The organism is Bradyrhizobium cedriense (assembly GCF_054602315.1).
Map to the genome: position 1 here is coordinate 170,644 of NZ_JBTSWB010000007.1, position 229,818 is coordinate 400,461.

A 229,818-nucleotide genomic window follows, 5' to 3' on the forward strand; every position below is an offset into this window, starting at 1 on the left:
AATGTCGCAGTCGCGGCGTGAATGCCACAGCAGCAACTTCCTTGGAGATGAGCATGGAAGGCGAGACCTTCCTCTGGCTGATACGGCATGCGCCCGTCGACGGCGTCAAAGGGACGATCCATGCGGCCGACGCGCCGGCCGATCTCGGCGATCGCGCGCAACTGGAGAGGCTGCGGCAGTGCCTGCCGACAGGCGCTGCGAGCTATGCCAGCCCATCGCGGCGCACGGTCGAGACCGCGCAGGCGCTGGGACTGGCGCCAGAGCTAATGACTGAATTCAGCGAGCAGAATTTTGGCGACTGGACAGGCCATCGGCACGACGAACTCGCCGCGACTGAGGGTGACGCTTATACTCAGTTCTGGAGCGGCCCGGCGCATGGACGGCCGCCGGGCGGCGAGAGCTTTGAAGATCAGATCGCACGCGTCCGGCTGGGGCTCGCGCGGGTCGGCGCCGGCTCCGCAACGCTCGTCGTGCATTCCGGCACCATCCGCGCGGCGCTGTGCATTGCGCTGGATCTCACATCCGATGCGGCGCTGCGCTTCGTGATCGATCCGCTGTCGCTGACACGGATCGACCGGCTCGCCACTGGCTGGCGCGTCGTGTCGGTCAATCAGCGGCTGGCCTGAGCCGCATCAGGCTGGTCGGTCCGGCACATTGGCCTGCGCAAACGTCGCCATGCCGTTGTGGAGGCTGCACGCCGACCGCACCAGCGGCAGCGCAATCGCGGCGCCCGATCCCTCCCCGAGCCTGAGATCGAGGCTGATCAGCGGCTGCGCGTTCAGCGCGCGCAACACCAGCCGATGCCCCTGCTCTGCCGATTGATGCGAGGCGAGCTGGAACGGCCGGCAGGACTGATTGAGATGTGCCGCCGCCAGCGCCGCGACGGATACGATGAAGCCATCGATCAACACGGGAATGCGGGCTTGCGCGGCCGCGATGATCGCGCCTGACATCGCCGCGATCTCGAGGCCGCCGACGGCGCACAGGATGTTTTCCGGCGATGCGCCCGCAACGCCATGGCGCACAATCGCGTCGTCGATCACGCGCGCCTTGTGCGTACGCCCAGCGGTGTCGACGCCGGTGCCGCTGCCGGCGATTTCCTCTGCGCTCATGCCGAGCAGGCTGGCGGCGATCGCCGCCGAGGTCGTGGTGTTGCCGATGCCCATCTCGCCGAAGATCAAAAGATCGGGCCGACCCGGTTCCGCGCGAGCGACTGCGCGTTGCCCGGCCTCGAACGCAAAAGCCAACTCCGTCGGCGTGAGCGCAGGCTCGATGCTGAAATCACGCGTGCCGCTGCGCGGCTTGTCGGTGACGACGCCCGGCATCTCCTCCTGCGCCAGCGTGCCGGCGTCGACCACCTCGAGGCTGGAGCCAAGCTCGCGCGCCAGCACCGAAATCGCGGCGCCGCCGGCGGCAAAATTCACCATCATCGCGATGGTGACGGCTTGCGGATAGGCCGACACGCCTTGCGCGACGATGCCGTGATCGCCGGCGAAGACGATGATCGGCACCCGCGCGGCGCGGGGCTGCTCCGTCGCTTGCAGGCCCGCAAGCTCGATGGCCAGCTGTTCCAGCCGGCCGAGCGCGCCGGTCGGTTTGGTGAGTTGTGCCTGCCGCGCGATCGCCGCATCACGATGGTGCTCGGATATCTCAGGGCATTTCTGGTAGACCCATTCGGGGAGCATGCTGCCTCGCTTAACGCGCGCGCTTGAGAATGTAGCTGTCCATGATCCAGCCATGCCGCGCGCGCGCCTCCTGTCGCAGCGCGACGATGCGCGGCCCCACTTCGGCCAGCGCGCCGGACATGATGATCTGTTCGGGCATGCCGAGATAGGCGCCCCACCAGATGTAAATACCAGCCGGATCGAGCGACTGGAACGCCGTGCCGCCATCGAGCATCACCGCCACGGTATCGACACCCCGCGGCCAGCCGCCTTCGCGCAAGCGACGGCCTGTCGTGACCAAAAACGGCTCGCCGATATCGTTGAGCGGCAGCGCATGCGCCGCGCACAGCGCCTGGATCGAGGTGACGCCGGGCACGACTTCGATGGTCGGCAACGGATTCAGCCGGCGTGCAATGCGCAGCGAGGAATCGTAGAGCGAGGGATCGCCCCAGATCAAGAGCGCAACCTTCCCGTCGCCTTCGAGGTGATCTGCGATCGTTTGCGACCAGGCCTCGGCCACGGCGTCGTGCCAATCGTCCACGCCCTTGAGGTAGTCCGCCTCACCTGCGTCACGCACCGGCAAGTCGAACTCGGCGATGCGCGTGCTCGCGCTGGTGAGCACGTCCGCGCAGATCGTTCGCCTGAGATCGGCAAGATCGGACTTCGCCGCCCCCTTGCGCGGGATCAGGACGAGATCGGCCGCGTTGATGGCACCGATCGCGGCGCGCGTGAGCTGCTCGGGATCGCCGCAACCGATGCCTATCAGGGAGAGCGTGAGCATCGTGAGCGCGAAGGGCGGCGGCAACGGCCGCCCTTTCGCCTGTCTCTCAGGCCGCGTTGTGCAGGCGCGGGGTGACGAGGCCGGGCGCGGTGGCGCCGCGCAGCGACTTCGCCAGAGCCAGCACGCCAAGATCGGCCAGCGGCTCGATCACGATGACCAGCGCGTAGGAGGCCGCGAACGCCGCGATGCTGGCGAGGTTGGTCATGGCAAAACCGGAGCCGTAGAGCGCCCAGAACGCCACCCAGGCGACAACACCCGCTTGATAAGTCGTCGAAAGCGCCAGCGCCTGACCGTACTTCAGATCGACATAGGCCGTGTTACGCGAAATGATGCGCGTGGCGATCGCCTGGATCGCGAACAGCGGCACCAGCAGCGTGGTGACGTTCATGCCGTATTGCGGCAGGTCAGCCGGCTCGAACAACACACCCTGAAGCAACAGGCCGAACGCGAGGCCGAAGGCGGCGGGCGCAGCACCAAAGAGCAGGAACAAGGTCGAGCCGAGGATGAAGTGCACTTCGGAGACGCCGACCGGGAAATGCGGCAAGACCTGGAAGAAGATGAAGACGAGGCCCGTGGTGGCCAAGGTGCGCGCCGCGAACGAGCCGACGCCCTGCTCCCGGACGGTTTCGGCGGCAAGCTTCAGCGCGACGCCGCCTGCGGCGATGCCGGTTGCGTAACTCAGCACGAGCTTGGCGCCCGTCACGATTCCGGGTTCGATATGCATGGCTCAATCCCTTCCTGCCGTCACACCCGACGGCCTTGGCCTCAAAACGTGCAGGGCCGGTCTCCTGGCTCGCGGCTCACTGGGATTCTCCGGCCTTCCCGAGCCTTGCGGCTCAGTGGCTGATCGGAGTCCCTCACCGCTTACAGTCGCGGGGGCGGCTGGAGTTTTGAGCGCCGCAACTGGGTCCGCCCATCCCCATTCCCGATTATGCTCCGGCGCTTTGCGCCGTGTCGAGCACCATGCCTCTCCTGTGTGCCCCTTTCGCGGAGCCGGCGTCAAGGGGCGAAGGGCTGCCGCGGCCATCATCACGGATAATCCCCCGCCAGCGCGCCGAACAGGATCACGGCCGCGGTCGAAGCGGCGCCGCCCCGGGCAAGCTGTTCGGCGAGCTCGGCAATGGTGGTGCGGACCAGCCGCTCGTCGGCACGGCCGAGAGATTCGGCGAGCAGCGCGGGGGTGCTCGGGGCAAGGCCGTGCGCGATCAATTTTGCGGCAAGCGCCGGAAAGGTGCGCCGGCCCATATAAACCACAGTGGTCGCCTCCGGGTCGGCCAGCGCCACCCAATTCAGGTTGGGCGGCAGCTCGCCGGTGGCATCAGCACCGGTGATGAACTGCACCCGGCGCGAGGTATGCCGGCGGGTCAGGGGAATGCCGGCTTGCGCCGCCGCAACGCAGGCCGCGGTGACCCCGGGAACGATCTCGTAGCCGATGCCGGCTTCGCGCAGCGTCTCCAGCTCCTCTTCGAGCCGGCCGAAAATGCCGGCATCGCCCGACTTGAGCCGCACCACGCGGGCACCCGTAACGGCATAGTCGACCAGAAGACGATTGACGTGGTGCTGCTTGGTCGAGGGGCGCCCTGCCCGCTTCCCAACCGCGACGAGATTGGCGCCGGGACGGGCGAGATCGAGGATCGCGCCGGAGGCGAGATCGTCATAGAGCACGACGTCGGCCTCTCGCAGGCGTGCAGCGCCCTTCACCGTGAGCAGTTCGGGATCGCCGGGGCCGGCGGAGATGAAGGAGACGAACCCGCTCACCGGTCCTCCGCGATCAGATGAAAGAACGTGCCGGTGGCATTGCCACGCCGCGAGCCGGTCTCGGCGATGACGGCGCTCGTCGCGTCCTGCACGACCGCCAGCGGCGCATCGGGCTGCGCGACGATCGTGGAATAGTGGAACTCGTGGCCGCGCAGGCGTGCGCCAACACGATGTCCCGGCATCGGTGCAGCGAGCTCGGCGAGACGATAGCCCAGATGCATGCGACGCTTGGCAAAGCTCGTCTCGAGCCCAAGCAGCCCCGTCATCTCGTGGCTGACGCCGTCGGCGTCGGTCAAAGCGGTTCCCAGTACCATATAGCCTCCGCACTCGCCGTGGACCGGACGTGTCTCGGCGAAGGCACGCAGGCCGCTTCGAAAGCGCGCATTGGCCGCGATCTTGCCGGCATGCAGCTCGGGATAGCCGCCGGGAAGCCAGCAGACGTCGGCGCTCGCGTCGGGCGCTTCATCGGCAAGCGGCGAAAATGTCGAGATCTCGGCGCCCGCCGCGCGCCAGGCCTCCAGCATGTGTGGATAGACGAACGAGAACGCCGCATCGCGGGCGAGCGCAATGCGTTGCCCGGGTGGTGCCACGTTCAGGCCGTTCGCGGCAGGTTGCGAGGACCAGCGAGCCGCCGACCGCAGCACGGCATCGAGATCGACATGCTCGGCGACGAAGCGTGCGGCCTCGTCGATCAGCTTGCCGATCTCGGCCCGCTCCTCGGCCTGCACCAGGCCGAGGTGCCGCTTCGGCAGGCTGATCTCGGCATGACGCGGCAGCGCGCCGAACACCGTGATCCCGATCTCGTTGAGCGCACGCCGCACGAGATCTTCATGACGCGGACTGGCGACGCGGTTGAGCACGACGCCAGCAAGGCGCACGCCGGTGCGATAATCGCGAAGGCCTGCGGCGATTGCCGCCGCAGTCTGCGCCTGGCCCGATGGATCGATCACCAGAACCACTGGCCAGCCCAGCATCTCCGCAATGTCAGCGGTGGCACCGGTGCCGCAGACACCGCGTGCGGCGACGCCGTCGAACAGGCCCATCGAGCCCTCCGCGAGCACGACGTCGGCGTCCGCGCCGCGGCTGACGAGATGCGCGATTGCTCCGCGATCCATCGCCCAGCTATCGACGTTGACGGAGGCGCGCCCCGTGGCGGCGGCGTGGAACGCGGGATCGATATAGTCCGGCCCGCTCTTGAGGCACTGCACGTTCAGGCCGCGATTGCGCCAGGCGCGGGCGAGCGCCAGCGTCAGCGTGGTCTTGCCGACGCCGGAAGCGGGCGCAGAGATGACGAGCGCTGCGGCCATCACGATCCCTCCGGAAAGCGCGGCTCGGCGCCGACCGGCCGATAGCGGCGGTCGTAATCGGCGGCATAGAGACGGCTCTCGTCGAAATCCGCCGAGCCAAGCGTCCTGCCGACCAGGATCAACGCGGAGCGTTCCATCTTGCTGCCGACGGCCGCATCGAGCGTGCCGAGCGTCGCGCGGACGATGCGCTGGTCCGGCCAGCTCGCACGCCAGACGATTGCGACCGCGCAATCCGCACCGTAGTGAGGCGTCAGCTCGGCGACGACCTTGTCGAGCAGATGGATCGACAGATGGATCGCGAGCACCGCGCCGGTGGCCGCAAATGCTGCGAGCTTCTCGCCCTCGGGCATCGCGCTGGCACGTCCCGGCGTGCGGGTCAGCACCACCGTCTGGGCGAGACCCGGCAGCGTCAGCTCGGTCTCCAGTGCCGCTGCAGCAGCCGAGAAAGAAGGCACGCCCGGCGTCACCGAACAGGGAATGCCAAGCGCGCGCAGGCGGCGGAGCTGCTCGCCCATCGCCGACCAGATCGAGAGGTCGCCGGAATGCAACCGCGCGACATCCTTGCCTTCCGCATGCGCGGCGGCGATCTCCGCGATGATCTCGTCGAGCGAGAGCGGCGCGGTGTTGACGATGCGCGCACCCGGCGGGCAATGCGCCAGCACGCCCTCCGGCACCAGCGAGCCTGCATAGAGGCAGACCGGAGAGGCCGCGATCAGGTCGCGGCCGCGCAGAGTCAGCAAATCGGCAGCGCCCGGGCCGGCACCGATGAAATGCACCGTCATGCGCCGTCTCCTTCCGCGATCGCGGCGGTCGCGGTGCGATCCTGCGAGACGACACGTGGCGCAATCAGCCGCGCGCGGAGACCGGCCGCAGCGAGAGCCGCGGCCTCGGCAAGCGATCCCGTCCCGAACTTTTCCACGACGAGTTTTGACTGCGTCGCCGTGTCGATGCCGGCCAGCCTCTCGGCCGGAATGGCCTTGATCGGCAGACCGCATTCATGCGCGAGCTGCTTCAGCGCCTCCGCGTCGGCCTTGTCGCTGATGGTCGCAAATGCCGCAAGTCCTTCGGGGCCGCCGGCTGCCGCCAGCGCCTCGCGTAACGAGGCGAGTGTCACATCCTTTTTGAATCCGAGCCCGGCGACCTTCATCGGACCGCACTCCATTGCACCACCGGTCGCGTTGCCTCCCAGGAGCGATAGCGGCCGAGTGGGGCCGCATGCGCGATGTCGACCCGCATCAGCTCGCCACCATGGCTCTGGTGCAACTCGCCGAGCAGCGCCTCCGTCTCCAGCGTGACTGAATGTGCAACGAGCCGCGCTCCAGGCGAGAGGCGCGCCCAGATGGCATAGAACATCGCGCTATCAAGGCCGCCGCCGATGAAGACGGCATCCGGCGGATCCAGCGCAGCAAGCGCTTCGGGCGCCTTCCCGGTAACGATGGCGATCCGATGAGCCAATCCGAACGCGGCTGCATTGCTGTGGATGTTGGCAACGCGATCCTCGCGCAGCTCGATGGCCGTGGCCGTCCCACCGCACAGCCCCCATTCCACCGAGATCGAACCCGAACCGGCGCCGACGTCCCACAACCGTTCGCCGGGACGCGGCGCCAGCGCCGAGAGGGCGAGCGCGCGCACCGGCCGCTTGGTGATCTGGCCGTCATGGACGAAGAGCTCGTCCGACAACCCCGAACTGCGGGGAATGCCCTGGCCTCCCCGCGCCTGCACCGCTACCGCCACCAGATTGCCAGCAATATTCCCAGCAAAGAGATCGGCACGATGCTCGTCGATACGTTCGCGCGGGCCGCCAAGCGCAGCCAGAGTCCACACGAGTGAGGCGCCCCATCCGCGTTGCGTCAGCCACGTGGTGAGATCTCCGACCGCCGCTGCGTCGCGCACCAGGCATAGGATGCGTGCACCTTGCGCCAAATGCGGTATGAGACGTTCGAATGGCACCGCATGAAGGCCGAGGCACGTCACGCATTCGAGGCGCCAGCCCAGCCGCGCGGCCGCGAGCGAGAATGTCGACGGCGCGGGGTGCGCGATCCACTCGCCGCCATCAAGCATCTCGGCGAGACTCGCGCCGGCGCCATGCCAGAACGGATCGCCGGAGGCGAGCACCGCCGTCGGTCGGCCACGGCAGCTCAGCACGATCGTTGCGTCGAACGGCACCGGCCACGGGCGGCCGCGGCTGCCAACCGCCGCAAGCGCGAGATGGCGTTCACCGCCGAAGACGGTTTCAGCCTTGGCAAGCGCCTTTCGACTTGCCTCGGACAGGCCAGCGAGGCCATCTTCGCCGATACCGATGATGGTCAGCCAGGGATCAGACATGACGCGCGCCCTCATTCTGGGCGGAACGAGCGATGCAAGCCTGCTCGCAGCGGAGATCGCGCGCGCCGGCATCGACGCCGTCTATTCCTACGGCGGCCGCACCCGCGCGCCGGCCGACCAGCCGCTGCCGACCCGCATCGGCGGCTTCGGCGGCGTGACCGGGCTGGCCGATTACATTCGCCGCGAAAATATCACCCATGTGATCGACGCGACGCATCCGTTCGCGGCCGAGATGAGCCGGAACGCGATCGCGGCATGCGCGGAGACCGGCGCGCCGTTGATTGCACTGGAACGCGCGCCTTGGGCAAGAGCGACCGGTGATAACTGGATCGAGGTGGCCGACGTCAACGGGTCCGTCGCCGCGCTGCCCGAGACGCCGGCACACGTGTTCCTCGCCATCGGCCGCCAGCACATCGCGCCGTTCGCGAGCAAGCCACAGCATGCCTACACGTTGAGGTTCGTCGATCCGCCAGAGGCGCCCCTGCCCTTCGCCGCTGATGTGATCGTGTCGCGCGGACCGTTCACGCTTCAAAGCGAGCTGGAGATGCTGCGCGCGCGCGGTATCGCCTGGATCGTTGCCCGCAATTCCGGCGGCGATGGCGCACGCGCCAAGATCGACGCGGCTCGCATGCTCGGCCTGCCCGTGATCATGATCTCGCGACCGCAACTGCCGGGGCGACTGCGGGTCGAGAGCGTGGCCGAGATCATGCAGTGGCTCGGTCATCGCACCTGCCTCGGCGCATAGACCCAGCGTCCGACGCGGCGCGTCTGCGAATTGCCGACGATCACGAGCGTGCGCATGTCGGCCATTTCAGGCGTCGCTTCGTTCAGCGTGACGGTCTCGATCCCTTCGTCAGCCGCGCTGACCGCGCGCGCGAAGATCACGAGGCGCTCGCCGCAACCGGCCTTGCGAAGCACCGCAAGCGCGCGGCCAAATCCTTCCGGCCGGCTCGCCGAGCGCGGATTGTACATCGCGATGGCGAAATCGGCTTCCGCCGCGAGGCGAAGGCGTTTCTCGATCACCGTCCACGGCTTGAGATTGTCGGAGAGATTGATCGCGCAGAAATCATGTCCGAGCGGCGCGCCGGCACGCGCGGCCGCCGCCAGCATCGCGGTGATACCAGGCAGCACGCGGATCGGCAGCTCGCGCCATTGCGGCGCCTGTTCCAGCGCCTCGAACACGGCCGACGCCATCGCGAACACGCCGGGATCGCCCGAGGAGACGACGACGACCTGACCGCCTTCCGCGGCGAGCCGCAAAGCCTCGCTCGCGCGTTGCAGCTCCTCGCGATTATCGGATGGATGGAGGGTAAGCCCGGCCCGCGGCGGCACGCGGGCGACATAGGGCGCATAGCCCAGAATGTCGGTTGCTGCGGCCAGCGCCGCCGAGACTTCCGGCGTCACCAGCGCATCGCTGCCCGGGCCGAGACCCGCGATGATCAGCGTGCCCGTCATTCGGCGGCATCCAGATGCCGGCCCTTGCCGTGTACGAGTACGATCGCGAAGTACGGACAGTCAGCGGCATCGATCCCGGCGAGCCGCGCGACGCGCTCGCCCGGCATGGTGCCGCGCTCGACCAGCCAGGCATCGTCCAGCCGTCCGGCGGCCGCGAGCGCGCGGCGCACCTTCGCCAGGTTGCGCCCGGTCTTCATGATCACGAGCGCATCGGAATCGTGCATGCGCCGCTCGAGCTCGTCTTCGCCAAGCGTGCCCATCAGCACCGTGGTCACGTCGTCGCCGAGCGCGATCGGCCGTCCGACGCCATTCCAGCAGCCGACCATCCCTGGAATGCCCGCGATGACCTCGATCTCGACGCGGCCTTGCAGGCGCGTGTGCAGATGCATGAACGAGCCATAGAAGTAAGGGTCGCCCTCGCAGAGCACGATGACATCCACCGCACGCGAAAGGCGCGCCAGGCGCTCGGCCCATTCGTCGTAGAAGCCGGCGAGCAACTGCACGTAGTCGGGACTGTCGAAGGCGATCTCGGTCGTCACAGGATATTCCATCGGATATTCGGTGACGTCGGAAGCCAGCATGCCTTCGACGATGCGCCGCGCCTGGCCCGGCCGGCCCTTCTTTCGGAAATAGGCGACGTGCTTGGCGCCGCGCACCGTACGGTCGGCGCGCACGCTCATCAGATCAGGGGCGCCGGGGCCGAGACCGCAGCAGATGATGCGTCCCATGACTATTCGCTCCGGCTCGCCAGCGCATTCACGGCCGCGACCGTGATCGCGGAGCCGCCGAGACGGCCTTCGACCGTCAGCGCCGGCGCGGGGGGATCGGCCATCAGCGCGGCCTTGGACTCGGCGGCACCGACGAAGCCGACCGGACAGCCGATGATCGCCGCCGGACGCGGGCAGTCGCTATCCTCCAGCATGTTGAGCAGATGAAACAGCGCGGTCGGCGCGTTGCCGATTGCAACGATCGCACCATCGAGATGCGGCCGCCACAGCTCCAGCGCCGCGGCCGATCGCGTGTTGCGCATGGATTGCGCGAGCGCAGGAACAGCGGAGTCTCCGAGCGTGCAGATGACGGCATTGGCCGCCGGAAGTCTCGCGCGCGTGATGCCTTCCGAGACCATGCGCGCGTCGCACAGGATCGGTGCTCCCTTCTGCAGGGCCGCGCGCGCGAGGGTCGCCATGCCGGATGTGAAGCGGATATGCGCCTCCAGGCCGACCATGCCGGCGGCGTGGATCATCCGCACCACCACCGGCTCCTCGTCGGGAGCAAAACGCGCAAGATCGGCCTCGGCCCGGATGGTCGCAAAGGATTGCCGGTAGATCTCCGCGCCGTCGGTCTCGTAAGTGTGCGGCATCAGTGTCCCCCGACCAGGATGGAGGGATCGCTGACGATGTCGGCGCCGTTGAGCCCGCGCAGCGCCGGTTCGTCGCGCGCAGAGCCGTCGCGAACGAGGTCGAATCCGGCGTGCGTCGCCACCAGCGTGACCGCAGCCGCACCGGAATGCGCACAGCCCTTGCCGCAGCCGGAGACGTGGAGCCGCGCATCGGGGGCAATGCGCGGCGCGAGCGCCGCCGCGAGCGCGCGCGTATCGGCATGGGCTTCGCGGCAGCGCGGCGCGCCGCTACAGGCGATGACGCGCAGCGCCGGATCGTACGGCTCGGTGATGAGGCCCGCACCACGCGGCATCTCGCGCTTGCCCTCGCTGAGCACCATCCGCCATGGCGTCATGCGCAGCGGATGCCCGCAGCCTGAGAACTGATGCAGCGTCGAGTGCAGCATCTGTCCGAACGCGACGCCGACCATCGCGCCTTGCGGATAGTGCCCGGGCCGCGACGCGGCCATCACGGGCGCGGGCTCGGTCTCGCCGCGCAGCGATTGAGGCAACGCCGCGCCGGATGCGATATAGGCTGCCATGCGCCCTCGCCCGCCGCTCGCGCCGCCGGAGATGATGAACCAGCTTGCAAGCGCCAGCGCCGTGCTAACAGCCTGTCCGCGTGCGACGGAGCGGCCGAGCCTTTCGCCGTCGGCCCGTACCAGGAGGCGGCCCGAGCGATCGCGCTCGATGCGTATGTCGGCGGAATCGCCGGCCAGCACGCGCGACCTTCCATCATCGATGGCGAAGCCGAACTTGGTGGGAAGCGCAAGCTCGCTATCGGCGAGCGCTTCCTCGAGCTCCGCGGCGAGCGACTGCGTTTCGTCGCCACGGCTCCAGAACGGTGTCACCAGGATGTTGCGCCTGGCTTCGACATCGGCGTCGGGGTCGAGCAGCGCCAGCCGTGCAAGGCCGTCGAGCAACGGCCCATGGCTCTCCTCCTTGACGCCCCTGATCTGGAGATTGGCCCGGCTAGTGACGTCGATCAGGCCATTGCCGAAGCGTTCGGCCAGTTCAGCAAGCCCGGAGATCTGTGGTGCTTCAAGTCGCCCGCCAAACGGACGCACGCGCACGACGAACCCGTCGCCCGAAAGCATCGGGCGCAGCGCGCCGGGACACCAGCCCTTGACCGTCGCCGCGCTCATGAGGCCTCCCGCAGCGCCGCCGCGATCGAATTGCGGCGGGTTCGCCAGAGTGAGGCCTCGTGCAGGCGTGTGAAGCAGGTCTCCATCGCGGCGAGCGCGGACGGATTTTCACGGGCCATGAAGGCGCGGACGTCCTCGCTGCCGAGCGTCGCATCGTAATAGAGGTCGAACAGATGCGGCGGCACGGCGCCCGCGAGATGCGCGAAGGCGGCCATGTGCTCCAGTGTCGCGGTGACCTCGGCGGCGCCGCGAAAACCGTGGCGCATCATCCCGGCGATCCAGGCCGGATTGGCCGCGCGTGCCCGCACGACACGCGAAATCTCCTCCGGCAGCGTGCGCGCATGCGGCTTGCCGGGCCGTGTCGCATCGAGATGATACAGTGACGGCGGGCCTGCACCAAGGTGAGTTGCAGCCGCAGCGACGCCTGCTTCATGAGCGGCATAGTCGGCGGCGAGCAACAGATCGGTTTCGGGCAAGTCCTGCACATGGACGAAGGCGTCGGCAGACGCGAGTCGCTGTTCGATGCCGGCGCGATCCGGCTGCATCGCGCCATCTGCCGAGAAGGCCCAGGACGATGCGGATAGCCAGGCTTCGCCTGCGGCATCGCGCGTCTCGGGCGTGAAGGCGTCCGGGTTAGCCGACAATCCGACGCCATAGTGTCCTGGGCGCGGCGCGAAGACGCGGGAGGCCCGATGACGATACGGGTTCTCCTCGCCCTCCTCCGCGCGGCCCGCGAGCGCCTCGGCGGCAGCTTCGAACAATTGCGCGAGACCCGCGAAGACGTCGCGGAACAGGCCCGACACGCGCAGCGTGACGTCGATGCGCGGCCGGCCGAGTTCGGCCGGCGCGACGATGTCGTAGCCGGTGACGCGGCCGGAGGCGTGATCCCAGCGAGGCGCGAGGCCGGCCAGGTGCAGCGCCATCGCGAACTCCTCGCCGGCCGTGCGCATCGTCGCGGAGCCCCAGAGATCGACGATGAGGCCCTTCGGCCAGTCGCCGTGATCCTGCAAATGGCGGCGTAGCAGTTCCTCGGCAAGCTTGATGCCTTGCGCATGCGCCGACGGCGTCGGCACCGCGCGCGGATCGACGGCGAAGAGGTTGCGCCCGGTCGGCAGCACGTCCTGGCGCCCGCGATAGGGGGAGCCCGATGGGCCCGGCGCAACACGCCGGCCTGCGATCGCGACGCGGAGCGCATCGCGCTCCGCTTCGCCGCAAGCACCACGGCCGAACACGTGCAGGCCGTCGCCGAACTGGCTCTCCTTGAGATCGCAGACGAAGCGATCGATCCGCGGGATCGCCTCGGCGGGCGTTGCCGATGCGTCGAGACCGAGATCCTCTTCGAGGCCGGCGGCACGGGCCTCGTCGCGGATCGCCGCGATCAGGCGCCGGCGGCGGGCGGGATCGAGACCGTCGGCGGTCGAATATTCGTCCAGTAGCCGTTCGAGCCGGCGCAGGCCTTCCGGCACCGCGGACGTTTCCAGCGGCGGAGGCAAATGGCCGATCGTGACCGCGCCGATGCGCCGCTTGGCCTGCGCGGCCTCGCCGGGATCGTTGACGATGAATGGATAGATGACGGGAAGGTCGCCGGCCAGGGCTTCCGGCCAGCAGCTCGATGACAGCGCCACCGATTTGCCGGGCAGCCACTCCAGCGTGCCATGCGCGCCCATGTGCAGGACGGCGTCACAACCCTGCTGTCTGAGCCAAAGATAAAAGGCGACGTAAGCATGGCGCGGGGTACGGGCGAGATCGTGATAGTCGGCATCGCGCGAAGCCGCTTCGCCGCGCTCGGGCTGGACCACGATGATCGACCGGCCGCACTGGATCGCGGCAAAATGGAACGCACCGTCGCGGCAGCTCGGATCGTCTTCCGGCGCGCCCCAGGCTTGCGCAAGATCGTTCCGCAATGATTGCGGCAGGCGCGAGAGCGCGGCGCAGTAACCGGCGACGCTCCAGGTCAAATTCTGCTTCAGCAGCGTCTCACCGAGCGCATGGACTGGCGCAACATCTAAGCCGACCTCCGCGAGATCGGACAGCAGGGCCTCGACCGATGCCAGCGCATCGAGACCAACGGCATGCGCGATCTGGTGCGGCCGGCCCGGGTAGTTCGAGAGCACGAGCGCCAGCCGCTTCTGGCCGGCCGGTTTCTCCGCAAGACGCCGCCAGGCCTCGACGCGTGCGGCGACAGCCGCCACACGCTCCTCGTCAGGCCTGTGCGCCAGATGCGAGAATTGCAAATCGGCATCGCGCATCGCAGCGGACTTGAAGCTCACCACGCCCGCGAACAGGCGGCCGTCGACCTCGGGCAACACCACATGCATCGCCAGATCGCCGGGCGACAGGCCGCGCAGCGAGCTCGCCCAGTCCTCGCGCCGGGCCGTGGAGAGCGCGACCTGAAACACGGGGCACGGCGCGGCGTCGAACGGCGTCGTGCCATCGTCGCCGATCGCCGAGAACGCCGTCGCATTGACGATCGCCGCCGCAGGATTTTGCGCGAGATGCCCGCGTAGCCAATCGGCGACGCCCGGGGCTTTCAGGGAGGTGACGAACGCGCCATAGGCGTCAAACCCCTTCTCGCGCAGCGCTGCGATCAGGCCGTCAACCGGGCCCGTGTCCGCGGCAGTGAGATAGGAGCGATAGAAGGTCACGAGTGCGCGCGGCTTGTTCTCGCAGGCCTGCGGCGGAGCAATGACGCCCCGCGCGGGGTCGTAAAACCCCATCTCGGGCACGGTCATCTCGCCGACGACCGGTCCCGCGTAAAGCCCCGAGGCCAGCGCGAGCTGCGCGATCGCCGCTTGCGCCGCGACGGGACCACCGGTATCGCATAGCACCTTCAGCCGCCGCAGCGTCGAGACCGGCAAGGTCGAGTACGCATCGAGCCGCGTGTCGTCGCGGCCATCGGCCGGAAGCACGGCCAGCACGATGTTGCGATCCTTCGCCAATTGCTGGAGGGCCGCGAGCCCGTAGGGCCAATAGGACTCACCGCCGATCAGCCGCACCAGGATGCCGCGCGCCTGCGACAGCGTCCGCTCGACATAGGTGTCGACCGACAGCGGATGACGAAGCTCGGCGAGATTGGCGAGCCGCAGCGATGGCAAACTAGCGCGGCCGCGCCGCCAGCCGGCGGCGAAGGCGGCCAGATCGGAATCCGAATACGAGAGCACCACGAGATCGGCCGGGTCCTGGCCGATATCCCTTGGCGTCGCGGTCTCCTCGAGACCGCGGCTCTCGCGGAAGACGACGTGCATCAGATGCCAGATCCTGAAAGACCAAGTCCCGCCTTGATTGCGGCCTCTTCGATATCACCGTGCTCGCCGATCACGACGAGCTTGGACTGCCTCACACCTGTGCCCCAGGGCTTGTCGAACTGGTGGCGCACGCGCTCGCCGACGGCCTGCAGCAGGAGGCGCATCGGCTTGCCCGCAACCGCGATGTAGCCCTTGGCACGCAGCACGTTCTGCTCGCGCGCCAGACGCTGGACCGACGCGACCAGCGCATCGAGATCCGTCACCTCCGGCAGATCGATCACGACGGAGGCGAAATCGTCGTGCTCGTGCTCCTCCTCGCCGTCGTGATGCGACGGGCGCGCGGCGAGATCGTTCTCGGCGGCGGCGCCAAGGCCGAGAATGACGCGCGCATCGATCGCACCGTCGGTGACGGGAAGCATCGGCACGCGGCGCGGCATCTCGGCGGCGATCGCCGCCTTGGCCGCTTCGATTCCCGCCGCGCCCGCGAGATCCGCCTTGGTCAGCAGCACGATGTCGGCGCAAGCGATCTGGTCCTCGAACACCTCCGACAGCGGCGTCTCGTGATCGAGACTTTCATCCGCCGCGCGTTGCGCTTCGACAGCAATCGGATCCGGGGCGAAGCGGCCGGCGGCGACGGCCTCGGCATCGGCCAGCGCGATCACGCCATCCACCGTGATGCGCGAACGGATCTGCGGCCAGTCGAATGCTTTCAGCAGCGGCTTCGGCAACGCCAGCCCCGAGGTCTCGATCAGGATGTGATCGGGCCTCACGGGGCGCGCCAGCAACTTCTCCATGGTCGGAATAAAATCGTCGGCGACTGTGCAGCAGATGCAGCCATTGGCGAGCTCGACGATGTTCTCCTCCGGACAGTTCGCATCGGCGCACGACTTCAATATCTCGCCGTCGACGCCCTCGCTGCCGAACTCGTTGACGAGCACGGCGAGTTTCTTGCCATTCGCGTTGGCGAGCAGATGCTGGATCAACGTGGTCTTGCCGGACCCGAGAAAACCGGTGACCACCGTGACCGGAACTTTGGCGAGCGGGTTCATTCGGCGGCCTCCGGCACGACGGAAATGGGGGGAATGCGGGCAAGCGACTGCTTGCGGAAGATTTCCGGGCGGCTGCGCCAGGGCACGAGGCCATCCGGGGCGGCCGCATAGGCTGCGGCGCCCGCGACCACGTCACTCGCATTCGCCTCTGACAGCCGGCCATAGACATAGGACCAGCGGCCCGGCGCGCTGAGCGCGACGGAACAGCCCTGGCTGCACGCCGACAGGCATTCGACGGGAACCACAGTTACGCCCTCGGGTACGCCGGCCTCGAGGATCGCACCATGCAAGCGCTTGCCGGGCGGGACTTCGCCCTCACCAGGCGTCTGGCCGGCACGGCAGGTAATGCAGACGTGAAGTGTGACCGTCATCGCCTCTTCCAGAATAAACAGCGGGAGGCGAAGAGGCACACGGATCCTGTTCAAAGGCCCGCTTCCCCGTCGCGGAACACCCCGTCCGCCGGTCCAAAATCGTCCGCGCTGGCAGGTCTCCCGGCTTGCGGAGCAGGGTTTTGCCCTTCGATCCCCGCCTTCCCGATTCCCTTTCGGGAGTCAGTGGCTTTGGGCATCTCTCCGGTCACGGTCGCGGGGGCGGCTGCATTTTGGATCCAAATCTCGCCGATTCGGACCCTATCGCATTCCCTCTTCGCCTGTCATAGGACAGGAACCAACGCCGGGCCACCATTTGCCGGTGGCCGCCACTTGTCAAGCCGAAGGACCGGGACCGATGACGCCTGAACCGGATACCCAAACAGCTGAGGAAACCGACGCCCGGCACGCCGCAAAAATGGCGAAGAAGAAAGCCGCCCGCGACAAGATCATGGCGACCAAGAGCGGCGAAAAGGGTCTGATCATCGTCCACACCGGCAGCGGCAAGGGCAAGTCGTCCTCCGCTTTCGGCATGATCGTCCGCTGCGTCGCCCATGGCTTTCCCTGCGCGGTGGTGCAATTCATCAAGGGCGCCTGGGACACCGGCGAGCGGCGCCTGCTCACCGGCCATTTCGGCGACCTCTGCCAGTTCCACGCCATGGGCGAGGGATTCACCTGGGAGACGCAGGACCGCGGCCGTGACATCGCCGCGGCACGCGCGGGCTGGGAGAAGGCCAAGGAGCTGATCCTCGACACGAACTTGCGCATGGTCGTGCTCGACGAGATCAATATCGCGCTGCGCTACGACTATCTCGACATCGCCGAAGTGGTTGAATTCCTTTCGACGCAAAAGCCGCCGATGACGCATGTCGTTCTCACCGGCCGCAACGCCAAGGACGAGTTGATCGAGATCGCCGACCTCGTCACCGAGATGACGCTGGTCAAGCACCCGTTCCGCTCCGGCATCAAGGCGCAAGCCGGCGTCGAGTTCTGAGACGATCTCGCCATGGTGCGCGCGCTGATGATCCAGGGGGCCGGCTCGGACGTGGGCAAGTCGCTCATCGTCGCCGGCCTCGCGCGCGCCTTCACGCGACGCGGGCTCCGCGTTCTCCCGTTCAAGCCGCAGAACATGTCGAACAACGCGGCCGTCACCGTCGACGGCGGCGAGATCGGCCGCGCCCAGGCGCTCCAGGCGCTCGCCGCCGGCGTCGAGCCGCACACCGACATGAACCCCGTGCTGCTGAAGCCCGAGACCGATGTCGGCGCGCAGGTCGTCGTGCAGGGAAGGCGCATCGCGACGGCACGGGCGCGCGACTACGCGGCGATGAAACCATCATTGATGGGCGCGGTGCTGGAGAGCTTCGAGCGGCTGAAGGCGCGCGCCGATCTCGTGCTGGTGGAAGGCGCCGGCAGTCCGGCCGAAGTGAACCTGCGCAAAGCCGACATCGCCAATATGGGCTTTGCGCGAAAGGCCGACGTGCCGGTCGTGCTGGTCGGCGACATCGACCGTGGCGGGGTCATCGCACAGTTGGTCGGCATCAAGACGGTGATCGATCCCGACGATGCCGCCATGATCCGCGGATTTGTCATCAACAAGTTCCGCGGTGATCCCACGCTGTTCGACGACGGCTACAGGCTGATCGAAGACAAGACGTCCTGGCTCGGCTTCGGTGTGCTGCCCTGGTTCGCGCGTGCCGGCGAACTGCCGGCCGAGGATGCGCTGGGCCTGAGTGACGCTCGAAAGCCAGGCCGATGCAAGTTCGCCTGCCTCGCACTGTCGCGCATTGCCAATTTCGACGATCTCGATCCGCTCAAGCTCGAGCCGGACGTCGATCTCGTCATGGTCCGCCCCGGCGAAGCTATTCCCGGCGATGTGAAACTCGTCATCATCCCGGGCTCCAAATCCACCCGCGGCGATCTCGCCTTCCTGCGCGCGCAGGGCTGGGACATCGATCTCCTCGCGCATCACCGCAGGGGCGGCCATGTGCTCGGCCTCTGCGGCGGCTACCAGATGCTGGGGCACAGCGTCGCCGATCCCGACGGCATCGAGGGCCCCCCGGGCGAGACACCGGGCCTCGGACTTCTGGACGTGACGACGGTGATGAGTCCGCAGAAGACGCTGACGCGCGTTGCGGCCGTGCATGCGGCGACCGAGCAGCCGATCGAGGCCTACGAAATCCACATCGGCCGCACCGACGGCCCCGATCGCGCCCGCCCGTTCGCGACGCTGAACGGCGAGCCGGAAGGGGCGATCTCGCGCGATGGCCGCGTACAGGGCAGCTATCTGCACGGCCTGTTCACCTCGGACGATTTCCGCAAGGCTTATCTCGCAGGGCTCGACATTCGCGCCGGCGACGCGCCCTATCACGCCAGGGTCGAAAGCACGCTCGAGGCCCTCGCCGATCACATCGAAAAGCATCTCGACGTCGAAGGCCTGCTTGCGCTAGCGCGCTAGAACCTCGGCAAGGCGCGTCCATTCGGCTTCGCTGCCGGGAAACCCGAGGCGTAGCCATTTCGGCTCTCGCGCGAACACGCGCGACCAGATGTGGCGGCGCGCAAGCTTCTCCTGTGCATCAACCGCGTCGGGCGTCTCGTAGAGACGGAACAGCGGCGTGCCGCCGACGAGCGGCCAGCCTCGCGCTTGCGCCATCTCGTCGAGCCGAACACAGTCGCGCGCAAGCCGCGCGGACGTGGCCTCGGCCCAGGCATCGTCACGCAAGGCCCGGCTGCCGATTGCGATCGCCGCGCCCGATATCGGCCATGGCCCCGACAACGCTGCCAGCTTGCCGATATCAGCAGCATTGCCGATCGCAAACCCGAGCCGCAGGCCGGCCAGGCCATAGAACTTTCCGAACGACCGCAATATCAAAAGTCCCGGCCGATCCGCTTCGGGCGCGAGCGACAATTGCGGAACGGCATCGGCAAAGCTCTCGTCGATCACGAGACGGCCGACGCGCGGCAGCAATGTCAGTGCGTCCTTCGGCGTGTGACGCCGACCATCGGGATTGTTGGGATTGACGACGACGGCAAGGTCCGCGCCCGCCAGCGCGTCGAGGTTGTCAACTTCCTGAACATCCCAGTTTGCGGCCGACAGGACCCCGGCATATTCATTGTAGGTCGGCGCGAGGATACGGGCGCGGCCGGGTGGCGCAAGTTGCGGCAGCAATTGAATCACGGCTTGCGCACCACCCATCGCAGCAATCGGCGCGTCGGTGCGGTAGGCGTGCTGCGCCGCCTGATGCAAGGCATCGATCTCGGCGCGCGAGGGCAACGCACTCCACGCGCGCGAGCTTATCTCGCCCACGGGATAAGGCAGCCGGTTGATTCCGGTCGACAGATCGATCCAGTCCTCGGCGCGTCCGCCAAAACGCTGCTGGGCCTGATCCAGATTTCCACCGTGCTCGCGCATGCCCCGTTGTTTCACGCGAAAGCCAGGATCGCAAGGACGCCGGCGAGCAGCAGCATGCTGCGGCGGTACAGCGTCAGTGCCTCGCCGATGTCGGCGGCGCGCGGATCGCGCGCGCCTTCGTTCAGCCAGGGCTCGTTGGTGACGCTGCCGTGATAGATGCGGGGACCGCTGAGCCGGACACCGAGACCGCCGGCCATGGCCGCTTCCGGCCAGCCGGCATTGGGCGAGCGATGGCGGCGCGCATCCCGCGTCATGCACGACAGCGCTTCCGACCGGTGCGGCGCCAGCAGCACGAAGAGAAATCCCGTCACGCGCGCCGGAATGAAATTGGCGACATCGTCGATGCGCGCCGCCGCCCAGCCGAAGGCTTCGTGCCGTTCGCTACGATGGCCGATCATGGAGTCCAGCGTGTTGATCGCCTTGTAGCCGAGGATTCCGGGCAGGCCGAGCAGCGCGCCCCAGAACACCGGCGCCACGATGCCGTCGGAGGCGTTCTCGGCGAGGCTCTCGATCGCCGCGCGCGCAATGCCGGCCTCATCGAGCGCCGCGGGATCGCGGCCGACGATGCGCGAGACGGCCTCGCGCGCGGCGGTGATGTCGCCGGCCCGCAACGGCTCTGCGACGGCAGCCACATGATCATACAGCGAGCGCAGCGCGACCATGGGCCAAGCCAGGATGCCGATCAGCGCGATCTCGAGCCAGCCCCCGGGGAGGAACGACTGAAGCAACCAGCCGAGGGCGACCGAGAGCGCGATCACCACGAGTGCGCCGGCAACGCCGGCAGTTCGACGCAATGCCGGCGGATCGGACGCCCGATTCCAGGCGGAGTCGATGACGACAATCAGCCGGCCGAGCCACGTGACCGGATGCCCGATCCGCGCGAACAGCGACGACGGCCAGCCCAGAAGGGCATCCACCGCCATCGCCACTGCCATGGCCCCCGCAAAACTCACGCAAATCTCCCGTCTCGCTCCGCCCCTGTTGCGCAAGACGGCGGCCGAGCGCAAGCCCCTCGCGGCCTGATTTCGGCTTTGTCTTTGGCCGCGTTTGGTGATTAGTGCTGCCCGACAGGAGACCTCATGGCCGTCATTTTGATCACCGGCGGAGCGCGATCCGGCAAGAGCAAACGTGCGGAAGCGCGCGCGAAGGCCTTTTCCAGCCGGCCCGTCTACATCGCGACGGCCGAGGCGCTCGACGCCGAAATGAAGGAACGCATTGCAAGACACCGCGCGCGCCGCGGAACCGACTGGATCGAGCGCGAGGTGCCGCTCGATCTCGTGGCCGCGCTGGCCGCGACCGACGGCGGCGGCGCAAGGCTCGTGGATTGCCTGACGCTGTGGCTCTCCAACCTGATGCACGCAGCGCGCGACTGGGAGCAGGAGGTGAATGCGCTTGTCGGCGCCCTGATCAACCTCAAGAGCCCGGTCGTGCTCGTCACCAACGAGGTCGGCCTCGGCATCGTGCCCGACAACGCGCTGGCACGCAGCTTTCGCGACGCCGCCGGGATCATGAACCAGACCATCGCCGCGGCTGCCGACGAGGTCGAATTCATCGTTGCCGGCCTGCCGATGAAATTGAAATGATGCCGCGGGGCGAATTCTTGAAAGAGGTCATCGCCGATCTCAGGATGGCGGCATCTTTCGTCACGATTCTCCCCGTCGCATCGTCGAAGCCCGCAAGCGATGGCGCCGTCGCCCGCGCGACCTGGGCCCTTCCCATCGCCGGACTGCTGGTCGGCCTTGCCGGCGCGTTGGTCTACAAGATCGCCAGCCGGTTCGGACTGACGCCGAACCTCGCGGCCCTGCTCGCGCTGGCCGCGACCACCCTCATCACCGGCGCGCTGCACGAGGACGGGCTTGCCGATACCGCCGACGGACTCGGCGGCGGCCGCACCCGCGAGCGCAAGCTCGAGATCATGCGCGACAGCCGGATCGGGACCTATGGCGTCTGCGCGCTGATCCTGTCGTTCGGCCTGCGCTGGAGCGCGCTTGCGACGATTGCGAATCCATGGGGCGTCGCGCTCGCGCTGTGTGCCGCGCACACTGCTGCCCGCGCGGGCGTGCCGGCCTTCATGTCTCTGGTCGCCCCGGCGCGGCCTGACGGGCTGTCGGCCAGCGCCGGATCCCCGCCGGGCCGCAGCGTCGCCCTCGCCTTCGCTGTTGGAACCCTTGCGCTCGCCCTGGCGTTGGGGCCGGGCAAGGCGCTCGCCGGCCTGGTCCTGCTGTCGCTCGCCGGATACATGCTGGCGCGGCTTGCCATTCGCCAGATCGGAGGGCAGACCGGCGATATCCTCGGGGCGTTCGAGCAGCTGGGCGAGATCCTGATCCTGCTGGTTGCAGCGTCCTTCCAATTGGGACATTGACGTCATGGTCGAGTTCGATGACGCCTTCCGCCGGCACTTGCGCGAGCTGTTCGTGTGGCGGCGCGACGTGCGCCGCTTCCGCAGCGATCCTTTGCCGGACGGCGCCATCGATCGCCTGATCGAGACGGCCTGTCTCTCGCCTTCGGTCGGCCTCAGCCAGCCCTGGCGCTTCGTCACCGTCGATGACGACGCGCGGCGCCGCGCCGTGATCGACGATTTCAAGGCGTGCAACGCCGATGCGCTGAGTACCTATTCCGGCGAGCGCGCGGCGCGCTATGCCACACTGAAGCTGTCGGGCCTCGAACAGGCGCCCGGTCACCTCGCCGTGTTCGCGGACAGGGCCGGCGACATCGGCCACGGGCTCGGCCGCGCCACCATGCCGGAGACGACCGAATATTCCGTGGTCGCGGCGATCACCGCGATGTGGCTGGCCGCGCGCGCCGAGGGCATCGGCCTCGGCTGGGTGTCGATCCTCAATCCGGATCGCATTCACGCTATCCTAGATGTGCCGGAGTCCTGGAAGTTCATCGCCTATCTCTGCATCGGTTGTCCGGAAGCCGAATGCGACCGGCCCGAGCTCGAGCAGGCGCACTGGGAGCATCGGCGCGGGGCGGAGGAGTTCACGCTGCGGCGCTAAACAAGGATCCGCCGTCATTGCGAGCGCAGCGAAGCAATCCAGGAATGTATCCGCGGAAGGACTCTGGATTGCTTCGTCGCAAGAGCTCCTCGCAATGACGGCGGAGAGTGCGGAGCGACCCGCGGCTACGACTTGCTCCTGCCGGCCACCGCCGCCACGGGCGCCGGGCTTTCCTTCTGGAACATCAGCAATGGCCGCAAGATGATGCGGCCATAGGCCTCGTAATGGTTCTGGGTCGAGACCGCCATCTTCAGCGGCGTCGCGTAATTTGCCTCGAACGTCATGAAAGGCGCGTAGGTCCAGGAGAAGCCAACGCCGAGCGAAGCGAGCTCAGTCACCCCGGGGAAGGTCGAATACACCGCGCCCCAATCGGTGAAGATGTAGGTGTCGAAACCCTTCAGCCATTGCGACCAGTTGTAGTGCAGTTCGGCGTTGAAATAATAGCCGCTGTCGCCGGAGGCCGAGTTGGAGGGATAGCCGCGCACGGTGGTGGGGCCGCCGATCGAGAATATCTGGTCGCCGGGCAGCAGCTTTTCCTGGGTGTACTGCCAGCTCGCCAGCACGTTGGCGCTGAAATTCGTCGGTCCCGCGGCGCTGGTTGCGATCAACGAGCCGGTGTAGGTGTTGAACGTGCGGTTGTTGCCCAGCACGTGGTCTTTCCATTCGATGTAGTTCACGGCGGGCGAGACCGTGATCGAATAGGTGTTGCCCGATTTCGTCGCCGAGACGCCGGCGGTGGCCCTGTCATAATGATCGTCGGTGACGGCGACCGTGGCGAAGCGGCTGACCGTCTTGCCCTCGGTCAGGGCGGCGTTGAGCAGCACCAGCCAGTCCTGCGTCACCCAGACCGGCTGGCTGAAATTGACCGCGGCCTGGCTCGAGCGTCCGGTGACGTCGAGGGCGACGAACGGGCCCTGGATGATCTTGATCTTGCCCTCGGTGTAGCTGACGCCGACGCGGCCGCCCCAGGGATTGACCGGAATGCTGTAGGCGACGTTGCCGTTGAGGTTACCGTCGGAACGGACACCGTAGAGGGTCAAGCGGTCGTCGACGCCGAGCAGGCCGTGGCGCTTGTAGAAGGTGCCGCCCTCCCAGCGGCCGGTGCTCTCCACGCCCTGGTTGTCGACGAAGACCTGCCAGGTGTCGACCGGCGGCTCGATCACGGCGAACTGGAGGTCGGTCAGGCCGAAGCTCGTGCCGGGCTGGAGCAACGCCTTGATCTGCACGTCGTTGGTGCGGTTGAACCAGATGACGTCGCGATTGAGCTTGGGAACGTCCAGAACCTCGCCCTCGGGCTTCTGCACGCGCTGGAGGATGTAGTCGGTGCGGGTCTGCTTGTTGCCCTCGATCGTCGTCTTCTGGAGCCGTCCTTCGGTCAGCTTGACCTTCACCACCCCGCCCTTGGCGTCCTGCTCCGGCAGCGTCGCGATGCCCGTGACGATGCCGCGCGCGGCATAGATGGCGTTGATGTCGGCGACGAGCTGCAACAGCGCGGCGATGTCGACATCCTTGCCGACATACCTCTTCGCGATCTCGTCCAGCTCCGCCGGCGTGATGAATTTGGATTCGTCGAACGTGATCTTGCGCAGGCGGAATTTCGGCCCGCCCGGTTTCAGCAGCTGGGACTTTTCCCGCTCGCCGCCGATCACCGCCGGCCCGGTGAGCTTGGGGGGCGCGCTCTGCTGCTCGAGCCGCCGTCGCTGCCGGTCGACGTCGTTCTGGATCACGCCGGGATTGATGGACTGCGCGCTCGCGGAAGCGATGCAGGACGCTGCCAGCCCGACCGCCAATGCTGCCCCCAGAATCCGCATCCGATCACCAAGCCTGTGCGATACGGCCAACAGCCGGCGTCGCTGTCCCGATCGCCGCGTCCTTCCAGCCCGTGCGTCCCGCACGTTGCCCCTTCTGGCGAAGCTTGCGCACGTCGCCGAGCCCCTCGATGTTGACGGCGGGGCCCGCCCCGATGGTCTCGACCGGACGCGGCGTCATCAGCGCGTCGAGCCGCGCCTGGCCGGAGAGGCCGAGCAGGTAGAACGTCCCGCCGTCCTTCTTCGCGAGCCAGGTCTCGATGCTCTCATTGCCCGCGCCGTCGACCGAGATGTTGCGCACCATGCTGGCGCCGGTGAAGTCGTAGCAGCAGGTGTGGGTCGGCCCGTAATTGGTGACGGTCGCCGAGATGTGGCCGGTGTAGAACACCACATAGGCGTTGCTGACATTGGCATTGCCGATCTGGCTCATCGTGAACACGCCGCCCGGCTGGTAGAGCTGGAGCGCGGGCCAGCTGGACGGCGCCGGCGTGCGGTTGTCGAGCAGCACCTGCGCGTTCGCGGTGGTCAGCATCAGCTGGCCTGGAACGTAGCCGTTGATGATCGAGACGGCAGGCGCATCGGTCCAGAAGGTCGCATCCACCACCCTGAACTGGTTGATGATGATGTGCTCAGGATCAATCGCAACGTTAGCCGAGGTCGCGACGCCGCCGTTGTAACCGGTGACGTTCATGATCAGCGGGATCTGCGGCGTCGAGCGGACCTGCTCGCCCCTGACGTTGATCGTATCGGCCGCGAGGTCGAGCTGCTTGACCACGCTGACGAAGCCGATCGTGAGGTCGCCCGGCGAGGTCAGCTTGACGATATTGCCCCTGATGCGGTCGAGCGAGACCGAGCCCGCCGACGCGAAGTGGGTGTCGCCATTGGCGGAGATCGATCCGCCGCGGATCGCACCCGCATCGGACCGCAAGTCGATGTCGCCGGCATCGCCCGGCATGCCCGTGGTCGTGAGCTGGGTGAAGACGATGTCGTTCACCGCGTGCAGCGTCTGCGTGCCGCCGCTGACGGCGGTGCCGAGCGTGATCGCCCCGGTCGTCGCTGTGATGCCGAGCGAGCCGCCGGCGTTGAGATTGTCCCAATGAATGACGGTGCCCTGCAGCACGGCGTTGCCGGTCGACGCCGTGAGATCGCGGCCGGAATTGGTCCCCGCCGCGATCAGCCTCGCCGAGCCGTTGGCCGAGACCGAGCCGAGCGTGGTCGCGCCGCCTGACGTCACCGTCTGCGCCAGGATGAAGCCGCCATCGGCGGTGACGTCGATGTTGCCGGCGTCGCCTGTGTTACCGGTGGTCGCCAGCGAGTTGAACGTCACGTTCCGGGTGGCATGGACCGTCTGCGAGCCGCTGCTGTCGGCGGTGCCGATGATGATGCTGCCATTGTTCGCGACCGCGCTGAAGCTGCCGCTCGCACCGGTCCCCGTGCCCGCCAGCACCTGGCGCAGCGTCAAGCCGCCGATACCGATGATGTCGACGCTGCCCTTCACCGCCGACAACAGGCTCGCCTCGGTGTCGGTCAGGACATTGACGTAGATGTCGCCGGCGCTCGTGCTCGCCGACAGCCGCGCCGCGCTGAGGACGAACCGGCTCGCCGCGCTGCCGATGCCGTTCGAGGCGTTCAAGGCCACTTCGGCGCCCACGCCAGCGGCGACGATCTTGGTCTGACCGTCGCCATTGTCGACGATCGCTCCGAGCGAGGCGACGCCGCCGGCGGTGACGACGATCGACGAGACGTTCGAGGCCGCCGCGTAGGATTGCGACGAACTCAGCTGGCCGATCGTTGCATCGCCCGTGGTGGTCACCGAGATCAATCCGGCTGCGTTGATGGCGGAATAAGCTCCCATCGACAGCGTCGCGGCGACCAGCGTGACACCATTGAAGCTGCTGGTCGCAGTCACCGGTGCCGCGCTGGTGCCCGCCGCGAAGGTCATGCCGCGGTCGGCGAGCAACTGCATCAGGCCGCCGCTGCCGATGTCGGCATTGACGGTGAGCGCGCCACGCGCAACGTTCAGCGTCAGCGCACCGCCGGCCGTCAGCGTCCCATAGGTGCCGCTGGTGCCGACCGCGAGGTCGCCGGTGACGGCGAGGATGCTGAGGTCGCCGGCCGCCGAGCCCGTCATCGTGCCGGAGATATTCAGCTGCAGCGGCTGGAAGGCGGAGCCGTTGAAGCCGATATTGCCGCCGGCGCGCAGATCGAGATCGGTGCCGAGGATGTGGATCGCCGTGCGGTCCGTGAAGCCGGCTTCGGCGTAGATGCTGCCGGTGGCGGCGAGCTGGATCGCATTTCCGGCGGAGATGTTGCCGAGGATGAGATCGCCGGTGGTCTGCTTCACGTAGATGCCCTGCGCGGACGAGACCTGGTCGAGCTGGTCGTTGGCGGGGTCGGCGAAGGCGATCTGGATCGCGTTCGCGTTGGACGCGGGATCGCTTCCGGCAGCGCCTGGGGCACCGATGTTGCCGTGCTCGGCGATCAGGGTCAGGTTGCCGATGTCGCCGGAGATCACGGGCACACCGGTCACGCCGGCGGCGGCGGAGATGCTGGTGACGGCGTCGAGCTTGACGTCGCCGCGGCCGGTCACCTCGATGCCGTTTGCCTGCGCCGCGGTGATCGGGCCGTAATTCGCGGTGATGCCGCCGAGCGCGAGGCTGTTCTTGCTGCCGAGGTAAATATTCGTCAGCGCCTTGGCCGAAATCGCGATCGGGTTGTCGACGACGACGAGGTTCTGCTGCGACAGGCTGACCGTATAGGTCGTGACGTGGGTCGTCGGGTCCGTGACCGCACCGACGGTGAGCTGGCCAGGGCCGGCCGTGGCGAGCAAGCCCCTCTGCTCCGGCGTCAGCGACGAGGAATCGACGCTGGTGAAGGTGAAGGTCTGGGGCGCCGCCGAATTGCCGACCGAGCCGCGCGGCGCGTAGAGCATGATCTGGTTGGCGCTGACATTGGCCACGACGTTCTCGTCGATCGGCGGCGGCGCCGCGCCGACGGCAGACGACGAAACCGTGTAGGCGAGTTGGCTCTGCGTCCACTGCGCGCCCGCGGTGATGATGCCGTAGACCCGCTCGGTCGATGCGAGCGTGTAGCTGTAGTTCGCATTGTAGGCGTTCAGCGCCGTCTGCAGCGCCGCGTTGCTCGGCAAGCGCTGGTTGGCCGTCGAAACGCCGTCGAACAGCTTCGTGAACAAAGTCGTCGACAGCGAACTGCCGAACAGGGTCCCTAGCGGATCTGCCGGCGCGGTGCCGAGCAATGTCGTCAGCGAGCTCTTGAGTTCGTCGGTGGTGATCTTGCCGAGCAGGAACTGGTCCCGCAGGAACCGCGTCGTGGCCTCGGCCTTCATCTGCGTCGTCGTGACATTTGCGGGATCGATGCCGAGCTTGGCCGCCACTTGTGCCCGCAGCACCGTCAGCCCCACCGAGGTCGGATTGTAGGTGCTGCCGTCCTGGAACGCGATGTTCTTGAGCTGGAAATAGTCGTTGTAGGCCGAGGTCACCATCGACTGGTAGCTGTTGACGGCGTTGGTGGCGGCATTGCCGCTGAGCAGGTCGAGGCTGGCCCAGACGTCCTGGAGATGCTGGCTCTGCGCCTGGGTGAGACCAACCGCCGGCCGGCCGTTCAGGATGCTGGCCTGGTTGCCGTCGGAGCCGGCCGCCTCGAGGAACACCGGCCCGCTGGTCGACTGGACCGTGCCGAGGCGCAGATCACCCTTCGACTGGACGATGTAGGTGCCGGTGGCCGAGGCGCTGTCGAGAACGCCGCCTTCGACGCTGCCGCCGGCCTGAACCGTTCCCGTCGCCTGGATCACCAGCGGATTGATGTTGGTCAGGGTGGACGCGCCGTTGACGACGGCACTCGTCGCGCCGATCGCGCCGGCAGTGGAATTGATCTCGACGTTCTTGCCGATCACGACGGGCGTGGCGACGTCGTAAGCGGCCGCCGAGTTGATGTCGCCATTGGCCGAGAGGAAGACGCTGCCCTGTGGGGCGTTGCCCGTGACGGTCGGGCTCACCCTCACGTGGTCGATCGACAGCGAGCCGACGGCCGCGATTGCGATGTCGTGGTCGATCGAATCGGCCTTCAAGCTGCCGCCATAGACCTGCACCTGGACGGGAACACCGTTCGCGCCGCGCGTGCCGATGCCGCCGTCCGCCGACAGCGTCACGTTCTTGCCCGAGATCATTGGATTATTGGTGCTCGGACCGGACGTAATCGCCGAATTGACGCCGGTGGCCGTGACCGTCGTGTCACCCGAAAGGTTGTTGATCGGACCGTTGACGACGATACCGGAGTTCGAGCTGACATTGACGGTGCTGCTGCCGCCGCCGCTGAACTGGATGTTGATCGGGTTCGACGCCTTGACCGTATTGGTCAGCGTCAGGGTCAGGTGATCGTAGATCTGCTGATACCAGTTGAATTGGGCATCGGCGCCGCAGCACTTCTCCGGATGGGTGTTGCCGCCGGCACTGTGATACGAACCGGTCGCGGTGATGACTTCCTGGAAGTTGGCGGTCTGGAGATTGCCGGTATTGCCGCCACCGCCGGTGGCCTCCATCACGTTCGAAACGAGGCTGATGGTGCGGGTCCAGTTCTCCCCGGTCGCCGGATTCGGCGTGTAGTGCCAGCCATAGTCGAACTGCGTGCTGGTCACCGGGCGATCGAGCGTCGCCGTGTCGACCCACTGGTAATACATGTTCGCCTGCGGCGCGTACTGGATGTTTGCTGTGCCGCTGAGGCCGCTCAGCATCGAGGCAGTGTACGCGCTCGCATTGACGCCACTCGTCTGATACGTCGAGACCTGCTGCCCGCCCGCAGCGGAGGGATTGTAGACGTACCACGTCGTCTGCTGTTTGAGCTGATCGACGATCTGGATCACGCTGGGCGCGCTGACGCCGGTATTGATGGTGTTGGTGACGAGCTGGAGCCCGGTCGTGTTGTTGACGGTGATCGTGCCGGCGCCGCCTTTGACCGCGATGGTGCCCTGGGAGACACCGTTCTCGGTCGAGGTCGAGATGATCTTGCCGTTCAGATAGACGTAGCCGCCGGAGCCCTGCACCACGCCATTCACGATGATCTGGTCGGTGAGCGCGTTGTACTTCACCCCGATCTTGAGATCGCTGGCGACCTGCGTCGTCGCAGCGGCCGTGATGTCGTAATAGCTGCCGTTCCGCGCATTGGTCTGGGCCTGGGCGAAGGCCGTGCTGTTGCCCTTGAGATCGTTGATGGCGGACAACGCCCCGTTGCCGATGTCGACCGAGTAATTGCTGCTCGTACCGCTCTGAATGAGGCCGTTGACGTTGATGACCCCCGCCGAGATGATGATCGCCTGGCCGAGGATGAAGGGCGCGTTCGCGGGCGTTTGGTACCCGGAGGGCGTGGTCGAGCTCCAGTTCGACGACGAGTTCGAGGCCGCGGTTCTCGGCGTGATCACGTCATTCTGGATATTGACGACCTGGAAGTAGGCCGAGCATCCCGAGCAATTGAACGGCGAGTAATAGGTGTCCGTGCGGGTCGAGGTTGAGCCGTCAGGGTTCGTTACGACCGAGTCGTGCGTCGTGTTGCTGAAGACGCCCTGGTCGGTATAGGTATTCCGCTCCCACGGCGCAGTCGAGATGGTCTGGACCGTCGGTCCCTCCATCGCGGAGAGCGTGGCCACGCTACCCACGCTGCCGGCGTTGGGATTGCCGCTGCCGGGAGCACCGGATCCCATCGGCAGGAAGATCGCCGAATAGAGCGACAGGCCGTCGTAGTACGTCATCAGCATGCGCGCGGTGAAGATCGTGCTGTTGGCGGCCGTTTGCTGAACGCCGGTATTACCGTCGACGCAGCAGTAATAGAAATACGGGTGATTGCCGCCTGCTCCGATATGCGGGCTGGTCGCATAGTCGCCATAGGCGCCGAGATAGGTCGCCGCCGCCATCACCGCCGTCAGCGTGTCGTTGTCGGCCGGCTTGTACTGGACACCCGCCCATTGCGAGACGACGTCGTGGTTGGAGGTGTAGAAGCTGCCGATACCGCCGAGGAAGACGAACGAGCCGTTGGGCGCCACCATCTGGACGGTCGCGGCGTTGAGCGACTGCGACGCGACGATGCTGCCGAGCTGATTGGTGATCTTGAGCAGACCGTTCTCGTTGGTGACGATGCCGTCGAAATAGATGTCCGGCGTGCGGGTCAGCTGGTTGCCGTTCCCGTCGACGCCCAGGCCACTGCCGGGATCCACGCGGTTGTAGGTGGCCGAGATGTCGATGATCGGCGTCGCGCTCGGCGTTGCCGTGAACGTCACATTGGAGTGCGAGTCCGGGTCGACATGATCGATCTGGCGGTAGTTGACGTTTCCACCGGTCACGTTGGTGACCGTGAGGTTCGCAAAGTCGGTGAAGTCGAGGCCCCGGTTCTCGACCTTGATCATCGGCGAACCGCGCGCGATCACGGCCGGTGCCGCGTGACCGGCGTCGCTGTTTCCGCTCAGCTTCTGCGCAAGGATCGAGACATTGCCGGCTGACACCAGCATATCGCCGAACGCGAAGGCGTTGCCGGCGGCGTCGGACGTATATGGCGCCTGCTGGATCAGCGCATTGATCTGACGCTGGATGTCGCCGGTCGGATCGGCGCCGGACGGCGACATCGTGGGCGTCGGCGTCCGCACCGCGAGCGCGGTCCGGACTTGCGTCTCGGTCAGGCCGGTGAGCGTGACGAGCTGGTTGACGACGTTCTGGTAGGGATTGAAGCCGCCGACGACGGTGTACTGGACCGTTTGGTGGTTCCAGCTCTTCACCGGGCTGAAGTGATCGACGTCCGAGACGTATTCGAGGGTGGATGACAGTGAGGAGTAAGGGCTCGTCGTGCTCAAGGTCGGCGCGCTTGCACCGAGATCGATCGTGATGATCAGGTCGTTGTTGATGCCCGCCACCACCAGGCCGTTGAGCGCGACATCGCCGGTACCGCTGGTGTGGCTGTGGTTGTCGCTGTTCTTGGCGCTGAAGATGTCCAGATACGGATTGTAATTGCTGCCGTTGCCGGAGGCGGTGACCTGCCCCTGGGTTGCACCCAGATAGATGTCTCTTACACCGAGCACCCGCGAGCCGTCGGCGAGCGTCAGGCTGGTGGTGTCGCCGGCATTGGCCGTGCCGCGGTAGAGAGTCGAGATCGGAATGACTGTGTTGTTGTAGACGACCGTGGTCGCGGTCGCCTGCACGCTGCTGAAGGTGATGGTATCGCCCGACATGCCGGCAAAGATGTTGATGTCGCGCCAGGCCTCGATTGTCGTGCCGCTGCCGACATTGACGGACTGGTCCGCGTGGACCCAGCTGTTGGTGCTGGCACCGACGCCGGCGATCGCGCCATAGAGGCTGGCGTTGGCATTGTTGGAGGCCGCCATCGTCGCCGCCGTGCCGATATAGATCTTGCCTGCGCTGAACAGCTCGCGTGCATTGATGTTCACCGCGAGCGTGGCGTTCGCCGTCATGTTGGATTCGGCGCCGCCGCCGGCGAAGAAGCTGGCCGTGGCGAGACTCGCCGTGTCCCTGGTGTTCAACGTGTTGTAGGCCTCGATGTTGATCACCCCCGTCGACGTCCGCGGGTCGGCGTTGAGGCTCAGGATCGTGCCGGCGCCGATATTCGTGGTGACGGTCTGGGTGACATCGGAGTCGCTGAGCGCGGCGGCACCCGAGAACGAGCCACCGGAGCCCGAACGCGCGCCGCCGCCGGCCTGGTTCACGATGTCGTTGGAGATGACGACCATGTCGCCACCAGCCGAATTGATGATCAGATGCGTCCCGATCTCGGCCGTGGTGGTCGAGTTGACGTCGTTCTTTGCCTTGCCGGCAGAGACACCGGCCGTCGACGCCTGATAGGCGTCGCCGCTCGCGGCATAATTGGTGGTGTGCTTTGCTTCTATTTTGAGGCCGCCGAAATAAAGCGTGTCGCCCGTCGTGCCGCCGTCGAACCGCGCATTGGTCACGGCGGTGGAGTCGGTCGTGGCAACCGCCGCCGCGCCGGCATAGGTGCCGCCCGCGCCGACCGTCGCATTGGAAACATTGGCATCCGTACCGGTCGCCGTGATCTCGAGGATGCCGGTGTAGTTGGTGTGATTGAGAGTATCCATGTCCGCGGGCGCACCCAGATAGGCGTAGGTGTGCGCACTCGACGAGGTCTCCGCGACGGTCGCACCCAGGGCCAGGAAACCGGTCGAAAGGCCGGTCGCCTCGGCGTATTGGGCGCTGTCGTTCTGGGCCGCGATAACCACATCGGCGTTCGGAAGCTCGATCCCCGTTCCGCCATAGGCGCTGACGGTCGCGTTCTGGGAAGCCTTGGCGTAGCTGCCCTGCGCGCCGATCAGCGAGCCGCCGCCGCCGGCGAGCGCCTTGGCCCAAGTCGTCGTGCCGCCGCTCGGAACCAGCGCCATGGCGGTCACGGCCAACGCCCCGCCCGAAAAGGTGACGTCGTTGCCGACATCTGCCGTGACCGTGGCTCCGACCGTGGACTTCGCGATGGCGACGCCGACCGCGCCACCGCCGACCGAGACGCCGATCGCTTCGCTCGAGAGATTGGGCATGACCGACGCAGTCACCAGCGTGCCGACACCGGTCGCGGAGGTGGCGATCGAGGAACCGGAGCCGATCTCGGCGGTCACGTTCGAATTCTCGTGAGCCTCCGCATCCGCACCGATGCCGGCGAGGATACCGCCGCCGAGCGCCGTCGCCGTCGTGGACAATCCGCCGGCGCCGGACGCGCCGACCGCCAGCGTCGAGACGTTGACCGTGGCGTCGTCCAGAACCTTCGCCGCGACCGAACTCGACCGTCCCGCCGTCGCGACCGAAGCGCCGACCGCCGCGGCACCGGCGGTGACGCCGCCCGTGAAGACGACCTGGGTAGAGGAGTCCTGTGCCATGACGGCGACACCGGTACCGCCCGTGCCGTTGATCTGGCCGCCGAGCTGGGCCGTCACGGTATTGGCGACATTGCCGACCGCAACGGCGGCCTGCGCGCCGAAGTAAAGCGCCGCGCCGCCAGCGATCGCCTCGGTGTCGATCGTCTTGCCGCCATAAGGTCCGGTGCTGGCATCCTTGACGACCGCCGCAACGGTCACGGATGGCGCGGACACAATCGCGCTCAGATTGGCCAGCACGCTGCTGTTGACGCTGGTGTAGCCGATCCCCGCACCGATACCGACATTCTTCGCGAAGCCGGCGCCGAGCAGGTACATCTTGGCCGCATTGGCGCTGGTGGCACCGACATTGACCTGCGTGCCCGTGACATTTCCACCGGCGATCTGCGCCGTGACGCCGTCATTGCCGCCGGTGAGAACGTCGCTGACGTTGTAGGTCGATGTCACGTTGGCATTGTTGGGATTGCCGGCGGTGCCGCTGGCGACCGCGTCGCTGCCATGCGAGGAATTGGTACCGCTGTTCACCGCCGCAATGGTGCCGTTGCCGCCCTGATTGAGCTGGCCGGTCTGCTGCCCCTGCGTATCCGGATCGGCGGTGTTGGTGCCGATGATGATGACGCCGACGGTCGCACCGATGCCGACGCTGCCACCGATGCCGGCGGTCACCGCGTAGGACAGCACTTCCTTTGTGCTGAGCGCGTTGACGTTGATCGCACCTGACGAGTTCAGATTGCTGTTGCGGCTTTCCGCGATGGTCTGGCTCTTGAACGCGATGATGTTGGCGGCGGCGCCGACGCCGACCCCTGCCCCGCTGGCGCCGACCGCGAGCGCGCCGGCGATTTCCTTGATTGCCACGTCCTCGTTGGCGTTGATGGTGACTTCGCCGGCCGCGCCGCCCGTCACCGATTGCAGCGTCGTGTCGTAGACGCCGGCGATCGTGGTGTTGTTGGCGATCTCGATATTTGCCATGCCGGCGATCGCGGCCGTTCCGGTCGAGAGCGCGCCGCCGATCGCATAGGCCTCAAAACGGTTCTTGGTCCTGGCCTCGACGTCGAGCGCGCCGCTCAGATTGAGCGCGGTCGTGTGCGCGGCGCCGTTGCCCTGATAGTGGAACTCGTCGCCGACATAGGCCAGGGTCCGGTTCGAAGAGACCTGCACCAGGAATGCCGCGCCGATCGCGGCCTGGCTGCCATAGGCGCCGGAGCCGTTCGCGGAGAAGATGCCGGTGTTGTTATTGGCGTTCACCGTCAGCGACGCGGCCGTCAGCGCGCCGCCATCGACATAGGCTTCCGTCGTCGCCTGGAAGACGTTCAGCCCGACCGAGCCGGTGTTGAAGCCCACGGCGATCGAGGACGCATCCTGCTCGGCATTGGCCTTCACGGTGACGGCGCCGACAATCGGGCTCGACGATTGCACGCCGCCGACCGTGGCATTGGTGATGTAGGCGAACGTGCCGCGCTGCATCGTGGTGCTGATGACGGTGGCACCGCCGCCGCCGTTGCCCGTGGGCGGCACGATACCCGCACCGAACGCGCCGGAATAGGAGAAGCTCGAGGCGGCTACTTCGATCTGCGGCTGAAGCGTCGACGAGGTCAGGCGCGTGTCAATGGCCGCGCTGTCGATATAGGCCCGCGTCGCCCCGCTCATCACATTGGTGATCGGATTGATCATGATCGCGATGCCGCTGCTCGCCGCCACCGAGGCGACGTTGGTCACAACCGCCTGGTGCGAGCTGGCCACCACGGCAAGGCCGCGCACGGTGTCCTGGTTCTCGGAGAGATCCGGCGTAGCGTCGCTCGGCGCGTGGGCGGTGCCGAGATCGAAGGCATGCACCAGCGTGCCGTTGTTGACCGACAGCGTATTGGTCGAGCTGGTTCCGAGCGCATCGACCTTGGTGTTCACGCCGCTGATATAGGCGGCCGTGGTCCCGGTGATCCGGTTCGTCACCAGCGAGCCGGCGCCGCCCGCCGCGCCCTTGCTGATCGACACCGCACCCGCGAACACCGCCGCCTTGTCGTTGTTGCCGGCGATCACGCCGACATTGTTGGTGGCGGTGACGTCCGCGCCGTTGATGCCGTTGGTGCCGGCAGAGGTTATGCTGGCGGTGACGTTGGTTCCCATCAGATTGGTTGCGACGGAACCGGCCAGTCCGACCTGCGACGACATCGCGATCCCGACGGCGACGGTGGAGATGCTGGCGTTCGAGTTCGCGCCGACCGCAACGTTGCCGGAAGCGGTCAGCCTGGAGCCGGTGACGCCCGCGCTGACATTGTTGGCGATGCTGCTGTAGACCAGCGCCAGGCCCGCGGCGCTTCCTTGCGTCGATGCGCCCGCGACCGCGGCCGTTCCGGTGATGCTGGAATTGTCGGTCGCATTCACCGAAATGTTGTTGGCTGTGACCGACGATTGCGACGCGCTGGACTGGTTGTTGCCGATGGCAGCCGAAACGGTGTTGGAGATGCTGCTGATCGTGGTGCCGCCGACGCCGGCGAACTGTCCGGTCGCAAGCCCGAAGCCGATCGTCACCGACTGGATCTTCGAGGAATCGACTGCGCTCACACTGACATTGCCGCTGCTGCCCGCCGACATCAGGACGTTGGCGATATAGGCCGAACGCGTCGTTGCGATCGTGTTGTAGACGATCGAGGCGCCGACGTTGTTCTTGCCGGCCTGGATGAGCCCCGCAACGGAGATGATGCTGGCGCCCGGACCGTTGCCAGTGCCGCCGTTGAGCGCAGCCGCGCCGAAATCGATGCAGTTCTGCCCGCCCGTGCCGCCGGCGACCGTGCACGTGTCCGAGGCGAGATGATTGTTGTTGGATTTCTTGACGAGGTTGCCGAGCGCAGTGTCCAGCGCCGACACGGCGCCGCTGTCCGCCAGCACCGTCACCCGGCCAACGTTGATGTTCACCGTTGCGCCGCTGCTGATATAGGCCGTCGTGGTCGGCGTGATCTCGCTGACGACGATCGCGCCGGCGAGACCGTTGGACCCCGCCCCGCCCGAGGCCGCACCGGCCGCAATCACGCTGGCGCTGTCGGACATCACCAGCAGAGTGTCGTAGTTCGAAATCGACGTGCTGCGGATATGCGCGTCGGTCGCGTTGCCGGCCGTGGGATCGGCGACCGATGCATATGTCAACCCGATGCCGACGCCGGCCTGGCCACCCGATACGTAGAGCGAACCACCGCCGATCGCGATGTTCGTCGTCTGGTAGGCATCGACCTCCAGCGCGCGATTGACGCCCGCGGACTGGCCCGCGATCGTAGAGCTCTCGATATAGGCGTTGGCGCTGTCGGTGATGATGCCCACGGAGGCCGACAAAGACGCAGCATTGGATCTCGATCCTGCCACGCCGATGGCGACGACCGTCTCCGAGCCGCCGTTGAGCGCCTGCACGGTCACCGAACTCTGATTGTTCATGGTGGTGCCGTAGATGTAGGCGAGTGTCGCGTTGTTGGACATCGCCGCCGCGATCGCGCCGCCGATCGCAGCGCCCTGGGCGGACGCTCCGGCCAGGTTGAACGCCGCGGAGCCGGAACCATTGCTGAGGATGGTGTCGTTGAGCGCTTGAACGAGCGTGCTCGTGAGCACGGCGCCCGTCGTGGTGTACTTGTTGACCGTCGTGTTCCTGATATAGGCGCTGGTGCCTAGCGAGACGTCGCTCACGGACGAGCTTCCGGCAAGATCGATGCTGAAGCCGCTGGTGCTCGATCCCGAGGTCGAACCGATCTTGCTCGCGGCCGTCACCACCCCGGCGGTCCCACCGGTCGAGGCCGCGCCGGCAGCGTCCGCCTTGTCGGAGAAACTCGACGACGCCGGCTCGGAGACCGATGCCGCGACGGCCGCCGCGGTGATACGTCCGGAGGTGGTCGCGCTGATCGCGAGATTGTCGACGTTGACCGCCCCGCTTCCGCCGCTGTTGCCGGCAAACGGATCGTTGGAGCTGAATATGCCGGGCTGGATATCGGAGTGGTTGTCGCCGATATAGGCGGAGGTATCGGTATTCGCGCCGAGATAGACGACGGACAATCCAACCGCTGAACCGCCGCTTCCATTGTAGTTCATCGCGCCGGACAGCGTCACGACCGACAGATCCTGCTGGGCCAGGATATTGACGGTCGGAGCATAGACGGTGGCCTGACTCGAGATCGACGCGTGCGTCGTGTTGTTCAGGAATCCGAGCGAAGTGATGCCGTTCAGCGCCAGCGCGCCGGCGGCCTTGCCGGACGACGGGGCGACCGCGACGAACTGATCGGAGGTGGTCGCCGTGACGGCGATGTCGTCCGCCGCCCGCACCGTCGCGCGGTCGGAAATGCCGGCGATGGTGCTGGTGTTGAACTGGACGAGATTGAGCGCACCGCCGACCGAGGAGCCGCCCGACGTATTGCCGGGCAGGAAGCCGAGCGTGCCGACGTTGCCGGCGGCGTCGATCGACGCCGTGGTCGTGGTGGCCACGACCTCGAGGCTGGCGTTGTAGGTGTGGAGGTCGCCATTGTCCATCCCCGCCGACCAGCTGCTGCCGCACGTCGCGGTCGTGCAGGTCGTCGTCAGGTTCGCATTGCCGGCAACCCACGCGGTCGTGTTGTTGTTGACGACGAAATGGTTCAGCGCGCCGGAGATGCCGATCGTGTCGCCGGCGTCGGCAGTGGCATTGGCGTAGCTGGTCAAGATGTTGCCGCCGACGCCCAGATTGCCGTTGAGGTGGCTCAGCACCGCGCCCAGCCCATCCCATTTCAGCCAGGAGTTGGTGATCGGCAATTCGGTGGTCGCATCGACGGCGATATTTGCAGCGTTGATCAGGGCCCCGCCGCCGACATAGGCGTTCGAATTGTGGGTGAAGTTACCCCAGGCGACGGCCGCGCTGATCGCCGTTCCCTCGCCGGACACCCTGTCCTTCGTGATCGCGCTGGACGTCGCATTGCTGCGGACGCCGCGATCGATGACGTTGCTGGCGACGGCGACGTTGCCGCTGGCATAGATGCTGGGTGCGCCGCCGCTCGGGTTCTGCGCGATCGCCGCGGTCGCGCTCTGGGTGCTGTTGGCAAGGGAGAGCGCACCTGCGACCTTGAAATCGAAGCTCAGCGGCACCAGCGAGGACATGTGGTCCCTGATGATCGAGGTCGGCGAGCTGACGGCGACCAGTCCTCTTTCGATCGCCGCGATCAGCGCCGGCAGGCCGGCGATGGACGAAGCCATCGTGGAATTGCTCGTCGTGTCTGACGTCGCTTCGACCAGAACGGAGCCGTTCATCCGGTTCGCGGCGTCGGTTCCGAGCGAAGCGCCGAGCGTCGCAGTCGCGGATGTCGTGATGTCGCTGATGGCGAACGCCCCGCCGACGGCGCCGCTTGCACCCGTCCCGCTCGCGGCAACCGACGTTGCACTGGTCGAGAACGAGTTGTTGTTGATCGCACGCACCTTCAGGGTGCTGCCGCTCGTGTTCACCGTGCCCGCCGCAATATGCGCGCCCGTCTCGACGTTGGCGGTCGTCGTCACCGATCCCTTGGAGTAAGCTACCGTCGGGACGATCTGCGCGCTCGTCGAAGCCGCGACGGCGGAGACGGCGATGGTCGCATCGTTGAGCGCCTTGATCTCGAGGTTGCCGCCGGCGCTGATCGTCGCGCCCGAAGCCACATTGGTCGTGACGTTGCCGTCGAGCTTGCCGACCACCACACCGGCCGCCACCGGCGTGAGGCTACCGAGCAAGGTGGTGGCGACCGCCGGATCCGACGCGATCTCCGTGGCATGCGCGGAAATGGAGACATCGCCGCGGCCGTTGATGTCGGCATGGCTGTTGATGTTGACGGTCGCCGTCGCGCTCGCCGCGACATAGCCGCCATTGAGCCCGAGCAGCGAGGCGGCAAGCGTCGAGCCGACGAGCGCGAAAGCACCGGCCGCCGAACCCTCGAGAAAGTTCGATACCGCCGTCGAAGTCGCCGTGATCGAGACATTGCCCCCAGTGATCTTCCCGTCGACCGTGATCGCCGTCGCGGCGGTGGCCTGGCCCGACAGCTTGGTGTCGCTCGCCGTCGCCGTCAGCGTGACATTGCCGTCGGTGTAGCTGGTCCCGCCGAAATTGACCGCCTGGGCCAGGATCTGCGCACCGTTCTTGATGTCGATGTTCGGCGCGTCGATGATGACGTTGTTGGCATTGCCGGTCGAATGGCCAGAGCCATCGAGACGGCGCGCGTCGATCACCGCATGTGCGGCCAGCGTGATGGAATTATCAGCCTGGATGAGGTAGTTGGCGCCCGCGCTGAGCCCTGCGAGCGCAGCCGCGACAGAACTGTTCGAAAGCGTCACGCCGGTATCGCCCTGGGCCGCATCACCGACCACCAGGTCGGTGGGATCGATCAGCAGCGTCCCCGCCTTGCCGTTTGCTGCGCTGAGGTTAACTTTGGTGCCTAGCCCGACGTCGATGATGCCGTTCGCGCTGAAATCGACGAGACCCGCATTGCCGGTCTTCGAGCTCGCGTTGAACGTCGCCCCGCCCGCCACGGTCAGATTCTGGGCCGCCTTCAGGCGGATCTCGCCGGCATCGCCGGTCTTGCTCGCGATGTTGAGCCTGGCGCTCTTGCCGATCTCGATGTTGTTGCCGGCCTGCACCGTGATGTTGCTCGGCGTCGCGGTCTGGCTGCGCGCGGTCAGATGTCCGTTGACCCGGGCATTGTTGACCGCGCCGATGTGGATCGAGCCGTTGCGCACGGTGATGGCGCTGGCACTACGCAGGCCCTTGGAGTTGACGGAGGCTGCGAATTTCGCGGCATGATCGAGATTGGCGATGTCGCGCTGGCTGGCGCCGCCGACATAGACGTTCTGCCCGGTCAGGCGCACGCCGTCCTGGGCGTTGACCCGGCCGTAGATGCGGATGTTGCCGTCAGGCGAGACCGGGAACGAGCCCGCCATCAGGTTACCGACCGCCGTGCCGTTGATCGCCCCACCGGGGCCGATCAGGCTGTCGGTGAACTCGCGCGTCGGCGTCGAGACGTTGAGGCTGCCGACATTGACCACGCCGCTGCGGCCGACCACGAACCCCTTGGGATCGGCAAAATAGACGTTGCCGCCGATCGCGCCGTTCATGTACGAGTTCAGCGTGCCGTTGACGTAGACCGGGGCATCGCGAACGATGTTGACGAGGTTTTGCGTGCCGGTCGGCAGTTGCAGATTGACGGTGTTGCCCTGCCCGACGCTGAACTGCGAGAACGAGTTGAAGGCGTTGTTGCCTGAAACCGTCGAGGTCGTGACGTTGGTGACGCTGCCGGAGGTCTGCAACGAGGTCCCGGTGCGGCCGTCCGGAACGATGACGTTCGCCGTCTGTGCCTGAACGCGGACGCTGTAAACCGGCAGGAAGACCATCTGCATCGCGCAGAGCAGCGACATCGAACGGAAATGCGCAAGTCCGCGCAAGCCGCGTTCGCCATTGTCTCGCTTCGCAGATGGTCCGCGCATTTCAGATCCTCTTCATCGGCATTGGCGCCGATCCACGACCGGGTGGGAGAATGTCGCGATCGCCCGGCATCAGAACTGGCCGGGCGGAAGCTTGAAGATGTCGGGGCTCTTGGCGTCGGCGACGTAGAACAGCAGAAGGCTGGTCGGGGTCAGCACGCGGTTGTTCTCCTTGGTCTCGAATGTGCCCTGGAGGAGCAGGATCACCGAGCGATCCTTGGCGTCGCTGCCGCGGAACATCACGATGCCGCCGTTGACCGGCATGTTGACCGCGATGGAGTCGGGCTTGAAGCCTTCGCTGAGGAAATGGGCGCGCAGGATGTTGGCGTTTGAGAACAGCTTCTCCGGCGTCATCGCCGCGTCGGTCCCCTTCGACCAGACGGCGCCGACCTGGATCAGCGACTTGGACTTGTAGCCGAACACGTAGGAGAGCTCGGCGGAGCCGCCGTTCGGCAGCAGGTCCGGAACGGACAGCAGGATGCTGCGTGTCAACTCGGACGCATTGTCCTGCGCCTTGATGGCGTCGGGCTTTGCGTTGAAATCCCTGGCCATCGCCGCGCGCACGTCGGCCTCGTTCATGCCGAATTTGGCGGAGCGGAAGCCGTCGATCGCCTTGCTCTTGTCGTCTGCGGCCGGTGCCTCGGCCGCGGCGGCCGATGTCGCGCCGGCGGCGGCCGGTGTACCCGCCGAGCCGGCCTTGGCCGCCGGCGCAGCCTTCTGCTTGGGCACGGCACCCTGGGCTGCGAGCGGCCCGACTGCAACGGCGGTGAGCAGGCCGACGAGGGCCGGAACGAGATAGATTTTGCGCATCGAGAACCTTCGAAACAACCTGAAACAACGCTTTAAAAATCAGCAGCACGAAATCGGCGTCCCCGACCGTCAGCTCAACCGGACTGAAATTATTGCAACGCCACAAGGCGTTACAAAGCGGCAGGAGAAGACGAAGCTCGAAACAGCGACTCTTTGGCAGCAAAGGCATACGGTATCGGGCTGCCAAACGCTGCGAATGAGCATTCACAAGCGCATTTTTTGATCAATTGTGGTCACCAGCCTTTCGCGTTATGCAACCGCTTGGGGAACGTTTTGCGAAGCATTGCATGATCGAGCGGCCCGCTCCTGCCCACACTGTGCCGGCGGTTGCCCGCCGCGATGTCCTTCGCCTTGCGAGTGCAGCCGCCGCAGGATGGATTGCGCTCGGCGCAACGTCGGATCGCATGCGGATCGTCGCGTCGCTGACTGCATTGCCACTCGACGACGAGCTGACCAGGCGCAGCATGATTGACACCGCGACCTCTCGCCTCGGCGGTCTCATCGTCGGCTTGAGGCAGCGTGGCTGGGTCGAAGGCGTCAACTTCCGCCTCGAGCTCCGTTCGGCCCACGGCGGACCGGACAGATTGAAGACGGCCGTTCAGGAATTGCTCGACCTCAGGCCGGACGTGATCCTGACGGGGTCGACCGTCGAAACCGCGGCCGTCCTTGCCGCCACCAGGACCATCCCGGTGGTGTTTGCGACCGCGAACGATCCCGTGGGCAACGGCTTCGTCGAAAGCCTCGCGCACCCCGGCGGCAACGTCACCGGCTTCACCAACAGCACGGCGGAGATGGGCGGCAAATGGCTTCAGCTGATCCGCGAGGCCGTGCCTGACGTCGCGCGTGTCGGCGTGCTGTTCAACCCGGCGACCACGCCCCGCGGCGGGCGCTTCTTTCTCGAATCGATCGAGCAGGAGGCCGCGGCGTCCGGCGTGTCCGCGATCCCCGCGCCCGTCCATGCGCCCACGGAGATCGACGAGGCCTTCAGGCGCTTTTCCGAACCGCCCAAGGCGGCGATGCTTGCGTTGGTCGACAGCTTTCTGGTGGTCAACCGGCAGCAGGTCGTCGCGGCAGCCGCCAAATGCCGCGTCCCGACGATCTATCCGTTCCATTACTTCATGGATGCCGGCGGGCTGATGAGCTACGGACCGACGCTCGAGGTGCGCTCGGCCGATTATGTCGATCTCATCCTGCGCGGCACCAAGGCCGGGGATCTGCCGGTGCAATCGCCGCGGAAATACGAGCTGCTGATCAACCGCACCGTCGCCCGCACGCTCGGCTTGACGATCCCGTTCATGCTGCTCGCGCGCGCCGACGAGATCCGCGAGTGAACGAAGCGGCCGACCAGGCACATCTGCGGACGCCTCCCGGCCGGCTGTTCAGGAAATATCTCTACTCGATCGTCACCCTTGCCTTTGCCGCGCTTGCGATCAACACCGCCTTCGACGTCTGGTTCTCCTATCGCGAGCAGAAGCAGCTGCTGGCAGCGACACAGCGCGAGCAGGCGGCGTCCGCGGCCATTCAGATCGGCCAGTTCATCGGCCAGATCGAAAACCAGATCAGATGGCTCGCGCGCCTGCCGCCCGAGCTATCGACCAACGAGGACGAGCGTCTGAATGCGATCCGCCTCCTGCGCCTTTCGCCTGCGATCGCGGAGATCGCCAAGCTCGACGCGCAAGGCCGCGAGCAGGTGCGCGTGTCGCGCCGCGTCGCCGACAGGGTCGGCAGCAAGGCCGATCTTTCCGCCTCGCCCGCCTTCCGCGGAGCCAATGACAGCCGGGGCTATTACGGTCCCGTCTATTTCTTCGGCGACACCGAACCGTTCATGACGCTTGCCACGCGCGGCGCCGGCCACGCGCCCGATGTGATCGTCGCCGAGGTCAATCTGCGCTTCATTTGGGATCTGGTGGCCGGAATCCGGGTCGGCAACACCGGCAAGGCCTATGTGGTCGATCGCATGGGGGTCTTGATCGCGCATCCCGATCTGTGGCGGGCACTGCAGCGGAGCGACCTTTCCGGACATGCTGACGTTCGCGCCGCGCTCGACGGCATCGGGCCGCCCTCGGGCGGTCTGGTCAAGGAGGATCTGTCCGGCCAGCGCGTGCTGTCGACCTATGCGACCGTGCCCTCGCTCGGCTGGCTTGTGTTCGTCGAGCTGCCGCTGGCCGAAGCCTACGCGCCGATCTATGCATCGATCGGCCGCTCGACGTTTCTTCTCGTCATCCTGCTGGCCTGCGCGGTGCTGGTCTCCCTCTTCCTTAGCCGGCGCATGACCGTGCCGATTCAGATCCTGACGCAGGGGGCGCGGCGGATCGGCAGCGGCGATCTCAGCTCGCGGCTCGCGATCAAGACCGGTGACGAGCTGGAGGCGCTTGGTGACCAGTTCAACCGGATGGCTGCTCACTTGCGCGAGTCCTACGCGACGCTCGAGCGCAAGGTGATCGAGCGCACCTCGGAGCTGGAAAAGGCGCGCGATCACGCCCTTGCCGAGCACGAGGCCGCCGAGCGCGCGCGCAACGTCGCCGTGCAGGCCAACGAAACCAAGTCGCGCTTCCTCGCGGTCGTCAGCCACGAGCTGCGCACGCCCCTGAACGGCGTCATGGGCGTGTTGCAATTGCTGGACGACGGCAGCCTCAGCGAGGCCCAGCACCGCCACCTCGCCACCGCCGCGGCATCGGGAGAAACGCTGATCGCACTGGTCGATGCGGTGCTGGAATATGCCCGTCTGGAAGCCAGCAAGGAGGTGCTGGAGACGCGCGACTTTCGTCTCGACCAGCTCATCGGAGCCGCTGCCGACCTGATGCGGCCGCAGGCGGTCGACAAGGGATTGACCTTCGATCTCGCCTGCGATGCGACGGTCGACACCACCGTGCATGGCGATCCGGTGCGCCTCAATCGCATCCTGCTCAATCTGATCGGCAACGCGATCAAGTTCACGGCCAGCGGCGGCATCGGCTTGAGCGCGGCGGCCGAGCGGCGCGATGATCAGATCCTGCTGCGCATCATTGTTCGCGACACCGGCATCGGCATCGCGCCCGAGCTGCACGAGCGGATCTTCGAGGACTTCGTCCAGGCCGACGACAGCATTGCGCGGCGGTTCGGAGGCACCGGACTCGGCCTCGCGATCGCGCGCCGTCTCACCCGCCTGATGCGCGGCGAGCTGACGGTTGCCAGCATGCCGGGCGCGGGCAGCACATTCACGCTCGAAGTGCCGCTTGGCCTTGCCCGGAGCGGCATCGCGCAAGGTGTGCTGCCGCCACCCCAGCGCCAGCTCCGCGTGCTGCTGGTCGACGACGACCCCGTCAATTGCGAGGTCGGCGAAGCGATCCTGAAGCGGCTCGGCCATCGCGTCGCGATCGCCAGGGACGGCGGATCGGCCGTTTCGCTGGCGCGGGATCAGGCGTTCGACGTCATCCTGATGGATCTGCACATGCCGGACATGGACGGCGTGGAGGCGGCCTCGCGGATCGGCAAGCTCGGCCTTCGCAAGATGCCGCGCATTATTGCCGTGACCGCCGACGTATCGCGCAGCGCCCGCGAGCGGCTCGCCGGCGCAGGCATCGCCATGGTCGTCAGCAAGCCGATCCTGATCAACGCGCTGCGCAAGGCGATCGAGGACGATCCCGGCGAACAGCCGGCAGCAGTGCAACTCGCGACTGGCGGACTGATCGACCGGCACTTTCTCGACGATCAACGGGAGCTGCTCGGCGCCGTGCAGATTGCAAAGCTCCACCATCTGCTCGAAGAGACCGGCGCAAGATTGATCGACGCCATCGCCAAGGCTGCGGCGATCGGCGATCACGTGCAGCTTGCGCGATCCGCGCACCAGCTCGGCAGCGCGGCAAGCGCGCTTGGGCTCGTCCGCCTGTTCGATCGCTGCCGCGAGGTCGAGCTGGCGGCGCCCGGGATGTCGGCGCCCGAATGCCAGAGCGCCGCGCGTGAACTCGCCGAGCTTCAACGCGCCTCGATGCGGGCGCTGGACGAGCTGCTTCTTGCTGAACAGGGTCAATCGATTAGAACGTGCACATCCTGACCTCCGGGGCAGAAATCGGCGCCGAATACGACTAGGTTTGTTCCATAGGCCGATTTTGATCGCGCAACAGGAGAAGTCCGTCTGGAAAGCGAACCCACGCGAGCTTTGACTCGCACCAAGCCGCCACCTGCGGCGCAGGAAAGCTTGTGTCCGCGAAGCAGCCGACGGGAATTCCGATGATGCCGGGCAGGAGTTCGAGACTTGTGCTCACCGTCGATCCACATATGGGGCAAAACAGAAATTCGACGTTCTTACCTGAAGTACCCTTCCGGGCAAAAGTAACCCCATTGCCGGAGCGTACCCTCACCTGCTCAGCGCTCCACCTCGACGAAAGCGCAAACGCGCTGCCTGAACGTTTCTGGCATCGCGTACAGTTGCAAGCCGACACAAAGGCAGGCTCGCCTTCCACGGTTAGATTCAGCTGTTCGCATTGGCAGCTCGCGGTTCGTATCATGCCGTTAGCCTCCGTCCGGAGCGATCGAGAGTAATACGATAGGCTCGCTTTTCAACTGAAGATTGTGAATTGGGCTATCAGCGAGCTCGGATCAACGTCCTCGTTTAGTCATGATTGTGTAGTTCATAGGCGCTTCCATTTTTTGTCCGCGTGCATCAGCGTGCGTCACAGCCCGCCAAACCGCTCCACCAGAAAATCAATAAACAGCCGCACCTTCACCGACAGATGCCGCGTCGGCGGATAGACCGCGTAAAGCGCGAGCGGCGGCGCGGCATACTCATCCAGCACCGTACGCAGATCGCCTTTCCGCAACGCATCAGCCGCGATGAACTCCGGCAGCAGAGCCAGCCCCCTGCCCTTGATCGCGACGTCGCGCAGCACCTCGGCATTGTTGACGCAGAGCGACCAGGCCGGCTGGATCCAGTGATCGCCGTCGGCACCGGTCAGCTTCCACTGGTTGCCGGTGAGCAGGAAGCCGTAGGTCAGCGAGGCGTGCTCGCGCAGATCTTGCGGATGCTTTGGCGTGCCGTGACGCGCGAGATAATCCGGCGAAGCGCAGATCATGCGCGCCACCGGCATGATCTTGCGGGCGATCAGGCTCGAGGATTCCAATTCCGCGATGCGTAGCGTGACGTCGAAACCGTCCTGGACGGGATCGAGCAGATCGTCGCTGAGCACGATCTGGAGTTGAAGCTCGCCATAGCGCGCCATGAAATCGGCGAGTACCGGCCCGAGCCGCATCGTGCCGAACGACATCGGCGCGTTGACCCGCAACAGGCCGCGCGGCGCCGACTGCGCCTGCGCCACCGCCTGATCCGCGGCCTCGATTTCCGAGAGGATCACGACCGCGCGCTCGAAATAGCGCTGGCCGCCCTCGGTCGGGCTGGCGTGCCGCGTGGTCCGGTTCAACAGCTGGACGCCGAGGCTCTCCTCGAGGTCGGCGATGTATTTGCTGATCGCCGAGCGCGACAGCCGCAGCTGGCGGCCGGCTTCAGCAAAGCTGCCGCTTTCGACCACCTTCACGAAAGCCCGGAGGCTGCCGAGCTTATCCACGGGCTCGCCCCAACGATTGTTTCCAAATCATAGACATAGCGGTCATATTTGCATGGATTGTCTCCAATCCAAAGCGGAACGATATTTCCGGCCAGAGCAAGACCGCTCCCCGAATCTTGGAGGACGACAATGTCTGGACTGCACCATGTCACCGCGATCGCCGGCGATCCCATCAAGAATTTCGGCTTCTACACCAGGGATCTCGGCCTGCGCTTCGTCAAGAAGACGGTCAATTTCGACGATCCCGGCACCTATCATTTCTATTACGGCGACGAGACCGGCCGTCCCGGCACCATCCTGACCTTCTTCCCCTGGGCGGGCGTCCCCGCCGGACGCCGCGGCGTCGGCGAGACCCATCAGACGGCCTTCCGCGTGCCGCAGCGCTCGCTCGGCTACTGGACGCAGCGCTTCACCGAGAAGGGCATCGCGTACGAGGCGCTGGAGAAGCGTTTCGGCGAATCCGTGCTGCCGTTCACTGATCCGGATGGCATGGCGCTGGCGCTGGTCGGCGTTCCCGGTGCCGAGAACGAACCCGGCTGGAGCAACGGCGACGTCCCGACCGAGCATGCGATCCGCGGCTTCCACGGCGTGACCCTGCTGCTCGACAGCGCAGCGAAGACGGCTTCCGTCCTCACCGACGTGTTTGGCTTCAAGGAGACCGGACGCGAGGGGTCCGTGATCCGCTTCAAGGCACCGGGCGATGCCGAAGGCAGCGTCGTCGACATCTACGAGGCCAAGGGCTTTCTGCGCGGACATCAGGGCGGCGGCTCGGTGCACCACATCGCCTTCCGCGCGACCGACGATGCCGAGCAGGGCAAGATGGCGCAGAAGCTCGTCAACAATCACGGACTGCACCCGACCGAGCAGAGGGACCGCAACTACTTCCGCTCTATCTACTTCCGCGAACCCGGCGGCGTGCTGTTCGAGATCGCGACCGACATCCCCGGCTTTGCCGTCGATGAGCCCGTCGCGACGCTGGGGCGTGAGCTGAAGCTGCCGAGTTTCCTCGAAGCGCAGCGCAAGCAGATCGAGGACGTGCTGCCGAGCCTGGAGGAGACCGTGTCATGACCGCAAGTGCATTCATCCATCGTTTCGAGCCCGCGACCAGCGCGGGCTCCCCTCCTCTGCTGCTGTTGCACGGCACCGGCGGCGACGAGAACGACCTGCTCGGGCTTGGCAGGATGATCTCGGCCGAGTCCGCCCTGCTCTCGCCGCGCGGCCGCGTGCTCGAGCACGGCATGCCGCGTTTCTTCCGCCGTCTCGCCGAAGGCATATTCGACGAGGAGGATGTGCGCCGGCGCGCGCACGAGCTTGGCGACTTCGTCGCCGAGGCGAGGCAACAATACGGCCTCGCCGCGCCGGTCGCGGTCGGCTTCTCCAACGGTGCCAACATCGCCGCGGCGGTGTTGCTGCTGAAGCCGGAGGCGCTTGCGGGTGCGATCCTGCTGCGGGCCATGGTGCCGCTGTCGGACCCGCCCAAGGCCGAACTCGGCGGCAAGCCGGTGTTGCTGCTGTCCGGGCAGGCCGACCCGATCGTGCCGGCGAGCAATTCCGCAAAGCTTGCGGCGCTGTTGTCGCAAGCCGGGGCGCGTGTCGAGCACAAGGTGCTGCCCGCAGGCCATCAATTGTCGCAAGCCGACGTCACGCTGGCCCGCAACTGGATCGGCAACGTCGACGCGGAAGCGGCTTGATCTCAAGGCCGCCTGATCTAACGAGCGACGCATCGTTCCCAAACGATGCGCCGCTTCGGATCTCCAGACCGGCGCATTGCGGCCAGAAAACTTGCGATCGTCATTGGCGAGTGGCCGACAACGGCGACGAATGGTGGTGGACAATCATCCATCGCCCCTCTCGTTTTGCGAGCACCATGGTAAAGCGCGATGGCCGGGGAGCATCGTTTTCTGCAGCCCGAGCAAAATTGTAGAATCCGGTCCCCACGACGGACGCCTCGTCGAGAACGATTGTCCGTCGCTCGACAATCGTGTTTTTGCGACCGCTCCCCGGCAGATCCTGGAAATATTTCCGGATTCCTTCCGCGCCTTCGGACATCACCGGGCTCGTCGTACCGAGAAGGATCGCGTCGGGAGCGTACAGAGCCACGAGCGCATCACGATCGTTTGCAGTGTACGTCGCTGACCATTGGTCGATGACCGCATTGGCCTCATCCGCAGGTCCCGCAAGCGCGACGGTTGAGAAAGTCCCGAGCCAAAGACATACCGCTGCCGCCAGACTTTTCATCATAGCCTCCCAGTGCAAGCGTCACGATCGATGACGGTCACAGCGTAAGCAGCGCTCAGGTCATTACTGCTTGCTTGAACGCGAACTCCAGCGTGAGGCCGGCCGCAGTACGTGGATTGGCAAACTTCAATTCATCGTCGGTAGTCGGCGTCACGATCCGACGCTCCGCACTTCATTCGGAATTACCGATAAGACATCATGTCAGTGTTTTGCCCGACGGGTCAAGGGCACTCGCCGGCTTGGGCAAGTATTTCAGACCAGCTGTGCAAGCCATTGAAATAACTAACCCCGTCTACTGTGCATGGGGTTGTTTTCAGATTTTGTTCTTGCGCTCTTCCTCCCCCCTTGTGGGAGAAGGTGGCGCGAAGCGCCGGATGAGGATCTCTATCCGCGGATAAAGCTGCCCAAGAGTCAGAGAGGGTACGCGGAGGCATACCCCTCACCCGAGCGAGTCCGTGTCTATTAGCGGAGCCGCCCTCTCCAACGGAGCAGTCGCTACTCCCAATACCATGTCGAGAAATCGTTCTCGTATTGCGGCACGTCCTTCCAGACGCCCTTGAGCTTCTTGTTGGTGATCGTGATCAGCTGCGGCTGGTAGAGGTAGGCGGAGACGGCGTCGGTCGCGAGCATGCGCTGCGCGTCGCCGAGCAGTTTTGCGCGGGCAGCCTCGTCCGGCGTCGAGACGATCTGCTTGTAGAGCGCGTTGAACCTCTCGTTGTTGTAGCCGAGATAGTAGTCCGGCTCGGTGACCTTGACGAGATCGAACGGCTCGACATGGCTGACGATGGTGAGATCGAAATTGTGCGGACCGTTGGGCGCGAACACCTGCGAGAGCCATTGCGCCCATTCGACGTTCTCGATCTTGGCGACGATGCCGACCTTGGCGAGCTGGGCTGCGACGATCTCGCCGCCCTGCCGCGCATAGGACGGCGGCGGCAGCTTGAGCGAGAGCTCGAGCGGCGTGGTCACGCCGGCCTCGGCGAGCAGCTTCTTGGCCTTCTCGGGATCGTAGGGGTTGATGCCGGTGGTGTCGACAAAGCCCAGCGCGCCCGGCACGTAGAAGCTGCCGATCGGCGTGCCGAAACCGTCGACCGCCCCCTCGATGATCGCCTTGCGGTCGATCGCGGCAAGGATGGCGCGGCGGACGCGAACGTCGTCCAGCGGCTTCTTCCGGTGGTTGATGCCGACGATCGTCTTGGCCCTGGAGCCGCCGACCTGGACGTTGAAGCGCGGATCGGCCCTGAACTGCGCGAGCGCGCGCTGTGCGGCGACACGCGGGAACGCATCGACGTCACCCGACAGCAGCGCGGCGGTCTGCGCCGCCGGTTCGGAGATGAAGCGGATCGTCACCTTGGACAGCTTGACCGCAGCGGCGTTACGGTAGTCGGCCCATTTGGACAGCGTGATCGAAGAGCCCTTGGCCCAAGCTCCCAACTGATAGGGCCCGGTGCCGACCGGCTGCGTGACATTGGTGCCCGCGCTCTTCGGCTCCACGATCGAGCCGCTCGCCTGCCCGAGCAGGAACGGCAGGTTCGGCTCGCCATGCTTCAAGGTGATCACGATGGTGTCGGCGTCGGACGCATCGACCTTCTCGAAGGCCTGGAACAGGCTCTTGTCCTTGTTGGTGCTGGTCGGCGCGGCGTTGCGCTCGAACGAGAACTTCACCGCCGCGGAATTGAACGGCTCGCCGTTGTGGAATTTGACGCCCTTGCGCAGCTTGAACGTATAGGTCTTCAGGTCGGGCGATGCAGTCCAGCTCTCGGCCAGCAGCGGCGAGACCGAGCCGTCCTCGTTGATCTTGGTCAGCGTCTCATAGATGTTGTAGAGCGTGACTTCGGCGATCGCGGCGGCGGCGGCATTGGTGGGATCGAGGCCCGGCGGCTCCAGTGCCATCGCCATGACGACACTGTCCTTCTTGGACTGCGCCGATGCCGGCAAAGGCGCTGCGACGAGGGCGGCGGCGAAGGCGATGATCGATAGTTTCCTCAACATGCATAACTCCCCGGCCTGCTGACTTTCCGGCCTATGCCAATTCACGGTGGACACTAACCTTCCATGACCGCCTGCGGCAACGCCATCACGGCTTCGGCCTTGTGGCAGGCGGCAAGGTGCCCCTCGCCGACCTTGCGTAACTCAGGCGGAACCTCGCGGCAATGCTGGTCGGCGAGCGGACAGCGCGCGGCATAGGGGCATCCGGTCGCCGCCGCCGAATGCGAGGCGACCGGCTGGGCCCCGCGCCGCCGCCGGCCACTGACGGGGCGCGCCCGCGGCACCGCATCCAGCAGCGCCCGCGTGTAAGGGTGGGCGCAGCGCTCGAACAGATCCTCGGGGCAGCCCTGCTCGACGATGCGACCGAGATACATCACCGCGACCTCGTCGCAGAGATAGTCGACGACGGCGAGGTCGTGGCTGACCAGGATGTAGCTGAGGCCGAACTGCTCCTGGAGGTCCTGCATCAGGTTCAGCACTTGCGCCTGCACGGATACGTCGAGCGCGGAGACCGGCTCGTCGGCGACGATCAGCTTCGGTTGCGTGATCAGGGCGCGCGCAATGGCGATGCGCTGGCGCTGACCGCCGGAGAACTCGTGCGGATATTTCTCCATGTCCGCATCGCGCAAGCCGACCTGGCGCAGCACCGCCGCGACGCGTTCGCGGAACGTCGTGCGGTCGGCGCCATCCAGCACGGTCAACGGCTCGGCGACGATGCGGGCGATGGTCTGGCGCGGATCGAGCGAGCCATAGGGGTCCTGGAACACCATCTGGAAATCGCGCCGGGCGCGGCGCAGCTCGTCGGCCGGGATATGGTTGAGATCGCGGCCAAGCAGCGCGACCTTTCCCGAAGTCGGCCGCTCCAGCGCCATCACCACCCGCGCAAAAGTCGACTTGCCCGATCCGGACTCGCCGACGACGCCGAGGCTCTTGCCGGCCTGGACCTGCACGCTCACGCCGTTCAGCGCGCGCACCTGTCCAGGCGACCGGAACAGGCTTTCGCGGGGCAGCCTGTAGCGCTGCTCGAGATCCCTGACGTCGAGAAGCGGCGCGGCGGTCATGCGGTCAGCGCTCCGACGCGTTCTGCCATCGAGACATCCGTCCTGATACAGCGCACGCCATGGCCAGGTCCGACCTCCACCACCTGCGGCAGCGCGGCGCGGCACTGATCGATCACGAGTGGGCAGCGATCGGAGAAGGTGCAGCCGAAAGGCAGATCGGCGAGCTCCGGCACCGTGCCTGGGATGGTCATCAGCCGCGTTCCCTTGCGCGCACCGAGCTTCGGCCGGGCACGGAACAGGCCCTGCGTGTAGGGATGCCCCATGCGCCGGAACACCTCGTCGGTCGGCCCGTTCTCGACGACGGCGCCGCCATACATGACCATCATCCGCTGCACGTTCTCGGCGATGACGCCGAGATCGTGCGAGATCAGGATCATCGACATGCCGCGCTCCTCGACGAGATCGGCGATGAGGTCGAGGATCTGGCCCTGGATGGTGACGTCGAGCGCGGTGGTCGGCTCGTCCGCGATCAACAGGTCGGGCTCACAGGCGAGCGCCATGGCTATCGTGATGCGCTGGCGCTGGCCGCCGGAGAACTGGTGCGGGTAGGCATCGACGCGCCGCGCCGGATCAGGCAACCCGACGCGGTCGAGCAACGCGATCGTCTCGCGCCGGGCCTGCGAGGCCGAATAATTCTTGTGACGCCGCAGCGGCTCGGCCACCTGATGGCCGATCGTGTGCATCGGATTGAGCGAGGTCATCGGTTCCTGGAAGATCATGCTGACGCGGTTGCCGCGCAGGCGGCAATAGTCGGCGTCCGAAAGTCCGACGAGCTCATCGCCATCCAGCCTGATGCTGCCGCTGACGACCGCGCTGTCCGGCAAGAGGCCCATCAGCGAGAGTGCCGTGACCGATTTGCCGCAGCCGGATTCACCGACGAGCCCCAGCGTCTCGCCGCGCTTCAAGGTAAAGCTGACGCCGCGCGCGGCCTGTGCCGGCCCGCGGCTGGTGTTGAGGCGGATGCCGAGATTGCTGACTTCGATCAGCGGCATGGTCGGGCGCTCGCCCATGATCACCGCTCCCGCGCCAGTCTGGGATCGAGCAGGTCGCGCAATCCGTCACCGAGAAGATTGAGGCCGAGCACCGCGATCGCGATCGCAACGCCGGGATAGACCGCAAGCATCGGGGACTGGAACAGCAGCGTCTGCGCATCGTTCAGCATCCGGCCCCAGGACGGTTGCGGCGGCTGCGTGCCGAGGCCGAGATAGGACAAGGCAGCCTCGGCGAGAATGGCGAGCGCGAACTGGATCGTGACCTGCACGATCAGGATCGACAGGATGTTGGGCAGGACGTGCTCGATCGTGATGCGGAAGCGTCCCTTGCCAGCAGCACGTGCCGCCAGCACGAACTCGCGCGCCCAGATCGCGTTGGCGGAGCCGCGCGTCAGCCGTGTCAGCGTCGGGATCTGGAAGATGCCGATTGCGACGATCGAGGTCACCATGCCCGGCCCCGCCACCGCTGCGAGCATGATCGCGGAGAGCACCGCCGGAAAGGCGAAGCTGAAATCGGCGAAGCGCATGATGATCTCCTCGGTCCAGCCGCGCCTGGCCGAGGCCGTCAGGCCGAGGCAGACGCCGAAGGTCAGACCGATGCTCACCGCGATGATGCCGACCATGATGGTGGAGCGCGCCCCCGCAAGCAGCAGCGAGACGACGTCCCGGCCGAAGGAGTCGGTGCCGAGCCAATGCGACGAAGACGGCGGCCGGAGTTTCGAGGCGATGTCGATTTCGTAGGGCGACCACGGAGTCCACACCAGCGACAGCAGCGCCGAGGCGACCACCAGCAGCGTCAGCGCGCCGCCGAGCACGAAGCTGCGATGGCGCAGCGCGCGGCGCCAGAACGTCCGGGCCGGGAGCGGCCGCGTTGCGATCGGCGCGTCAATTGTCAGGGGCGCGCTCACAGGTCGTGGACCTTGATACGGGGATCGATGACGGCATAGAGCACATCGACCGCGAAATTGACGATGACGACCATGGCGGCGAGCAGCATCACGCAATTGCGCACCACGATCAGGTCGCGGTTGGCAATCGACTGGAAGATCAGCCGGCCGAGGCCCGGCAGGTAGAACACGTTCTCGATCACAATGGTGCCGGCCAGAAGGTTGGCGAATTGCAGCCCCATCACCGTCATGACCGGGATCATGGCGTTGCGCAGCACGTGGCGCCACAGCACCTCGCGCTTGCCGAGCCCTTTTGCACGCGCGGTGCGGACGAAGTCTTCGCGCAACACCTCCAGCACCGCCGAGCGTGTGACGCGCGCGAGGATGGCGGCCTGCACCACCGCAAGCGAAATCGCCGGCAACAGCAGCGACTTGATTCCCGGCCAGATGCCGTCCTCCCATCCGGCAAAACCGCCCGCCGAGAGCCATTGCAGCCGCACCGAGAACAACAGCACCAGGAGGATCGCGAACCAGAAGTTCGGCAACGCGATGCCCACCTGGGTCAACGACATCACGCCGACATCGCCGAGCCTGTTGTGATTGGCGGCGGTGTAGATGCCGGCGGAGAGCGCCAGCGTCACCGTGATGGTCATCGCCATGATCGCAAGCGGAATGGTCAGCACCAGCCGCTCCGCGATCAGGCTGGCGACCGGCGTGCCGTAGACGTAGCTGTTGCCGAGATCGCCGGAGAGAAGTCCCTTGATCCATTGCAGGTAGCGGACCGCCAACGGCTGGTCGAGCCCGAGCTTGACGGTGAGCGCGCGGACCGCATCCGCCGAGGCATCGGCGCCCATCAGCATCTGCGCGGCGTTGCCGGGAAGCGCGTCGAGCACCAGGAAGATGATCAGCGAGGCGCCGACCAGCGTCGCCAGCAGGGTCAACAGACGTCGGAGGAGAAAGACGCTCATGCGCGCTCGGCTTCGGGGCTCAACCCAAGCACGATCAACATGTCCGGACGCCTGAGGCAAGCTCTTTGCTGCATGCTCCTCTCCTCACGCGGGCCAACGCGAGAGAAGATCGTGCGAGGCCTCGACCAGCGCGCTCGCACGCAGCAGTTCCGCGTCGGCGCGGAAGCGGCCGACGAGCTGAAGCCCGATCGGCAGACCGTCGCGGCCGAAACCGCTGGGTAGGCTCACGGCCGGATGGCCGGTCATGTTGAACGGCATGGTCCATGGGAACCAGTGCGGCCGGACACTGTCGAAATGCTTGCCGTCGATCTCGATGGTGCCGAACAGGTCCTGCTCGATCGGCAATGCGGTGCGCGTCAGTGTCGGCATCGCCAACAGGTGCCCGCGCGCAAGCAGCGATTGCACCCGCCTGAACAGCGCGGTGCGCGCGAACATCGCTTCCTGGTAGTCGACGCCGCTGACCTCGGTGGCGAGCGCAAGCTGCTTGAGGAACGCCTCGCTCAGCTCGTCCTTGTGCTCGGTCGCCAGCTTTGCGAAGCGCGTGCGCCAGACCGTGTGGTTGATGGCACGCCAGATCGGCTCAACGTCGAAACCGTCGCCGGAGAATTCCTCCAGCTCTGCGCCAAGGCTCGCCAGCCTGTCGAGGCTCGCCTTGAAATTGGCGGCGACGTCAGTGGACACCGGACGGCCCGGCGGCGTCAGGCAGTATAGGATCCTCTGCCCGCGCAGATCGCCGCGCGGGGCGGCGGTGCCGACAAAATCGGGCGCGGGAACGCCAATCGACCAAGGATCGCTGGCATCCTCGCCCGACATCGCCTGCATCATCAACGCGGTGTCGGCGACGGTGCGGGTGGTCGGCGTGACATAGGTCTGGTTGCCGAACGCATCCAGCGCCTGGCTGTGCGGGATGACGCCGTTGCTCTGCTTCAAGCCCACCACGCCGTTGCAGGCGGCCGGAATTCGCGTAGAGCCGCCACCGTCGGTCGCGATGGCAAGCGGCGCGATGCCGCTAGCAACGGCGACCGCGGCGCCGCCGCTGGAGCCGCCGGAGGACCGGCGTGCGTCCCACGCATTGCGGGTGCGACCGAACAGGGGCGAGTCAGTGAGGCACTTGCTGCCGAATTCCGGCGTCGTGGTCTTGCCGATCAGGATCGCGCCCTCGCTGCGCAGTCGCGCCACCGCCACGGCATCCTCGTTAGGGACATTATTCTTGTAGGGAACGGCCCCGAAGGTGGTCTTGACGCCCTTGGTCTTGACGATGTCCTTGACGGTGAAAGGGATGCCGTGCAGCAGGCCGAGCGGTTCGCCGGCCGTCACCTTGCGCTCGGCCTCGCGCGCCGCTGCCATCGCCTCATCGCCGCACAGGGTTATGAAGCAGTTGAGCTCAGGCTGCAGCGCCTCGGCGCGCGCAAGAACGGCTCGGACGATCTCGACCGGCGAAATCCGCTTTCCGGCGATGAGGCCGCGCAGCTCGGTTGCCGACAAGCGACAGGGATCGCCATTCATGGTCACATCGCGCTCCGAAGCGGGCCGCCATTGGCCCGAAGACATTGACAGCAAGAATGACAGCCTTGTTAACTCGCCGTCCAATACAATTTTGGTCGTCGTCCCATATGTTTTCGGTATGCCAATGGATCTTCGCCGGCTCCGCTATTTCGTCGCCGTCGCCGAGGCGCGCAGCGTCGGCAAGGCCGCCGAGCGGCTGCGGATGGCGCAGCCACCGCTCTCGGTGCAGATCCGCAAGCTCGAGGCCGAAGTCGGCGCGCCGCTGTTCCGCCGCGGCACGCGCGGCATGGACCTGACCGAGGCCGGCCAGGCCCTGCTAACGCGTGCCGGAGAAGCGCTGGCGTTGGCGGCCGACGGCGTCGAAGCCGCGCGCGCGGTCGCAGCCGGAAAGCGCGGACGGATCTCTGTCGGATACATGTTCGCACTGGCGAATGCGATGCTGCCGCGCCTGATCCCGGAGTTGCGACGGTCCATTCCCGGCGTCGACCTCGACTTCGCCGAGCTCAGTGCATCGACGCGCGAGGCACGGCTGCTCGACCGCAGCGTCACGGTCGCGCTGTGCATGCCGGCGATCAACCATCCCGAGATCCAGGTGGCGCGGATCGGCGCGCAACCTCTCATGCTGGCGATGCCGGTCCGCTCGCCGCTCTCTCGGCGCGGTGCCGATGGCGAAATTGCACGGCCGACCGCTGATCGCGCTGCCGCGGCCGGACCAGGATGCCGCCTCCTCTGCGGTGACGGCGTTGCTGCGGCGACATCAGGTGGTGATGCCGATCGCCAGCCGGGTGGAGACCGTGCACTCGGCGATGAGCCTCGTGCTGGCCGGCGAGGGGTTTGCGATCCTGCCCGCCTGCGCCAAGCTCGGCGCGCCGCGAGGCATCGTGTTCCGGCCGCTGCGGGATGCAACCGACTCCATCGACATTGCGGTGTGCTGGCGGCGGGACTCACACAGCCCGCTGATCCGAACCTTTCTCAAATGCGCCGAGAAAGTGGTCGCCCGGCTGTGAGCCAGCACTCCCCTACGGACTCCATGTGATCTCATGGCTCCACGGTGGATCGGCGCCCGGGCGGGTGCAGGTCAAGCCGGCGCAATTGGCGGCAAAGGACAGTGCGCGGCGGAGTTCGTCCGCTCCGATGTCCTTTAGTCGCGGCCGAGCGATGCGCCCCTGCTTGCTCAGGGCGAAGAGCAGCGCCGCCTGAAAACTGTCGCCGGCGCCGATGGTGTCGGCGACCTCGACCTTTAGCGCGGGGACTTCGATCTGCCCTGCCCTGGCGTGCCACGCAATCGCGCCATCGTTGCCACGGGTGATGACGATTAGGCTTGTGCCCTGTGCGAGCAGCGTGTTCGCACGCCGATGATACGACTCGTCGCCGAAAAGATAGGCGAAATCGACGTCCGACATCTTGATGAGATCGGCGCTTCGCGCGAACTCGCTCATGCGCGTGACATAGGCCGGCTTGTCGCTGACGAGGTTCGGACGGCAGTTCGGATCGAAGCAGATCGTGGCCGAAGCGCGCGCGTCTGCGATCAGCGCCTTGGTCTCGGCCGCGCCGTGGTCGTTGATTAGCGTGGTCGAGCCGACATGGACGGCTTCGACACTTGCGAATGGAATGGACCCGCGCCGATAGGTCCAATTCCGCGCCGCGGTCTCGGCATCATAGAACGCGTAGTGCGACTCACCCGCGACGGTGCGGATGAAGGCGAGCGTTGTCTGGTGATCGCTGCGCGTGGCGAAACCCAGCTCGACCTGCGAGGCCGCGGCATGATCGGCGATCATCCGTCCGAACAGGTCGGTCGAGATGCCGCCGACGAAGCCGGCCGGCGCGCCCAGCCGCGCCATGCCGATCGCGACGTTGAAGCAGGAGCCGCCGACGGCGGGCATCAGAGCCTCGCGTCCCTCCGTGTTTCGCGTCGGCACGAAATCGATCAGCGCATCGCCGCAGGTGATCAGCATCCGCTACAACCTCTCACGACGTCGCGCATCGCCGCGCGGCTGCCGCGATCGACTCACGCAGCAGCTTGTAGACCCCACACGTCCGGACATGAGACTTGGCCAGATGACGCTTCAGCCACAACAAATTTGGCGTCTCCATCTCGGGCCAGATCGAGCCCCCGATATGGCGTAGCACGCCCCGGTCTCGTTGATCAGTCGCACCTCGGTCGCGGTGCGATGGTCCATCCATAGGATGATGCCGCGTTGGGGATCGTCGGGCGCGTTGACGATGATCGGCTCGCCGCCCGGTGATGAGCGCGGTCTTGTCGCTCGACAGCTCCCTCATCTCCGCTGATTGTACACGTCGATGCACACCGCCCCCAGCAGCACCAGGCCCTTGATGACCTGCTGGTAGTCGATGCCGATGCCCAGGATGGACATGCCGTTGTTCATCACGCCCATGATCATGGCGCCGACCACGGCGCCGCCGACGCGCCCCACGCCGCCATAGGCCGAGGCGCCGCCGATGAAGCAGGCGGCGATGACGTCGAGCTCGAAGCCGAGGCCGGCCTTCGGGGTCGCGGTGTTGAGGCGCGCGGCGAAGACGAGGCCGGCGAGCGCGGCGAGCACGCCCATGTTGACGAAGGTCAGGAACGTCAACCGCTCGGTCTTGATGCCCGACAGGCTCGCCGCCTTGGCGTTGCCGCCGACCGCATAGATCTGCCGCCCGATCACGGTGCGCCGGGTCACGAAGCCGTAGAGCGCGATCAGCGCGCCCATGATCACCAGCACGTTCGGCAGGCCGCGGTGCGAGGCGATCAGATAGGTGAAGTAGAGCACCGCGCAGGCCAGCAGGATGCTCTTGCCGAGGAAGAACGCATAGGGCTCGACCTCGATTCCGTGCGATTGCTCGCGCGACCTCCCCTTGGCGCTGGCATAAACCAGGCCGAGCGCGAGCACGGCGCCGATCAGCATGGATGTCGGATGCAACGTGCCGGCCTCGGGCAACAATTCCGGAATGAAGCCGGAGGACAATTTCTGGAACGTCGCCGGGAACGGCCCGAGCGACTGGCCCTGCAGCACCGCGAGCGCAAGGCCCTTGAACACCAGCATCCCCGCCAAGGTGACGATGAAGGACGGGATCTTGAAATAGGCCACCCAATAGCCCTGCGCCGCGCCGATGGCGGCACCGACCAAAAGGCAGGCGATGAAGGCGAGCGTGTAGTCGACTTTGTAAGTCACCATCAGCACCGCGGCCACGGCGCCGATGAAGCCTGCGACCGAACCGACCGAGAGGTCGATATGGCCGGTGACGATCACCAAGAGCATGCCGAGCGCCATGATGACGATGTAGCTGTTCTGCAGCACCAGGTTGGTGAGGTTGAGCGGCTGCAGCAGCGTGCCGCCGGTCACGACCTGGAAGAACAGCATGATCGCGATCAGCGACATCAGCATGCCGTAATTGCGCAGATTGTTCTTGATGAAGCTGCCGTGCCGGCGCTCCTCGGGCAGCGACACCGTCTTGTCGGTCATGGCTGCGTTCCTCCCATCTCCACGGCCTCGGGCGCGCCGTTTCCATTGCTTCGTTCATTGCGCATGATGGCGCGCATGATCTTTTCCTGCGTCGCCTCTGAGCCCTTGAACTCCCCGACGAAGGCGCCGTCGTTCATGACGCAGATGCGGTCGCAGATGCCGAGCAGCTCGGGCATCTCCGAGGAGATCACCACGACGCCGCGGCCGGCCTCCGCCAATTCGTTGATGATACAGTAAATCTCATACTTGGCACCGACGTCGATGCCCCTTGTCGGCTCGTCCAGGATCAGCACCTTGGGGTCCGTCATCAGCCATTTCGACAGCACGACTTTCTGCTGGTTGCCGCCGGAGAGCTGGCCGGTCTCCTGGTAGACGTCGGAGCAGCGGATGCGCATGCGGTTGCGGTAATCGCTGGCGACTTTCAGCTCGGCGATGTCGTCGATCACCCGCCGCGGCGCGACCTGGTCGAGGCTGGCGAGCGTGATGTTCTTGCGGACGTCGTCGGCGAGGATCAAACCGAGCTGCTTGCGATCCTCGGTGACATAGGCGAGGCCGGCGTCGATCGCGGCCGCGACGCTCGGCAGCACCATCTCCCTGCCTTCGAGCCGGAGAGAGCCGCTGATCGTCGTGCCCCAGGAGCGGCCGAACAGGCTCATGGCGAATTCGGTTCGGCCGGCGCCCATGAGGCCGGCGATGCCCACGACCTCGCCACGCCTGACGCTGAAATTGACGTTCTTGATCACCTGCCGCTCGGGATGAATGGGGTGATAGACCGACCAATTATCGACGGTGAGGACGGGTTCGCCGATCTTCGCGCTGCGCTCCGGGAAGCGGTGCGCGAGATCGCGATTCACCATGCTGCGGATGATGCGGTCCTCCTGGATCGGCTCGGCGTGGCAATCGATGCTGTCGACGGTGCGGCCGTCGCGCAGCACCGTGATGTGGTCGGCGACCTTGGCGACCTCGTTCAGCTTGTGCGAGATCAGGATCGAGCCGATGCCCTGCTCGCGAAACTTCATGAGGCGCTCGAGCAGCGCGGCGCTGTCGGCCTCGTTGAGGCTCGCGGTCGGCTCGTCCAGGATCAGCATGCGCACCCGCTTGGACAGCGCCTTTGCGATCTCGACCAGCTGTTGTTTCCCGACCCCGAGATCCGTGATCAGTGTATCCGGCGATTCCTTCAAGCCGACCTGCGCCAGGAGTTCCCGCGTGCGCCGGTAGACCTCATCGCGGTCGATCACCCCGAGCTTCGACGGCGGATGCGACAGGAAGATGTTCTCGGCGATCGACATCAGCGGGATCAGCGCCAGCTCCTGGTGGATGATGATGATGCCGAGCGCCTCGGAATCATTGATGTCGCGGAAGCGCCGCTCCTCGCCCTCGAAGACGATGGTGCCCTCGTAGCTGCCATGCGGATAGACCCCGCTCAGCACCTTCATCAGCGTCGATTTGCCGGCGCCGTTCTCACCGACCAGCGCGTGGATCTGCCCGGCCTCGACCTTAAAGTTGACATCGCGCAGTGCCTGCACACCGGCAAAGCTCTTGCTGACGTTGCGCATCTCCAGCATTGCGGTCATTGGATCGTGTCCCTGGAATGTTCGCCGTCGTTCCGGGGCGCCCCATGGGCGAACCCGGAACCTCGAGATTCCGGGTTCGATGCTTCGCATCGCCCGGAATGACTGGGCAAAGCAGAGTCTTACTGGAATTGCGACTTCTTGTAGTAGCCGCTGTCGACCAGGACCTTCTCCCAATTGTCCTTGTAGACCACCACCGGCTTGAGCAGATAGGACGGCACGGTCTTGACGCCGTTCTCGTAGGTCTTGGTGTCGTTGACGGCGACCTCTTTGCCGGCGAGCGCCGCGTCGACCATGTCGGCCGTGACCTTGGCGAGGTCGCGGGTGTCCTTGAAGATGGTCGAGTACTGATCGCCGCGCAGCATCGCTTTGATCGATGGCACTTCGGCATCCTGGCCCGAGATGATCGGCATCGGCTGGCCGGCACTGCCGTAGCCGACGCCCTTCAGCGAGGAGATGATGCCGATCGAGATGCCATCATAGGGCGACAGTACGGCATTGATCTTCTTGTTGCCGTAGTAGGCGCTGAGCAGGTTGTCCATGCGGGCCTGGGCGGTTGCGCCGTCCCAGCGGAGCGTCGCGACCTTGTCCATACCCATCTGGCCCGAGGCGACGACGAGCTTGCCGCTGTCGATGTAGGACTTCAGCACGCTCATCGCGCCGTTGTAGAAGAAGTAGGCGTTGTTGTCGTCGGGGGAGCCGCCGAACAGCTCGATGTTGAACGGACCCTTGCCCTCCTTCAGCCCGAGCCCCTGCTCGATCGACTGCGCTTGCAAGACGCCGACCTGGAAATTGTCGAAAGTCGCGTAGTAGTCGACGTTCGGCGTGCCGCGGATCAGGCGGTCGTAGGCGATCACAGTGATGCCCTTTGCCTTCGCCTGCTTGAGCACATCGGACAGCGTGGTGCCGTCGATCGCGGCGATCACCAGCGCTTTAGCGCCCTTGGTGACCATGTTCTCGACCTGCGAGAGCTGGTTCGGAATGTCGTCCTCGGCATACTGCAGGTCGGTGTTGTAGCCGCGTTCCTTCAGCACCTTGACCATGTTGTTGCCGTCGTCGATCCACCGCGCCGACGACTTCGTCGGCATGGCGATGCCAACTGTCGCCTTCTGGGCAAAGGCCGTGACGCCCGTGGCCATCGTCGCAGCGCCGGCCAGCGCCAGCGCGAAAAATGTCGTCTTCAGTTTCAACATGTTTCACTCCCTTGGATGTCAGACTGTTTTCTTGGTGGCGAGAACGTGGTCGTGGGTTTCTGGTCTCCTATGCGAGCTTGGCGTCGGGTTCCGCGCGGCCGCGGGCGGATGCCTCCAACAAAAAAGTGCAACCGGCTTGCGGATCGGCGGCGCGCGCGCGCGCGTCCATGTCCTGCCAGGCAGAGGTGACGAGGAGGCGCGACAGATCGGGACCGACGAAGGCCGGACAACTCGCCTGCCTTGCCGGCACGCTCAGCGAACGCAGACGCTCACCTTGCGGAGAATAGACATCGATACGGCTCGCGCCCCAGCAGGCATTCCAGATCCGTCCATCGGCGTCGCACACCGAGCCGTCGAACCCGCCGATGCCGGTGTGGCGCAGCAGCACCTCGGGCTCGGCGCGCGGCAGGCCGGTCGCTGGATTGAGCGGAACGGCGTAGAGCACGGCGCGCGCGCTATCGGCGAAGTAGCCGATCGCACCATCCGGCGAGAAGCAGATCGAGTTGGGAATACTGATGCGGGGGAACAGCAGCGAGATCTTGCCGCGGTGAAAGGCGTAGATCGCGCCTGCCCCCGGCTCCGCCTTGCGTCCCATGGTGCCGATCCAGAACGTGCCGGACTGATGCACCCGCGCATCGTTGGAGCGGGTCACGGTATTGTCGGCTTCGAGCGGGCAGAACAGCGTCATCGCGCCATCAGCGAGCTTGCGGATGTAGAGACCGTCCTCCGCGACGATCAGTTGGCGCTCCGCATCGATGCGTCCGAGCGCGCTCGCCATCCGGCCGAGCGCGTGGACGCAAATGCTGCCGTTGCCGAGTTGCGCCTCGAACAGCAGCCCTTCACGGATGTCGAACCACCAGGCAGTATCGGTGGTCACGTCATAGGTCGGCCCTTCGCCGAGATGGCAAGGATGGTCCGAGAGCACAGTCGTGGGCACCTGTTCCATCATGGTGACCTCGCTGAAAGGCGATAGACCGTATGATGGCGATAGACTTCGCCGGGGTCGAGGCGCGGGCTCGGGAAGTCCGGCCGGTTCGGCGCGTCCGGCCAGATGTGAGGCTCCAGGCACATGGCGTCCGATTGACGAATGAGCCTGCCGCCCTTCCCCGAGGTCGTGCCATCGAGATAATTGCCGGAATAGACCTGGAGCCCGGGCTGATCGGTGAACAGCTCCAGGATGCGTCCCGAGCGCGGGGCCTCCAGCCGGGCGGCGAACGCGAGCTTGCCGTCGCAGGCGAGGCAGTAGGTGTGGTCGTAGCCCCTGCCGTTCTGCAATTGCTGATCGCTCTCACGGATCCGCTCGCCGACCGCCCGCGGCTCACGGAAGTCGAACGGCGTGCCGGCAACGCTGCGCGGCGGCTCCGGCAGCGGAATGGCGGTCGCATCGATCGCCAGGAGATGGTCTGCGGCGACGGTCAGCTTGTGGTCGAGAATGGACGTACCCGAGGTCGCACCCTCGAGGTTGAAGAAGCTATGGTTGGTGAGGTTGACGATGGTCGGCCGGTCCGTCCGCGCCTCCATGATGAGGGACAGTTCGGCCGAGCCGGTGACGCGGTAGGTCAGGCGCACATCGAGCCGGCCGGGGTAGTTCTCTTCGCCATGCGGGCTGACATAGGTGAGCATCACCGCGGGTTCGGCACCCGCGTCGATGTCCGCAATCTCCCAGAGCTTGCGGTCGAATCCATCGAGGCCGCCGTGCAGCGCATTGGGGCCGTTGTTGACGGCAAGCTGCACCGTCTCGCCGTCGAGCGAAAACTGGCCCTTGGCAATGCGGTTGGCGTAGCGGCCGACGGTCGCGCCGAAAAACTTCCGTTCGGCGAGATAGCCGGCGAATACGTCATGGCCCAGCACGACGTCGTCGAGGCCATCCCGCGCGTCCGGCGCGATCAGCGCCTGAAGCACGGCGCCATGCGTGATGATCCGTGCCTCGAAGCCGCCCTCCCCGCGCAGTACGACGCGTTCGACCTTGCGGCCGTCCGGCAGCGCCCCGAAGACGTCTCTCGTGATTTTTGATGCGGCCATGTTCAGTCCACAAACGGCTCGACGATCGTGCGCTTGCCCAGCAGGAAGGCGTCGGCGACGAGACGCAGCGGGGTCAGATCGACGTCACTTGCGCCGCTCGCTGCGAGAACGACGAAGCGCCGGTAAAGTCCGCGGTATTCCTCATCGGGCGCCTCGGCGAGCACCTTGCCATCGACGGCCATGCACGCGCCACCGCGGGACAGAGTTAGCCGGCCGCGATCGGTTTCGACAAGAATATCCCAGCTCTGCGGCCCGGTCTGGCGAAAGTCGAACTCGGCGGTCACAGGCAGACCGCTGATGTCAGTCAGTGTGAGGTTCGCCGCGATCGGCGCCTGACAGTTGGCAGGAAAGGCCAATTCGGCCGCGGTGACGAACACGGGCTTCGGCAGAATTTTGGTCAGGATCGAGAGCGCATTGATGCCTGGATCGAACACGCCGAGACCGCCCGGCTCCCAGATCCAGGCCTGGCCGGGGTGCCAGACGCGGACGTCTTCCTTCCAGCTGATGTGCACGGAGGTGATGCGGCACTCGGCGAGCCATTGCCGCGCCGGTTCGACCGCCGGCGCATGGCGAGAATGCCAGGCTGCAAACAGCGTCCGCTTCGCATCTGCCGCCATCGCGATCAACGGATCGAGCTCGGCAACACCGGTGCCGGGCGGCTTCTCCAGCATGACATGTTTGCCGGCGGCGAGGGCTGCCGCAGCCTGGGTCCGGCGCACCTGTGGTGGAGTGCAGAGCGACACCGCGTCGATCGTCGGCCCCTTTTCCAGGAGTTCTTCGAGGGTGGCGAAATGCGGCAGGCCCGGCAGCGAGGCGTTGCGGCTCGCGACCGCCGCCAGCGTTGCACCCGAGGTCGCCGCGATCGCGCCGACATGCTGGTCGCGCGCGATCTTGCCGAACCCGACGATGGCGATGCGAAGCTCGGTCACGATCGTTCTCCAGATTTCAACGCCTCGGCCGTCGCGGCCTCGATCACCGCGCCCTCATGGCGATGCATGCCGTTGTGAATGACAAAGACCATCGCCTCGGAGGCGGCGTCGGCGTCGCCCGCCGCGATGGCATCGACGATCCTCTGATGCCAGAGCAGCACGGTTTCGCGATCCGCCGACTCGACGGGGGCGCTGAGCAGGAACGAGGCGCGCAGAGCTGCCTCGATGACATGCCCGATCGAACGCATGAACAGATTGCCGGAGGCGCGCGCCACGGCCACGTGAAGCGCGAGATCGGCATCGGCAAAGCCGACCGAGTCGGAAGACTCACGTCGCATGCGCTCCATGCTGCGGCGGAGCTCGGCGAGATCCTCCTCGGACCGCTGCGCCGCCGCGAGCATGGCCGCGCGCGGCTCGACCGCAAGACGGATCTCGGCGAGATCGTTGAGGAAGCGCTTGTCGATGCCGGCGTCGAGGTGCCAGGCCAGTACGTCAGCGTCGAACATGTTCCAGGCGCCGCGCTCGCGCACGACGGTGCCGACGCGCGCCTTGGTGGTGAGCAGACCCTTGGCGACCAGCGTCTTCACGCTCTCCCGCAGCACCGGCCGCGACACGCCGAACATCGCGATCATCTCTGCATCGCCAGGTAGGCGCGTCCCCTCCGCGTAGCGGCCGGCAATGATGTCGACTCCAATCGAGCGCGCGACCTCCGCGTGGTTGGAATGAGCCCGCCGCGCCGGGATGACGACGATGCGTGAGTTCATGTGGCGGCTTCCACGCTCAGCATCACTTGCTGGCCGGCAGCATGAGCAGCACAGCGGACGTGGCGCCGCCCGCCCAAGGCGCTATCGGGGTCATCAGGCGCATCTCCCAATGTCTCGTACTCGGGGTGGGTACCTTATGGTATCATAGCACCCATCGACCGGTATCATGGCATTGGTCACCACTATTTCACGGCCGGAAGGTTCCGACTAGTCATATTATTTGACTATTTTGTGGGAACGTATGGGCTTCAGGGAGCGTGGCACGATAACACACTCAAAGCGATTTTATTCTATTACCACAACGGAAAGTTGAAGGAAATCTGTAGGCCTTAATGGACGTGGCCCATTTGTGCTGGGCACGAAAACGTGGATGCCCGGGGCGAGCCTGGGCATGACGACGTTCTGCGGATTGGCCTGTGCGCTCGAAAACCGAGCGAACTAAATCAGCTTCCGCTGTGCCAGGTTCTTCATCAGTGCGCCGATGCCGAACGTCCAGGGCTCGCACTCGTCACTGGTGCGCATGCGGTTGACGAGCTTGCCGAGCTGGGGCGCTGAAATCGTGACGATGTCGTCGCGCTTGTGGGTGAATCCCTGCCCCGGCGCATCGCGATCCTTCACGGGCGCGAACATGGTGCCGAGAAAGAGCGCGAAGCCATCAGGGTATTGATGGATCTTGCCGATGGTCTGCGCGACGAGATCCGTCGGATCGCGGCTGATTTTGCTGATCGAGGAATGGCCGTCGAGAACGAAGCCGTCGGTACCCGTCACGTTCAGGCTGATGTCCAGCTTGCGCGCGTCATCCAGCGAGAACGTATCATCGAACAGGCGAAGCAGCGGCCCGATGGAGCAGGACGCGTTGTTGTCCTTGGCCTTCGACAGCAACAGCGCCGAACGCCCTTCGAAATCGCGCAGATTGACGTCGTTGCCGAGCGCGCCGCCGACGATCTTGCCGCGACTGGAGACGAACAGCACGAGTTCCGGCTCGGGATTGTTCCAGGTCGATTTCGGATGCAGGCCGGCATCCATGCCGGTGCCGACCGAAGACAATGTCGGGGCCTTGGTGAAGACCTCCGCGTCCGGACCGATTCCGACTTCGAGATACTGGCTCCAGGCGTTCTGCTCGATCAACACCTGCTTCAGGTGCATCGCCTGGTCCGAGCCAGGCTTGAGCTTGGACAGATCGTCACCGATCAGGCGCGTCACTTCCTTCCGGATCGCTTCAGCCGAAGCGGGATTGCCTTTGGCACGCTCCTCGATCACCCGCTCCAGCATCGAGATGGCGAAGGTGACGCCGGCGGCCTTCAGCGTCTGGAGGTCGACGGGTGCGAGCAACCACGGCTTTTTCGGATCGCGCTGGTCCGGCGGCGTGTTGGCGACGATCGCTTCGAGATCTCCGATGGGCTCCCCCTTGGTCGCGGCAAGGGCCTTGGCCGGATCGTCCTCTTCACACAGCGCGCTGATGGTCGAAAACTTTGCGGTGACGTCAAAGACGCCATCGCCGCGCACGGCAACGATGGCCGGACCATTCACCTGAGGCAGCCAGACACGACCAGCCAGCGATCCCCGTGTTCCATCCTCGGGCAGAAGGTCTTTCACCGTCAATGTCGTCATGGCCGCGCCCTCGCTGTTTCTAAGGACCGGCCGCGTTCACAGCGGCCGGTCCCATTGGCGAAGACCAATAAACGTCTGGCGCGGGAAGTCCAGTGCGGCGGCTATGCCCCTGTCCGCGCCTTTCGCGCCGCGATCTGCTGCAGCGCCCAGCGGGCGTTCTTGCGCACATCGGGATCGGGATCGTCAGCGATGACGGCAAGGAACGCTTCGCCGTCGGGATGGGCGATCTCCCCGAGCGCCGCAGCGGCCTCTTTCCGCAAATTGGCATGGTCGTGGTTCACGCCATGACCGATTGGACGCACCGCGCGCTCGATCTTCATCCGACCGAGACTGCGGATCGCCTTGAGTCGCACCTGCCAGAATTCGTCGGCGAGCGAGGCGATGAGCTGGTCGGCGGCGAGCGAGCCGTTGGCATTGAGGCCTAGCGTCTCGGCCGCCATCTCGCGAACCATCCAGTCCGCATCCTTCAGCGCGCGCGTGATTGTCTCCGCCGCAGGTTTCATCTGCGAGAACGCCAGCGCGCTCACGGCAGCACGGCGCACATGCGCATCGGGATCGTTGATCAGCGCGGTCAGCGCGGGGATTGATTCTTCCAGCTTGAGGAAACCGATCACGCCGATCGCCTGCACGCGCACGGCGGCATCGGAATCCTGGAGCGCTTCCAGCGCAGGCTTCAGCGTATCCTTGCGGCGCAGTTCCTTCAGCGCGCGCAATGCGCCCATGCGCACGAAGGCGTGGGCATGCCTCACCAGCGGAAGGATGATATCGGCGCAGGCGGGATCCTTGAACTCGGCCATGCTGTCGGCCGCGGCCGACGCGACGATCCTCTCGGGGTCGACCAGCAGCTTCACCAGCGCGCCTGCGGCCTCCGGCCCATCGAATTCGCCGAGCGCCATCGCGACCTGCTGCCGCACGCCGGCATCGGGATCGGCGACCATGTTGGCGAGGTGAGCGACCGCGGCGGGGTCGCCGGAATGGCCGAGCGCGATGATCGCGACACGGCGCTCGGCGGGATCTGCGGCCTGCAACCGCTCGTCGGCGTCTTCGAGATCGTCGTAGGATTCGAATGGGCTCGACATGATCACCTCAACAGATAGGGAATGTTGACGGTAACCGCGCCGGTCGGGCAGTCCGCTTCGCAAGGCATGCAGTACCAGCACTCGTCATAGGCCATGTAGGCCTTGTTGGTCATCTCGCTGATGCGCAAGACGTCGAGCGGGCAAACGTCGACGCACACGGTGCAGCCCTTGTCCGCGATGCACTTGGCGTCATCGACGACCACCGGAACCGATGTCTGATAGGAAGCGAGGGGCATCGTTGTCTCCTGTTGTTTCGCGATAGCTCAGGCGGTGGCGCGAATGCGCTGCTTGTCGTAGAGATCCTTCTCGTCGTCCGCGATCGGGACGACGTAGGGCTCGACCGCCCTCTTCTCGCTGGTCATCTTGCCGTCCCGCTTGGAGAGCAGCGTGTGGCAGAACCAGTTCTCGTTGTCCTTCTCCGGAAAATCCGTGCGCCAGTGGTAGAGGCCCCAGCGGCTCTCCTCCCGGTACAGCGAGGCATGGGCGGCCATGTCGGCGCAGTCCATGATCGACTGCACCTCGAGCGCGCGGAGCAGCTCATGCGCGTTGCGCGCGATCATGCGCTCCTGCATGTCCTCCCGCGCTTCGGCCAGGCGCCGCATGCCGAGCTCATATTTACGCGTAACCTTCGGCGGCTGGAGATAATCGTTGACGAGGCGGCGCGTCTTGTACTCGATCTGGTTCGGCGGGATGCCGTCCTCGCGCCGCGTCGGCGCCATCACGCGGTCGCGCTCGATCGCGACGTCCGCAGCATCGAACTCCGCAAAGTCGTGGCTGTCGGCGAACTCCATGGCGTCGATGCCGGCGACCGCGCCGTTGGTGAAGGCGCCGAGCATGTAGTTGTGCGGCACGCTCGCCATGTCGCCGGTGGCATAGAGGCCCGGCACGGTGGTGCGCGCATTGTCGTCGACGAACACACCGGAGGCGCTGTGGCCGGAGCAGAAGCCGATCTCCGAGATGTGCATCTCGATCGACTCGCTGCGGTAGTCGACGCCGCGCCCCTGCTGAAACAGGCCGCGGGTGGGACGCTCGACCTTGTGCAACGTCGATTCGATTTCCGAGATCGTGTCCGGGTGCAGATGCTTGAGCTGGAGGAATACCGGGCCCTTGCCGGACAGCAGCTCGTTGTAGAACTCCAGCATCATCTGGCCGGACCAGTAGTCGCACTCGATGAAGCGCGAGCCCTCGTTGTTGGCGGTGTAGGCGCCGAATGGACCTGCGACATAGGCGCAGGCCGGGCCGTTATAGTCCTTGATCAGCGGGTTGATCTGGAAGCATTCGAGGTTCGCGAGCGCCGCGCCGGCGTGATATGCCATGGCATAGCCGTCGCCGGAGTTGGCGGCGTTCTCATAGGTGCCGAACATGTAGCCCGAGGTCGGCAGGCCCAGCCGGCCGGCGGCGCCCATGCAGAGGATGACGGCCTTGGCCTTGATCACCAGCATTTCGGCCGTACGCGTGTTGACGGAGATCGCACCGGCGATGCGGCCGTCGGCGGATTTGAGCAGACGCGTCGCCATGTAGCGGTTGGAGATCAGGATGCGGGCGCGGCGGAGCTGGCGGTAGAGCGCCTTCTTCACCGTCTCGCCGTTCGGCATCGGCAGAACGTAGGTGCCGATGTGGTGCACCTTCTTGACGGCATAGTCGCCGTTCTCGTTCTTCAGGAAGCGGATACCGAAGCTATCCAGCTCTTCGATGATCCTGTAGCAATTCTGCGCGTATTTGTAGACCGCCTTCTGGTCGACGATGCCGTCGTTGGCGATGGTGATTTCCTTGGTGTACTGCTCGGGCGTCGCGTAGCCGGGAATGACGGCGTTGTTCAGGCCGTCCATGCCCATCGAGATCGCGCCGGAGCGCTTGACGTTGGCCTTTTCGAGCAGGACGACATTGGCCTTCGGATTTTTCAGCTTCGCTTTCAGCGCCGCCATCGGGCCGGCGGTGCCGCCGCCGATCACCAGCACATCGCAGGAAACCTCCGAAAGTCCGTCGACGATCTCATCTAGTGCCATCGCTTGCTCCTGGTTCGCCGGTTGCGGCGCCTTTGCATCAGATTTGTTCAGGGCGCATCCGGGCGATAGCAATTAGTTGTCGCCGGGATGCGATTTGGCCCTCAGCGCTCGACAAAGGCCTTTTCGATCACGAAATGCCCGGGCTGGCTGTGATTGCCCTCGACGAAGCCGCGCGCAGAGAACATCGCGTGGAGTTCCTCCAGCATCGCCGGGCTTCCGCACAGCATGATGCGGTCAGTTCCGATATCGAGACCGGGCTGACCGATGTCGTCAAAGAGCTGGTTGGAGGCGATCAGATCGGTGATACGGCCGCGGTTGCGGAACGGCTCGCGGGTCACTGTCGGATAGTAGACGAGCTTGTCACGGATCAGCGGCCCGAAGAATTCGTGATCGCGCAGACCTTCGACGAGGTGCTCGCCATAGGCGAGCTCGGAGACCTGGCGGCAGCCATGGGCGAGCACGATGGTTTCGTAGTCCTCATAGACGTCGGGGTCCTTGATCAGGCTGGCGAACGGCGCGAGTCCCGTGCCGGTCGAGAGCAGCAGCAGCCGCTTTCCCGGAATGAGATTGCCGGTGATCAGAGTGCCCGTCGCCTTGCGGCCGACCAGGATGACATCGCCTTCCCTGATCCTCTGGAGACGCGAGGTCAGCGGACCGTCCTGCACCTTGATCGAGAAGAACTCCAGCGCTTCCTCGTGATTGGCGCTCGCCATGCTGTAGGCGCGCATCAACGGTTTGCCCTCGACCTCGATCCCGATCATCGCGAATTGGCCGTTCTGGAATCGGAAGCCGGGATCGCGCGTCGCAGTGAAGCTGAACAGAGACTCGGTCCAGTGCCTGACCGACAAAACCGTTTCCTTTTGAAATGCGCTCATGGTCTCTCCTTGGCCATCGATGGCGCAGAAAGTCTCGGAGAGAGGCGACTCCGCAATTCGGAAGTGGAGTTCCCGGTCGATTAGTTTCACATTTCGCAGTCGGTGATTGAAGTGAAGGCACGCGGTCGTGTCCGCGCCGGCAATTAGTTGCTATTCACACATGCCCGCGCCGAATTAGATCGAAGTCGGAGGGTTCGTCATGACCATGACCTTGGTGGCACCGACCGTCGCCGACTGTGAACCAAGCGCCGACCTCGCCTCGCTCCTCGTCCGCACCACGCGGGACGAGGCGCTCAGCCTGCCGGCCGAAACACTGCGACTCTCCTGCAAATGCGCCCACTGCACGCGCGCCCGCTTCGACGGCCGCTTTCCCGAACGCTTTCCGGGTATCGCCATCACCGAAATCGGCGATCTCGGCTACGGGCTGAACATCTCGTTTTCGGATGGACATAACCGGGGAATTTATCCGAAGCCGTATCTGTTGAGTTTGGCGGGACGGTAGGTTCAGCACGCCAGGCAAGCGAGGGCGCAACCGCAGCTTCCACTGTCAAGACCGGCTTGACCGCGACATCCAGTACGTCGCGGCCTCTCCGTATCCCATTGACGTCTCTCGAGTACTGGATCGCCCGTTTTCGCGGGCGATGACCACTGTGTGAGGGGCGACGGTGCGCCACAGCCCGCCCGGCAGCAGCGCTTCCCACCTCCATCTGGCACGGACATTGCTCTTCTTTAGAACGGTTTGAACGTTCCGGAGGCAGATGATGTTGCAGGCCGCCAATGTGGTTCGCGGGACTATTCCCCCGGCAGTCCGGCCTGCGGGCAGTTCCTCGTTGCTGCTCACCGAGAACCAGCGATGGATCGGCGGACCGCCACCGCTGATGGACAAGCTGTCACCGCGTGAACGGGAGCTGGTGCTGAAGCAGGGGCGGCGCAAGGTGCTCAACCGCGGCCAGACGCTGTTCAGCCAGGGCGGCAAGCACGACGGCATCTGGCTGATCGAGAGCGGCCGGATCCGGGTGTTCTACACCTCTCCGCTGGGCCGCGAGATCACGCTGGCCTATTGGCATGTCGGCAATTTCGTCGGCGGCCCCGAAGTGTTCGAAGGCACCGTGCACCAATGGTCCGGCGTTGCATCCAGCAATTGCAGCGTCGTGCACTTGCCGGGAAAGGAGCTGCGGTCCCTTGCCACCGAGATCCCGAACCTTGCCATCGGCCTCATCGAAGGCCTGACCTTCAAAGGCAAATGCTATTCGGCGCTGGCCCAGATGCTGGGAACGCGTTCGATCACGCAGCGCCTCGCGCACCTGCTGCTTCATCTCGTCGAGCTCTATGGCGTCGACGACGCCGACGGCACGGTGATCGCCGCGGCCTTCACTCATGCCGATATCGCTCACATGGTCGGCGCTACCAGGCAATGGGTTACGATCAGCCTGAAGCGCATGCAGGAGAAGGGAATCGTGCAGACCAAGCGCTCGCAGATCGTGGTCTGCCGGACCGACGTGCTCGAAGAGATGCGCGGACACGCATCTGACTGAGAGAGTTTCCGGCCAGCCCCGATGCACAGACAAGCGGCTTTATAGTGCAGGACTGCCCAAGGAGTATGCAATCAGTTTTTCCCGGCAACTAATCGACTGCCGTCATCATTCCGGATTTGCCCTGTCCGAGCCCTCACCCAATCATGGCATCCACAGCACATCCAACCGAATGAGGATGAGAATGGTCCGCCATCTTTCCACGCTCTCGATCGCGATGTCGGTGACGTCGCTGACGCTTCTGATTGCACAGTCGGCCTCGGCGGAAACCGTGACGCTCGGAATCGGAACGCAGGACACCACGACCAACACAGTGACCGCCGGCGTCGTCATCCGCCAATTGCGCCTCCTCGAGAAATATCTGCCGAAGGACGGCAAATACGCCAACATCAAGTTCGAACTGGAGTGGCAGAACTTCACCTCAGGTCCGCCCGTCACCAACGCGATGATGGCGAACAAGCTCCAGATCGGCATGATGGGCGACTATCCGCTGATCGTGAACGGCTTCACCTTCGAGAGCAATCCGGAGAGCAAGAGCCGCCTGATCGGAATTGCCGCCTACAGTCTGTCCGGCTCCGGCAACGGCATGGTCGTTCACAAGGATTCGCCCTACTACGAACTCGCCGATCTCAAGGGCAAGCTCGTCAGCGTCCCCTTCGGCTCTGCCGCGCACGGCATGGTGCTGAAGGCGATGCAGGACCGCGGCTATCCATCCGACTTCTTCCAACTGGTCAGCCAGAGCCCGGAGGTCGGTTCGACCAACCTCCAGGAGAAGAAGATCGACGCGCATGCCGACTTCGTCCCCTTCGCCGAACTGCTGCCGTTCCGCGGCTTCGCACGCAAGATCTTCGACGGCGTCGAGACCAACCTGCCGACCTTCCACGGCATCGTCGTCCGCACGGATTTCGCCGAGAAATATCCCGAGGTCGTCGTCGCCTACTTCAAGGCGTTGATCGCCGCCAACCAGTGGCTGCGCGACGATCCCAAGCTTGCCGCGGAAAAGATCCAGGAATGGACTGGCATCAACAAGGAGGTCGTCTACATCTTCCTCGGACCCAGCGGCAACATGACGACTGACCCTACGATCAAGCCAGCGCTGATCGATGCGGCCGCAACTGACGTCAAGGTGCTGCAGAATCTCGGCCGCATGAAGGAGTTCGATCCAAAGAAGTGGGTCGACGACAGCTACATCCGCAAGGCCTATGCCGAGATGAAGCTCGACTACGACGCGCAGCTTGCGAGCACCAAGAATTACGAGATCTCCGGCGAGGACTCATTCTGCAAGAAGCCGATCGCGGATCCTCGGAAGGCCGGCGAGGTCTGGGTCGACGGGACCGGCATTCTGCCGTTCTCGTCCGCCGCCTGCACGCTGGGCGCCTATGCCGACTTCAAGGCGAAGGGCAAGAAGATCAACGTCGCCTATGTCTTCGATACCACGCGCGGCATCAAGCTGTTCGCCGACCAGGCCTTCTTCGCGGTCGCCAATGGCGATGTCACCCCGTTCCTGCTGAAGAAGGACGCGGAGGCCCATGCGGCCAAGATCAGCGGCAAGGTGCTCGGCTTCGACGAAGCAGTGAAGGCGGCCATCAGCGGAGGCAGGACGTGAGCAGTCCCGCCATCCTCAGACATCCCGAGGACAACATGCCGGCAATCGCAGAGGCGGGCCCAGTGCCCGCCATCACGCCGCCCGCAGCGCCCGCCTCCCTCGGCACGCTCGCGCTGCGCTGGTACCGGCTCAACCAGGGCCGGCTGCGCGCAACCGCGATCGGCATCATCTCGCTGGTCGCCTTCCTGCTGGTCTGGCACCTGCTCACGAGCTATCGCGTCGTGTTCTTCGTGCGCTTCACCAACGTGCCCTCGCCCCTTGCAGTCTATGCCAGCTTCACCAAGGCGATGCACGACCCCAAATTCCTGATGCACATCGCGCTGAGCTGCCGACGCATCTTCATCGGCTTCTCGCTCGCGGCGATCGTCGGGGTGCCGCTTGGCCTGATCATGGGCCGGTTCAAGCTAGTGCATCAAGTGATCTTCCCCGTGGCCGAAGTGCTGCGGCCCATTCCGGCGATTGCCTGGGTGCCGATGGCGATCATGCTGTGGCCGACCAACGAGCAGAGCATCGTCTTCATCACCTTCCTCGGTTCGTTCTTCCCGATCCTGGTCAATACGCTGCACGGCATGTCGCTGGTCGATCCCGTGCTGGTGCGAGCTGCTCAATGTCTCGGGGCGCGGGAACGCTCGATCTTCCGCGAGGTGTATTTTCCGGCCTCGCTGCCGCACGTCTTCACCGGTCTCACCGTCGGGATGGGCGTTGCCTGGGTGTCGCTGATCGCGGCCGAGATGATCTCCGGGCAGTACGGTATCGGTTATTTCACCTGGGAGGCCTATTCGCTGGTCCAGTATGCCGACATTGCGCTTGGCATGATCGCAATCGGCGTGCTCGGCCTCGGATCGAGCCTGCTCATCAGGGGTGTGGGGCAATTGGCGATGCCGTGGAGATCAACATGAGCGAGATGCTTGCGAAAACTCCGAAGGGCCATATCGAGGTCAAGAACTTCTCCCTCGCCTATGAGTCCATCGAGGGACCGGTTCAGGCCGTCACCGACACGCAGATTCATGTCGAGCCCGGCGAGTTCGTCTCAATCGTTGGCCCCTCCGGCTGCGGAAAATCTACGCTGCTGAACGCGGTCGCGGGCTTCCTCAAGCCCACAACAGGCATCGTCACCGTCGACGGCGAGCGTGTGAACGGCCCCAGCGCCGAGCGCGGCATGGTGTTCCAGCAATATTCGCTGTTTCCCTGGAAGACGGTGCGGGAGAACGTCGAGTTCGGCCTCAAGATGCGCGGCATGCCTCGTTCGCAGCGCGAGCGCGCCGCGCGAACCCTGCTGGGACTCGCGGGCCTCGAAGCGTTCGAGAAGCACTATCCGGAAAAGCTCTCCGGCGGCATGAAGCAGCGCGTCGGCATCGTCCGCGCGCTCGCGACAGGCCCAAAGGTGCTGCTGCTCGATGAGCCCTTCGGCGCGCTGGACGCACAGACGCGGGTCATCATGCAGCAGATCCTCACCAACATGTGGCAGCGGTTGAAAATTTCGGTGCTGTTCGTCACCCACGACATCGACGAGGCGATCTTCCTCTCCGACCGAGTTTATTGCATGACCGCGCGCCCCGGCTCGATCAAGGCGGAGATCCCGATTCCGCTGGAGCGGCCGCGGCAGCAATCGATGATGATGTCGTCCGAATTCCTGGCGCTGCGCCGCGGGCTGATGTCGCTGATCCGCGAGGAAAGCCTGAAGGCGATGGGCGGCGAGATCAACGACATGGGCATGCAGGGACTGAGCATCGAGTTGCACGGGCACTCGTTGGCGGATGTGATCTAGGTGAAAACTCTCGTACCTTGCGCGGTGCTTTTCCTTCTCCCCTTGTGGGAGAAGGTGGCGCGAAGCGCCGGATGAGGGGTCTCTCTCCGCGCATTCACTGCAACAGATTCATTCGCGGATAGAGCCCCTCACCCGTCTCGCCACTACGCGGCGAGCCACCCTCTCCCACAAGGGGAGAGGGTGCACTGCCATCGCCGCGCGATTATTTTCACTTGAACCAGTGCACCAGCGCGATGCTGATGCCGAGCAGAAGCAGCAGCGACAGCGTCACGGCGGCGGTCACGCGTCCGCCGACGTTGGCGAGCACGCGGACGTCGACGCCGAGACCAAGCGCCGCCATCGAGACCACGGTGAGAAAGCCGGTGATCTTCGTGACCGGACCGACCACCGTGACCGGCACGATCTCCAGTGATCGGAGGGTTGCGAGCGCGAGGAAACCGAGGATGAACCAGGGGACGAGGCGGAAGAAGCCGACATTGGTCTTCTTGGCATCGGCCTGCCAGCGCGAGGCAATCAGGGATAGGCCGACCACGACCGGTCCGAGCATCAGCACACGCATCAGTTTCACGAGCGTGCCGATCTGGGTCGAGACGAGTCCGGCCGGCACTGTGGCGGCCAGAACCTGCGGCACCGCATAGACGGTGAGGCCCGCGAGGATGCCGTATTGCGTGGCCGACAATTGCAGCAGCGGGATCAGGAGCGGCAGCCCAAGCACCATCATCACGCCCAGGATCGCGGTGAAGGAGATTGAGGATGCGATCTCGTCGTTGTTGGCGCCGATGATCGGCGCCACCGCGGCAATCGCGGAGTTGCCGCAGATCGAATTGCCGCAGGCGATCAGGATCGATAGCCGCGTCGACAGCCCAAGCATCCGGCCCAGGCCGAAGGAGACGCAGAGCGCGATCACCACGACGGCCGCAATCGAGGCGAGGAGCGCGATGCCCGAGGCCGCGATCGCGGCGAAGCTGATGGAAGCGCCGAGCAGCATGACCGCGACTTCGAGCAGCTGCTTGGCGCTGAAGGCGATGCCGGCCTGCCAGCGCGGCGCCGGCTTCCAGAAGCTCCGCAGGGCCATGCCAAGCAGAATCGCCATGACCAGCGCCTCGACATAGGGATGCTCGAACATGCCCAGTTCCGCCCGTTCGAGCAGGGCCGAGACTCCAGCGACCACAACGCAGAGGAGAATGCCCGGAATCAGTGCCGCAATACGGCTTGCTGCGGTGGCCGGCTTGGTTTCGGCCGGGCTGGATGCTTGATTCTGCGACACAAATCTCTCCCAGAGGAGAAAGATTTATACGCAGCGGGCTGCCGTTGGGAAATAAGTTTTCGACATATCAGGCCCGAGGGCAGTTCTATCCTCAGCCCGGAATAATCGGCCTCAGAAGATCAGGCTCTTGGCGAGCGAAGCGACGCGGCTAAAGCCGTCATAGACGCCGGGCTCGAAGAAGGCGGCGCGGGCAAGCACAATACCCGCAACCAGCGACCAGAACAGGCCGGTGCCGACCCGCAGCAGAAGATTCGACGTACGCGACCGCGGCTGGGTGTCCGTCGCGGACACCAGCTGCTCGCCGAAGGGCTCATATCCGGTACGTTCCATGGCGCTGCCAATCCATCAATTTCTGATGGGAATGTCGTCGTTTCGGCCTCAAACGGCAATGGAAGCGATTGGCGTTTTTGCCCTCGCGAAGGAAAACTCCTTTCGTTGGACTAGCGCAGAACGATAGTTTTCTTCTTCCGGCCTATCTGGACACCGGCATCCCGCTTACAGGGCCAGATAGCGGCGGCGGATCGCCTCGTTGGCCTTCAACTCATCGATCCCGGCGGCGTAGACGATCTGGCCCTTGTCGATGACGGTCGCATGGCTCGCCAGCCCCAGGCAGAAATGCATGTTCTGCTCGGCGATCAGCACGGTCGATCCGAGTGAACGGAGCTGCCGCAGGAGCTCGCCGATCCGCTGCACGATGATCGGTGCGAGGCCCTCGCTCGGCTCATCCAGCAGCAGCAGCGCCGGATTTCCCATCAGCGTGCGCGCGATCGCAAGCATTTGCTGCTCGCCGCCGGAGAGGCGCCCGGCGATGCGGTGGCGCAGCGGCTCCAGCAGCGGAAAGACGTCGTAGATGCGCCTGATCGGCCATTCGTCCTGCCCCTCCGGCCCGCGTTTCCTGCCAATGACGAGATTGTCCTCGACCGTGTGCTCGGGAAAGATCTGGCGGTCCTCCGGCACGAAGCCGAGGCCGGCGCGTGCGATGGTGTGCGGCTTAAGACCGGAGATTACGGTCCCGCGCAGGCTCACCCTGCCCCGCCGCGGCGGCGCCAGCCCCATGATCGCCTTCATCGTCGTCGACTTGCCGGCGCCGTTACGGCCGAGCAGCGCCATGGTCTCTCCCTGCCGCACCGACAGTCCGACGCCGAACAGGATCTGGCTGGTGCCGTAATAGACATCGAGATCGGCAACTTCGATCACGGCGGTGCTCATGCGGGGGCTCCCGCATGCTCGGTGCCGAGATAGGCTTCGATCACGGCGCTGTTGCTGCGGATCTCGTCGGGCGTGCCGGTGGCGAGGATGCGGCCGTAGCACAGCACGACGATCTTGGGCGCGATCTTGAACACGATGTCCATGTCGTGCTCGATGAAGACGACCGTGATCTTCTGGATGTCCCAGAGCTCGCGCACCTTGTCGATCATGCGCCAGCGCTCTTCCGGGCCCATGCCGGCAGTTGGCTCATCCAGCAGCAGCACTTTTGGTTCGAGCACGAGTGCCAGCGCGATATCGAGCAGCTTCTGGTCGCCATGCGACAGCGTTGCCGCCGTGCGATGCCGCTTGCTCGCCAAACCCAGCAGCTCCATCACATGCTCGGCGCGGTCGCGCGTCTCGGGCAAGGGAAAGCGCTTGTGAAGCACCGCAGAGGTGCGCTGGTCCGCGCTGACGGCGGCGAGCATGGTTTCCTGTACCGTCAGCGACTTGAAGATGCTCGCGACCTGGAAGGCGCGGCCGATACCGTGCCGCACGATCTCGGGCGGCGAGCGGCCGGCAAGATCGACGCCGTCGAGCAGAACCTGGCCGGAATCCGGCTTCAAGGCACCAGTGATCAGATTGAAGAAGGTGCTCTTGCCTGCGCCATTCGGGCCGATCACCGCGGTGAGCGAGCCGCCGGGAAAGTCGAGCGAGACGTCGTTGGTCGCCTTCACGCCGCCGAACGATTTTGCGAGGTTGCGGATCTCAAGCATCGTTAGCGCCCCTCGCCTGTCTCGCGCCGGTCCCAAAACCATTCGGCGACGAAATCGAGCAGGCCTTTGCGCAGGCCCAGCGCAAAGAACAGGATAACCACGCCGAGCACGATGCCGTGATACTCGGTGAAGCGCGTCACGGTGTCGTTGAGCAGAAGCAGCAACACAGTGCCGACCATCGGGCCGAGGAACGTCGAGACGCCGCCGAGCATGTTGATGAAGATGCCCTCGCCCGAGATCGTCCAATAGGCGAACTCCGGATAGGCGCCCGACACGAACAGCGCCATCACCATGCCGCCCATCGAGGCGAACACAGCAGCCAGCACGAACACGGTGAGTTTTGCGCGCCAGACGTCGATACCGAGGAAACTCGCGCGCGCGGCGTTGTCGCGGATCATGCGCAGCGTGTAACCGAACGGCGACTGCGCGATCTGGCGCATCGCGAGCAGGCCCAGGATCAGAAGCGCGCAGCTCGTGACATAGAGATGGACATGATTGGACAGATCGATGCCGAGAAAGACGGGCCGCGGGATGCCGCCGCGCAGGCCCTGGTCGCCGCCAGTGAACGAGGCCCAGGACAATATGGTCGAATGGATCAGCATCTGGAAGGCGAGCGTGACGAAGGCGAAATAGATCTCCTTCAGCCGCACGCAGATCGCGCCGATGATCGCGGCGATCACCGCGGTGATCGCGAGCGTCGCGACGAAGGCCAGGGGAATGGGCACGCCGAGCTTCTGCATGATCAGGCCGAAGCTGTAGGCGCCAAGGCCGAAGAACATGCCATGACCGAACGAGGTCAGGCCGGTATAGCCGACCAGAAGATTGAGCGAGGTCGCGAACAGGCCGTAGGCGGAGCAGCGGATGACGAAATCGAGTAGCGCCTTGCTGCCGGTGAACAGCGGCAGGCTGGCCAGCACGGCAAAAGCGATCAGTGCGATCAGCACGTCGCGATAACGTTGCAGCGCTACACCGCTACGCACCGGGGCCAACCGCTCGGCGCGTCCTGCCTCCAGCTCGGTCATGCCGCCTCCTTGCCGAACAGGCCGGTGGGTTTGGAGACCAGCACGATCACCATGAACAGATACATCAGGCCTTCCGTGAACAGGGGAAAGCCGAGCGAGCCGAACGAGCGGATCAGGCCCAGCAGCAGCGCGCCGATCAGCGCGCCCAGGATCGAACCCATACCGCCGATCACGGTGACGATGAAGGACTCGATCAGCACCGAAAATCCCATGCCGGGCGTGAGCGAACGCACCGGTGCAGCCAGCGCCCCGGCAAGGCCCGCCAGCATGCCGCCGAGCGCGAACACGCCGCCATAGATCAGGCCGGTATTGATGCCGAGCGCCGAAACCATGCCGGGATTGTGCGCGGCCGCGCGGATCACCTTGCCGATGCGGCTGCGCGAGAGCCCGATGCCGAGCACGATGGCGGCAACAAGAGCGACGCCGATCAGCAGCAGATAATATGGCGGCACCACGCCGCCGGCGATGAACAGCGGCATCACCTGGAAAGCCGCCGGCATGCCCATCGCCTTGAATTCGGGCCCCCAGATGATGCGTACGACGTCGTCGAAGATCAGCACGAAAGCGTAGCAGACCAGGAGCTGCATCAGGACATCGGCGCCGTAGACGCGGCTCATGAAGACACGCTCGAAGATCAGGCCGAGAACCGCAGTGCCGGCCGCGCCCGCGAGCATCGCCAGCGCAAAACTGCCCGTGAGCTGATAGGTCGTCATCGCGAAATAGGCGCCGAACATGTAGAAGGCGCCGTGGCTGAAATTGACCACCTTGAGCACGCCGAAGATCAGCGTCAGCCCGACGGCGACCAGGAACAGCAGCATGCCGATGATGAGGCCGCTGGTGGTTTGCGTCACCAGGCAGGCGGAGCTGGAGAGGCAGCCGGCAAGCGCATCGAGATCCACGAGAGCACTTTCATTGCAGCGCGCCCGGTGTGGCGCGGAAAACAAGAGGCGGAGACGGTCGCCCGCCTCCGCCGCACATCAGATCAGGTGTATCCCTTGCTCTTCTTCCACTCGGCTTCGAGCTCGAAGATGGTCTTCCAGTCGCCGGCCTTGACCTCGGGCACGTAAGGCTCCTGCGGGATCGTGGTGCCCCATCCGATGGCATAGCCGACCAGCGTGTGGTCGTCGCCGCGCATGGTCACGGTGCCGTCGGCGCCGAAGGGACACTTGATCTTGAGGCCCTTCAGGACCTCCGCGATCTTCTTGCCATCGGCGGAGTTCGCCTTCTTCGCGGCCTCGGCGACGAACATCACCGCAGTCGCGTTCTGCCACGACCAGTTGGTCGGATACTCGTTGTACTTGGCCCTGTAGGCATCGCCCCAGGCGGCGTTCTCCGGCGTGGTGGGGAAGGTCTTGATGTAGCGGTTGCCGGAGTGGATGCCCTTGGGCAGGTTCTTCACCACGGTGAGCGCGGTGTAGTCGGCCATGTTGACCGCGAACACCTCCATCTGGCTGAACATCGCGTAGATGTTGGCCTGGTCGATGTAGGAGGTGAGATCGCCGCCCCACAGGCATGAGTACAGTGCCTGCGGCTTGGCCTGGAGAATCTTCGTCACCACCTCGGTGTAATCGGGCTGGAACAGCTTCGGCCAGGACTCGCTGATGATCTCCACATCAGGCGCGAAGCGTTTCAGGTAGAGGGTGAACTCACCGGTGGTATCGCGGCCGTAGGCGTAGTCCGGCGAGCACGTCGCCCATTTTTTCAGGCCCTTTGCTTTCGCGATCGACGCAGCATAGCTGCCGCCGACGATGGAATCGTGGATGCCCTGGCGCACGCAACGAAACGCGTTCGGAATGTGCTGCTTTGGATCCGCCGTCAGCGAGGAAGCCTCCGAGCAGGTATGGATGCAGAGCACGCCGAGATCACGCGCGACTTCATGAACCGCGAACGATCCGGACGACGCCTCGCCATCGAGCAGCAACTCGCAGCCGTCGGTGTTGACCAGCTCGCGCGCGACGCGGGCCGCTTCCTGCGGCTGGCCCTTGGAGTCGCGGATCACCATCTCGATCTGCCGGCCGGCGAGGCCGCCGGCACCGTTGACCTTCTCGACCTCGAGCATCACCGCATTGCGCGAGGACGTGCCGAGCTGCGCGACGCGGCCCGACAGGATCGTCGGCATTCCGATCTTGATCGTCTTGGCTTGCGCACGCGCCACCCATGGCGCGGCAACACTCATCGCACCGGCGCCCATCAGCGCCAGTGTTGAACGGCGGCTGATGCCCGGCCTGCGGGTTCTCGTCATTTTCCCCTCCCTCTTTCGGGTCGGCGTTTCCTGGTCCCTTGCCGGAGATCGTCTCGTCTCCGTGTTTCGCAAGGATTTCAGAGGTAGGGGGGTGACGTCAAGCCAAAGATGAATTACGAGTCAGAATTCATCGAAGTAGGAAGCGAGAGCCGGCGATCGGCTAAATTCCAGCGAATGATCAACCTGTCGAGCTTCATCGCCTTTCATGCCCGGCGTACGCCGGAGCGGCCTGCGCTGAAATATCGCGGCGAGGAGATTTCCTACGCGGTCTTCGATCGGCGCGTCCGCAAGGTCGCGGGCTGGCTTGCAGCACAAGGCATCGGCCCCGGCGATGTCGTGGCCGTGCTGATGAAGAACAGCGCAGCGTTCCTGGAGCTGGTGTTTGCCACCAGTCATCTCGGCGCGGTCTTCCTGCCGATCAACTTCCGCCTCTCCCACGATGAGGTCGGCTACATCGTCGGCAATGCCGGCGCGCGCCTGCTGATCGTCGATGAGGAACTGGCCGCGAATGCCGCGGGCGCCAAGACTGTTGCACTGAACGAAGCCGCGCAGCAGAGCATCACGCATCTCACAGGCGACACGCCGCCCGCACCGATGCATGTGCGCCAACCATCCGACTTGATGCGGCTGATGTACACCTCGGGCACGACCGATCGTCCCAAGGGCGTGATGCTCACTTACGATAATTTCTACTGGAAGTCCGCCGACCAGACGATTGCGCTCGGCCTCGGTGCCGAAACGCGGCTTCTCGTCGTCGGCCCGCTCTATCACGTCGGCGCACTCGATCTGCCGGGTATCGCCGTGCTCTGGCATGGCGGCTTCATCCGCATCGAACGCAATTTCGAGGCTGAGGCCGCGCTCGCCGCGATCGCGGAGGACAAGCTGGGCGCGGCGTGGTTCGCGCCGGTCATGACGACGGCGATGCTCACCTGCCCGATGCGCCACCGCTACGACGTCTCCAGTCTGAAATGGGCGATCGGCGGCGGCGAGAAGACGCCGGAGCTGCGCATCCGCGCCTTTTCGGAACACTTCCGCAACGCACGCTATATCGACGCCTATGGCCTCACCGAGACCGTCGGCGGCGACACCTTCATGGAAGCCGGCCGCGAGATCGAGAAGATCGGCTCGACCGGTCGCGCCATCGCGCACGTGGAAATCGAGATCCGCGACGAGGACGGCAAGGCGCTGCCGCCGAACGTCAACGGCGAGATCTGCCTGCGCGGACCGAAAATCACACGCGGCTACTGGAAGGATCCGGAGAAGACGGCCTCGGCCTTCTTCGGCGACTGGTTCCGCAGCGGCGACGTCGGCTATCTCGACGACGAGGGCTTTCTGTACCTGACCGACCGCAAGAAGGACATGATCATCTCCGGCGGCGAGAACATCGCCTCCTCCGAGGTCGAGCGTGTCATCTACGACCTTTCCGACGTGCGCGAGGTCGCCGTGATCGGCCTGCGCGATGCGCGCTGGGGCGAGCGCCCGGTCGCCATCGTCGTGCTGGCTGAAGGCGCCAGCCTCGACCTCCCTGCCCTCACCGAACACTGCCGCGCGCGGCTGGCGAGCTTCAAGGTACCGAAGCAGCTCGTCATCCGCGACAGCCTGCCGCGCAACCCAAGCGGAAAGGTTCTCAAGCGCGTGCTCCGCGCCGAGCTGGAGACGTCTGAATGACGCAAGTCAACGCCAAGGTGACAAAGCTCAACCGCGTCGAGCGCAACGCCTGGACCAAACAGAAGATCTTCGAGGCCGCCACCAAGGTCGTGGGCAGATACGGCTACGCGGAAGCATCGGTCGCCCGCATCACCGAACAGGCCGGCGTCGCGCAAGGCACCTTCTACAATCATTTCGAGAACCGCCAGGAATTGCTCGACCAGCTCCTGCCCAAGATCGGCCTCGACATGGTCGAGTTCATCCGCGCCCGCACCGGCACGGCGGACGCAGCGCGGCAGGAGATCGAGCGCTTCTCCGCCTTCTTCGACTTCATCCGCGAGGTGCCGGAATTCTTGCGCATCCTCAACGAAGCCGAGTTCTTCGCGCCCATCGGCTACCAGAAGCATCTCGACAACATCGCAACCGCCTATGTGCGCATCTTGCGCCGCGCCCGTCTCGCCGGTGCCATCGAGGACTACAGCGACGAGGAATTCGAGGCGATCGTCCACATGCTGATGGGCGCGCGCGGCTATCTCAGCCGCCGCTATTCCTATTCGGGAGGCGGCGTCACCGCCGTGCCCGACCACGTCATCTCCGCCTATCGCAAGCTGATGACGCGCGGCCTCTTCACTGCCTCCGGAGATCAGGACACGCCATGAACATCGAATCTCCACACAAGCTGCTCGACCTCGCCTCGGCAATCGCCGAGGGCGATATCCGTTGCCTGCTGATGGTGCTGGTGCACATGACGGGCGACGAGAAATGGCTGGCCCCACCCTATCTGCCCAAGCGCGATATCAGCCTGATCCCCGATCCCGAGGCCGGGGTGCCGCGAGAGATCCAGAACGAAATCCGCGCCGCCGTCGTCCAGCTGTTTGCCGAGGGGATGCCCACGCCTGTCATCACCGATCCCGGCGAGGAACTGCTGCTCAGGATGATGCGCGCCTGTCTCGGCGAGAACGTCGCGCCGGAATATGCCCCGTTGATGCGCGAGGAGATGGGCTTCGTAACGCGCGAGGCGCGCTGGACCAGGCCTCCTTCCGACGAGAAGCTTGCCGACCAGCACGTGCTGATCGTCGGCGCCGGCGTCTGCGCCATCGCGCTCGGCGTGGCGCTCGGCCATCTCGGCATTCCCTACACCATCGTCGAGAAGAACGAAGAACTCGGCGGCACTTGGTGGATCAACCGCTATCCCGGCTGCGGCGTCGATACGCCGAACCACTCCTATTCGTATTCCTTCGGTGCGCGCAATGCCTGGACGCGCTACTTCTGCCAGCGCGAGGAACTGCTCGGCTATTTGCTGAAGGTCGCCGACGAATACGGCATCCGCAGGCACCTGCGCGTCAATACCGAGCTGACCTCGTCCCGCTGGGATGAAGGCAAGAAACGGTGGATTTCGACGCTGAAGACCGCGAACGGCGAAGAGACTTTCGAGTCCACTGCGCTGGTCAGTGCCATCGGCCAGCTCAACGATCCCTCCCGCGCCCGCTTCAAGGGGGAGAACGACTTCAAGGGAACGATCCTGCATTCTGCATTCTGGTCGGACGACATCAAGTTCGACGGCAAGCATGTCGCCGTGATCGGAACCGGCGCGACATCGATGCAGCTCGTGCCCTCGATCGCCGGACGCGCTGCCTCGGTCACGGTCTACCAGCGCAGCGCGCAATGGGCGCGGCCCGTGAAAGGCTATGCTGACCCGATCAGCGAGGGCGCGCGCTGGCTGCTGGCGCATCTGCCGTTCTATGTGCAGTGGTATCGCTTCAACATGTTCTGGCGCTACGGCGACGGCCTCTTGCCTTTCTTGCGCAAGGATCCGGCTTGGCCGCATCCCGAGCGCGCCGTCAACAAAGGCAATGACCGGCACCGCCAGGAGCTGACCGACTTCATCCTGTCGGAATTGCAGGACCGACCAGATCTGATCGAGAAATGCGTGCCAACCTATCCGCCCTACGGCAAGCGCATCCTGCTCGACAACAACTGGTTCAAGACCTTGAAACGAGACGACGTCGAGCTCGTCACCGATGCGATCGACCATTTCGACGAACGCGGCATCGTCACCGCCGACGGCAAGCAACGCCCGGCCGACATCATCGTCGTCGCCACCGGCTTCAAGGTGACGGAGATGGCGGCGCGCCTCAACATCAGCGGACGCGGTGGCAGGAACCTGCGCGAGGCCTGGGACAACGACAACCCGACCGCGTTTCTCGGCCTCACTGTTCCCGACTTTCCAAACTTCTTCTGCATGCTCGGTCCGAATTCAGGGCCGGCCCATGGCGGCAGCGTGATTTTCCAGTCGGAATGCCAGAGCCGCTACATCTCGGCGTGTCTCGTCCACATGATCGAGCATGACGTCGCAGCGGTCGATGTCCGACAGGACGTGCTGGACGAGTACGTCCGCAAGGTCGATGCCGAGCACGAGGCGATGATCTGGACCCATCCGGGCATGACGACCTACTACCGCAATTCGAGCGGTCGCGTGTTCTCAGCGATGCCGTGGCGGTTCGTCGATTATTGGCGAATGACGCACGACCCGGATCTGCGACAGTACAGGCTGACGGTGGGCTAAGGCGTGGCCGCATGATCGCTGTGGCGATAGCACCCCACTCTCACCTCATCGTCATTGCGAGCGCAGCGAAGCAATCCAGAGTCCTCCCGCGGAAAGGTTCTGGATTGCTTCGCTGCGCTCGCAATGACGGACCTGCGTGGCTACGCCGCCAACCCGCTCTCGACCGGCGCGAACTCCAGGCCTAGGCTTTCCGCTACCGCCTTGTTCGTGATGCGGCCGCGATGCACGTTGAGCCCGTTACGCAAATGCGGGTTCTCCAGCACCGCCGCAAACCCCTTGTTCGCGAGCATCAGTCCAAACGGCAGCGTGGCATTGTTCAGGGCCTGGCTCGAGGTTACCGGCACCGCGCCCGGCATGTTGGCGACGCAATAATGCACGATGCCGTCGACCTCGTAGGTTGGCTCAGCGTGCGTGGTCGGATGAGAGGTCTCGAAGCAACCGCCCTGGTCGATCGCGACGTCGACCAGCACGGCCCCCGGCCGCATCGATTTCAGCATGGCGCGCGTGACAAGCTTAGGCGCACTGGCGCCGGGCACCAGGACTGCACCGATGACGACGTCGGCGGCGAACACCTCGTCCTCGACCGCCTCCATCGTCGAGAAACGCGTGCGCACGCGTCCGGCAAAGAGATCGTCCAGTTCACGCAGGCGCGGAATCGAGCGGTCGATCACGGTGACTTCGGCACCAAGGCCGGCGGCCATGCGTGCCGCCTGCGTCCCCACCACGCCGCCGCCGAGCACGACCACGCGTGCCGCCTGCACGCCGGGCACGCCGCCAAGCAGCAACCCGCGGCCGCCGGCAGATCGCTTGAGCGCGGCGCCGGCGGCCTCGATGGCGAGGCGGCCGGCGACTTCGCTCATCGGGGCGAGCAGCGGGAGGCGACCGCTCGCATCCGTGACGGTCTCATAGGCGACCGCAGTGCAGCCGGAGGCCAGCAGGCCCCTGGCCTGTTCCGGATCCGGCGCAAGGTGAAGATAAGTGAACAGGATCTGATTTTCGCGGAGCTGGGCCCATTCGCTCTTTTGTGGCTCCTTGACCTTCACGATCATGTCGGACTTGGCAAAGATTTCGCGGGCGGTCTCGGCAATGGAAGCCCCTGCCCGCCGATACACCTCGTCCGATGCGCCGATGCCGCTGCCGGCACCGGTCTCGACGGCCACCTGGTGCCCGGCGGCGACGTATTCGCGGACGGCGCCCGGGGTGAGCCCGACGCGATATTCCTGCACCTTGACCTCCCTGGGCACACCGACGCGCATCCTGAACTCCCTCGCCAACACGTTGATTCCGTTGATCATCGTAGCGGCGACCGCAGTTTGGTTTCGTGCAAATATCCGCTAGGTTCGCGGCTGGCGCGCCGGTTTCCGGCGCGAAAATGTCTTTTTACGCTGGAAACGAAACCTTGGCCCTCGACAGGAAAGACCTCGCGATACTCGCGGAACTCACCACCAATGCGCGGGCCAGCCACACCGAGCTCGCCAACAAGATCGGCCTGTCGAGCACGGCGCTGGCGCGGCGGCAGAAGGCGCTGGAGGACGAGGGCTACATTCAGGCCTATCAGGCCGCACTGGACCTTGCCCAGTTCGGCCTCACGACCACTGTGCTGGTTCGCATCGCGCTGGAGAGCCAGAGCGACGATGCTCTGAAGGCGTTCGAGGCGGAGGTCGTCAAGTGCCCCTCCGTCGTACGCTGCTTCCTGATGTCGGGGACCGACGACTACATCCTGATTGTGCTCGCCCGCGACATCCAGGATTTCGAGCGCATCCACCGCACCGAGCTATCGCGGCTGCCACGTGTTGCCCGCGTGCAATCGAGCTTCGCGCTACGCGAGGTCGTCAATCGGTCCGTGCCGACCGTGGTGTTCGGCGAGAAGCGCTGATCTCGTCCGGACCACCGGGAGATCCGGTCGGGAACCAAGCAATCCGTCATCCGTTGGGCGCTATTGGCCAGCGGCGGCGACGGATCCTGGCGTCAGCATCCAAACCTGCTCAGCTCGGCCTCTCCGCAGGGAACAGAAAATGGCCGACATCACGGATCAAATCCCCGAACGCATTCCGATCAATCTCGTCGTCAACGGCGTCAGGCGCGCGCTCGAGGTCGTGCCGTGGACCACGCTTCTGGATGCCCTGCGTGACCGTCTGGAGCTGACCGGTACCAAAAAGGGCTGCGATCACGGCCAATGCGGCGCCTGCACGGTGTTGGTCGATGGTCGGCGCGTCAATTCCTGCCTGACGCTCGCCGTCATGAAGGATGGCGCCGAGATCACGACGATCGAAGGCCTGTCCAGGGACGGCGGGCTGCATCCCCTGCAGCAGGCCTTCATCGACCACGACGCATTCCAATGCGGTTACTGCACGCCGGGACAGATCTGCTCGGCGGCCGGCCTCATGGCCGAAGGCCGCGCCCGGGATGCCGATGAGATCAGGGAACTGATGAGTGGAAATCTCTGCCGCTGCGGCGCCTACCCCAACATCGTGGCTGCGATCGAGCAGGCAATGAGCCGATCATGAACAACTTCCAGTATTCTCGCGCAAGCGACCTTGCCGACGCCATTCGCCTGCTCGCCGCCGATCCAGGCGCGAAGCTGATTGCCGGCGGCACCAACCTGATCGATCTGATGAAGGAGAATGTCGAATGCCCCTCACGGCTGATCGACATTTCCCGCCTGCCGCTCCGCAACATCGAAGAGACTGCTGACGGCGGCCTGCACATCGGCGCCCTGGTGCCGAATTCGGATCTCGCCTACCATCCGCTGATCGAGCAGCGCTATCCCCTGCTCGCCAGTGCGATCCTCGCCGGCGCCTCCGCGCAACTGCGCAACATGGCCTCCGTCGGCGGAAACCTGATGCAACGAACGCGCTGCGCCTACTTCTACGACACCACGACGCCTTGCAACAAGCGAAGCCCCGGCACGGGCTGCGCGGCATTCGATGGCCTCAACCGCAACCACGCAATCCTCGGCACCAGCAAATCCTGCATCGCGACCAATCCATCCGACATGAGCGTGGCGCTGGCGGCACTTGGCGCGCTTGTGCACATTGCAGGCCCCCGCGGTCAGCGCACCATCGCGCTGACCGATTTCCATCGGCTGCCGGGTGATACGCCTCATGTCGATACAGATCTCGGCAGCGGCGAGATCATCACCGCAATCGAGCTGCCGCCGCGCGGCTTTGCCCGCAACTACAGCTATCTGAAGATTCGCGACCGGCTGTCCTACGCCTTTGCTCTGGTCTCGGTCGCGGCGGCGCTCGAACTGGAGGGCAATGCGATCAGCGAAGCGCGCCTGGCGCTCGGCGGCGTTGCCCACAAGCCCTGGCGAAGTGCTGAAGCCGAAGCGACATTGCGCGGCCAGGCGGCAACGCCGGATCATTTCGGGCGCGCCGCCGACCTGCTACTGCAGGGAGCAATGGCTCGCTCGCACAACGGCTTCAAGATTGAGCTCGCGCGCCGAGCCATCGTGCGTACGCTGGTGCAGGCCACACGCGCAACGCCGCAATCACAAGCTCACAAGAAGATCGCGTGAGGGACAGATGAACGCCTATGTCGGAACACCAACGTCGCGCGTCGACGGCCGGGCCAAAGTCACCGGGGCTGCCAAATATGCCGGCGAATTCACAGCAGATCATCTCCTCCATGGCTTTATCGTGGAAGCAACCATTCCGCGCGGGCGCATCGCTCGCCTCGATACGAGCGAGGCGTTGAAGGTCAAGGGTGTGGTCGACGTGCTGACCCATGCGCATCGCCCACCCCTCGCCGACAAGGACGATGCCTGGAAGGACGAGGTGGCGCCGGAGAAGGGCTCGCCGTTCCGCCCGCTCTACGACGACAGGATCAAGTTCAACGGCCAGCCGATCGCGCTGGTCGTGGCCGAGGACTGGGAGACTGCCAAGTTCGCCGCAACCCGCGTCCGCGTCGAATACGAGCAGGAGGCGTTTGCGACCGACCTCGAATCCGAACGCAGCGGGGCTGCCGACGTGGATCAGCCGCACAAGCCCCGCGGCGACGCCGCGGCAGCGCTCACGCGCGCGGCCGTCCGGCATGAAGCTGCCTACGTCCTTCCGAGCGAGCATCACAATCCAATGGAGCTCTACGCAACGACGGCCGTCTGGGAGGGCAACGGCAGGCTCGTTGTTTACGACAAGACGCAGGGGGTCCAGAACGTCCAGAAGTTCCTCTGCAGCGTCTTCGGAAAGAAGCCGGACGACATCCGCGTGATCTCGCCCTATGTCGGCGGCGCGTTCGGATCAGGCCTGCGGCCGCAGCATCAGGTGGTCTTGGCGACGCTCGCCGCGCTCGAGCTGAAGCGATCCGTCCGCGTCGTGCTGACACGGCAGCAGATGTACGGCCTGGGCTATCGTCCCATGACCATCGAGCGCGTTGCGCTTGGCGCAAGCCCGGACGGCAGGCTCGATGCGGTCACGCACGAAGCGGTTGCGGTCACATCGCGCTACGAGGATTTCTCGCGCAACGATACAGGCTGGGCGGAACAGCTCTACAAGAGCTCCAACAGCCACCTCTCCCACAAGCTCGTCCACCTCGATGTCGCCACCCCCTGCGACATGCGCGCGCCCGGCGCGGCAACGGGCGTGTGCGCCCTCGAATGCGCCATGGACGAATTGGCCGTCGCCCTCAAGCTCGATCCGCTCGAGCTGCGGCTGAAGTGCTATTCGGATCGCGACCAGTCCGAGGACCTGCCCTACACCAGCAAGCAGCTGCGCGAATGCTACGCCCGCGGCGCGGAAGCCTTCGGCTGGGCCAGGCGCGATCCCGCGCCGCGCTCCATGCGCGATGGAAAGGAGCTGGTGGGCTGGGGCATGGCAACGGGCGTATGGGAAGCACTTCAGATGCCGGTCGCGGTCCGTATCGTGCTGACCTCGAACGGCCATGCCGAAATCTCCTGTGCCGCGTCCGACATCGGCACCGGCACCTACACCATCGTGGCGCAAGTGGCCGCCGATGCGCTGGGCCTGCCGATCGAGAACATCAGCGTCAGGCTCGCCGATTCGACCTTGCCGCAAGCCCCGGTCGAGGGCGGCTCCTGGATGGCGGCATCCAGCGCGCACGCCGTGCTGGGCGCGGCCGAAGACATTCGTCAGGAGCTCGCACGCCTCGCCAAGGCGATGCCGGGCTCGCCACTCGCTGACGTCGATGCCGCCGACGTCACCTTGGTCGACGGCATGATCGCCAGCAACGGCAAGGACGGGCCTGCCCTTTCGGTTGCGGACGTCATGCGCCACGGCAAGATCGAGCGGATCGAGAAGGAGAAGCTCAACCAGTTCGGGGAGGACAAATCGCACGCCCGCAATACGCATTCGGCGGTTTTCGCCGAGGTGAAGGTCGACGAGGAGATCGGCGTGATCCGCGTCACGCGAGTCGTGAGCGCGGTTGCTGCCGGCCGCATCCTTAATATCAAGACCGGCCGCAGCCAGATCATGGGCAGCGTGGTCTGGGGAATCGGAATGGCGCTCCACGAGGAGACGCAGATGGACCACCGCTTCGGCCGCATCATGAACGCGAACATCGCCGAGTACCACATTCCCGTGAATGCCGACATTCACGACATCGACGTCATTTTCGTCGACGAGCCGGACGAGCGGATCAACAGGCTCGGCGTCAAGGGGCTCGGCGAGATCGGCATCGTCGGCGTGCCTGCGGCGATTGCGAACGCCGTCTATCACGCCACCGGCAAGCGGATCCGTCGCTTCCCGATCACGCTGGACAAGCTGCTGGACTGAGGCCGCAGACACTCGAACATTCCCGCGGCACTCGGGCGTGTCATCCAGCTGTCATCGAATGTGCCGAGAGCTGTGTCTCTGCCACATTCGGGACCCGACATGGACTATTTCAAGCGCTTCAACTTCCTGTTCGCCGCACCTGTTTTCGACGCCGACGATCTCGAGGGACTTCGCTTCAACCAGATCATCGAGGAGATCCAGCGTTCCGGATTCGAGGTGGTCCGGGCCCGCAAGCTGGAGGACGCCGAGATGGCGGTGCAGACCGATGCGGCGATCGGCTGCATGGTGGTGGACTGGGGCAAGAAGGGCCTCGAGGGCAAGACCTCGGCGCTGATCAATCTGATGCGCCGCAGGGGCCTCGACTTCCCGATCATCCTCCTGATCCGTCGCAAGCGGTTCGAGGACCTGCCGGTCGAGGTGCTCGATTTCATCGACGGCTATGTGTTCCTGTCCGAGGAGACCCCACCCTTCATCGCCAAGAATCTGATCAGCCGTCTCAAGCAATATGCCGAGACGCTCAAGACACCGTTCTTCGGCGCGCTGGTCGACTACGCCGAGGAGGGCAACCAGCTCTGGACCTGTCCGGGTCACAATGGCGGCGTGTTCTACAACCGCAGCCCGATCGGGCGTGTGTTCGTCGAGCATCTCGGCGAATCCGTGTTCCGCGACGACCTCGATAATTCCGTGCTCGATCTCGGCGACCTCCTCACCCATGAAGGTCCGGCACTGAAGGCGCAGAAAGAAGCAGCCCAGATCTTCGGCGCGGAGAAAACCTATTTCGTGCTCAACGGCACCTCGACCTCGAACAAGGTCGCGCTCGGCGCCCTCGTCACCGACGGTGACCTCGTGTTGTTCGACCGCAACAACCACAAGGCCGCCCATCACGGCGCCCTGATGATCAATGGCGGCGTCCCCATTTACGTCCCGACCGTCCGCAATGCCTGGGGCCTGATCGGCCCGATGCGCTGGGACATGCTCGATGAAGGGGCCCTGCGCGAGGCGATCCGTCATCATCCCCTGGTCGCGGACAAGAACGCCTGGCGCAAGGAACGGCCGTTCCGTGTCGCCGTGGTCGAGCAGTGCACCTATGACGGCTCGATCCACAGCGCGGACATGATCCTGAAGCGCATCGGCCATCTCTGCGACTACATCCTGTTCGACGAGGCCTGGGCCGGCTTCATGAAGTTCCACCCGCTCTATGCCGGCCGCTTTGCCATGGGTCTGGCGAATCTTCCCCCGGAGGCACCCGGCATCATCGCGACGCAGTCGACCCACAAGCAGCTGGCGAGCTTCTCGCAGGCCTCCCAGATCCACATCAAGGACCGTCACATCCGCGGCCAGAAGCGGCGCGTCGAGCACCGCCGCTTCAACGAGAGCTTCATGCAGCATGCATCGACGTCTCCCTTCTATCCGCTGTTCGCCTCGCTCGACGTCGGTGCGCAGATGATGAAGGGTCGCTCCGGCGAAGTGCTGTGGGACGACACGATCCGGCTGGGCATCGAGCTGCGCAAGAAAATCCGTGCGATGCGGCGGGAGTTCGAGGATAACGAGCAGAACCCGGACCGGCGCTGGTTCTTCGAGCCGTTCGTTCCCGACCGCATCGCCATTCCCGATGTCGCCCGCCCCGGCGCCGTCCACAACGTCGCCTGGGAGACGCTCTCCACCGACGAGCTCGCCACCAATCCCGCGCTGTGGCAGCTCTCTCCGGACACCAACTGGCACGGCTTTCCCGATCTCGCGGAAGGCCTTGCCATGACCGATCCGAACAAGCTGACCTTGCTCACCCCCGGATTCGATCGCGCGACCGGCGCTTATGCCGGGCACGGGATCCCCGCCCCCGTCGTCGCGCAATACTTGCGCGAAAACCGCATCGTCCCCGAGAAGAACGACCTCAACTCCCTGCTCTTCCTGCTCACCCCCGGCGTCGAGGCGAGCAAGGCCGGCACGCTGATCTCCGGCCTCGTTGCATTCAAGAGGCTCCATGACGACAATGCGCTGCTGGCGGACGCGATCCCGGAGTTCCATCAACGGCGGCAGGCGCGCTACGCCGGCGTGCGTCTGCGCGATCTCTGCGGCGACATGCACCGTTTCTTCCGCGCCGCCGACGTCAGCGGGCTCCAGGCGCGGCAGTTCATGCCCGAGCACATGCCCGAGATCGCAATGTCGCCCCGCGATGCCGCGCGCTATCTGTTCCGCAACGACGTCGATTATCTGCCGATCGAGGCGATCACGGGACGCATCGCCACCACGCCCTTCGTGGTCTATCCGCCCGGCATCGCCACCATCGTGCCCGGCGAGCGGCTGACGGAACGGGCCAAGCCCATGATCGATTATCTCAAGATGTTCGAGACCTGCTTCAACACGTTCCCGGGCTTCGACGTCGAGATACAGGGCGTCTACAAGGAGGTCGATGCGAACGGGCGCATCGGGCTCTACACTTATGTCGTTGCCGAGTAGGTGGCGATGAACGAAACAGCTGCGCGGGCGAGTGACGAACCCGTTCTGGTCAGGCCGTCACGCGAAAGCGATGTCGAGGCGATGCTGGCGATCTACCGCCATCACGTCCGCAATGGTGTACCACGCGATGTCGAGGGGACCGGCGCCCCTGAGCCGGATGATCTGCGCGACCGGCGCAAGAACCTGAAGCAGACCCGCCTGCCGCATCTGGTCGCGACCTATCGCGGCGAGGTCGTCGGCTATGCCTATGCCGTGCTGTTCCGCAAGCGTCCCGCCTATCGCTACGCGGCCAAGCACTCGATCTACGTCCACCACGCGCATCTCGGCCGCGGGGTTGGACGGCTTCTCCTTCAGGAATTGATCGATGCCTGCGCGGCGGCCGGCTTCCGCCAGATGATCGGCTATATCGACGCCGACAACGCGCCCTCGCTGGCGCTTCACGAGAGGTTCGGCTTTGCGCGCGCCGGCCTGCTCTGCGGCGTCGCCTATCGCCACGGCCGCTGGTCCGACACCGTCATGGTGCAACGCTCGCTCGGCGCGGGGACGACGGCACCCCCGCCCGGCGCAACGCCTGGCAAGTAGGCCTTACGAGGGAAAGTCAGCCGGTCTGACGTGGATCCGATCGGCATGCAGCGACCAATGAGGCAACGCCTGATCCTCGCAGAACTTCGCCTTCGCCCGCTCCATAGCCTCGTCCTCGTCGGCGGCGTCGACCTCCAGCGTGCCCTGGCAAATCTCGCACTGCCGACCGTACTCGCCGAGAACGTCCTTCATGAACCTGACGACATAAGTTGACATGAGACCTCCTGCTGCCCCAGCAGCATCCTAATCCGATTTATGCCGGGCGGGGGAAGGAGATTTTGAGGCGGATCAAAGTGCCGAACGGGCAGCGACTTTCGCCATGCCCTGGAATGACCACGTGGTGTGCTTAACCCGGCGTCACGCCGAACGCCTCCTTGAAGCGCTCCGCATAACGCGGCCAGACCTCGGGATTGATGATGCGCGGGGGGCGCTTGCCGTCGAGCACATCCAGCACCTGCTCGGCGGCGATGCGGCCCATGTTCTGGCGCGCCTCGATGGTGACGCCTGCCGTGTGCGGGCTCGCCAGCACGTTGTCGAGCTGGAGCAGCGGATGCTCCGGCGGCGGCGGCTCCTTGGACCAGACGTCGAGGCCGGCACCCGCAATGCGCTTGTCGCGCAACGCCTGGAGCAGCGCGTCCTCGTCGTGGATGAAGCCGCGCGCCGTGGTGATGAAATAGGCATGCGGCTGCATCAGCGCGAATTCGCGCACGCTGATCATGTTGCGGCTACCCTTGTTGAGCGGGCAGGAGATCGAGACGAAATCGGCGCGGCGCAGGAGCTCGTCGAGCTCCACCTTTTCCCCGCCCCGCTCGGCCATCACCTCTGCCGAGAGATACGGATCATAGGCCAGCACCTTCATGCCGAGCAGGCCCTTGCACAGCGCAGCGATGCGGCGGCCGACATTACCGAGGCCGATGATGCCGACCGTCTTGCCCTCGACCTCGTTGCCGACGAGCTCGTTGCGGTTGACGTCGCGCTCGCGGCGCAGGCGACGGTCCGACTGGATGATGCGCTTGGACAGCGTCAGCATCATCGCCAGCGCATGCTCGGCGACTGAATGGGCGTTGCCGCCGGACTGGTTGACGACGACGACGCCCGCATCCGTGCAGGCCTCGACGTCGACCGGGTCAAAGCCCGCGCCATTGCTGGAGACCAGCAGCAGATTCGGTGTCCGCTTCAGGAAGGCGGCATCGACGTGAAAATGCGGGGCCAGTTCGTCGCGGGCGGCGCCGATCTGGTAGACATGGGCCGCGCTCAGGATCGGCGCATAGAAATCCTCAGGGCTTTCATTCTCGATCCGATCGAGCCGGACGTCGGGCCGCGCCTTCAGGATGTCGATATAGATGGGATTGGCCAGGTATTTGACGTAGAAGACACGCTTGCTGTTGACCGACATCGGGACCCTTCCGGCTCGCTCGCGAAGGAGCTCGGCAAGGTCGGCACGACGCCCCCTCCGGTGCTTCCTCCCGTTTTTTCGTTGCCGCACTTGTGACATGGCGGTAGCGGCCAAGGCAGGCCAATTCGCGCAGATCACCGTGCCGGCCGGGACATGTTGACAATCCCATTGCCTGCGTCAAGTTCGGCGGACCGCCGCGACGGCCGGAAAGAAGCATGCGCGGCTAAGGGAGAACGCAATGGCGATTGCGGAACAACAGACCTCGCGCCAGGTGGCTGAAGGCTCCATCGAAAGGAGTTGGCACGACATCGTCCTGCAAACGTTGAAGCGGAACGAGATCAGCCTTGTGCCTTACGTGCCCGACCGCGTTCTGACGCCGCTGATCAAGAACCTGCACGCGGATCCCTTCTTCACCACCTTTGCCACCGCCCGCGAGGAGGAAGCGGTCGGCATCGTCTCGGGCGCCTGGATGGGCGGGCGGCGCGGCGCGGTGCTGATGCAGACCTCCGGCTTTGCCACGCTGGCCAACGTGCTGGCCTCGCTTGCGGTGCCCTACCAGATCCCGCTGATCATGTTCGTCTCCGAGCGCGGCACGCTCGGCGAGTTCAATTACGGCCAGTCGCTGGTCTGCCGCACCATGCGCCCGGTGCTCGATTCACTGGCGCTGGAGCACCACACCATCACCCGGCTCGATGAGCTCGAATTCATCGCCGACCGCTCGATCAAGCAGGCCGTCACCACGCAGGCGCCGGTGGCGCTGATCCTCAACCCGCTGCTCACCGGCGGCAAGACTTTCGTCAAGTGAGGCCGGCGATGGAGAGTCGCAACACCAAGGTGATGAACCGCTTCGACCTCACCTCGCGCCTGATCGGAAAGTTCAAACACGAGGAAGCCGTGATCGGCGGCATCGGCAACACCAATTTCGATCTGTGGGCGGCCGGCCACCGCCCGCAGAATTTCTACATGCTGGGCAGCATGGGGCTCGCCTTTCCGATCGCGCTCGGCGTGGCGCTGGCGCAGCCTAGCCGCCGCGTCTTCGCGCTCGAGGGAGACGGCTCGCTGCTGATGCAGCTCGGCGCACTGTCGACGATCGCGGCCCTGAAGCCGAAGAACCTCACGATGATCGTCATGGACAACGGCATCTACCAGATTACTGGTGCGCAACCGACACCGGCCGCGAACGTGGCCGACATCGTCGCCATCGCCCTCGGCTCGGGCCTCGCCAACAGCGCCTGGGCCGCGGACGAAGAAGATTTCGAGCGCCTGGTCGAGGACGCGATGGCGGCGTCCGAACCCAGCCTGATCGCCGTCAGGATCGACGACAAGCCGGGTGTGGGCACCACCCGCCGGGACCCCGTGCAGATCCGGGAACGCTTCATGCACGGGCTCGGTGTGCGCGAGCCACTTTAACATTTCGTCATTAACTACAGTCGATCTGATGGGGGGAGTGTACGGCCCGCTGCAAATCTGTGCTAAGCGAGCCGGATGTCCATATTGGTTCGTTCCATTGCCTGGCTGCTCGCAGCCGCCGTCACTTTCGCAACTCTCGGGCCGCCGGGCCTGCGGCCCCATTCCGATCTCGGCCAGGATGGTGAACATGCCCTCGCTTTCATCCTGGTGGGCCTCGCCTTCGGCCTCGCCTATCGGCGGCACCGCCTGTCGATTGCGGCGGCCTCGATTGTCCTGATCGGCGTGCTCGAGCTGATGCAATTTTGGGCACCTGGGCGCCATGCGCGACTGGAGGACTTTCTGGTCGACGCGCTCACCGCCTGCGTCGGCTTTGCGCTCGCGGCCGCGGCCGATCGGGTCATGACCCGGCTTCGCGCAAATGCGGTCCTGACGAGCGAAGGCCCCGCGGAGTGACGCTCCGCAGGGCCCCATTCAACGCACAAGCTTGCGCCTGTCAGTCGATGATCTTGACGACGCGACGCGTGCGTGGCTCGACGATGACGCGGCGGTCGTTCACGACCGCATAGCGATACTCGGTGTAGTTCGGCACCGGGCGCAGCACCACGGTCGGAGGCAGGGGCTCGCCGACGACGACGCGCTCTTCCACGACAACCGAGTCACTGCGCGGAATCCCGCCGAGAATCGCATTCGGAATTTCGAGACCGGCGCCGACGGCCGCACCGACGGTGCCGCCGACCATTGCGCCGATGGGGCCGCCGATGTCGCCGCCCGCGCGCGCGCCGTCCCTGGCGCCCTGTTCGGTCGTCGACTGGGCAAAGGCTGCGCTCGAAGCCAGCAGCGAGGCGGCAGCCAACGAAATCGCAAGACGGGTTTTCATGTCCTTAAGTCTCCAGTGATTGTTATGCGCCTTCAACCGCGGGGCCGAAGCATTGTTCCGGTTCCCCCGCGACCAAAGGCGCGCGACCAATCGACTGTTAAGCCGTAACAGTTCAGACTGCGGGATCTCATGCCCACAGGCAGTCGCGAGCGCGAACATCGCCGCCTGATCTCAGGCCTTGTCGCCATGCGATTTGGAGATTCTCGTGAGATCACTCGAACAGCGGTGCCAGTTCCATCTGCGGCACGAGCACGAGGCCCTTGTCGGTGATGCGAATTTCCGGAATGACCGAAAGCGGAATCAGATTGAAGCCCATGTAGGGGATGGTGCAGCCGGCCTCTGCCCATTCCTTCTTGAGTGCCTTGACCTCTTCGGCCACCTCGGTGACGCGCTTGTCCGAGAGCAGACCCGCGATCGGCAGCGGCACCATCGCCCTCACCTCGCCATCGGCAACCACGCAAACGCCGCCCTGCTGATCCCTGATCGCGGCGATCGCGACCTGCATATCGCCCTCGTTGGTTCCGGCGACGATGATGTTGTGACTGTCGTGCCCGACGCTGGAGGCCACTGCGCCGCGCTCGAGGCCAAAATCCTTGAGAAGGCCATGGGCAACATTGCCGGCCGACTTGCCGTGTCGCTCGACCACCGCAACGAAGCACAGGCCATGGCGCGCGAACAGCGACGGCCAATCCTTCGCCGGCTCAATCGCGAGCTTCTCATGGATCAGTGTGATGCCGGGCAGCGCTGTCTTGATCGCGTTGACGGTGCAGGCCTTCGCAGGCAACTCCGGCGTCAGCGTCACCTTCCCCGGCAGCTTCACCGTCGCGTAGGCCGCCTTCGGATATTGGTAGCGCTGTGACAGCGCCTGATCGAGCCGAGGCGTGATCTTGCCGTGCTCGACCACGAGCTCGCCGCCGTACCAGGTGCATCGGGGCTTGAGCTGATCGTCCATCAGCACGAGATCGGCGCGGCGACCGCCACCAAGCCCGCCGATATCGCCATCCATGCCGAAGCGCGTGGCGCCGTGCAGCGAGCCCATCGACCAGGCCTGCTCCGGTGACATCCCCGCCTTCACCGCTTCGCGCACGACCCAGTCCAGACCGAACAGCAGGAGATCGTCTGCGTCGCGGTCGTCCGTGCACACGGCGGTGCGCTTGCGCGAAGCCCCGAGCTCAGTGATGGTCCGGATCGCCTGTGGCAGCGAATGCCAGGGCGTCGTCGGCGGGCCGCCGCGCAAAAACACCCAGACGCCGGCGTCGAGCAGATCGTCCGCAATGTCGCGGTCGATCGCCTCGTGCGTGTCGGTAACGCCGCTCGCCGCATAGGCAGCGACGAATTCTCGGCCATAGACGTGGCCGGACACCGGCCGGCCTCGTTTCAGCGCCGCCGCCAGAATGGCGTGGCTGCGCTGGTCGCCCATCGTAACCGGAACGAAGTCCATCTTCTCGCCGAGTGCCACCGCTTCCGGCCAGCGGTCGAACAGGCCGGCGATCTTGTCCGGCGTGAGATCGCCGCCCGCAGTCTCCAATTCCGCCGATGTCGCGGGCACGGTGCTCGGCACCGTCAAGAAGATCGAGAGCGGCGCCTCCCGCGCGTCCTCCAGCATCGCCTCGACGCCGGCAACGTCCATGACGTTGCCGATCTCATGGCTGTCGCAGAAGATCGTGGTGGTGCCGTTGAGCAGCGCGGCCTCCGCATAGGCGCAGGCCGTCACCATCGAGGATTCGATGTGGATGTGCGGATCGACCAGGCCGGGCGCGATGATGCCGCCGGCAACATCATAGAGCGGCACGTCGCTCCAGACCTTCTTCGCTGTGCCGGCCGGCTTCACAGCGGCGATACGGCCGCCGGTGATCCAGACCTCCCGTCCCGGATGGATGCGCTCCGAATAGGTCGAGAGCACCCGCGCACCTGATATGACGAGATCAGGCGCAGCGCGCGCCGAAGCGACATCAGCGAGGCGCCGCGTCATGCTGTGCAGCGGCGCAACGGAGAAACGGGTGAGTCTGGTCATCGGGGCTCTCGGGTGACGTTACGGCCGAGCGATGGTTACGCCCGGCCCCACCCCGGGCAAGCGCAAATTTAGCGGCAGGCCCTGATTATGTCTTCGGCGCCGAAACACCGGCCGCCCCCGTGCCCGAAGGCCTGCGCGGGTTCCGCCTTCGCCTCGGCGGTGCGGCAGTGGGCTTGACCCGAATTCGCATTGAACGGCCTTTTGGCTCGTCGATCTCGAACGCATTCGTCTTTCGCACGAGGTCGCTCAGCTTGCGGAAGCCGAACGTCCTCGGATCGAAATCGGATGCGAGATTGGCGAGCTGGCGACCGACTTCCCCGAGCGTCACCCATCCATCCTCACTCTCCATCTGCGTGATCACCTTCTTGATGATGGGCGTGGCGGCATCAAGCGGCTGAAGCGACGTCGATCTCGAGGCGGCATCCTGGGTGGTCGCAGGGACGGCCAGCAGATTTTCAGTGTAGACGAATCTCCGGCAGGCCTGCCTGAAGCTTTCCGGCGTCTTCTGCTCACCGAACCCGAAGACATCGATGCCCTGCTCGCGGATGCGGGCGGCCAGCCGGGTAAAGTCGCTGTCGGACGAGACCAGGCAGAAACCGTCGAACCGGCCGCTGTGAAGCAGGTCCATCGCGTCGATGACCAGGGTTATGTCGGACGCATTCTTTCCCGTCGTATAGGCGAATTGCTGCTGCGGGATGATGGCGTGCCTGGACAGAATGTCGGCCCAGGCCCTGGATCGCGCATTGGAGAAGTCGCCATAGATGCGTCGGACGCTGGCCTCGCCGATCTTGGCGATTTCCTCGAACAGACCGTCCGCGATCTTCGCGGAGGCATTGTCGGCGTCGATCAGTACGGCCAGACGGGGCGAGCGAAGTTCCGATGGCATGGCATTTCCTCACAGGATGTACGCAGCATTAGAACATGCGTGCGTCGGAACGGCTAATCCTCGCTCGCCTTGAACCGCCCGAGTCCCTTCAACACGAAGGGCGCGAGCAGCGCGATCAGAGCCACCGCCAGCAGCGTCGCCGAGATCGGGCTCTGGACCAGCGTCATGGGATCGCCGAGGCTGATCGCAAGTGCTCTGCGCAACTGGCTTTCGGCGATCGGGCCCAAGATCAGGCCGACCACAACCGGCGCGATTGGAAAGTCGAAACGACGCATTAGGAAGCCGAGCACGCCGAAGCCAGCCAGCATCGACAATTCGACAACCGACGGCTTTGCCGCGATGGTGCCCATGGTCGCGAAGACGAGGATGCCGGCATAGAGCCACGGCTGCGGTATCGCGAGCAGTCGCACCCACAGGCCGACCAGCGGCAGGTTGAGCACCAGCAGCATGCAGTTGGCGATGAAGAGGCTCGCGATCAGACCCCACACCAGATCGGGCCGCTCGGCGAACAGCAGCGGCCCGGGGTTGAGGCCATATTGCTGAAAACCTGCCAGCATCATCGCGGCGGTCGCCGAGGTCGGCAGGCCGAGCGTGAGCAGCGGCACCAGCGTGCCGGCAGCGGAGGCGTTGTTGGCGGCTTCCGGCCCCGCGACGCCTTCGATCGCGCCCTTGCCGAACTCCTCCGGATGCTTTGTCAGCCGCTTCTCGGTCGAATAGGACAGGAAGGTTGGAATCTCGGCACCGCCCGCGGGCAGCGCGCCGATCGGGAAGCCGAACATGGTGCCGCGCAGCCACGGCTTCCACGAGCGCTTCCAGTCTTCCTTTGTCATCCACAGCGAGCCACGCACCGGCTCGAGCTTCTCCTCGGTGTGGTGGCGGCGTGATGCGACGTAGAGCGCCTCGCCCACCGCGAAAAGCCCGACCGCGAGCGTCGTCACCTCGACGCCGTCGAGCAACTCGGGGACGCCGAACGCAAGCCGCGCCTGGCCGGTCAGCTTGTCGATGCCGACGAGCCCGAGCGTCAGGCCGATGAACAGGCTGGTCAGGCCGCGGACCGGGGAATCCCCGAAGGTCGCCGACACCGTGACGAAGGCAACGCACATCAACGCGAAGTAATCCTCTGGGCCAAAGCGCACGGCGAAGTCGACCAGCCACGGCGCGAGGAACGCCAAACCAATCGTGGCGATGGTGCCGGCGACGAAGGAGCCGATCGCCGATGTTGCAAGCGCCGGCCCGCCACGGCCGGCCTTGGCCATCTTGTTGCCTTCGAGCGCGGTCGCCATCGAGGCGCTCTCGCCGGGCGTGTTGATCAGGATCGCAGTGGTCGAGCCGCCATACATGCCACCGTAATAGATGCCGGCGAACATGATCAGCGAGCCGCCAGGGTCGAGCTTGTACGTCACGGGCAGCAGCAGCGCGACCGTCAGCGCCGGCCCGATGCCGGGCAGCACGCCCACGGCCGTGCCGAGGAACACGCCGATCAGCGCATAAAGCAGGTTCATTGGCTGGACGGCGACGGCCATGCCATGCGCCAGCGCCGCAAAAGTGTCCATCACAGCAGTCGCTCCAGCGGACCGGCCGGCAGGCTCAGCGTCAACAGGCGGTCGAACGCGAGATAGATGAGGGTCGACATCACGATGGCGATGATGCTGTCGGCCAGGACGGCACGACGCCCAAAGGCTGCTGACGTCGTCACGAACAGCACGGACGTCGCCAGGATGAAGCCGCCGCCGAAGCCGATGATCGCGATCAGCAGCGCCAAGCCGACCAGGATCAGAAACACCGGCACTGGATCGGCGCTCTCGCGCGCCGGCAGATTACCGCGCACGGCGTCGATGAAATTGCCGATCGCCAACAGCGCAAGGCCGCTGGCGACCACGATTGGCATCGCCTCCGGCCCCATCCCGTACATCGCGGTAGTTGGCAGACCGCGTGCATCCCAGACCAGCACTACGGCGAGCACCGCGAGCAATGCAGCGATGACGATGCCGGCGCGATCGACGCGCTGCGGCGGCTGCTGCGCGGGATCGCCTGAGCTCATGACTTGACGAGACCGACCGATTTCAGCACGTCGGTGACGCGCACCGTTTCCTTCTTCAGGAAGTCGGCGAAGGCGTCGCCGCCGAGATAGGCATCGTCCCAGCCCTTCTGCTTGAGAATCCCCTTCCAGGCGTCGGACTTCACCATCTTCTCGACCGCATCGCTCAAGGTCTTGCGCTGCTCCGGCGTGATGCCGGGAGGCGCGACCACGGAGCGCCAATTGGCGATCACGAGATCGATGCCCTGCTCCTTGAAGGTCGGAATGTCGCTGCCTGCGATGCGTTTTTCCGAGGTCACGCCGATTGCGCGCAGCTTGCCGGACTTGATCTGTCCTTCATATTCGCTCAGCCCCGAAATGCCCGCGCTGACCTTGCCGCCGAGGATCGCCGCCAGCGATTCGCCCCCGCCGGAGAACGGAATGTAGTTGATCTTCTTCGCATCTGCGCCGACCGCGCCGGCGAACAGCGCTGCCATCACATGGTCCACTCCGCCGGCCGAGCCGCCGGCAAAGGTGACCTTGGCGATATCGGCCTTCACCGCGGCGGCGAGATCCTGCGCATTCTTGATCGGCGAATTCGCGGGAACCACGATCACCTGGATCTCCTCGGTGAGGCGGGCGATGGGCGTCACCTGCTCCAGCGTCACCGGCGACTTGTTCATGGCGAGCGCGCCCACCATGACGAAGCCGTTGACCATCATCTGGTTGCCGTCGCCCTTGGCGCCGTTGACGAACTGCGCGATGCCGACGCTGCCGCCGGCGCCGGGAACGTTAGTGACCTGCACACTGCGCGCAACGCCCGAAGCCACCAGCGCCTGCTGCATCGAGCGCGCCGTCTGGTCCCAGCCGCCGCCCGGAGCTGCCGGCGCCATGAGTTTGAGCTCGAGCTGCTGGGCAAAGACCGGATGGGCTGCCGCCAGGGTCAGCGCGACGGCCGCGCCGGCAAGGCGCGCGGGGATACGGAACATGGGGGCATCTCCAGGCTCATGCGGACGTTTGCCGCATTGTGTCGTTTGGTCGCATATCAACCAAAACGGCTGATGCTGTCCAGTGACATCCCCTCGGCGCCCCGGTCGGCCCGGGCGTCGGCATTGCTCCGCCAATTGGGGCGAGAAATGGACTCGCGGAAAGTCCCCTCACCCGGATTCGAGCGCGCTCGAATTCCACCTCTCCCCGCAAGCGGGGAGAGGCGAAGTAGTGCTCAGAGCAGCCCTGCGCCGCGCGCCCATTTGTACTTGGCGCCGAGCACCTCGACCGGCAACTCGGTCGAGTAGGCATAGGCCGGGATGCCGTTCTGGTAGAGATACTCGGCAGCTTCCTCGACCTCGACGTCGCCGGCGAGCGAGGCGACCATGGGCTTCACGAAACCCTTGGCCTCCATCTCCTTCTTCACCTCGACCATGTTGCGGGCGAACACCATCGGCGGGGTGACGATGGTGTGCCAGTAGCCGAGGATCAGCGCGTGGATGCGCTCATCGGAGAGACCGAGCTTCACCGTGTTGACGTAGGTGATCGGCGGCTCGCCGCCGGTGATATCAACGGGATTCCCGGCCGCACCGAACGGCGGGATGAACTTGCGGAAGGCCGCATCGAGATCCGGCGGCATCGGCATCAGCGACAGGCCATTGTCGACGCAGGAGTCCGACAGCAGCACGCCAGAGCCGCCGGCACCGGTGATGATCAGCACGTTCTCACCCTTCGGCGTCGGCAGCACCGGCACGCCGCGGGCGAATTCGAGCAGCTGGCGCAGCGAGCGGGCGCGGATCACGCCCGACTGCGCCAGGACGTCCTCATAGATCTTGTCGTTGCCGGCGAGTGCGCCGGTGTGCGACGAGGCCGCCTTGGCTCCGGCCGAGGTGCGGCCCGCCTTGAGCACGACGACCGGCTTCTTCTTGGAGACGCGCTTTGCGGCTTCCGCGAAGGCGCGGCCGTCCTTGAGGTCTTCGCAGTGCTGCGCGATCAGATTGGTGTTGGGATCCTGCTCGAAGAAGGCGAGCAGATCGTCCTCGTCGATGTCGGACTTGTTGCCGAGGCCGACGATCGCCGAGACGCCCATCTTGGCCGAGCGCGAGAAGCCGATGATGGCCATGCCAATGCCGCCGGACTGCGAGGACAGCGCCGCGTGACCCTTGACGTCATAGGCCGTGCAGAACGTCGCGCAGAGGTTGGCGGGCGTATAGTAGAAGCCGTAGATGTTCGGCCCCATCAGGCGGATGTCGTACTTCCTGCCGACCTCGACGATCTCGGCCTGCAGCTCCGGTGCGCCAGCCTCCGCGAACCCCGACGGGATCAGCACCGCGCCGGGAATCTTCTTCTCGCCGCATTCGGTGAGCGCTGCGGCCACGAACTTCGCGGGGATCGCGAACACCGCGACGTCGATCACGCCCGGCACGTCCTTGACGCTCTTGTACGCCTTGTAGCCGAGGATTTCGGCCGCCTTGGGATGGATCGGATAGATATCGCCCTTGTAGCCGCCGTTGACGAGGTTCTTCATCACGGAATTGCCGATCTTGCCGTCCTCGGCGGAGGCGCCGACCACGGCGACCGCCTTCGGCTGCATGATGCGGTTCATGGCCGCGACGATCTCCTCGGTCGGGCGCGGCTTGGGCTTCGGCTTGTAGGCGAAGTCGACCACGATGCGCACGTCCGCGGCGGTCGCGCCCTTCGGCGTCGCGAACACCGGGTTGAGGTCGAGCTCGACGATCTCAGGAAAATCGGTGACGAGCTGCGAGACCTTCACGATGATTTCGGCGAGCGCCGTCCGGTTGACCGGCTCGCTGCCGCGCACGCCCTTCAAAATCTCATGCGCCTGGATGCCGTCGAGCATCGAGAGCGCGTCTTCCTTGGTCGCGGGCGCGAGGCGGAAGGTGATGTCCTTCAACACTTCGACCAATACGCCGCCGAGGCCGAAGGCGACCAGCTTGCCGAACGAGCCGTCGGTGATCGAGCCGACGATGACCTCGGTGCCGCCCGCCAGCATCTGCTGCACCTGGACGCCTTCGATCTTGGCGTCGGACTTGTATTTCTTGGCGTTGGACAGAATGGTTTCGTAGGCCTTCTCGGCCTCTTCAGTGGTCTTGAGGCCGACGATGACGCCACCGGCTTCGGTCTTGTGGAGGATGTCCGGCGAGACGATCTTCATCACGACCGGGAAGCCCATCGCAGAGGCCATCTTGCCGGCCTCGCCCGCCGACTTCGCCACGCCCTCCTTCGGCACCGCAATACCGTAGGCGTCGCAGACCAGCTTGCCTTCCGGCGCCGTCAGGCTGGTGCGGTTGTCCGCCTTGACCTGGTCAAGCACCTTGCGGACGGCATCTTTGGAATTGGACATGTGGCTTCTCCCTTGACCTCAGTTCGTTCTTTTCAAAGCGCGCGCGTGGTTAGCGGCTGCCCGTGATGCTTGCCATTCGCCGCGCTCTGTTCCATGGAGCGGAACGGACTGGCATCACGCCGAGACTGCTCCGCCGGTTTGGATCAAAAATGGCTGGCGATGGCATTTGGTATGCCAGAAGCCACATTGTCAAGCCGATGCGCACCTTAGAACTCAGCAAAAAATCGCCAGCTTGACATTCTGGCATGTGGTATGCCAAAAACTTTCCCGTTAATATTCCTGTAAAAGACGACTCCCACTGGAGGAGATTCGTCGTGTCACTACGGAAACCAACCAAGGCGTTGCCGAACATGGCCGAGGCAGACATCGCAATCGTTCGCATTGCCCCGGAGAGCAGCTTCAAGAGCAAGGCGTACGACGCCTTGAAGGAAGCCATCCTCAAGATGGACATCTACTCGACGCCGGAGCCGGTGATGCTGGACGAGCGCGCCCTCTCCGAACGTCTCGGCGTCAGCCGCACGCCGATCCGCGAAGCCATCGCGATGCTCGAGCAGGACGGTTTTGTGAAGACGGTGCCGCGTCGCGGCATCATGGTGGTGCGCAGGACCAAGAGCGAGATCGTCGACATGATCCGCGCCTGGGCGGCGCTGGAGAGCATGGCCGCGCGCCTCATCACCACGACCGCACGCAAGAAGGACATCACGGCGCTGCGCGACTTCTTCAAGGACTTCAGCAAGGACCGCCTGCCCGAGGATCACGTCGAGGAATATTCGCGCGCCAACATCGCCTTCCATCAGGCGCTGATCTCGCTCTCGGAATCCCCGGTGCTGGTCGATCTCACCAACGACCTGCTGCTGCACGTGCGCGGCTATCGTCAGCTGACCATCGGACGCAAGGACCGCACCGCGACCTCCCTGCCCGAGCATCTCGGCATCATCGAAGCGCTGGAAGCGCGCGACACCGAGCTCGCCGAGAAGCGGGCCCGCGACCACACCCTCGGCCTTGCCGCCTACGTCGAAGCGCACGGCCAGGAACTGTTCACGTAGCTCATACCTAGCAAACGCTCACCAGAAGGGCGAAACACTCGCCCCAACGACCTTGAGACCAGGGAGACAAGGCCCATGCTGAATACCGCGACCAAGTCCGAAGCACCGGGCACCGAGCAGGAACTGACCGATGGCTTCCATCTGGTCATCGACGCGCTCAAGCTGAACGGCATCAACACCATCTATAATGTGCCGGGCATCCCGATCACGGATTTGGGCCGCATGGCGCAGGCCGCCGGCATTCGCGTGATCTCCTTCCGTCACGAGCAGAACGCCGGCTACGCCGCAGGCATCGCCGGCTACCTCACCAAGAAGCCCGGCGTCTGCCTCACGGTCTCGGCGCCCGGCTTCCTCAACGGTCTCACCGCGCTCGCGCACGCCACCACCAACTGCTACCCGATGATCCTGGTCTCGGGCTCCTCGGAGCGCGAGATCGTCGACCTCCAGCAGGGCGACTACGAGGAAATGGACCAGCTCGCGATTGCAAAGCCGCTTTGCAAGGCGGCCTATCGCGTGCTGCACGCCCAGGACATCGGCATCGGTTTCGCGCGCGCGATTCGCGCCGCGGTCTCGGGCCGTCCCGGCGGCGTCTATCTCGACCTGCCGGCAAAACTGTTCGGCCAGGTGATGAACGCCGAGGCCGGCCGGAAGTCGCTGGTCAAGGTGATCGACGCCGCGCCCGCGCAGATCCCCTCGCCCGCTTCGGTCAAGCGTGCGCTCGACGTGCTGAAGAGCGCCAAGCGTCCGCTGATCATCCTCGGCAAGGGCGCGGCCTACGCACAGGCCGACGAGGAGATCAGAACCTTCGTCGAAAAGAGCGGCGTGCCGTTCCTGCCCATGAGCATGGCCAAGGGCCTCCTTCCCGACACGCATCCGCAGTGTGCCGGCGCGGCCCGTTCGACCGTGCTGAAAGACTCCGACGTCGTGATGTTGATCGGCGCGCGGCTGAACTGGCTGCTCTCGCACGGCAAGGGCAAGAGCTGGGGCGAAGCGCCCAAGAAGTTCATCCAGGTCGACATCGAGCCGAAGGAGATGGACTCCAACGTCGAGATCGTCGCACCCGTCGTCGGCGACATCGGCTCGGTCGTCTCCGCCTTCAACCAGGCGCTTGCGTCGGGCTGGACCGCCCCGCCCGCCGAATGGACCAAGGCCATTTCGTCCAAGCGCGAAGAGAACGTCGCCAAGATGGCGCCGAAGCTCATGAACAACAAATCGCCGATGGACTATCACGGCGCACTCGGCGTGCTGAAGAACGTCATCAAGGAATACCCCGAGGCGATCCTCGTCAACGAAGGCGCCAACACGCTCGACCTCGCCCGCGGCGTCATCGACATGTACCGTCCGCGCAAGCGTCTCGACGTCGGCACCTGGGGCGTGATGGGCATCGGCATGGGCCAGGCGATCGCAGCCGCGCTCGAGACCGGCCATCCCGTGCTGGCGGTGGAAGGCGACAGCGCGTTCGGCTTCTCCGGCATGGAGGTCGAGACCATCTGCCGTTACAATTTGCCGATCTGCGTCGTCATCTTCAACAATGACGGCATCTATCGCGGCACCGACGTCAACGGCGCAAACGCCGACCCGGCGACGACGGTGTTCGTCAAGGGCGCGCGCTACGACAAGATGATGGAAGCCTTCGGCGGCGTCGGCGTCAACGCGACCTCGCCCGACGAGCTCAAGCGCGCCGTGAACGAGGCGATGAAGTCCGGCAAGCCGACGCTCATCAACGCCGTGATCGATCCGGCCGCGGGCTCGGAGAGCGGCCGCATCGGCAACCTCAATCCGCAGAGCGTCCTGCAGAAGAAGAAGTAACCGACCGCCGGGTCATTCCCCGCGCAGGCGGGGAATCCAGTAACCGCCAGACCACCTGTGTGGCGAGCACTGAGCCCAACTGAAACGACAGCGAATACTGGATGCCCGCCTTCGCGGGCATGACGGAAACAAAGTGGTAACAGGAGCAACACGATGACCAAAGCGCTCGAGGGCGTTCGCATTCTCGACTTCACCCACGTTCAATCAGGCCCGACCTGCACCCAGCTGCTGGCCTGGTTCGGCGCCGACGTGATCAAGGTGGAACGTCCGGGCGTGGGTGACATCACCCGCGGCCAGCTGCAGGACATCCCGAACGTGGACAGCCTGTATTTCACCATGCTTAACCACAACAAGCGCTCGATCACGCTCGACACCAAGAACCCCAAGGGCAAGGAAGTCCTCACCGAGCTGATCAAGAAGTGCGACGTGCTGGTCGAGAATTTCGGCCCCGGCGTGCTCGACCGCATGGGCTTCCCCTGGGAGAAGATTCAATCGATCAACCCGAAGATGATCGTGGCCTCGATCAAGGGTTTTGGCCCCGGACCATATGAAGACTGCAAGGTCTACGAGAACGTCGCGCAGTGCACCGGCGGCGCCGCCTCCACCACCGGCTTCCGCGACGGCGTGCCGCTCGTCACCGGCGCGCAGATCGGCGATTCCGGCACCGGCTTGCATCTGGCGCTCGGCATCGTCACCGCGCTCTATCAGCGCACCCACACCGGCAGGGGCCAGCGCGTCACCGCCGCGATGCAGGACGGCGTGCTCAACCTCTGCCGCGTCAAGCTGCGCGACCAGCAGCGCCTCGCCCATGGTCCGCTTAGGGAGTACAGCCAGTTCGGCGAAGGCGTGCCGTTCGGCGATGCCGTGCCGCGCGCCGGCAACGATTCCGGCGGCGGCCAGCCCGGCCGCATCCTGAAGTGCAAGGGCTGGGAGACCGATCCCAACGCCTACATCTACTTCATCACCCAGGCTCCGGTCTGGGAGAAGATCTGCGACGTGATCGGCGAGCCCTCGTGGAAGACCGATCCGAATTACGCCAAGCCGGCCGCGCGCCTGCCGCGCCTCAACGAGATCTTCGGCCGCATCGAGCAGTGGACGATGACCAAGACCAAGTTCGAGGCGATGGAGATCCTCAACAAGGACGACATCCCCTGCGGCCCGATCCTGTCGATGAAGGAGATCGCGGAGGACCAGTCGCTCCGTGCGACCGGCACCGTCGTCGAGGTCGACCACCCCACGCGCGGCAAGTACGTCTCGGTCGGCAACCCGATCAAGCTGTCGGACAGCCCGAGCGAGGTCGAGCGCTCCCCACTTCTCGGCGAGCACACCGACGAGGTCCTGCGCTCGGTGCTCGGCTTCTCTGACCATCAGGTCGCCGAGATCCACAAATCCGGCGCGCTCGACCCACCGCAGAAGCAGGCCGCGGAGTAAGCGACAGCGCATTGAACGAGACGAAAGGGCCGCCCGAAGGGGCGGCCCTTTTGCTTGGGAAGGCGGCGCTAACAGGCGCATCACGAAAAAAAGGAAAAACAACCCCATGCACAGTAGCCATCCCCTTGGATCCAAAGGAATTTCTCTTTAACAGAAATATCTTTGACGCGTCGGGCAAAACAGGGGTAATATGAAATGATCCAAAAGAGTTTCGGCTGTCGTTCCTTTGTCTGGCGTCGATCTCGAACGGACAACGGCCACGCGCAATCGAAATGCCGCCCGCGACTTTCCAAAAGGACCATGCCTCAAAGAGCTTCCAGCCCGAGCCGGCGGAACAGCTTTGCATCGGCCTCGTTCTGCGGATTGCCCGCCGTCAGCAACGTGTCGCCGACGAAGATCGAGTTTGCGCCGGCAAAGAAGCACAGCGCCTGCATCTCGTCGGTCATGGCCGAGCGTCCTGCCGAGAGCCGCACGAATGCGGCCGGCATCATGATGCGCGCCAGCGCGACGATGCGCACGAACTCGATCGGACCGATCGGCGGCGCTTTCGCCAACGGCGTCCCCGCAATGGGGATCAGCATGTTGATCGGCACGCTCTCCGGCGCTTTCGGGAGGTTGGCGAGCGTGACCAGCATGTCGACGCGGTCCTGTTCGCTCTCACCCATGCCGAGGATGCCGCCGCAGCACACCTTCATGCCGGCCTCGTGGACATGCGAAAGCGTATCGAGACGATCGGCGAATGTGCGGGTGGAGATGACGCTCGGATAGTAGCGCTCCGATGTATCGATATTGTGATTGTAGTAGTCGAGCCCGGCCGCGCTCAGCCGGTCGGCCTGCCCGCGGTCGAGCATGCCGAGCGTCATGCAGGTCTCGAGCCCAAGCTGCTTCACGGCACCGACGACCTCGACGATGGCATCCATGTCGCGCGGCTTCGGATTGCGCCAGGCCGCTCCCATGCAATAGCGCGTCGCGCCACTCTCCTTGGCTTTGCGCGCCTCGGCGACGATCTTCTCGACCTCCATCAGCTTGGAGGCCGCAACAGCCGTTGAATGATGCGACGACTGGCTGCAATAACCGCAGTCTTCCGGGCAACCGCCGGACTTGATGTTCAGCAGCCGACTCAACTGCACGCGATTTGGGTCAAAATGCTCGCGGTGCACGGATTGTGAACGGAACAGCAGATCGTTGAAGGGAAGCTGGTAGACCGCCCAGGCATCCTGGCTGGTCCATTCCTGCGTTGCCGCGCGAGCCGGGGATTTTTCTTGTGAGGGGATTGGTTTGGTCTCCCCTGCTTTCGCGCCGAGCATCACACATCTCCTGACAATGCAGCGGGACCATCGCTCGATCGCGAGTTTGCGCCAGCCGCAAGGCCGCTTTCGCTCGTGAGTTGGACGAGAACGATAGCGGAATTGTGGCTTCGATTGCCAAGCGTCGACACCTTGCCAGCGCGGTTGGCGTTGAGGCAATGTGCCGGAGAAAGGGAGGTCAGCATGTCACTGCTCGGCAAGGCCGCCGTCGCGATGTGGTGGAGTGTTCGCGGCGAGCAGCGCAGCGAGTTCGGCGACTGGCATTCGCATGAGCATTTTCCGGAGCGGATGAGCATTCCCGGCTTCCGGCGCGGGTCGCGCTGGAGCAGCACGACGGACGCGGAGGGTTTCTTCGTGCTCTACGAGCTGGAGCAATACGAGGTGCTCACATCCAAGGGATATCTCGACCGGCTCAACGCGCCGACGCCGTGGTCGACGAAGATGATGCCGCACCATCTCGGCATGGTGCGCAGCCAGTGCCGGCTGATCGAGAGCTTTGGCGGTGGCGTGGCGGCGTCGCTTGCGACGATCAGGCTGTCGCCGCACGCCGGACGTGACGCGGGGTTGCAGGCGCACCTCGCGAACACGCTCGGCACATTGGCGCAGAAGCCGGGGTTGACCGGCGCTCACCTGCTCCACACCGACACGCCGCGGACGAGCGCGCCCACCGCCGAACAACGGATCCGCGGCAGCGACGGTGCCGCCGACTGGATCGTGCTGCTCTCGGGCTACGACGCCGATGCGATCGAGGACGTGCTCGCAAGCCCGCTTTCGCCGGGGTCGCTCGGCACCATGGGCGCGCAGGCCAATCCGACGATCGGCCGCTATCGGCTGGCGTTCACGATGACGCCGCAGGATGTCGCGGTCACCTGACCACCTCGCACGGACACGGTAAAAAAATCCGGGCACCCCTGTCGGATCGGCGACTTCCCCGTCGTCCTCGTGACATGAATGGGCCATAGACGCCGATCCTGGGCCCATCGATCACCGAGGATAAAAAAACATGCCCAGCACTGTCCGCCTGCACCGCGTCCTGACCACCAGCCCGGAGAAAGTCTATCGCGCCTTCCTGGAGGCCGATGCGATGGCGAAATGGCTTCCGCCCAACGGGTTCACCTGCACCGTGCATCATCTGGAACCCAAGGTCGGGGGCACGTTCAAGATGTCGTTCCGCAATTTCACGACGGGCAACAGCCATTCGTTCGGCGGTGAATATGTCGAGCTCGTTCCGGGCGAACGTCTCCGCTACACCGACAAGTTCGACGATCCCAATCTGCCGGGCCTGATCGAAGTGACCGTGACACTGAAGAAGGTCTCGGTCGGCACCGAGATCGACATCACGCAGGCCGGCATCCCGGACGTCATTCCGCCGGAGGCGTGCTATCTCGGCTGGCAGGAGTCGCTGCGCAATCTGGCGAAGCTCGTCGAGCCCGAGATCAATCAATAGCAACGGCATCAGCATCGTAGGGTACGCAAAGCGACTTGTCCGTCGTAGCTCGAAGAGCGAAGGCGGAAGCGTGCCCACCAATGCTCTCAACCTCGAAAAGATGGCGGGCACGGCGCGCGAAGAGCGCGCCTTTGCCCACCCTACGCTGTTCGGCCAGTGCATGCCGGTCTATCCACCTCGTCATTGCGAGCGCAGCGAAGCAATCCAGAATCCCTCCGCGGAAAGACTCTGGATTGCTTCGCTGCGCTCGCAATGACGGAGAATGAGGAAACGCTCCGCGAGAACAACTCGCATCGAGTCGTTGCGCGCCCTTCGCGAGCCCGCCATCCAACGCTCTCTCAACCCCGCAAAAGATGGCGGGCACGGCGCTGCGGGCCTTTGCCCAGGCGACGGCACTGGTGGGCGGTCTTGATGTGCATCAAACCGTCAAAACGGCAAACCAGCTAGGAGCAGAGGTCATCCCTGCCGGCCTCGGAGGCGATACGATGAGATCTTCTATCGAATGGTTGATCATTGCCGGTCTTGCCGCTGGTTTCGCGGCTGCTGCCAAGGCCGAAGAGGTCGACATCGGGAAGGCGGAATTTCAGTCTTCATGCGCGAGTTGTCATGGCGCCGACGCGAAGGGCAAAGGACCGGTCAGCGGCCAGCTCAGGACACCGCCTTCCGACTTGACCATGCTGGCCAGGAACAACAACGGGGTGTTTCCCACCAACGCCGTTTACGAGACCATATACGGTTCGAAATCAGTCCCGGCTCACGGCACGCGTGAAATGCCGGTCTGGGGCGAGCGGTTCAACCCCATCATCAACCTGCCTCACGCCGTCGATTCCTATTATTGGCAAAAGGCCGGGCCGCAGCAGAACCCGGAGGTCGTCGTGCGGACTCGCATTCTCGCCGTGGTCGATTACCTGAACCGAATTCAGCAGAAATAGCGGCCAAACAGCGCCGCTCGCCACCTGCTACGCGACCGTCGCCAAGCGCGAGGAGATTGGATGAATCGTCATCGCGCTTTAGATTACTGTTTGAGCATGATCTCCGCGCAAACGCATTCTGCGTTTGTCGCGAGGGAAATCCGCTTCACACTTTTCCGGATCATGCTCTAACTTGCTGCCCAACGATCCGCGTCGGGACTATGCCCGATCAGCGCAAGGCCATAGGCGATCGACTCGAACTGGTCGCCGGACATCAGCCGCTCGTTGCCGAACCGCTCCGCGAAGAGCTTTCGCACGGCGGGCACGAAGGACGTGCCGCCGGTCAGGAACACCTTCTCCACCTCGCGCGCGGCAATGCCGGCTTCGCCCAGCACCTTGTCGACGGTGGCGCCCAGCCGCGCGATGTCGTCTGCAATCCAGGCTTCGAAATTCTTCCGCGTGATGGCCGCGCCGATCTCGACGCCGCCGCCCTCGAAGCGGAAGTCCACCTCGTCCTGTTTCGACAGCGCGACCTTGGCGTCGGACACGGCGCGGTAGAGCGAAAAGCCGAGATCGAGATCGACGATGGTGATGAAATCCTCGAGCAGCTCCGGCTTCAGCGCGGTGCGCGCGAGTTCGCGGAGTTCGCGCAGATCGCCGTTGCTCTTCATCATCGCGAGCTGATGCCAGCGCGCGAGGTTGGTGTAGTGGCCGCTGGGGATCGGCAGCACCTTGTCAAACGAGCGGAAGCTGGAGCCCTTGCCGAGCCGCGGCGAGATCACCCGATCGACGATGCGATAGTCGAACGTGTCGCCGGCGATGCCAATGCCGGCGTGACCGAGCGGTTCGGCCCGCAAGACACCGCCTGAGCGGGAGAACCGCATCACGGAGAAATCGCTGGTGCCGCCCCCGAAATCCGCGACCAGCACGGTGGCGTCGCGTTCCAGACGGCGGGCGAACGAGAACGCCGCGCCCACGGGCTCATAGACGTAGCGGGCGTGGCCGGCACCCAGGCGCTCGAAAGCGGCCCGGTAACGCTGCATCGCCAGTGCCTCGTCCGGATTGCCGCCGGCGAAACGCACCGGGCGGCCGACCGTGATGTTCGCCGCGTCGAAGCCGAACTTCTCCCCGCCATGGCGCGCCAGCGTTCGCAGGAAGGCCGCCAGAATATCCTCGAACTTGTAGCGCTGCCGGAACACCTGAGTGGTGTTGAAGCTGCTGCTCGCTGCAAACGTCTTGAACGATTGGAGGAAGCGATAGACGTGACGCCCTTCGAGGAACTGCTCGATTGCCCACGGGCCGCCTTCGGCCTGCGCGCCGGCGCCCGGCCGATCCTCCCAGAAGCACAGGGCCGACACATAGACGCTGTGGCGCTGTCCGCCGTGATCGAAGCGGATGGCCTCGACACGGCGGTCGTCCGCCGCGAGGGCAACGACCGTATTGCTGGTCCCAAAATCGATGCCGATCGAGACGGCGGGCGAGGCGCTCGACATGAACCACTCTGACTGATGATTGGAAGGGGCAGAGCACTAGGGCCTTTCCCGTTCCGTGGAATCGGAACGCGGCTCTAGTCTCTTGTTTTGACGCGTTTTCTTGACGCGAACCGGTGTCCGCTTCGCTCGAAAACGCTCTAACGGCTTTGCCGTCCCCTTGCAAGACCTGGTCGGAGATTGTCGATCCCGGACCTCACGCCGAGACCCTGACAGTTACATCGATCAGTTGGACTGATCGCCTCGGCGCCAGATCGGAAACGGATCGGAGAGAGCGGACCATGCGGCGATGTCCATCGTCGACGTTTCCGGGACGAGACATGCGTCCAGCCTGCGGCGGATCGCAGCTTCGTCCATGCCGGTGCCGATGAACACGATCTCCTGGCGACGATCGCCGTACACCTTGTCCCAATACTGGCCGAGCCGCTTGCGCCAGCCTTCATCGTTCGGCCACTGCTCCTTTGGAACGCTCGCCCACCAGAAGCCCAGCGCTTCGGTGCGCACGATCGCTCCCGCCTGGCTGATCTCACCGAGCCATTGCGGTCTCGTCGCCAGCCAGAAATGCCCCTTCGCCCGGATCACGCCCGGCCAGGACTCCTTGACGAACTTGTCGAACTTCGATGGATCGAACGGCCTGCGGGCGCGATAGACGAAGTTCGTCACGCCATATTCTTGCGTTTCAGGCACGTGGTCGGCGAAACCATAGAGCTCCTTGTACCAGAGCGGATGCTGCTGGGCCTTCTCGAAGTCGAACCGGCCGGTGTTGAGCACGCGGTCGAAGGGCACGCGGCTCTGATTGGCCTCGATGATGTCGGCTTCGGGATTCAACGAGCGGATGATCTGCCGCGCCGCCTCGCGCTGTTGCGGCGAGGCATCGTCCACCTTGTTGAGGACGATCACGTCGGCGAACTCGATCTGCTCGACGAGGAGATCGACCAGCGTGCGCTTGTCGCCGTCCAGCGCCTCGCCGCGCTCGCCGAGGAACTCGGTCGAGGAATAGTCCTTCAGCAGGTTGGCGGCGTCGACCACCGTCACCATCGTGTCGAGGTGGGCGATGTCGGAGAGGCTCTCGCCCTCTTCCGAGCGGAAATCGAACGTCGCTGCGACCGGGAGCGGCTCCGAAATGCCCGTCGATTCGATCAGCAGATAATCGAAGCGGCCGCTTTCGGCGAGCGCACGCACCTCCCTCAGGAGATCGTCGCGCAGGGTGCAGCAGATGCAGCCGTTGGTCATCTCCACCAGTTTCTCATCAGTCCGCGAGAGGTTGGCACCACCATCGCGGACCAGGTCCGCATCGATGTTCACCTCGCTCATGTCGTTCACGATCACCGCCACCTTCAGGCCGTGCCGGTTGTTCAGGACGTGGTTGAGCAAAGTGGTCTTTCCAGCCCCGAGGAAGCCGGACAAGACGGTGACGGGGAGTTTGGGCATGAAGATCGAACAGCCTTTCGAGCGGGATCGGTCGAGGACGGCGAGACACGGCACCTCGCTATGTAATGTTATAACATAACATTCATAGTTCGGCGGACGCTGTCAAGCGCCCTCTTCGCCTAGGGCGGCCCCTTATGCCGCAATGCAAAAGAACGAATGTTGCTATGCAAACAAGATCATGGACACTGGCATCTGGTATACATTAACTTCCTTCGAAATGAGGCGGCAAGATCGCTGCCTCAAGAAAGGGATTTCCGATGTCCAAGTCCGCTTCCGTTGCCCTCGCTCCCTCATCCTCGCTGTTCGCCCGCCTGATGGCCGCGATCGACAGCTTCCTGATGACGAGCGCCGAGATCTCCAATCGCAACGGCGACCTGCCGCGTTTCGGCTTGTAAAAAGGGGTTGCCTGCCGCCGCCGAGCGGCGGGCCAGCAGATCCCTCACCCCTCTCCGCTTGATGAAATGGCCCCACCTCGGGGCCATTTGCCTTTGCGTCCTCGCCCGGCAACTGCGACAATGTGTCCGACCAGGGCCCCGCCGATCCGATTGTTTGTTTGCTGGCATCTCGCATACCATTCGACCAACAAAGAACGATCGCACAATCCAAGGTGTGAGGCGGGGAAACGTAGCACGCGACGGGATCAGCCGAGGGGCACAGACGCCGCGACCCTTGGCGGAGCCTTAGCCAAAAGGAGCGGATGCCGCGCCTTATCCCTGCTCATAGAGTTTCTATCGGACTGCCATGGGAGATCGACCGCAAGGGTGACACCAGGCATCTGAATCGAGATTGGCTGACGCAAGCCGCCAAAGAGCGGCTGCGTTGACGGTTCGACAGGGAGAGAAGCGAGATGAAGCCGTTCGTTCTGAATGTCGCCTTGGCGGCAATCGCTATGTCGTGCGTCAGCAGCACCGCAAGCCATGCGGCATGGGAGCCGGTCCGTCCGGTCGAGTTCATCGTGCCCGCGGGCACCGGCGGCGGCGCCGATCAGATGGCGCGCACCATCCAGGGCATCGTCACCAAGCACAATCTGATGAAGCAGCCGCTGGTCGTCATCAACAAGGCCGGCGGCGCCGGCGGCGAAGGATTCCTTGACCTGAAGACGTCGTCGGGCAATCCGCACAAGATCATCATCACGCTGTCAAACCTGTTCACGACGCCGCTGGCCACCGGGATTCCGTTCAACTGGAAGGATTTGACGCCGGTGGCGATGCTGGCGCTCGACGAATTCGTGCTCTGGGTGAATGCCGAGAAGCCCTACAACAGCGTGAAGGATTACGTCGACGCCGCGAAGAAGGCACCAAGCGGCTCGTTCAAGATGGGCGGTACCGGCTCCAAGCAGGAGGACCAGATCATCACGGTCGGCATCGAGAAGGCGATCGACGCGAAGTTCACCTACATTCCCTACAAGGGCGGCGGCGAGGTCGCCGTTCAGCTCGTCGGCAACCACGTCGATTCGACCGTCAACAATCCGATCGAGGCGGTTGCGCAATGGCGCGGCGGCAAGCTTCGTCCGCTCTGCGTCTTCGATGCCCAGCCGATGGCCTATGACGAGCCGATCGCCGAGGGCAAGGCCTGGAAGGATATTCCGACCTGCAAGTCGCAGGGCCTTGCGATGGAGTATCTCATGCTGCGCGGCGTCTTCATGTCGCCGAAGGCCACGAAGGATCAGATCGAATACTATGTCGAGCTGTTCAAGAAGGTGCGCGCCACGCCGGAATGGCAGGAGTTCATGAAGAGCGGCGCCTTCAACACGACCTTCATGACCGGCGCCGACTACGCCAAGTGGATCGAGGCAGAGGAGAAGCGCCACGAGGGCTTGATGAAGGAAGCCGGCTTCCTCGCATCGGGGAATTGAGCCGCCACATCGACGACGGCTGAGGACGCGGCCCGGCCTCACGCCTGCCGCGACCCGCGAAAGACCGCGTTTCCGCCTGGAGGTCCCATGACTGAACGATCCGGATCCGAATCTGGCCCGGCCCACAAGACGCTGGAAATCGGCATGGCGCTGCTGATCGGCGTCTTCGGCATCATCGTGATCTTCGGCAGCCTGAAGGCCGGCATCAACTGGGGCGCTGAGGGGCCACGTGCCGGGTTCTTCCCCTTCTATATCGGCGCCGCGATCGTCGGCGCGAGCGCCATCAATATCTGGCACGCGCAGCGCGACGACGACGGCCGGCTGTTCGCGGAATGGGGACAACTGCGCCAGGTCATGAGCGTCGTCGTTCCGACCGCGATCTATGTCGGCTCGATGCCGTTCATCGGCCTCTACGTCGGCTCGATGGTCTTCATCGCCTGGTTCATGCGCTGGCTCGGCGGCTATCGCTGGCTGACGACCATCGCGATCGCGGTCGGCATGCCGGTCCTGACCTATCTCGTTTTCGAGCGCTGGTTCCTGGTCCCGCTTCCCAAGGGTCCGCTCGAGGAATGGCTCGGCCTGTAAGAGCTGCGCCGTCATCCGATCATTGCTGCAGGACGTATCGACATGGAAGAGTTGGCCAATCTGTTTCACGGCTTCGCGGTCGCCCTGCAGCCCTACAACATCATGCTGATGGTCATCGGCATCACGCTCGGGGTCATCATCGGCGTCCTGCCGGGGCTAGGGGGCGCCAACGGCGTCGCGATCCTCCTGCCCCTGACGTTCAGCATGCCGCCGACGTCGGCGATCATCATGCTGTCCTGCATCTATTGGGGCGCCTTGTTCGGCGGCGCCATCACCTCGATCCTGTTCAACATCCCCGGCGAGCCATGGTCCGTGGCGACCACCTTCGACGGCTATCCGATGGCGCAACAGGGCAAGCCCGGCGAGGCCCTCACCGCCGCCTTCACCTCCTCCTTCGTGGGCGCGCTGTTTGCCGTCATCATGATCACGCTCGTCGCGCCGCTCGTCGCGAGCTTCGCACTGCGATTTGGTCCGGCGGAGAAATTCGCGGTCTACTTCCTCGCCTTCTGCAGCTTCGTCGGCTTGAGCAAGGAGCCGCCGTTCAAGACCATCGCGGCGATGATGATGGGCTTTGCCCTCGCGGCGGTCGGCCTCGATTCGATCACCGGGCAGTTGCGGCTGACCTTCGGCGTCACCGAGCTGCTCAACGGATTCGACTTTTTGATCGCCGTGATCGGCCTGTTCGGCATCGGCGAGATCCTGCTGACCATGGAGGAAGGGCTGGCGTTCCGCGGCGGCAAAGCCAGCATCAACCTTCGGGTCGTGCTTCAGACCTGGCGGGAATTGCCCGCCTATTGGATGACCTCGCTGCGCTCCTGCCTGATCGGGTGCTGGATGGGCGTCACGCCCGCCGGCGCAACGCCCGCATCCTTCATGAGCTACGGCATCGCCAAGCGCCTGTCGCGGCGCGGCAAAAATTTCGGCAAGGGCGAGATCGAAGGCGTGATCGCGCCGGAGACGGCGGCGCATGCCGCGGGCACCGCCGCACTGCTGCCGATGCTGTCGCTCGGGGTGCCCGGCTCGCCCACCGCCGCCGTCCTGCTCGGCGGCTTGTTGATCTGGGGTCTGCAGCCCGGCCCGATGCTGTTCGTCGAGCAGAAGGAGTTCGTCTGGGGCCTGATCGCATCGATGTATCTCGGTAACCTCGCCGGCCTCATCGTCGTGCTCACCTGCGTGCCGGTCTTCGCCGCGATCCTTCGCGTGCCCTTCGGCATCATCGCGCCGCTGATCCTGGTGCTGTGCGCGATCGGCGCCTATTCGGTGCACAACAGCACCTTCGACGTGATGCTCATGCTGGTGTTCGGCGTGCTCGGCTATCTCCTGAAGAAGTGCAACTACCCGCTCGCACCGCTGGTGCTCGCCATCGTGCTCGGCGACAAGGCCGAGGAGGCCTTCCGTCAATCGCTGCTGGGATCGCAGGGCTCGCTCGGCGTGTTCTTTTCCAACGGCCTCGTCAGCACGATCATGGCGCTCGGCCTCGTCGCCCTGTTCTGGTCCGCGATCCAGGAAGGCTATAGCCGGCTGCGCACGTCGATGGCGTGACGCGGCTGGACCGCCCCGGCATTGCCAAACCGTCGCAGGCATGACTTCTGGAATATGGAATTCCAAGAAGCGGACGCCCGCCCAACGCCGCTTGTCGGCGTGCGCGAAGCGCGCACGAACGGACAAAATCCTCGCTAATGCGAATTTTCCGAGCGTTCTTGCGGCGGTGCAAGAGGCTGAAATATGCTATTTTCATCAATTGCTTGAACGGACGAAATTGCCATCGAGGCCGCCACAACGCGAGCAGTTGGGGCTTTACAATCCCGCGCCCATGGCGCATGTGGAGAAGCCCGCGTTATTTCGCCGCACCTCCAGTCCCTCGCCTTGAATCTTGGCATAATGAATACCAGGATGCGAGCCAGCGCATGCATAAAAATCGGCGCGTTCGGGAGGGTTTTTGATGACGGACATGGTGCAGTCGGCGGTGGCCCCTAGTGCCGCACGCGTAAGCGATTCCTATCGCTGGGCGCAATTGGCGATAGGCGTGGCGGCGATGGTGATGATCGCCAACTATCAATACGGCTGGACGTTCTTCGTCCCCGACATCCAGAAGACGTTCGGCTGGGATCGCGCCTCGATCCAGTGGGCCTTCACCCTCTTCGTCTTGTTCGAGACCTGGCTGGTGCCGGTCGAAGGATGGTTCGTCGACAAATACGGCCCGCGCATCGTGGTGCTGGTCGGCGGCGTGCTCTGCGCCATCGGCTGGGCGATCAACGCGCAGGCCACCTCGCTCAACGGCTACTATCTCGGCATGATCGTGGCAGGCATCGGCGCCGGCGGCGTCTACGGCACCTGCGTCGGCAACGCGCTGAAGTGGTTTCCGGACAAGCGCGGTCTGGCTGCCGGCATCACGGCCGCGGGCTTCGGCGCGGGCTCCGCGCTGACCGTCGCGCCGATCCAGGCCATGATCAAGGACAGTGGATTCCAGGCCACCTTCCTTTATTTCGGCCTCGGGCAAGGCATTATCATCTGCATCCTCGCCTTCTTCCTGCTCGCGCCGAAAGCCGGCCAGGTGCCGGCCGTGGTGGCGAACGCCAATCTGGTGCAGACGCGTCGCAACTACCAGCCGACCGAGGTGCTGCGTCAGCCGATCTTCTGGCTGATGTACTTCATGTTCGTGATCGTCGGCGCCGGCGGGCTGATGGTGACGGCCAATTTGAAGCCGATCGCGGTCGACTGGAAGGTCGACAGCGTTCCGGTGACGCTGATGGCGGTGACGATGACGGCGGTGACCTTCGCGGCCACGATCGACCGCGTGCTCAACGGCCTGACGCGTCCGTTCTTCGGCTGGATCTCCGACATGATCGGCCGCGAGAACACGATGTTCATCGCCTTCGGCATGGAAGGGTTCGGCATCTGGATGCTCTACCTCTGGGGCCACGATCCGGTCTGGTTCGTGCTGCTCTCGGGCTTCGTGTTTTTCGCCTGGGGCGAGATCTACTCGCTGTTCCCCTCGACCTGCACCGACACGTTCGGCGCCAAGTTTGCGACCACCAATGCCGGCCTGCTCTACACAGCGAAGGGCACCGCCGCGCTGCTGGTGCCGATCGCCAACTACATGCAGCAGTCGTCCGGCACCTGGGACAGCGTGTTCATCATCGCAGCGGGCGCCAACATCCTGGCTTCGCTGCTGGCGATCGCGGTGCTCAAGCCGTGGCGCAAGATCGTGGTCGCGAAATCCACGATCTGACGCGCTTCACCAGAGATCTCGCGTGAACGACGCCCGGCCTCACGGCCGGGCGTTTTCGTTTGGCGCGAAGATCCCGCGAGACCCCGGGCGGAACCGGCGCATTGTTGAAGCAACCGGTCAAGTTTTGGCTTGCAATCTGGAATATCGTATACCAATCTCCGTTGCGCGCCTGCGACGATAAGCCACAATATTTGCGACATCGAGTCACCTTGCGGTCCTCCGTCGCAGCCAAACAGGCGCGTTGGGAGGTTCTGATGATTTCCAGCCCGGACGGCTCCGTCACCGCCGCGCCCCTTCGCACCGGCTTCCGCTGGCTCCAGCTCGGCATGGGCATCGTCTGCATGGCGATGATCGCCAATCTGCAATACGGCTGGACGCTGTTCGTCGATCCGATCAATGCGGCCCATCATTGGGGGCGCGCCGCGATCCAGCTCGCTTTCACCATCTTCGTCGTCACCGAGACCTGGCTGGTGCCGGTCGAGGCCTGGTTCGTCGACAAATATGGCCCGCGGATCGTCGTCATGTTCGGCGGCATGATGATCGCGCTGTCCTGGATCCTCAACTCTTATGCAGATAGCCTCACCCTGCTCTACGCAGCCGCGATCATCGGCGGCATGGGCGCGGGCGCGGTGTACGGCACCTGCGTCGGCAACGCGCTGAAATGGTTTCCCGATCGCCGCGGCCTCGCGGCGGGTGCGACCGCGGCCGGCTTCGGCGCCGGCGCCGCGCTCACCGTCGTGCCGATCGCGAGCATGATCGTCTCGAGCGGCTACCAGCACGCCTTCCTCATCTTCGGCATCGGCCAGGGCATCGTCGTGTTCGTGCTCGCCTTCTTCATCCAGCGGCCTCACGTCGCGATCCCGCCGAAGAAGAAGCAGCTCAATCTGCCCCAGACCAAGATCGACTTCACCCCGCCGCAGGTGCTGCGCAGCTCCGTCTTCTGGGTGATGTACCTCGTCTTCGTCATGGTTGCCTCGGGCGGGCTGATGACTGCGGCGCAGATCGCTCCGATCGCACACGACTTTGGGATCGCCGACACGACGGTCACGCTCGCCGGCTTTCAGATGGCGGCGCTGACCTTCGCGATTTCGCTCGACCGCATCTTCGATGGGTTCGGACGCCCCTTCTTCGGCTGGGTCTCCGACACGATCGGCCGCGAACCCACCATGTTCATTGCCTTCGGCACGGCGGCCTTGATGCTGCTGGCGCTCTCGGCCTATGGCAACGTGCCGATCGTCTTCGTGCTTGCAACCGCAGTCTATTTCGGCGTGTTCGGCGAGATCTACTCGCTGTTCCCTGCGACCTGCGGCGACACATTCGGCTCGACGTTCGCGACCACCAATAACGGCATGCTGTACACCGCCAAGGGCACCGCATCCCTGCTCGTTCCGCTCGCGAGCGTAATCTCGACCGCGTATGGTTGGAAGGCCGTGTTCGTGGTCGCGGTGGCGCTCAATGCGACGGCGGCACTGATGGCCCTGTTCGTGATCAAGCCGCTGCGCCGCTCCTTCATCCTCGGCAAGGAAGCCGAGGTCGCCGGCACCGCGACCGGCAGCGCCAAGACCGAGACAGCGTAAGCCGCCGTACGCTGCATGTTCGAGAAGGGGCGCAATGATGCGCCCCTTTGTCTTTGAGACGACGAACGTCAGGATCGCTGTCGCAAGTTTTTTTCGGATCAGCCAAACCCAATACTTGACGATTGGCATTATGTATACCACACTTCCTCCACCACTCACCCGGGAGGTTGCAATGCTGGTCGGAGACATTCTGCGCAAGAAGACGCCGCGCGTTGTCACGGTGCGTATGAACGAGACGGTGGGGATCGCGGCCAAGCTGATGCGCGCCAACAACATCAGCGCGCTGGTGGTCAAGGACGTTGTCCGCTCCGAGGGCAACACCGCGGCCGGCATGTTCACGGAGCGCGACGTGGTGCGCGCGGTTGCCGAGCACGGCGCGGGCGCCCTCAACGTCAAGGTCTCGCAGCTGGTCGCGGTGCAGCAACTCGTCTCCTGCACCTCGGGCGATACGATCGAGCACGTCCGCCATCTGATGAACCGTCATCACATCCGCCACCTGCCCGTGATCGACGATTACAGCCTCGTCTCCGTCATCAGCATGCGCGACATCGCCGCGGCCGTTGACGAGGCGACCAACTCGACGCCGCGAGCAGCCTAAGGCGTCACGCGCTCGCCCTGCGACCGCCGGTCCGGCGCGGATGCTTCCGAGCCGGACCGATCCTCGCGCGGCGGGCACCCTGCCGTGATCGGTTCGGAGCCGCTCTATCTGCTCGGAATGAAGACGCCCCGCTATTTTGCTCCGCATCGCAGCAATATTGATCCCGCGCAAATCGGCCGTTGCGGCCGCCGTTATCCTGCCCGGCAAGAAACTGATTTCTGACGCAAGGGAGGACGCCATGACGAATGCCGGCAACGCGCTTTTGTGGACGGCCCTATACTTCGCTCTCTCGTTCGCCGCGATCTTCGTAGTCTGGTTCGCCGAAAAGATGCGGTCGAACTTCCTTGGGAAGCAGTAGCCCGAGTCACCCTCGCTGGTCATTGACGCCGCAATCCGGAACGGCCTGAACCCGGATCGGGTGAGCAATGAAGATGAGCGAAGCGACATGCGGGATCACGCTCTCCGCAAACGCTCCGCATGTCGCTTCGCTCAGCGGGCTGCGAACTCCCGGAAATATCCAGACACATCACATCTCCGCGCGTCGGACATATGCCGCCAACATGTCCCGGGCGTGCCGCAACTTGGACGCATTCGGCCGCCCTTCTGTGAGACGTGTCTGGGGGCACGGCGCCGCCGTGTTTGGACCAAACCTTCAGGGGTATGACTGTGAAGAAGATTGTATTTGCTCTGGGTGCTACGCTTGCTCTGGTGACGGCCGCAAACGCTGCGGACATACCGCGCCGCCAGCCCGTACCGGTTTATCCGGCTGAGCAGGCGCCGATCGGAAAAATGCCGATCGGCAAGAGCCCGGTTGGAAAGGCCCCGATCGGCAAGGCGCCCGGCCCGGTCGCGGCGCGCTACTGACGCGCAGCGGACGACGCGCATCATCTGCGTAATGGCGACAGTCGAGGGGAATTTCGTGACGAACAAAGCTGATCGATCGGGATCCTGCATCCTCGCGGGCTTCGCTCTTGCGGCTATGCTTTCGTGCACGATGCCCTCGGCCTCGGCCCACGAAGCAAACAAGCGCGTTGCCGACGTGAACGCGCTTGCCACGACCGACACCGCCTCGCGACCTCAGCCGCAATCGACGCGGCGCCCCGTCGCGCGCACGGAGAAAGGCCCCTACTACGTCGACTTCCGCGCGCGTACCGCCGCGAGCTGGGGCCATGCCTTCGTCTGGTACGGCAAGACCAGCGAGCGCGCCGTGGAGGTCGCTGGACTCACGCCGGCCGGCGACACGCTCGCCTACGTGCTGGGTCACATCACCTTCGTGCCGTCCGAGACCGGCGCGAGCTACGGCGATCTCGATCCGGAATATCTGACCGCCAGCTATCGGGTCTATCTGAACGAGGCCGACGCCAAGCGCGTGTTCGCCTACATCAAGAAATTGCAGGCGAACTCGCCGGTCTGGAACGCCGAGACCACCAACTGCACCGGCTTCATCGGCGACATCGCCGAGTTCATGGGATTGCAGGTCCCCAATCGTTGGCAGCGCCCGGAGAATTTCGTCAACCGCCTCAAGGAAATGAACGGCGGCCGGCAAATGGTGCGGCTGTCGGCGGAGTAGCGTTGAGGCCGTACGCCCTATTGACCTCGCCGTCATGCGAGGAGCATGGCAAGAAGCAACCCAAAATCCCCCCACGGAAAGACTCCGGATTGCTTCGCTGCGCTGGCAATAAACATGTCGACGCAGTTGCCTTGAGAACCGCCTCACGGCCGTTCTGGCAGTTGCCGTGCGAAGCCCACACCCAAATTGTCCGCCACACGGAATCTCCTGCTCCGCCGCATGATCGCTCCGCCTCCACCGCACGCCCGGCGCAATAGACATTTTCCGACCGGGGCGGCATCCTGCCGATATCAACGATAACAGAGCGCAATACAGGCGGGGGAACATCATGTTGCAGACTCGGTTCACCAAACTCGTCGGCGTCGAGCACCCGATCGTCCAGGGCGGCATGCAGTGGGTCGGGCGTGCCGAGCTGGTCGCGGCGGTCGCCAATGCAGGCGCCCTCGGCTTCATCACGGCGCTGACCCAGCCGACGCCGGAGGATCTCACCAAGGAGATCGCGCGCTGCCGCGGCCTCACCGACAAGCCGTTCGGCGTCAACCTCACCATCCTGCCCGCAATCAAGCCGCCGCCTTATGCCGAATACCGCGCGGCGATCATCGAGAGCGGCATCAAGGTGGTCGAGACCGCCGGCAACAAGCCGCAGGAGCATGTCGACGAGTTCAGGAAGCACGGCGTCAAGGTCGTGCACAAATGCACCAGCGTGCGCCACGCGCTCTCGGCTGAGCGCATGGGTGTCGACGCCATCTCGATCGACGGATTCGAATGCGCCGGCCATCCCGGCGAGGACGACACCCCCGGCTTGATCCTGATCCCGGCCGCCGCCAACAAGGTCAAGATTCCCATGATCGCCTCGGGCGGCTTTGCCGATGCCCGCGGCCTCGTCGCCGCCCTGGCGCTGGGGGCCGACGGCATCAACATGGGCACCCGCTTCATGGCCACCAAGGAAAGCCCGATCCACCAGCTCATCAAGGAGAAGATCGTCGCCAATGACGAGCGCGAGACCGAGCTGATCTTCCGTACCATGCGCAACACTTCGCGCGTCGCCAGGAACGCAATCTCGACCAAGGTGGTCGCGATGGAGAAGGAAGGCGCCAAGTTCGAGGACATCCGCGAACTCGTTGCGGGTGCCCGCGGCAAGATGGTCTACGCGACCGGCAATTCCGACGAGGGCATCTGGTCGGCCGGCCAGGTCCAGGGCCTGATCCAGGACATCCCGAGCTGCGCCGAGCTCGTCTCCCGCATCGTGCGCGAAGCGGAAGCGATCATCCGCGGCCGGCTCGAAGGCATGATCGTTCATCCGCAACGTGAGGCCGCGGAGTAATCCGCTGGAGTGATCTGAAGACGGCGCTCGCCACGCCGTATGCTCGCTCGCCCCGCTTGCAAGGAGAGGTGAACGCCCGGCATCGCTGTTCATCCAAAATCTCAATCAAGCCCGAGGTAACACATGAAAGCCTACGTCTACGGCCCTGAGGGCGCTCGGATTTCCGACGTTGCTCAACCAACGCCGAAAGGCACGCAGGTGCTGGTCCGCGTCCGCGCCTGTGCGCTGAACCGAGCCGACACCGCCATGCGCATGGGACACGCCCATGGCGCGGCCGGCGGCGTCGGCACCGTGCTCGGCATGGAATGGGCCGGGGAGGTCGCCGAGCTCGGACCGAATGCCAAGGGCCTCAAGGTCGGTGATCGCATCATGGGATCGGGCGGTGCGGCGTTTGCCGAATATACGCTGGCTGATCACGGCCGGCTGTTCCACGCGCCCTCGAACATGAATTTCGAGGAGGCGGCCACCTTGCCCGTCGCGCTCACGACCATGCACAACGCCGTCGTCACCGTCGGCGGCGTACAGGCGGGCCAGAGCGTGCTGGTCCAGGGCGCCAGCTCCGGCGTCGGCCTGATGGCGATGCAGATCGCCAGGCTCAAGGGTGCGAAGCTCGTGATCGGCTCATCGACAGATGCCCGTCGCCGCGGCCGCCTGAGGGAGTATGGCGCCGACCTCGCCGTCGACAGCTCCGATCCGGAATGGGTCGGCGAGGTACTGAAGGCGACGAACGGCGAAGGCGTCGATCTCATCGTCGACCAGGTCTCCGGCAAGGTTGCGAACCAGAACCTCGCGGCGACGAAGATCAAGGGCCGCATCGTCAATGTCGGCCGGCTCGGCGGCACCCACGCCGACTTCAATTTCGACCTGCATGCGGCCCGCCGCATCGACTATGTCGGCGTCACCTTCCGCACCCGCACCATCGAGGAGGTCCGTGAGATCTTCGAGGAGGTCCGCAAGGACATCTGGGGCGCGGTCGAAGCGCGCAAGCTGCAACTGCCGATCGACAAGGTGTTCGCGTTCGACGACATCGATCGGGCGTTCGAGCACATGGAGGCGAACAAGCATCTGGGGAAGATCGTGGTGGCGGTGTGAAGGGGGTGGCGGTGGAGTGCATTGACGCTCACTCCGTCATTCCGGGGCGGTCCGCAGGACCGAACCCGGAATGACGAAGGGGGGCGATGGCCCCGCTCCTGCAAATCACTAGCGACTACGGCTGTGGATCGTCGCTTGATGTTCACCCACGCCCTGCTAAATCCCCGCCATGACCTCCCAGCACGATAAAACCTCGGTCGCCGCGATCTCGATATTCGCCAGCGGCGGCATGGCGGCAGCCAAGTTCGTGGTCGGGATCGCGATCGGCTCGCTGGCGCTGATCTCCGAAGCCCTGCATTCCGCGATCGACCTAGTCGCGACCATCATCACCTGGGCGGTGGTGCGGGTGTCCGACAAGCCGGCGGACGAGGAGCACCATTACGGCCATGGCAAGCTGGAGAGCATCTCCGCGCTCGGCGTCACCGCCCTGCTCTACGTGCTCGCCGGCGGCATCCTGGTCGAGGCCTATAGCCGGCTGAGCGAAGGAACCCCGCCGCCGACCATTTCGGCCGTGCCGTTCGTGGTGCTCGTGATCGACATCGCGGTCAATCTCTGGCGCGCCCGCGCCCTGCACCGCGCCGCGCGGGCGACCAGGAGCCAGGCGCTGGCGGCGGACGCGCTGCATTTCGCCTCCGACGTCATGGGCTCGTTCGCCGTGATCGTGGGCCTGATCCTCGCCGGCCTCGGCTTCTGGTGGGGCGACGCGGCGGCGGCCGCGGCGGTTGCCGTGATGATCGCCCTGCTCGGACTGCGCATGGCCGGCTCGACCGTGCAAACGCTGCTCGACCGCGCCCCGGAAGGCGCGCAGGAGAAGGCCACCGCCGCGATCCGGAGCGTGCCGGGCGTGATCGACGTCGACCGTCTGCGCGTGCGCATGGTCGGAGCGACCACGTTCATCGACACCATCGCGCAGGTCCCGCGGACCTATCCGATCGACCGCGTCGAGGAGATCAAGCGTAGCGCGCAAACCGCCGTGGACAAGGCGTTCGGCGACGCCGACCTCACCTTCACCGCCGTCCCCGTCGCTCGCAACAACGAGACCGTGCGCGACCGCATCATGGTGATCGCGCACAATTCGGGCCTCGCCGTTCACCATGTCACGGTACACGATCTCGGCGCCAAGCTGACCGTCAGCATCGACCTCGAGGTCGATGCCGACATGCAGCTTGAGGCCGCCCATGACGTCGCCAACACGCTGGAGCGCAACATCCAGGAGGAGTTCGGCGAGGACGTCGAGGTCGACGTTCACATCGAGCCGCTGGAACCGGAACTGCCGTTCGGCGTCGATGCCGCACCGGAACGGGTGCAGACCATCGCCGCCGCTCTGACGCAATATGCCGCCGGCGGCGAGATCCACGACATCCACAATGTGCGGGTCCGCAACACCGACTCCGGCGAGATCGTCAACTTCCACTGCCGCGCGGCACCCTCGATGAGCGTGATCAAGGTGCACGAGCATGTCGACGCGATCGAGCGCGCGTTGCGGCGTGCGTTCCCGACCGTGAAGCGCGTCATCAGTCACGCCGAACCGCCGCGTGCGTGATGAAGAAAGTGCGACGAGCGACACGTTCTCGTTTCGGACTCGCTGCACCCGTGCGTCTGGGGACCCGCGACGCACATTCTGCGTGTTGGATAAGAATAATTTCGCGTTAACGATTCGTTGACTCTCGACAGCCCGCGAAAACTGGATTCAAATCAGTGTGATTCGGAAGCGATGTGGGGCTGCTTCCGAGCTCAAGTTGCAAGCTGATTTTCAGGGGGCCGAAGGCATGCCGCGTGCAGACGCCGCGAACGCATGCGTCCAATCCGATTCGATCAAGGGATTGGCGCAATCGATCGCGAAACCTGCCTATCACCGGCTCCTGATCGCGGAGCCCGCGCTGCGCCGCGCCGTGCCGACGCTCATCATCGCCTTCCTGATCACGATCTGCCTCGGCGCGTTCGTGCAGGTGGTCGATCAGACACGCCAGAAGCGGCTGGTGATCCGCCATGACATTTCGGCGCTTGCCGACCTGCTCGCCGAGCGCATCGACCGCCTCACCTCGGTGCGGCAGGAGCGACTGAAGACCATCGAGAGCCTGCCCGCGCTGTTGCCGGATATCATTCCATCCTGGGGCACGGCCTCGGGCCGCCACGTCGTCGTCACCTCGGCCGGAATCGAACGCCGCGTCCTCGCCCGCATTCCGATCGACCGCGACCCCGTCGGCAACGACCGCCTGCTCGATGCGATCACGACGGCGCAATTGCTCGCGGCACCGACGCGCGACGGCAACGTCTCCGACATGACGCTGCCGAACGGCAACGCCGCGATGGCGACCTCGCGGCAGATCAAGTCGCTGCCCGGCTTCGTCACCGTGATCCAGGAGCGCAACGAGCCGATCTGGGGCTCGGACGCCGCGCTCTCGGTGACACTGTCAGCCACCACCGGCTTCGTCGTCCTGATCCTCGGCTTCGCCTTCCACTGGCAGTCGACCCGCGCCCGCGAGGGCGACCTCATCAACGACGCCGTGCGGGGCCGCATCGACACCGCGCTCAACCGCGGCCGCTGCGGGCTGTGGGACTGGGATTTGTCGCGCGGCCGGATCTTCTGGTCGCAATCGATGTTCTCGATGCTCGGCCTCGACGGTCGCAACGAGCTCCTCACCTTCGGCGAGGTCAACGCGCTGGTGAAGTCAGACGACATCGACCTGTTCGAGATCGCCGACCAGCTCATCTCCGAGAAGATCGACCATATCGACCAGACCTTCCGCATGCAGCATGTCGAGGGCCACTGGATCTGGCTCCGCGTCCGCTGCGAGAAGACGCGCGGCGCGACCGATTCCAGCGTGCACCTGATCGGTATCGCGGTCGACATCACCGAGCAGAAGAGCCTCGCCGAGAGGACGGTCGAAGCCGATCTGCGCCTGCGCGACGCGATCGAGACCATTCCGGAAGCCTTCGTGCTGTGGGACGCGAGCGACCGCCTCGTGCTCTGCAACTCGCACTTCCAGCGCCTGCACAAACTGCCCGACACGGCGGTCATTCCCGGCACCTCCTACGAGACCGTGCTCGAGGTCGGCCGCATGCCGGAGGTGCGCACCCGCCACAACGAGACCGGCACCCAAGGTCCGGGCGCGCGAACATTCGAGGCGCAGCTCGACGACGGCAGCTGGCTGCACATCAGCGAGCGCCGCACCAAGGACGGCGGCTACGTCTCGGTCGGCACCGACATCACGCGCATCAAGGAGCACGAGCAGAAGCTGGTCGACAACGACCTGCGCCTGCGCGCCACCGTGATCGACCTCAAGCGCTCGCAGGCAGCGCTGGAGCGCCAGGCGGTCGAGCTCGCCGACCTCGCAGAGAAGTATCAGCGCGAGAAGACCCGCGCCGAGGAAGCCAACCAGACAAAGTCGAAATTCCTCGCCAACATGAGCCACGAGCTGCGCACGCCGCTCAACGCCATCATCGGCTTCTCCGAGATCATGGGCTCGGGCATGTTCGGCGAGCTCGGAAGCGAGAAGTACCAGGAATACTGCCAGGACATCCTGACCAGCGGCCACTACCTCCTCGAGGTCATCAACGACATCCTCGACATGTCCAAGATCGAAGCCGGCCGCATGAAGCTCGACATGGAGGAGCTCGATCTCTCGAAGACGCTCGCGGAATCCCTGCGGATCGTGACCGGCCGTGCACAGGACAAGCAGCTGACGCTCGACGCCGACATAGCAACATCCATCTCCGTCGTCGCCGACCGCCGCGCCACCAAGCAGATCATCGTCAACCTGCTCTCCAATGCGGTGAAGTTCACGCCGGACGGCGGACGCGTCGTAGTGCGGAGCCGGCAGTTCGACGACAGGATCGTGCTGATGATCGCCGACACCGGCATCGGGATCGCACCGCATTCGCTGGCGCGGCTCGGCCGTCCTTTCGAACAGGTCGAGAGCCAGCTCACCAAGACCTATCACGGCTCGGGCCTCGGCCTGGCCATCGCCCGCTCGCTGGCGCAGCTCCACGGCGGCTCGATGCGGCTGCGCTCCAAACTCGACGTCGGCACCGTCGTACGCGTGACGCTGCCACGCGACGCGGTCAAGGCGGCGTCCGGAATATCGGCCGCGGCTTGAGGCGGCGGAATGAGCTTTGAATGAATTGAATCGATGCGAGCCCGGCGCTCGATCACCTCTCCCCGCGGGAGAGGTGGAACCCACGCTGCCGACGCACTTTATCTCACTACGCCCTACAACCGCAGAGACGGCGCGACCTCGCGCGCGACGTTGACCAGCGCCGCGATCAGCGGCGTCATTGGATCGCGCTGCGGAATGACGAGGCCGATGCTGTAATTGACCTCGGGATCGACGATCGGGATCGAACGGACCGTGTCGGAAAGACCGAGCGTCTCGGCGAGCTTGGCCGGCATCACGCTCGCCCAGCGTCCCGTCTTGACGTGCGTGAAGAGCACCAGCAGCGAGTTCGAGGTCAGCGTCGGCGTCGCCTCCGCGCCGACCGAGCGCAGCGCGCGGTCGATGATGCGGCGGTTCTGCATGTCGGGCGTCAGCAGGCACAGCGGCACCTGCCCGACCTCGGTCCAGGTCACCGTCTCGCGGTCGCCGAACATCGCGTCCGGTGCAGTGAGCAGACGATAGCTCTCGTTGTAGAGCGGAATGGTGCGCACCTTGCCGATCGGCTCGTTCTCGATGTAGGTCAGCCCCGCATCCACCTCGAGATTCTCGAGCAGCCCCAGCACCTCGGACGAGGTCGTGGACTGGATGCGGAAGCGCACCTCGGGATGCTTGGCGCGAAACGGCGTCGTCAGGGCCGCGACCATGCCGAGCACGGTCGGAATCGCCGCGATGCGGATCTCGCCTGAGAGCTGATGCTTCAGCCCGTTGATCTCCTCGCGCATGGCGCGGGCATCGCCCACGATGCGCCGCGCCCAATCAAGCGCGCGCTCTCCCTCCGGCGTGAAGCCCTGAAAGCGCGACCCGCGCTGGACCAGCATCACGCCGAGAATCTCCTCGAGTTGCTTGAGCCCGGTCGACATCGTCGGCTGCGTCACGCCGCAGGCCTCCGCCGCGCGTCCGAAATGCCGCTCCTTCGCCAGTGCCAGCAGCAATTCAAGCTTGTCGATCAAACGAGACGTCCCCTTGGGTTCTGTCGCGGCATGCAAGCTAGCACGCGCGCCCGCTGCCCTACACGCGAAAACATCGGGCGAAGCGCCCATTATCACATTTTCGGATCGACCGATCGCCTTTGCCGATCGATCCGAATTCGCAATCGCAGCACGGGACAGCTTTATTGATCTTCGAGCGATTCCAAATAGTTTGCTTCGAGGGACGCTCGGATTGAGAACGAAGAATGACAGCAGGTTTTGAGCCCTGGGACGAGGCGCGCGGCACCGAAATCATCGCCGAACATGCCGGGCAGGAAGGCGCGACGCTCGTCATCCTGCACGCGCTTCAAGAAGCGTTCGGCTATGTGCCGCAGGCGGCGATCCCCATGGTCGCGAAGGCGCTCAATCTCTCGCGGGCCGAGGTCCATGGCGTGTTCACGTTCTACCATGATTTCCGCCACAAGCCGGCCGGCCGCCATGTGCTGAAACTGTGCCGGGCGGAAGCCTGTCAGGCCGCGGGCGGCGACGCGCTGGCGGCGCGCGCTGAAGCGAAGCTCGGCGTGGCGCTCGGCAACACCACCGCCGACGACCGCGTCACGCTGGAGCCGGTCTACTGCCTCGGCCTGTGCGCGACTGCGCCGTCCGCGATGCTCGATGGCCGCCTCGTCGGACGACTCGATCAGAAACGCCTCGATGCGCTGGTTGCGGAGGCACAGCGATGAGCATCCGTCTCTACGTCTCGCGCGATGCCGGTGCGGTTTCCGTCGGCGCCGACGAGGTTGCCCTTGCGCTGCAGCAGGCCGCAACCAAGCGCGGCCTTGCAGTGGAGATCGTCAGGACCGGCTCGCGCGGCCTGTACTGGCTGGAGCCGCTGGTCGAAGTCGCCACGCCCCAGGGACGCATCGCTTTCGGTCCCGTTGCCGAGACCGACGTGCCCTCCCTGCTCGACGCGCTCGCCAGCAACACGCCGCATCTCTTGCGGCTGGGCGCCACCGACGAGATCCCCTGGCTGAAGCGCCAGACCCGCCTCACCTTCGCCCGCTGCGGCGTGATCGACCCGCGCTCGCTCGACGATTACCGCGCCCATGGCGGCTACAAGGGCCTGGAGCGCGCTCTCTCGCTAGGCTCGGATGCAATCCTGAACGAAGTCACCGCGTCCGGTCTGCGCGGCCGCGGCGGCGCCGGTTTCCCGACCGGCATCAAGTGGAAGACGGTCGCGCAAGCCAAGGCCGACCGAAAGTTCATCGTGTGCAACGCCGACGAAGGCGACAGCGGCACCTTTGCCGACCGCATGATCATGGAAGGCGATCCCTTCCTGGTGATCGAGGGCATGACGATCGCCGGCATCACCGTCGGGGCGACCAAGGGCTACATCTACATCCGCAGCGAATATCCGCACGCGGTCGAGGCGATGAATGCCGCGATCGCAGCGGCCAGGCGCGGCGGTTATCTCGGCACGAATATCGGGGGCTCGAAGCAATCCTTCGATCTCGAAGTACGCGTCGGCGCCGGCGCCTATGTTTGCGGCGAGGAGACCTCGCTGCTGGAGAGCCTGGAAGGACGCCGCGGGATCGTGCGCGCCAAGCCGCCGCTGCCGGCGCATCACGGCCTGTTCGGCAAGCCGACCGTGATCAACAACGTGCTGTCGTTCGCCGCCATCCCCTTCATCCTCGCAGAAGGCGCGAAGGCCTATGCGGATTTCGGCATGGGCCGCTCGCGCGGCACGATGCCGATCCAGCTCGCCGGCAACATCCGCTATGGCGGCCTGTTCGAGACCGCGTTCGGCGTGACGCTCGGCGAGCTCGTCGACGATATCGGCGGCGGCACGCTCACGGGTCGCCCGGTCCGGGCGGTGCAGGTCGGCGGACCCCTCGGCGCCTATTTCCCGCGTGCGCTGTTCGATACGCCGTTCGACTACGAGGCCTTTGCCGCACGCGACGGCCTGATCGGCCATGGCGGCATCGTCGTGTTCGACGACAGCGTCGACATGCGCAGGCAGGCGCGTTTCGCGATGGAGTTCTGCGCCGTCGAATCCTGCGGCAAGTGCACACCATGCCGGATCGGCTCGACCCGCGGCGTCGAGACCATCGAGAAGATCATCAACGGCGAGCGTGTGCACGAAAACCTCGCGCTGGTCGAGGACCTCTGCAACACCATGAAATTGGGTTCACTCTGCGCGCTCGGCGGCTTCACGCCCTACCCCGTGCTCAGCGCGTTGAAGCACTTCCGGGAGGATTTCGCACCCGTACCGACCACGCTTCAGGCCGCGGAATAGGAGAACGACAATGTCTCTGATCGAAGAAATCGACTTCGGCACGCCGGCTTCCAAATCGGGATCGATGGTGACGCTGACCATCGACGGCAAAGAGGTCACGGTGCCCGAGGGCACCTCGATCATGCGGGCCGCGATGGACGCCGGCCACCAGATCCCGAAGCTCTGCGCCACCGACATGGTCGATGCATTCGGCTCCTGCCGGCTCTGCCTCGTCGAGATCGAGGGCCGCGCCGGCACGCCGGCCTCCTGCACCACGCCTGTGATGCCGGGCCTCATCGTGCACACTCAGACCCAGCGGCTGAAGCAGCTGCGCAAGGGCGTGATGGAGCTCTACATCTCCGATCATCCGCTCGACTGCCTCACCTGCGGCGCCAATGGCGATTGCGAATTGCAGGACATGGCCGGCGCCGTGGGCCTGCGCGACGTGCGCTACGGCTATGAGGGCGAGAACCACGTCTTCGCCAGGACCGACGGCTGCACCAAAGATCACTGGATGCCGAAGGACGAGTCCAACCCCTACTTCACCTATGACCCCTCCAAGTGCATCGTCTGCTCGCGCTGCGTCCGCGCCTGCGAGGAGGTGCAAGGCACCTTTGCGCTGACGATCTCCGGCCGCGGCTTCGACAGCCGCGTCTCGCCCGGCATGAGCGAGAGCTTCCTCGGCTCCGAATGCGTCTCCTGCGGCGCCTGCGTGCAGGCCTGCCCGACCGCGACGCTGACGGAAAAGTCCGTGATCGAGATCGGCCAGCCCGAGCATTCGGTCGTCACCACCTGCGCCTATTGCGGCGTCGGCTGCGCCTTCAAGGCGGAGATGCGCGGCGAGGAAGTGGTGCGCATGGTGCCCTACAAGGACGGCAAGGCCAATCGTGGCCATTCCTGCGTCAAGGGCCGCTTCGCCTGGGGCTATACCAACCACAAGGAGCGGATCCTCAAGCCGATGATCCGCGATCGCATCGAGGATCCCTGGCGCGAGGTGTCCTGGGACGAGGCATTCTCGTTTGCCGCCGCCAGGATGCGCGGCATCCAGAAGAAGTACGGCCGCGACGCCATCGGCGGCATCACCTCGTCCCGCTGCACCAATGAAGAGACCTATCTGGTGCAGAAGCTGATCCGCGCCGGCTTCGGTAACAACAATGTCGATACCTGCGCCCGCGTCTGCCACTCCCCGACCGGCTATGGCCTCGCTACCACCTTCGGCACTTCCGCCGGCACGCAGGATTTCGACTCGGTGGAAGACACCGACGTCGTGGTCGTGATCGGCGCAAACCCCGCGTCCGCTCACCCGGTGTTCGCCTCGCGCCTGAAGAAACGACTGCGCCAGGGCGCCAAGCTGATCGTGATCGACCCGCGCCGCACCGAAATGGTGGAATCGCCGCATGTGAAGGCGCTGCATCTGCCGCTGATGCCCGGCACCAACGTTGCGGTCATGACCGCGCTGGCGCATGTCATCGTCACCGAGGGCCTCGTCAACGAAGCCTTCGTGCGCGAGCGCTGCGACTGGAGCGAGTTCGAGGAATGGGCGGCGTTCGTTGCCCAACCGAAGAACAGCCCGGAAGCCACTGCGATCCTCACCGGCGTCGATCCCAAGGTGCTGCGTGAAGCCGCCCGCACCTACGCCACCGGCGGCAACGGCGCGATCTATTACGGCCTCGGCGTCACCGAGCACAGCCAGGGCTCCACCACCGTGATCGCGATCGCCAATCTCGCGATGGCGACGGGCAATGTCGGACGCCCCGGCGTCGGCGTGAACCCGCTGCGCGGCCAGAACAACGTGCAGGGCTCCTGCGACATGGGTTCGTTCCCGCACGAGCTGCCCGGCTATCGCCACATCTCGGGCGATGCCGTGCGCGACCAGTTCGAGGCTCTGTGGAACGTCAAGCTCAACCCGGAGCCCGGCCTGCGCATCCCCAACATGTTCGATGCCGCGGTCGAGGGCACCTTCATGGGGATCTACGTGCAGGGCGAGGATATCCTGCAATCCGATCCGAACACCTCGCACGTGGTGGCGGCGCTGTCGGCAATGGAATGCGTTATCGTCCACGATCTCTTCCTGAACGAGACCGCCAACTACGCCCACGTCTTCCTGCCCGGCTCGAGCTTCCTCGAGAAGGACGGCACCTTCACCAACGCCGAGCGCCGCATCCAGCGCGTGCGCAAGGTGATGTCGCCGAAGAACGGAATGGCCGACTGGGAGGTCACCATCGGCCTTGCCAAGGCCATGGGCTTCGAGATGAACTACAATCGTCCTTCCGAGATCATGGACGAGATCGCGGCGCTGACGCCGACCTTCGCCGGCGTCTCCTATGCCAAGCTCGACGAGCTCGGCTCGGTGCAGTGGCCCTGCAACGACAAAGCGCCGCAAGGCACGCCGGTGATGCACATCGACGGCTTCGTGCGCGGCAAGGGCAAGTTCGTCGTCACCGAATATGTCGCGACCGACGAGCGTACCGGCCCGCGCTATCCCCTGCTGCTCACGACGGGCCGCATCCTCAGCCAGTACAATGTCGGCGCGCAGACGCGGCGGACCGAGAACGTGGTCTGGCATGCCGAGGATCGCCTCGAGATCCATCCGCACGATGCCGAGCAGCGGGGCGTGCGTGACGGCGACTGGGTGCGGCTGAAGAGCCGCGCCGGCGAGACCACGCTGCGCGCGGAGATCACCGACCGCGTCGCGCCCGGCGTCGTCTACACCACCTTCCACCACCCGGACACGCAAGCCAACGTCATCACGACCGACTATTCGGACTGGGCCACCAATTGCCCCGAATACAAGGTGACGGCGGTGCAGGTCTCGCCGTCGAACGGGCCGTCGGACTGGCAGAAGGCCTATGACGCACAGGCGCGGCAGTCCCGCCGCATCGTGCCGGCCGAAGCCGCGGAGTAGCGGCATGCACGTGCCGGTCCAGGCCATCGATCGCGGAATCTGGCGCAACGGCGTGGCGTCCGAAGGAACGCGATTCATTGCAGAGGAGACGCCCCTGGCGCTGACCTACAATGGCGGCACCTATGCCGTCATGATGGGAACGCCGCAGAATCTGGAAGATTTCGCGGTCGGATTCAGCGTGAGCGAAGGCATCGTCAGGTCAGTCGACGACATCCGCTCGCTGGAAGTGGTCCGCATCGACGACGGCATCGAGCTCCGCATGTGGCTTGCAGCGGAAGATGCCGCGCGGATCAGCGAGCGTCGTCGCCACGTCGCGGGACCCACTGGCTGCGGCATCTGCGGCATCGAGTCCATTGCCGAGGCGGTGCGACCGGCTTCCGTCGTGACGCAGGGGCAATTCTTCACGCCGGAACAGATCATGACGGCGATGCAGGCCATCGCGCCGCTGCAATCGATCAATCTGCAGACCCGCGCCGTTCACGCCGCCGCGTTCTGGTCCCCTCCAGGCGGCATCGTCGCGCTGCGCGAGGATGTCGGCCGTCACAACGCCCTCGACAAGCTCGCCGGCGCGCTGGCGCGCAGCCGCGCGGATGCGGGCTGCGGCATGGTGCTGCTGACGAGCCGCGTCTCGGTGGAGATGGTGCAGAAGACGGCCGCAATCGGCGTCCCCGTGCTGGTCGCCATGTCCGCGCCGACCGCGCTCGCGGTACGCACGGCGGAAGCCGCCGGCATCACCCTGATCGCGGTCGCGCGGCAGGACGGGTTCGAAATATTTTCGCATCGCAGCCGGATCGTCGCGCGCCATGCCACGGAGATTGCCGATGTCGCCTGACCGCCTGATCTACATGGCCAACCAGATCGGCAGGTTCTTCCAGAGCCAGGGCCATGACAAGGCCGTGCCGGGGATCGCCGAACACATCAAGAAATTCTGGGATCCCCGAATGAAGCGCGCGATCTTCGCCCATCTCGATGCCGGCGGCGCGGGCCTCGAACCTGATGTGCGCGAGGCTCTCACCTCGTTGAAGGCTACGTCCCTTCCAGCAGCGCCCTGAACACGCGCCGCACCTCGCTCTGCGTCTCCTTCACACGCGCCTCGAGGGATGAGAAATCCGGCGCGTCGCCGGCGCGCGCCATCACGCGCAGAAGGTCGGTGCCGGCGGTCTCCGGCTTGAAGCGCTCGCTGACGCACAGCCGCAGGATCTGCGTCAGGTCGTGATAGAGCCGCGCCGCGGCACGCAATATCGCGGTCTCCGACTGAGGGAGAAAGCCGAGCCTGCATGCATTTTCCAGCACCTGCATGGTGCCGACATCGAGAATCTCGGGCTTGTCCTGCGCGTGCACGAGCTGGAGGTATTGCGCGATGAAGTCGATGTCGACCATGCCGCCGGCGGCATGTTTGAGATCCCAGCAATCGGCCTCGCCCTTCTCCTGCGCGATCGCGCGCCGCATGTCCGCGACGTCGTTGGCGGTGATTGCGGGGTCGCGGCGGCGGGTCAGGACATCACGGATGACGCACTCGATCCGTTCCCGGAATTCGGGCGATGCCGAGACCACGCGGGCGCGCGTCAGCGCCATGTGCTCCCAGGTCCAGGCCTCGTTGGCCTGGTAGTCCGCGAACGAGACGAGGCTCGACGCCACCGGACCGGCACGTCCCGAAGGCCGCAGCCGCATGTCGATCTCGTAGAGCACGCCGTAATTGGTGCGCGTGGTGAAGGCACTGATCAGGCGCTGGGTGAAGCGGGCGAAATAGTGGGCACCGTGCAGGGATTTCGCACCATCGGAGTCCGGATTCTCGCCGTCGAAATCGTAGAGCAGGATCAGGTCGAGATCTGACGAGGCGGTCATCTCGCGGCTGCCGAGGCGGCCCATGGCGACGATAGCGGTCTGCTGATCCTTGATGCGGCCGTGCTGGGCGGCAAAGCGATCGGCGACGAGGCCATGAACGGTGTGGACGATGCCTTCGGCGACGTCGGCAAAGGCCGTGCTCGCCTGTTGCGCCGAGACCGTGCCGGACAAGATGCGCGTGCCGATCAGGAACAGGCTCTCCTGACCGAACTGACGCAGGCGGTCGAGGAACTCTTCGTATGAGCCGGCGTCCTGCACGGTCGCAGCTAACCGTCCCGACAATTCCTGCCGGTCCGGCATGGCGCCGAAGAAGCGGGGATCGATCAGGCCGTCCATGAGCTGCGGCTGCCGCGCCAGCATCTCGCCGAGCCGGGGCGCTGCGCCCAGCACCAGGGCAACCAGCGCCACGAGATCGCGGTTCTGGCCGAGCAGCGTGATCAGCCGGCCGCCGCGCTGGAGCGCGCCGAGGAAATGATCGAACGCCACGACGGCGCGGTCGGGCTCCTCGGCATGGGCAAGCCCGTCGATAAGTGTCGGCACGAATTCGACGAAGGCGCTTCGCGTCGCCTCAACGCGAAACACACGATAATCGCCGGTGATCCAGTCGCGAACGGTCTGCGCGACGGCGGCCGGCTTCTTGAAGCCGAGCGCCATCAGGTGCTGGAGCAGGCGCGGATCGTCCGGACCCGCACTATAGTCCAGCGTCGGCAGCTTGGCCGTCCCGGTCGGATCGTCGCCCTCGAACAGTTTTTCGTAGTGACCCTGGACGATCTGGAGCTGGTGCAAGAGGTCGCGCGCAAAGGCCTCGCGGTCCGGATAGCCGAAGAACCAGGCGAAGCGCTCGACCGCCTGCTTGTCCTCGGGCAGCGTGTGGGTCTGCTCGTCGGCGATCATCTGGAGGCGATGCTCGACCCGGCGCAGGAATTCGTAGGCCGCGGCCAGTTCCTCGCACGCCGCAGGGGTGATCCACTTGCTGGAGGCGAGCACATCGAGCGCTCTGAGCGTCGGCCGCACCCGCAACTCCGGATGGCGGCCGCCCGCGATCAACTGCTGCGTCTGCGCGAAGAACTCGATCTCGCGGATGCCGCCGCGCCCGACCTTCACGTTGTGCCCCTCGACCGCGATCTCGCTCTGGCCGCGGTAGGTTTGCATCTGCCGCTTCATGTCGTGCACGTCGGCGAGTGCGGCGAAGTCGAGATGCTTGCGCCAGACGAAGGGCGCGATTTCCGCGAGCAGGGCCTCGCCTGCTTTTGCATCGCCGGCACAGGCAAGCGCCTTGATCATCGCAGCGCGTTCCCAGGTGCGCCCTTCCCGCTCGTAGTAGCTCAGCGCGGCGTCGCGGGAGATCGCCACCTGCGTCGAAGACGGATCGGGCCGCAGGCGCAGATCGACGCGGAAGACGTAACCGTCATAAGTGCGCTGCTGGAGGATTCGCGCCATCCCCTGCGTTACACGGACGAAGAACGGCTGCGGCTCGATGTCCGCCGCCAGTGTCGTCGCATCGGGATCGAAGAACACGATGAGATCGATATCGCTGGAATAGTTCAGCTCGCCCGCGCCCATCTTGCCCATCGCGAGCACGATCAGCCCGCAGCCTTCTTCGGGCGCCTCGGGATTGGGCGGCGAGAGCTTGCCGCGTGCGGCTTCCTGCCGCAGCAGGTATTGAAGCACGGCCTGCACGGAAGACACCGCGACGTCGGTCAGCGCCGCCGTCACCCGCATCACCGGCCAGACGCCGCCGATATCGCACAGCGCGATCAGCAGCGCGGCCTCCGCCTTCATCCGGCGAAGCAGCCGCATCACCTCGGCTTCGTCGGAGGCCGCCAACACCGCGCTCCGCGCCTCCACAATCAACGCCGCCAGATGCGCATCCGGGTCGCATTCGAGCAGCCGGATCAGGCGCAGCGCATCGGCGCGCACCAGATCGAACAGATAGGGTGAGAATTCCGCGATGCCGGCCAGGATGTTGCGGGCGAAAGGATGGCCCAGCAGCCCATCGAGACGGGCCGATTGCGCCGGCTCGAGCTCGGCCAGCCAATTCTCGAGACGTCGTTCGTCGGTTGTGGAAGCGGCAATATGGGGAGCCGCCGCGAAGCGTGCGGCCAGCCTCTCACCATGCTTGTCCGCGTTTCCCGGCGCGGAGTGGTTCATGCCACCTTCTGTGGCACATCCGGCATTGGCGGAGCAACCCTGTCGCCGGCACCGGCGCGCGCCGGCAGCACGAGCGTGGCGACGAGACCGGGATGGGCATCGCCCAGGCGCAGTTCGCCGCCATGCAATGTCGCAACCGCCGAGGCGAGGCTGAGACCGAGGCCGGAGCCCGGCAGCGTGCGGCTGGCCTCCAGCCGCACGAATCGCTCGACGACGTGCTTGCGATCCGCTTCGGGGATCCCCGGGCCACGATCGGTGACGCTGAGCAGCACCTGATCGCCATCGCGCCTGGCCTCGATCGTGATCTGCCTCGCGTCCATGCTGACCACGGTTCCCGCGGCCTGCGCCGCCGGCTTGCCGTATTTGATCGCATTCTCGACGAGATTGGCGAGCGCCTGGCTGATCAGTTCGCGATTGGCATGAACCGGCGCCGGCTCGCATTTGACCTTCAGGGTCATGCCGTCGTCCTCGGCGAGCGGCTCGTAGAGCTCGTGGATACCGCCCGCGACCTCGGCGGCATCGAAGTCGTCCATGTTGCCGCGCGCCTGCCCGGATTCTGCGCGCGCGATCATCAGAAGCGCGTTGAAGGTGCGGATCAGTCCGTCGGATTCCTCGATGGTTCGCTCCAGCGCGGCGCGGTAATCGGCCTCGCAGCCCGATTTCGCCAGGGCCTCCTCGGCGCGGTTGCGCAGGCGCGTTAGCGGCGTTTTGAGGTCGTGGGCGATGTTGTCGGAGACTTCCTTCAGCCCCGCCATCAGCGCCTCGATCCGCTCCAGCATCGCGTTGAGGTTCTCGGCGAGACGGTCGAGTTCGTCGCCGCTGCGTCCCACGGGAAGGCGCTCGCTGAGATCACCGGTCATGATCCGCTGGGTGGTGCCGGTCATCGCGTCGATGCGCCTCAGCACCCTACGCGCGACGAAGATGCCGCCGCCGAGGCCAAGCACGACGACGATCAGGACCGACCATTGCGCCGCCTTCGCCACGATGCCGAACAGGCGACGCCGCTCGTCGAGATCGCGGCCGATCAGAAGACGGAAGCCGTTCTCGAGCTCGGTGACGCGCACCAGCGCGCGATGATCGCGCTCGTCGGTGTCCTCGATCCGCCGGTAGGCCGTCTCCGACCAGCCGCGCGTCGCCATCACGCCGGGCGCGAGCGAGCCGACATTGCCGGCGATCGCCTGCCCGGTCGGCGTGGTCACCAGATAGAGGTTGGCGCCCGGCCGCAGCGCCCGGTACTCGATCGCGAGCACGAGGCCACGCAGGCCGCGGCGGCCGTAGATCTCGTTGATCTCCGAGGTCTCGGAGTTCACCGTCTGCGTGATTTCCTCGGTGATCAGCCGCCGCGTATTCCAGGCGAAATAGGCCAGCAGCGAGGCCGCGAACATCGCGAACAGCAGCAGATAGACCAGCGTGAGCCGGAATGCCGTGGTGCGGACGAGTTTACCGAATGCCGTCACGGATCATGTACCCGGCGCCGCGGATCGTGTGCAGTAGCGGCCGCTCGAAACCCTTGTCGATCTTGGAGCGCAGCCGCGAAATGTGCACGTCGATCACGTTGGTCTGCGGATCGAAATGATAGTCCCAGACGTTCTCGAGCAGCATGGTGCGCGTCACCACCTGGCCGGCGTGCTTCATCAGGTATTCGAGCAGGCGGAATTCGCGCGGCTGGAGCGTCAGCTCGTCCTTGCCGCGGGCGACGCGATGTGACAGCCGGTCGAGCTCGAGATCGCCGACGCGATAAAGCGTGTCCTCGGCGGGGCCGCCACGACGGCGCGACAGCACCTCGACGCGGGCCAGGAGCTCGGCGAAAGAATAGGGCTTCGGCAGATAGTCGTCGCCGCCGGCACGCAGGCCCTTGATGCGGTCGTCGACCTGACCGAGCGCGGAGAGAATCAGCACCGGCGCCGTGTTGCCCTTGTCGCGCAGCGCGCCGATCAGCGACAGGCCGTCGCGCTTGGGCAGCATGCGGTCGACCACCAGCACGTCGTAATCGCCGTTTTCGGCCATGGCGAGGCCCTCCTCGCCGTCAGCGGCGTGGTCGGCAATGTGTCCGACTTCGCGAAACGCCTTGGCGAGATAGTCGGCGGATTCGCGGTCGTCTTCGATGATGAGGAGGCGCATCGTGCGTTCAGCGGCGGTCAAGGGAGGGAACCTTCTCTAAACATGGCGCGAGCGGCAATCGCATGCAAGCCGAGCGGGAGAGTCTCGGGGCGGGAAAAGGCGGGCGGTGAGGCTGGGGGGACCTCACCGCCCTAGGCCTTCCGACGGAGGGGGGCGTAATTCCACCGGAAGGTAGTAAGGGGAAGCGAACGTTGCGCTGCTTCCCCGAAGGGGCCGTCGGCGGGGGCGACTAATGCCGGCGACACCCTTCATCTCGTAAGCCTCCTGAAGGCCTAGCCCTTGGCGATGGGCACGGCGACGAAGCGCGACTGGCCGCCGCTCTTCACGCGCATCAGGACGCTGTTCTTGCTGTCGGTCCGTGCCGCGTTGATGGCGTCGCGGACTTCGCCGGCGGTGGCCACGCTCTTGCCGCCGACTTCGAGGATCACGTCGCCTTCCTTGAAGCCGCGTTCGGCCGCGGCGCTCTTCGGATCGACTTCGGTGACGACGACGCCTTCCTTGCCGGCGCCGGCCACGGAGTTGGCGGGGGCAACGGTCATGCCGAGCTTGGGCACGTCAGTGCCACGGCTGGCACCCTTACCGCTGTCCTTGTCGGTGTCGGCCTTGGCCTCGACCGTGTTCGGCAGCTGGCCGAGGGTGAGGTTCACGACCTTGTCCTGGCCCTTGTGCAGCACGTTGAGCTTCACGGTGGCCCCTGGCGCCATGCCGCCGATGGTGCGGGCGAGCTCACGGGCGTCCTTGACGGATTCACCGTTGACCGCCGTGATCACGTCGCCGGACTCGATGCCCGCCTTGGCGGCCGGACCGTTGGCCTGCGGCTCCGCCACCAGCGCGCCTTCGGCCTTCTTCATGCCGAGGCTGTCGGCGATGTCGGAAGTCACGGGCTGGATCTGAACGCCGATCCAGCCGCGGCTGACCGAGCCCTTGTCCTTGAGCTGCGCGACCACGCTCTTCACGGTGTTGGCCGGAATCGAGAACGCGATGCCGACGCTGCCGCCCGAGGGCGAGTAGATCGCGGTGTTGACACCCATCACCTCGCCATTGGTATCGAAGGCGGGTCCGCCGGAATTGCCCTTGTTCACGGGTGCGTCGATCTGGATGAAATCGTCATAGGGACCGTTGCCGATGTCGCGGCCGCTCGCCGAGACGATGCCCGCGGTCACCGTGCCGCCGAGACCAAAGGGATTGCCGACGGCGAGCACCCAGTCGCCGATCCGCGGCTTGCTGTCGGCGAGCTTGGCGAACGGGAAGTTCGAGCTGCCCTCGACCTTGATCAAGGCGAGATCGGTGCGCTGGTCGGTGCCGATCACCTTGGCGGTGTAGGTCTTGCCGTCATCGGTGGTGACCTCGACCTTGTCGGCGCCGTCGACCACGTGGTTGTTGGTCACGGCATAGCCGTCGGCCGAGATGAAGAAGCCGGAGCCCTGGCCCTGCACGACGCGGCCACGACCACCACCCTTCAGGCCCGGCATGCCATCCGGCCCCCCGAAGCGGCGGAAGAAGCGCTCCATCGGCGAGCCCGGCTGGAACGGTGAGGACGAGTCATCGCCGTCATCGTTGCTCGCGGTCTTCTCCTTCATGTTGACCTTCACCGAGATCACCGACGGCTTCACGCGTTCGACGACGTCGGCGAAACCGACGGGACGCTCGACCTTGCGAACCTCGTTGTTCACCTGCGCATGCGCCGGACTGGAGAACAGGTCGGCCGGCGAGGTCGACGAGCCATAGCCATAGACGGCGGCGCCGAGACCGGCGACGACCGAAGCCATCAGCGCGAGCTTGCGCGCCGAGAACACCGAGCGGCGCGGCTGCCGGTACGACGGAAGGTTCGAAAGATCGATACGGTCGGTCATGCAGAAATCTCCAGGGGCCTTGAATTCCTTTTGGCGCCGATCCCGGCACCTTGCGGACCTGAAGATGGGGACTCCCGCCTTACCGCGCGCTGGCGGCGGGGTTAAACTTTCGTAATGAAGGGAGAAGATGGATGCGGCAGTTTAGCACAGACCGAAAATAGAGGTCCTACAGGAACTTAATCGAGTTCCCACACCGAGACGCAAGGCGCGATTTTCGCCGCTCAGCTTGCCCTGACGCTGACGATGAACTCGTCGACTTCGCGCTTCAAAGTCTCGGCCTGCTGCGACAGGTCGACAGCCGAATCCCGCGCCTCGGCGGCCATGCGGCCGGTCTCCGCGGACGTCGAGGTGATCTGGACGATATGGTTGGAGACGTCGAGCGTGCCGCGCGCGGCGTCCTGGACGCTGCGCGTGATCTCCTGCGTGGCATTCCGCTGCTGGGCGGTATCGATCTCGATGCCGGACATGATGGACGAAATCTCCGACAGCGTCTTGGAGATGGCGTCGATCGCGCCGCGGGTTTCTGCAGTGATGCCCTGAATGCTGGCGACATGGGAGGTGATCTCCTCCGTCGCCTTGCTGGTCTGATGGGCGAGAGTCTTCACCTCGGAGGCAACCACCGCAAATCCCTTGCCGGCCTCCCCTGCCCGCGCCGCCTCGATGGTGGCGTTGAGCGCCAGGAGATTGGTCTGCGATGCGATCGCCTGCACGAGCTGGACGACCTCGCCGATCTTCTCGGCGGCATCCGACAGCGTGTGGATCGTATCGCGGCTTTTCACCGCCTGTGACGCCGCGCCCTCGGCGCGCTGGGTCGCGTCCGTGACGCGGCGGCTGATGGTGCCGATCGAATTCGTCATCTCCTCGGCAGACCCCGCCACCGTCTGCACGCTGGTGCTGGCCTGGCTCGCGGCGCTCGCGACCGCATTGGCCTTGGTGCTGGTGTCGTTGGCCGTCCGCGACAGCGTCTCGGCATTGGTCTTCAGATGCACGGCCGATGACGCCACGCTGGCGACGACGCTGGCGACCAGATCGTTGAAGCGCTTGATCCGGTCGTCCAGGAATTTCGACCGCTCGGCCTGATGCTGCGCTTCATGCAGCTGCTGCTCGGAGAGGCGGCGCCGCTCGAGGCCGTTGGTCTTGAAGACCTCGAGCGCGCCGGCAAGCAGGCCGATCTCGTTGGTGCGGCCGAGCCCCGGAACGGCTGTCTCGAACTTCTGGTCAGCGACCTCGCGCATGGCATGCACGATCGCCGCCAAGGGGGTGAGGATGCCGTTGCGCACCGCAAACCAGGTGACGAGGCAGATCCCGGCGGCGAGGACCGCAATCACGCCGCAGGCGATCAGGAACCAGGAGAACGCGGTCTGCGCTTGCTGGTAGATCTGCATCGCATGGTCGCGCGCCGGACCGCTCAGCGCGGCAAATTGCGACGACAGGCTGGTGATCTCGTTGTTGAGATAGAGCACCGCGACGAAGCCGGTACCACCGCCGATGCCCAGCAGGAACAATAACGCAGCAACGACGGCGCCGACCAGGAAGCGGATCGTCAGATTGCTGTTCGCGAACATCGGGAGGGCTCAGAGGCTGGAATTGATCTCGCAACAAGTTTCCAGACAAAGGTCAAAATAGCATGAAGCGCGCGGCCGCGGCTGGCGGTCTACGTTCCACTAAGCGGTTGCACGTCAGGAAGATTTGGCGTCGTCCGACATCAACGCGGCGACGCGCGCCTCCTCCTCCGGCGAGAGCGGCGGTGCTGGTACGTCTGCACCGCTTCGCGCGCGGCGCCGGATCTGCAGCCACAGCGCCAAGGCTCCGCCGAGCAACAGCACCGGCCCGAGCAGCCACAGCAGAAGATTCTGCCGTTCGAAGCGCGGTTTCAGCAGCACGAACTCGCCATAGCGCGCCACCAGGAAGTCGAGCACCTGAGAATTGCTGTCGCCGGCGGCAATGCGCTCGCGCACAAGCAGCCGCAGGTCGCGCGCGAGCGGCGCGTCGGAATCGTCGATCGACTGGTTCTGGCAGACCATGCAGCGCAGCTCGCGCGACAGCTCCCGCGCGCGCGATTCCTTGGCGGGATCCGACATGATCTCGTCGGGCTGGACGGCGTGGGCCGCGGGCAAGGCCAGCAGCATCAACGCGATGAACGTGGCCATCATCCGGCGCATCGGATCACTCCGCGGGCTGGAGGCGCTGCTTGGCCCGCGCCGGTTTCGGCGCACCGACCCGCAGGCGGCGGTCGGAGAGCGAGAGCACGCCGCCGAACGCCATCAGCACCGGCCCCCACCAGATCATGAGCACCATCGGCTTGTAGTAGATGCGCACGGCGATGGCGCCTTCGGCGGTGGCGTCGCCGAGCGAGACATAGAGCTGGCTCGCGCCGCTGGTCATCAGCGCGGCCTCGGTCGTCGACGAGCCGCGCGTCGTGAAGCTGCGCTTCGACGGCGTCATGACCGTGAGCGCCTCGCCATCGCGGCTGATCTTGAACTCGGCGATCATCTCGCGGAAATTCGGACCCTGGCGCTGAAACAGCCCGTCGAGCTTCACGTCGTAGCCGGCGATATGGGCGACGTCGTTCTGCTTCATCGTCGCAATGTATTCGCTGTTCCAGGTGGTTTCGCAGACGATCCCGATCAGCGCGACGCCGAGGCCGGCATGCGCAAATGCCGTGCCCCAGGACGACCGTGGCAGGCCGCGGGCCCGGTTCAGCACCGTTGCGAACGGCTGGCGAACCAGGCCCGTCCGCTCGACGATGTCGGTCACGGCGCCCGCAATGACGAAGACGCCGAGCCCGATCGCGAGCGGCGCCAGCGTGCTGCCGCCAGTCGCCCAGCCCCAGGCGATGGCGACGGCGACGAGCCCGGTAACGCCCGCCGCGAGCAGGCGCTGCGTCACGCCGAGCAGATCGCCGCGCTTCCACGCCAGCATCGGCCCGAACGGCACCGCGAGCAGCAGCAGGGTAAACAGCGGGGCGAAGGTGAGATTGTAGAAGGGAGCGCCGACCGACATCTTGAAGTCGGCGAGCATCTCCATCGCCAGCGGATAGAGCGTGCCGAACAGCACGACCGCGCAGGCCACCGTGAGCAGCAGGTTGTTCAGCACCAGCGCGCCCTCGCGCGAGACCGGCGCGAACAGGCCGCCCTGTTTCAACGACGTCGCGCGGCCCGCGAACAGCGACAGGCTGCCGCCGATGAACAGGCAGAGGATCAGCAGGATGAACACGCCTCGGGTCGGATCAGTGGCGAAGGCGTGCACGGAGGTGATGACTCCCGAGCGAACCAGGAAGGTGCCGAGCAGCGACAGCGAGAAGGTCAGGATCGACAACAGGATGGTCCAGACCTTCAGCGCGTTGCGCTTCTCCATCACCACCGCCGAATGCAGCAGTGCGGTGCCGGCGAGCCAGGGCATCAGCGAGGCGTTCTCGACCGGATCCCAGAACCACCAGCCGCCCCAGCCGAGCTCGTAATAGGCCCAGTACGAGCCCATGGCGATGCCGAGCGTCAGGAAGATCCAGGCCACCAGCGTCCAAGGCCGCACCCAGCGCGCCCAGGCCGCATCGATCCGGCCCTCCATCAGCGCGGCAATTGCGAAGGAGAATGAGATCGAGAAACCGACATAGCCGAGATAGAGCATCGGCGGGTGCACGGCGAGCCCGATGTCCTGGAGCACCGGATTGAGATCGCGTCCCTCGATCGGCGGATTGGCGATGCGCAGGAACGGGTTCGACGTCATGAGGATGAACAGGTAGAAGGCGCTGGCGACCCACGCCTGGACGGCGAGCACGTGCGCGCGGAGCGACAGCGGCAGATTGTTGCCGAAGGCCGCGACCAGCCCCCCGAACAGCGCCAGGATCAACACCCACAGCAGCATCGAGCCTTCATGGTTTCCCCACACGCCGGTGATCTTGTAGAGCAGCGGCTTCATCGAGTGGGAATTCTCATACACGTTGGCGACGGAGAAATCCGAATTCACGTGGAGCATCACGAGCGCCGTGAACGAGGCGCCGACGAACAGCAGCTGGGCCAGCGCCGTGGAGCGCGCCACGTTCATCAGGGCGGCGTCGCGCAGCCGCGTGCCGATCAGCGGCACGATCGACTGGATCAGTGCGAGAGCGAGCGCCAGCACCAGCGCATAATGTCCGGACTCCGCGATCACCGCACCGCTCCCTGCGGATTGCCCTGCGCCGTCGTGGCCGCAGGTTTGCTTCCGGCTGGTCCCTTGGCATCGTAATCGTCCTTCCAGTGCCCCTGCTTCTTCAGGGCATCGGCGACGTCCTTGGGCATGTAGGTTTCGTCGTGCTTGGCAAGGACGGTATCGGCCTTGAACACGCCGTTGGCGTCGAGTGCCCCTTCGGCAACGACGCCCTGCCCCTCGCGGAACAGATCAGGCAGGATGCCCTTGAAGGCGACCGGCAGCTTGGCATTGCCGTCGGCGACCTCAAAGGTCACCGCAAGATTGTCGCCACGCTGCAGTGAGCCGGGCTGCACCAGCCCGCCGAGGCGAAACCGCTTGCCTGGCTCGACATGCTTCTCGGCGACCATGGTCGGCGTCGAGAAGAACACGATGGAGTCGCGAAGTGCGTTGAGCACCAGCGCGGCCGCGAGCGCGAGCACCGCGAGCGAGCCGCCGATGATGGTCATACGTCGCTGCTTGCGCGTCATGGCGTATCCGTTCTCCGCTCGTCTCGTTCCGAAATCGTCATCCGCCGAGCCCGAGAGTCCTCAGGCCTTCGTTGAGCTGGCGCAGCCGGTCCGCGTCGCTGGCAACCGCCTGGCGAGCATCGGCCGAGGCTCCCACAGCCTTGTCGCGCTCGCCCATCACGAGATAGGCGCGCACCAGGCGCAGCCAGCCCTCGACATCGTCGCCATTCTGCTTGAGCCGCGTCGCCAGACGATCGACCATGCCGCGCACCATCGCGTTGCGATCGCCTTCAGCCAGATCCCTGGAGGCAGCAATCGTCTCATCGGACAGCGCGGGCATCGTGTCGCCCCCGCCGACCCGCGCGAGCGAGGACTGCACCAGGGCACGCCACGGCGCATCCCCCGGCGCTTTCGCGAGCAGCGCGCGCCAGATCGTGGCTGCATCGCCCTTGCGGCCGTCCTGCTCGGCGGCAAGACCCAGGAAGTAGTTTGCCTTGGGATCATCAGCGTTCAAGGCGTGAGCTCGCTCGAACTCGGCCTTGGCCTCGGCAGTCACCACGCCTCCGGCGGCAGCCGAGATCGCTTCGCCGAGATCGGACCGGCGCTCCGCGCTCTCGCCATTGTAGGTGAGCGAGTTGCGATAGGCGCGCACCGCGTCGTCGAAGCGGCCGAGCCGCTCCAGAACGGGTGCGAGCACGTTCCAGCCGCGCCCGTCGGTCGGATTCTTTTCCAGATGTTGCTCGACCTGCACGACAAGGTTCTCGAGAGACTGTGCCATCCCGGACCCGCGCTCCCGCTGCGCCAGGGGAAAGTCCTGAAGCCTCGGTGAGCCGAGCGGCATGTAGATGCCGGCCGCAACGAGCGGCAGCCCGGCGAGCGCCAGCACAGCCGCCGCACGGCGCCATTTGAGGCTCGACTTCGGCGCCGTTGCGGGCTCGCTGGCCGCTGCCGCGAGCAGCCTGCGGCTGATCTCGACGCGCGCCGCCTCGGCCTCCGGCGCAGGGATCAATCCTGCCGTGAGATCACGCTCGATCTCGGCCAACTGGTCCTTGTAGACCGCGACCTCGCTGCCCTGATCTTGTGCGCGGCTGCTGCGGCCAAGCGGCCAGAGCACGGCGAAAATCGCCGCGACCGTCATCAGCGCGAACACGAACCATAACGTCATCTGGCAAGCTTCCGGCGGCGCAAGAACCGCGCCTATAGGTGCCTTTACACCACGGCCGGACGATGCGGCAATTGACAATTGTCAAATCGGCTCGAACCGCGCACGGTCCCGAAACGGTGAAACTCCAACGGCTTAGCCGATCTCGAAGTCCGCGCTCTGCGCGGCATCCTCGCCGTGCCCGTTATAGACCTTCAGGAAGTATGTTCCCGGCCTGATCGCATCGGGCAACCGGATGCGTAGCGCTCCGACCGGAACCGGAGAGGCGACCCTGGTGACCGTCTCCGGGAATTGCCGGCCGCTTTCCTTCTCAACCAGCACCACCTTCGCGCCCACCATCAATCGTTGGTACTTGGCCGTAATGACGTGGTTCTCGATTTCGACGGAGCTGATGATGGACTTCATGCGCGTGCAGATAGAGATTCCCGAACTTGCTCGGGGACCGTACGGCGCGTCATCGATACCGTCAACCAGAAATTGTGATCACCAAATTTTCGCTTGATCAGCCCGCGCGCGACGATTTGCGCTCGCCGGTGAGCGCGTTCTCTGCCGCGCGACTCATCAGCGAGGCGTAGTCGTCGCCGAACAGCACCTGGCAGAAGCGGATGGCTGCCTGGACCTGCTGCTGGCGATAGGTGCGGACCTTGTGATCGGCGGCGCGCAGCGACTGCACCAGCTGCTCGGTGGACCGTTCCACATACTGCTGGAGATCGGAATAGGTCCGCAGGGTCACCTCGTTGATCGCGAGCTCGCTCGCATAGTTGCGGCAGGTCGCGACGAAGTCGATCAGCGCCACCGCCTCCTCTACCTCGGTGCTGTCGATCCGCGCGCCCGGCGGAATGTCCTTCTCCGGACGCTGGCGCAGGATACGGCGAACGCGGCCGGGAACGCTGTCGATTTCGGATTGCAGTGCATTGGAGATGTCGGCCCGGATCGAGGTCAACTGCTTGCCCCAAGCGGAATCGTTGCGCAGGTCTAGCTCGGTGCGCAGGCCACGCACGCCGTCGTGCAGCGTCTTGAGATTGCCGGCGACGTTGTCGAAATGGCCGCGCTTGATGTCCATGCGAAGGATCGCGGCCACGCAGGACAGATCATGCAGCGCGATCGTGACGGCAGCGCCATAAGGCGTCGCCGCGACGCGGATCTCGTCGTCGGACGCGGCAATCTTGATGGCGAGGCGGATGATCTGCCAGGGGGCGGTCATCCGCTGCACGACCATCGAAAGCGCGAAGGGCAGCATCTGAGGCGTTTGAAGCGCGGGTATGTTGAGCGCGGACGTCACCGAGGCGATCTGGGGATCGCCGAAGGCGCGCAGGAAGCGCGGCAGCTTCTCGTTCAAGGTGGCGATGGCCTCACGGACCTGGAGGACCGCCCCGATCGAATAGAGGTCCTCGATCACGTTCGGCGGTCCGACGCGGGCCATCGCGCGCGACTTGTCGCCGCCGCCCGGCCCCGTCAACTCGAGGATCGCATCCGCGGCCACCGTCTGGAGCTTTTGCGCGAGGACCTCGACCTGCCCTGCATTGTCGGCCGGGATGCGCGACAGCGCCGCCTCGAATTCGCTGATCTTGTCCGGGGCGCCGTCACGGCCGAGCCATTGCCAGATCGGCTGGAGCGACGAGCGGCGGATCTGCCCAACCCGGATCGGGACGCCCGCCTCGACCAGGAACGGTTCCAGCACCTGGAACAGCAGCCGCGACAGATCGTCCGTCCGCGGCGGCGGAGCTTCGTCGGCTTCGGTCTTGCGGACGATCTTGCGCAACTGATCGAGCACGAGGGTCGCGACGGCCGTATCCTGACCGCGCTCCAGCGCGCGCTCGAACTCCCGCATCAGCAACGCCTGCGACTGCGGCGGGAGCTGCGCGAGATATTCCGTCAGCCGCTCGATCGATGTCTGGCTCATGCGCCCGGGTAATGCACGGTAAATTGGCGGACATGGGATGCGTCCGGGGGCCGATCTTAGGAGGTCGCCACTTAAGAAGCCGTTTAGGAAGTGGCTTCGAATGCCGCCGGTTTTCCCTGGACGCGTGTCGACGACGGGAAAAAGCCTCGTGGCAACAAGGGATTATACTCCAGGAAGGACCAGTTCGGCGCGCAGGCCACGGTTTGGCGCAGAGCCGAGCGAAAGGCTGCCGCCATAGAGCGCGGCGAGATCGGTCACGATCGACAACCCGAGCCCCGAGCCGGGCTTGGACTCGTCGAGCCGCTGGCCGCGCCGGGAGACCTGCGCGCGCTCGGCCTCCGACAGGCCCCGCCCGTCGTCGTCGACGATGATCCGCAGGCGCGGGCCGGCGCCGGTTTGGTGCGGCGTCTCGACCCGCACCTCGATGAAGACGCGCGAAGCTGCCCATTTGCAGGCATTGTCGACGAGATTGCCGACCATCTCCTCAAGATCCTGCCGCTCGCCCCGGAACTTTGCGGATGGATCGGCCTTGGCCTCGACCACGATGTCGCGGTCGCGATGGATCTTCTCCATGGTCCGCCGCAGCGCCTCGATGGCAGGCGCCACTTCCGTCACGGTCGCGACCACCGAAACCCGCGCCGCAATGCGCGCACGCTGGAGGTGATGGGCGACCTGGTCGCGCATCAGGTCCGCTTGCTCCATCACCTTGGCTGCGAACGGATCGGCCGCATGGGCGCCGGCCTCGTTGACGATGACCGAGAGCGGGGTCTTGATCGCGTGGGCGAGATTGCCAACATGGGTGCGCGCGCGCTCGACGATCTCGCGATTGGCATCGATCAGCGCGTTGGTCTCGCGCGCCAGCGGCGCGATCTCGACCGGGAATTCACCCTCGAGACGTTCTGCCCGCCCAGAGCGGATGTCGGCGATCGATTCCGAGATGCGCTTGAGCGGCGCGAGGCCGAAGCGGACCTGGAATACGGTCGTCAGCAGCAGCACGATGCCGAGCGCCGTGAACGTGCCGCCGAGATAGTAGTCGAAGCTTCGCGTCTCGTCGAAGATCTCGGTGTCGTCGCCGGCGACGCTGACGAGAAATTTGCCATCGGCGCCGAGATCGACCGGCCGCTCGACCATGCGCAGGTTCTGCCCTTCCGGTCCGTCGACATAGGCGAGGCGGATGCCGGCGGCGGTGAGCTCGGCGCCCTGCTCTTCCAGCTTCGGCAGCTTCTTGTCCCAGAGCGAGCGCGAGGAGCGGACCTCCGGCTTTTCCGTGTCGGTCCGCGTGATCTGCCAGTACCAGCCGGACAGCGGCAGCTCGAACAGGGGCTCGCCAAGCGATTGGAACTGCCGATCCGGCGGCTCGTCGGGGGTCGCGACCTCCGCGATCAACGTGCGCAGATAGAGATTGAGCCGGCGGTCGAAGGCGCGCTCGGTGGCATCTTTGTAGACCGACGACAGCACGACGCCCGTGATGGCGAGGATCACCACGAGCCAGGCGGTCGCCGACAAGAACAGTCGGTTCGCAAGCGAGCTAGCGGCCATCGGAACGGTCCCGGCACGGGCTGGAAGTCAGGCAGTCGGAGGTCATGGGCCGAACAAGGCCCGTGTCAGCGCGGCCGTCAAGCCCGGACCGCTCGAAGCCCGGGCCTCAGGCGCCCGGCGCAGGCGGCGGGGTCAGGAGATAGCCGAGACCGCGGACGGTCTGGATGATGTCGACGTCGAGCTTCTTGCGGATGCGTCCGACGAAGACCTCGATGGTGTTGGAGTCGCGGTCGAAATCCTGGTCGTAGAGATGCTCGACCAGTTCGGTGCGCGAGACCACCCGCCCGGAATGGTGCATCAGATAGGCCAGAAGCCGATATTCGTGCGAAGTCATCTTCACGGGATTGCCTGACACGCTGACCCGGCCGGTCCGGGTGTCGAGCGTGACGGGACCGCAGCTGAGCTCGCTCTGCGCGTGGCCGGTCGAGCGACGCAGCAGGGCGCGGATGCGTGCCAGCACCTCCTCCAGATGGAACGGCTTTGCGACATAGTCATCGGCGCCGGCATCGAAGCCCTGCACCTTGTCGCTCCAGCGGTCCCGTGCGGTGAGGATCAGGACCGGCATGGTGCGGCCGTTGCGGCGCCAAGCCTCCAGCACCGAGATGCCGTCCTTCTTCGGCAGGCCGATGTCCAGCACCACGGCGTCATACGGCTCGTTGTCGCCGAGATAGTGCCCCTCCTCCCCGTCGAAGGCCCGATCGACGACATAGCCGGCGTCGGTCAGCGCCTTGGTGAGCTGGCGATTGAGATCGGGGTCGTCCTCAACAACGAGCAGGCGCACGCGTCTCTCCAAAGATAGGCTGCAAGAACAGGCTGCATGAATACACCATAAGAGATGAGCAATTCCGGCGTGAACTGAATATGAACGCGGGGAACCGGGCTCCGTTACTTTTTGGTCATATACGACCTGTTACGAGCCAATGCGACTGCGCCCGCCAGGCCGCGGGACGAGCCGGCGGCATGGCGGGCGCAGTGTGTGCCGGGTTGCGCGGCGAGCCGGAAGGTCCGGCCGCCCTGATCCGGCCGTCAGGTGCGGAAGAAGACGAACCAGACGACGGCGAGGATCAGGATTGCGAGCCCGGTCGAGATGGCGAGCAGCGCCGCCACCGAGGGTCCAGGCTCGCCCTGACGCGCCTCGGTCGGAGTTTCCACGATCCGCTTCTGCTCTCGCGTGGTTGCCATGGTAACCTCAATCTCTCGCTGTCGCGTCGGATGGCCGCGACCTTCTCGCGGTTATGTCGTGCGGGAGCAACGCGTGATCGCGGGCGATGTTCCGGCCATGGGCGTGCTCCGGCAATGCGGTACAGGCCGCGATTAACGCCGTTGCGAGATTCCATGCCGGCGGTTGCTATGATTCGGACCTGGGCGATGTTATCCTTAGCGCTTGTCCTCTGTTGCGTCTGGAGTAGCCCATGGCCCCCCGCGCCAATTGGAAGGGTTTTCTGCGTCTGTCGCTCGTGACCTGTCCGGTCGCGCTCTATCCAGCCACTTCGGATACCGAGAAAGTCTCGTTCAACCAGATCAACCGCAAGACCGGTCATCGGATCAAGTATCTCAAGGTCGACGCCGAGACCGGTGACGAGGTGACGTCCGAGGACATCGTCAAGGGCTACAAGGTCGACACCGACACCTATATCGAGGTCACCAAGGACGAGCTCGACGAAATCGCCCTGGACTCGACCCACACGATCGAGATCGACGAGTTCGTGCCCAAGGCCGACATCGACAACCGCTACCTGATCCGTCCCTACTACCTCGTGCCCGACGGCAAGGTCGGCCACGACGCCTATGCGGTGATCCGCGAGACCATCCGCAGCATGGACAAGGTCGCGATCGGCCGCGTGGTGCTGACCAATCGCGAGCACATCATTGCACTGGAGCCGCTGGATAGCGGGCTGATGGGCACGCTGCTGCGCTACCCCTACGAGGTCCGCAGCGAGAAGGACTATTTCGACGAGATCCAGGACGTGAAGCTCACGAAGGACATGCTCGACCTCGCAAAGCACATCGTCGAGAAAAAGTCCGGCGCGTTCGAGCCCGAGCTGTTCGAGGACCATTACGAGACCGCGCTGATCGACCTCATCAACAAGAAGCGCAGCGGCATGCCGATTACCGCCAAGGCGGCACCGAAGACCGGCGGCAACGTCATCAATTTGATGGACGCGCTGAAGAAGAGCCTCGCGAGCGAGAAGGACGCGGCTCCCGCGGCGGGGGTCGCCAGGGAGTCCGTCAAGGGCAAGAAGCCGAAGAAGCGCGTCGAGGGGCAGCGGGAGATGCTGCTGCCGATCGCCGGCAAGGGCGGCAAGGAGGCTGCGGCAAAGACTGCGCCCAGGGACGCCGCGAAGAAGGCCGACAAGCCGGCGCGGGCTCCGGCGCGGGCGAAGAAGGTCGGCTAGCCGCATCGTACCCCCGCGATCGCCCCGTGATGTCTCTCCTCGCCGACCGGCCGGCCTGACATGCCCTGGTCGACGGCTTTCGACGATCCCGTTCGCGTCAGCAACAAGCGCAAGCTGCTCACGCTGCAGGAGGCCGCGGACTACATCATGCAGCTGCCCGAGGACGCCCAGCACGAGGCGCATTGGCAGACGGCGATCGAAACCTTGATCAATGCGGCCGAGACCGGCGGCGGCTGGGTGATGTTCGCACGCATCGCCATGTTGCGGGCGCTGAATACGGACGGCCGGCGTGGATGAGCGCAATGGAGATGTCCTTGCAGCGCCGATCGACGAACAGGCTCAACAATCGGTTAAGCGGCCGGACGATCTCGCCTCAACGGGGACGTCGGCCGCGCAGCCCGCGTGGGGGCCGCGATTTGAATCCATTTGGACCCATCGACGGAACCCTAATTTAATGGACTCCGTCGTATCAGCGGAGGCGCGATCGCCCGGGGCTTAATTCTTTTGGCGCGCAAAGACTTATTCGATCGATTTTCGAGTCCGATAACGAGGCGACCATCCATCGGATCGGATGAACAGGAGTTGGCAATGCGTCTGTTTAGGTCCTTCCTTGCCGATGAGAATGGCGCAACCGCGATCGAGTATGGCCTGATCGCCGCCGGAATTGCCCTGGCCATCGTGACCGTCGTGAACAACACGGGCGGCGCGCTGCTCAACAACAAGTTCAACTCGATCAGCTCGGCGATGAAGTAGCGGCAGGCCCTTGCCTGCGCGGCACTCCTCACCCGCCCTGGCCTCCCGCCTTGCGGGCCATGATCTGCGTCAACAGCATCGGGACGGCGATGTTTAAGCAGGGAGACCCAACTCCCTGTCGCCGGCCCGTCCATGCATCAAGACCTTCCGCACTCCCAACTGAAGATCCGCCGCGTCCGCCTCGATACCGGCCGTGAGAACGTCGTCGTCGTCTCAAGGCGCTCGAAGGCGCTGCGCGCGGAGATATTCCGCGGCTTCAGCCGCGTCGAGCTTCGTCTGGGTGGCAAGGTTCTCCTGGCGACGCTGCTGATCACGGACGACGATGCGCTGGCGGCTCCAGACGAGATCGGTCTCTCCGAACCCGCGTTCCGGCGCTTCGCGGAAGCCGTCGCAACGCCGGTCACGGTCAGGCCGGCCTCGCCTCCGGAGAGCCTGGAAGCGGTGCGCGCGAAGATCCGCGGACGAACCTTGAGCCAGGCCGAGATCGGCGCGATCATCAACGATCTCGCGCATTACCGCTACTCCGACATGGAGATCGCCGCCTTTCTGATCGGTTCGGCTAGCTTCATCACCAGCGACGAGCTTCTCGCCCTCACGGGGGCAATGGCGCAGGCCGGCACGCAATTGGTCTGGCCGGCCCCGATCGTCGTCGACAAGCATTGCATCGGGGGCATCCCCGGCAATCGCACATCGATGGTCGTGGTGCCGATCGTTGCCGCCCATGGTCTCCCGATCCCGAAGACCTCCTCGCGCGCCATCACCTCGCCTGCCGGCACCGCCGACACGATGGAGGTGCTGGCGCGGGTGAATGTCGGCGTCGAGGAGATGAAGGCGATCGTCTCGGCCTGCAACGGCTGTCTGATCTGGGGCGGGCACGTGAACCTGTCGCCGGCCGACGACGTCCTGATCTCGGTCGAGCGTCCCCTGAGCCTCGATACCCGCGAGCAGATGGTGGCCTCGATCATGTCCAAGAAGATCGCGGCGGGCTCGACCCATTTGTTGATCGACATTCCGGTCGGGCCGACCGCGAAAGTCACCGGCGGCGTCGAGGCCATGCGGCTGCGAAAGCTGTTCGAATTCGTCGGCGACCGCTTCGGCCGTACGGTCGAGGTGATCACGACCGACGGCAGCCAACCGATCGGCAACGGCATCGGGCCGGTGCTCGAGGCCAACGACGTCATGGCGGTGCTCGGCAACGAGCCGGACGCGCCGCGCGACCTGCGCGAGAAGTCGCTTCGGCTCGCCGCCCATCTCCTGGAATACGATCCGAAGCTGCGCGGCGGCGCCGGCTACGCGAGGGCTCGCGAACTGCTCGACAGTGGCGCGGCGCTGAAGCAGATGCAAAAGATCATCGACGCTCAGGGACCGTCGACATGCAGCAACGAGCTGGGACCGCTCAGCTTCGACGTCGAGGCGACGCATGACGGCATCGTATCCGCGATCGACTGCCTGCGCCTGAACCGCCTCGCCCGAACCGCCGGCGCGCCGCTCGACAAGGGCGCCGGCATCCGCCTGTTCAAGAAGATCGGCGACCGCGTCGAACAGGGCGAGCCGCTCTATCGCGTCTACACGTTCGACCGGCCCGAGCATGATCTGGTTGCCGCCGCCGCCGACGACGAGACCGGCTACCTCGTCAACGGACATGAGGCGCCGCAGGGCAAGGCGGCGCCGTGAGCACGGTTGCGCTCCAGACGTTGCCGTGCGGCACCGATGCGGCCAAGCGCCTTGCGGCGCGGCTTGGGCTCGCATGCGGCGAGATCGCCATACATCGCTTCCCGGACGGAGAGCTGCGGGTCGCGGTCGCGCCGGCGACCGACACCACGATCCTCTATGTCCCCCTCAATCAGCCCAACGACAAGCTGATCGCCCTGCTCTTCGCTGCGGAGGCCCTGCGACGCGACGGCGCGAAGCGGCTCGTCCTGGTCGCGCCCTATCTCTGCTACATGCGGCAGGATGCTGCATTTCATGCCGGCGAGGCCATCAGCCAGCGCGCCATGGGCAACCTGCTTGCAACGACCGTCGACCGCGTCGTCACCGTCGATGCGCATTTGCATCGCACTCCCGACATCAGGTCCGTGTTTCCTGGTATCGAAGCGGAGAACCTGTCCGCCATGCCGGCCATCGCGAACGCGCTGGCCGCCGGCGACATCGATCCCGCGACCGTCGTGATCGGGCCCGACATGGAGTCCGAGCCTTGGGTGAACGACGTCGCGAGCCGTTTGCGTTTGCAGCACACGGTGGCGCGCAAGACGCGGCACGGGGATCGTTCCGTAGCCGTCAGTTTTGCCGATCCCGACCTGCTCTCGGGACGACCCGCGCTCATGGTGGACGACATCGTGTCCTCCGGGACGACGCTGACGGCCACAGCGAAGGCACTGAGAGCGCTTGGCGCGACCGTGGTCGATGCCGTCGTGACGCACGCGCTGTTTCCAACCGCGATGATCGCCGCATTCACAGAGGCCGGCATACGGTCGATCCGCTCGACCGACAGCGTGCCGCATCCGACCAATGCGATTGCGATCGACGAGATTCTCGCGGCCGCCTTGCGGTCCGAATTGGCCACGACACATCTTCCGGAGGCGACGACATGAGCATCACCGTTCGATTTTGCGGCGCCGCCCGCACCGTGACCGGTTCGAGCTATCTGTTCCAGACCGCGACCGGTCGCTTCCTGGTCGATTGCGGCCTGTTCCAGGGTCAGAAGACGCTGAAGGAGCTCAACTACGGCGCCTTTCCGTTTCGCCCCGCCGATATCGATGCGGTGCTGCTCACGCATGCTCACATCGATCACAGCGGATTGCTGCCGAAACTCGTGCGCGCGGGATTCGAGGGACCGATCCTGGCGACGCGCGGCACGATCGATCTCTGCTCCTACATGCTGCCTGACGCCGGCAGCATCCAGGAATCGGAGGTCACCCAGCTCAACCGGCGCAACGTCTCGCGCGGGCGCAAGGAGGTGCAGCCGATCTACACGCAGGCGGACGCGATTGCATCGCTGCAATCGTTTCGCGCCGTCGACTATGAACGATGGACCGACGTGATCCCAGGCGTCCGCGCGCGTTACTGGAACGCCGGCCATTTGCTCGGCTCCGCCTCGATCGAACTCGAAATCGCCGAGCAAGGTTCGGCACGTCCGCTGCGCGTGCTGCTGTCGGGCGACGTCGGGCCCGAGGCCAAGCTGCTCCAGCCCGATCCCGAAGCGCCGACCGACTTCGACTACGTCATCTCGGAATCGACCTATGGCGACCGGCTGCGTGAGACCACCACACCTGCACTTCGCCGCAAGCACCTCGCGGCCGAGGTGCGCGACGCCGCGGCAGCCGGGGGCGCGCTGCTGCTGCCCGCCTTCGCGGTCGAGCGCACCCAGGAGCTGATCGTCGATCTCGTCGACCTGATGGAGCACGGCGAGATTCCGACGGCACCGGTCTTCCTCGATTCGCCGCTCGCGATCCGCGCGACCGAAGTATTCCGCCGGCATGCGGAGAGCCTCGACCCATCCGTCGACGTCATGCGCCTGCTCAACTCGCCGCACCTCAAATTCACCGAAACTCCGGACGAGAGCAAGGCGATCATGCGTCTCACCGGATTCCACATCATCATCGCCGCGAGCGGCATGTGCGACGCCGGCCGCATCCGCCATCATCTGAAACGCTGGCTCTGGAACGAGCGCGCGACCGTGCTGCTCGCAGGCTTCCAGGCCAACGGCACGCTCGGCCGCTTCCTCCAGAACGGGGCCAAGGCGGTGCGGATCCAGGGCGACGAGATCAAGGTCGCGGCCCGCATCCGCATGATCGACGAATATTCGGGCCACGCCGACGGCGCCGGCATGGCCAGCTGGATCGCGGCGCGCCGGCCGATCGCCCGCGGGCTGTTCCTGGTCCACGGCGAGGAAGGTGCGATTGCGGGGCTGGCCGAGCGCGTGGCCGAACGCATCATTCCCGCGGCCAAGGTCTACCAGCCGATGCTGGACGATATCTATGAGCTGGCCGCACCCGAACCGCGCGTGCTCGACGCGGATCGTCGCCGGCGGCTCGCGCCGGAGGCCGTGACCCGTCTCGACTGGCACAACGAGATGTCCGAGCTCATGCTCGACATCAACGACCGTGTCGCAGCCGCCGCCGACGATCGCGCCCGCGGCGTCATCATCCGAAGGCTGCGCCGCGCGCTGCAGGAGAAGGCATAGGGACGCCGGACGGCATTTGGCGTCATAACCCGTCCCAATCTCGTCATTGCGAGGAGCGCTTGCGACGAAGCAATCCAGAATCCGTCCGCTGAGAGACTCTGGATTGCTTCGCTTCGCTCGCAATGACGGAGTGTGGAGAGATGACGTCGCTTTAGCGACTTACACTTCATCCGCTGACATACCTTCGCGTTCTCGCGGCTTGTTTCGCCCGAGCTTTGCTGTCTTCTTCGCCCCTCTTCGAAAGCAAGGGCGCAGGGAAGGCCGGGCGCCGGCTGGCACCCGAAGTCCCGCGTGTGCTAGAGAACGCGCACGGGGTGGACGACAGGTGATGCCGGTTGCCCGGCCTTCCCTGCGCGATGGTTTTCACGGTGTCCTTCGTGCTCTCCCCGGGGAGCGATGCACTATTGCCCCCGTCGCCTTGCGGATGGCTGACGCACGTGCCCGGTTGGGCCGCCGCATCACCGCAAGCCTTGACGCACAGACCCCGGGCGTCAGGACCACACGACTTCTCCGTCCGCGCACATCCCCATCCGCGTTCCCGATTGCTGGCGTGCGCTCGCCATCGAGACCGGACAGAGACGCTGTCAGCGCCGTGTCGTATCGCGCCTGCCGCTGCTCACGGTCTCCCGCCCTGCAACAACCATTGCGCGCCGACGCCGTCGCGGCCATCGCATCCCGGCCCGCGTCTCGTGACGATCGCGAAACGCCCCTTGTGGCGGGCGGGATGTTTCGGCTTGTACGGCAAAACCGAACTTCTGTAAATTCGAATATTTCGCGCGCGGCTATCGACCTAGCGCTGGGGTGTTTTGCTGTCGGGCAACGCAACCGATTGTAGCCCGAATCGAGCAGAGCTGAAATCTGGAGAGCAGGTTCCGCGGATGCGGCGACGACGAAGCTTCGCCGATCCCGTTCACTTGTCCCCAACCTCGACCGCTTCCAGGATCACTGCAGTCCGATCGGCCAACTCGGGAATTTTGGCGAGATAGGCCTGGTAATGCGGCGAGGCCCGGTGAGCTTCGACGGCCGCAACATCGCGGTACAGTTCGTCGAGAACGTAGCGATCTTCGTTCGATATGTCGCGCCAGACATCCCACCGCAGGTTGCCAGGCTCGGCCCTGGAATGCGGAGCCATACCGACAAGCAATGCGCTCAGTTCAGCGGACTTGCCCGGGCGAGCAACCAGGATCGCGGTAATCTTGGATGCCGATTGCGTCATTCGATAGCTACCCATGCGAGGGTAAGCGCGGCCTCGGATGCCGGGCCCATCCCTCTCGAATTCCATACGCTGCGAATCTTCAGATTTTCGCGGTAGTGCTCTTATCCTTGAGGGCGGTCAGCAACTCCTTTCCCAGCGCTCCGGCCGACGCGGGGTTCTGCCCCGTGATGAGCCGGCCATCGACGACGACGTGAGGTTGCCAGTTGGCCGTGGACGAGTACTCGGCACCCTCTGCTCTCAACGCATCCTCGAGCTCGTAAGGCACATCATCGCGGGCGTAGTCATACTCTTCCTTCTTCGAGAAGGACGTGAGCTTCTTGCCGCGCACGAAAGGAACGCCGTCGCCGAGGTCGACGCCAAGCAGCGCGCACGGCCCGTGACAAACGGCGGCTACGAGCTTGCCAGTGCTCCAGGCACGCACAACGGCATTCTGGACTGCTGCATTGCGTTGGATATCCACCATGGGCCCAAGTCCGCCGGGCACCAGGATGGCATCGTAGTCGGCGGCGTCCACCTCGGACAATTTGCGGCTGTGATTCAAGCGGCGAAAGGCCTTGCTAGAGAGAAAATCCTTCTGAGCGGGATCTTTCTCGTCGTACGCATCGTAAGGCGTCCATCCCCCGGCCGGTGACGCGAATTCCACCGCGACCCCAGCCTTGTCGAGCACCTCGAAAGGATGGGCGACCTCGGCGAAAAAGAAGCCGGTCTTGCGACTATGCGGACCGATCACGGCTGCGTTGGTGACAATAAAGAGGACATGCTTGGTCATGTTTTTCTCCTTTCGATAACGCTGTGCACTCGGGCGGCCGGAACGCGAGGACTGGCCGACCCATATTTTCGTTGTCGGGATCCTGGCTCCGCGATTGGGATCGCCTTGGCGCGACGCAGAGAACGGTCAGTTCGGACAGGGTTGTCCGGCCGCTCCCCACATTGCCATGTCCTTGACGTGAGCCTCGAAGGTGCCCGGCGGCGTCGAGCGGCCTGCGCCCGGGGCCCAGCCGCGGGGGATGAAGCCGTTCAGGGATGCATCGTGCCGCAGATGTTCGAGCAGGCCGACGGCGTCGCGACCGCCATTGCGCTTGGGGTCCTTCATCTGCGCGCAGATCTCGGCGCCGCTCTTGCCGAACCAGATGAACTCCACCGGGGCAAGCTGCCAGTCGATGCCGGCACGCGGCGGTGCCGGGGCCGGCTCGTTGGCCTGTGTGGAGGTCATGTGGCAGGTCGAACAGGGAATCGCCTCCGCGCCGATGCGGCTCTCGCCACCGTGGATGTTCATGCCATGCACCCTTGGCTTCGTCTCGCCTGCGGGTGTCCAGATCGGGATCGCCTTGGCATCGACATGACAATTGGCGCAACGTGGATGTGTCACGACGGCCTCGATCCGCTTCCAGGCCTCCAGCCCCTCGGCGCGGCTGACGCTGCCCGGCGGCAGCACGTCCTTGGCGGCCTCGTCCTTGGCCGCGACAATTCCCGTGAAGGCCGCGATTGACGCCGCTGCGAGGACGACCGCGATCAGAGATCTCTTCATTGTTCGCCCTCACACAAAGTCGATGAACTTGTTGAAAGGCATCTCGCGGATGCGCTTTCCGGTTGCGGCGAAGATCGCGTTGGCAAGTGCAGGCGCGGCCGGCGGCACCGGCGGCTCTCCGACGCCTCTCACTTTCGGATCGTTCTCGAGCCCGCGAACCTCGATGACCGGGCACTGATAGAGTCGCATGGCCTCATGGTGGTTGTAGTTGGTCTGCTGAACCGCGCCCTTGGCGTAGGTGAGCTCGCAATTGATGGCGTGGCCGAGGCCCCAGATGACTCCGCCCTGCACCTGGTTCTCGAAGTTGACGGGATCGATGACCTTGCCGACGTCGACGGCGACCCAGACCTTGTCGATCCTGATGCCTCTGTCCGTCATCGTGACTTCGACGACCTCGGCAGCCGGGGTCCCGAAGGACTCGACGAACGCGACGCCGCGCCCGCGGCCATTGCCGAGCGGTCCCTTCCAGTCCGACATCTGCGCGAGCGTCTCCAGCAATTTGCGGTAGTGCGGAACGGTGCACATCGCGATCCGCGCCTTCATGGGGTCGAGACCGGCCGCATGGATCAGCTCGTCGACGAAACTTTCGGTGAAGAAGCCCGATGTGGAGGCGCCGACCGACCGCCACGTTGTGCTCGGCGACAGTCCCTGCGCTTCGTAGCTCGTCGCCCGGAAATTGGGGATGTCGTAATAGACGTTCCACAGGCCGGCGGCCAATTGCCCGTCGGGATCCTTCGAGGGCGTGCCGGAACGTTCGAGCAGCCCCTTGAGCGGAGTTGTCGAGGCCAGTTGCAGATCGGCTGCGACGATCTTGCCCTTGTCGACGCTGCCCCGGTGCCGAGCGATCGCAATCTGCCGCGGAATGTCCTGGAGGAAATCTTCCTCGCGTGAGAACACCAGCTTGATCGGCGTGCCCTTCATCTGGTTGGCGATCTCGGCGAGAACGCGGACGTTCTCGTATTCGAGACGGTGACCGAAACTTCCACCGGTCCACTGGTTGTGGAAGGTGATCTGTTCCGGCTTGAGGCCGATCGCCGTCGCCGCGACATACTGCACGAAGCGCGGGCTCTGATGGCCAACCCAGATCTCCATGCCCTTGTCGGTGACGAGGCCGATACCATTCAGCGGCTCGAGCGGTTGATGCGCCACATAAGGTGCGCGATATTCGGCTTCGACGAGCTTGCCCGTCTTCAGGCCGGCTTCGATATCGCCGATTTTACGCCACTCCTTACCGAGGAATTCGGGCTTGAACGAGGACTCCAGCACCTTCCAATGGTCGGCCTGCTCGGCGGGATAGGCCGAGGGCGCCCACTCGCAAATGACGGCGTCGGCCGCCTTCATGGCGTACCAGCTGTTCGTCGCGATCACCGCGATGCCGTTCTTGATTTCGAGGACCTTCTTGACCCCCGGCATCGCAAGCGCCTTGCTGGCATCGTAGGATTTCAGCGGCTGCCCCTTGCCGGGGTTCAGCTTGACGGATGCGTACAGCATGCCGTCCTTCTTCTGATCGATGCCGAACTTCAACTCGCCCATGACCTTCGCGCGAATGTCGAGGCGGGTCATCGGCTTGCCCAGCATGCGCCATTTCGAGGGATCGCGCGGCTTGGCATCGAGCACCGGCGGAATTTTCGCGGCGTCCGCGGAGAGATCGACATAGGCGATCTTGGTGCCGTTGGGCAGGATCACGTGGCCCGATTGGGTGCGCAACTCAGCCACAGCGACACCCGACCGCTTGGCGGCGGCGGCTTTCAACGTCTCACGCGCGACCGCGCCGGCAACACGGAGCTTTTCGTAAGTATCCGGGAGCGTGCTCGACCCGCCGGTCATCTGCAGACCGGACTTTCGGAGCCATTCGAGCGACTTGGCGCGCGCTTCCTTGGCGGCCGGACTTTGGTCCGCAGCCACGAACGGCGCGAACTCGTCGGCGAAGCCTGTATTGAAGTAAGCCGGGCTCGGTCCTGCGAAGCGAACTTCGAACTGGCCGGGATCGAGGTCCATCTCTTCCGCAATCATGATCGGCTGCACCGAGCCGACGCCCTGGCCGATGTCGGCATGCTGCGCGATCAGCGTGATTTTATCCGGGCTGATCTCGACCCAGGGATTGAAGGTCACCGAGTTCGGGCCGAGTCCGGCGGTCAGCGGATTGTCACCGGCGGTGCTGGTGGCCGCTTCAGAGCCGGCGTAGGTGCCGAAGGCGATGCCGCCGGCGATTGCGGCGGAACCGACGACGAACGCCCGGCGGGAGAGGCTCTGCATGTGGCCCATGTCACTTCTCCGCCATCTTCTTCGCGGCCGCTGCGTGGATCGCCGCGCGGATGCGGGGATAGGTCCCGCAACGGCAGAGATTGCCGGACATCACCTGATCGATCTGCTCGTCGGTCGGCCGGGGGATCAGATCGAGAAGCGAGATGGCCTGCATGATCTGGCCGGTCTGGCAGTAGCCGCATTGCGGGACCTGATGCTCGATCCAGGCCTGAACGACCGGGTGCTGCTCCCTCTTGTCCAGCCCCTCGATCGTGACGACCGACTTACCCGCGACCTCGCCGATATGCGACTGACAGGACCGCACCGCCATTCCGTCGATCTGGACCGTGCAAGCGCCGCATTGCGCGACGCCGCAGCCGTATTTGGGACTGGTGATGCCGAGTTCGTCGCGCAGCACCCACAACAAGGGCATCTCGGGAACGGCGTCGACCTGCCGCTTGATCCCGTTCACCGTTAGCTCGATCATGTCGATATGTCCTCTTGCGAATCCGGTCGGCACGCCAGCACTGCCCGACTGGCTCTGATGGGTATTTCCGATTCCTGCGGGATCATGCGCAATCCCTGCGGTATCCCGCTTCGGGATCGGCTTTCGCGTCCGCCTGGCCACAGCACAGTTCACGATACTGCCCGGGCGTGAGACTTGCGGCCTTTCGGAACACGCGCGTGAAATTGGCCTGGGAGCCGAACCCGAATTCCAGCGCAATTTCGACCAGGGACAAACAATCGCGTGCGAGTTCGTGCCGCGCAGCCTGAACGCGGCGATCGGTCACGTAACGGTGCGGGGACAATCCGGTCGCTTCGCGAAACAGCCGTGAAAAATGATAGGGGCTGAGGCAGGCCTGGGCCGCCATATCCTCCAGCCTGATGTCGCTGCCAAGTGAGGCCTCTATATAGTCCAGTACGCGTTGGAGACGCCGGGGATCGAGCGATGGCGACTTGTCCGGTGCGCGCCAGCGGTCGATCGTATAATTCCCCAGAAGATGCGCGGCGAGCGCGACCTGGATCCCTTCCACGAACAACACGTCAGTCGACTGCCGCGGGCGATGAAGCAGATCACGCAGCGGCGCGCAGATGTGGAAGAGCACCTGGTCCGCGAGACCATGGGCGTAGGCGATCTCGACCTTGGCCGGATCGACGTCGTAATCCGCAAGAGCACTTTGGTCCAGCAGCGCGGGCGGAAGATAGAGGTGAAGACATTCCATCCGATCCGAAAGCTCGAGATGGCTCTCCTGCGTCCCCACCGGCACGAGGTAGCTCATGCCCGGCCGCGCAAGGCTCTTCTGGACTTCGCCGTTGCCGGCGCGGCACACCATCCCGCCACCTGACAGCAGCATGACGAGCTCGGTGCAGATGGGAACGGGCGTTGCCTGGCGTCCCGCCTCGAACTTGCGATGCTCGATGCTCAGCCCCGGCCAGTCGTTGGCCTCCGCGAGCTTCTCGCTGTTCCGATATTTCCGATCTCCATGCGTCGCGAGCGCCATCATGACCTCCGCTCGGTTGCGGCTAATCCCGGCACAATATCGCGCGAGCGATCATTCCATCCGGTGGTGAGTTGCAGCCCGGCCGCTGCCACGTCGATGCGAACTTCTCACAAGCGGTGACAGCGAAGTCCAGAGCCGGCGCGGTTAAAAGAGGTAAAAGGCAGGCAACGCAAGGGCTTGACCAACGTGCTCGATTGCGTTGAAGAGCCGATCCCGCCGCGGATGAGCAAGATGCGTCCGTCATCGCGCATGAATCGGAAATACCGCAGTGTTCGGACGAGCGATGGTCCATCGCACGGCCGCGGCAGATCGACCTTGTCGCAATTGTTCCGACGATGATCCCGTGCGTCACCAGCGAAGGATTGCATCATGGCCCTCAAGGATATTCTGCCGGGACGACTGGGTTTTGGAGCCGCGCCCCTCGGCAACATGTTCCGAGCAATCCCGGAGCAGGAAGCCGTCGCCACGGTGAACGCCGCCTGGGACGACGGCATCCGATATTTCGACACCGCACCCTTCTATGGCGCGGGTCTCGCCGAGATCCGCATCGGCGCCGCATTGGCCGGCCGGCCGCGTCATGAGTACGTGATCAGCACCAAGGTCGGCCGGCTGATACTCGACGAGATCGAGGATATCGGCGCCCGCGACCTCGGCGAAAAGGGCGACGTCTTCAGGTACGGGCGCCCGAACAGGATCGTGAACGACTACTCTGCCGAAGCGACCCTGCGCTCGATCGAAGACAGCCTGAAGCGCCTGGACACCGACCATGTCGATGTCGTCTTCGTGCATGACGTCGCGCAGGATTTCTACGGCGACGAGTGGCTGGCCGTGTTCGAAAGTGCGCGCAAGGGCGCGTTCAGGACGCTCGACCGGCTGCGCGACGAAGGCGTCATCAGGGCGTGGGGCCTTGGCGTCAACCGGGTGGAGCCGATCGAACTGCTGCTCGCCCTGGAAGGACCGCGCCCCGACGGCTTCCTGCTCGCCGGCCGGTACACGCTTCTCGATCACGCCCGCGCGCTTCAGCGCGTGATGCCGATGGTTGCGGAACATGAACTCGCCATCGTGGTCGGCGGCCCCTACAGTTCGGGCGCGCTGGTCGGCGGTCCGAATTTCGAGTATGCGCCGGCGCCCGCGGAAATTCTCAACAAGGTGGCGCGGATCAAGGCGATCGCCGATCGCTACGGTATCAGCATGAAGGCCGCAGGCCTGCAGTTCGCGCTGGCAAACCCGGTAGTCGCCGCCGTGATCCCCGGGGCAAGCCGACCCGGCCGCATCGCCGAGGACCGCGCAGCCCTTGACCAATCAATACCTGGCGATTTCTGGCGCGAACTTCGATCGGCCGGTCTCGTCAATCCAGCCGCTCCGCTACCGGACGCCGCGTGACCGACGCACGACATCACCCACTGACAGAGGAGACGAGAATGACCGACGAAGCCAGCAACGTTGCCGAAATCGAACGCCGCAGCCTGCTTCGCACGGCAGGCGCCGCGGTGATCACGGGTCTTGCGGTCGGCAGCATGCCGTCAGCCGCCTCCGCGGCTTCCGACGGCATGTCGCCAGCCGAGCGCAACGAGGCGCCTCTCGGCGCGCGACTTCAGGGCGTCCAGCATTTCGGGCTGACCGTCCAGAACATGGAGCGGGCCTATCAGTTCTATACGGAGGTGCTCGGCGGCACCGAAATCTTCCGTCACGGCGACTTCCAGGGCGACGGAGTGCAGAACACGCTGCTAGCAGACCAGGAGATCGAGGCAAATGCGCGCGGGGTCAATCCCCGGACGATCGGTGTCCCCGACTTGCGGAGCGGAGCGCAGCGGCTCGACGTCCGCTTCATCCAGTTCGACAACATGGTACTCGAACTGCTGCAATATCGTGAGGCCGATCAGCCCATGGGCAGCGCGAAGAGCTTTGCCGAGCCGCTGGAGCACATGAGCCCGGCTTTTCCGCGCATGATGCACATCTGCTTCTACGTTCGCGACGACGTCGACTTCAACAAGTTCATCGCCGACCTCGAAGCCGAATCCGCGCGCCGCGGCATGACACAGGTGAGAGCGAACCGCACCATCCGCGTCATGACGGAAGCAGATCGCAAGGCGGCTCCCCGCGACGCCAACACGAACCGCGTGACCGCGGAGCCCTCGAACGGCTGGGAGCTGATCTACTGCAAGGGTCCCGAGGGCGAGCAACTCGAATTCGTCAAAGCCCTCGACCCCGTCAAGAAGCGCTTCAGCGAGGCCTTGGCAAAGCGGCAGCAGAAAGTCGTGCGCTGACGCCTCCAACGCGGCGGGCGACCGTCAAATGTCGGTCGCCCCGAACTCACAATCACATGTGAAGGACGTCATCATGCAAACTCTCGTTCGCAATTCGCTTTGCGCCCTGCTGTCCGTCGCCTCGGTCGCCACGACGTCGCCGCCGGCCGCCGCCGGGGAAGCGCCGCGCGTGCGCTATCAGGAGATCCCGGAAGGCGCATATTCAGTGGTGGCACAGGTGCGAGCCAAGCCTGGGAAAGAAGACGCGCTACGCGCAGCCACCTTGCCGCTGATCGACCTGGTTCGCGGTGATCCCAAGAACCTGGTCTATTTTCTTCAGGAAGACCGCGCCAAACCCGGTCATTTCATCTTTTACGAGGTTTTCGCCAGCCAGGCTGATTTCGATGCGCATAACGCGATGCCTTATGTGAAGGACTGGTTCGCCAAGCTGCCGGAACTTGCCGATGGCGGGGTCGAAGTCTTGCGCATGGCCGTTCTTCGCATGCCAAAAAAGTAGCCATTACGCGCTCAAGAGGTGGGCCTCGCGCGGGCACTTGCCGGACGTGCCCGAGCGCTTTTGTCGCAGCAATCCCGCGGGCAGACGCCCGGGCATTCGTGCGAATTCAGAACGACTCTATTCAACAAGTTTGCAGTGCATGATAATTGCAGGCGATCTCCTCGATCGATCGGCAATGATCAATGCGGGCTGCCACGGAGACACGGCAACGGGCCACACGCCGACAGGAACTCTCATACTGTTTCGGTCCATTCAGACTGGTCCCCCGCCGCCAGTTGCTCCTGCTCGACGGTCGCCCGGTCAAGCTGGGCGGGCGCGCATTCGAGCTCCTGCACGTGCTGGTGCAGCGCGGCGGCGAATTGGTCAGCAAGAATGAGCTGATGGCGGCGGCCTGGCCGGGCACCTTCCTCCACGACAGCAATCTCAAGGTCAACATGTGGAGCTTGCGGCGTTCGCTGGGAGATACCCAGATCGAACCTGTCTACATCGCGACCGTGGCGCGCCGCGGCTACAAGTTCATCGCCGACGTCCGAGCCGACATCGGCGAAATCGAGGACAATCCGGCGCTCGCCGATCCGCTCCCCCTGTCCAATCCGCCATTGCTGCGCGGGATCGTCGGTCGCGAAGCGGAAATCGTCGAAATCGCCGGTCTGCTGGCCGACAACCGGCACGTGACCCTGGCTGGCGCAGGAGGAACCGGCAAGACGACGGTTGCCGTAGCGGTCGCCCAGGCATTTGCGCCACAATGTCCCGACGGCGTTTGCTTCGTCGACCTCGCCACGATCTCGGATCCGACGCTTTTCGGCGCGGCGCTTGTGACTGCACTGGGCATCAGGGGCACTACCGACAACGGCCTGGCTGCGGCCCTCGACTATCTGAGGGCGCGGCAGATGCTGCTCATCCTCGACAATTGCGAGCATGTGCTGCCCGCCGCCACGATCTTTGCCAGCAAGTTCATGACGGAGACATCGTCGTCCAGGCTGCTTGCGACGAGCCGCGAGCCGCTCGGTGCCGCCAGCGAGCATGTCGTTCGGCTTGGTCCACTGGCGGCACCGAAATCCGGCCTCGCCCTGACCGTCGATCAAGCCGTCAGATTTCCTGCGGTGCAGCTGTTCGTTCGCCGCGCCGCCGAATGGTCGGACTATCAGTTCGTCGATGATGATTGCGAGGCTGTCGCCTCGATCTGCCATTCGCTCGACGGACTTCCGCTGGCCATCGAACTGGCAGCAGCCCAGATCGGCAGGTTCAATCCTCGCGAATTGGTCGCGCTGCTCGACCAGAAGCTTGGTTTTCGCGCCACAAGCGCCGATGGCGCGCCGCCGCGCCATGAAACGCTGATGGCGACGATCGACTGGAGCTTTCGTCTGCTGTCGCAGAAGGAGGCCAGGCTGTTTGCCTTGCTGTCGGTGTTCAGTGACGCCTTTGAGGCCGAGGACGCGATTTTGGTCGCGGAGAGGTCGGGGCTCAGCCCGATCGACGTCGTCACCGGGCTCGGCAGCCTCGTCGCCAAATCGCTTTTGGGCGCGCAGGCCCGGGGTGCGAGCCTGCGCTACCGGCTCCTCGACAGCACACGCCGCTACGCCGCCGAGCGGCGCCAGGCCGACCCGGCCTGCGGCCATGCGCTGAACCGTCACGCGCAACGCATGCTCGCGCTGTTCGAACAGTCCGAGGACGAGTGGAACTGGCGTGAGCCGGCCGATTGGAGACAGCGCTATCTCGGTCGCATCGCCGATCTGAGAGCTGCGCTTTCATGGGCGTTCGGCGAGCACGGCGATGCTGTCCTCGGAATCAAGCTCACGGTCGCGGCGATCACCTTGTGGTCGGAAACCTCCATCCTGTCGGAAGCGCAGGCGCGGCTAAAGGAGGCGCTCGCCCTGGCCAAGACCGTCGCGTGCGACGACCTGTCGACGACGAAACTCGCCTGCGCTCTTGGATGGAGCCTGTTCTACGCCCGCAAGATGTCGAACGAGAACGAGGTGGCCTGGCTCGATGCGATCGCCTTTGCTAGGCGGGCCGGCAACATCGAGTACCAGCAGCGCGCACTGGTGGGTTTCGCCTTCTACCTGTTGCAGATTGGCGAGGTCGTGCGCGCCATAACCTATCTCGAGGAAGCCACGCAGCGCGCCGACCGGGACCGCGACTTGACGGCAACGTCGGAAGCGGATCGGGCCTTGGCCTGGGCCCACGCCTTTGCCGGCGAATTGAATAAGAGCCGCCCGGTTCTGGATCGTCTCGCAGCGACCTATTCGCTTGCCGAGGGCCGTTCGCGCAAGGATGCGAACGAGGTCTACCGGTTCATCACTGTCCGCTTCAACCTGCCCTTCGTGGCGTGGATGCAAGGGCAAGCCGACTACGCGGCGAGACTGGCCGGCGATGCCGTCGACGCCGCGGACCGCAGCGGCCATTGGGTGTCGCAGTCGAACGCACTTGGGCTCGCCGCACTTCCCATCGCGCTCGAAACAGGCAATCTGAACGACCTCGAGAGCTTCACCGAACGGCTGCGCGGCAATCTGGAACGTGAGCGCATCTCGCGCTGGGTTCCGGTCGAGCGCTATTTCTCCGCCTGCCTTCGCGACTTGCGGGGCGATCGGCGCGCGGTGGAAGATATCCAAGCGGCGATCGACGAACTGCTCGAATGTCGCTTCTTGATGCGGATCGGCAGCTATCTCGCGATGCTCGCCCGGGCCTATCTGCGGCAAGGGCGCATCGCGGAAGCAGGCGAAGCCATCGCGCGGGCGATCGACCATCAGGAACGTCAGGGCGAACGCTGGTGCCGGCCGGAACTTCAACGGGTCGATGCATCGGTGCTTTTCCATGCCGGCGAGCCGCTGCGCGCCGAAAAGCGGCTACAGCAGGCGCTCGCCGAAGCGCGCGCCATGGGCGCGAGGACCTTCGCATTGCGGATCTCCACCGACCTTGCAGCGCACTGGATTGCGACCGGCCGCAGGCCGCGGGCTGTTCGGCTGCTGGCCCCGATCTATGACGAGTTCACCGAGGGATTCGAGACGCCGGATCTGGTTGCCGCTTCGCGCCTGCTGCAGCGCATGCAACCAACTGCGAGCGGCTGCGGCCACTATCGCCAGGCGGGACCGGTGCACGCACGCGGTGCATAGCTGGCCTACCGCCTCGCTCGCCGCGCGCGCTTTACGCTTCCCGAATTTCCTGATCCTCTCTCCCCAATCGCCCGGATCAACCGGCCCGCCTGAGGAGAGAGACGCCATGAAGCTCGGCACCGCCATCGCGGAAATCATGAGGCGCGAGGGGATCGAGATCCTCTGCGGCTATCCGGTCAACCATCTGATCGAGCACGCGGCGAAAGCCGAGATCCGCCCCGTGATGGTGCGGCAGGAGCGCGTCGGCATCCACATGGCGGATGCGATCTCGCGCGTGACGTCGGGGCGCAGCATCGGGGCGTTCTGCATGCAGCATGGGCCTGGCGCGGAGAACGCGATGGGCGGCGTTGCGCAGTGCTTCGGCGAATCCGTGCCCGTGCTGGTGTTGCCGATGGGCTATCAGCGCCGGCTTGCGCATATCGAGCCGAACTTCAATTCCAGCGAGGCAATGAAGCCGTTCGCGAAGTCGTCCGAGCCGATCATCCTTGCGAGTGAGGTCGCCAACATCTTTCGCCGTGCCTTCACCAAGCTGAAGAACGGCCGCGGCGGGCCGGTCATCGTCGAGATTCCTTCCGACATGTGGAATGAGGAGGTGCCGGAGCCGCTCGATTACACGCCGGTTCTGCGCACCCGCTACGGCGCTGATCCCGTCCACGTGAAAGAGGCAGCCCACCTCCTGGTCAACGCCAAACGACCGGTGATCTATGCCGGCCAGGGCGTGCATTACGCGCAGGCCTGGCCGCAATTGAAGCGGCTTGCCGAACGGCTTGCGATCCCCGTCACCACCAGCCTCGGCGGCAAGTCGTCGTTTCCGGAAACGCATCCGCTATCGCTCGGCTCGGGCGGCCTCGCCGTGCCCCGCGCGGTGCCGAAGTTTCTGAGCGAAGCCGACGTCATCTTCGGCATCGGTTGCTCCTTCACAGAGACCAATTTCGGCATCGCGATGCCCAGGGGCAGGACGATCATCCATTCCACGCTCGACCCCAATCATCTCAACAAGGATGTGGAAGCGAAGATCGGCCTGGTCGGCGATGCCGGCCTCGTGCTCGACGCGTTGCTGGAGGAGATCGGAAAGGCCGTCACCACGGATCGCGACGCCTCGGCCGTCGCGGCCGAGATCGCCGCCTCGCACAAGGAATGGCTGGCGAAATGGATGCCGAAGCTCACCAGCAACGACGCGCCGCTGAGCCCCTATCGCGTGCTGTGGGACCTTCAGCACACCGTCGACATCAACAACACCATCATCACCCATGATGCCGGCAGCCCGCGCGACCAGCTTTCGCCGTTCTGGAAATCGGTCGAGCCCCTCACCTATCTCGGCTGGGGCAAGACGACCCAGCTCGGCTATGGCCTGGGCCTTGCGATGGGCGCCAAGCTCGCAAAGCCCGACAAGCTCTGCATCAACGTGTGGGGTGATGCGGCCATCGGCTTCACCGGCATGGACTTCGAGACCGCGGTGCGCGAGCGCATTCCGATCATGTCGATCCTGCTCAACAATTTCTCGATGGCGATCGAACTGAAGGTGATGCCGGTCTCGACCGAGAAATATCGCTCGACCGACATCTCCGGCGATTATGCCGCCATGGCGCGCGCCTTCGGCGGCCATGGCGAACGCGTGACGAGGCCCGAGGACATCATCCCCGCGATCAGGCGCGGCATCCAGAAAACCAGGGAAGGCGTGCCGGTGCTGCTGGAGTTCATCACCAGCAAGGAGACCGAGGTGTCGCGGCCGGGGGCATAGATCACCCGCCTCCGCGCACAAGCTGTGTCACGCGATCGGCTGGGGCGGTGAGAGATGCATCTCCCACCGCCCCATCATGGCTCACACGTCAACTGCCTATCAATTGGCACGGCATGCTCACAATACGCACACCCAGAACCATTTTAGATATGTAAAACTGTCTTTATGCGCTTGTGACCCAAAGGCAGCGGCGATGATCGACTTTACCCTCACGTCGTACCAGCGCCGCTTGCAGCGCATCGCACGTGAGTTCGCCAACGAGACCCTCGCTCCGCTGGTGCGTGCCGCTGACGAGGAACCCGATCCACAAAAAGCCTTTCAATCGGTCAGGGGCGCCTATGTGGAGAGCTATAAGCTCGGCTTCGCGACGGGCTTCATACCGAAGAAGTACGGCGGCGGCGGCATTTCCAACGTTGACCTCCAGATCGTGGTCGAGGAGATTTGTGCGGTCGATCCCGGCTTCGCCACCATCCTGCTCGTCAACGGCCTGGCCTTGATGCCGCTGGTCTGGTTCGGGTCGAACGCGCAGAAGCAAAAATGGCTAGCGCCAGCAACCAGCGATCCGCGAGGCGAGTACCTCGCCGCGTGGACCGTGAGCGAACCGGCAGGAACTCCAGGGGGGACGGCCCATTTCGATGGTCCGGCGCCCTATCCCGCCGGCATCGGCCTCACGGCATTCCACGACAGAAAGAATGGCGAATACGTACTCAACGGACGCAAATACTGGCCGGTGAATGCCGGCGGCTGGGACCTGCAGGGCGCGGACGTCAACGTCTGCATCGTCCGAACCGATCCGCTCGCCGATGGATCACGCGGCCTCAGCGCCATCGTGGTGCCGCGCGGAACCGCGGGCATCTCATACGAACAGCCGATCTCCAAGTCCGGGCACCGCCTCTGCCAAAACAATTCCATGTTGTTTTCCGACTGCCGTGTGCCCGAGGAGAACGCATTCGCGGTCGGTGACGGCGATCTCGTCATCAACAAAGCGTTCACCTGGTCCGGGCCAGTGGCGGCTATCGCCTCGGTCGGCGTGGCGCGGTCGGCCTACGAATACGCGTTGTCGTGGGCCAAGAGGTACACCGGAGGCGGCGAAAGACCGATCATCAACCACCAGATGGTCGCGTATACACTCGCAGAGGTCGCCATGAAGGTCGAGGCTGGCCGCGCCTTCGCCTGGAAGGCCGCCCATTATCACGACCTCCACAACGCCGACGGCCACGCGATCGGCCCCATGGCGAAGGTCTTCTGCAGCGAGATGCTGTTCAGCGCCGTCTTCCAGGCGATGAAGGTGGTCGGCGTGAACGCGCTCGACAGATCGCACCCGCTTGAACGCTATCTCAGGGAAGCGTCCGTTTTTCCGCTATATGATGCCGGCAACATCGGCATGCAAATGCGGAAGATATGCGCGGTCATGGCCGAGCCGGATTTCGACCCGCGCGCAATCGCGAGATCGGCCGCCACACCGTTCGGAAAGAAGGCGCCGCCGGCGGAGGTTCAGGCCGTCGGCACGAATTTGAAACGGCAGGCCTGACCGCCGCGCTGCATACACTCCTGGTGTTCGATGGGTGCTCCCATCAGGCCAGAAAGAAACCCGAGATCGAATTGGCAGACCTCCGTGTAATCCTTTGAGAGATCGTGAAAAACGCAGTTCTTGCACTCGATGCGAGGCAGCTTCTCACCTTTGCCGGGCGAAATCACACGCGCAGCAAATCCGGTCTCGTTCATGATCTTCACGATCTCGACGACACGCTCGACTCGCGTTTTTCCGACCAGGCGTGGGATCGCCGCTGACGACATGTCGACTCCGAGTTCGAACATGTACGAGCCAAACTTCGCAGCGCCGATCTTCTTGCGCAGGGTCTCGAACATCACCCGCGAGAACCACGAATAGCGCTTGGGGAAAAGATCGATTCCGCTCTCGGTGAGAGTGTACAGGAAGCGGGGACGCCCGCCGCTCTTCGACGAGGTGTGCTGCACATATCCGGACCTTTCCATACCGGATAGGTGCTGTTTCACCGCGCTGCGAGTAATATCGATTGCGCTCGCGAGTTCATCCACCGAGAGCCCAGCTTTCGATTCCAGAAGTTTGGTCAACAGCTTCTGCTGGGTGTCGCCGACAATCACGCCAAGCCCTCCTCAGAAAATCCGAGCCAGATGTATCTCAACAGAGTCTCCGGCGCTGCACAATTCCACGCGCAAACTGCCCAAAACCGAACCAAACTGCATCAGACATGTGCGCTTTTGTATATTTAAACAGTAATAACTGCCTAAACTATCTTCTTCCGCCGATCCGGGTTCGGGAGGATGATGCACGTGGGAGGCAAATCGGCCGGGGCTTCCGCTTCCAAACAACCGAAACACGCATCCAACGGAGAACTTGCATGGCGATCGATTTCACGATGTCCGCAGAGCAGCGGAAAATTCAGAAAATGGCGAGGGACTTTTCCGAAGGGGTCTTGGCTCCGGTCATACCGGCGGCCGACAAGGAGCCCGATCCGATGCTGGCATATCAGATGACAAAGGGTGCCTATGTCGAGGCCTACAAGGCCGGCATCGCCATGGCGATGCTGCCGAAGGAGTACGGCGGCGGCGGATTGTCTTGTCTCGACTTCGTGATCGCAGCCGAAGAAATCTGCGCAGTCGATCCCGGCTTCGCCTGTACGGTCTTATGCAACGGCCTCGGCCTGATGCCCGTGTCCTGGTACGGGACCGAAGAGCAAAAGAAGCGTTTCATCGGCGCGGCGACTTCCGACCCCACAGGCACCTATCTCAGCGCCTGGACCGCAGGCGAACCGCCCGGCGGCACTGGCGGCACCGCGAATTTCGACAGCCCGCAGCCCAAGGCCGGCATCGGCATGACCGCGGTGCGCGATGGCGACCACTTCATCATCAACGGCAAGAAGAAATGGTCCTCGTCCGCTGGCTGGGATGGACTTGGCACTAACACACAAACGGCGATCATCCGAACCGATACCACCGTCGGAGGCACCGAGGGACTATCGGCCATCGTGATCGAGCGCGGAACGCCGGGCATTACCTGGACTTTCCTCGACAAGGAAGGACATCGCACGACTTCGAACGCGTTCATCGTGTTCAAGGACGCCAGAGTTCCCGTGGACAATCTACTTCCTGGCGCTCAGGGCAATGGCGACTTCGTGATCAATAGAAACTTCGCCTGGTCCGGCCCGGTCGCTGCCATCGCCGCCGTCGGCGTTGCCAGAGCGGCCTACGAAGATGCACTCAAGTTCCTGAAGAAGAACACCGCGGGGTCGCTCACCCCAATCATCCGCTTCCAGAACGCCGGTTATGTCATGGGCGACATCGCGGCAAAGATCGAGTCGGCGCGCTATTTCTCGTGGCGCGCAGCGGACTACCTCGACAAGCATTCGCAGCATGCTGAGCTGCTCGGAGCCATGTGCAAGATCAACGTCACCGAGACGATGTTCGAGTGCGTCTACAGGTGCATGCAGATCGTCGGCGTCAACAGCCTGAGCACCGAATTCAAGTTTGGCAAATATCTGCGCGAAGCCGCAGTGCTGCCGATCTACGACGGCGGCAACATGGGCATGCAGAGGCGGCGCGTGCACGGTGTTATTGCCGATGAAAATTTCAATCCCCGCGCGATCATGGACGATGACTTCGTCAAGTTCGAGAAGTCGATGGAAGCGATCGGCACGGTTGCCGACCCGCTGTCCAAATCGCGCGGGATCATGCAAGCCGCCGAGTAGCTTCTGGAGACTGAAAAGGAAGCCGTTCCCGGTCGGAGCGGCTTCCGACCTTCTTGAGTGCCGGCCGCCGTGACGGGAGAGCCTACTCCGCCATCTCCACCTGCGGCTTGACGGTTGGACCGGCCAGCGGCCGCTCCTCCATCGCGATCAGGCACAGCGCCGCGGCGGTCATCAACGCGGTGGCAGCACCGAACACGTAGCGGAAGGCGTGCCGCATGTCGTCGGCGGGGATCGTGACGGCGCCCGCGGCGTGATGCTCGCCGGCGAGCGGGATGTCGGTGCCGAGCGCGATCAACAGGATCGCCGCGAAGGCCGCGACCGTGAACGAGGACATCAGCGATCGGAAGAAGTTCAAGGCGCCGGTGATGGTGCCGACCTGCGGCCGCGCGACCGAATTCTGCACCGAGACCACGCAGACCGGAAACGTGGTGCCGAGGCCGAGCGCAAACGCCGCCATCAGCGTCAGCAGGGCCCATAGCGGCAGCGTCGTCAGCGTGAGGCCGAGGCCGCACAGCGCGGCCCAGGACGTGCCGACGATGGCAACGCGCTTGTAGTGCTTGGCCCGCGCCATCGTGCGCCCGGCGATGGCCGCACCGCAGGTCGAGACGGCCGCCAGCGGAATCAGCGCAAGGCCCGCCTCGCTGGCACTGAGGTGATAGACCGACTCATAATAAAGCGGGAGCTGGACCGTGAGGCCCGTGATCGCGCCGAGCGCGCAACCGCCGGCCATCAAGCCGAACGGTACGACGCTTCCGCCGAGCAGCGGCAGCGGCAGGAACGGCTCGTCGGCCCGTCGGGCGTGCCACACGAACGTCACCGCGAGCGCGACGGCGCCCCCCACCATCGCGAGAACGGTCGGCGACAGCCAGGCATAGCGCGTACCGCCCCAGGTCAGCACCAGCATGAAGACGACGGCGGAGGCCATCAGCAAGACGCCGCCGAGCCAGTCGACCTTGCGCTTGCGGTGGAACACCGGGATCTTTCTCATCTTGGGCAGCAGCAGCGCCAGCGCGGCGGCCGAAAGCGGCAGGTTGATCCAGAAGATCATCGACCAGTGCAGATGCTCGGCGAACACGCCGCCGATGACGGGGCCGAGGATGCCGCCAACCATCCAGACGCTGGAGAAATAGGCCTGGTACTGGCCGCGCTCGCGCGGGCTCACGACGTCCGAGATCACGGTCTGCACCACGGGCATGATGCCGCCGCCGCCGAGGCCCTGAAGCCCGCGCGCCAGGATCAGCATCGGCAGGTTCGGCGCGATCGCGCACAGCACCGAGCCCGCGACGAACAGGCTGAGCGAGATGATGATCATGACGCGGCGGCCGTAAATGTCGCTGAGCGTGCCGAACACCGGCGCGACGGCGGTCGAGGCGAGCAGATAGGCTGTGATCACCCAGGAGAGATTGGAGACGTCCTGGAACTGGCGCCCGATGGTCGGCAGCGCGGTCGCCACGATGGTCTGGTCGAGCGCCGCCAGGAACATCGTCAGCATCAGGCTGATCACGATGGTGCGGACCTCGTCCTGCGACAGCGGCACCGGCGGCGCGATCGACGGCGCGTCATCGACGCTCAACACCTCGCTGGGAAGGCGGGACAGCTCTTCGGCGATGTCGTCAGGCAATGTCTGGACGTCGGCAGCGCTCTGCCGTTCGAACTTGTTCATCTCGATTGGACGTCATGTGGCGGCGCAACACCGCGGAGGATTCGTTCTATGCAATCCAATGTAGACAGCAAAGTTCTTCCCGGGCAGGCACCACGGCGCATGGGTGCATCCCGCCGAGGGGCCATCCCGAACACGTGATCCAATCGCGCGGCGGATCAGTCCTTCGGACGTCGCTTCAGGCGGGCCCGTTTCGGCAGCACGGCGGGCCATTGCACGATGTGGTCCTCCAGCTCCTCGTCCGGAACATCCTCTTCGCTTCCCTCGACGCGGCCGCGCACGGAGACGCCGGCTTCATGCACGGTGTTGGGATCGCCCGAAACCAGCGGATGCCACCAATAGAGGTCGCGACCTTCTGCGACGAGCCTGTAGCCGCAGCTCGGCGGCAGCCAGTTCAGGGTGCGGACATTGGCCGGGGTCAGGCGAACGCAATCCGGAACCTTGTCGGAACGATTCGGATAGTCCTTGCAGGCACAGCTGGCGCCATCGAGCAGCTTGCAGCCGATATGGGTGAAATAGATCTTGCCGGTGTCCTCGTCTTCGAGCTTGTTCAGGCAGCAACGCCCGCAGCCGTCGCACAAGCTTTCCCATTCGGGCCCCGACATCTCTTCCAACGTCTTGGTTTTCCAGAAGAATCCTTCCTGGCCGGAAGGTCGTTTGGGAGCTGCGGTCATGCGCCTCAACAAGAGTTCGAAAGAGCTACGGCGAGAGCCATCTAGGGCGTGCGGCCGCAAGGGTGCAAGCGAGGCCCCTTCAAGGCCCGTAATGAACCGGGGTCAATTAGGTCTGTTGTTCAAAATCGCGAGCGTGACCATTGGTTTATGGGCCCCGCTCGGCTAGAAGGAACAGCAAGTCCCTCGGATGCTGACCGGGCGCCTTGGGTTTGCCGCAACATTCCCGCAAGACGTCTCGATGCCGCCCCGGCCGGGTGCTTGAACGCTTTCGAAGCAAGCCGCAAGGGTTCTAGGTGCGCCAGATCATACCACCGCATTGGAAGCAGAAGGTCCGGAATTTCTTCCTCGACCTCGATGCGCGCATCGACTCCTCGCTGTTCTCCTCGGCCAAGGGCATCCGCGAGCTCTACGAGCGCTACTCGACCTTCATGGACCGCTTCTATGTCGGGCGGTGGAAGCGCTGGGTGTTCATCGAACCGCTGTCGGAGGCCGCGACCCTCGGGCTCGGCGGTCTGGTCGTCATGCTCACCCTCGCCATTCCCGCCTTCCGCGAAACCGCGGACGAGGACTGGCTGAAGAAGTCAGATCTCGCCGTGACCTTCCTCGACCGCTACGGCAATCCGATCGGCAGCCGCGGCATCAAGCACAACGACTCGATCCCGCTGGAAGACTTTCCGGACGTGCTGATCAAGGCCACGCTGGCGACCGAGGACCGCCGCTTCTACGAGCATTTCGGCATCGACATCGCCGGCACGGCGCGCGCGCTCGTCACCAACGCCCAAGCCGGCGGCGTCCGCCAGGGCGGCTCCTCGATCACCCAGCAGCTCGCCAAGAACCTGTTCCTGAGCAACGAGCGCACCATCGAGCGCAAGGTCAACGAGGCCTTCCTCGCGATCTGGCTGGAATGGCGCCTGACCAAGAACGAGATCCTCAAGCTGTATCTCGACCGCGCCTATATGGGCGGCGGCACCTTCGGCGTCGACGGCGCGGCGCATTTCTACTTCAACAAGTCCGCGCGCGACGTGACGCTGGCGGAAGCGGCGATGCTCGCCGGCCTGTTCAAGGCGCCGACCAAATACGCCCCCCACATCAACCTGCCCGCCGCCCGCGCCCGCGCCAACGTCGTGCTCGACAACCTCGTCGACGCCGGCTTCATGACCGAGGGCCAGGTGTTCGGCGCCCGTCGCAACCCGGCCTTCGCCGTCGACCGCCGCGACGAGGCGTCGCCGAACTATTATCTCGACTACGCCTTCGACGAGATGCGCAAGCTGGTCGACACCTTCCCGAAATCCTACACCGAGCGCGTCTTCGTGGTGCGCCTCGCCATCGACCCCAACGTGCAGAAGGCCGCCGAGGACGCGGTCGAGAACCAGCTGCGCCAGTTCGGGCGCGACTATCACGCGACGCAGGCGGCGACCGTCGTCGCCGATCTCGACGGCGGCGTCCGCGCCATGGTCGGCGGCCGCGACTACGGCGCCAGCCAGTTCAACCGCGCCACCGACGCCTATCGCCAGCCCGGCTCCTCGTTCAAGCCCTACGTCTACACCACCGCGCTGCTGAACGGTTACACGCCGAATTCGATCGTGGTCGACGGCCCGGTCTGCATCGGCAATTGGTGCCCGCAGAATTATGGCCATTCCTATTCCGGCTCGGTGACGCTGACCCAGGCGATCACGCGCTCGATCAACGTCGTGCCCGTGAAGCTGTCGATCGAGATCGGCCGGAAGAGCGAGCCCAAGGCGCAGAACCCGGCCAAGGTCGGCCGCGCCAAGATCGTCGAGGTGGCGCGCCGCTTTGGTCTCAAGGCGCCGCTGCCCGACACGCCGTCGCTGCCGATCGGCTCGGACGAAGTCACCGTGCTCGAGCATGCGGTGGCCTACGCGACCTTCCCCAACCGCGGCAAGGCGGTCACGCCGCATGCGGTGCTGGAGGTGCGCACCGGCGCAGGCGACCTCGTCTGGCGCTGGGACCGCGACGGTCCGAAGCCGCGGCAGGCGATCCCGGCTTCCGTCGCCGCCGACATGGCCGGCATGATGAGCCACGTCGTCAGCGAAGGCACCGCGCGCCGCGCAGCGCTCGACGGCATTCCGACCGCGGGCAAGACCGGCACCACCAATGCGTATCGCGACGCCTGGTTCGTCGGCTACACCGGCAATTTCACCTGCGCGGTCTGGTACGGCAACGACGACTATTCGCCGACCAACCGCATGACCGGCGGCTCGCTGCCGGCGCAGACCTGGCACGACATCATGCTCGTGGCGCATCAGGGCGTCGAGGTCAGGGAGATCCCCGGCATCGGCATGGGCCAGAAGTTGCCGCCGCAGCACATCTCCAACGCGCAGGCCAATGCGGCGGCGAAGGTGCTGGAGACCAAACCCGGTCCGCCGCCGGTGCTGACCAAACGCGGCGCCGACATCCTGGTCCGCGTCGAGAAGCTGCTGGATGATGCAGCCAGGACCGCGAACAAATCGACGGCAAATGACGGCACACCGGCCAAGCCGGCCTCGTCGACGAGCGCGCTCGCCTTCCCGCAGAACTATGCGGAAGAGAACGCCAACGCTTCCGCCCCGCGCAAGAACTGATCGAAACCCGTGCGGCTGATCCTGATCACATTGACGGCGCTCCTTCTCGCAGGCGTGGTTGGCGTCGGCGCGACCTGGATGACGACGACGCGCGGCACGGAGATCGGTGCGCTGACCATCGGTCCCTGGACCGCGCGGCCGCGCACCGGCACGGCGGACGTCGATCCCTATTCGCGCGCCACCATCGTGCGCAACGGCGAGCTGCCGATCGGCACCGGCGACGGCGTCGCCTTCACCGCGACCCGCGACGACAAGAAGAAGGCACTGGACGGCCGCTGCGACGTCGTCGTTTCCGGCGTGACGCCGCCGGCGCGATTCTGGACGCTGACGCTGTACGATCGCAAGGGCCACCTCGTCGCCAATTCGCTGCAGCGCTACGGCTTCACCAGCCAGGAGATCGTCCGGCAGTCCGACGGCTCGTTCGAGATCCGCATCGCCTCGCGCTCGCGCGCCGGCAACTGGCTGCCGACCGGCGGCATCGAGCGCTACGCCTTGATGCTGCGCCTCTACGATACCCCGGTCGGCGTTGGGACCCGCACCCAGCGCGATGCGCCGATGCCCAGCATCAGGACGGTAGGCTGCTCATGATCCGGCTCGTGTTCACCGTCATTGCCGGCGTGTTGCTGGGCCTCGTGGTCCATCTCGTCAGCGTGCTGGCGCTGCCGCGGATCGCGACGCAGGACGCCTATTCGCGGCTGACGCCGATGACGACGGTGAACGCCGTGACCCAGCTTCCCCTCGCCGATCCCGGCAATTCGCCGATGCCGTTCATGGACCCGGCCTTCGCGCTGGCGATCTGCCGCTACGATCTGTCGGGCGGACCGATCAAGCTCACGGTGCCGGTGAGCCAGGCCTACACCTCCGTGTCGTTCTACACCCGCAACGAGATCGCCTACTACGCCATCAACGACCGCTCCGCGGGCCGCAAGGTGATCGAGCTCGACCTGATGACCGAAGCGCAGCACAGCGAGCTCCCCGAGGACGAAGAGGTCACCGCGGCCGACCGGCTGATCATCGATTCCCCGACCACGACCGGACTGATCCTGATGAAGGCGCTCGCCCCCGAGCCCGGCCTGATGCAGCAGGCGCAAGGCTCGCTCTCGGCCGCGACCTGCGCGCCGCAGACCGAGCCGCCGGCCAAGGCCGAGGCGCCGCGGCGCCGGCGGTGAGCGCGGCCATTTCGGCGCTACGAAACATCAAAGTGCGAAAACAACCCCATGCACAGTAGCGAGGCCATTGAAATCACTATGCTCTTCTGCCAGCGCTGACGAAGCTGCCGAACGACGTGTGCGCTCTTTTGACTCGTCGGGCAAAACACTGGCAGAATGCCATCATCGAAAGTTCATCGCACCCGCACGGAACAATCCGCCGCGGGTTTTTTCATGTCGGAGCAGAGATTGCCATCGACGAAGGATCTATCGTTCTCCACTGCACGCATGGGCACATCCAGCAAGACGGACTGGTCGGTGGCCAGTTGGATGCACGATGTGCCGTTCAGGCAGTCCGGGAGCGGCAATTACGGCAGCGTAGTCGATTGCGTTTGGAAAAGGATGTGATGGTGGTCCCTGGATCAGCCCGCTACCAGCATGCAGTGACGCAGCTCCCGCTTTCGGCCGTAGCGCCTATTGTCGCGCTCAAAGCTGATGTCAGCTTTTTGGACCCGTAGCAGACGTCGAAGTCAGCCACCTCGTGGCGTCCGGGATCCGTCCTTGGCGGACTCCAGTCGACGCTGCTCGCCGGGAACTGCTCGTCGACGTTGCCTCAGCAATCTGTGAATTCTGCGGCCACGAAATGGGTTTGGAACGACTTGCTGATTGCCAAGTTTTCCCGATACCCTTCCCCAAGGGTAGCTGCCTTCCCCAGGGCAGTTTCAACAGCCCCAGCTTCACCGCCCTGAAGCTGGGGTCCTTTGCTGCCTCGACAAATGAGTCTGAAGACCTCAGGAGGCGTTGATGCAAGGTTATCACTCATTCCTTCTTGTCCAACGGTTGAACGACCTCTCTTCTCAACTGTCAGATCTGCAACACCTCCGGCTCAAGGTCGAAGAGGCAGAGCGACGCGCCCGCGCTTTACCTGCATTACCTTCGTCTCCGAGCACTCAATTGCGCCTCGCGGGCCAACATCCTCCTGAGCGCGTCATGGACGGCGCTTGGCCGGAGAGCAGCGATGCCCCGCCGCGGCCGCCATCGGTCAAAGCAACTCATTTTCCTGCCCACCTGCAACGAAAGCGGGGGCTAAGCCGACTCATTGAATGACTACTGAACGCAGCTCAGCGCTTTTGTCGTCCTTGCCGTTGGGCTGCCACCGCCCCCGCCGTTCCCTTTGCCATTGTTACCGGCCGGGCCAGCGCCGGACTTTGCAATTGCATCCGACGTCAGGGACGTCGATAGCAGGAGCGTCATGGCCGGAGGCGTCACGGCAGCGAACTTTCCGCACGTCTTCAGGAATTCACGACGGTCATCATCTTCCGAACTGTTCATTGGCGATCACCTCTTAATCAGTGACACTCAAAGCGCGGCGCTCAAATCAAAACTCGCTGCTGGAATGGTCGCGGCACTGGAGCAAGACGATTTCGATGCGTTCGCGCGACTTGACGCAGACTTCCATCAGCCCTGTTCCGTGGCGTGCCGCGACGGTCGCATCCATGATGCGCATGATCGCGACCCAGAACCGGCGGTCCTGGTTCATGCATCACGGCCGGATGGCAGCAGCTGTCACGCGACAGTAGGACGCAATCGCAAATCGATTGCGGGCGTTGAAGCGGCTCGCCCCGAGAGCTATCGATCGGCCAAACAACTTTCGATCGGAGGAACGCATGAGCACCATCACGGGCGGCTGTCACTGCGGCGCAATCCGTTATGAGGCCGATGGAGACGCGATCGTGCACGCGCTGTGCCACTGTCGCGATTGCCGGCTTCACGCCGGCGCGCCCGTCGTCGGCTGGACGATGTACGCCGACGATGCGGTCAAGCTGACCAAAGGCGCCCCGAAGGTGTACCACTCCTCGGAGCATGGCCGGCGGCATTTCTGCGGCGACTGCGGCACCGGGCTGTTCTATGTCAATGCCAGCATGCTGCCGGGCATGATCGACATCCAGAGCGCGACTTACGACGATCCCGCGGCCGTGCCGGCAACGATGCAGATCCAGGTCGCCGAGCGGCTGCGCTGGATGGAGCATGCGCACGAACTGCCGGCTTTCGACCGCTATCCTCCACAGCCCTAGCGGCGGCCGAAGACGCCGGCTCTTTTGGCGTCATCCAGGGATTGGCAACGCCCGGCTCGGGCGCCAGCTCATTGATGATGGCGATGGCGTTGCGCAGCACCGCCGGACGTGTACCCGCGCAGCTCGGCGTATGTTGCCAATTGCGCCTGATCGAGAACCGCCGCGGTGCGCAGGTGATATTTGAGATGGGCCTGCCGCAGCTCGCCCTGCGTCTTCGCGATGGCTGCCGTGGCGGATCCCAGACTTTCGTCGGTGATCGTGCGGCTGGCGAACTGTCGGTCCAGATCCGCCTCCTTCTCGATCAACCTGTTGCCGATGGGAGTGGTCTCGGTCTTCATCTCGGAGAACATCTCCTCGACCTTGCGCCGCTGCTCCGGATTTAATCCGAGCTGGTCCGCGATCTCAAGCACGTGGGAAGGCCCGGGATATCCATTGAGCTCGGCCGCGAGCGCGAGCCCCATGCCGCGACCCGCCCGCAGATCGCCGATCTGCTGGTCCGAGAGCGCCTTGATGTGGCGGGACTGCATGCCGGCGTACGGCGTCTGCGCCCAGGCGGCGGCCGGCGCGAGCAAGGCGATGATCAAAACGACGATCTTCATGATTTTTCACCCATGTTGCAGGACATCATCCAACACTACTCGGCGGCTTGCGGAACGTACACTCCCATCACCGCTTCCTCGGCACGTTCGCCGCCCGGCGGCAGCCCCCGCCCCTTCACCAGCCCGAAGATCGCGGGGATCACGATCAGCGTCAGCAGCGTCGATGATGTCATCCCGCCGATCATCGGCACTGCGATGCGCTGCATGATCTCCGAGCCCGTGCCGGTGCTCCACATGATCGGCAGCAGGCCGGCCATGATGGCGACCACCGTCATCATCTTGGGACGGACGCGCTCGACGGCGCCTTGCATGATGGCCTCGTGGAGGTCCCGCCGGGTGAAAATCCTGCCCTCGCCGGCGCGCTTCGCCGTCAGCTCGGCCAGCGCGTGCTGCAGGTAGATCAGCATCACGACCCCGGTCTCGGCGGCGACGCCGGCGAGCGCGATGAAGCCGACGGCGACGGCGACCGACAGGTTGAAGCCGAGCCACCACATCATCCAGATGCCGCCGACCAGCGCGAAGGGCAGCGACAGCATGACGATCAGCGTCTCGGTCATGGCCCTGAAGTTCAGGTACAGCAGCAGGAAGACGATCGTCAGCGTCACCGGAACCACGATCTTCAGGCGAGCCGCAGCGCGCTGCAAATATTCGTACTGGCCGCTCCAGACAACATAATATCCGGGCGGGAACTCGATGCTGTCCGATACCGCGCGTTGCGCATCGGCGACGTAGCTGCCGATGTCGCGGTCGCGGATATCGACATAGACATAGGTCGCGAGCTGGGCGTTCTCCGTTCGGATCGAGGTCGGCCCTCGCGCCGGCTCGACCCTCGCGACCTCGCCGAGCGGCACCGCGCCGCCCGCCGGCATCGGCACCAGGATATCGCTGCCGATGGCCTTCGGATTGTCGCGCAGATCGCGCGGATAGCGCATGTTCACCGTGAACCGTTGCCGGCCTTCCACCGTCGTCGTGACCGTCTGACCGCCGAGAGCGGCCGCGATGGTGTCCTGAACGTCCTGGATCAGAATGCCATAGCGGGCGAGCGCCTCGCGGTCCGGGACGATCTCGAGATAGTAACCGCCGATGCCGCGCTCGGCGTAAGCCGAGGACGTGCCCGGGACGGTCTTGATCACCCGTTCGACCTGCTTCGCCAGACGATCGATCTCGACGAGGTCGGTGCCCATCACCTTGACGCCAACAGGCGTGCGGATGCCGGTGGACAGCATGTCGATGCGCGCCTTGATCGGCATGGTCCATGCGTTGGAGACGCCGGGAAACTGCAGCGCCTTGTCCATCTCCGCGATCAGGCTGTCGACGGTGACGCCAGGACGCCACTGCTGCTTCGGCTTCAGGTTGACGACGGTCTCGAACATCTCGGTCGGCGCCGGATCGGTCGCGGTCGCCGCCCGTCCCGCCTTGCCGTAGACGGACGCGACCTCCGGGAAAGACTTGATGATGCGGTCCTGCGTCTGCATCAGTTCGGCCGCCTTGGTGACCGAGATGCCGGGCAGCGTCGTCGGCATGTAGAGCAGCGTCCCCTCGTTCAGCGTCGGCATGAACTCGGTGCCGAGCTGCCGCGCCGGCCATATCGTGACGGCAAGCACGACGAGCGAGCCCAGGATCACCGGTATCTTGGCGCGCAGCACGCCCTTGATGACTGGACGGTAGATCCAGATCAGGAGCCGGTTGATGAAATTCCTGTGCTCCGGCACGATCTTGCCGCGGACGAAGATCACCATCAACGCCGGCACCAGAGTGATGGACAGCAGGGCCGCAGCCGCCATCGAGAAGGTTTTCGTGAACGCCAGCGGACTGAACAGCCGCCCTTCCTGCGATTCCAGGGTGAAGATCGGCATGAACGACACGGTGATGATCAGCAGGCTGAAGAACAGCGCAGGGCCGACCTCGGACGCCGCCTCGATCAGGATCTGGACGCGCGACTGATCGGGCTTGGCGCGTTCGAGGTGCTTGTGGGCGTTCTCGATCATGACGATAGCGGCATCCACCATGGCACCAATCGCAATCGCGATGCCTCCCAGGCTCATGATGTTCGATCCCAGTCCCAGCAACTTCATGGCGCCGAACGCCATCAGCACGCCGACCGGCAGCATCAGGATCGCGACCAGCGCGCTGCGGACATGGAGCAGGAACACGATGCAGACGAGCGCGACGACGATGCTCTCCTCCACCAGCGTGTGCTTGAGCGTATCGATGGCCGCGTAGATCAGGTTGGAGCGATCGTAGACCGGGACGATCTCGACCGATTTCGGCAGGCTGCTCGCGATCTCCTCGAAGCGCTTCTTGACGTTTTCGATGACGTCGAGGGCGTTGACGCCGAAGCGCTGCAACACGATGCCGCTTGCGACCTCGCCCTCGCCATTCAGCTCGGCGACGCCCCGCCGTTCGTCCGGCCCGAGCTCGACATTGGCGACGTCCCGCAACAGCACCGGCGTGCCATTGCTCGTCTTCAGGACGATATTGCCGAGATCGTTGATGCTCTTGATGTAGCCCTTGCCGCGAATGACGTATTCAAACTCCGACAGCTCGACCGTACGTCCGCCGACATCTGCGTTGCTGGCGCGGATGGCCTCCCGGATCTTCTGCATGCTGATGCCGCGATCGCGCATCCGCTGCGGATCGAGCACCACGTTGTATTGCTTAACGAAGCCGCCGATGCTGGCCACCTCGGCGACGCCTTCGGCCTTGGCCAGCGCGAACTTCAGATTCCAGTCCTGGATCGTCCGTGTGTCCGCGAGGTTCAATTCCCTCGATATCACGGCATACTGATAGACCCAGCCGACGCCGGTCGCGTCAGGCCCGATGGTCGGGGTGACGCCGGCGGGAAGCCTGGACGACGCACCGTTCAAAAACTCCATGACGCGCGAGCGCGCCCAATAGATGTCGGTGCCGTCCTCGAAGATCACGTAGACGAACGACACGCCGAAGAAGGAGAAGCCGCGCACCACCCTCGATTTCGGCACGGTCAGCATCGCCGTCGACAAGGGATAGGTGACCTGGTCCTCGATCACCTGCGGCGCCTGGCCGGAATATTCGGTGTAGACGATGACCTGCGTGTCCGAGAGGTCCGGAATGGCGTCCAGCGGCAGGTGAACCAGGGCGTAGAGGCCGGCGGCGGCCGCAAAGCCGGTGCCGAACAGCACCAGGAGCAGGTTGCGCGCCGACCAGGCAATAATGCGGGCGATCATTTTTGCTCTCCCGGCGCATGGCCCGCGTCGGAGGGGCGAGGAGCAGCCTCGGCAAAGCCTTTGAGCGCGGCCTTCAGATTGCTTTCCGCATCGATCAGGAAGTTGGCCGAAGTGACCACCGCCTCGCCGTCCGCAACTCCGTCCCGCACCTCGATGTAGCCACCGCCTCGCCGGCCGAGCTTCACTTCCCGCGGCTCGAAACGTCCGTCCCCCTTGTCGACAAGGACGGCCTGACGCGTGCCGGTGTCGAGCACCGAACTATCCTGTATCGCCAGGACCGGCGCGCCATCTGCCGTGTCGATGTCGGCATCGACGTACATGTCCGGCAGCAGCAGCCCGTCGGGATTGGCGAGCTCGATCCGGACGCGAACCGTCCGGGTTTCGCGGTTCACCTGCGGATAGACCACCGCGATCCTGCCGGTGAAGGTTCGGCCGGGAAAGCTGCGCGCGCGCACCGTAACGGACTGCCCCATGGCGATGTTGCCGAGATCGCGCTCGGCGACGTCGACCAGCGCCCAGACCAGCGAGGTGTCCGCGATCCGGAACAGCACGTCGCCGGGATTGGCACGCATGCCTTCGATCGCGTTGCGCTCGAGCACGATTCCGTCGCGCGGCGCCGACCAATGGACGGTGACGGGCGCCACGCGCCTGTTCTCGATCTCGGCGATGACCTGCTCGGGGACGTCGAGGTTTGTCAGCCGCTGGCGCGAGCCGCGGCCGTACGACTCGACGCCGCCGACCGTCTTTGAGGTGATCGTCGCGAGATACTCGGCCGCCGCGGAGACGACCGCCGAACTGTAGATTTCCATCACCGGCTGACCCGCCTTCACGCGGGTGCCGGTGGTGACATCCGCGACCTTCTGCACGAAACTTTCGGCGCGCATCGCGATCACCGAGACGCGGCGCTCGTCCAGCTGGATCGTACCGGGCGCCTTTACCAGCACCCGGATCGATCGTCGCGTCACCGGCTCGGACTTCACGCCGGTGCGCTGAATCTTGCCCGGCGACAGCTTCACCATTCCATCATCGACGTCGTCGCCTTCGTAAACGGGGACATAGTTCATCCCCATCGAATCCTTCTTCGGCACGGGCGACGTGTCGGGCAACCCCATGGGATTGCGGTAGTAGAGGATTTTTCGCGACGAGGCCGCCTGCGGTGGCTTCGGCTCTGCAGGGGCCTGATTGTCGTCGTAGACCGCCAGATAGTCCCGACCTCGCTCATCCTTCTTCGGTCCGGCCGACCAGAGCGGCGCGCCGCTCGGATCGCGGTAATAGAGCGGAGTTCGGGTACCGTCTGCCCTGGCCGCGGCGATCTCGGCATGGACGGACCAGCGCCCGTTTTTCATGGACCAGGAGGAGCCCAGGGCCAAGCTGCCGGTGAGCGCGAGTGCGGTGAGAAGACGCTGCGTGTTCATCGCGAGTTTCCGCGCGCACAGGGCGCGCGTCCATATGAATGTGAAAGTGAGGTTCGGGCGCCATCCGGCGGCGCCCAAAGGCTTACTTCGTCGCCTTGACGATGACCTTGCCGGTGACCGTGTCAGGCTCGCCCTGCACCTTCGCCGAGAGCGTCACCTGGTAGCGGCCGGCCATCGGCAGGTCGGTCTTGAAGGCGTAGACGCCCGGCTCCTTGGCCGGCAGCGGCGCGACGGCCGACTCCATGTCGGCCATGCCGTCCGGCGCCATGTCCACGCGAGTCGCGAAGATGACCGCGTCTGACACCGGCTTGCCGGTCTGCCTGTTGGTCAAGCGAATGGCGAGCGTGACGTCGTCGCCCTTCTTCATCTCGGGACTGACCGGCTCGAACACGTAATCGCCTGCGCCTGCCATGGCGACCGGAGCGGCGAGCGAAAGGGTGGCGGCAAGAGCCGCAGCGCTGAATTTGAAAAGCATCGTCCTGTCCTCATGAATTGATCCTCCGCCGTGACGCAGGAAGCGCGCACGTCAGCCATCGACGCGCGCAGCCGTGCCGCACGCGTCGTTGAATTGGCGAGATCAGATTCGAGGGGGCCGGAAGGGAGGACTGCCGCCGCGGAAGGCGACGACCTGATCGTCGGGAATGACGGTTTCCCCCGCCGCTACGGCAAGGAATTCGAAAGCCAGGGGACGGATATCCGCAATTGCGATGGTGCTGCCGACACAGCAGAAGCCCATCCCGCACTTGTAGCCGCCGGTGTCGGAGCCCGTTCCCTTCATGCCGGGACAGCAATCGTCCATCGACATTTCGCCGTCGCCGCCGATTTGCATGGCCGCCTGCATGTCGTCCGACGACATGGCGAGATCAGCAGCGGACACGCCAGCCGGCAGCACCGCCAACGATATGGCGATGGCAAATGCCAGGATGGTACGGAAGATCCGCATCGATGGTTGCTTTACCTCCTGGCTGGCTTTTCCAGTTGCAACATGCACTTACTAGCATATTCCGCTGCCGAAAGCATTCTTTGATCCGGGTCAAGCATTCGTGACCGGAGGCTCCGATCCTGTCGCCCGATCGGCACGAAGGAGCAGAAGCGCGATCAAGGCCGAGGCCGAGGCCAGCGCGCTGATCCAGAGTGCGCTGCTGCCGAAATGATCCACCATCAGTCCGAGCGCAAGCGGCGCGAAGGCGCCCGTTGCCCTCGACGGCAGTGAGATCATGCCGACCCGCCTGCCGAATCCCGCCGGCCCGAACAGCGCCAGTGGCAGCGTGCCACGGGCAATGGTGATGATGCCGTTGCCCGCGCCATACAGCACGGTGAAGACCGGTGCGAGCAAAGGGCCTCCCGCGACCAGCACAAGCACGCCGATCGGATTCATGAGCATGGCGAGCCGCGCCGATAGCAACGGATGAAACCGGCCGAGCCATCCCGCTTCCAGAAGGCGGGCGCCGACTTGCGCAGGTCCGACCAATGCTCCCGCGAACAAGGCCTGTGCCGGCGTGGCGCCGAACGCAACCAGCATGGTCGGCAGAATGGCCGAGACTCCGGAGCTGACGAAGCTTGCCGCCGCAAAGATATAGGCCAGCAGCAGCATCGCGAAGCTTTCGCTCTGGCGGCCGGAATGTTGGCTCGCGCCCGGGCCCGGTCGGGACTCCTGGTCCAATGGAGCGGCACGGGGCAGCGAAAGGTTGAGCGGCAACGCAAGCCCGATATGGATCACCGCCCATGCCTGGCAGGCCGCGCGCCAGCCGTACTCCGAAGCGAGCCACGTCGTGAGAGGCCAGCCGAGGGTGCTGGCGAAACCGGCGATCAGGGTGATGCCGGTGATCGTTCGTCGCGCATCGGCACCATGGATGCGCGCAAGCGTCGCGAACGCCGCTTCATAGAGGCCCATGCCCATGCCGATCCCGAGCAATATCCAGGCTGCGATCAGCACCGCCGCGCCATGGGCCACGGAGAGCAGGAGCAGGCCTGCCGCGAGAACGAGGTTCGAGGTGGCAAGCAGGCCGCGCCCTCCGAACGTATCGATGGCATGCCCGACTCTCGGGCCGAGCAGGCCGGAGATGACGAGCGCTCCCGACAACGCGCCGAACACGTAAGTCGGCGCGAGACCGAGATCGCGCGCGATCGGCGCAGCCAGGATCGCGGGAAGGTAGTAGCTCGACGCCCACGCAATGGTCTGCGCGGTGCCGAGCGCGACGACGATCGCGAGCGGGCCCGCAGTGCCTCGCCTCATGAGCAACCGCATCCCGCGCCGCCTGCCTTTCTGGCGGATTCATCGGCAACACAGCAGGCCGAGGGATCGGCCTTGGCCGGACCGCCGCAGCAGCCCGCCTCGCCGGCGGACTCGACGCCGCCACGTGTGCAGACACCAGTCTCGGGCAACACGAGCTCGACTCGTGCCGCAGCCTCCTTGTCGCCTGCGATCTCGGCCACGATCGAGCGGACCTGCTCGTAGCCGGTCATCATCAGGAAGGTCGGCGCCCGGCCGTAGGATTTCATGCCTGCCAGATAGAAGCCGGGTTCATCATGTGCGAGCTCACGCGCGCCGTGCGGCCGCACCGTTCCGCAGCTATGCTCGTTGGGATCGATGAGCGGCGCAAGGGCGACGGGCGCGTCGATCGCCGGGTCGAGCCGAAGCCGCAGCTCGGACAGGAACGAGAGATCGGGACGAAAACCGGTCGACACCACCAGCTCATCCACCACCACACTCCGCGCACCGCAGCATGCACCTGCCGAGATCCTGAGGCGTCCTTCGGCGTCCGAAAGGTGGGTGACGCCGAACCCGGTCTCGACCTTGATCCTGCCGGCAGCCACGAGTGCGGCGAAGACGGAGCCCAGCTCGCCGCGCGCGGCAAGCTTGTCGTTGCTGCCGCCCCCGAAGGCCTTTGCAGGATCACCGCCGCGCAACAGCCAGACGGGCTGCGTGCCGGGCACCTCCTCGGCGAGTTCCGCGAGATCGATCAACGTGCCCACCGCGGAATGGCCGGCACCAAGCACGGCGACGGTCTTGCCGGCATATTTGGCGCGCGCAGCTCCTTGCACATCCGGCATGCCGTAGGCGATGCGATCGGCGCGCTCGCCTTCGCCGATCGCGGGCAGACCGTTGCTGCCGGCGGGATTGGGCGAGAACCACGTGCCCGATACGTCGATGACCGCATCGGCGCGCAGCACCTCGGGGCCCTTGCCGTTCTGATAACGGAGCTCGAAAGGCGCCTGCTCGCGGCCCCTGGTCTTCGCCTTGTCGAAGCCGACGCGGCTGATCGCCGTGACGCGGCTCGACGTCCGGATCGTCTCGCGCAGCGGCGTTTGCGTCGCGAGCGGCGCGAGGTAGCGCTCGATCAGTTCGCCGCCGGTCGGATAGGATTGCGGGTCCGGTGAATTCCAGCCCGTCGGCGCGAGCAGGCGCGTCGACGCCTTGTCGACATTGTATTCCCAGGGCGAGAAGAGCTGGACGTGCTGCCATTGACGTACCGCATGCCCGGCTTCGGAGCCGGCCTCGAGCACGACAGGAGACATGCCGCGTTCGAGCACATGCGCGGCGGCCGCGAGACCGACCGGCCCCGCCCCGATGATGGCTACAGTCTTGCTCATTTCGACTTCTCCTATCATTCTAGAATTATAGAATAAGCAGCCAAATGAATCAGGCTGCCGTCCGAGCATCCTTGCATCCGGCTTCGTCGGCACAGCACTCCGCGACCAGGTAGTCGACCAGGCCCCGCATGGCGTCGAAGTTGGCGTGGCAGATCAGGGTCGTCGATTCCCTGATCTGGCTGACCAGTCCGACCGAGACCAAGGTCTTGATGTGGTGCGACAGCGTTGACGCCGGGATCTTCAGCTTGTCCTGCAGGCGGCCGACCGGCATGCCGGCGTGCCCGGCCCGCACGAGCGCCCGGTAGATCTGAAGCCGGGTCCGATTCCCCAGGGCTTCCAAGCGTGCTGCTGCGTCATCGATCTTCATGGGCGCCACGATGCACCCGTGCCACACCAGTTGTCAAACGTTATTTCTAGAATATTCGAAATACTGGGGTCACGGGGTAGCCGGATTTCAGGTTGACGCGGCCTCAACAATTCCGTAAATCTGGATATATGGAAACAGAAGAAGCCGTCCTGGCGCTCGCCGCGCTGTCTCAACCGACCCGTCTGGAGGCGTTCAGGGCGCTGGTCAGACACGAGCCTGACGGTCTTGCGGCCGGCGACCTCGCGCGGCTGCTGGAAGTCCCCCAGAACACGCTCTCGGCGCATCTGTCGATTCTGAGCCGCGCGCGCCTCGTGTCTTCCGAGCGGCACAGCCGCTCGATCATCTATCGCGCCAACCTCGGCGAGTTTCGCGAGATTGCGGTTTTCCTGCTGCGGGATTGCTGCGGCGGACGGCCGGAAGTTTGCGAGCCTGTCGTCGAGACTTTGCAATCATGCTGCGCTCCCAAGCGAAAGGATAAGGTCCGTGCCTGACCGCATCTACAATGTGCTGTTTCTCTGTACCGGAAATTCGGCGCGCTCGATCCTCGCTGAGTCGATCCTTCGCAAGGAAGGCGCCGGGCGCTTTCGGTCGTTCTCCGCAGGGAGCACGCCGAAAGGCGCCGTGCATCCGCTGGCACTGCGCACGCTTCAGTCCATGGACTATCCGGTCGACGGGATGCGCTCGAAGAGCTGGCTCGAGTTCGCCGCGCCCGACGCGCCGGTGATGGATTTCGTCTTTACCGTCTGCGACAACGCAGCCGGAGAGGCATGTCCCGTCTGGCCGGGTCAACCGACGACTGCACATTGGGGCATCGAAGATCCTGCGGCCGTCGAAGGCACCGAGATTGAAAGACTTGCGGCCTTCTCGATGGCGTTCCGCTACTTGAAGAACCGTATTGGCGCGTTCGTGAACCTGCCCCTCGGCGGCATCGACCGCCTTTCGCTGGGGACCAAGCTGCGGGAAATCGGCCGCTCCGAGGGAGCAACGTCCGGCAAGAGCGACGTGGCGTGACGATGAGCATCTTCGAACGATACCTCACTTTGTGGGTCGCGCTTTGCATCGTGGTCGGCGTCGCACTGGGGCACGTCATGCCCGGCTTCTTCGGCGCGGTTGCAGCCGCTGAGGTCGCCAAGGTCAACCTGCCGGTCGCGATGCTGATCTGGCTCATGATCGTACCGATGTTGTTGAAGATCGACTTCGGCTCACTGGGCCAGGTCCGGGAGCATTGGCGCGGCGTCGGCGTCACCCTCTTCATCAACTGGGCCGTCAAGCCGTTCTCGATGGCGCTGCTGGGCTCCTTCTTCATCGGTCACCTCTTCGCGCCGTGGCTGCCGTCCGGCCAGATCCCGTCCTACATCGCCGGCTTGATCCTGCTTGCGGCTGCTCCCTGCACTGCGATGGTGTTCGTGTGGTCCAATTTGTGCGAAGGAGAGCCCCACTACACTCTGAGCCAGGTCGCACTCAACGACGTGATCATGGTTTTCCTGTTCGCGCCGCTGGTGGGATTGCTGCTCGGAGTGGCCTCGATCAGCGTGCCCTGGGGCACACTGCTTCTGTCCGTCCTGCTTTACATCGTTGTTCCCGTGATCGTCGCTCAGCTATGGCGCAGGGTGCTGCTGCGAGGCGGCGACGAGAGCTTCAACCGCGTCATGCGGATGCTGCAGCCTCTCTCGCTGGTCGCGCTCCTCGCCACATTGGTGCTGCTCTTCGGCTTCCAGGGAGAGCAGATCGTCAGACAGCCCGGCGTCATCGCGATCCTCGCCGTCCCGATTCTCGTGCAAGTCTATTTCAATGCGGGCCTGGCCTATTGGCTGAGCCGGCGGCTCGGCGTGGCCTGGTGCGTCGCGGCTCCAGCTGCCCTCATCGGCGCGAGCAATTTCTTCGAGCTGGCGGTCGCCGCCGCGATCAGCCTGTTCGGCCTGGACTCCGGCGCTGCGCTGGCGACCGTCGTCGGCGTCCTCGTCGAGGTGCCGGTGATGCTGTCCGTCGTCCGCATCGTCAAGGCCACGCGAGGCTGGTACGAAGCGGGGACTGATAAAGTCCAGACGGCTGCCGAGGCCCGCCAATGAACTCTTCGTTTGCCGGCGGCGGTGCGGCAGCGATGCCAGTCACGGAGACACCTCGATGACCGTCACGATCTATCACAATCCTGCCTGCGGCACCTCGCGCAACACGCTGGCGATGATCCGGCAAAGCGGCACTGAGCCCGTCGTCATCGAATATCTCAAGACGCCGCCCTCGCGGGAGAAGCTCAAGGAGTTGATCGCGACGATGGGCATTCCGGTCCACGCGCTGCTGCGTGAGAAGGGAACGCCGTACTGGGAGCTCGGCCTGGACGATCCCAAATGGACCGACGACGAGCTGATCGACCAGATGCTCGCCCACCCCATCCTGATCAACCGCCCGATCGTGGTGACGCCAAAGGGCACGCGATTGTGCAGGCCCTCGGAGGCGGTCATCGATCTGCTCGACAGTCCGGTCGGCCGTTTCGTCAAGGAGGACGGCGAGGTCGTCGAAACGCGATAGGCCGGCATCTATCCCCGGCGGCCCCGGCCCGAACCAGGCGCCCGCGTTGAACGCGGAGCTATCCGACCAAGAAGCCCTTCAATCCGGCGTAGATCGAGCCGATGCCCGTCACGGCGACGCCCGCCAGCGGCCCCGCGGTCTGCATGAGGTCCTGGATCAGGCGGGCGCGGCGGCGCAGCTGTTCCTCACCAACATGCTGCCCCAGCAGGCGCGCCACCCGGAACGCGAACGCATTCGGCTTGCCGCCTTGGGTCAGCACGCGCGGCAAGACCTGGAATATCACCACGCTCAAGATGTTTCCGGACACGAAGGCGAGCAGGATGCTGGCACCGTACTCGAACACTTCGCGCCATTCGATCCAGGCTTCCGGAAGGATCGGAACATGATCGTGGATCCCGGTGACCGTCAACATCGCGAGGATGCTGACGCTCGCCTCCAGGAGCGCCAGCACGAATGCCGTCAGGGCGGAGACCCGGTGCAGAGGATAGGCCAGGAATCCGAACAGGAGCGGTATGGCGATCGATGCGATCCGGAGCGGGATCGGCGAGACGTTGAAGGTGATGGTCACGAGCACATGCGCGATCACCAGCAGCAGGGATGGGATGGCGACGTAGAGCACCGCATGCGTTCCATAGTAACGCAGCGGGTTGTTGTAGCGCTCGAGGCGGACATTGACGCGGTCGAGATCGCGCCTGAGCCTGTCCAGATCGGCGACGATCTCTTCGATCTCGAGCATTATCGGCCGCACCGCGCGCAGATCGCGCGAGCAATGCTTGCACGCGATGGCTTCGTCCTTGATCGTCTCGGCGCAGAACGGACATTCCATCGCTAGCGCGAATGCCTCCGCCTCATGAAGGCCTCGATCTCGTCTCGGGCTCGCTTCAGCTCGTCACGCAATTGCTCGCGCTTGCGGAGGAGATCGTCGCGCTCCGCAACCAGCGTGGCGGGCGCGGCGATGTCGCGGCCGCAGGATGAGCAAGCCAGCGCATCCTCAGCAGTGCCGGACCGGCAATAGGGGCACGTCACTTGGGGGCGACCTTCAGGGTGAAGACGGTCGTGCCCAACCGGCCGTCGCTGTCCTTGATATCGACGCGCACGGTATATTCGCCCGGCGGCAGCTCAGCGTCCTGCATGTTGATGCCGTCGGACTTCACGAAGGGTTTGACCCGAGGGGTCAGATCCACATTCGGCGTCCGGAGGAAGATCATCTTGACCGAATCCGGATCGATCTTTGCGCCGCCGAACGATTCGAACTTCAGCACCAGCCGCATCGGCGAACTGACGGAATCGCCGGGAGAGACGAATTCGACCTTGGGTCCCCGCAAGATTCCGCGCCGGTCCGCCGCGACCGCTCCCTTCGGAGGCGGAAGCTTCGCTTCCTCTTCCGTGATCAACTGCGTGGCGCGCGACGGTTCCGAGAACAACAAACCCGCGGCCGCGAGGCCCAGCAAGATAGTCCGCTTCATGTTCCCTGCCCCCCTTCCTTTGTTCGTCAACGCAAGCCGCCATCGCCGATGATGGTGTAAGGTGCCCAGAACAGCGGATGCGCATAGGCGAATTCGGTTTTGCCTTCGCTGTTGAGATAGCCGGGCCCATCAACGAGGGCCATCGCCGCCTGACGCAGCGCTTCGCTGCGCGACAGCTTGGGATCGTCGGCCTGTCGCTTGAAAAGGTCCGTCACCAGCTCCCGGGCCGATTGCGAATGCACCGACCAGTTGGTCACAAGCAGCGCGCGCGTTCCGGCATAGAAGAACGCCCGGCCGAGCCCGGAAGCCGCCTCCGCGCCTGCTCCGGCGCCAGCGCCGGTGTTGCAGGCCGACAGGATGACCCAGTCCGCATCGAGCTTGAGGCCGAGGATCTCCTCCATGGTCAGGAGGCCATCGCCGCCCTGCCCCGTCACTGCCGGCGAGGACAAAGCGAGCGCCGGCTGTGTCAGCCCGTTCAGTTCGCCCGGCACCAAACCGTGAGTCGCAAAGGCCAGGATCCTGAAGCCGGAGAGGTTCATGGTCTTCACGGCGCTCTCGGTGGCGTTCTTGCCGAGGAATAGCACCTTGGAGGGGTCCGCCTGCAAGGCCAGCGCGATCGATTTCAACTCGTCGGCGGTGTCGGGCAGACGGGGCAAGAGACCGAGCTCGGCGCTGTCGACGCCTTCGAGCTTCGGGCTGTTCCGCCGCTTCAGCGGGCCGCCGCGAGTGATGTTGCCGCCGGCATCGGCGACCTGAATCTTCTCCCCTCCGCCTTCCGCCTCGGCCTGCTGCTCGCTGTTGAAATAGGGATCGCCAAAGGCCACGAGGTCGCCGCGGCCCGGCTTGCCGGGCGGCAGCTGCCGCAACGTGCGCAAGGCGGCCGCCGACGGCACCGTGGACACGGCATGGGTTCGCGCAAGCCACGGCACGTTGCGGTAACCGGTGAAGAGCGGGTCCTCGTCGGCAGCGACGTCCGCCGGTGCGGTCGGCAACAATGACAACGGCAACAAGCCCAGCGCGCCGTTGGTCACGACGATCAAGTTCCTGGCAGGCTTCCATCCGCTCTCGACGGGCTTGAGCAACAGCTCGTAGAGCTCGTGGCCGAGCTTGAGATCGAAGGGCGGAATGTCGGAGATCATCGTAGCCTGCGGCTCGAGCGCTTCGCGCAGCTTGCGGATTTTCGTCTCGATGTCGCCGATCTTCGCCTGGACGGCCGCGAACGCCACCGGGCCGGATTTCGGCACGGCCCAGACGAAGCTGCCGTTCTGGCCGAAATAGAACGACAGCATGGCTTCGTGGTCGGCCAGCGTCGCCCGGATCTCGGCGACGCTCGGCGCCTTGGGCGAGACGAGATCGGCGTAAATCGGGAATTTCTGCTTGATCTCCTGTCGCGCCTTGTCGCGTTGACTGCGCAGGGTCGCGATCGAGGCCTGGATTTGTGCAACGCCCTTCTCGTCGCGCTCCGCCGCAGGAAGCGCGAGTACGTTGTTCAGCGTGCCGAGCTGGGCGTTGACCTGCTTGGTCAGGTCCTGCTCCTTGCGCACGAGCTCGGCGAGCGCGGGATCCTTTGCCGCCGCACGCGCACTCGAAGCCGCCAGCGCCTGCTGCACCGAGCGGCCGCGGACGGAATCGGCGAGGCTAAACGTCTCTTCGCCGACCTCCTTGCCGGTCCCTTCGGCCCTGGCGAGCAGCACCAGATAGCTCTCGACGATGGTCTGCAGCCGCTGGCTGCGCGCGGCCACCACGGTCGTGTTCTCATCGTCGGCGTTTTCGCTGGCGCTCGCCACCATGACCGGGATGGCAGCCTTGAACTCCCGGATGGCTTCGGCATCGCGGCGGGCGCGCATCAGTCCGACTGCAAGCGTGCCCCGCGCCGAGGCGGCATCGAAATGATTCTCGCCGACCCGGGCGATCAGCTTCTTCACGAGCTGCTCGGCCGCGGCAATGCCTGCGTCCAACTGACCGGAGCCATAAAGCGATAGTATCCGGGACGGATTGAGCTCGAACACCTGACGGCGCTGCGGATCCCAACCGACGACTGCCTTGTCGATCCTCGCAAACATCTCGCCCGCCTCGGCGTTCCGACGCCGCAGCGTCAAGATGCCGGCGAGCTGCGACAGCAATTGCACCGTCGCCTGCGAGTCCTCCGGCACACCTACGGTCTTGTTGATCTCGAGAGCGACGCGGCCGAGCTTCTCCGCCTCCTCGTAACGGCCCTGGTCGACCAGAATACCGGCCAGCCCCATCACGAAACGAGGCGTGACGGGATTGTACTTGCCGGTATCCTTCAGGCGCGAGAGCAGCGCGCGGCGCGCGTCCACCTCGGCCTCGGCGAGCCGGCCCTGCTTCGCCTTCATGCGCGCCTGGTTCAACACGGTGCCGTCGATCGCCTGCTGCAGAAGTGTTTCCGCCGGCGCGTTGTCCGACTCCATGATCGCCTTCGTGCTTGCGCGCTTGCGCACCTCCGCATTGCGATAGGCGGTCTCGGCGTCGGCAAACTGTCCGCGCGCCTCGAAGATCAGGGCGCGAGCCAGTTCCAGTTCGCCTTCCCAGCTCTGACCGAACCTGGAATAAGCAGCTCGCCAATTGGGATGGCCGCTGGTCCGGGCCTCCTGGATCGCGGTCTGACTACGGCGCAGATAGGCTTCAGCCTGCGCGACGTCGCCCATCTGGATGAGAACGGCCGCGACCGCGCGGTTGGTGTTGAACTGCCATCCCTTGGCGCCGGGCATGCTGGCCGCTTCGCGCAGAAGCCTTTGCATGATCTCCAGCGCGCGCTTCGGGTCCCCCGCAAGAGCGTGCTGCAGCGACTGAAGCTGCAACATCCGCGCCAGCAAGCTCGGACCGACGGCGCCGCGCCCGACTTCCACGGCCTTGTCGGCGTCGGACATCGCTTCGGCGAGCCGGCCGAGCTGCGCGCGCGCGTTGGCGCGATCGAAATAGAACTGGGCGTTATCCTGACGGGACCCCTTCCCCGTCGGTACCGCGTCGGCGTCCAACTTCAATTCCGCGATCGTCTTCTCGTCGGGCTTGTCGCCGTCGAGGATCGCCGCGATGTCGGCGATGCTGCGCGGCGGCGCGACGAAATCCTTCGGGAGCGCGGCACCCGTCTCCAATTTTGGCGCCGTTTCCTTCGGAAGCTCAACGGCGACATTGGCGCGGCCATTGGCGGCGTTCAGCGCCGCCATCACGCAGGCCTTGACCTGAGGCGAGGCCTTGGCTCGGCAAGCCTCCAGATTGGCGCCGCTGGGCGGCCCTCCTCCGGCGCGCATGCAGGCCTGCACGATCGGCTTGCCGACGCTCATCCGGCAATTCTCGATCGCCGCGTCCTTGGTCAGCGCGGCTGCGGAGCCGGTCGATCCAAGCAGAATGGCAAGTGCCAGCATTTGGCGTGGAGAGACGTTCAGACGGCTCTTCAATGGACGCGCGGCGTCTAAGCTCATCTCGAAGGCCTTTGGATAAAATGACTTGAAGAAAACGGGCCAATCCTATCCAGACGGCCAGGAAGGACAAGCACAATCAATGCGGTTCCCGGACGGCTCAACAAAGGCCAGACGGCCACCCCGGCATGAGATCCCAGGGATCGCGGGGATGGGCGGGCCTGAACCGACCGCGCCGATCAGCCGCTGGGCATGATCGCCGCGCGCGAGGGGCAGCGGGACTGCGCCGTCACCCCTTCGAGATCACCGCACGGCCGTAAGGCGGTTGGGCTGCGACCGGCGGGTTCGCAGTCTGAGCGGCGAGCTCGCCGATCAGGCGATCGGCGTCGGCGGCCATGCCGTCAGGAGCCTGGATCACCAGGCGCTCCAGCGCCCAGCGGTAGGACGAGACGCGCTGCTCCAGGCATTGCTGCACCCACTGCACGATCAGCGAGTTCTCCTGCATGCGCGCGACCGCGTCCTCCCTCTCCCTCGGCGAGAGCGCGGAGACGCGCGCCATGCTGGCATCGCGCTTCCTGTCGAGATCGATGACGCGGATCGCGCTGGCGAAGAACGGCTCGAAGCGGGTGATGTCGTTGCGGACATCCTCGATCAGCTGCGCATAACGCGAGGAATGCGAGCGGTGCGGCTCGTCGATCAACGTGCGTCCGTACATGGTGCGGTCGAACACGATCTTCTGCCGCCAGGGCGACGGCAGCGCCTTGTAGTCGCCGAACACGCTTTTCCATGCCGGGCGCGACAGCGGCGGCTCGATCATGGGATAGGCGAGGTCGCGAAGCTGACGCTCCTCGTCAGTGAGCTGGAATTGCGAGGGCTTCAGGCCTACGCTGGAGGTGACCTCCGCGCCCAGCCAGCGATGCATGTCGTCGCTGCGCATGTCGGCGCGGGTGCGGCCGAAATCGCCGCCGCTGCAAGCGCCCAGCATCGCACTAAGCAGCGCGAGCAGGACGGCCGATACGAAAGGCCGGATATGGCGGATGGGATCCGGCATTGCGAACAAGCCGGACCTAACGGCGGCGACGACGGCGCCCCGGCGCTGTGCCCTGCTCCGGCCCGCGATCGCCGCTGGTGTCGTCGCTCTCGCGCTCGATGCGGATCACCGGAAGGATCAGAACCGTCCCCATATCCGCGTGCGGCGTGACGTCCCCCGACGAGCCTACCCGGCGACCGGCCGGAAATTCGATGATGGTCCCCATGTCAGCTCTCTCGATTGCCGCGCGACCGAACGCGCCCCAGCAACATGCGTTCATTAAGATCAGTTCATGGTTAACGGGGTGTAAACGCGGCTCTCGGACCGTAACCGCACGGGCCCAGGCGCGGCGTCCCGTTGCGGCACGAGAACGTTCAAAGCAAGCCTCCGGTTTCACGCCTCGTTTTCCTTAACGAGCCTTTAAAGGAGCCTGCGATAGGCTCAGGGCGAGTCTCTTTTCCAGGTCGCGTATCTCTCAATGACCAAGTCGCTGTTCCCCGGATTCGACGGGCTGATGTCCCTCTCCCGTCGCGAAGGCGTCGATGTCCGTCCGACGCTGCTGCGCGTGCTGACCGACCTGTATGTGCAGACGAACACCCACAGCGAGGACGAGCAGCGGCAATTCATCGAGCTCGCCACGCGGCTGATCGACCAGGTCGACGATGCGACGCGCGCGGCCGTCAAGGCGCGGCTCGCGATCTATCCGAAGACGCCCGTGCCGGTCCTGCAGAAGCTCGGGCTGGTCGCGACACAGGAAGGCCGCAGGGTTCCATTGGCGCGGGAGATCCCGACTCCGCCGCCTGCGCCCGCCCCGGTGCGCGTGCCGACCGAAGCCGAGCAGCGCATGGCCGCCAACCTCGCGATGCAGCCGAAGGAAGCGGCCGAGATCCATGACATGTTCTTCCACGCCAGCGCCTCCGAGCGCGCGCTGATCCTGCACAATCTGGCGCAGACGCCGCTGAAGGCCGCGCCGCGGATTCCGACCGTGCGGGCCAAGCGTGCGATCCAGATCCTGGAGATGGCTGCGATCGCGGGCGACATCGAGAACTTCACCTTCGAGCTCGGCGACAGCCTGATCCTGCCCTCGCGCGTCGCGGCCCAGATCGCCGACGATGCCGGCGGCGAGGCGCTCGCGGTTGCCGCCCGTGCGCTCGACATGCCGAGCCCGGTCTTCCAGCGCATCCTGTTGTTCTTCAAGCCGGAGATCGGCACCTCCGTCAACGCAGTGTATCGGCTGTCGCGGCTCTACGACCGCCTCAGCGACCGCTCGGCGCTGGTGATGCTGGCAGCCTGGCGCGGCTCGGCGCTTGCCGTCACCCGCGCCAAGTATCAGTCCTCGCTGCATGACGGCGAGCGCCAGCGCGCGCGTGCCGGCACAAGCCAAACGCGGCCGGGCGTGCAGCCGGGCACTGCGCCCGCGGTGCGGAAGGGAACCGGCGGATCGCCGGAACGGTAGCCGCTAGCGCCGCCTCCTTGACCACGGCACTGAGTGCGGGCGCGCAATGCGCCCCGACCTCGTCATTGTCACGTCTTCGCCAGATCGAGAAAATGCCGGCCCGCGCGGTCCTCGGTCTCGACGATCCAGGCGTCCGGATCGAAGCGGATTTCCCTGGTCAGCCGTTCCTCGATGGTGTGCTCCGGCAGGGGCTGCGGCGCGACCGGCACGAAGAAGCGATCGATCGGGCGGCCGTCGTCATAGACGGTTTGCGGCGCCGGCGCATACAGCATCGCATGGCCGTCGAGCAGCGACACCTTGATGAACACCGCGCCGGCCTCCTCGGCGCCGCGGCGGCGCACCGCGCCGAACACGCCCTCGGTCTGGCAGCGGCGCAAGTAAGCCGCCACCCAAATGTTGGATTTCAAACGCATGATTCCGACGATAGGCCAGCACGAGGTCTCACGCCAGCCTCGGCTCGTGCGCCTCACGCCTTGCGCGTGCTCTCCCGACCACCGCGTATCTGGGTCGCGACGACGTAAGACAGCGGTATCGCCAGTGCAAATCCAACCGCCACGGCGTAGGGAATGTTCTTGATGGCATCCGCCGCGAGGCTCGGCACCATCAGCACCACGATCAGACTGATTCCAGCCAACGTGGTTCCCAACATGATCCAGACCAGAATCGAAACCTTGAACATGACGACCTCTCTCTTCCCTGATGGGGATAGGCGATCATGTTCCGCGAAGCCCCGGGCGTCATTGATCCCCAGCAAATCGCGCACCCGCGGACGCCGGCCTGATGTGCGGGCGCGCGATAGGCGGAATTGATCGGCGTCAATGACAGGCGATACGGCTATTCGACGGGATGGCCGATGGCGGCTGCGAGTTCGCGCAGCAGCCGGTCGGACACCTGGCCCGTGACCTGCATCTTGTGCTCGCGCTCGAATTTCTGGATCGCGGACTGGGTCTCGCCGCTCATGGTGCCCGTGATCTTCAAATTGCCGTAGCCATATTCGGACAGCGCACGCTGCACGCCGGCGATACGTCGCGCGGCCGGGCTCTGCGCCGGAATGGGCGCCGGCGGACGCAGCGCCGAGGGCGGCGTCGAGGTCGTCGCCTTGACCAGATTGGTCATCGGATCGTTCGAACGCGTCGAGGCGGTCGCCTCGACGGCCTTCTCGGGCGTCTTCTCGGCGGCACGCTCGACAGGTTTGGGCTCGACGCGGAACTCCGTGGCGCGCGGCTCGAGCGGCGAGGTATCGGCACCGACGGGGCGCGGGCGCGGCAGCGGGTTCGACAGCGGCACCGCCGACGGCGCAGGAAGGTTGATCACCGTGCCGAACATCGGCGCGGGGTGCCGGCCGGTCTGGAGGAACAGCGCATTGGCAACGATCGCACCGATCGCGGCAACGGCGATCAGGCCGGCCAGCGTATCCTTGGGGCTGTGCAGCAGCACGCGCAACACGATGTTGCGCTCGGTCTCGACATCGATGACCGCGGCCTTGGCGCCGCGGCGACGCGGAGCGGCTTCGTCCTTGGCAGGCTTCTTAGGCACTTTTCTTCACCAGAGCGGGTTGGTCCTGAGGCTGGTCGAGAGCTTGGTCGTGAAGGTCCTGGCGCAGCACCGGCGTCAGCGTCGCGATCTTGCTCTCGGCCGGCCTGACTTGCGGCGGCGTGTAGACGAGCGGCAGCTTGACGGTGACGGCGGTGCCCTCTCCTAACCTGCTTTGTACCGTCAATTCACCGAGATGCAACGCCACGAGGCTCTTCACGATCGAAAGTCCGAGACCGGTGCCCTCGTGACGGCGCTGATAGGTCTTGCCGGCCTGGAAGAACGGCGCGCCGATGCGCTTGAGGTCGTCGGGTGCGATGCCGACTCCGGTGTCGCTGACGCGCAACATCAGCTGCGAACCCGACACCGCGGCCGATACGCTGACCTGACCACCGCGCTCGGTGAACTTGATGGCATTGGCGACGAGGTTGAGCACGATCTGCTTGAACGCCCTGGGATCGCCGGTCATCACGGGCAGGTCTTGCGGCGCGTCGGTAACCAGGTCGATGCCATTCTCCCGCGCCTTCAGCGCCAGCAGATTGCAGCAATGGAGCAGCGAGGCGCGCGGCGCGAACGGCTCGGACGCAATCTCGAAATTGCCCGACTCCATCTTCGACATGTCCAGGATGCCGTTGACGACCGACAACAGATGCTGGCCGGAATCGTTGATGAGCTGCGCGTATTCCTTGCGCTGGGCCGCACCCAGCATCAGGGTCTGCTCCTGCGCGATCATCTCGGAGAAGCCGATGATGGCGTTGAGCGGCGTGCGCAGCTCATGGCTCATGGTGGCGAGGAAGCGGGTCTTGGAGGCATCGGCCGCCTCGGCGGCGCTGCGGGCCTGATCCAGCGCCTGCTCCGACAGCTTGCGGTCGGTGACGTCGCGCATCACGGCGACGACTTCAGCCTCCTGCGTGACGTCGCGAGTACCGTCCTGGTCGAGCGGGCGGCAGCGCATCTCGACCCAGATGAAATCGACCTCACCTCGTTCGGAACTGGCGGGCTCCCGCCGCAGCCGGAACTCGACGCTGCGCACGTCGCCGCGCGCCGCCTCGGAGAGTGCCGTGAGATAGGCCGGTCGATCGGCGACATGGACGCGGTCGAACAGGCCGTGGCCGTGCAGTTGCGCCACTTGCATGCCGAGCATGGCTTCCACCGCAGGCGAGATGAACTGCACCGCGCCGTTGCGCCGATGCCGCGAGATGACGTCGCTCATGTTGCGCGCCAGCAGGCGATAGCGTTCCTCCTCGCGCGACAACAGCGCGACGCTGGTGCGCGCGAGCGATTCCGCGCCGAAGGCGAGGCCTCCGGCATAGAGGGTCGCAGACGCGATGCCGAAGGCCATCAGCACGCCGCGCTCGGCCGCGCTCGGCTCCGCCACCGGCAGCCCACCGAGCTGGCTGAGCAGGATCAGCATCCCCGCACAGGATAGCGCGAGCAGCGAGGCGAAAGCCGCGACCCGGCGCGAGGCCGACAGCGCAGCCTCGAGGGGAACCACGACCAGCCAGACCGCGGCGAATGATTCGATGCCGCCCGTCGTGACCGCCACCGCCATGATCAACCCTGCGAGCGCCAGCGACGACAGCACATGCGCGCCTTCATAGCGGCCCGTGCGGGACAGGAACCAGGACAACATGATCGGCGCGATCAGCCACGCGAAGGCGGCGACCTCGATCGCGCTCGGCGCGCCGCGCATGGCGAGATAGACCGGAAATGCGGCAAAAGCGGCAAGGCTGCCGAGCAGACGCGGCGCCATGAAGGCACGATGGCGCGCTCGCATCAGCGCATCGTAGCGCGCGGAGGGATGCAGCAGTGCATCGAGACAATCGCGGATGATACTCAAAACTGTCACGGGTCTCGCGCTTCGGCTCGATCGTCTTTGAAGACGCGCCGGAACGCCTCCTTGTCGTTGAGCCACCGTGTCAGAGCGACCTTAAACGAGTGCTAAGGCAGCGCCGCGGGCAGCCGGACGCCCGGTCATCGCGGGGCTTTTTAGACGATTTGACGACGTCTTCGCTGCGCATGGTGAACACAGGGTTTCACCTTCATCCGCATGGTTTCGAATTGGTGGATGCGAGGCAAGCCCAGCAGAATCGCTGGTGTGGGCGTCAATCGAAAATTTACGGAAGCGTCGCCTCCGAAGAATTCGGCGTAAATTTTCCGCGAATTAAGCTCAAGGCAATCACTTGCGATTTATCGAGAGTTGCTAGGTCCGCCCATCCGCGGAGATCGCCGCGGACGGGATCGAACGTACAGGTCGCAAGATGCGCTTTCTGCTTCGCATCACATTCTGGCTCGGGCTGGTGCTGGTGCTCCTGCCGCGGGACAAGACGCCCGAATCGGAGAAGCTGCCGCAGATCGGCGCCGCCGACGCCGTGCAGGCTGCGACTGCGGCCGTCTCCGACATGACCCAGTTCTGCAAGCGCCAGCCGGCCGCCTGCGAGGTCGGCGGACAGGCCGCGACCATCATCGGCCAGCGCGCCCAGGACGGTGCGAAGAAGCTCTACCAGATCATCAACGACAAGAAAGAGCAGATCACCAACGAAAAGAACGAGAAGACCGACAAGAAGGCGCCCGACCATACCGGCTCGATCGCGATGGCCGACGAAGGTGACGCTGCCGCGAACGAGGCGCCGCGCGACACGCTGACCCAGGACGACCTCGCGCTGGAATGGCGCGGACCGCAGCCTGCGAATTAGACAGGCGTCGCGCTGAACGCGGCGACCGGCGACACGCGGTCGAAGAGCCCATTCCCTATCGATTTCACGTCCTCGCGTCCCTATATTGGCCTGAAAGGGAACACGGGACAGCATGACCACGATCGACGAAATCAGGGACAATTTCGAGCTTCTGGACGAGTGGGACGACCGCTACCGGTACGTCATCGAGCTCGGCCGCACACTGGAACCGATGCCGGAGGCCGAGCACTCCGCCGCGAACAAGGTGCAAGGTTGCGTCAGCCAGGTCTGGCTCCAGAAGCTGGTCGACCGCAGCGGCGGCGAGCCGATCCTGAAATATCGCGGCGACAGCGACGCGCATATCGTGCGCGGGCTGGTCGCGATCGTGCTCGCGCTCTATTCGGGCCGCACGCCGCAGCAGATCCTCGACAGCGACGCAATCGCGGTGTTCAACGAGTTCGGCTTTCGCGATCATCTGACGCCGCAGCGCTCGAACGGCCTGCGCTCGATGGTCGAGCGCATCAAGAGCGATGCCAAAGAGGCGCTCGCGGCAGCCTCGTAGAAGGCTTACTTCCGCTTCCGCTGCTGCTGTCCCAGCCCCATCTGCTTCGCCAATTGCGAGCGCGCCACCGCGTAGTTCGGCGCGACCATGGGATAGTCGGCCGGCAAGCCCCATTTCTCGCGGTACTGCTCCGGCGTCATGTTGTACTTCGTGCGCAGATGGCGCTTCAGCGACTTGAAGCGCCTCCCGTCCTCCAGGCAGACCAGATAGTCCGGCGCGATCGACTTCTTCAGCGACACTGCCGGCTTCACCGGCTCGAGCGGCGCCGTCTCGGTTCGGCCCGACGAGACCCGCACCAGGGCGCCATGCACCTGGCTGATCAGGTTTGGAATCTCGGCCGCCGGCGTCGGATTGTTGCTGAGATAGGCCGACACGATGCCCGCCGTCAGCTCGACGAAATTCTTTGCACCCGCTTCCGACATGCACCCGTCCCTTCTCAAGCCTGCGTCCGACGGGATTGACGACGGCAAAGTATTCCGTGTCAACAATACATTCGAGTGAAATAGGACGACTGGCGAGGATGCACCGATTACTGGTGAACCGTGCCGCTTTACTTAAGGCACGGTGGCCTCAACCACGCTGGTCGAGATGGGCGCGGAGCTCGTCGATCGAGGCAAAGCGCATCATGCCTTCCGGCATCTGCGCCTCGATCGAACCGTCGGAATAGAGCGAATAGGCCATGCCGTCGACGACGCCGGATTTGAGCACCGTCACCGGCGCCGGCTCCACGGATGGCGGCGGTTCGGGTGCCGGCGGTGGGGCGGCCTCCGCAAGGGCCGACGGGGAGCGTGGCGGCGGACGACGAGAGGCGGCCGGCGGCTCCGGCTGGCGCATGCGGTCCGGCTTCGGCCAGGCAGCATCAAAGCTCGCAGGCGGAGTGTCCGCGGCCTGGCTGAGTTCCGCAGGCGATTGCGGCGGCGCACCTTCAGTCGTCTTCGCGTCCGTGCGCTCACGCTCCTTGCGCGAGGTCGAAGCAAACAGCAGGTTGCGCCGGCGCGGCGTTTCCTGAGCGGGCGGCGGCGTGGGAGCTTCCGGCTCCTGCACGCCCTCGACGCGCGGACGCTCGCGGGCCGCAGCTTCGCTCTGCCACGGCGGCGGACTTGCGGACGGCGGTGACGGCGGCGCCGGCTCGATCCTCGCTGCCGCACCCGGCACCGGCTCGGGCGCGACCGCTCCAGGCACCGCGAGGCCAGGCAGCACGGGCCTGACCCGAACCTCGGACGGCGCGACCAGCCGGCGCGCGATGCCCTTGAGCTCGAGCAGCACCAGATGCAGGCCGACCAGTAACATTCCGGAGCAGACGCCGATGGTGCCGGATATTATGAGAGTACCGCCGAGGCTGAACTCCCTGATCGTCAGGCCAAAAATGATCGCAAGGAGCCCGGCCAGGAGGGCGCAGATCCCAACGATCAACAAAGCCAAATTCATCGAACTCACCCCCGGCCGCGCATCCACACGCGACAACCGCTACGCCACGATACCGTCATACGGTGTTCCACGCCAACGGCCAATTGTAGGCGGCGTTCCTAAAGGGAAGGAAATCAGAGACTTATTCACATTCCCTTCAGCTCCGGCTCGCTACTGCTGAGACGGCTCTCGAGCAACGGGAATTGCTGCGCCGCATCAGGAATTTAGCCATAATGCCCAATTACTTGGTAATGGAACTGCGCTATACGGAGTCCGGGGAGCAGGCCCGCGCGCACGAGCAGGGCCAAGAGGGGATTCCGGGGCACCGATAGCCATGACATCCATCACGACTTCGGCGATCGACACGCCCTTGCGGCGCTCGGTCGAGCGGACTTGCGACGATCTCGCCATGCTGGTCCTTGCTGCGGTCGCCGTCACCGCAGGCTTGACCTTCCGCGATTACGGACTCGGCTGGGACGACTACACCCACGCAGAATATGCCGATCTCCTGCTGCGCATGTTCGGTTCCGGTTTCAAGGACACCGCCGCGCTCTCATTCGCCAATCTCTACATGTATGGCGGCGGCTTCGACATGGTCGCGGCCCTGCTCCACAAGGTCATTCCGCTCGAGCTGTTCGAGACGCGCCGTCTGGTCGGCGCCATCGTCGGCGTAATCGGCCTCGCCGTGACCTGGCGGCTCGGCCGCCGCATCGGCGGCCCTCTTGCGGGTCTTGCATCCCTGCTGCTGCTCGCATTGTGCCCGATCTTCTACGGCCACATGTTCATGAACCCGAAGGATGCGCCCTTCGCGGTGGCCATGATCATCCTGATGCTCGGGCTCGTCCGGCTCGCCGAGGAATATCCGCAGCCGTCACCGCGCACGATCCTCATTGTCGGCCTGGGCGCCGGCCTTTCGCTGGGCTGCCGCGTTCTCGGCGGCCTCGCCTTGGTCTACGCCGTGATCGGCTTCACGCCGCTGTTCCTGGAGGAACTGCGCACCGAAGGTTTGCGCGAGTCGGCCCGCCGCTTCGCCCATGTCGTCTATGTGCTGCTGCCCGGCCTCGTGCTCGGCTACCTCATCATGGGCCTGATCTGGCCGTGGTCGATCATGGAGCCCGGCAATCCCTTCGAGGCGCTGACCTACTTCTCGCACTTCTTCGAGAAGCCGTGGAAGGAGATGTTCGACGGCGCGATCGTGTCGGTGCCCGACATGCCCTGGTCCTATCTGCCGACGCTGTTCGCACTCCAGCTGCCGGAGGTGATGCTGGTGCTGATGGCCGGGGCCGTGTTCAGCACGTTCGCCATGCTGCCGCGGCGCGAGGTACCGGCGCGCCGCAAGACCATCCTCCTGATGCTGACGCTGGCTGCGACCCTGCCGCTCGTGATCGCCATGGTGAAGCGCCCTGCGCTCTACAACGGCATCCGCCATTTCGTCTTCGTGATCCCGCCGATGGCGGTGCTCGGTGGCGTCGCATTCGCCTGGGCCATGGAGCGCCTGCGCGCCAATCATCGAACCTGGCAACCGGTCGTGCTCGCCACCTTCTGCTTTGGCCTCGCCCTGTCGCTCGCCGAGATGATCCGGCTGCATCCCTACCAGTACACGCACTTCAACCATATCGCCGGGACCGTGCGCGGCGCCGATAATCGTTTCATGCTGGACTATTGGGGCCTCGCCTTGAAGCAGGCCTCCGACGAATTGCGCGAGCAACTCGTCGAGCGCCAGGAAGTGCCGCCCAGCAATCGCAAATGGAAGGTCGCCGTCTGCGGTCCGCAGCGGCCCGCGCAGGTCGCGCTCGGCCCCGACTTCACCATTGGCTGGGATTCCAACGCGGCCGATTTCGCAATGACGCTCGGCGAGTTCTACTGCAAGGGCCTCACCGCGCCCGTGATGGTCGAGATCAAGCGCGACGACGTGGTGTTCGCCCGCGTCTACGACATCCGCGGCCGCGGCATTTCCAGCCTGCTATCGATCCCGGCGCCGTAATTTCTGCACAAGAAAAGCGCAGCCGCAGCCTGGATAGGCGCCAGCGACATCCGGGACCTTCGGGCAAGCCCCGCATATCGCTTCCGCTCATGCGGGCCACGCTGAACTGCCGCGCCTTTGGTCGCCTTGCTGGCAGCCCGCAGCAAGACTAGGTTTGCGCCCGCAACAACGACGTTCGGAGAGATCAGCCATGTCGCCAGCGGAAGCGCGCCTGAGGGAAGTGCCGTCGAACATGACGGAGGCGGAATGGCAGCAACGTGTCAATCTCGCCGCCTGCTATCGCCTGGTTGCGCTATACGGCTGGGACGATCTGGTCGACACTCACATCTCCGCCCGCGTGCCCGGTCCCGACCATCACTTCCTCATCAACCCTTACGGACTGATGTTCGAGGAAATCACGGCCTCGAGCCTCGTCAAGGTCGACCTGCACGGCAACCAGCTCTCCGAGAGCGAATACAGCATCAACCCGGCCGGCTTCACCATCCATTCGGCGATCCACGAGGTGCGCGAGGACGCGATCTGCGTGCTGCATCTCCACACCCTCGACGGTACTGCGGTGTCGAGCAGCGCGGAAGGCCTGCTACCGCTGAACCAGACTGCCCAGCTCGTCACCCACGACCTCGCCTATCACGACTATGAAGGCATCGCCCTCGACCACGACGAGCGGCCGCGGCTCCAGAAGGATCTCGGCGATCACAACCACATGCTGCTGCGCAATCACGGCACGCTCACGGTCGGCCGCTCGGTCGCCTCCGCATTCGAGCGCATGTATCACCTCGAGCGCGCCTGTTCGATGCAGGTGCGCACGCGCGCGCTGGGCACGCCGATCTATCCGGTCGACGACACCGCGATCGACAAGAACACGGAGCTGCTCTCGAACCGCGACCGCGCCGAGTTGCGCGCGACCAACCTCGTGTGGCCGCCCTTGCTGCGCAAGCTCGACCGCGAGCTTCCGGGCTACCGGTCTTGAGATTCTCCGGATTTGGTGTAGGGTAACACCCAACGAACCTCTACGCCTTTTGGAATGAAACGCCGCCCAATTCCGGGCGGCGTTTTTGTTTGAAAGCAACGCGCTGGCGGCTCCCTCAGCTTAGATCGTGCAAAGACCTACCAAGCGGCGGCGACAGACGAAAGCTTGTGAACAGGACCTTGAGCCCATCCCGCTCGGGCGTGCAGGCCATCGGCCCGGCACGATAGGAGCTTGCCATTGGGAATGGAGCCAGCCGCATCAGCGGCCAAAGCTTGCCGTCAGCCGAAAACTGCAACCGAAGCACACCCTTGTCGACGGTTGCGCGTACCCAAAAGTCGCTGGCATCGTTTTGATACGGTGCAGTCGTCCAGTCGGAACGCTCGTCCGTCAACACGCTCCCAAGCATGGCCTGTCCGTCCGAGAACTCAATCCCGGCCTTGACCCAATGCCGCTCGTCGATGCGAACCATGATGCCCGCTTGATCGTAGAGGTGCCGAAAGTCGCTCTGGACGTGTAGTTCGGCGGTGAATGCCTCGCCAGTCGGAAAACCAAGAAAATGCCCGCTGTCGCGATTGAAGCCATAATGCGTCTCACGCCAGAAATCGCTGGCCTTGTCGGTAACGATTTGAAGGCTGTCGCCTTCCGCGGCCCATCTCTTCGGTTCGTTCAGCCACAAACCATCGGCTCTGCCGAGAATCATTTCAAACTTCAAACCTCGATTGAACGTTGGTGGCGGCCGGACTTTGTCGAAGCTGGCATTTTGCAAAGCTTCGGCTTGCAAGCCCCTATTTCACCTCCGCCAGCGCCGCGAGGATGCGGGCCCAGGAGCGGATGCCCTTCTGGAAGCCGCGCAGGTCGTATTTCTCGTTCGGCGAGTGGATGTTGTCGTCATCGAGGCCGAAGCCGACGAGCAGCGAGTCGAGGCCAAGCGTGCGCTTGAAGTCGGCGACGATGGGGATCGAGGCGCCCGAGCCGATCAGCACGGTCTCCTTGCCCCATTCTTCCGTTAGTGCCGTGCGAGCGGCGGCGAGCGGCTTCATGTTCCAGTCGAGCGCGACGGCCGGCGCTGCGGAATGGTCGCCGAACTCGACCTTGCAGTCGCCGGGAATGCGCGCCGTCACGTAGTCACGAAAGGCCTTGCGGATCCTTTGCGGGTCCTGGCCCTGCACGAGACGGAACGACACCTTCGCCGATGCATGCGACGGGATCACGGTCTTGGAGCCTTCGCCGATATAGCCGCCCCAGATGCCGTTGACGTCGCAGGTTGGACGCGTGGAGGCCTGCTCGACCAGCAGCCTGCCCTTCTCGCCCGCAGGAAGCGACAAGCCGACCGGCTTGAGGAACGAGTCCGGCGTGAATTCGAGCTTCCTCCACTGCGCCATGATGTCAGGGGGCGTGTCTTTCACACCGTCATAGAAGCCCGGAATGGTGATGCGGTTGTCGTCGTCGAACAGGCCGCCGAGGATTTTCGTGAGCACCCGGATCGGGTTCATCGCACTGCCGCCGAACACGCCGGAATGCAAATCGCGGTTGGCGGCGGTGATCTTGAGCTCCTCATAGAGCAGCCCGCGCAGCGAGGTGGTGATCGCCGGTGTGTTGGGGTCCCACATGCCGGTGTCGCAGACCAGCACGTAGTCGGCCTTGAACTCGTTCTTGTTGGCCTCAATGAAGGGGACGAAATTCTTCGAACCGACCTCCTCCTCGCCTTCGATCAGAAAGGTGACGTCGACCGGCAGCGAGCCCGTCACCTTCTTCCAGGCACGGCAGGCCTCCACGAACGTCATCACCTGTCCCTTGTCGTCCTCGGCGCCGCGCGCGACGATGATCTTGCGACCATCGGCATGATCCGTGACGACGGGCTCGAACGGCGGACGGTGCCAGAGATCGAGCGGGTCGACCGGCTGCACGTCGTAGTGGCCGTAGAACAGCACGTGCGGCCGCCCGCCTGCCGCGATCTTGCCGACGACGGCGGGATGGCCCGCGGTCGGCCTCACCTCGGTGGCGACACCGAGGCTGGCGATGTCCTTGGCGAGATGCTCGGCCGCGGCCTTGCAATCATCCGCAAAGGCGGGATCGGCCGAGATCGACTTGATCCGCAACAACGAGAACAGACGCTCCAGGCTGTTGTCGAAATCCTTGTCGATGTGGTCGAGCACGGATTGGAGCTGCGCATTGGCCATGGTCGTGATCCTGATTGTTGGGTCTCAAGAGGTCCCGGGTTTTATCGCCGGTGCGGCCTTGGGGCCAGCCGCAACCGGCGGATGCCGGATGTGCCAGGCGAGGCACCCTGCGAGGACGGCGGTCGCGGCGAGGTTGTTGCCCCAGGCCTGGATGACATGGGGAAACCACGGCAGCGACAGCAGCAGGAGGATGCCGGCGGCGCCCAGGGCGAGCCAGGTTCCCAGGCGCACATGCGCCCGCACGTCGAAGGCGGCGCGATGCGTCAGAACCGTGATCGGGAAGAACAGCCACAGGAAGTAGTACTGCCGGGCTAAAGGCGAGGCCACCGTCATCAAGCAGAGCAGGATGCCGAGCTCCTCGGCGTCCGAGCGCTCCGTCCGCTGCGCCTCCCGCGGCATGATCGCGACGAAGCCGAGCCCGAGCAATGCCGACAGCGCCAGCACGATCCAGTTCGCCGTCCTGTAATCGACGTCGATGACGTTCATCGTCCGCGGCGGTTTGTTGCGATCATCCTGATTGTAGTTGATCGGACGGACCAGACGGTGCGTGACGGCGATGAGGGACTGGTTGACCCACGACCAGTTCTGCTCCGCGCGCTGGCCAAAGCCCTTTTCGGAGCTCGTCCCAACCATGCCCTGATACCAGATCGCAAGCTCGGCCGCGTTGCGCTCGAAGCCGCGGATCGGCGCCGGCACGACATAGAGCAGGATGCCGGTGAAGGCGATCGTGCTGACGAGGGCGGCCCACTTCCTCCGCCAGAGCAGATAGGGGAGCACTGCAATCGGAAACACCTTGATGGCGGCGGCAAGCGCGAACAAGAAACCGGCGAGCCACGCCCGCTGATGCCGCAAGCTCCAGAAGCCATAGAGCATCATCGCGAGCAGGACGAGATTCGGCTGGCCAAGATCGAACATGTCGAACACGAAGGCGACGGTAACCAAGACCGGCAGCGCTTCCAGCCAACGGCCTGGCTTGCGGTCCGAGCCGGCCATGACCTGGGAGAGCGTCCCGGTGTACCACCACGCCACAGCATTCAGAATCGACAGAATGACATAGAGCGGAATCTTGCCGAACCAGGCCGGAATCGCCAGCAGGATCGCCGGCAACGGAGGATAGATGAAGTCGAAGTACTCCTGGGCCGTAGCGGGATAGAGCGGCCCACCCTGCAAGACCTGCTGTCCGGCCCAGTACCAGAGCAAGTAGTCCTTGGTCTTGCCACGGCCGAAAATCTCGGGGACGAGCACGTCGGCCGTCAGGAGAATGCAGCAAAGCAGAAAAAGCAGATCCAGGGGCGCACGCGGCGACAAGCGTCTGGGCGCGTCAGGCTTGGCTAACGGGGCGGGCGGAGTCACGGTGCGATCCTGTGCGGCGACCAACAGGACGTAGCAGACCGACGGAGACTTGGAGAGTCCCCTCACCTTAATGTGTGCTGGTCGGCCCTCCCGAATCGGGGGAAGGCCGATGGCCCCGTGGAGGGATCACCTTTCCGTCCGCATTCCGCCTACCGCCGCAGCAATCCACCGAGCGCGCCGCGGACCAGCGTACGGCCGATCGAGCCGCCGAGCTGGCCGCCGACCGACTTGCCGACATTGGCGGCCAGCCCGCCGATCACCTGGTTGGTCACCGATCGCGTCACGTCCCGCGCAATGACCTGGCCAGTCGACAGACGGCCTCGCTTGACGTTGGTGCCGAAGATGGTGCCGACGATCGAGCCGATCTGGCCCAGGATGCCGCCGCTTCCACCAGTTGGACCGTCCGCCGTGGCCGCCGTGGCGGCGATGCGCTTCTGAAGCATCTCGTAGGCGGACTCGGAATCGACGGCGGTGTCATATTTGCCCTTCACAGGGCTTGCAGCCATGATCGCCTTGTGCTCGTCCGGCGTGATCGGTCCGATCCTGGCCGACGGCGGCCGGATCATCACCCGCTCCACCATCGAAGGCGTGCCGTTGCCCTCGAGGAAGGACACCAGCGCCTCGCCCTTGCCGAGCTCCGTGATCACCTTGGCCGTGTCGAGCTTCGGGTTGGGCCGGAAGGTCTGCGCCGCAGCGGCGACCGCCTTCTGGTCGCGTGGCGTGAAGGCGCGCAGCGCATGCTGCACGCGACCGCCCAACTGAGCCAACACCTTATCCGGCACGTCGATCGGATTCTGGGTGACGAAATAGACGCCGACGCCTTTGGAGCGGATCAGACGAACCACCTGCTCGATCTTGTCCATCAACGCCTTCGGCGCATCGTTGAACAGCAGATGCGCCTCGTCGAAAAAGAACACCAGTTTTGGCTTCGGCAGGTCGCCGGCTTCCGGCAGCTCCTCAAACAACTCCGACAGCAGCCACAGCAGGAAGGTAGCGTAGAGCCTGGGGCTCTCCATCAGCTTGTCGGCGACCAGGATGTTGACGACGCCGCGACCGTCCCTATCGATCTTCATGAAATCCTTCAGCTCCAGTGCCGGCTCACCGAAGAATTTCGCTCCGCCCTGGTTTTCCAGCACCAGCAGCTGGCGTTGAATGGTTCCAACCGTCGCCTTGCTCACATTGCCGAAGCTCTGCGCGGCCTTACGGATCTCGGCTAACGGATCTTCCTCAGCTTCCGGTCCCTTCTTGCCGCTGGCTGGAACGATCGCATCCAACAGCGACCGCAGATCCTTCATGTCCAACAATGGCCAGCCATTCTCGTCGGCGACGCGGAAGGCAACGTTGAGCACGCCTTCCTGCACGTCGTTCAGGTCGAGCATGCGCGCGAGCAAAAGCGGGCCCATTTCCGTCACGGTCGCGCGCACGGGATGGCCCTGCTCGCCGAACACGTCCCAGAACACCGTCGAGAACTGGTCGGGCTGGAATGTCAGCCCCATTTCACTGGCGCGCTTGACGATGAAGTCTTTGGCTTCGCCGATCTGACAGATGCCGGCGAGGTCGCCCTTGATGTCCGCCGCGAACACTGGAACACCGGCGCGCGCAAATCCTTCTGCCATCACTTGCAGCGATACCGTCTTGCCGGTTCCGGTTGCGCCCGTGACGAGGCCGTGGCGATTGGCGAGCGCCAGCGTCAGCCATGCCTGCTCGTTTCCCTTGCCGACGAAGATCTTGTCGTCGGTATCGCCGAGCTTGCTGTCCTGTGCGGTCATTATTCTCTCTGATCTCTCTGCCGAGTTTCGCGTATTGAAACTCAAATGCACCAGTTCCGCAGTTTAACGCATGTCGCGCACCGATTAAAACCGTTCAACGCCCCCAGGCATGCGACATTGTCGGACACAACGGACGAGGTCAGCCGAAAGTAGGGGCGAGGTGTTCGCAACGCGGCAATTTTTCGCCGATTCCTTCTTGGCTCTTGCACGGCTGCAACACCTTCCGCGCGTTCGCATATGATTCGCGCGGCGCGTGCGTTCATCGCTTGAATTTCACGTCACACCGGCCCAAGATCATTCTCGAAAGCAATACTCCGGCATGTGAACCGGCTGAGGGGCGGGTCTTATGGACGAGTTGATCGGACGGCTGGCGACAAACGCCGGCATAGATAGTGCTGTCGCTGAAAAAACCGTCGGCATTATCCTGGGCTTCCTCCGCAGCGAGGGTCCCTCCGATAGCGTGCAGGCCCTGATCGATCAGATTCCCGGAGCAGAGGCTGCGATCGACGCGTCCAAGAGCGGCGGCGGCCTGACACGGCTGATGGGCGGCGGTCTGATGGCCGTGGGCACGCGCCTGATGGGTCTGGGACTTGGCATGTCCGACATTCAAAAAGTCGCCCGTGAACTTTTCCGCTACGGCCGAGACAAAATCGGAGCGGATCAGATGGGCAAGATCATCGCGGGGACGCCGGGCCTCAGCCAGTTCGCCTGAAGCCACGCATTCACATCGAGCATCATGACATATCCGATCTCCGAGATTGAGGGCCTCTCGGCCTTTGCCGCCAACAAGCTGAAGGCGCAAGGAATCCGCACCACCGACGCGCTGCTCGAGGCGGCCTCGACCGTGAAAGGCCGCAAGGCCCTATCGGCCAAGACCGGCATCAGCGAGCAGCTACTGCTGGAATGGGCCAATGTCTCGGACTACATGCGCATCCCCGGCATGGGCCGGGCCAAGGTCGGCCTCGTTCGCGCCGCCGGCGTCACCACGGTGCGCGAGCTCGCCTATCGAAATCCGGCGAGGCTCGCCCAGAGCATGCGCGAGGCCAACGAGAAGAAGAAGCTCGTCCGCATCTTGCCTTCCGAGAAGTCGGTCGGCGACATCATCGCCAAGGCCAAGAAGCTGCCGCCGAAGATCACGTATTAGGGCGGTTCTTTCTGCCCCTGTTTCACCAGCGGGCGTCACGCTCACTCTCGTGTCCCGGACGCGGTGCAACGCCCCTTGCGTCGCTGCGCAGAGCCGGGCCTCGCACCACGCAAACAGCACTTGGCAGGCATGGGCCCCGGCTCAGCAGCGGATCGCTGCACTGGACGATGCTTCGCATCTGCAGGGATGCGCTGAGCTGCGTCCGGGGCGCGAGAGCGTACGTGCCGCATAACGTTCGGCCACGCCCAACCGCCGCTCCAATCCCGTCTTGACTCCCCCTCCCCGACCGCTAAAGCCACGCGCATGAACGCCTCGCCCTCCCCCTCCCACGCATCGGCCGGCTCGGCCGGGCGTGATGCGCTGCGGACGTTGCTGGAACGGCCGATCCCGGCGGTAATGGGCGTGCTCAACATCACCCCGGATTCCTTCTCCGACGGCGGCGAGTTCATCGCGCCCGCGCGGGCGATTGAACGGGCGCGGGCGATGATCGCCGATGGCGTCGACATCATCGACATCGGCGCCGAATCCACCCGTCCCTACAAGGGCGCCCGGCCGGTCACGGCCGCGGAAGAGCTCGCCCGGCTGAAGCCGGTGCTGGCCGACGTGGCGGCGCTCGGCGTGCCCGTCTCGATCGACAGCATGAAGGCGGAGGTCGTAGCCTTCGCGCTCGACCACGGCGCGGCGATCGCCAACGACGTCTGGGGCCTGCAACGCGACGCCGACATGGCGCCGCTGATCGCCGCAAGAGGCGTCCCCATCATCGTCATGCACAACCGCGACAGCGTCGATCCGGCGGCCGACATCATCGCGGATATGAAGGCGTTCTTTCGGCGCTCGCTCGATATCGCCGCACGGGCCGGCATCGCACGCGACAAGATCGTGCTCGATCCCGGCATCGGCTTCGGCAAGACGGCCGAGCAGAGCATGACCGCGCTGGCGCGCTTACGCGAATTCGAGATGTTCGGCCTGCCGATCCTGGTCGGCGCCTCGCGCAAGCGCTTCATCGCCTCGGCGTCGCCGTCGGAACCATCGGAGCGGCTCGGTGGCTCGATCGCGGCCCATCTGATCGCCGCGCAGCGCGGCGCGAAGATCATCCGGACCCATGATGTCGGCGAAACCCTGCAGGCCCTGCGGGTGGCGCATGCAATCGAGAGCAAGCAATGACCGATACGATCTTCGTCACCGGCCTGTCTATCCATGCCCGCCACGGCGTGATGAATCACGAAACCGAAGTCGGCCAGCGTTTCGTCATCGATCTCGAACTCTATACCGACCTCTCGGAGCCATCGCGCAGCGACCGGCTCGCGGACACGGTGTCCTACGCCGATGTCGTGGCGACGACCACTGCGGCGTTCAAGAATACCAATTACAAGCTGCTGGAGCGCGCTGCCGGCGCAGTGGCCGACGCCATCCTGTCGAATTTCCCGCGCATCCGCGCCGTGAAGATCACGGTGCACAAGCCGCATGCGCCCATCGCTGCGATCTTCGACGATGTCGGCATCATGCTGACACGCTCGCGGCACCCCTAGCATGGCGAGCGTGCTGATCGCGCTGGGCGGCAATGTCGGCGATGTCCGCGCGACGTTCGGCAAGGCGATCGCCCATATCTGCGGCATGGCGCAAGGCGCACTGATTGCGCGCTCATCGGACTATGCCACGCCACCCTGGGGCGACGAGGACCAGGATCCCTTCATCAACGCCTGCATCGAGATCGAGACCGGTCTCGATCCGCATGCGCTGCTGTTCGTGCTGCAGAAGGTCGAGCAGAAATTCGGCCGCACCCGGGACAAGGCGCGGCGCTGGGGACCGCGCACGCTCGATCTCGACATGATCGCCTACGACGACGTCAGCCTGCAGAAGCCCGACCTGACGCTGCCGCATCCGCGCCTGTTCGAGCGCGCCTTCGTGCTGGTGCCACTGGCCGAAATCGCGCCGGACCGCGTCATCTCGGGCATTCGTGTGCGTGACGGGCTCGCCAGCGTCTCGGCGCAAGGCATTGAGCGGCTTCCGGATACCGGTTAACCAAAAACAACCGTTTGCAGGGACGGCCTGCCGTGGCAATTTCGCCAGCGAACAACAAGATGTTTGGGAGCCCCTCGCCGCATGACCTCCGTGACTGAAGACCTGCCGCTGGCGGCGGATTTTCCCAAGGCGACCGTCGAGGACTGGCGCAAGCTGGTCGACGGCGTGCTGAAGGGCGCGCCGTTCGAGAAGCTGGTCGGCAAGACCTATGACGGCATCAAGATCGATCCGCTCTATCCTCGCGCCAAGGGCGTTGCGCCCGTGGTGGGACGGCGGCCGGCTGCGCCGTGGCAGATCGTGCAGCGGGTCGACCATCCCGATGCGGCCGCCGCGAATGCACAGGCTTTGCAGGATCTGGAGAATGGCGCGACCGGGCTCGCGCTGGTGTTCGCCGACGGCAACGGAGCTTACGGTTTCGGGCTGGAACCGTCGGCCGATGCGATTGCGAAAGTCTTGAAGGACGTCCATCTCGACGCCGGGATCGGCCTCGAGCTCCAGATCGGTCCGCAGTCGCGGATGGCCGCGATCCATCTCGCGGAGTATGTGAAGAGCAAGGGCCTCGACCCCGCCGCCTGCGACATCCGCTTCGGAGTAGATCCGCTCGCGGCCTGCGCAGTGTGGGGCTACAGCCCCTATGATTGGAACGAGATCGTTCCCGCCATTGGCGGCGCCATCCAGGGTCTCGCCGCGCTCGGCTTCAAGGGACCGTTCGCCTCCGCCGACGGGCGCGTGATCCATGATGCCGGTGGCTCGGAGGTGCAGGAGCTCGCCTTCGTACTCGCCTGCGGCGTCGCTTATCTGCGTGCGATCGAAGGCGCCGGCATTCCGCTCGAGCAGGCGCAGGGCATGA

General features: G+C 65.0%; 199 protein-coding genes, 2 pseudogenes and 2 riboswitches (1 of these 203 only partly in view). Of the genes and pseudogenes, 89 read left to right on the forward strand and 112 right to left on the reverse strand.

From position 1 onward, the window contains the following. Window positions 1-53: 53 nt before the first annotated feature. Entirely contained in the window at window positions 54-626 is a 573-nt protein-coding gene (locus ACYCVF_RS26300) for a histidine phosphatase family protein (RefSeq protein ID WP_459601202.1), read from the forward strand. A 6-nt stretch (window positions 627-632) separates the two neighbouring features. On the opposite strand, the gene cobT is transcribed toward ACYCVF_RS26300, so the two are convergent. From cobT to cbiT, 8 genes are all read right to left on the reverse strand, one after another. Beyond that, window positions 633-1,685 (reverse strand): nicotinate-nucleotide--dimethylbenzimidazole phosphoribosyltransferase, encoded by a 1,053-nt coding sequence (cobT, locus tag ACYCVF_RS26305; protein WP_459601204.1) that lies wholly within the window; start codon window positions 1,683-1,685, stop codon window positions 633-635. A gap of 10 nt (window positions 1,686-1,695) precedes the next feature. Further along, window positions 1,696-2,445, reverse strand: a complete 750-nt coding sequence (gene cobF, locus ACYCVF_RS26310) for a precorrin-6A synthase (deacetylating) (RefSeq protein ID WP_459601206.1) — start codon at window positions 2,443-2,445, stop codon at window positions 1,696-1,698. A gap of 46 nt (window positions 2,446-2,491) precedes the next feature. Further along, window positions 2,492-3,169, reverse strand: coding sequence for an energy-coupling factor ABC transporter permease (locus ACYCVF_RS26315; protein WP_459601208.1), 678 nt, complete (start codon window positions 3,167-3,169; stop codon window positions 2,492-2,494). A gap of 37 nt (window positions 3,170-3,206) precedes the next feature. Beyond that, window positions 3,207-3,426, reverse strand: a riboswitch (cobalamin riboswitch). A gap of 48 nt (window positions 3,427-3,474) precedes the next feature. Then, window positions 3,475-4,203, reverse strand: a complete 729-nt coding sequence (gene cobA, locus ACYCVF_RS26320; protein ID WP_459601210.1) for a uroporphyrinogen-III C-methyltransferase — start codon at window positions 4,201-4,203, stop codon at window positions 3,475-3,477. Further along, window positions 4,200-5,510 carry a cobyrinate a,c-diamide synthase gene (locus tag ACYCVF_RS26325; protein ID WP_459601212.1) on the reverse strand — a complete coding sequence of 437 codons (1,311 nt, stop codon included), beginning with the start codon at window positions 5,508-5,510 and terminating at the stop codon, window positions 4,200-4,202. The genes cobA and ACYCVF_RS26325 overlap by 4 nt, the downstream gene beginning before the upstream one ends. Continuing rightward, window positions 5,510-6,292, reverse strand: coding sequence for a precorrin-4 C(11)-methyltransferase (gene cobM / locus ACYCVF_RS26330; RefSeq protein WP_459601214.1), 783 nt, complete (start codon window positions 6,290-6,292; stop codon window positions 5,510-5,512). Before cobM ends, ACYCVF_RS26325 begins: the two co-directional genes overlap by 1 nt. Next, on the reverse strand, window positions 6,289-6,657 hold the full coding sequence (locus ACYCVF_RS26335; protein ID WP_459601216.1) for a cobalamin biosynthesis protein: 369 nt from the start codon (window positions 6,655-6,657) through the stop codon (window positions 6,289-6,291). Before ACYCVF_RS26335 ends, cobM begins: the two co-directional genes overlap by 4 nt. After that, entirely contained in the window at window positions 6,654-7,835 is a 1,182-nt protein-coding gene (gene cbiT / locus ACYCVF_RS26340) for a precorrin-6Y C5,15-methyltransferase (decarboxylating) subunit CbiT (RefSeq protein WP_459601217.1), read from the reverse strand. Before cbiT ends, ACYCVF_RS26335 begins: the two co-directional genes overlap by 4 nt. Between cbiT and ACYCVF_RS26345 the strand changes: the two genes are divergently transcribed. Beyond that, a complete protein-coding gene (locus tag ACYCVF_RS26345) occupies window positions 7,834-8,580 on the forward strand; it encodes a cobalt-precorrin-6A reductase (protein WP_459601219.1) in 747 nt (248 codons plus the stop codon). The genes cbiT and ACYCVF_RS26345 overlap by 2 nt on opposite strands. Here the strand turns inward: ACYCVF_RS26345 and cobJ are convergent. The 7 genes from cobJ to ACYCVF_RS26380 are packed head-to-tail and all read right to left on the reverse strand — an operon-like array spanning window position 8,556 to window position 16,478. Next, complete coding sequence (cobJ, locus tag ACYCVF_RS26350; protein WP_459601221.1) at window positions 8,556-9,290, reverse strand: precorrin-3B C(17)-methyltransferase; 735 nt, start codon at window positions 9,288-9,290, stop codon at window positions 8,556-8,558. The two genes, ACYCVF_RS26345 and cobJ, sit on opposite strands and share 25 nt — an antisense overlap. Then, window positions 9,287-10,018, reverse strand: a complete 732-nt coding sequence (locus ACYCVF_RS26355) for a precorrin-2 C(20)-methyltransferase (protein ID WP_459601223.1) — start codon at window positions 10,016-10,018, stop codon at window positions 9,287-9,289. Before ACYCVF_RS26355 ends, cobJ begins: the two co-directional genes overlap by 4 nt. Before the next feature lie 2 nt (window positions 10,019-10,020). Beyond that, a complete protein-coding gene (locus ACYCVF_RS26360; protein ID WP_459601225.1) occupies window positions 10,021-10,650 on the reverse strand; it encodes a precorrin-8X methylmutase in 630 nt (209 codons plus the stop codon). Continuing rightward, window positions 10,650-11,813 carry a precorrin-3B synthase gene (gene cobG / locus ACYCVF_RS26365; RefSeq protein WP_459601227.1) on the reverse strand — a complete coding sequence of 388 codons (1,164 nt, stop codon included), beginning with the start codon at window positions 11,811-11,813 and terminating at the stop codon, window positions 10,650-10,652. The genes ACYCVF_RS26360 and cobG overlap by 1 nt, the downstream gene beginning before the upstream one ends. Further along, the gene (gene cobN / locus ACYCVF_RS26370) at window positions 11,810-15,058 is read right to left on the reverse strand and encodes a cobaltochelatase subunit CobN (RefSeq protein ID WP_459601229.1); all 3,249 of its coding nucleotides are present in this window, start codon (window positions 15,056-15,058) and stop codon (window positions 11,810-11,812) included. Before cobN ends, cobG begins: the two co-directional genes overlap by 4 nt. Further along, a complete protein-coding gene (gene cobW / locus ACYCVF_RS26375; RefSeq protein WP_459601231.1) occupies window positions 15,058-16,107 on the reverse strand; it encodes a cobalamin biosynthesis protein CobW in 1,050 nt (349 codons plus the stop codon). The genes cobN and cobW overlap by 1 nt, the downstream gene beginning before the upstream one ends. Next, window positions 16,104-16,478, reverse strand: a complete 375-nt coding sequence (locus ACYCVF_RS26380; protein ID WP_459601233.1) for a DUF1636 family protein — start codon at window positions 16,476-16,478, stop codon at window positions 16,104-16,106. The genes cobW and ACYCVF_RS26380 overlap by 4 nt, the downstream gene beginning before the upstream one ends. A 93-nt stretch (window positions 16,479-16,571) precedes the next feature. Further along, window positions 16,572-16,793: riboswitch (cobalamin riboswitch) on the reverse strand. Window positions 16,794-16,833: 40 nt separating this feature from the next. Here ACYCVF_RS26380 and cobO point away from each other — a divergent pair. Together cobO and ACYCVF_RS26390 are read left to right on the forward strand one after the other, a co-directional pair. After that, window positions 16,834-17,469: a cob(I)yrinic acid a,c-diamide adenosyltransferase gene (cobO, locus tag ACYCVF_RS26385; RefSeq protein ID WP_459601235.1), complete on the forward strand. Its 636-nt coding sequence runs from the start codon at window positions 16,834-16,836 to the stop codon at window positions 17,467-17,469. 12 nt (window positions 17,470-17,481) lie between these two features. Further along, window positions 17,482-18,930 carry a cobyric acid synthase gene (locus ACYCVF_RS26390; protein ID WP_459601237.1) on the forward strand — a complete coding sequence of 483 codons (1,449 nt, stop codon included), beginning with the start codon at window positions 17,482-17,484 and terminating at the stop codon, window positions 18,928-18,930. On the opposite strand, the gene cobD is transcribed toward ACYCVF_RS26390, so the two are convergent. Together cobD and cbiB are read right to left on the reverse strand one after the other, a co-directional pair. Then, window positions 18,919-19,884, reverse strand: coding sequence for a threonine-phosphate decarboxylase CobD (gene cobD / locus ACYCVF_RS26395; protein WP_459601239.1), 966 nt, complete (start codon window positions 19,882-19,884; stop codon window positions 18,919-18,921). The genes ACYCVF_RS26390 and cobD overlap by 12 nt on opposite strands. 11 nt (window positions 19,885-19,895) lie before the next feature. Further along, a complete protein-coding gene (gene cbiB / locus ACYCVF_RS26400; protein WP_459601241.1) occupies window positions 19,896-20,837 on the reverse strand; it encodes an adenosylcobinamide-phosphate synthase CbiB in 942 nt (313 codons plus the stop codon). 126 nt (window positions 20,838-20,963) lie between these two features. Between cbiB and cobU the strand changes: the two genes are divergently transcribed. The 3 genes from cobU to bluB are packed head-to-tail and all read left to right on the forward strand — an operon-like array spanning window position 20,964 to window position 22,883. Next, entirely contained in the window at window positions 20,964-21,467 is a 504-nt protein-coding gene (gene cobU, locus ACYCVF_RS26405) for a bifunctional adenosylcobinamide kinase/adenosylcobinamide-phosphate guanylyltransferase (protein ID WP_459601243.1), read from the forward strand. Then, a complete protein-coding gene (gene cobS, locus ACYCVF_RS26410; protein WP_459601245.1) occupies window positions 21,464-22,246 on the forward strand; it encodes an adenosylcobinamide-GDP ribazoletransferase in 783 nt (260 codons plus the stop codon). The genes cobU and cobS overlap by 4 nt, the downstream gene beginning before the upstream one ends. Before the next feature lie 4 nt (window positions 22,247-22,250). Beyond that, on the forward strand, window positions 22,251-22,883 hold the full coding sequence (gene bluB, locus ACYCVF_RS26415; protein WP_459601247.1) for a 5,6-dimethylbenzimidazole synthase: 633 nt from the start codon (window positions 22,251-22,253) through the stop codon (window positions 22,881-22,883). Window positions 22,884-23,008: 125 nt separating this feature from the next. Here the strand turns inward: bluB and ACYCVF_RS26420 are convergent, their stop codons facing one another. From ACYCVF_RS26420 to ACYCVF_RS26430, 3 genes are all read right to left on the reverse strand, one after another. Next, the gene (locus tag ACYCVF_RS26420) at window positions 23,009-24,694 is read right to left on the reverse strand and encodes a ShlB/FhaC/HecB family hemolysin secretion/activation protein (protein WP_459601249.1); all 1,686 of its coding nucleotides are present in this window, start codon (window positions 24,692-24,694) and stop codon (window positions 23,009-23,011) included. A gap of 4 nt (window positions 24,695-24,698) precedes the next feature. After that, window positions 24,699-41,027 (reverse strand): leukotoxin LktA family filamentous adhesin, encoded by a 16,329-nt coding sequence (locus ACYCVF_RS26425; protein WP_459601251.1) that lies wholly within the window; start codon window positions 41,025-41,027, stop codon window positions 24,699-24,701. Window positions 41,028-41,096: 69 nt separating this feature from the next. Further along, window positions 41,097-41,834: a hypothetical protein gene (locus ACYCVF_RS26430; protein WP_459601253.1), complete on the reverse strand. Its 738-nt coding sequence runs from the start codon at window positions 41,832-41,834 to the stop codon at window positions 41,097-41,099. Between ACYCVF_RS26430 and ACYCVF_RS26435 the strand changes: the two genes are divergently transcribed. From ACYCVF_RS26435 to ACYCVF_RS26445, 3 genes are all read left to right on the forward strand, one after another. Then, window positions 41,827-42,057, forward strand: coding sequence for a hypothetical protein (locus ACYCVF_RS26435; protein WP_459601255.1), 231 nt, complete (start codon window positions 41,827-41,829; stop codon window positions 42,055-42,057). The genes ACYCVF_RS26430 and ACYCVF_RS26435 overlap by 8 nt on opposite strands. Before the next feature lie 64 nt (window positions 42,058-42,121). Beyond that, window positions 42,122-43,165, forward strand: a complete 1,044-nt coding sequence (locus ACYCVF_RS26440) for an ABC transporter substrate-binding protein (protein ID WP_459601257.1) — start codon at window positions 42,122-42,124, stop codon at window positions 43,163-43,165. Beyond that, the gene (locus ACYCVF_RS26445) at window positions 43,162-45,867 is read left to right on the forward strand and encodes a hybrid sensor histidine kinase/response regulator (protein WP_459601259.1); all 2,706 of its coding nucleotides are present in this window, start codon (window positions 43,162-43,164) and stop codon (window positions 45,865-45,867) included. The genes ACYCVF_RS26440 and ACYCVF_RS26445 overlap by 4 nt, the downstream gene beginning before the upstream one ends. A gap of 31 nt (window positions 45,868-45,898) precedes the next feature. Here the strand turns inward: ACYCVF_RS26445 and ACYCVF_RS26450 are convergent, their stop codons facing one another. Next, window positions 45,899-46,321 carry a GFA family protein gene (locus tag ACYCVF_RS26450; RefSeq protein ID WP_459601261.1) on the reverse strand — a complete coding sequence of 141 codons (423 nt, stop codon included), beginning with the start codon at window positions 46,319-46,321 and terminating at the stop codon, window positions 45,899-45,901. Between the two features lie 165 nt (window positions 46,322-46,486). Beyond that, window positions 46,487-47,374 carry a LysR family transcriptional regulator gene (locus ACYCVF_RS26455; protein WP_459601263.1) on the reverse strand — a complete coding sequence of 296 codons (888 nt, stop codon included), beginning with the start codon at window positions 47,372-47,374 and terminating at the stop codon, window positions 46,487-46,489. A gap of 129 nt (window positions 47,375-47,503) precedes the next feature. Here ACYCVF_RS26455 and ACYCVF_RS26460 point away from each other — a divergent pair, with 129 nt between their 5' ends. Both ACYCVF_RS26460 and ACYCVF_RS26465 read left to right on the forward strand, forming a co-directional pair. Continuing rightward, complete coding sequence (locus ACYCVF_RS26460; protein WP_459601265.1) at window positions 47,504-48,442, forward strand: ring-cleaving dioxygenase; 939 nt, start codon at window positions 47,504-47,506, stop codon at window positions 48,440-48,442. Further along, entirely contained in the window at window positions 48,439-49,065 is a 627-nt protein-coding gene (locus ACYCVF_RS26465; protein ID WP_459601267.1) for an alpha/beta hydrolase, read from the forward strand. Before ACYCVF_RS26460 ends, ACYCVF_RS26465 begins: the two co-directional genes overlap by 4 nt. 100 nt (window positions 49,066-49,165) lie before the next feature. Here ACYCVF_RS26465 and ACYCVF_RS26470 read toward each other — a convergent pair whose 3' ends face one another. From ACYCVF_RS26470 to ACYCVF_RS26500, 7 genes are all read right to left on the reverse strand, one after another. Next, window positions 49,166-49,612, reverse strand: coding sequence for an SgcJ/EcaC family oxidoreductase (locus tag ACYCVF_RS26470; RefSeq protein ID WP_459601269.1), 447 nt, complete (start codon window positions 49,610-49,612; stop codon window positions 49,166-49,168). Window positions 49,613-50,107: 495 nt separating this feature from the next. Next, complete coding sequence (locus ACYCVF_RS26475; RefSeq protein WP_459601271.1) at window positions 50,108-51,604, reverse strand: ABC transporter substrate-binding protein; 1,497 nt, start codon at window positions 51,602-51,604, stop codon at window positions 50,108-50,110. A gap of 53 nt (window positions 51,605-51,657) precedes the next feature. Then, entirely contained in the window at window positions 51,658-52,662 is a 1,005-nt protein-coding gene (locus ACYCVF_RS26480; protein WP_459601273.1) for an ABC transporter ATP-binding protein, read from the reverse strand. After that, window positions 52,659-53,672, reverse strand: a complete 1,014-nt coding sequence (locus ACYCVF_RS26485; RefSeq protein ID WP_459601275.1) for an ABC transporter ATP-binding protein — start codon at window positions 53,670-53,672, stop codon at window positions 52,659-52,661. Before ACYCVF_RS26485 ends, ACYCVF_RS26480 begins: the two co-directional genes overlap by 4 nt. 2 nt (window positions 53,673-53,674) lie before the next feature. After that, window positions 53,675-54,562 (reverse strand): ABC transporter permease, encoded by an 888-nt coding sequence (locus ACYCVF_RS26490; protein ID WP_459601277.1) that lies wholly within the window; start codon window positions 54,560-54,562, stop codon window positions 53,675-53,677. Beyond that, window positions 54,559-55,509, reverse strand: coding sequence for an ABC transporter permease (locus ACYCVF_RS26495; RefSeq protein WP_459601279.1), 951 nt, complete (start codon window positions 55,507-55,509; stop codon window positions 54,559-54,561). Before ACYCVF_RS26495 ends, ACYCVF_RS26490 begins: the two co-directional genes overlap by 4 nt. An 84-nt stretch (window positions 55,510-55,593) precedes the next feature. Continuing rightward, on the reverse strand, window positions 55,594-57,015 hold the full coding sequence (locus ACYCVF_RS26500; protein ID WP_459601803.1) for an amidase: 1,422 nt from the start codon (window positions 57,013-57,015) through the stop codon (window positions 55,594-55,596). Window positions 57,016-57,139: 124 nt separating this feature from the next. Here ACYCVF_RS26500 and ACYCVF_RS26505 point away from each other — a divergent pair. Next, window positions 57,140-58,022: pseudogene (locus ACYCVF_RS26505) on the forward strand (LysR family transcriptional regulator). Between the two features lie 12 nt (window positions 58,023-58,034). Here the strand turns inward: ACYCVF_RS26505 and ACYCVF_RS26510 are convergent. The 14 genes and pseudogenes from ACYCVF_RS26510 to ACYCVF_RS26575 all read right to left on the reverse strand — a co-directional run bounded on the left by ACYCVF_RS26510 (window position 58,035) and on the right by ACYCVF_RS26575 (window position 72,532). Next, entirely contained in the window at window positions 58,035-58,970 is a 936-nt protein-coding gene (locus ACYCVF_RS26510) for a carbohydrate kinase family protein (protein WP_459601281.1), read from the reverse strand. A gap of 91 nt (window positions 58,971-59,061) precedes the next feature. Then, a pseudogene (locus ACYCVF_RS26515) lies at window positions 59,062-59,258 on the reverse strand (ribulokinase); the annotation flags it as partial. Window positions 59,259-59,291: 33 nt separating this feature from the next. Next, on the reverse strand, window positions 59,292-60,482 hold the full coding sequence (mmsB, locus tag ACYCVF_RS26520) for a multiple monosaccharide ABC transporter permease (protein WP_028177154.1): 1,191 nt from the start codon (window positions 60,480-60,482) through the stop codon (window positions 59,292-59,294). Continuing rightward, window positions 60,479-62,056: a multiple monosaccharide ABC transporter ATP-binding protein gene (gene mmsA / locus ACYCVF_RS26525; RefSeq protein WP_459601283.1), complete on the reverse strand. Its 1,578-nt coding sequence runs from the start codon at window positions 62,054-62,056 to the stop codon at window positions 60,479-60,481. Before mmsA ends, mmsB begins: the two co-directional genes overlap by 4 nt. Window positions 62,057-62,175: 119 nt before the next feature. Continuing rightward, entirely contained in the window at window positions 62,176-63,246 is a 1,071-nt protein-coding gene (chvE, locus tag ACYCVF_RS26530) for a multiple monosaccharide ABC transporter substrate-binding protein (protein WP_459601285.1), read from the reverse strand. 67 nt (window positions 63,247-63,313) lie between these two features. Next, window positions 63,314-64,192 carry an SMP-30/gluconolactonase/LRE family protein gene (locus ACYCVF_RS26535; protein WP_459606691.1) on the reverse strand — a complete coding sequence of 293 codons (879 nt, stop codon included), beginning with the start codon at window positions 64,190-64,192 and terminating at the stop codon, window positions 63,314-63,316. After that, on the reverse strand, window positions 64,192-65,268 hold the full coding sequence (locus tag ACYCVF_RS26540) for an aldose epimerase family protein (protein WP_459601287.1): 1,077 nt from the start codon (window positions 65,266-65,268) through the stop codon (window positions 64,192-64,194). Before ACYCVF_RS26540 ends, ACYCVF_RS26535 begins: the two co-directional genes overlap by 1 nt. Before the next feature lie 2 nt (window positions 65,269-65,270). Continuing rightward, a complete protein-coding gene (locus ACYCVF_RS26545; RefSeq protein WP_459601289.1) occupies window positions 65,271-66,197 on the reverse strand; it encodes a Gfo/Idh/MocA family protein in 927 nt (308 codons plus the stop codon). Beyond that, a complete protein-coding gene (locus tag ACYCVF_RS26550; protein WP_459601291.1) occupies window positions 66,194-66,961 on the reverse strand; it encodes a FadR/GntR family transcriptional regulator in 768 nt (255 codons plus the stop codon). The genes ACYCVF_RS26545 and ACYCVF_RS26550 overlap by 4 nt, the downstream gene beginning before the upstream one ends. Before the next feature lie 438 nt (window positions 66,962-67,399). Then, window positions 67,400-68,572: a fumarylacetoacetate hydrolase family protein gene (locus ACYCVF_RS26555; RefSeq protein WP_459601293.1), complete on the reverse strand. Its 1,173-nt coding sequence runs from the start codon at window positions 68,570-68,572 to the stop codon at window positions 67,400-67,402. Window positions 68,573-68,673: 101 nt separating this feature from the next. Next, window positions 68,674-69,651 carry a HEAT repeat domain-containing protein gene (locus tag ACYCVF_RS26560; RefSeq protein ID WP_459601295.1) on the reverse strand — a complete coding sequence of 326 codons (978 nt, stop codon included), beginning with the start codon at window positions 69,649-69,651 and terminating at the stop codon, window positions 68,674-68,676. Between the two features lie 2 nt (window positions 69,652-69,653). Then, window positions 69,654-69,887 (reverse strand): 4Fe-4S dicluster domain-containing protein, encoded by a 234-nt coding sequence (locus tag ACYCVF_RS26565; RefSeq protein ID WP_011085981.1) that lies wholly within the window; start codon window positions 69,885-69,887, stop codon window positions 69,654-69,656. Between the two features lie 27 nt (window positions 69,888-69,914). Further along, a complete protein-coding gene (locus ACYCVF_RS26570) occupies window positions 69,915-71,657 on the reverse strand; it encodes a fumarate reductase/succinate dehydrogenase flavoprotein subunit (protein WP_459601297.1) in 1,743 nt (580 codons plus the stop codon). 101 nt (window positions 71,658-71,758) lie between these two features. Continuing rightward, window positions 71,759-72,532: a ferredoxin--NADP reductase gene (locus ACYCVF_RS26575; RefSeq protein WP_459601299.1), complete on the reverse strand. Its 774-nt coding sequence runs from the start codon at window positions 72,530-72,532 to the stop codon at window positions 71,759-71,761. A gap of 205 nt (window positions 72,533-72,737) precedes the next feature. On the opposite strand from ACYCVF_RS26575, the gene ACYCVF_RS26580 reads away from it, so the two are divergent. From ACYCVF_RS26580 to ACYCVF_RS26600, 5 genes are all read left to right on the forward strand, one after another. Next, window positions 72,738-73,034, forward strand: coding sequence for a gamma-butyrobetaine hydroxylase-like domain-containing protein (locus ACYCVF_RS26580; protein ID WP_459601807.1), 297 nt, complete (start codon window positions 72,738-72,740; stop codon window positions 73,032-73,034). Between the two features lie 256 nt (window positions 73,035-73,290). After that, window positions 73,291-74,067, forward strand: a complete 777-nt coding sequence (locus ACYCVF_RS26585) for a Crp/Fnr family transcriptional regulator (protein ID WP_459601301.1) — start codon at window positions 73,291-73,293, stop codon at window positions 74,065-74,067. A gap of 181 nt (window positions 74,068-74,248) precedes the next feature. Then, entirely contained in the window at window positions 74,249-75,670 is a 1,422-nt protein-coding gene (locus ACYCVF_RS26590) for an ABC transporter substrate-binding protein (protein ID WP_459601303.1), read from the forward strand. Continuing rightward, complete coding sequence (locus tag ACYCVF_RS26595; RefSeq protein ID WP_459601305.1) at window positions 75,667-76,569, forward strand: ABC transporter permease; 903 nt, start codon at window positions 75,667-75,669, stop codon at window positions 76,567-76,569. Before ACYCVF_RS26590 ends, ACYCVF_RS26595 begins: the two co-directional genes overlap by 4 nt. Continuing rightward, a complete protein-coding gene (locus ACYCVF_RS26600) occupies window positions 76,566-77,438 on the forward strand; it encodes an ABC transporter ATP-binding protein (RefSeq protein ID WP_459601307.1) in 873 nt (290 codons plus the stop codon). The genes ACYCVF_RS26595 and ACYCVF_RS26600 overlap by 4 nt, the downstream gene beginning before the upstream one ends. A 208-nt stretch (window positions 77,439-77,646) precedes the next feature. Here ACYCVF_RS26600 and ACYCVF_RS26605 read toward each other — a convergent pair whose 3' ends face one another. The 7 genes from ACYCVF_RS26605 to ACYCVF_RS26635 all read right to left on the reverse strand — a co-directional run bounded on the left by ACYCVF_RS26605 (window position 77,647) and on the right by ACYCVF_RS26635 (window position 83,930). Then, window positions 77,647-78,705 carry a YeiH family protein gene (locus ACYCVF_RS26605; protein ID WP_459606680.1) on the reverse strand — a complete coding sequence of 353 codons (1,059 nt, stop codon included), beginning with the start codon at window positions 78,703-78,705 and terminating at the stop codon, window positions 77,647-77,649. A 111-nt stretch (window positions 78,706-78,816) separates the two neighbouring features. Further along, window positions 78,817-79,035 (reverse strand): hypothetical protein, encoded by a 219-nt coding sequence (locus ACYCVF_RS26610; protein ID WP_459601311.1) that lies wholly within the window; start codon window positions 79,033-79,035, stop codon window positions 78,817-78,819. Window positions 79,036-79,200: 165 nt separating this feature from the next. Next, window positions 79,201-79,914, reverse strand: coding sequence for an ABC transporter ATP-binding protein (locus ACYCVF_RS26615; RefSeq protein ID WP_459601313.1), 714 nt, complete (start codon window positions 79,912-79,914; stop codon window positions 79,201-79,203). Further along, on the reverse strand, window positions 79,911-80,666 hold the full coding sequence (locus tag ACYCVF_RS26620) for an ABC transporter ATP-binding protein (protein WP_459601315.1): 756 nt from the start codon (window positions 80,664-80,666) through the stop codon (window positions 79,911-79,913). Before ACYCVF_RS26620 ends, ACYCVF_RS26615 begins: the two co-directional genes overlap by 4 nt. A gap of 2 nt (window positions 80,667-80,668) precedes the next feature. Further along, window positions 80,669-81,688 (reverse strand): branched-chain amino acid ABC transporter permease, encoded by a 1,020-nt coding sequence (locus ACYCVF_RS26625; protein ID WP_459601317.1) that lies wholly within the window; start codon window positions 81,686-81,688, stop codon window positions 80,669-80,671. Further along, window positions 81,685-82,587, reverse strand: coding sequence for a branched-chain amino acid ABC transporter permease (locus tag ACYCVF_RS26630; RefSeq protein ID WP_459601319.1), 903 nt, complete (start codon window positions 82,585-82,587; stop codon window positions 81,685-81,687). The genes ACYCVF_RS26625 and ACYCVF_RS26630 overlap by 4 nt, the downstream gene beginning before the upstream one ends. Window positions 82,588-82,670: 83 nt before the next feature. Further along, window positions 82,671-83,930 (reverse strand): ABC transporter substrate-binding protein, encoded by a 1,260-nt coding sequence (locus tag ACYCVF_RS26635; protein ID WP_459601321.1) that lies wholly within the window; start codon window positions 83,928-83,930, stop codon window positions 82,671-82,673. A gap of 174 nt (window positions 83,931-84,104) precedes the next feature. Here ACYCVF_RS26635 and ACYCVF_RS26640 point away from each other — a divergent pair, with 174 nt between their 5' ends. The 3 genes from ACYCVF_RS26640 to ACYCVF_RS26650 are packed head-to-tail and all read left to right on the forward strand — an operon-like array spanning window position 84,105 to window position 88,143. Continuing rightward, entirely contained in the window at window positions 84,105-85,598 is a 1,494-nt protein-coding gene (locus tag ACYCVF_RS26640) for an AMP-binding protein (RefSeq protein WP_459601809.1), read from the forward strand. Beyond that, window positions 85,595-86,236, forward strand: a complete 642-nt coding sequence (locus ACYCVF_RS26645; protein WP_459601323.1) for a TetR/AcrR family transcriptional regulator — start codon at window positions 85,595-85,597, stop codon at window positions 86,234-86,236. The genes ACYCVF_RS26640 and ACYCVF_RS26645 overlap by 4 nt, the downstream gene beginning before the upstream one ends. Continuing rightward, window positions 86,233-88,143 (forward strand): flavin-containing monooxygenase, encoded by a 1,911-nt coding sequence (locus ACYCVF_RS26650; protein ID WP_459601325.1) that lies wholly within the window; start codon window positions 86,233-86,235, stop codon window positions 88,141-88,143. The genes ACYCVF_RS26645 and ACYCVF_RS26650 overlap by 4 nt, the downstream gene beginning before the upstream one ends. Window positions 88,144-88,283: 140 nt before the next feature. Here ACYCVF_RS26650 and ald read toward each other — a convergent pair whose 3' ends face one another. Beyond that, window positions 88,284-89,399 carry an alanine dehydrogenase gene (gene ald / locus ACYCVF_RS26655; RefSeq protein WP_459601327.1) on the reverse strand — a complete coding sequence of 372 codons (1,116 nt, stop codon included), beginning with the start codon at window positions 89,397-89,399 and terminating at the stop codon, window positions 88,284-88,286. Window positions 89,400-89,542: 143 nt separating this feature from the next. Between ald and ACYCVF_RS26660 the strand changes: the two genes are divergently transcribed. The 6 genes from ACYCVF_RS26660 (at window position 89,543) to ACYCVF_RS26685 (ending at window position 96,914) form a co-directional block, all read left to right on the forward strand. Beyond that, complete coding sequence (locus ACYCVF_RS26660; RefSeq protein ID WP_459601329.1) at window positions 89,543-90,019, forward strand: Lrp/AsnC family transcriptional regulator; 477 nt, start codon at window positions 89,543-89,545, stop codon at window positions 90,017-90,019. Between the two features lie 139 nt (window positions 90,020-90,158). After that, window positions 90,159-90,650, forward strand: coding sequence for a (2Fe-2S)-binding protein (locus ACYCVF_RS26665; protein WP_459601331.1), 492 nt, complete (start codon window positions 90,159-90,161; stop codon window positions 90,648-90,650). After that, window positions 90,647-91,663 carry an FAD binding domain-containing protein gene (locus tag ACYCVF_RS26670; RefSeq protein WP_459601333.1) on the forward strand — a complete coding sequence of 339 codons (1,017 nt, stop codon included), beginning with the start codon at window positions 90,647-90,649 and terminating at the stop codon, window positions 91,661-91,663. The genes ACYCVF_RS26665 and ACYCVF_RS26670 overlap by 4 nt, the downstream gene beginning before the upstream one ends. Window positions 91,664-91,670: 7 nt before the next feature. After that, a complete protein-coding gene (locus tag ACYCVF_RS26675; protein ID WP_459601335.1) occupies window positions 91,671-93,875 on the forward strand; it encodes a xanthine dehydrogenase family protein molybdopterin-binding subunit in 2,205 nt (734 codons plus the stop codon). 99 nt (window positions 93,876-93,974) lie between these two features. Further along, the gene (locus ACYCVF_RS26680) at window positions 93,975-96,332 is read left to right on the forward strand and encodes an Orn/Lys/Arg family decarboxylase (protein ID WP_459601337.1); all 2,358 of its coding nucleotides are present in this window, start codon (window positions 93,975-93,977) and stop codon (window positions 96,330-96,332) included. A 6-nt stretch (window positions 96,333-96,338) separates the two neighbouring features. Continuing rightward, window positions 96,339-96,914: an N-acetyltransferase family protein gene (locus ACYCVF_RS26685; RefSeq protein ID WP_459601339.1), complete on the forward strand. Its 576-nt coding sequence runs from the start codon at window positions 96,339-96,341 to the stop codon at window positions 96,912-96,914. A 3-nt stretch (window positions 96,915-96,917) separates the two neighbouring features. On the opposite strand, the gene ACYCVF_RS26690 is transcribed toward ACYCVF_RS26685, so the two are convergent. Further along, window positions 96,918-97,130 (reverse strand): hypothetical protein, encoded by a 213-nt coding sequence (locus tag ACYCVF_RS26690; protein WP_061028480.1) that lies wholly within the window; start codon window positions 97,128-97,130, stop codon window positions 96,918-96,920. Between the two features lie 130 nt (window positions 97,131-97,260). Then, window positions 97,261-98,310 (reverse strand): hydroxyacid dehydrogenase, encoded by a 1,050-nt coding sequence (locus ACYCVF_RS26695; protein WP_459601341.1) that lies wholly within the window; start codon window positions 98,308-98,310, stop codon window positions 97,261-97,263. Between the two features lie 238 nt (window positions 98,311-98,548). Here ACYCVF_RS26695 and ACYCVF_RS26700 point away from each other — a divergent pair, with 238 nt between their 5' ends. The 3 genes from ACYCVF_RS26700 to ACYCVF_RS26710 all read left to right on the forward strand — a co-directional run bounded on the left by ACYCVF_RS26700 (window position 98,549) and on the right by ACYCVF_RS26710 (window position 100,173). Beyond that, window positions 98,549-99,115, forward strand: a complete 567-nt coding sequence (locus tag ACYCVF_RS26700; protein ID WP_459601343.1) for a thiamine pyrophosphate-binding protein — start codon at window positions 98,549-98,551, stop codon at window positions 99,113-99,115. Window positions 99,116-99,123: 8 nt separating this feature from the next. Beyond that, window positions 99,124-99,720 carry a thiamine pyrophosphate-dependent enzyme gene (locus ACYCVF_RS26705; RefSeq protein ID WP_459601345.1) on the forward strand — a complete coding sequence of 199 codons (597 nt, stop codon included), beginning with the start codon at window positions 99,124-99,126 and terminating at the stop codon, window positions 99,718-99,720. Window positions 99,721-99,795: 75 nt separating this feature from the next. Then, entirely contained in the window at window positions 99,796-100,173 is a 378-nt protein-coding gene (locus ACYCVF_RS26710) for a VanZ family protein (RefSeq protein ID WP_459601347.1), read from the forward strand. Window positions 100,174-100,213: 40 nt separating this feature from the next. On the opposite strand, the gene ACYCVF_RS26715 is transcribed toward ACYCVF_RS26710, so the two are convergent. From ACYCVF_RS26715 to ACYCVF_RS26745, 7 genes are all read right to left on the reverse strand, one after another. Continuing rightward, entirely contained in the window at window positions 100,214-100,597 is a 384-nt protein-coding gene (locus ACYCVF_RS26715; RefSeq protein ID WP_061028470.1) for a DUF1236 domain-containing protein, read from the reverse strand. 211 nt (window positions 100,598-100,808) lie between these two features. Continuing rightward, on the reverse strand, window positions 100,809-102,611 hold the full coding sequence (locus ACYCVF_RS26720) for an adenine deaminase C-terminal domain-containing protein (RefSeq protein WP_459601350.1): 1,803 nt from the start codon (window positions 102,609-102,611) through the stop codon (window positions 100,809-100,811). An 85-nt stretch (window positions 102,612-102,696) separates the two neighbouring features. Continuing rightward, a complete protein-coding gene (locus tag ACYCVF_RS26725; RefSeq protein ID WP_459601352.1) occupies window positions 102,697-103,497 on the reverse strand; it encodes an NYN domain-containing protein in 801 nt (266 codons plus the stop codon). Window positions 103,498-103,550: 53 nt separating this feature from the next. Continuing rightward, window positions 103,551-105,050: a tripartite tricarboxylate transporter permease gene (locus tag ACYCVF_RS26730; protein ID WP_459601354.1), complete on the reverse strand. Its 1,500-nt coding sequence runs from the start codon at window positions 105,048-105,050 to the stop codon at window positions 103,551-103,553. After that, window positions 105,050-105,538: a tripartite tricarboxylate transporter TctB family protein gene (locus tag ACYCVF_RS26735; protein ID WP_459606681.1), complete on the reverse strand. Its 489-nt coding sequence runs from the start codon at window positions 105,536-105,538 to the stop codon at window positions 105,050-105,052. The genes ACYCVF_RS26730 and ACYCVF_RS26735 overlap by 1 nt, the downstream gene beginning before the upstream one ends. Beyond that, on the reverse strand, window positions 105,535-106,503 hold the full coding sequence (locus ACYCVF_RS26740; protein ID WP_459601356.1) for a Bug family tripartite tricarboxylate transporter substrate binding protein: 969 nt from the start codon (window positions 106,501-106,503) through the stop codon (window positions 105,535-105,537). Before ACYCVF_RS26740 ends, ACYCVF_RS26735 begins: the two co-directional genes overlap by 4 nt. A 233-nt stretch (window positions 106,504-106,736) precedes the next feature. Next, window positions 106,737-108,866, reverse strand: a complete 2,130-nt coding sequence (locus ACYCVF_RS26745; RefSeq protein WP_459601358.1) for an acetate--CoA ligase family protein — start codon at window positions 108,864-108,866, stop codon at window positions 106,737-106,739. Between the two features lie 350 nt (window positions 108,867-109,216). Between ACYCVF_RS26745 and ACYCVF_RS26750 the strand changes: the two genes are divergently transcribed. The 3 genes from ACYCVF_RS26750 to frc all read left to right on the forward strand — a co-directional run bounded on the left by ACYCVF_RS26750 (window position 109,217) and on the right by frc (window position 113,152). Continuing rightward, complete coding sequence (locus ACYCVF_RS26750; RefSeq protein WP_459601811.1) at window positions 109,217-109,912, forward strand: GntR family transcriptional regulator; 696 nt, start codon at window positions 109,217-109,219, stop codon at window positions 109,910-109,912. 75 nt (window positions 109,913-109,987) lie between these two features. Then, window positions 109,988-111,721 (forward strand): oxalyl-CoA decarboxylase, encoded by a 1,734-nt coding sequence (oxc, locus tag ACYCVF_RS26755; protein WP_459601360.1) that lies wholly within the window; start codon window positions 109,988-109,990, stop codon window positions 111,719-111,721. Between the two features lie 153 nt (window positions 111,722-111,874). Then, window positions 111,875-113,152: a formyl-CoA transferase gene (frc, locus tag ACYCVF_RS26760; protein WP_459601361.1), complete on the forward strand. Its 1,278-nt coding sequence runs from the start codon at window positions 111,875-111,877 to the stop codon at window positions 113,150-113,152. 305 nt (window positions 113,153-113,457) lie between these two features. Here the strand turns inward: frc and bioB are convergent, their stop codons facing one another. Beyond that, window positions 113,458-114,459 carry a biotin synthase BioB gene (bioB, locus tag ACYCVF_RS26765; protein ID WP_459601363.1) on the reverse strand — a complete coding sequence of 334 codons (1,002 nt, stop codon included), beginning with the start codon at window positions 114,457-114,459 and terminating at the stop codon, window positions 113,458-113,460. 183 nt (window positions 114,460-114,642) lie between these two features. On the opposite strand from bioB, the gene ACYCVF_RS26770 reads away from it, so the two are divergent. The 4 genes from ACYCVF_RS26770 (at window position 114,643) to ACYCVF_RS26785 (ending at window position 116,838) form a co-directional block, all read left to right on the forward strand. After that, entirely contained in the window at window positions 114,643-115,332 is a 690-nt protein-coding gene (locus ACYCVF_RS26770) for a hypothetical protein (RefSeq protein WP_459601365.1), read from the forward strand. A 130-nt stretch (window positions 115,333-115,462) separates the two neighbouring features. Beyond that, on the forward strand, window positions 115,463-115,906 hold the full coding sequence (locus ACYCVF_RS26775; protein WP_459601367.1) for an SRPBCC family protein: 444 nt from the start codon (window positions 115,463-115,465) through the stop codon (window positions 115,904-115,906). A gap of 70 nt (window positions 115,907-115,976) precedes the next feature. Next, window positions 115,977-116,162, forward strand: a complete 186-nt coding sequence (locus ACYCVF_RS26780; RefSeq protein ID WP_459601369.1) for a hypothetical protein — start codon at window positions 115,977-115,979, stop codon at window positions 116,160-116,162. 97 nt (window positions 116,163-116,259) lie between these two features. Beyond that, window positions 116,260-116,838 carry a c-type cytochrome gene (locus ACYCVF_RS26785; RefSeq protein WP_459601371.1) on the forward strand — a complete coding sequence of 193 codons (579 nt, stop codon included), beginning with the start codon at window positions 116,260-116,262 and terminating at the stop codon, window positions 116,836-116,838. Between the two features lie 167 nt (window positions 116,839-117,005). Here ACYCVF_RS26785 and ACYCVF_RS26790 read toward each other — a convergent pair whose 3' ends face one another. Together ACYCVF_RS26790 and zigA are read right to left on the reverse strand one after the other, a co-directional pair. Next, complete coding sequence (locus tag ACYCVF_RS26790) at window positions 117,006-118,310, reverse strand: Hsp70 family protein (protein ID WP_459601373.1); 1,305 nt, start codon at window positions 118,308-118,310, stop codon at window positions 117,006-117,008. A gap of 222 nt (window positions 118,311-118,532) precedes the next feature. Then, on the reverse strand, window positions 118,533-119,738 hold the full coding sequence (zigA, locus tag ACYCVF_RS26795; protein WP_459601375.1) for a zinc metallochaperone GTPase ZigA: 1,206 nt from the start codon (window positions 119,736-119,738) through the stop codon (window positions 118,533-118,535). Window positions 119,739-119,995: 257 nt separating this feature from the next. Here zigA and ACYCVF_RS26800 point away from each other — a divergent pair, with 257 nt between their 5' ends. The 14 genes from ACYCVF_RS26800 (at window position 119,996) to ACYCVF_RS26865 (ending at window position 135,671) form a co-directional block, all read left to right on the forward strand. Further along, window positions 119,996-120,133: a hypothetical protein gene (locus ACYCVF_RS26800; protein ID WP_459601377.1), complete on the forward strand. Its 138-nt coding sequence runs from the start codon at window positions 119,996-119,998 to the stop codon at window positions 120,131-120,133. A 452-nt stretch (window positions 120,134-120,585) separates the two neighbouring features. Further along, window positions 120,586-121,593, forward strand: a complete 1,008-nt coding sequence (locus tag ACYCVF_RS26805) for a Bug family tripartite tricarboxylate transporter substrate binding protein (protein WP_459601379.1) — start codon at window positions 120,586-120,588, stop codon at window positions 121,591-121,593. 87 nt (window positions 121,594-121,680) lie between these two features. Beyond that, window positions 121,681-122,178, forward strand: coding sequence for a tripartite tricarboxylate transporter TctB family protein (locus ACYCVF_RS26810; protein WP_459601381.1), 498 nt, complete (start codon window positions 121,681-121,683; stop codon window positions 122,176-122,178). Window positions 122,179-122,220: 42 nt separating this feature from the next. After that, window positions 122,221-123,720 carry a tripartite tricarboxylate transporter permease gene (locus tag ACYCVF_RS26815; protein ID WP_459601383.1) on the forward strand — a complete coding sequence of 500 codons (1,500 nt, stop codon included), beginning with the start codon at window positions 122,221-122,223 and terminating at the stop codon, window positions 123,718-123,720. A 400-nt stretch (window positions 123,721-124,120) separates the two neighbouring features. Then, on the forward strand, window positions 124,121-125,410 hold the full coding sequence (gene oxlT, locus ACYCVF_RS26820; protein WP_459601385.1) for an oxalate/formate MFS antiporter: 1,290 nt from the start codon (window positions 124,121-124,123) through the stop codon (window positions 125,408-125,410). A 254-nt stretch (window positions 125,411-125,664) separates the two neighbouring features. Then, on the forward strand, window positions 125,665-126,987 hold the full coding sequence (gene oxlT / locus ACYCVF_RS26825; protein ID WP_459601387.1) for an oxalate/formate MFS antiporter: 1,323 nt from the start codon (window positions 125,665-125,667) through the stop codon (window positions 126,985-126,987). A 172-nt stretch (window positions 126,988-127,159) separates the two neighbouring features. Next, window positions 127,160-127,585 (forward strand): CBS domain-containing protein, encoded by a 426-nt coding sequence (locus ACYCVF_RS26830; RefSeq protein ID WP_459601389.1) that lies wholly within the window; start codon window positions 127,160-127,162, stop codon window positions 127,583-127,585. Between the two features lie 157 nt (window positions 127,586-127,742). Continuing rightward, a complete protein-coding gene (locus ACYCVF_RS26835) occupies window positions 127,743-127,943 on the forward strand; it encodes a hypothetical protein (RefSeq protein ID WP_459606682.1) in 201 nt (66 codons plus the stop codon). A 302-nt stretch (window positions 127,944-128,245) separates the two neighbouring features. Then, the gene (locus tag ACYCVF_RS26840) at window positions 128,246-128,449 is read left to right on the forward strand and encodes a hypothetical protein (RefSeq protein WP_459601391.1); all 204 of its coding nucleotides are present in this window, start codon (window positions 128,246-128,248) and stop codon (window positions 128,447-128,449) included. A gap of 55 nt (window positions 128,450-128,504) precedes the next feature. After that, entirely contained in the window at window positions 128,505-129,155 is a 651-nt protein-coding gene (locus tag ACYCVF_RS26845) for a hypothetical protein (RefSeq protein ID WP_459601393.1), read from the forward strand. A 328-nt stretch (window positions 129,156-129,483) separates the two neighbouring features. After that, window positions 129,484-130,479 carry an NAD(P)H-dependent flavin oxidoreductase gene (locus ACYCVF_RS26850; protein WP_459601395.1) on the forward strand — a complete coding sequence of 332 codons (996 nt, stop codon included), beginning with the start codon at window positions 129,484-129,486 and terminating at the stop codon, window positions 130,477-130,479. 123 nt (window positions 130,480-130,602) lie between these two features. Further along, window positions 130,603-131,571, forward strand: coding sequence for a zinc-binding dehydrogenase (locus ACYCVF_RS26855; RefSeq protein WP_459601397.1), 969 nt, complete (start codon window positions 130,603-130,605; stop codon window positions 131,569-131,571). Between the two features lie 169 nt (window positions 131,572-131,740). Further along, entirely contained in the window at window positions 131,741-133,114 is a 1,374-nt protein-coding gene (locus ACYCVF_RS26860; RefSeq protein ID WP_459601399.1) for a cation diffusion facilitator family transporter, read from the forward strand. Between the two features lie 226 nt (window positions 133,115-133,340). Next, entirely contained in the window at window positions 133,341-135,671 is a 2,331-nt protein-coding gene (locus ACYCVF_RS26865) for a PAS domain-containing sensor histidine kinase (RefSeq protein WP_459601401.1), read from the forward strand. A gap of 113 nt (window positions 135,672-135,784) precedes the next feature. On the opposite strand, the gene ACYCVF_RS26870 is transcribed toward ACYCVF_RS26865, so the two are convergent. Then, a complete protein-coding gene (locus tag ACYCVF_RS26870) occupies window positions 135,785-136,678 on the reverse strand; it encodes a LysR family transcriptional regulator (protein WP_459601403.1) in 894 nt (297 codons plus the stop codon). 224 nt (window positions 136,679-136,902) lie between these two features. On the opposite strand from ACYCVF_RS26870, the gene ACYCVF_RS26875 reads away from it, so the two are divergent. From ACYCVF_RS26875 to ACYCVF_RS26895, 5 genes are read left to right on the forward strand one after another with little or no spacing between them, the layout of a single operon-like run. After that, window positions 136,903-137,379 carry a formate dehydrogenase subunit gamma gene (locus tag ACYCVF_RS26875; protein ID WP_459601405.1) on the forward strand — a complete coding sequence of 159 codons (477 nt, stop codon included), beginning with the start codon at window positions 136,903-136,905 and terminating at the stop codon, window positions 137,377-137,379. Further along, window positions 137,376-138,932, forward strand: coding sequence for a formate dehydrogenase beta subunit (locus ACYCVF_RS26880; protein WP_459601407.1), 1,557 nt, complete (start codon window positions 137,376-137,378; stop codon window positions 138,930-138,932). Before ACYCVF_RS26875 ends, ACYCVF_RS26880 begins: the two co-directional genes overlap by 4 nt. Before the next feature lie 10 nt (window positions 138,933-138,942). Then, the gene (gene fdhF, locus ACYCVF_RS26885) at window positions 138,943-141,816 is read left to right on the forward strand and encodes a formate dehydrogenase subunit alpha (RefSeq protein ID WP_459601409.1); all 2,874 of its coding nucleotides are present in this window, start codon (window positions 138,943-138,945) and stop codon (window positions 141,814-141,816) included. Window positions 141,817-141,820: 4 nt separating this feature from the next. Then, window positions 141,821-142,648: a formate dehydrogenase accessory sulfurtransferase FdhD gene (gene fdhD, locus ACYCVF_RS26890; RefSeq protein WP_459601411.1), complete on the forward strand. Its 828-nt coding sequence runs from the start codon at window positions 141,821-141,823 to the stop codon at window positions 142,646-142,648. After that, entirely contained in the window at window positions 142,638-142,868 is a 231-nt protein-coding gene (locus ACYCVF_RS26895; RefSeq protein WP_459601413.1) for a formate dehydrogenase subunit delta, read from the forward strand. Before fdhD ends, ACYCVF_RS26895 begins: the two co-directional genes overlap by 11 nt. Here the strand turns inward: ACYCVF_RS26895 and ACYCVF_RS26900 are convergent. From ACYCVF_RS26900 to ACYCVF_RS26965, 14 genes are all read right to left on the reverse strand, one after another. After that, complete coding sequence (locus ACYCVF_RS26900; protein ID WP_459601415.1) at window positions 142,843-145,812, reverse strand: bifunctional [glutamine synthetase] adenylyltransferase/[glutamine synthetase]-adenylyl-L-tyrosine phosphorylase; 2,970 nt, start codon at window positions 145,810-145,812, stop codon at window positions 142,843-142,845. The genes ACYCVF_RS26895 and ACYCVF_RS26900 overlap by 26 nt on opposite strands. Then, window positions 145,809-147,269, reverse strand: a complete 1,461-nt coding sequence (locus tag ACYCVF_RS26905; RefSeq protein WP_459601417.1) for a sensor histidine kinase — start codon at window positions 147,267-147,269, stop codon at window positions 145,809-145,811. Before ACYCVF_RS26905 ends, ACYCVF_RS26900 begins: the two co-directional genes overlap by 4 nt. After that, window positions 147,253-147,933: a response regulator transcription factor gene (locus ACYCVF_RS26910; RefSeq protein WP_035699648.1), complete on the reverse strand. Its 681-nt coding sequence runs from the start codon at window positions 147,931-147,933 to the stop codon at window positions 147,253-147,255. Before ACYCVF_RS26910 ends, ACYCVF_RS26905 begins: the two co-directional genes overlap by 17 nt. Window positions 147,934-148,205: 272 nt before the next feature. After that, window positions 148,206-149,786: a Do family serine endopeptidase gene (locus tag ACYCVF_RS26915; protein ID WP_459601420.1), complete on the reverse strand. Its 1,581-nt coding sequence runs from the start codon at window positions 149,784-149,786 to the stop codon at window positions 148,206-148,208. A 221-nt stretch (window positions 149,787-150,007) separates the two neighbouring features. Then, window positions 150,008-151,351, reverse strand: a complete 1,344-nt coding sequence (locus tag ACYCVF_RS26920; RefSeq protein WP_459601422.1) for a methyl-accepting chemotaxis protein — start codon at window positions 151,349-151,351, stop codon at window positions 150,008-150,010. Between the two features lie 114 nt (window positions 151,352-151,465). Beyond that, window positions 151,466-151,948: a cytochrome c-type biogenesis protein gene (locus ACYCVF_RS26925; protein WP_459601424.1), complete on the reverse strand. Its 483-nt coding sequence runs from the start codon at window positions 151,946-151,948 to the stop codon at window positions 151,466-151,468. Window positions 151,949-151,952: 4 nt separating this feature from the next. Further along, window positions 151,953-153,935, reverse strand: a complete 1,983-nt coding sequence (locus ACYCVF_RS26930; protein WP_459601426.1) for a heme lyase CcmF/NrfE family subunit — start codon at window positions 153,933-153,935, stop codon at window positions 151,953-151,955. Further along, window positions 153,932-154,441 (reverse strand): cytochrome c maturation protein CcmE, encoded by a 510-nt coding sequence (gene ccmE, locus ACYCVF_RS26935; protein ID WP_459601428.1) that lies wholly within the window; start codon window positions 154,439-154,441, stop codon window positions 153,932-153,934. The genes ACYCVF_RS26930 and ccmE overlap by 4 nt, the downstream gene beginning before the upstream one ends. Before the next feature lie 37 nt (window positions 154,442-154,478). Next, window positions 154,479-155,585, reverse strand: a complete 1,107-nt coding sequence (ccmI, locus tag ACYCVF_RS26940) for a c-type cytochrome biogenesis protein CcmI (RefSeq protein WP_459601430.1) — start codon at window positions 155,583-155,585, stop codon at window positions 154,479-154,481. A gap of 132 nt (window positions 155,586-155,717) precedes the next feature. Continuing rightward, window positions 155,718-155,987 carry a hypothetical protein gene (locus ACYCVF_RS26945; RefSeq protein ID WP_459601432.1) on the reverse strand — a complete coding sequence of 90 codons (270 nt, stop codon included), beginning with the start codon at window positions 155,985-155,987 and terminating at the stop codon, window positions 155,718-155,720. Between the two features lie 97 nt (window positions 155,988-156,084). Continuing rightward, entirely contained in the window at window positions 156,085-157,485 is a 1,401-nt protein-coding gene (locus tag ACYCVF_RS26950) for a hypothetical protein (protein ID WP_459601434.1), read from the reverse strand. Between the two features lie 162 nt (window positions 157,486-157,647). Then, window positions 157,648-159,024 carry an ATP-binding protein gene (locus ACYCVF_RS26955; RefSeq protein ID WP_459601436.1) on the reverse strand — a complete coding sequence of 459 codons (1,377 nt, stop codon included), beginning with the start codon at window positions 159,022-159,024 and terminating at the stop codon, window positions 157,648-157,650. Window positions 159,025-159,130: 106 nt separating this feature from the next. After that, window positions 159,131-159,805, reverse strand: a complete 675-nt coding sequence (locus ACYCVF_RS26960; protein ID WP_011085905.1) for a response regulator transcription factor — start codon at window positions 159,803-159,805, stop codon at window positions 159,131-159,133. A 245-nt stretch (window positions 159,806-160,050) separates the two neighbouring features. After that, window positions 160,051-160,206 (reverse strand): hypothetical protein, encoded by a 156-nt coding sequence (locus ACYCVF_RS26965; RefSeq protein ID WP_196232375.1) that lies wholly within the window; start codon window positions 160,204-160,206, stop codon window positions 160,051-160,053. 230 nt (window positions 160,207-160,436) lie between these two features. On the opposite strand from ACYCVF_RS26965, the gene ku reads away from it, so the two are divergent. The 6 genes from ku (at window position 160,437) to ACYCVF_RS26995 (ending at window position 166,356) form a co-directional block, all read left to right on the forward strand. Next, the gene (gene ku / locus ACYCVF_RS26970; protein ID WP_459601438.1) at window positions 160,437-161,420 is read left to right on the forward strand and encodes a non-homologous end joining protein Ku; all 984 of its coding nucleotides are present in this window, start codon (window positions 160,437-160,439) and stop codon (window positions 161,418-161,420) included. 60 nt (window positions 161,421-161,480) lie between these two features. Next, entirely contained in the window at window positions 161,481-161,717 is a 237-nt protein-coding gene (locus tag ACYCVF_RS26975) for a hypothetical protein (protein WP_459601440.1), read from the forward strand. Between the two features lie 291 nt (window positions 161,718-162,008). Further along, a complete protein-coding gene (locus ACYCVF_RS26980) occupies window positions 162,009-162,173 on the forward strand; it encodes a Flp family type IVb pilin (RefSeq protein ID WP_459601442.1) in 165 nt (54 codons plus the stop codon). 132 nt (window positions 162,174-162,305) lie between these two features. Further along, window positions 162,306-163,847: a thymidine phosphorylase family protein gene (locus ACYCVF_RS26985; protein WP_459601444.1), complete on the forward strand. Its 1,542-nt coding sequence runs from the start codon at window positions 162,306-162,308 to the stop codon at window positions 163,845-163,847. Then, window positions 163,844-164,764, forward strand: coding sequence for a ribose-phosphate pyrophosphokinase (locus ACYCVF_RS26990; RefSeq protein WP_459601446.1), 921 nt, complete (start codon window positions 163,844-163,846; stop codon window positions 164,762-164,764). The genes ACYCVF_RS26985 and ACYCVF_RS26990 overlap by 4 nt, the downstream gene beginning before the upstream one ends. Next, the gene (locus ACYCVF_RS26995; protein WP_459601448.1) at window positions 164,761-166,356 is read left to right on the forward strand and encodes an MBL fold metallo-hydrolase; all 1,596 of its coding nucleotides are present in this window, start codon (window positions 164,761-164,763) and stop codon (window positions 166,354-166,356) included. The genes ACYCVF_RS26990 and ACYCVF_RS26995 overlap by 4 nt, the downstream gene beginning before the upstream one ends. Before the next feature lie 910 nt (window positions 166,357-167,266). Here the strand turns inward: ACYCVF_RS26995 and ACYCVF_RS27000 are convergent. The 6 genes from ACYCVF_RS27000 to ACYCVF_RS27025 all read right to left on the reverse strand — a co-directional run bounded on the left by ACYCVF_RS27000 (window position 167,267) and on the right by ACYCVF_RS27025 (window position 172,846). After that, a complete protein-coding gene (locus ACYCVF_RS27000; RefSeq protein WP_459601450.1) occupies window positions 167,267-167,572 on the reverse strand; it encodes a putative quinol monooxygenase in 306 nt (101 codons plus the stop codon). A gap of 79 nt (window positions 167,573-167,651) precedes the next feature. After that, a complete protein-coding gene (locus ACYCVF_RS27005) occupies window positions 167,652-168,341 on the reverse strand; it encodes a type 1 glutamine amidotransferase domain-containing protein (RefSeq protein ID WP_459601452.1) in 690 nt (229 codons plus the stop codon). Between the two features lie 126 nt (window positions 168,342-168,467). Beyond that, window positions 168,468-169,100, reverse strand: a complete 633-nt coding sequence (locus ACYCVF_RS27010; RefSeq protein WP_459601454.1) for a hypothetical protein — start codon at window positions 169,098-169,100, stop codon at window positions 168,468-168,470. A 9-nt stretch (window positions 169,101-169,109) separates the two neighbouring features. Next, complete coding sequence (locus ACYCVF_RS27015) at window positions 169,110-171,365, reverse strand: xanthine dehydrogenase family protein molybdopterin-binding subunit (RefSeq protein WP_459601456.1); 2,256 nt, start codon at window positions 171,363-171,365, stop codon at window positions 169,110-169,112. Between the two features lies 1 nt (window position 171,366). Then, on the reverse strand, window positions 171,367-171,831 hold the full coding sequence (locus ACYCVF_RS27020) for a (2Fe-2S)-binding protein (protein WP_459601458.1): 465 nt from the start codon (window positions 171,829-171,831) through the stop codon (window positions 171,367-171,369). A gap of 82 nt (window positions 171,832-171,913) precedes the next feature. Then, window positions 171,914-172,846 (reverse strand): helix-turn-helix domain-containing protein, encoded by a 933-nt coding sequence (locus ACYCVF_RS27025; protein WP_459601813.1) that lies wholly within the window; start codon window positions 172,844-172,846, stop codon window positions 171,914-171,916. A 369-nt stretch (window positions 172,847-173,215) separates the two neighbouring features. Between ACYCVF_RS27025 and ACYCVF_RS27030 the strand changes: the two genes are divergently transcribed. The 6 genes from ACYCVF_RS27030 to ACYCVF_RS27055 all read left to right on the forward strand — a co-directional run bounded on the left by ACYCVF_RS27030 (window position 173,216) and on the right by ACYCVF_RS27055 (window position 181,994). After that, window positions 173,216-174,229: an aldo/keto reductase gene (locus ACYCVF_RS27030; RefSeq protein ID WP_459601460.1), complete on the forward strand. Its 1,014-nt coding sequence runs from the start codon at window positions 173,216-173,218 to the stop codon at window positions 174,227-174,229. Window positions 174,230-174,267: 38 nt separating this feature from the next. After that, window positions 174,268-175,113, forward strand: coding sequence for a VOC family protein (locus ACYCVF_RS27035; protein WP_459601462.1), 846 nt, complete (start codon window positions 174,268-174,270; stop codon window positions 175,111-175,113). A gap of 28 nt (window positions 175,114-175,141) precedes the next feature. Next, a complete protein-coding gene (locus ACYCVF_RS27040; protein WP_459601464.1) occupies window positions 175,142-175,609 on the forward strand; it encodes a putative quinol monooxygenase in 468 nt (155 codons plus the stop codon). 275 nt (window positions 175,610-175,884) lie between these two features. After that, window positions 175,885-178,722, forward strand: a complete 2,838-nt coding sequence (locus ACYCVF_RS27045) for an ATP-binding protein (protein ID WP_459601466.1) — start codon at window positions 175,885-175,887, stop codon at window positions 178,720-178,722. After that, on the forward strand, window positions 178,715-180,463 hold the full coding sequence (locus ACYCVF_RS27050) for a thiamine pyrophosphate-requiring protein (RefSeq protein ID WP_459601468.1): 1,749 nt from the start codon (window positions 178,715-178,717) through the stop codon (window positions 180,461-180,463). Before ACYCVF_RS27045 ends, ACYCVF_RS27050 begins: the two co-directional genes overlap by 8 nt. 76 nt (window positions 180,464-180,539) lie before the next feature. Further along, entirely contained in the window at window positions 180,540-181,994 is a 1,455-nt protein-coding gene (locus tag ACYCVF_RS27055; RefSeq protein ID WP_459606683.1) for an acyl-CoA dehydrogenase family protein, read from the forward strand. Here ACYCVF_RS27055 and ACYCVF_RS27060 read toward each other — a convergent pair. After that, window positions 181,958-182,587 (reverse strand): helix-turn-helix transcriptional regulator, encoded by a 630-nt coding sequence (locus tag ACYCVF_RS27060; RefSeq protein WP_459601472.1) that lies wholly within the window; start codon window positions 182,585-182,587, stop codon window positions 181,958-181,960. The two genes, ACYCVF_RS27055 and ACYCVF_RS27060, sit on opposite strands and share 37 nt — an antisense overlap. 107 nt (window positions 182,588-182,694) lie before the next feature. On the opposite strand from ACYCVF_RS27060, the gene ACYCVF_RS27065 reads away from it, so the two are divergent. Beyond that, window positions 182,695-184,191 carry an acyl-CoA dehydrogenase family protein gene (locus ACYCVF_RS27065; RefSeq protein WP_459606684.1) on the forward strand — a complete coding sequence of 499 codons (1,497 nt, stop codon included), beginning with the start codon at window positions 182,695-182,697 and terminating at the stop codon, window positions 184,189-184,191. An 82-nt stretch (window positions 184,192-184,273) separates the two neighbouring features. On the opposite strand, the gene ACYCVF_RS27070 is transcribed toward ACYCVF_RS27065, so the two are convergent. Beyond that, a complete protein-coding gene (locus ACYCVF_RS27070; protein WP_459601476.1) occupies window positions 184,274-185,854 on the reverse strand; it encodes an MDR family MFS transporter in 1,581 nt (526 codons plus the stop codon). Window positions 185,855-186,009: 155 nt separating this feature from the next. After that, window positions 186,010-186,525, reverse strand: coding sequence for a YcgN family cysteine cluster protein (locus ACYCVF_RS27075; RefSeq protein WP_459601478.1), 516 nt, complete (start codon window positions 186,523-186,525; stop codon window positions 186,010-186,012). Between the two features lie 293 nt (window positions 186,526-186,818). Here ACYCVF_RS27075 and ACYCVF_RS27080 point away from each other — a divergent pair, with 293 nt between their 5' ends. The 3 genes from ACYCVF_RS27080 to ACYCVF_RS27090 are packed head-to-tail and all read left to right on the forward strand — an operon-like array spanning window position 186,819 to window position 190,276. Beyond that, window positions 186,819-189,107, forward strand: a complete 2,289-nt coding sequence (locus ACYCVF_RS27080) for a transglycosylase domain-containing protein (RefSeq protein WP_459601480.1) — start codon at window positions 186,819-186,821, stop codon at window positions 189,105-189,107. Between the two features lie 9 nt (window positions 189,108-189,116). Then, the gene (locus tag ACYCVF_RS27085; RefSeq protein ID WP_459601482.1) at window positions 189,117-189,695 is read left to right on the forward strand and encodes a DUF1214 domain-containing protein; all 579 of its coding nucleotides are present in this window, start codon (window positions 189,117-189,119) and stop codon (window positions 189,693-189,695) included. Next, window positions 189,692-190,276 carry a DUF1254 domain-containing protein gene (locus ACYCVF_RS27090; protein WP_459601484.1) on the forward strand — a complete coding sequence of 195 codons (585 nt, stop codon included), beginning with the start codon at window positions 189,692-189,694 and terminating at the stop codon, window positions 190,274-190,276. Before ACYCVF_RS27085 ends, ACYCVF_RS27090 begins: the two co-directional genes overlap by 4 nt. A 1,086-nt stretch (window positions 190,277-191,362) precedes the next feature. Here the strand turns inward: ACYCVF_RS27090 and ACYCVF_RS27095 are convergent. Both ACYCVF_RS27095 and ACYCVF_RS27100 read right to left on the reverse strand, forming a co-directional pair. Beyond that, window positions 191,363-191,587 carry a hypothetical protein gene (locus ACYCVF_RS27095; protein ID WP_459601486.1) on the reverse strand — a complete coding sequence of 75 codons (225 nt, stop codon included), beginning with the start codon at window positions 191,585-191,587 and terminating at the stop codon, window positions 191,363-191,365. Window positions 191,588-191,633: 46 nt separating this feature from the next. Then, complete coding sequence (locus ACYCVF_RS27100) at window positions 191,634-191,795, reverse strand: hypothetical protein (RefSeq protein WP_459601488.1); 162 nt, start codon at window positions 191,793-191,795, stop codon at window positions 191,634-191,636. A 127-nt stretch (window positions 191,796-191,922) separates the two neighbouring features. Between ACYCVF_RS27100 and ACYCVF_RS27105 the strand changes: the two genes are divergently transcribed. Further along, a complete protein-coding gene (locus ACYCVF_RS27105; protein ID WP_459601490.1) occupies window positions 191,923-192,330 on the forward strand; it encodes a GFA family protein in 408 nt (135 codons plus the stop codon). A gap of 68 nt (window positions 192,331-192,398) precedes the next feature. On the opposite strand, the gene ACYCVF_RS27110 is transcribed toward ACYCVF_RS27105, so the two are convergent. The 8 genes from ACYCVF_RS27110 to ACYCVF_RS27145 form a co-directional block, all read right to left on the reverse strand. Continuing rightward, the gene (locus tag ACYCVF_RS27110) at window positions 192,399-192,929 is read right to left on the reverse strand and encodes a Spy/CpxP family protein refolding chaperone (RefSeq protein ID WP_459601492.1); all 531 of its coding nucleotides are present in this window, start codon (window positions 192,927-192,929) and stop codon (window positions 192,399-192,401) included. A 35-nt stretch (window positions 192,930-192,964) separates the two neighbouring features. Next, a complete protein-coding gene (locus ACYCVF_RS27115; protein ID WP_459601494.1) occupies window positions 192,965-196,135 on the reverse strand; it encodes an efflux RND transporter permease subunit in 3,171 nt (1,056 codons plus the stop codon). Next, window positions 196,132-197,550 (reverse strand): efflux RND transporter periplasmic adaptor subunit, encoded by a 1,419-nt coding sequence (locus tag ACYCVF_RS27120; RefSeq protein ID WP_459601496.1) that lies wholly within the window; start codon window positions 197,548-197,550, stop codon window positions 196,132-196,134. The genes ACYCVF_RS27115 and ACYCVF_RS27120 overlap by 4 nt, the downstream gene beginning before the upstream one ends. Window positions 197,551-197,632: 82 nt before the next feature. Continuing rightward, a complete protein-coding gene (locus tag ACYCVF_RS27125; RefSeq protein WP_459601498.1) occupies window positions 197,633-198,025 on the reverse strand; it encodes a FixH family protein in 393 nt (130 codons plus the stop codon). Between the two features lie 102 nt (window positions 198,026-198,127). Then, window positions 198,128-198,493: a hypothetical protein gene (locus ACYCVF_RS27130; protein WP_459601500.1), complete on the reverse strand. Its 366-nt coding sequence runs from the start codon at window positions 198,491-198,493 to the stop codon at window positions 198,128-198,130. 90 nt (window positions 198,494-198,583) lie between these two features. Further along, window positions 198,584-199,786 (reverse strand): MFS transporter, encoded by a 1,203-nt coding sequence (locus tag ACYCVF_RS27135; protein WP_459601502.1) that lies wholly within the window; start codon window positions 199,784-199,786, stop codon window positions 198,584-198,586. Then, window positions 199,783-201,144, reverse strand: a complete 1,362-nt coding sequence (locus tag ACYCVF_RS27140) for an NAD(P)-binding domain-containing protein (RefSeq protein WP_459601504.1) — start codon at window positions 201,142-201,144, stop codon at window positions 199,783-199,785. The genes ACYCVF_RS27135 and ACYCVF_RS27140 overlap by 4 nt, the downstream gene beginning before the upstream one ends. A gap of 49 nt (window positions 201,145-201,193) precedes the next feature. Further along, window positions 201,194-201,511 (reverse strand): ArsR/SmtB family transcription factor, encoded by a 318-nt coding sequence (locus tag ACYCVF_RS27145; protein WP_459601506.1) that lies wholly within the window; start codon window positions 201,509-201,511, stop codon window positions 201,194-201,196. A gap of 128 nt (window positions 201,512-201,639) precedes the next feature. On the opposite strand from ACYCVF_RS27145, the gene ACYCVF_RS27150 reads away from it, so the two are divergent. The 4 genes from ACYCVF_RS27150 to arsC are packed head-to-tail and all read left to right on the forward strand — an operon-like array spanning window position 201,640 to window position 204,037. Next, window positions 201,640-202,002: an ArsR/SmtB family transcription factor gene (locus ACYCVF_RS27150; protein ID WP_459601508.1), complete on the forward strand. Its 363-nt coding sequence runs from the start codon at window positions 201,640-201,642 to the stop codon at window positions 202,000-202,002. Next, complete coding sequence (locus tag ACYCVF_RS27155; protein WP_459601510.1) at window positions 201,995-202,522, forward strand: arsenate reductase ArsC; 528 nt, start codon at window positions 201,995-201,997, stop codon at window positions 202,520-202,522. Before ACYCVF_RS27150 ends, ACYCVF_RS27155 begins: the two co-directional genes overlap by 8 nt. A gap of 2 nt (window positions 202,523-202,524) precedes the next feature. Next, window positions 202,525-203,580, forward strand: coding sequence for an ACR3 family arsenite efflux transporter (gene arsB / locus ACYCVF_RS27160; protein ID WP_459601512.1), 1,056 nt, complete (start codon window positions 202,525-202,527; stop codon window positions 203,578-203,580). A 55-nt stretch (window positions 203,581-203,635) separates the two neighbouring features. After that, complete coding sequence (gene arsC / locus ACYCVF_RS27165) at window positions 203,636-204,037, forward strand: arsenate reductase (glutaredoxin) (RefSeq protein ID WP_459601514.1); 402 nt, start codon at window positions 203,636-203,638, stop codon at window positions 204,035-204,037. Between the two features lie 58 nt (window positions 204,038-204,095). Here arsC and ACYCVF_RS27170 read toward each other — a convergent pair whose 3' ends face one another. Further along, complete coding sequence (locus tag ACYCVF_RS27170) at window positions 204,096-204,863, reverse strand: hypothetical protein (RefSeq protein WP_459601516.1); 768 nt, start codon at window positions 204,861-204,863, stop codon at window positions 204,096-204,098. 11 nt (window positions 204,864-204,874) lie between these two features. On the opposite strand from ACYCVF_RS27170, the gene ACYCVF_RS27175 reads away from it, so the two are divergent. Next, window positions 204,875-205,012: a hypothetical protein gene (locus ACYCVF_RS27175; RefSeq protein ID WP_459601518.1), complete on the forward strand. Its 138-nt coding sequence runs from the start codon at window positions 204,875-204,877 to the stop codon at window positions 205,010-205,012. Window positions 205,013-205,059: 47 nt separating this feature from the next. On the opposite strand, the gene ACYCVF_RS27180 is transcribed toward ACYCVF_RS27175, so the two are convergent. The 4 genes from ACYCVF_RS27180 to ACYCVF_RS27195 all read right to left on the reverse strand — a co-directional run bounded on the left by ACYCVF_RS27180 (window position 205,060) and on the right by ACYCVF_RS27195 (window position 210,139). Then, window positions 205,060-205,503 carry a hypothetical protein gene (locus tag ACYCVF_RS27180; protein ID WP_459601520.1) on the reverse strand — a complete coding sequence of 148 codons (444 nt, stop codon included), beginning with the start codon at window positions 205,501-205,503 and terminating at the stop codon, window positions 205,060-205,062. 26 nt (window positions 205,504-205,529) lie between these two features. After that, entirely contained in the window at window positions 205,530-208,946 is a 3,417-nt protein-coding gene (locus ACYCVF_RS27185) for a CHAT domain-containing protein (RefSeq protein ID WP_459601522.1), read from the reverse strand. A gap of 226 nt (window positions 208,947-209,172) precedes the next feature. Next, on the reverse strand, window positions 209,173-209,934 hold the full coding sequence (locus ACYCVF_RS27190) for a hypothetical protein (RefSeq protein ID WP_459601524.1): 762 nt from the start codon (window positions 209,932-209,934) through the stop codon (window positions 209,173-209,175). A gap of 16 nt (window positions 209,935-209,950) precedes the next feature. After that, complete coding sequence (locus ACYCVF_RS27195; protein WP_459601528.1) at window positions 209,951-210,139, reverse strand: hypothetical protein; 189 nt, start codon at window positions 210,137-210,139, stop codon at window positions 209,951-209,953. Between the two features lie 252 nt (window positions 210,140-210,391). Here ACYCVF_RS27195 and ACYCVF_RS27200 point away from each other — a divergent pair, with 252 nt between their 5' ends. After that, complete coding sequence (locus ACYCVF_RS27200) at window positions 210,392-211,369, forward strand: DUF2336 domain-containing protein (protein ID WP_459601530.1); 978 nt, start codon at window positions 210,392-210,394, stop codon at window positions 211,367-211,369. Between the two features lie 68 nt (window positions 211,370-211,437). Here ACYCVF_RS27200 and ACYCVF_RS27205 read toward each other — a convergent pair whose 3' ends face one another. From ACYCVF_RS27205 to ACYCVF_RS27220, 4 genes are all read right to left on the reverse strand, one after another. Then, on the reverse strand, window positions 211,438-211,782 hold the full coding sequence (locus ACYCVF_RS27205; RefSeq protein WP_459601532.1) for a DUF1491 family protein: 345 nt from the start codon (window positions 211,780-211,782) through the stop codon (window positions 211,438-211,440). Window positions 211,783-211,835: 53 nt separating this feature from the next. Next, window positions 211,836-212,048 carry a hypothetical protein gene (locus ACYCVF_RS27210; RefSeq protein WP_459601534.1) on the reverse strand — a complete coding sequence of 71 codons (213 nt, stop codon included), beginning with the start codon at window positions 212,046-212,048 and terminating at the stop codon, window positions 211,836-211,838. Between the two features lie 155 nt (window positions 212,049-212,203). After that, window positions 212,204-212,905 carry a peptidoglycan-binding domain-containing protein gene (locus ACYCVF_RS27215; protein ID WP_459601536.1) on the reverse strand — a complete coding sequence of 234 codons (702 nt, stop codon included), beginning with the start codon at window positions 212,903-212,905 and terminating at the stop codon, window positions 212,204-212,206. After that, complete coding sequence (locus ACYCVF_RS27220; RefSeq protein WP_459601538.1) at window positions 212,898-214,751, reverse strand: PAS domain-containing sensor histidine kinase; 1,854 nt, start codon at window positions 214,749-214,751, stop codon at window positions 212,898-212,900. The genes ACYCVF_RS27215 and ACYCVF_RS27220 overlap by 8 nt, the downstream gene beginning before the upstream one ends. A 412-nt stretch (window positions 214,752-215,163) precedes the next feature. Between ACYCVF_RS27220 and ACYCVF_RS27225 the strand changes: the two genes are divergently transcribed. Together ACYCVF_RS27225 and ACYCVF_RS27230 are read left to right on the forward strand one after the other, a co-directional pair. Further along, window positions 215,164-215,598 (forward strand): DUF5330 domain-containing protein, encoded by a 435-nt coding sequence (locus ACYCVF_RS27225; protein WP_459601540.1) that lies wholly within the window; start codon window positions 215,164-215,166, stop codon window positions 215,596-215,598. 112 nt (window positions 215,599-215,710) lie between these two features. Continuing rightward, window positions 215,711-216,139, forward strand: a complete 429-nt coding sequence (locus tag ACYCVF_RS27230; protein ID WP_459601542.1) for a SufE family protein — start codon at window positions 215,711-215,713, stop codon at window positions 216,137-216,139. A 5-nt stretch (window positions 216,140-216,144) separates the two neighbouring features. Here the strand turns inward: ACYCVF_RS27230 and ACYCVF_RS27235 are convergent, their stop codons facing one another. Then, window positions 216,145-216,561 (reverse strand): Ros/MucR family transcriptional regulator, encoded by a 417-nt coding sequence (locus ACYCVF_RS27235; protein ID WP_459601544.1) that lies wholly within the window; start codon window positions 216,559-216,561, stop codon window positions 216,145-216,147. 148 nt (window positions 216,562-216,709) lie between these two features. Beyond that, window positions 216,710-217,567: a DUF308 domain-containing protein gene (locus ACYCVF_RS27240; RefSeq protein ID WP_459601546.1), complete on the reverse strand. Its 858-nt coding sequence runs from the start codon at window positions 217,565-217,567 to the stop codon at window positions 216,710-216,712. Window positions 217,568-217,880: 313 nt separating this feature from the next. On the opposite strand from ACYCVF_RS27240, the gene ACYCVF_RS27245 reads away from it, so the two are divergent. Both ACYCVF_RS27245 and ACYCVF_RS27250 read left to right on the forward strand, forming a co-directional pair. Next, the gene (locus tag ACYCVF_RS27245) at window positions 217,881-219,530 is read left to right on the forward strand and encodes a glycosyltransferase family 39 protein (protein WP_459601548.1); all 1,650 of its coding nucleotides are present in this window, start codon (window positions 217,881-217,883) and stop codon (window positions 219,528-219,530) included. Window positions 219,531-219,720: 190 nt separating this feature from the next. Further along, complete coding sequence (locus tag ACYCVF_RS27250) at window positions 219,721-220,500, forward strand: class II aldolase/adducin family protein (protein ID WP_459601550.1); 780 nt, start codon at window positions 219,721-219,723, stop codon at window positions 220,498-220,500. A gap of 115 nt (window positions 220,501-220,615) precedes the next feature. On the opposite strand, the gene ACYCVF_RS27255 is transcribed toward ACYCVF_RS27250, so the two are convergent. The 4 genes from ACYCVF_RS27255 to ACYCVF_RS27270 all read right to left on the reverse strand — a co-directional run bounded on the left by ACYCVF_RS27255 (window position 220,616) and on the right by ACYCVF_RS27270 (window position 225,802). Next, window positions 220,616-221,200 carry a DUF1349 domain-containing protein gene (locus tag ACYCVF_RS27255; RefSeq protein WP_459601815.1) on the reverse strand — a complete coding sequence of 195 codons (585 nt, stop codon included), beginning with the start codon at window positions 221,198-221,200 and terminating at the stop codon, window positions 220,616-220,618. A gap of 85 nt (window positions 221,201-221,285) precedes the next feature. Then, window positions 221,286-222,680 carry a M20/M25/M40 family metallo-hydrolase gene (locus tag ACYCVF_RS27260; RefSeq protein WP_459601552.1) on the reverse strand — a complete coding sequence of 465 codons (1,395 nt, stop codon included), beginning with the start codon at window positions 222,678-222,680 and terminating at the stop codon, window positions 221,286-221,288. A gap of 24 nt (window positions 222,681-222,704) precedes the next feature. Then, complete coding sequence (locus tag ACYCVF_RS27265; RefSeq protein WP_459601554.1) at window positions 222,705-224,033, reverse strand: glycosyltransferase family 87 protein; 1,329 nt, start codon at window positions 224,031-224,033, stop codon at window positions 222,705-222,707. Between the two features lie 149 nt (window positions 224,034-224,182). Continuing rightward, the gene (locus ACYCVF_RS27270) at window positions 224,183-225,802 is read right to left on the reverse strand and encodes a helicase HerA-like domain-containing protein (RefSeq protein WP_459606685.1); all 1,620 of its coding nucleotides are present in this window, start codon (window positions 225,800-225,802) and stop codon (window positions 224,183-224,185) included. 346 nt (window positions 225,803-226,148) lie between these two features. On the opposite strand from ACYCVF_RS27270, the gene ACYCVF_RS27275 reads away from it, so the two are divergent. From ACYCVF_RS27275 to ACYCVF_RS27300, 6 genes are all read left to right on the forward strand, one after another. Then, a complete protein-coding gene (locus ACYCVF_RS27275; RefSeq protein WP_459601558.1) occupies window positions 226,149-226,514 on the forward strand; it encodes a DUF2267 domain-containing protein in 366 nt (121 codons plus the stop codon). Window positions 226,515-226,538: 24 nt separating this feature from the next. Further along, window positions 226,539-226,946, forward strand: a complete 408-nt coding sequence (locus tag ACYCVF_RS27280) for a DUF4332 domain-containing protein (protein ID WP_061020111.1) — start codon at window positions 226,539-226,541, stop codon at window positions 226,944-226,946. 303 nt (window positions 226,947-227,249) lie between these two features. Next, a complete protein-coding gene (gene folP / locus ACYCVF_RS27285; RefSeq protein WP_459601560.1) occupies window positions 227,250-228,110 on the forward strand; it encodes a dihydropteroate synthase in 861 nt (286 codons plus the stop codon). Beyond that, window positions 228,107-228,475 (forward strand): dihydroneopterin aldolase, encoded by a 369-nt coding sequence (gene folB, locus ACYCVF_RS27290; RefSeq protein ID WP_459601562.1) that lies wholly within the window; start codon window positions 228,107-228,109, stop codon window positions 228,473-228,475. Before folP ends, folB begins: the two co-directional genes overlap by 4 nt. Window position 228,476: 1 nt before the next feature. After that, window positions 228,477-228,968: a 2-amino-4-hydroxy-6-hydroxymethyldihydropteridine diphosphokinase gene (folK, locus tag ACYCVF_RS27295; protein ID WP_459601564.1), complete on the forward strand. Its 492-nt coding sequence runs from the start codon at window positions 228,477-228,479 to the stop codon at window positions 228,966-228,968. An 81-nt stretch (window positions 228,969-229,049) separates the two neighbouring features. After that, window positions 229,050-229,818 carry the 5' end (the start) of a methylmalonyl-CoA mutase family protein gene (locus ACYCVF_RS27300; protein ID WP_459601566.1) on the forward strand. 1,103 nt of this gene lie beyond the right edge of the window, so only the first 769 of its 1,872 coding nucleotides appear in the window; the start codon lies at window positions 229,050-229,052; its stop codon lies beyond the right edge, outside the window.

Excerpts from the sequence above, each read along its gene's own strand:
- ACYCVF_RS26610 (WP_459601311.1), bottom strand. The coding sequence starts at position 79,035 with ATGGAACGTACCGGATATGAGCCCTTCGGCGAGCAGCTGGTGTCCGCG.
- ACYCVF_RS26855 (WP_459601397.1), top strand. The coding sequence starts at position 130,603 with ATGAAAGCCTACGTCTACGGCCCTGAGGGCGCTCGGATTTCCGACGTT.
- cobJ (WP_459601221.1), bottom strand. The coding sequence starts at position 9,290 with ATGACGGGCACGCTGATCATCGCGGGTCTCGGCCCGGGCAGCGATGCG.
- ACYCVF_RS26590 (WP_459601303.1), top strand. The coding sequence starts at position 74,249 with ATGGTCCGCCATCTTTCCACGCTCTCGATCGCGATGTCGGTGACGTCG.
- cobF (WP_459601206.1), bottom strand. The coding sequence starts at position 2,445 with ATGCTCACGCTCTCCCTGATAGGCATCGGTTGCGGCGATCCCGAGCAG.
- ACYCVF_RS27280 (WP_061020111.1), top strand. The coding sequence starts at position 226,539 with ATGACATATCCGATCTCCGAGATTGAGGGCCTCTCGGCCTTTGCCGCC.
- cobG (WP_459601227.1), bottom strand. The coding sequence starts at position 11,813 with ATGAGCGCGGCGACGGTCAAGGGCTGGTGTCCCGGCGCGCTGCGCCCG.
- ACYCVF_RS26390 (WP_459601237.1), top strand. The coding sequence starts at position 17,482 with ATGGTGCGCGCGCTGATGATCCAGGGGGCCGGCTCGGACGTGGGCAAG.
- ACYCVF_RS26615 (WP_459601313.1), bottom strand. The coding sequence starts at position 79,914 with ATGAGCACCGCCGTGATCGAAGTTGCCGATCTCGATGTCTATTACGGC.
- ACYCVF_RS27070 (WP_459601476.1), bottom strand. The coding sequence starts at position 185,854 with ATGAACAAGTTCGAACGGCAGAGCGCTGCCGACGTCCAGACATTGCCT.
- cobN (WP_459601229.1), bottom strand. The coding sequence starts at position 15,058 with ATGCACGTCGTCTTCCGCGAGAGCCGCGGTCTCGAGGAGACCGCGACG.
- ACYCVF_RS26810 (WP_459601381.1), top strand. The coding sequence starts at position 121,681 with ATGACTGAACGATCCGGATCCGAATCTGGCCCGGCCCACAAGACGCTG.
- ACYCVF_RS26745 (WP_459601358.1), bottom strand. The coding sequence starts at position 108,866 with ATGTCCAATTCCAAAGATGCCGTCCGCAAGGTGCTTGACCAGGTCAAG.
- ACYCVF_RS26580 (WP_459601807.1), top strand. The coding sequence starts at position 72,738 with ATGACCTTGGTGGCACCGACCGTCGCCGACTGTGAACCAAGCGCCGAC.
- ACYCVF_RS26555 (WP_459601293.1), bottom strand. The coding sequence starts at position 68,572 with ATGACGACATTGACGGTGAAAGACCTTCTGCCCGAGGATGGAACACGG.
- ACYCVF_RS27175 (WP_459601518.1), top strand. The coding sequence starts at position 204,875 with ATGCCTCCGCCTCATGAAGGCCTCGATCTCGTCTCGGGCTCGCTTCAG.
- ACYCVF_RS26635 (WP_459601321.1), bottom strand. The coding sequence starts at position 83,930 with ATGACGAGAACCCGCAGGCCGGGCATCAGCCGCCGTTCAACACTGGCG.
- oxlT (WP_459601387.1), top strand. The coding sequence starts at position 125,665 with ATGATTTCCAGCCCGGACGGCTCCGTCACCGCCGCGCCCCTTCGCACC.
- arsC (WP_459601514.1), top strand. The coding sequence starts at position 203,636 with ATGACCGTCACGATCTATCACAATCCTGCCTGCGGCACCTCGCGCAAC.
- ACYCVF_RS26910 (WP_035699648.1), bottom strand. The coding sequence starts at position 147,933 with ATGCGCCTCCTCATCATCGAAGACGACCGCGAATCCGCCGACTATCTC.
- ACYCVF_RS26500 (WP_459601803.1), bottom strand. The coding sequence starts at position 57,015 with ATGAATGGCGATCCCTGTCGCTTGTCGGCAACCGAGCTGCGCGGCCTC.
- ACYCVF_RS27095 (WP_459601486.1), bottom strand. The coding sequence starts at position 191,587 with ATGAACAGTTCGGAAGATGATGACCGTCGTGAATTCCTGAAGACGTGC.
- ACYCVF_RS27150 (WP_459601508.1), top strand. The coding sequence starts at position 201,640 with ATGGAAACAGAAGAAGCCGTCCTGGCGCTCGCCGCGCTGTCTCAACCG.
- fdhF (WP_459601409.1), top strand. The coding sequence starts at position 138,943 with ATGTCTCTGATCGAAGAAATCGACTTCGGCACGCCGGCTTCCAAATCG.
- cobO (WP_459601235.1), top strand. The coding sequence starts at position 16,834 with ATGACGCCTGAACCGGATACCCAAACAGCTGAGGAAACCGACGCCCGG.
- ACYCVF_RS26715 (WP_061028470.1), bottom strand. The coding sequence starts at position 100,597 with ATGAAAACCCGTCTTGCGATTTCGTTGGCTGCCGCCTCGCTGCTGGCT.
- ku (WP_459601438.1), top strand. The coding sequence starts at position 160,437 with ATGGCCCCCCGCGCCAATTGGAAGGGTTTTCTGCGTCTGTCGCTCGTG.
- ACYCVF_RS26785 (WP_459601371.1), top strand. The coding sequence starts at position 116,260 with ATGGCGGGCACGGCGCTGCGGGCCTTTGCCCAGGCGACGGCACTGGTG.
- ACYCVF_RS26965 (WP_196232375.1), bottom strand. The coding sequence starts at position 160,206 with ATGGCAACCACGCGAGAGCAGAAGCGGATCGTGGAAACTCCGACCGAG.
- ACYCVF_RS27015 (WP_459601456.1), bottom strand. The coding sequence starts at position 171,365 with ATGGGCCACATGCAGAGCCTCTCCCGCCGGGCGTTCGTCGTCGGTTCC.
- ACYCVF_RS27195 (WP_459601528.1), bottom strand. The coding sequence starts at position 210,139 with ATGGGGACCATCATCGAATTTCCGGCCGGTCGCCGGGTAGGCTCGTCG.
- ACYCVF_RS27130 (WP_459601500.1), bottom strand. The coding sequence starts at position 198,493 with ATGCGGATCTTCCGTACCATCCTGGCATTTGCCATCGCCATATCGTTG.
- chvE (WP_459601285.1), bottom strand. The coding sequence starts at position 63,246 with ATGTTGAAACTGAAGACGACATTTTTCGCGCTGGCGCTGGCCGGCGCT.
- ACYCVF_RS26425 (WP_459601251.1), bottom strand. The coding sequence starts at position 41,027 with ATGCGCGGACCATCTGCGAAGCGAGACAATGGCGAACGCGGCTTGCGC.
- ACYCVF_RS27040 (WP_459601464.1), top strand. The coding sequence starts at position 175,142 with ATGTCGGTCGCCCCGAACTCACAATCACATGTGAAGGACGTCATCATG.
- ACYCVF_RS26750 (WP_459601811.1), top strand. The coding sequence starts at position 109,217 with ATGGCCGAGGCAGACATCGCAATCGTTCGCATTGCCCCGGAGAGCAGC.
- ACYCVF_RS27270 (WP_459606685.1), bottom strand. The coding sequence starts at position 225,802 with ATGACCGCACAGGACAGCAAGCTCGGCGATACCGACGACAAGATCTTC.
- ACYCVF_RS27135 (WP_459601502.1), bottom strand. The coding sequence starts at position 199,786 with ATGAGGCGAGGCACTGCGGGCCCGCTCGCGATCGTCGTCGCGCTCGGC.
- ACYCVF_RS27125 (WP_459601498.1), bottom strand. The coding sequence starts at position 198,025 with ATGCTTTTCAAATTCAGCGCTGCGGCTCTTGCCGCCACCCTTTCGCTC.
- ACYCVF_RS27055 (WP_459606683.1), top strand. The coding sequence starts at position 180,540 with ATGGCTCACACGTCAACTGCCTATCAATTGGCACGGCATGCTCACAAT.
- ACYCVF_RS26640 (WP_459601809.1), top strand. The coding sequence starts at position 84,105 with ATGATCAACCTGTCGAGCTTCATCGCCTTTCATGCCCGGCGTACGCCG.
- ACYCVF_RS26695 (WP_459601341.1), bottom strand. The coding sequence starts at position 98,310 with ATGTCGGTCAACAGCAAGCGTGTCTTCTACGTCAAATACCTGGCCAAT.
- arsB (WP_459601512.1), top strand. The coding sequence starts at position 202,525 with ATGAGCATCTTCGAACGATACCTCACTTTGTGGGTCGCGCTTTGCATC.
- ACYCVF_RS26830 (WP_459601389.1), top strand. The coding sequence starts at position 127,160 with ATGCTGGTCGGAGACATTCTGCGCAAGAAGACGCCGCGCGTTGTCACG.
- ACYCVF_RS26625 (WP_459601317.1), bottom strand. The coding sequence starts at position 81,688 with ATGACCGAGCTGGAGGCAGGACGCGCCGAGCGGTTGGCCCCGGTGCGT.
- ACYCVF_RS27240 (WP_459601546.1), bottom strand. The coding sequence starts at position 217,567 with ATGAATTTGGCTTTGTTGATCGTTGGGATCTGCGCCCTCCTGGCCGGG.
- ACYCVF_RS26600 (WP_459601307.1), top strand. The coding sequence starts at position 76,566 with ATGAGCGAGATGCTTGCGAAAACTCCGAAGGGCCATATCGAGGTCAAG.
- ACYCVF_RS27200 (WP_459601530.1), top strand. The coding sequence starts at position 210,392 with ATGACCAAGTCGCTGTTCCCCGGATTCGACGGGCTGATGTCCCTCTCC.
- ACYCVF_RS26645 (WP_459601323.1), top strand. The coding sequence starts at position 85,595 with ATGACGCAAGTCAACGCCAAGGTGACAAAGCTCAACCGCGTCGAGCGC.
- ACYCVF_RS26985 (WP_459601444.1), top strand. The coding sequence starts at position 162,306 with ATGCATCAAGACCTTCCGCACTCCCAACTGAAGATCCGCCGCGTCCGC.
- oxc (WP_459601360.1), top strand. The coding sequence starts at position 109,988 with ATGCTGAATACCGCGACCAAGTCCGAAGCACCGGGCACCGAGCAGGAA.
- bioB (WP_459601363.1), bottom strand. The coding sequence starts at position 114,459 with ATGCTCGGCGCGAAAGCAGGGGAGACCAAACCAATCCCCTCACAAGAA.
- ACYCVF_RS26650 (WP_459601325.1), top strand. The coding sequence starts at position 86,233 with ATGAACATCGAATCTCCACACAAGCTGCTCGACCTCGCCTCGGCAATC.
- ACYCVF_RS26685 (WP_459601339.1), top strand. The coding sequence starts at position 96,339 with ATGAACGAAACAGCTGCGCGGGCGAGTGACGAACCCGTTCTGGTCAGG.
- ald (WP_459601327.1), bottom strand. The coding sequence starts at position 89,399 with ATGCGCGTCGGTGTGCCCAGGGAGGTCAAGGTGCAGGAATATCGCGTC.
- ACYCVF_RS26980 (WP_459601442.1), top strand. The coding sequence starts at position 162,009 with ATGCGTCTGTTTAGGTCCTTCCTTGCCGATGAGAATGGCGCAACCGCG.
- ACYCVF_RS27115 (WP_459601494.1), bottom strand. The coding sequence starts at position 196,135 with ATGATCGCCCGCATTATTGCCTGGTCGGCGCGCAACCTGCTCCTGGTG.
- ACYCVF_RS26570 (WP_459601297.1), bottom strand. The coding sequence starts at position 71,657 with ATGGCACTAGATGAGATCGTCGACGGACTTTCGGAGGTTTCCTGCGAT.
- ACYCVF_RS26900 (WP_459601415.1), bottom strand. The coding sequence starts at position 145,812 with ATGAACCACTCCGCGCCGGGAAACGCGGACAAGCATGGTGAGAGGCTG.
- ACYCVF_RS27090 (WP_459601484.1), top strand. The coding sequence starts at position 189,692 with ATGATCCGGCTCGTGTTCACCGTCATTGCCGGCGTGTTGCTGGGCCTC.
- ACYCVF_RS27030 (WP_459601460.1), top strand. The coding sequence starts at position 173,216 with ATGGCCCTCAAGGATATTCTGCCGGGACGACTGGGTTTTGGAGCCGCG.
- ACYCVF_RS26975 (WP_459601440.1), top strand. The coding sequence starts at position 161,481 with ATGCCCTGGTCGACGGCTTTCGACGATCCCGTTCGCGTCAGCAACAAG.
- ACYCVF_RS27260 (WP_459601552.1), bottom strand. The coding sequence starts at position 222,680 with ATGGCCAATGCGCAGCTCCAATCCGTGCTCGACCACATCGACAAGGAT.
- ACYCVF_RS26955 (WP_459601436.1), bottom strand. The coding sequence starts at position 159,024 with ATGGCCGCTAGCTCGCTTGCGAACCGACTGTTCTTGTCGGCGACCGCC.
- oxlT (WP_459601385.1), top strand. The coding sequence starts at position 124,121 with ATGACGGACATGGTGCAGTCGGCGGTGGCCCCTAGTGCCGCACGCGTA.
- mmsA (WP_459601283.1), bottom strand. The coding sequence starts at position 62,056 with ATGACCGCAATGCTGGAGATGCGCAACGTCAGCAAGAGCTTTGCCGGT.
- ACYCVF_RS26495 (WP_459601279.1), bottom strand. The coding sequence starts at position 55,509 with ATGAGCGTCTTTCTCCTCCGACGTCTGTTGACCCTGCTGGCGACGCTG.
- ACYCVF_RS26840 (WP_459601391.1), top strand. The coding sequence starts at position 128,246 with ATGACTGTGAAGAAGATTGTATTTGCTCTGGGTGCTACGCTTGCTCTG.
- ACYCVF_RS27025 (WP_459601813.1), bottom strand. The coding sequence starts at position 172,846 with ATGGCGCTCGCGACGCATGGAGATCGGAAATATCGGAACAGCGAGAAG.
- frc (WP_459601361.1), top strand. The coding sequence starts at position 111,875 with ATGACCAAAGCGCTCGAGGGCGTTCGCATTCTCGACTTCACCCACGTT.
- ACYCVF_RS26560 (WP_459601295.1), bottom strand. The coding sequence starts at position 69,651 with ATGTCGAGCCCATTCGAATCCTACGACGATCTCGAAGACGCCGACGAG.
- ACYCVF_RS27075 (WP_459601478.1), bottom strand. The coding sequence starts at position 186,525 with ATGACCGCAGCTCCCAAACGACCTTCCGGCCAGGAAGGATTCTTCTGG.
- ACYCVF_RS26815 (WP_459601383.1), top strand. The coding sequence starts at position 122,221 with ATGGAAGAGTTGGCCAATCTGTTTCACGGCTTCGCGGTCGCCCTGCAG.
- ACYCVF_RS26920 (WP_459601422.1), bottom strand. The coding sequence starts at position 151,351 with ATGTTCGCGAACAGCAATCTGACGATCCGCTTCCTGGTCGGCGCCGTC.
- ACYCVF_RS26420 (WP_459601249.1), bottom strand. The coding sequence starts at position 24,694 with ATGCGGATTCTGGGGGCAGCATTGGCGGTCGGGCTGGCAGCGTCCTGC.
- ACYCVF_RS27255 (WP_459601815.1), bottom strand. The coding sequence starts at position 221,200 with ATGATTCTCGGCAGAGCCGATGGTTTGTGGCTGAACGAACCGAAGAGA.
- ACYCVF_RS26725 (WP_459601352.1), bottom strand. The coding sequence starts at position 103,497 with ATGCCATCGGAACTTCGCTCGCCCCGTCTGGCCGTACTGATCGACGCC.
- ACYCVF_RS27230 (WP_459601542.1), top strand. The coding sequence starts at position 215,711 with ATGACCACGATCGACGAAATCAGGGACAATTTCGAGCTTCTGGACGAG.
- ACYCVF_RS26430 (WP_459601253.1), bottom strand. The coding sequence starts at position 41,834 with ATGCGCAAAATCTATCTCGTTCCGGCCCTCGTCGGCCTGCTCACCGCC.
- mmsB (WP_028177154.1), bottom strand. The coding sequence starts at position 60,482 with ATGACCGACAAGACGGTGTCGCTGCCCGAGGAGCGCCGGCACGGCAGC.
- bluB (WP_459601247.1), top strand. The coding sequence starts at position 22,251 with ATGGTCGAGTTCGATGACGCCTTCCGCCGGCACTTGCGCGAGCTGTTC.
- ACYCVF_RS26620 (WP_459601315.1), bottom strand. The coding sequence starts at position 80,666 with ATGCTTGAGATCCGCAACCTCGCAAAATCGTTCGGCGGCGTGAAGGCG.
- ACYCVF_RS26690 (WP_061028480.1), bottom strand. The coding sequence starts at position 97,130 with ATGTCAACTTATGTCGTCAGGTTCATGAAGGACGTTCTCGGCGAGTAC.
- ACYCVF_RS27205 (WP_459601532.1), bottom strand. The coding sequence starts at position 211,782 with ATGCGTTTGAAATCCAACATTTGGGTGGCGGCTTACTTGCGCCGCTGC.
- ACYCVF_RS27180 (WP_459601520.1), bottom strand. The coding sequence starts at position 205,503 with ATGAAGCGGACTATCTTGCTGGGCCTCGCGGCCGCGGGTTTGTTGTTC.
- ACYCVF_RS26345 (WP_459601219.1), top strand. The coding sequence starts at position 7,834 with ATGACGCGCGCCCTCATTCTGGGCGGAACGAGCGATGCAAGCCTGCTC.
- ACYCVF_RS27120 (WP_459601496.1), bottom strand. The coding sequence starts at position 197,550 with ATGAACACGCAGCGTCTTCTCACCGCACTCGCGCTCACCGGCAGCTTG.
- ACYCVF_RS26950 (WP_459601434.1), bottom strand. The coding sequence starts at position 157,485 with ATGAGCCAGACATCGATCGAGCGGCTGACGGAATATCTCGCGCAGCTC.
- ACYCVF_RS26335 (WP_459601216.1), bottom strand. The coding sequence starts at position 6,657 with ATGAAGGTCGCCGGGCTCGGATTCAAAAAGGATGTGACACTCGCCTCG.
- folK (WP_459601564.1), top strand. The coding sequence starts at position 228,477 with ATGGCGAGCGTGCTGATCGCGCTGGGCGGCAATGTCGGCGATGTCCGC.
- ACYCVF_RS26480 (WP_459601273.1), bottom strand. The coding sequence starts at position 52,662 with ATGACCGCCGCGCCGCTTCTCGACGTCAGGGATCTCGAGCAGCGCTAC.
- ACYCVF_RS26805 (WP_459601379.1), top strand. The coding sequence starts at position 120,586 with ATGAAGCCGTTCGTTCTGAATGTCGCCTTGGCGGCAATCGCTATGTCG.
- ACYCVF_RS27010 (WP_459601454.1), bottom strand. The coding sequence starts at position 169,100 with ATGAAGAGATCTCTGATCGCGGTCGTCCTCGCAGCGGCGTCAATCGCG.
- ACYCVF_RS26450 (WP_459601261.1), bottom strand. The coding sequence starts at position 46,321 with ATGATACGAACCGCGAGCTGCCAATGCGAACAGCTGAATCTAACCGTG.
- ACYCVF_RS26465 (WP_459601267.1), top strand. The coding sequence starts at position 48,439 with ATGACCGCAAGTGCATTCATCCATCGTTTCGAGCCCGCGACCAGCGCG.
- ACYCVF_RS26460 (WP_459601265.1), top strand. The coding sequence starts at position 47,504 with ATGTCTGGACTGCACCATGTCACCGCGATCGCCGGCGATCCCATCAAG.
- ACYCVF_RS26770 (WP_459601365.1), top strand. The coding sequence starts at position 114,643 with ATGTCACTGCTCGGCAAGGCCGCCGTCGCGATGTGGTGGAGTGTTCGC.
- ACYCVF_RS26380 (WP_459601233.1), bottom strand. The coding sequence starts at position 16,478 with ATGACGGTCACACTTCACGTCTGCATTACCTGCCGTGCCGGCCAGACG.
- ACYCVF_RS26315 (WP_459601208.1), bottom strand. The coding sequence starts at position 3,169 with ATGCATATCGAACCCGGAATCGTGACGGGCGCCAAGCTCGTGCTGAGT.
- ACYCVF_RS26730 (WP_459601354.1), bottom strand. The coding sequence starts at position 105,050 with ATGGACACTTTTGCGGCGCTGGCGCATGGCATGGCCGTCGCCGTCCAG.
- ACYCVF_RS27020 (WP_459601458.1), bottom strand. The coding sequence starts at position 171,831 with ATGATCGAGCTAACGGTGAACGGGATCAAGCGGCAGGTCGACGCCGTT.
- ACYCVF_RS27225 (WP_459601540.1), top strand. The coding sequence starts at position 215,164 with ATGCGCTTTCTGCTTCGCATCACATTCTGGCTCGGGCTGGTGCTGGTG.
- ACYCVF_RS26360 (WP_459601225.1), bottom strand. The coding sequence starts at position 10,650 with ATGCCGCACACTTACGAGACCGACGGCGCGGAGATCTACCGGCAATCC.
- ACYCVF_RS26705 (WP_459601345.1), top strand. The coding sequence starts at position 99,124 with ATGGAGAGTCGCAACACCAAGGTGATGAACCGCTTCGACCTCACCTCG.
- ACYCVF_RS27235 (WP_459601544.1), bottom strand. The coding sequence starts at position 216,561 with ATGTCGGAAGCGGGTGCAAAGAATTTCGTCGAGCTGACGGCGGGCATC.
- ACYCVF_RS26775 (WP_459601367.1), top strand. The coding sequence starts at position 115,463 with ATGCCCAGCACTGTCCGCCTGCACCGCGTCCTGACCACCAGCCCGGAG.
- ACYCVF_RS27110 (WP_459601492.1), bottom strand. The coding sequence starts at position 192,929 with ATGAAGATCGTCGTTTTGATCATCGCCTTGCTCGCGCCGGCCGCCGCC.
- ACYCVF_RS27000 (WP_459601450.1), bottom strand. The coding sequence starts at position 167,572 with ATGACGCAATCGGCATCCAAGATTACCGCGATCCTGGTTGCTCGCCCG.
- ACYCVF_RS26740 (WP_459601356.1), bottom strand. The coding sequence starts at position 106,503 with ATGTTCCGTATCCCCGCGCGCCTTGCCGGCGCGGCCGTCGCGCTGACC.
- ACYCVF_RS26475 (WP_459601271.1), bottom strand. The coding sequence starts at position 51,604 with ATGTTGAGGAAACTATCGATCATCGCCTTCGCCGCCGCCCTCGTCGCA.
- ACYCVF_RS26540 (WP_459601287.1), bottom strand. The coding sequence starts at position 65,268 with ATGGCCGCATCAAAAATCACGAGAGACGTCTTCGGGGCGCTGCCGGAC.
- ACYCVF_RS26860 (WP_459601399.1), top strand. The coding sequence starts at position 131,741 with ATGACCTCCCAGCACGATAAAACCTCGGTCGCCGCGATCTCGATATTC.
- ACYCVF_RS26875 (WP_459601405.1), top strand. The coding sequence starts at position 136,903 with ATGACAGCAGGTTTTGAGCCCTGGGACGAGGCGCGCGGCACCGAAATC.
- ACYCVF_RS26915 (WP_459601420.1), bottom strand. The coding sequence starts at position 149,786 with ATGACCGACCGTATCGATCTTTCGAACCTTCCGTCGTACCGGCAGCCG.
- ACYCVF_RS27140 (WP_459601504.1), bottom strand. The coding sequence starts at position 201,144 with ATGAGCAAGACTGTAGCCATCATCGGGGCGGGGCCGGTCGGTCTCGCG.
- cobM (WP_459601214.1), bottom strand. The coding sequence starts at position 6,292 with ATGACGGTGCATTTCATCGGTGCCGGCCCGGGCGCTGCCGATTTGCTG.
- ACYCVF_RS26800 (WP_459601377.1), top strand. The coding sequence starts at position 119,996 with ATGTCCAAGTCCGCTTCCGTTGCCCTCGCTCCCTCATCCTCGCTGTTC.
- ACYCVF_RS26300 (WP_459601202.1), top strand. The coding sequence starts at position 54 with ATGGAAGGCGAGACCTTCCTCTGGCTGATACGGCATGCGCCCGTCGAC.
- ACYCVF_RS26665 (WP_459601331.1), top strand. The coding sequence starts at position 90,159 with ATGGCCGACATCACGGATCAAATCCCCGAACGCATTCCGATCAATCTC.
- zigA (WP_459601375.1), bottom strand. The coding sequence starts at position 119,738 with ATGCCCAAACTCCCCGTCACCGTCTTGTCCGGCTTCCTCGGGGCTGGA.
- ACYCVF_RS27185 (WP_459601522.1), bottom strand. The coding sequence starts at position 208,946 with ATGAGCTTAGACGCCGCGCGTCCATTGAAGAGCCGTCTGAACGTCTCT.
- ACYCVF_RS26710 (WP_459601347.1), top strand. The coding sequence starts at position 99,796 with ATGTCCATATTGGTTCGTTCCATTGCCTGGCTGCTCGCAGCCGCCGTC.
- ACYCVF_RS27145 (WP_459601506.1), bottom strand. The coding sequence starts at position 201,511 with ATGAAGATCGATGACGCAGCAGCACGCTTGGAAGCCCTGGGGAATCGG.
- ACYCVF_RS26880 (WP_459601407.1), top strand. The coding sequence starts at position 137,376 with ATGAGCATCCGTCTCTACGTCTCGCGCGATGCCGGTGCGGTTTCCGTC.
- ACYCVF_RS27035 (WP_459601462.1), top strand. The coding sequence starts at position 174,268 with ATGACCGACGAAGCCAGCAACGTTGCCGAAATCGAACGCCGCAGCCTG.
- ccmI (WP_459601430.1), bottom strand. The coding sequence starts at position 155,585 with ATGACGTTATGGTTCGTGTTCGCGCTGATGACGGTCGCGGCGATTTTC.
- ACYCVF_RS26470 (WP_459601269.1), bottom strand. The coding sequence starts at position 49,612 with ATGAAAAGTCTGGCGGCAGCGGTATGTCTTTGGCTCGGGACTTTCTCA.
- ACYCVF_RS26850 (WP_459601395.1), top strand. The coding sequence starts at position 129,484 with ATGTTGCAGACTCGGTTCACCAAACTCGTCGGCGTCGAGCACCCGATC.
- ACYCVF_RS26675 (WP_459601335.1), top strand. The coding sequence starts at position 91,671 with ATGAACGCCTATGTCGGAACACCAACGTCGCGCGTCGACGGCCGGGCC.
- ACYCVF_RS26945 (WP_459601432.1), bottom strand. The coding sequence starts at position 155,987 with ATGAAGTCCATCATCAGCTCCGTCGAAATCGAGAACCACGTCATTACG.
- ACYCVF_RS26720 (WP_459601350.1), bottom strand. The coding sequence starts at position 102,611 with ATGACCAGACTCACCCGTTTCTCCGTTGCGCCGCTGCACAGCATGACG.
- ACYCVF_RS27105 (WP_459601490.1), top strand. The coding sequence starts at position 191,923 with ATGAGCACCATCACGGGCGGCTGTCACTGCGGCGCAATCCGTTATGAG.
- cobT (WP_459601204.1), bottom strand. The coding sequence starts at position 1,685 with ATGCTCCCCGAATGGGTCTACCAGAAATGCCCTGAGATATCCGAGCAC.
- ACYCVF_RS26575 (WP_459601299.1), bottom strand. The coding sequence starts at position 72,532 with ATGAGCGCATTTCAAAAGGAAACGGTTTTGTCGGTCAGGCACTGGACC.
- ACYCVF_RS27005 (WP_459601452.1), bottom strand. The coding sequence starts at position 168,341 with ATGACCAAGCATGTCCTCTTTATTGTCACCAACGCAGCCGTGATCGGT.
- ACYCVF_RS26585 (WP_459601301.1), top strand. The coding sequence starts at position 73,291 with ATGATGTTGCAGGCCGCCAATGTGGTTCGCGGGACTATTCCCCCGGCA.
- ACYCVF_RS27170 (WP_459601516.1), bottom strand. The coding sequence starts at position 204,863 with ATGGAATGTCCGTTCTGCGCCGAGACGATCAAGGACGAAGCCATCGCG.
- ACYCVF_RS27100 (WP_459601488.1), bottom strand. The coding sequence starts at position 191,795 with ATGAACCAGGACCGCCGGTTCTGGGTCGCGATCATGCGCATCATGGAT.
- ACYCVF_RS26670 (WP_459601333.1), top strand. The coding sequence starts at position 90,647 with ATGAACAACTTCCAGTATTCTCGCGCAAGCGACCTTGCCGACGCCATT.
- ACYCVF_RS27065 (WP_459606684.1), top strand. The coding sequence starts at position 182,695 with ATGTGCGCTTTTGTATATTTAAACAGTAATAACTGCCTAAACTATCTT.
- ACYCVF_RS26680 (WP_459601337.1), top strand. The coding sequence starts at position 93,975 with ATGGACTATTTCAAGCGCTTCAACTTCCTGTTCGCCGCACCTGTTTTC.
- ACYCVF_RS26895 (WP_459601413.1), top strand. The coding sequence starts at position 142,638 with ATGTCGCCTGACCGCCTGATCTACATGGCCAACCAGATCGGCAGGTTC.
- cobD (WP_459601239.1), bottom strand. The coding sequence starts at position 19,884 with ATGCGCGAGCACGGTGGAAATCTGGATCAGGCCCAGCAGCGTTTTGGC.
- ACYCVF_RS26865 (WP_459601401.1), top strand. The coding sequence starts at position 133,341 with ATGCCGCGTGCAGACGCCGCGAACGCATGCGTCCAATCCGATTCGATC.
- ACYCVF_RS26485 (WP_459601275.1), bottom strand. The coding sequence starts at position 53,672 with ATGGGCGAGCGCCCGACCATGCCGCTGATCGAAGTCAGCAATCTCGGC.
- ACYCVF_RS26325 (WP_459601212.1), bottom strand. The coding sequence starts at position 5,510 with ATGGCCGCAGCGCTCGTCATCTCTGCGCCCGCTTCCGGCGTCGGCAAG.
- ACYCVF_RS26925 (WP_459601424.1), bottom strand. The coding sequence starts at position 151,948 with ATGCGCCGGATGATGGCCACGTTCATCGCGTTGATGCTGCTGGCCTTG.
- ACYCVF_RS26535 (WP_459606691.1), bottom strand. The coding sequence starts at position 64,192 with ATGGAACAGGTGCCCACGACTGTGCTCTCGGACCATCCTTGCCATCTC.
- ACYCVF_RS26735 (WP_459606681.1), bottom strand. The coding sequence starts at position 105,538 with ATGAGCTCAGGCGATCCCGCGCAGCAGCCGCCGCAGCGCGTCGATCGC.
- cobS (WP_459601245.1), top strand. The coding sequence starts at position 21,464 with ATGATGCCGCGGGGCGAATTCTTGAAAGAGGTCATCGCCGATCTCAGG.
- ACYCVF_RS27210 (WP_459601534.1), bottom strand. The coding sequence starts at position 212,048 with ATGTTCAAGGTTTCGATTCTGGTCTGGATCATGTTGGGAACCACGTTG.
- ACYCVF_RS26550 (WP_459601291.1), bottom strand. The coding sequence starts at position 66,961 with ATGAACTCACGCATCGTCGTCATCCCGGCGCGGCGGGCTCATTCCAAC.
- ACYCVF_RS27250 (WP_459601550.1), top strand. The coding sequence starts at position 219,721 with ATGTCGCCAGCGGAAGCGCGCCTGAGGGAAGTGCCGTCGAACATGACG.
- folP (WP_459601560.1), top strand. The coding sequence starts at position 227,250 with ATGAACGCCTCGCCCTCCCCCTCCCACGCATCGGCCGGCTCGGCCGGG.
- ACYCVF_RS26355 (WP_459601223.1), bottom strand. The coding sequence starts at position 10,018 with ATGGGACGCATCATCTGCTGCGGTCTCGGCCCCGGCGCCCCTGATCTG.
- ACYCVF_RS26510 (WP_459601281.1), bottom strand. The coding sequence starts at position 58,970 with ATGCTGATCACCTGCGGCGATGCGCTGATCGATTTCGTGCCGACGCGA.
- folB (WP_459601562.1), top strand. The coding sequence starts at position 228,107 with ATGACCGATACGATCTTCGTCACCGGCCTGTCTATCCATGCCCGCCAC.
- ACYCVF_RS27275 (WP_459601558.1), top strand. The coding sequence starts at position 226,149 with ATGGACGAGTTGATCGGACGGCTGGCGACAAACGCCGGCATAGATAGT.
- ACYCVF_RS26790 (WP_459601373.1), bottom strand. The coding sequence starts at position 118,310 with ATGTCGAGCGCCTCGCCCGCCGTCTCGATCGGCATCGATTTTGGGACC.
- ACYCVF_RS27245 (WP_459601548.1), top strand. The coding sequence starts at position 217,881 with ATGACATCCATCACGACTTCGGCGATCGACACGCCCTTGCGGCGCTCG.
- fdhD (WP_459601411.1), top strand. The coding sequence starts at position 141,821 with ATGCACGTGCCGGTCCAGGCCATCGATCGCGGAATCTGGCGCAACGGC.
- ACYCVF_RS26700 (WP_459601343.1), top strand. The coding sequence starts at position 98,549 with ATGGCGATTGCGGAACAACAGACCTCGCGCCAGGTGGCTGAAGGCTCC.
- cobW (WP_459601231.1), bottom strand. The coding sequence starts at position 16,107 with ATGAACCCGCTCGCCAAAGTTCCGGTCACGGTGGTCACCGGTTTTCTC.
- ACYCVF_RS26995 (WP_459601448.1), top strand. The coding sequence starts at position 164,761 with ATGAGCATCACCGTTCGATTTTGCGGCGCCGCCCGCACCGTGACCGGT.
- cbiT (WP_459601217.1), bottom strand. The coding sequence starts at position 7,835 with ATGTCTGATCCCTGGCTGACCATCATCGGTATCGGCGAAGATGGCCTC.
- cobU (WP_459601243.1), top strand. The coding sequence starts at position 20,964 with ATGGCCGTCATTTTGATCACCGGCGGAGCGCGATCCGGCAAGAGCAAA.
- ccmE (WP_459601428.1), bottom strand. The coding sequence starts at position 154,441 with ATGACGCGCAAGCAGCGACGTATGACCATCATCGGCGGCTCGCTCGCG.
- ACYCVF_RS26565 (WP_011085981.1), bottom strand. The coding sequence starts at position 69,887 with ATGCCCCTCGCTTCCTATCAGACATCGGTTCCGGTGGTCGTCGATGAC.
- ACYCVF_RS27190 (WP_459601524.1), bottom strand. The coding sequence starts at position 209,934 with ATGCCGGATCCCATCCGCCATATCCGGCCTTTCGTATCGGCCGTCCTG.
- ACYCVF_RS26440 (WP_459601257.1), top strand. The coding sequence starts at position 42,122 with ATGATCGAGCGGCCCGCTCCTGCCCACACTGTGCCGGCGGTTGCCCGC.